The sequence below is a fragment of the Nocardioides sp. genome, from assembly GCF_041913365.1.
In the GTDB taxonomy this organism is placed as follows: Bacteria; Actinomycetota; Actinomycetes; order Propionibacteriales; family Nocardioidaceae; genus Nocardioides.
Map to the genome: position 1 here is coordinate 193,682 of NZ_JAYSFM010000005.1, position 203,525 is coordinate 397,206.

Sequence of the window (203,525 nt, forward strand, 5' to 3'; positions counted from 1 at the left end):
CCTCTCCGGTCTTGCCGTGCTGCTCCGCCCAGGCCGGGAAGGTCTCGCGGTCGATGGTGACGAGGGCGCCGATGAAGGGCTGGCCGTCGCCGACGACCAGGCACTGGTCGACCAGGGCGTGCGCGCGCAGCCGGTCCTCGAGGACGGCGGGTGCGACGTTCTTGCCCCCGGCGGTCACCAGGATCTCCTTCTTGCGTCCGGTGATCCGGACGAAGCCCTCCTCGTCGACCTCGCCGACGTCGCCGGTGTGGAACCAGCCCTCGCGCCCGAGTGCCTCCTCGGTCGCGGCCTCGTTGCCCCAGTAGCCGACGAAGACCTGGCCGCCCTTGAAGAGCAGCTCGCCGTCGTCCGCGACGCGCACGCTGGTGCCGGGCAGCGGACGCCCCACGGTCCCGATCTTCGTGGCGTCGGGCAGGTTGGCCGAGAGCGCGGCCGTGGTCTCGGTGAGCCCGTAGCCCTCGAGCACGACCAGGCCGATGCCACGGTAGAAGTGGCCGAGCCGGTCCCCGAGCGGCGCGCCGCCGGAGATGGCGTACGTGCAGTGGCCGCCGAGGGCCTGGCGGAGCTTGCCGTACACGAGCCGGTCGAACAGGGCGTGCTGGGCGCGCAGGCGCACCGGCACCTTCTTCGCGTCGAGCGCGCGGGAGTAGGCGATCGCCACGTCGGCGGCACGGTCGAAGATCTTGCCGCGGCCGTCCGCGGTGGCCCGCTGGGAGGCGGTGTTGAAGACCTTCTCGAAGACGCGGGGCACCGCGAGGATGAAGGTCGGCTGGAACTCGCCCAGGTCGGCGACGAGGTTCTTGATGTCGGCGCTGTGGCCCATCCGGGCGCGGCTCTTCACGCAGCCGACCTGGATGATGCGGGCGAAGACGTGGGCCAGCGGCAGGAAGAGGAGCGTGGAGGCGCCCGGCTTGTCGAACAGCTCGTGCAGCTCGTCGACCGCGACCCCGAGCTCGAACATGAAGTTGCCGTGGGTGAGCATGCAGCCCTTGGGCTTGCCGGTCGTGCCGCTGGTGTAGATCAGCGTGGCGAGGTCGAGCGGCGTGGCCGTCGTACGCCGCTGCTCCAGGACCTCGTCGGAGATGTCCGAGCCGAGGCGGTCGAGCACGTCGACGGCGTTGTCCTGGATGGACCAGACGTGCTGGAGCTCGGCGAGGTCGCCGGACTGGCGGGCCTCGCGCACGCGCGCGAGGTGGTCGGGGCCCTCGGCCACGACGGCGCGCGCTCCGGAGTCGGCGAGGATCCAGCCGATCTGCTCGGCGGAGGAGGTCTCGTAGATCGGCACCGTGACCGCGCCGGCGAACCAGATGGCGTAGTCGAACAGCGTCCACTCGTAGCGGGTCTTGGAGAGCAGGGCGACCCGGTCGCCGGCCTCGACGCCGGCGGCGATCAGCCCCTTGGCGACCGCGCGGACCTCGTCTTGGAACTGGGCGGCGGTGACGTCGACCCAGCCGTCATCCGTGCGGCGGCTGAAGACCGCGGTGTCGCCGGCCTCGCGTGCGTTGGTGACCACGTCGTCGGTGAGGTTCCCGGTCGTGGGGATGACGGTGGAGAGGGGCGTGGCGAACTCACGCACGGTGGAACCTCCTGGGAAGTGGTCAGTGCGTGCGCAGGTTACTCCGCGCGTCGGGCCCGAACACGCCCGGTGTCGGCGGTCGAGGGTGGGCTAGGCTCCGGCCATGGCCGAACAGACCTCATCGTCGATCGTCGTCGACGCCCCGCCGGCCGACGTCATGGCCGTCATCGCCGACTTCGAGTCCTACCCCGAGTGGGCCAAGGGTGTGCAGACCGCCGAGGTCACCGCCCCGGGGACCGGCGACCGGGCCGAGCAGGTCTACTTCGCCCTTGACGTCTCGCCCATCAAGGACCAGTACACCCTGGCCTACGACTGGGACGGCGACCGCGAGGTCACCTGGACCCTCGTGGAGGGCAACATGCTGAAGGCGCTCGACGGCGCGTACACCCTCGAGGACCTCGGCAACGGCAGCACCGAGGTCACCTACCGGCTGGCGCTCGACGTGAGCATCCCGCTCATCGGCATGCTCAAGCGCAAGGGCGAGAAGATCCTCATCGACACCGCGCTGAAGGGCCTCAAGAAGCGCGTCGAGTCGCTCTGACGCCCGGGTCCGGGATGCGGATCCTCCTCTTCACCGGCAAGGGCGGTGTCGGCAAGTCCACGCTCGCCGCCGCCACGGCGTGCGCCAGCGCTGCTGCCGGTCGGCGGACCCTGGTCCTCTCGACGGACGCGGCGCACTCGCTCGCCGACGCCCTCGACGTGCCGCCGAGCGCGGAGCCCCGCGAGGTGGCGGAGAACCTCTGGCTCCAGCACGTCGACGCGCAGGAGCGCTTCGAGCGCTCGTGGCGCGACATCCAGGGCTACCTGCTCAGCGTGCTCGACGTGGCAGGTGTGGACCCGGTCGCGGCGGAGGAGCTGACGGTCATCCCGGGCGCGGAGGAGGTGCTGGCCCTGCTCGAGGTCCGGGCGCAGGCGCGCTCGGGGGAGTGGGACGTGCTGGTGGTCGACTGCGCGCCCACGGCCGAGACGCTGCGGCTCCTCGCCCTGCCCGAGGCGCTCGGGTGGTACATGACGCGCGTGCTCCCCGTCGAGCGACGGGTGGTCAGGGCGCTCAAGCCGGTGCTGACCCGCGCGGCGGGTGTCCCCATGCCGGAGGACTCGGTGTTCGACGCGATCGAGCGGCTGCACGCCGAGCTCGACGACGTGCGAGCCGTGCTGACCGGGCCGGAGACTTCCGTCCGCCTCGTGCTGACGCCGGAGTCGGTGGTGCTCGCCGAGGCACGGCGGGCCTACACGTTCCTCACCCTCTTCGGCTACACCGTCGACAGCGCGGTCGTGAACCGCGTCTTCCCCGAGGGTGGCGCCGACGCGTGGCGCGCGACGTGGGTGGAGGCGCAGCGCCGGGTCCTCGCCGACGCCGCCGACTCCTTCGCCGGCCTCGACCTGCGCCACTCGGTCTACCGCGACGCCGAGCCGGTCGGGCGCGAGGAGCTGCTCGACCTCGCCCGCACGGTGTACGACGGCAGCGACCCGCTGGCCGCCGGTGAGGGCCGGGCCGGGCTGCGGGTGCGCTCGGTGCCCAGCGGCCGCGTCCTGTCGTTCCCGCTGCCCCTCGCCGTCCAGGACGAGGTGCGTCTCGCGCGCAAGGGCGACGAGCTCGTCGTGTCGGTCGCGTCGTATCGTCGTCTCCTGACGCTGCCCTCCGGGCTGGCGCGGCACCGCGTGTCGGGCGCCCGCGTGCGCGAGGGAGAGCTGCAGGTCAGGTTCACCGAGCCGACCTCCGATCCCGGACCCACCCCCGGCCCGACCCCCGGCCCGACCCCACAGGAGAGCACGTGAGCGACGCGGGTGACGCCCACGCCCCGGGCCACGAGGTCGGCTCGCTGGCCGACGAGGCCGCGAAGCTGTTCGGCGCGCTGGCGGGGTGGGCGCGCGACCAGGCGGGCGACGCCTCCGAGGGTCTCTCGGACCTGGCCGCCCACGCTGCCGCGTCGGCCCACGACCTCAACGAGCACCTCGCCACCGGCTCCACCGAGTGCACCGTGTGCCCGATCTGCCGCACGGTGCACGCCGTGCGGCACCTGAGTCCCGAGGTCCGCACGCACCTGACGGCCGCGGCCGCCTCGCTCGCGCAGGCGGTGGCTGCGGTGATGGCCTCGCCGGTTCCGCGAGCGGAGGACCAGGGCGGGGTGGAGCACATCGACCTCGCCGACGACTGGCCCGAGGACGAGTGAGCCGGCCGTGACCGGCGTCGTGGTCGGCGTCGACATCGGCGGCACCAAGGTCCTGGCCGGCGTGGTCGAGCCGGACGGCACGGTCTCCCGGACGGCACTGCGCACCACGCCGGGCCGGCGGGTGGTGACCAGCCACGTCGAGGACGCGCTCGTCGAGGCGGTCCTCGAGGCGGCCGACGGCCGACCGCTGGAGGCGGTCGGCGTGGCCGCGGCCGGCTTCGTCGACTCGGCGGGGGAGCGGGTCAGGTTCGCGCCGCACCTCCCGTGGCAGGACGAGCCGCTGCGCGACCTGCTGGAGGCCCGCCTCGGCTGCCGGGTCGCGCTCGACAACGACGCCAACTGCGCCGCGCGGGCCGAGGCGCACCACGGCGCGGCCCGCGGCGCGTCCTCGGCCCTGATGATCACCATGGGCACCGGCATCGGTGGCGCGGTGCTCCTCGACGGCGTCGTGCTGCGAGGAGCCAACGGCATGGCCGGGGAGTTCGGGCACATGCAGGTGGTGCCGGACGGCCGGGCCTGCGAGTGCGGCCGCAGCGGGTGCTGGGAGCAGTACTCCTCCGGGAACGCCCTCGTCCGCACCGCGCGTGCCCTGATGGCCGAGCAGCCCTCGGTGCTCCAGGAGATGAGCGACGGCAACCTCGACCGGGTCACGGGGCCGATGGTCACCGCGGCCGCCGAGCAGGGCGACCTGGTCGCCCGCCGCGCCTTCGCCTCCGTGGGGGACTGGCTCGGGGTGGGCACCGCCAACCTCGTCGCCGCGCTCGACCCGGCGCTCGTCGTGGTCGGCGGCGGCGTGTCAGCGGCGGGAGACCGGCTGCTCGAACCGGCGCGGGCGGCCCTGCAGCGCACGCTCGTCGGCGCTGCCCACCGGATCGTGCCCGACCTCGTCGCCGGCCGGCTCGGGCCCGGCTCCGGGATGGTCGGTGCCGCCCTGCTGGCCGGTCAGCCCCGGCGGTAGTCCGGCACCAGCTCGAGCGCCAGCTGCTCGAGGAAGAGGCCGACGTCGGTCACGATGCCGCGGCCCCGGTTGGAGCCGCGGTCGGCCAGCTTGGTCACGGTGGACGGGTTGATGTCGACGCACACGAGCGGCACCGTCGCCGGCAGGATGTTGCCGGTCGCCACGGAGTGCAGCTGGGTCGCCATCATCAGGCAGTAGCCGACGTCGGCGATCTCGGCCCGCATCGCGCGCTGGCCCTCGATCACGTCGGTGTGGACGTCGGGGAGCGGGCCGTCGTCCCGCACGGAGCCGACGAGCACGTAGTGCTTCCGGTGCGTGACGAGCGCGTGCATGATCCCGCTGGTCACCACCCCGTCGGCGACCGCCTGGGCGATCGAGCCGGCCTTGCGGACGGTGTTGAGGGCGCGGACGTGGTGCTCGTGGCCGTGCTCGACACCCTGGGTGACGGACAGGTCGACACCGAGGCTGGTGCCGTAGAGGGACGACTCGATGTCGTGGGTCGCCAGCGCGTTGCCCGCGAAGAGGGTGTCGACGAACCCGGCGCCGATCAGCGCGACCAGGGCCGGCACCGCGCCGGTGTGCACGACGCCCGGACCGGCGACCCACAGCAGCTTCCTGCCCTCGGCGCGGGTGCGTCGCATCTCGTCGGCGACCTGGCGCACCAGCACGGCCTGCGGCTTGTCGTACGGCGTGTCGCCGACGAGCTGGCCGTAGGTGTCCGAGCCGCTGTCGGGGTCGGGCACGGAGACCTGGATCCCGGCAGCGCCGATGACGATCCGCATCCCGACCTGCACGTCCGACATGGGCACGGTGCGCACCCGCAGGCCTGCGGGTGACTCCAGGACGACGAGACCGCAGTCCATCTCGGGGTTCTCGACGTCGTACCAGGCGCCGTCGATGCGGATGCGCGTCTCGAGGTTGGTCGTGGAGTAGAAGCCGTCGGGCAGCACCCCGTCGCGCTCGGCCACGCCGACGACCGCCTCGCCGGGGTCGATCTGGTTGACCCCGCGGGTCTGCAGCCGCATCAGCAGCCGCTGGAGGGACTCCTCGTCCTCGGCCTCGACGGTGATGCGGGCGCTGCTGGGGTCGTTGGCCTCGTGGCCCACGTCGAACTGCTCGATGACGTAGTCACCGCCGTAGTCGCGGATGTCGTCGAGGATCCGCGACAGGATGCCGCTGTCCATCAGGTGGCCGGTGACCTCGACCGTCTCGCTCGATCCCACTGCACGACCCTATCCAGAGCTGCTGGTCAGATGCGGGAGCCGTCGTCCCACGGGTCGCGGGGCGAGCGCGGCATCTCGCGCACGAGGTAGAGGAAGCCGCCGACGAACCAGGCCACCAGCGCCCAGCCGACGAGGCCCGGCAGGCCGAAGGAGAAGAGGCCGACCACCAGGGCCAGCACGGGGGCGACGAAGAGGCCCGCCCAGGCGAGCCCGCGCTGCCACGTCCGGGGGCGGGGGAACGGCGGCGCCGCCGGTGGCTGGAAGCGGTCGACGGCGGGGAGCTCGTCGCGGTCCTCCGGCTCGTCGTCGGGGTGTTCGTCGGGGTGCTCGTCGGGGTGCTCGTCGTACGTCGTCGGGGTGCTGCCGACCGCGGCCTCACCCGCGCCGCGCCCGCTGTCCTCACCGGCGCGGCCGGGCGTCTCGTCGGGCAGCACCGGGCGCTCGCCGTAGTTCTCCACGATCTCGCGCCACGCCAGCTCGGTGCGGCCCTCGTCGCCTGGAGTCGTCACGCGATCACGGTACCCGCGGCGCGGTTGCATGCGGCAGACTGACCGCCGTGAAGATCCCCTTCCGCGGCGCCGCGGCCGCGCCCATGGACCCCGCCCTCGTCGCCCCCATGTCCACGGCGGCGAAGCCGGAGCTCACCGACGGCCGTCGCGTTGGCGTGCTCGTCCAGCACGGGTTCACCGGCAGCTGCGCGTCGATGCGGCCGTGGGCCGAGGACCTCGCCGCCCGCGGCTACGCCGTGGAGATGCCGCTGCTGCCGGGTCACGGCACGCGCTGGCAGGACATGAATCGGGTCACCTGGTCGGACTGGGTGGCCACCGTCGAGGGTGCCTTCGACAAGCTCGCGGCCGAGAACGACGCGGTCGTGGCCGTCGGCCTGTCCATGGGAGGTGCGCTCTCGCTGCGCCTCGCCGCGGACCGGGGCGAGCAGCTGGCGGGCGTCGTCATCGTCAACGTGGCCATCGACACGCTGCGCAAGGACGCCGTGCTGCTGCCGGTGCTCAAGCGGTTCGTACCGGCCTTCCCGGGCATCCGCAACGACATCAAGAAGCCGGGCATGGACGAGATCGCCTACCCCGTCATGCCGCTGAAGGCGGCCTACGAGATGTCGGTCGGCTGGGCGCAGCTGCGTCACGACCTGCCGAAGATCACCATCCCGGTGCTGTCCTTCCGCTCCAAGGACGACCACGTCGCCGACATCTCGAGCTCGCGTGCGCTCCACGCCGGTCTGTCGTCGAAGGACTTCGAGGAGCGCGTGCTGGAGGACAGCTACCACGTGGCCACGCTCGACCACGACGCCCCGCGCATCTTCGCGGAGTCGGCGGAGTTCATCGACCGGGTCACCCGAGAGCAGGGATAGGCTCGGCGGCGTGCTCTATTGGTTCCTGAAGTGGATCGCCCTCGGGCCCGTGCTGCGACTCGTCTTCCGGCCCAAGGCCTACGGCGTGGACCACGTGCCGGAGGAGGGTCCCGCGATCCTGGCGAGCAACCACCTGTCGTACGCCGACTGGCTGTTCATGCCGCTGACGCTCACCCGGCGGGTCACCTTCGTCGCCAAGGCCGAGTACTTCACCACCCCGGGCATCAAGGGCTGGTTCCAGAAGAAGTTCTTCACCGGTGCCGGCCAGGTGCCGATCGACCGCTCGGGCGCCAACGCCGCCGAGGGCGCGATGAAGTCGGCGATGAAGATCCTCGCCGAGGGTGACCTGTTCGGCATCTACCCCGAGGGCACCCGCTCCCACGACGGCCGCCTCTACCGCGGCAAGACCGGCGTCGCCCGGCTGGCGCTGGAGACCGGCGCCCCGGTGATCCCGTGCGCGGTGGTCGGCACCGACGTGGTGGCCCCGACGGGCAAGGTCTACGGCACCTGGACCCGCCCGGTGGTGCGCTTCGGCAAGCCGCTCGACTTCTCCCGCTACGCCGGCATGGAGAACGACCGCTACATCCTGCGCTCGATCACCGACGAGATCATGTACGAGATCATGCGCCTCTCCGGCCAGGAGTACGTCGACCTCTACGCCAGCAAGGCCAAGGAGCTCGACAAGGAGGCCCGGGACGAGGCCAAGGAGAAGGCCAGGCAGGCCGCCGCCGAGCAGGCGGCCCGGGAGAAGGCCGGCGACGGGCCGGAGCAGAAGGCGTCCTGAGCGCGTTGCCGGCGTCCCGCGCGCCGACGCCCCGCGCCGACTCGGCGCTCGCCGTGGAGGACCGGCTCCACTCGGCGCTGGCGATCGTCCGCGTCGTGGTGACCGTCAACATGGTCGGGCTCAACGCCTACCGTCGCGACAACTTCGAGCACCCGACCGCCGGGCTGGCGATCGTCGTGGCGCTGGCCGTCTGGACGGTCCTCGCCATCTGGCTCTACCAGGACCGCGCCCGGCGTACGTCGCTGCTGCTGGTCGCCGACCTCGCGATCACCCTGGCCGCCATGGCGGCGACGCCCTGGGTGAAGTCCGAGGGCTTCAACGCGACCATCCCCGGCTTCTGGGTGATGGGTGCGCTGCTGGCGTGGGCGATCCACTGGCACTGGCGCGGCGGGCTGGCCGCGGCCGCCGCGATCGCGCTCTTCGACGTGGTGCCCCGCTCCGAGCTCGACCAGGGCAACTACGGCAACGTCTTCCTCGTGCTCATCGGTGGACCGGTCGTCGGCTACCTGTGCGAGTCGCTCCAGCGGATGGCGCGCGAGCGCGACGCCGCGGAGCACGCCGCCGCGGCCGCCGAGGAACGCACCCGGCTGGCCCGCGCCGTCCACGACGGCGTGCTCCAGGTCCTGGCGATGACCCAGCGCCGGGGCGCGGCGGCGGGAGGCGAGTGGGCCGAGCTCGGGCGGCTGGCGGGGGAGCAGGAGCGCAGCCTGCGCTCGCTCATCCGCCAGCAGGACACGGTGCCGGCCGGCGCGGGCGACCGGGTCGACCTGGCCGGCGCCCTGGAGGCGATGGCGACCGCCCACCCGGCGCGGGTCGAGGTCGCCACGCCGGGCACCGCGGTGCTGGTCGAGTCGCACGTCGCGACCGAGACGGTGGCCGCCGTGCGCGCCTGCCTGGACAACGTGCTGGCACACGTCGGGCCTGAGGCGACCGCGTGGATCCTCGCCCAGTCCGCCCCCGACGCGATCACCGTCTCGGTGCGCGACGACGGTCCCGGCATCGCGCCCGGCCGGCTGGAGGAGGCCGAGGCCGACGGGCGTCTCGGGGTCGTCTCCTCGATCCGGGGCCGGGTGGAGGACCTCGGGGGCACGGCCCGCGTGGAGAGCGGGTCGTGGGGCACCGAGTGGGAGCTCGTCGTCCCGGTTCAGCGCAGCACGGACAGCACGGACGAGTAGTCGTCCGACCACTCGACCGTCCGGTCGGTCGGCAGCTGCTCCCACCGCTGCTGCGCGTCGAGCGCCTCCGCGGTCTCCGCAGCGCGGGTGAGGACCACCCACTCGCTGACCGAGGCACCCGGGCCCTCGCCGCCGACGCCGACCACGGCGTGCAGGCCGAGCGCGCGGGCGTGCGCGGCCAGCACCGGCCGCAGGTCGAAGACCCGGTTGCTGATGTGGATGGCCAGGGCGCCGTCGTCGCGGACCCGGTCGAGGAACACCTCGATGCCCTCGCGGGTCAGGATGTGCACGGGGATCGAGTCGGAGCTGAACGCGTCGAGCGCGACGACGTCGTACGAGGCCGCGGGCTCCTGCTCCATCGCGAGCCGGCCGTCGCCGACCACCACGTCGACGTCGGCGCCGGAGTCGCCGAGGTAGGTGAACCACCGTGGGTCCTCGGCGATCCGCGCGACGACGGGGTCGATCTCGAAGAAGCGGATCCGTGACACGTCGGAGCCGTAGGTGGCGATGGCGCCGGCGCCCAGGCCCACGACGGCCAGGTCGTCGGGGGCGAGGGTCGCCATGACGTCGCCGAAGGGGCCGTCGGTGGCGTAGTACGTCGTCGGGGTCTGCGCCCGGTCCTCGTCGAGGAACTGCGTGCCGTGGATGGTGGTGCCGTGGAGCAGCCGGTGCTGGCCCTCGACGGCCTGCACCCGGTAGCTGCCGTAGAAGGTGCGCTCGGTGAGCAGCGAGGCCCGCTCCTGCACGACGATCACCGCGAGCGCGGCGACGAGGAGGGTGACGGTGAGCATCCCGGCGACCCGGAGGCACAGCCAGGTGATGACCGCGGCCACGACGGTCGCGCCGAGCAGCACCACGGTCTCGCCGGTGCTCAGCCCGCCGAGCGCGCGCACCGCTCCGAGCGCGAGGAGGACGGCGAGCATCGTGCCGAGCCCGGCCAGAACCCGCCGGGCGGTGACGTGGAGGGCGGGCAGGCCGATGGCGAGCACCGGCAGCAGGGCCACGGTCAGGAAGTACTCCCACACGCCGTCGAAGAGCAGCGGGGCCACGACGCCGTTGAGCAGGCCGCCCAGAGCGCCGCCGACCGAGATGACGAGGTAGAAGAGCGTCAGGTGGGCCGGGTCGGGGCGCGAGGCTGCGAGCCGCGCGTGGGCGGCGAACCCGGCGACACCCACCGCGACGACGTTCGCACCGACGACGAGGGCCACCAGCGGCGCGAGGGCCGTGCTGCCCAGGCCGGAGACGACGCCGGTGGTGACGGCGAAGGCGACGCACGGGACGACGAGCCGTGCCGAGACGCTGCGCGACGTACGGGCGAAGGCCAGCACGAAGGACGCGAGGTACGCCGCGAGGGGGAGCACCCAGAGCAGCGGCACGGCCGCGATGTCGGTCGAGAGGTGGGCGGTCGCGGCCAGCATCAGGCTGGACGGCAGGAAGGCCCACAGGCACCACAGCCCGACCTGCCGGGCCGAGGGACCCGGGGTCGTGGTCACGGCGTCCGCAGCATCCTGGCCCCGACCCCGGACGGTCAGCGCGCACGCCGCCATCAGCAGCATGAAGGCCACGAAGGCCGCCGACCACGCCGTGCGCTGCTGGGTGAGGGTGAGCAGCGGCTCGATGGCGAACGGGTAGGCCAGCAGGCCGACGAAGCTGCCGAGGTTGCTGCCGGCGAAGAGGAAGTAGGGGTCGTCCGACCGGGGGCCGCCGGACCAGGCGTACCAGCGCTGGATCAGCGGTCCCGTCGTGGAGAGCACCGCGAACGGGAGCCCGACCATCAGCAGCAGGGTCCGCAGCAGCCACAGCACGGGGCTGGCGTCCGACGGCGGCGCCGCCTCGGCCGGGAGGGCGAGCGGCAGGGCGAGGAGCGGGAGCGCCAGCAGCAGGAGGTGGGCGCGCGGCTGCCAGCGCGCGCCGAGCCGGCGCGTGGACACGTGCGCGTAGACGTAGCCGAGCAGCAGGAGCAGCTGGAACAGCAGCGAGCTGGTGCTCCAGACGGTCGCCGACCCCCCGTAGGACGGCAGGATCAGCTTGGCCGCGAGCGGCTGGATCATGAACAGCAGCGACGCGCCCAGGAACGTCGTGCAGGCGAACAGGACCGCGATCCACGCGCCGCGCTGCGGTGTCTCCGCGGCGGCACGGGGTCGGTCGGTCCTCACGGCGGTGTCGGTCACGGCGTCCCTCTCGTCGCGAAGAATCGTAGGGACGGCGCACGCCCGCCGAGGCTGAATGGCCGAACTGGTGACCGCTAGCGTGAGGTCGTGACGATCCACACCTCGCACCCGTTCCTCGAGCCGGAGGGCGACCGCGACCCCGTACGACGGCTCCGCGGGCGGCTCGGCACCACGGTCTCGCTCTGGACGGCCGGCACGGACGACCAGCGGTCCGGGCTGACGGTCTCGTCGTGGATGGTCGCCGGCGGGGAGCCCGGCCGGGCCTTGGCGCTCCTGGACCCGGACGCCGACCTGACCGAGGTGCTGCTCGCGACCGGGCGTGGGGTCGTCCAGCTGCTGGCCTGGCCGGACCGCGACCTGGCCGAGGCGTTCGCCGGGACCGCGCCGGCTCCCGGCGGCCCGTTCCGGATGGCGGAGTGGGTCGGCACAGACCACGGGCCACGGCTCGCGCACGCGACGACCTGGGCGCTGGTCTCGGTCGAGTCGGAGGCGGCCGTGGGGTGGTCGACCCTTCTCACCTGCACCCTCGACGAGGTCGTCGTGGGGGAGGACCACGACCCGCTCGTCCACCGTCGCGGACGGTTCAGCCCCCCGAGCGCGTAGCCGGTCTACGATTCCCCCATCTCTGGGACGGGGGGACTTTCATGGTGAGCGTGATGGTGGTCGACGACCACCCCATGTGGCGCGACGCGGTGGAGCGCGACCTGCGGGCGGCCGGCCACTCGGTGGTGGCGGTCGCCGCCAACGGGCGCGAGGCGATGGCCCGCTTCCCGGCAGCCGCCCCGCAGGTGGTGGTGCTCGACCTGCAGCTTCCCGACAACAGCGGCGTCCAGGTGACGAGCATGATGCTCGAGCACGACCCCACCGCGCGGGTGCTGATCCTCTCGGCCAGCGGTGAGCAGGCCGACGTCCTCGAGGCGATCAAGGCCGGGGCCACCGGCTACCTCGTGAAGTCCGCGTCCAGCGCGGAGCTCATCGACGCCGTGCAGCGCGTCGCCGAGGGCGACACCGTCTTCACGCCGGGCCTGGCCGGCCTGGTGCTGGGCGAGTTCCGGCGCATCGCGGACGGTCCGGCCGACGACCCCCGCGACCAGCTCACCGAGCGCGAGACCGAGATCCTCAAGATGGTCGCGACCGGGATGAGCTACAAGCAGATCGCGGCCCGCCTGGTCCTCTCGCACCGCACCGTCCAGAACCACGTCCAGAACACCCTGCGCAAGCTGCAGATGAACAACCGCGTCCAGCTGACCCGGTGGGCCATCGAGCACGGCCTCGACGAGGCGGACGACCCGGCCTGACGGGTCCGGAGCCGGCGGGTCACCTGATGGTCAGCGACGCGACCACCCGCTCGGAGACGCGGCGGCCGGCGAGGTCGACGTGCCACTCACCCGCGCCGTCCGGCGTACCGCACGGGACGGGGGAGACGTCCGCCGCGGGCGTGCACGCCAGCGACAGCACCTCCGGGGCCTTCACCACGCGGACCTCCCGCGCTGGGGCGCGGGAGAAGCGTGCCTCGAGCGCGGTCGCGACGGCGAGCGCCCGGCCCGGTGCCGAGTCGCTGCGCTGGAGGGCGCCGACGAGGCGGTAGCGCAGCTCGACCTCGGTGGCCCCGCCGAGGTCGTACGTCGCGTTGAAGTAGCTGATCTCCTCCCGGCCGCCGATCCGGGCGCCGTCGGCGAGCACCTCGACGCGGTCCGCGGCGAGCTGTCCGGCGCTCGTGACGCGCGGGACGTGCAGCGTCAGCCGCTCCAGCGGTTCGTCGGCCCGGATCCACTGCCGGACCTCCATCGTCCCGTCGGCGTGCACCCGCGTCTCGACGTAGCCCTCGTCGGCGGCGAGCCCCGACGGCGCCACCCACGCCCCCTCGGGTGCGGGGGATCCGTCGTCGCCCGCGCTCCACCAGTACGCCAGCGCGCCGGTCGCGATGCCCACGAGCAGGACGCCGATCAGGGCGAGCGGACGGGCCGGCCGGCGGGACCGCGACGGCGCTGCCTCCTCGTCCTCGGCCTCATCGACCTCGACGAGGTCGTCGTCGAGGTCCTCGTCGGCGTCCTCCTCTGCGCCCGCGGGCGCCGTCTCCACGACCCCGGCGCGCTGCTTCATCTCCCGCACGAAGTCGGCGGTCGTCTGCCCAGGGACCGGTGCCGGCTCGGGTTCGGGCGCGCGCGGCGTCGGGAGTGCCGGAGCGACCGGAGGCGCCTCCGGGGCGGCAGCCTGCGGCCGGGCCTCGGGATCGGTCCGTGGCGCCGGTGGCAGCACGGTGGGAAGGCGCTTCTTGTACTGCTTCCTCCTGGTCACGACTCCTCCGGCGGTCCGAGCGGGGCTGCCGTGACGACGGCCAGGTTCTGGTAGCCGCCGCGCGAGGCGTCGTAGGGCGGCGCGCAGGTGACGAGGGTGAGCCGGGCGGTGCCGGTGGCGGCGAAGATCCACGCGTCGTCGGTCAGCGAGCCCTGCGCGACCAGCCGACGCGAGCGGATCTCGAAGGTCTGCTCGAGCCCGGCGGACGCGAGCCGGACCCGGGCGCCGCGGTCGGCGGTGAGCAGCTCGGCGAACGGTCCCAGGCCCTGGGCGCGCGAGTCGACGTGCGCCGCGACGAGGATCGACCCGAACGGGTCGCCCAGCCGCGACCCACCGCGCCACCACCCGGCCACGTCGACGTCGTCGGGCACGGCCAGCAGGCCCTCGCTCGTCGTGCCCACCGCGCTGATGCGGACGCGCCGTCCGCTCGGCAGGGTGGCCTTCTCGGGAGGCTCTGCCTCGAGCACCGACCGCGCGCGGCGGGCCGGGGAGACCGAACCGGTCGAGGTGGTGTGGGCGGCCGCTGCCGGCGACGACGGCGCGGGGACCGGTTCGTCCGAGGATCCGGACGAGCCCGTCACCGCGCAGCCCCATGTCGTCGCCAGCAGCATGGCGGTCGCCACCGTTCCCCGCACCGGTCGGGTGCGCATCACGCCGGCGGCGTGGCACCGCCCGGCCGCGAGCGTCGTCGTACGAGCACGGCTCCCGCGGCCACGAGCACCCCCAGCGCGGAGAGGACGAGGGCGGCGCCGGCGGCGCCGGAGTCGTCGCCGAAGGTGGTCACCGGCTCCTCGACGAGCCCGGCCGAGCCGGTGTCGATGCGCGAGGGCCGGACGCTGCCGTCGGAGGAGAGGTCCGCGACGTGGGCGATGACGTTCATCGAGCCGTCGCGCGGGTTGCCGTAGGCGTAGATCATCGAGAGCGTCTCGGGCTCCAGCGACACGTCGAGCGGGCCGAGGATCGGGTCCTCGGTCGTGCCGGAGGGCAGCAGGGACACCGAGATCGTGCCCGCCGGGACGTCGGCGTCGGCGAACTCGCCGTTGGCGATGTTGGTGAAGACGGTCTCGCCGTCGACCTCCACGTCGGCGGGCGCGACGGTCGCGGTGTGGGCGAGCAGCACCCGGGCCTTGTCGGGTCCGATGGCGCCGGTCGGGGCGGCGTACGAGTGCACCACCGGGTCGCCGCCGACGTCGGCCGGCAGGTGCAGCACCACGTCGCTGGCTGCACCGGCCTCGACCGAGAGGCTGGAGTCGACGGCCACGTCCCCGCCGCCGAACGAGACGTCGTGGTCGCCCGGCGTGAGCTCGAACGGCCCGAGCACGTCGCCGACGGCGGCACCCGAGGCGACCGACCGGCCGTGGATGCTGACGTCGACGGTCGCCCCGGGCACGGCCTGGACGACTGTGACCAGCGCCGGGTTGGGCGCAGCGCTGCCGGCCTGGACCGGCACGAGCGCGAGCGTCGCGAGCGACGCGACGAGGAACGGCGGAAGAAGACGACGCACGTGGATGCCCCCCCGGTGGACGATCCCGTTCGGGAACCGGGCTTCACCTGAACACCGCGGGATCGGGCGACTCAACCCCAAAATCGGGGAGGCCGACCGGGTGTCCCACCCCTGCGGGTACGTTCGTGCTCTCCCCGGCAACGGCGGCGGAACAGGAGGGTGTCAAGGGATGGCTGACGGGACCACGGTGGTCGAGCAGTACCTGGCGCGGCTGGGCCTGGCGGACCGTCCGGCGGCGACCTTGGAGGGGCTGCGACAGGTGCACCGCGCGCACGTCGCGCGGATCCCCTACGACAACCTCTCGATCATGCTGGGACGTCCGGATGCGGTGGCTCCGGAGGCCGGTGTCGCGCGGGCCGCGTCCGGGGGTCGACTGGGCTACTGCTTCCAGCAGAACGGCGCCTTCGGGTGGCTGCTGGCGGAGCTCGGGTTCGCGGTCAGCCGGCGGCACGGCCACGTCTGGGCCCGGCCCGACGACCAGCTCGGCACCCAGCTCAACCACCTGGTGCTGGTCGTCTCGGGCCTGCCGACCGACGACAACCCGGGTGGTCACTGGTGGGCCGACGCCGGCCTGGGGGAGGGCTTCGCGGAGCCGCTGCCGCTGGTGCGCGGCGACCACGACGTCGACGGCTGGAGCTTCGGCATCGGCGCGGGGTTCGGCGCGCAGGCCGCGGGCCGGCCCACCGGCCCGGCCGCCTGGACCTACCGTCACCTTCCCGGAGGGGTGCTGGGCGGGATCGTGGTCACCTCGCGCGACCACTCGGAGGCGGCGATCGACGCCTCGCACGAGCAGCTCAGCCGCAGCGAGACCTCGCCCTTCCGCCGCATGGTGGTGGCCCAGCGCATCGACGGTCCCCGCCTGCGGACCGTGCGCGGGCTCGTGCACCAGGTGCTCACCCCGTCCTCCCGCGACCAGCGCGACCTGACGTCGTACGACGAGTGGCGGGCGGCGCTGGTCGACGACCTGCTGCTGCCGGTCGACGACGTCGACGACCACGAGTGGACGGCGCTGTGGGACCGCGCCCTGGCCGGCCACCGCGCCTGGGTCGAGGCGGGCCGGCCGTGACCCCACGACACGCGTGGCGCCGGGCCACCCGCGACGACGCGCTCGCGCTCCGCGACCTGGAGCGGACAGCCAGCCAGACCGGCCTCGCCCACGTCTTCGGCGACCTGCCCTACCCCGACGACGACGTCCTCGCCCGCTGGGTGCTGCTGCTCGACGACCCGGAGGTGGCGGTCGACGTGGTGGAGGACGAGCAGGGTCTCGTCGTGCTCGCCGCCCACGACGGCAGCACGCTGCGGCACCTGGCCGTTCGCCCCGACCACTGGAGTGCGGGCCTGGGGCGCGAAGGCTTCGCCCGCGCCGAGGCCGCGGGCGCGCAGCGGTTGTGGGTGCTGGAGGCCAACGCGAGGGCCAGGCGGCTCTACGAGGCGCTCGGCTGGACGCCCACCGGTGTCACCCAGGAGTGCCCGTGGCCCCCGTTCCCGACCGAGGTGGAGTACGCCGCCCCGGCGGCCGACTAACAGGAGACCCCGCTCCTCAGTCCCGCCACCAGTCCAGCACGGACTGGCCGGGAGGGGAGAGGAGGAAGGCCACGAAGGCGAGGGCGCCGACGACCGCGGCCAGGTGGAGCCGTCGCGTGGTGTCGTCCATCCGCTGGCCGCGGAGCAGGGACAGCGTGCTCGCCGCGCCCGCAAGACCGACGGCGGCCGGGCAGAGGACCACTGCCAGCGGCCCGCCCGCACGCCACAGGACGTCGGTGCCCGGCGGCGGTGCGAATCCCGGGACGGCGTAGGGGAGCAGGACGAGCACCGCGAACCCGACGACGGCCGCCGCCACGGTGCCGAGCGCGACTCGCGCGTCCGACTTCCGCACCGGGTCCACGACACCTCTCGTCGGAGTCGCACTGCTCATCGCGCAAGGATGACGGAGTCGTGGCCGGTCCACAATCGTCCCCGCGCGGGCCCGCGCGCCGCCGGACGACCCGGGAGTCCCGCCGGCTGACGGCTCCGCGCACCTAGGATCGCGGCATGGCCGACCCGCTGCTCGAGATCGCCGACGAGCTCTACGCCCTGCCGCTGGCCGACTTCACGCCGGCCCGCGACGCGCTGGTGAAGGAGCACAAGGCCGACAAGGCGCTCGCGGGGTCGATCAAGGGGCTGCGCAAGTCCTCGCTCGCCGCGTGGGTCGTCAACCTGCTGGTCCGTCGCGACCCGGACCAGGTCGACCAGGTCCTCGCCGTCGGTGCCGCACTGCGCGAGGCGCAGGAGAACCTCGACGCCGCCCAGCTGCGGGAGTTCACCAAGCAACGCCGCCAGCTCACCGCCTCGGTGACGACCTCGGCGCGGCGGATGGCCCGCGAGGAGGGCGTCAAGGTGACCCAGTCGGTCGCCGACCAGATCGAGGCGACGTTGACCGCGGCGATGCTCGAGCCGGACGCCGCGAAGGCGGTGCGCAGCGGGATGCTCGTGGCCGCGCTGGAGGCCACGGGTCTCGGTGACCTCGACCTCAGCGGAGCCGTGGCCCTGCCCGCCGCGCTCGGCTTCAGCGCGAAGGCGCGGCCGGCGGCACCTCCGGAGCCCACCGAGCGGCCCCAGCTGCACGTCGTACCCGACCCGGACGCCGACGCCAAGGCGCGAGCGGCCGCCGACGAGCGGCTCGCCGACGCGCGCGGCGTGCTGTCCGAGGCCGAGAAGGAGCACCGCGCGGCGCGCCGCTCGGTGGAGAAGCTGCAGGCGAAGACCCTCCAGCTCCAGTCCGAGATCGACGAGCTGCGCAGCCGGATCGTCGGCCTCGAGTCGGACCTCGAGGAGGTCGATGACGAGCTCGGGGAGGCCGAGGCGGCCCAGGTCGAGGCCGAGGAGGCGGTCGACGAGGCCCGCGCCGAGGTGGACGACGCGAAGGCCGCCCGCGAGAAGCTCTAGCCCCAGCCCTTGGCTCGCTCGACCGCGTCGCTCCACCGGGCGTACGACGCGTCGAGGACCGCGCGGTCGCCGCCGGGCTCGAAGCGCCGGTCCAGTGCCCAGGTCTGGCGCAGCTCGTCGGCCGACGACCAGACGCCGGTGCCGAGTCCGGCGAGGAACGCCGCGCCCAGCGCGGTGGTCTCCACGATCTCGGGCCGCTCGACCGCACGGCCGACCTGGTCGGCCTGGAACTGGCAGAGCAGGTCGTTGGCCGCCGCGCCGCCGTCGACGCGCAACGTGGACAGCTCGGGCAGCGTCTCGAGCACGTCGCGCACCTCGAAGGCGATCGCCTCCAGCGTCGCCCGCACGAGGTGGGCGCGGGTGGTGCCCCGGGTGATGCCGATGATCATGCCGCGCGCGTGCGGGTCCCAGTGCGGGGCGCCGAGGCCGGTGAGGGCGGGCACGAAGACCACGCCGTCGGTGTCGTCGACGGTCGAGGCGATGGCCGCGGTCTCGGCCGCGCTGCCGACGATCTGGAGGCCGTCGCGCAGCCACTGGACCGCGGACCCGGTGACGAAGATCGCGCCCTCGAGGGCGTACGTCATCTCGCCGTCGGGCGAGCGCCACGCCGCCGTCGAGAGCAGCCCGGCGTCGCTTCGGACGACGGAGGAGCCGGTGTTGGTCAGGATGAACGAGCCCGTGCCGTAGGTGCACTTGGACTCGCCCTCGTCGAAGCAGGTCTGCCCGAAGAGGGCGGACTGCTGGTCGCCGGCGATGCCGGCGATCGGCAGGGACAGGCCGAGGAACACCTTCGGGTCGGTCGGGGCGACCTCGCCCCAGTTGGGCACCAGGTCGGGCAGCGCGTCGCGGGGCACGCCGAAGAGCTCGCACAGCTCGTCGGACCAGTCCCCGGCCTCGAGGTCGAAGAGCAGCGTGCGGCAGGCGTTGGACACGTCGGTGACGTGCCAGGTGCCGCGGGTCATCCGGGCGATCAGGTAGGAGTCGACGGTGCCGACGGCGTACCGCCCCGACTCCACGAGCGCCCACGTGTGCGGCTCCTGCTCGGCCAGCCAGGTCAGCTTGGTGCCGGAGAAGTAGGGGTCCAGGCGCAGGCCGGTGAGCTCGGTGACGCGGTCCTCGTGGCCGTCGGCGCGCAGCCGGTCGCAGATGTCGGCCGTGCGCCGGTCCTGCCACACGATGGCGCGGCGCGGGGACCCGAGGGTCTCGCGGTCCCAGAGCACGATCGTCTCGCGCTGGTTGGTGATCCCGAGCGCGGTGAGCTCGGACTGGTCGACCTTGCCGAGCACCTCGCGGGTCGCCTCGAGGGTGGCCTGCCAGATCTCCTCGGGGGAGTGCTCCACCCAGCCCGGGTGCGGGAAGTGCTGCCGGAACTCCTGGTAGCCCTTGGCCTGGATCCGGCCGTCCTCGGTCACGACGACCGCCGTCACGCCGGTGGTGCCGGCGTCGATCGCCAGGACGCTCACGACCGCTCCTCGGCTCCGCCACCGCGGATGATCTCGAGGATGCGGCGGTCGATCCACGCCGGACGGGCGCCGGAGTCGACGCGCATCTCGTAGTTCTCCGAGCCGACCCACATGTGGAAGCTGTCCTTGCCCTCGGCCTTGGCGAGCGCCTCCAGCTCCATCATCAGCGCGTCGTCGATCGGCACCTGCTCCTCGGGGGTCGAGGCGGTCAGGTAGAGCTCGTTGAGGTCGACCAGCCGGGCGAGCTCGGTCACCGGGTCGGCGTGGTCGTCGACGCGGAGGTCGACCGCGACGTCGTCGTGCCCGCCGTAGCCCGCGCCGTCACGCACGACGAGCAGGGCCGCCGACTGCCGTCCGCGGCTGTCGCCCCCGGCGTCGTCACCGGCCGCGAGCGCGGCGAGCAGCCGCCGCTCGACCGACCGGCCCTCGGACTGCTGCCAGGCCCGCTCCATCGCCTCCACGACCTCAGGGCCGGTGAGGATGTTGCCCTGGATCGCGTAGCCGCCGCGCTCACCGCTGCGGCCGGTCACCCCGCCGGCCCAGGCGAAGCACTCCGAGCCGGTCCACGTGGCGGCGTTGCCGTCCGAGTCGACGACCCCGACCTGCCGGTGCTCGCGCCCGTCGTCCTCCTCCACGAGCCGGTCGAGCGCCACCTGCGCGGTCGCGCCGTCGTCGAGGTGGGCGAGGCCGAGGTACTTGAACGCCAGGTTGGCGTCGGCCTGCGTGGCGATCGCGCCCACGCCGGCCGCGGCGGCGGGGACGGCCGACCCCACGGCCAGGAACTTCGAGGCGACGGCCACGCCCCACGACTCACCGTCGTCGGAGCGGGCCACGATGGAGAACGTCATGACTCGACCCTAGTGTGATGCCGTGCTGACCCGTCTCGGATTCCCTCACGTGGGGGAGCACCGCCGCTTCGTGACCGCGATCGTCGCGGACACCGTCGGCAGTGGGCTGTTCATGCCCATCACGCTGCTCTACTTCCTCGCCATGACCGACCTGTCGCTGGTGCAGATCGGCTCCGCGCTCTCGCTCTCCGCAGTGCTCACGATGCCCGGCGCGTTCGTGATCGGCAGCCTGGTCGACCGGTTCGGCCCGCGCCGCATGATGCTGATCGGCAACCTGGTCCAGGCGCTCGGCATGGTGGCGTACCTGTGGGCCGACTCGCTCGTCGCCGTGGCGCTCTGGACGACCCTGCTCAACATCGGTCGCCAGTCGTTCTGGGGCTCCTTCGGCAACGTCGTGACCGCCATCTCCGCGCCCGGCGAGCGGGAGCTGTGGTTCGGCTTCCTCCAGGCGGTGCGCAACCTCGGCTACTCCGTCGGCGGCGTGCTCGCCGGCATCGCCCTGCAGATCGGCACCGACGTCGCCTACGCGTCGGTGGTGGTGATCAACGCGGTCACCTTCGTCCTCGCCTTCTTCCTGCTGCTCGACGTCCCCGACCACCGCGTCGTCGCGCCGGACGACGCGCCGCTCGAGGGCTGGGGCGCGGTGTTCCGCGACGGTCCCTACCTCCGCCTGGTCGCCGGCCAGATGGGCTTTGTCGTCGGGATGATGGTCCTCAACTTCGCGCTGCCGGTCTACGTCGCCGAGACCATCGACCTTCCGGGGTGGGTGGTCGGGGCGATCTTCACCGTGAACACCGCTCTCGTCGGTCTGGGCCAGGGCCTCGTCGTACGCCGCATGACCGGGCAGGTCCGTGCCCGGATGATGGGGCTCGCCCAGCTGGTCTTCGTGACGAGCTACCTGATGTTCGTCGCGGCCGGCTGGCTCCCGCTGTGGCTCGCCGTGGCGGTCATGCTCATCGGCGCCGCCGTCTACACCGGGGGAGAGCTCGCCGGCGGCCCGGTCTTCAGCGCGACCGCCGCCGAGGCGGCCCCCGACCACCTCCGCGGGCGCTACCTCGGACTGTTCCAGCTCAGCTGGGGCGTCGGGGGAGCCGTCACGCCGGTGGCCTTCACCTGGCTCCTCGCCCACGGCGCGACCACCGTGTGGTGGGTGCTCATCGCGATCGCCTTCGCCAGCGCGGCGTACCTCCAGACCCTGCCCCGCATCCTCCCCGCCGCCGGGCTCCGCGTGACCAACCGGGCGGAGCCCCAGGACGCCGCCGGGAGCGGCTGACCGGCGTCAGGACTGGCCGATGCCCGCGAGCAGGTCGGTGAACCAGCCCTGGGTCGCGTCGAACGGCTTGTGGCCGGCGATGCGCTCGAACTCGATGGCGCGCAGCTCGTCGTCGCGGTCCTCGTCGTGCCCGATCACGCCGGGCGTGCCGTCGAGCGCGCACGCCACGGCGAGCTCCGCCATCTCACGGATCAGCGCCTTGTCCGTCTCGTTGGCCGGCGCCGAGCGGGAGAAGTAGCCGGACTTCTGCACCATCCGCTTCTCGGCCCCGATCGCCTCGGAGAACCGGTCGGCGAAGTAGCGACCCGGGTTGATCGTGTCGATCTTGACGTGGCCGAAGGGGTCGCGGCCGACGGTCTCGCCCGCGGCCTCGAGGTCGGCCACGATGTCGTCGATGCCTGCGCCCTCGGCGAGGAAGATGTTGACGCAGCCGATCTCGTCCATCACCGCGCGCAGCCGCTCGGCCTCGGCGCCGAGGTCGATGCCGAGCTCGGGGACGTACACCGCGTGGATCGCCCAGCGCCGCGGGTCGAGCCCGATGCCGGGCAGCCACTCCTGCTCGGCGTGCCAGTCCATGTAGTCACGGGCCGCGGCGGCGGTCAGCCAGCCGCTCGCCCGGCCCATCACCTCGTGCACGATGAGCATGCGTGGGTTGGAGCCGTGCTCGGCGAGCACGTTCTGCGCGAACCGTGACGCCTGCTGCGCCGCGGTCTGCGCCCCCAGGCTCTGTCGGATCGGCACGATGTCGTTGTCGATGGTCTTGGGCAGCCCCACGACGGTGAGCTCGGAGCCCTGGGTCCGGAGGTACGCCGCCAGGTCGGCCGCGGCGGTGTTGGTGTCGTCGCCGCCGATGGTGTGCAGGACGTCGACGCCGTCGGCCTGCAGGCGCGCGGCGGCGACCTCGAGGGCCGTCTGGCCCTCGCCGATCAGGCCGCGGCGCCGGCAGTCGTCGTCGTTGGTCAGCTTGACCCGGCTGTTGCCGATCGGGCTGCCGCCGTAGCAGTGCAGCAGGCTCGCCCCGGCGCGCTCCTCGGGCCCGATGACGAGGCTGTTACCGGTGAGCAGGCCGTGGTAGCCGTGCTTGTAGGCCATCAGCTCGATGGAGGGATCGGCGGCGTCGTAGGACTCGATGAGGGCACCCACGGCGGAGGACAGGCAGGGGGCGTACCCACCGGCCGTCAGGAGCGCGACACGCTTCGGCATGGGCAGCAGGGTAGTTAGAACGATCTAAGTCGGGAAGGCCGACGGGCCGTCGGACACGAGCCGGGATCGGCCGACACGGCGTACCCCTTCGAGGCACGGTGGTTGCCTCTCCCGGCACGCAGGCGTCAAGGTGAGGGATCACCGTGCCCGGGCACGGACCGACGAAGGGATCTCCCGATGAGCGCGACCGAAGCCACGCAGCCCGACGTCAACGGACCGGAGCACGCCGACCTCAAGCGCGTGCTGGGGCCCAGGCTGCTCCTGCTCTTCATCGTCGGCGACATCCTCGGCGCGGGCGTGTACGCCGTCACCGGCAAGCTCGCCGGGCAGGTGGGCGGCATCGCCTGGCTGCCGTTCCTGGTGGCCTTCGCGGTCGCCACGATCACCGCGTTCTCCTACCTCGAGCTGGTCACCAAGTACCCCCAGGCGGCGGGCGCCGCGCTCTACACGCACAAGGCGTTCGGCATCCACTTCGTCACGTTCCTGGTGGCCTTCACCGTCGTGTGCTCGGGCATCACCAGCGCCTCGACGTCGTCGAACCTGCTGGCCGCCAACCTGCTGATCGGCTTCGGCAACGACGAGCCGAGCACGTCCGCCACGCTCATCACCGCGCTCGTCTTCATGCTCGTGCTGGCCGCGATCAACCTGCGCGGCGTGGGCGAGAGCGTGAAGTTCAACGTGCTGCTGACCCTCGTGGAGATGACCGCGCTCGCCATCGTGATCCTGATTGGCTTCTGGGTCATCGCCCGCGGTGACGGCGACCTGGGCCGGATCACGGTCTTCGAGAGCCCCGACGACAAGGGCCTGTTCATGGCCGTCACGATCGCGACGGCGATCGCGTTCTTCTCGATGGTCGGCTTCGAGGACTCGGTCAACATGGTCGAGGAGACCAAGGACCCGATGAAGATCTTCCCGCGCACCATGCTCACCGGCCTGGGCATCGCGGTCGTGATCTACATGCTGGTCGCGATCTCGGTGGTGGCCGTGATCCCGGCGGGGCAGATCGCCGAGCCCACCAACGCCGAGGCCGGCATCCTCCTCGACGTGGTGAAGGTCGGCGCGCCGGACCTGCCGATCGACAAGCTGTTCCCGTTCCTCACCGTGTTCGCCGTCGCCAACACGGCGCTGATCAACATGCTGATGGCGAGCCGGCTGGTCTACGGCATGGCGCACCAGGACGTGCTGCCGCGCTCGCTCGGCAAGGTCCTGCCGGGACGCCGCTCGCCGTGGACGGCGATCCTCTTCACCACCCTCCTCGCGCTCGGCCTGATCTCCGTGGTCACCCTGGACTCCGAGTCCTCGGTGGTGGCGGCGCTCTCGGGCACCACGGCGCTGCTGCTGCTGGCGGTCTTCACCATCGTCAACATCGCCTGCCTGGTCCTGCGTCGCGACCCCACGCCGGACGGCGCCTTCCGGGCACCGTCGCTCCTGCCGGTCCTCGGCGCACTGTTCTGCGGCTACCTCCTCGGCCCGTGGGCCCGCCTCGAGGCCGACATGGTGCAGTACAAGATCGCCGGGGGGCTGCTCGGCATCGGCGTCGTCCTGTGGGTGCTCACCTGGCTGACCAACCGCGGCGTCCGCGCCAAGCGGACCGGCTTCCGCGACATCGAGCACCTCGAGCACGACTGACCCCGACACGGGCGGGTTCTGACCCGAACGTCTGGGGTGCCCGTCTACGGTGGCCCGGTGACACGACGACCTCTCGGGCCGCTGACGGCTGTGCTCATCGCCTCCGCGCTCGGTTGCTCCTCCGTCACCCCGGCCACGCCGTCGGCGAGCGCCACCCCGGACGGCTACCCGCCCGCGACGGTCGCACCCGACGACCCGTCCGCGCTCGAGCGCAAGCCGACCAGCCGCCCGCCGGTGCCGCGGGTGCCCGACCTGCCCGGGGCCTACCGCTTCATCTCCACCCCCGACTTCCTCAACCAGGACGTCGCCGACCTCACCGCCGACGGCCGGCGACAGTTCGTCGACCGGCGCACCGGTGACGTGGCCAACTCCACCAACCCCGAGTACGACGCCGCGCTGGACCACGTGATCAGCGAGATGGCCTCCCACGGCACCGACGACGTGCTCGTCGCGGGCGACCTCGTGGAGGGCCGCTGGGGCCGCGACGACTCGCGGACCGGCGTCTTCGGACCGGTCCGGACCCAGGCCCAGCGGCTGCGCGCCTGGCGCCGGGCGGCCGCGGTGTACTACCCGGCCTGGCGCGAGCGCCTCGAGTCCCACGGCCTCACGACCTACACCGCCCTCGGCGACCACGAGATCGGCGACGACCCCTGGCGCCGCGGCAAGGACGCCTGGGTCGACTTCAAGCGGCGGCACGTGCCGGAGTTCAAGAAGATCTACGCCCGGCAGATGCTCACCGACGCCGACGGCAGGCCACGGTTCACGGAGCGCCCGAAGGGCCAGGCCCGCGACACGGCGTACGCCGAGCGCCTCGACGACAACGTCCTGCTGGTCACCATCGACGTCTTCGAGCGGCGCGGGGGAGACGTGCACCTGTCGGTCGACCGCCAGCAGCTGCGGTGGCTGGAGCGCGTCCTCCGCAAGGCGCGCCGCGACGACGTCCCGTGGGTGATGGTGCAGGGCCACGTCCCGATGACCGCCGACGTCCGCACCCGCAACTCCAGCCACCTCGTCTACGAGAAGGGCTACCGCTCCGCGCTCTGGAGGGCCATGGCCCGCGGGGGTGTCGACGTCTACCTCAGCGGCGAGGTCCACGACCAGACGGTGCGCCAGCGCGACGGCATCCTCGAGGTCTCGCACGGGTCGCTGCTCTACCGGGGCGAGGCGTCGTACGTCGTCGGGCAGGCCACGGCCGACCAGCTCGTGCTGGAGAACCACCAGTTCCGCGGCACGATCAGCTTCGAGGACCGGCTCTGGACCACCTCCCGCCAAGGTGCGCCCGGTCACATCAGCTATCCCGGGGCGTCGGTCGTGACAGGCACCCTCGAGGCGCGCCGGACGCCCTCGGGCGGCGTGAAGGTCGACGCGGCCGACGGGGTGCTCGAGCCGCGGCGCTGACCCGAGGCCGTCCGGGGCCGCCCAGGGGACGGTCACGGTTCGGGGCCAGCCCGCCCCGCGCCGTACCCTTGTCCGGTGAGCTCCATCCCCTCCCTCGAGCAGTTGCACGCCCTCGGGCCCAAGCAGCAGCCGACCTATCCCGACTCCGGGGCGGTCGACGCTGCGGTGGCCCGCCTGCGGACCGCGCCGCCGCTCGTCTTCGCCGGGGAGTGCGACGACCTCACCGAGAAGATCGCCGCGGTCACCCGCGGCGAGGCGTTCCTCCTGCAGGGCGGCGACTGCGCCGAGACCTTCGCCGGCGTCACCGCCGACAACGTGCGCAACAAGCTGCGCGTCCTGCTGCAGATGGCCGTCGTCCTCACCTACGCCGCGTCCGTGCCGGTCGTGAAGCTGGGCCGCCTCGCCGGCCAGTACGCCAAGCCGCGCAGCTCCGACGAGGAGACCCGCAACGGCGTGACGCTCCCGGCCTACCGCGGCGACGCGGTCAACGGCTACGACTTCACCCCCGAGGCCCGGGTCCCCGACCCGCAGCGCCTCGTCGAGGTCTACAACTCCTCGGCCGCGACGCTCAACCTGGTCCGCGCGTTCGTCACCGGCGGCTACGCCGACCTGCGCCAGGTGCACACCTGGAACACCGACTTCGTGCAGACCTCGCCGTTCGGCCAGCGCTACGAGGCGATGGCCGACGAGATCGAGCGCGCGCTCACCTTCATGAAGGCCATCGGCGCCGACCCCGACGAGTTCCACCGCGTCGACTTCCACTCCAGCCACGAGGCGCTGCTGCTGGAGTACGAGCAGGCGCTGACCCGCATCGACTCGCGCACCGACCTGCCCTACAACGTCTCTGCGCACTTCGTGTGGATCGGCGAGCGCACCCGCCAGCTCGACGGGGCCCACGTCGAGCTGCTCTCGCGGATCAGGAACCCGATCGGCATCAAGCTCGGCCCGACCACCAGCCCCGACGACGCGCTGGCGTACGCCGCGCGGCTCAACCCGGACAACACCCCAGGCCGGCTGACGTTCATCACCCGGTTCGGCGCGGGGAAGATCCGCGACGGCCTGCCTGCCCTCGTGGAGAAGGTCACCGCCGAGGGCCTCAACGTGGCCTGGGTCTGCGACCCGATGCACGGCAACACCTTCGAGGCGTCGTCGGGCTACAAGACCCGCCGCTTCGACGACGTCATCGATGAGGTCCAGGGCTTCTTCGACGTCCACCGCGCGCTCGGCACCTGGCCGGGCGGCATCCACGTCGAGCTCACCGGCGACGACGTCACCGAGTGCGTCGGCGGCGGCGAGGAGATCGACGAGGCCGGCCTGGCCAACCGCTACGAGTCGGTCTGCGACCCGCGCCTCAACCGCGTCCAGTCCCTCGAGCTCGCCTTCCTCGTCGCGGAGATGCTGCGCAAGGCCTGACCATCGATCGAGCGGTGACCCACCTACATTTCGACACCGCCGAATGTAGGTGGGCCACCGCCCGAGCGCGCGTTCTGCGTGTCGCGCCGCTGAGCGGTGGCCCACCCACATTTTCACTGCACGGAATGTAGGTGGGCCACCGCCAGTCCGCGGGCGTACGTCGCCTCGGTAGGTTCACACCTGTGATCGACCTGCGCTCCGACACCCTGACCCGGCCGACCGAGGCGATGCGCCAGGCGATGGCGCGCGCCGAGGTCGGGGACGACGTCTACGGCGAGGACCCGACCGTCGCGGCGCTGGAGGAGCGGGTGGCCGGGATGTTCGGGCACGAGGCCGCGCTGTTCACGCCGACGGGGTCGATGGCCAACGTGCTGGCCGTCGCGTCGGTGGTCGCGCCCGGGCAGGAGGTGCTCTGCGAGTCCTCCGCCCACATCGCGCGCGCCGAGCTCGGCGCCCACGGCGCGATCTCCGGCATCACCATGCGCACGTGGACGGACCGGCGCGGTCAGGTCGACCTGGCGGCCATCGAGTCGATGCACGCCCCCGACATGGGGCCGTTCTTCGTGGCGACCGCCGCCGTGTCGGTCGAGAACACCCACAACTTCGCCGGAGGGACCGTCCTGCCCCTCGAGGACCTGCGCGCGCTGCGTGCCTGGGCGGACACCACCGGCGTGAAGGTGCACCTCGACGGCGCACGCCTCTGGAACGCCCACGTCGCCACGGGCACGCCGCTGTCCGACTACGGCCGGGTCGCCGACGTGCTGGCCGTCTGCCTCTCCAAGGGCCTCGGCGCACCGATCGGCTCGTTGATGGTCGGCTCCGCCGACGCGATCGCGGAGGCCCGCGTGCGTCGCAAGCGCATGGGCGGCGGCATGCGCCAGGTCGGCGTGCTCGCGGCAGCGGGGGCGTACGCCCTCGACCACCACGTCGACCGGCTGGCCGACGACCACGCCCACGCGCGCCTCCTCGGCGAGGCGCTCGGGCTGGACCCGCAGGGCGTGGACACCAACATCGTCGTGGTCGGGCGCCCCGACGCACCCGCCTTCGTCGCGGCCGCCGCCGACGAGGGCGTCCGGATCGCCGCGGTGGGGCCACGTGCCATACGCCTGGTGACGCACCTCGACATCACGCGGGCCGACGCGGACCGGGCGGCGGCGGTGCTGGCGCGGCTCGGCTGAGCCTCATCCTCCGGCGCGCCACTCCCAGCGGCAGATGACCTCTCCCTCGTGGAGGGTCGCGCGCTCACCGGTGTCGGTGAAGCCCCGGGCGAGGTAGAGCCGCTGCGCCCGACGGTTGGTCTCCCGGGTCCAGACCGACAGCCGGGTCCAGCCCGGCCCGTGGTCGCCTCGCTGCAGCGACCGGACGAGCGCACCCGCCACGCCGCACCCCCACAGCGCGGGGTCGACGAAGACCATGGACAGGTGTCCGCAGGAGTCGTCGGGCCCGTCGTCGCCCTGGAACGGCTCGGCGACCAGCATCCCCGCAGCCCGCTCGCCGTAGTGGGCGAGCAGGGCGACCTCGCCCAGCTCCACACCGGTGGCGACCTTGGTGGCGACCCGTTCGGTGCGTGCGGGCGAGGGCCGGTTGCCGCTCGCCCGGCGCGCCGCCTCCCAGACGCCGACCGCCAGCCGCCGGGACTCCTCGTCCGCGATGGGGGTGATCAGCGTGCGCGGCATGGGGGTCAGGCCGCGTTGCGGCCGACGAGCGTGACCTCGCTGATGGCGGTGTAGTCGCGCCCGAGCGGCCCCGCACCGGGCGGCGTCACCGAGGTGATGGTGAGGGTGACCGTGCTCGTCTCGACCGGAGGCACCTTGAGCAGCTGCATGGCCGGCCGTTCGGCGAAGGTCTGCTCGACCGAGCTGCCGTCGTCGAAGGACCAGGTGGCGCTGAGGATGCGGCGGTTGTTGGGATACCAGTCCACGCCCGCGACCTTCTTGGCGTAGCCGTTGACCAGTCCCACCCGGCTGACGACGCCGGCCTGGGCGAGCGTGATCGTGATCGACTGGCCGGAGGCGTCGCCGGCCGTGCGCCACGTCGTCGCCGGGCTGCCGTCGCCCATCTGGCTCGCCTCGTAGGCGACGAGGTTGCCGTCGAAGTCCTGGGTGGGCGGTGCCGTGCCGGGTGCGGCGAAGGTGGCGGTGTCGGCCAGGTCGAGCCGCTTGCCGACGCCCTGCGGGGACTCGGACGAGTCGCCCTCCTCGGGCGCGGCTTCCTCGGCGGCGCCGGGTGACGTGTCGGGGGCGGTCGACGACTGGCCGCTGGACTGGTCGGTCGCGGTGTCGTCGACCGGCTCGCTCTCGAAGACCCGGAGGAGCACGAGCACGAGGGCGATGAGCGCCAGCGCGCCGACCACCCAGAAGATCCAGGCCCTGCCGGTCAGCGGCGCCTCGGGCTCCAGGTCGTCGACCTCGTGGTAGGGGAGCAGGTCGAGCTCGGGGTCCCACTCGGGGTCCGCGCCGGCGGCGGGGGCGGGCGTCGGCCGGTCCTCGCGCGCGGTGGCGGCGGGCCGCCCGCGCAGCCGGAACCGCGGCTCGCGACTCGGCGGCATCACCGGGGCGGGCGGGAGGGGAGTCGCGTCGGCCGCCTGCACGGGTACGGCGGCGGGCGGCGCCTCGCTGACCTCGGGCTCCGGATCGGGCTCGGCCTCGGCCTCGGGCTCCGGCTCAGCAGGAGGGGCAGTCTCCGGCGGCGCCTCGACGACTGCGGGCGCCGCGGTCCGGGGCGCGGACGCCTGGGGCACGGCCGGGGCGGGCGCCCCGATCGGGTGCCCGCAGTTGAGGCAGAACCGGCCCACACCGAGCTCGGCCCCGCACCGCACACAGGTGTCCACGGGTTCACGATAAGGGGCCGCACCCACCCTGAGCCGGGGTTCGCGGTTCAGACGGCGATGTGGGGGACCTCGCCCTCGACCACGCGACGGGGCGCCAGCTCGACGGTCAGCATGGCGACGAGCACCATCGAGCCGCCCACGAGCAGCCGCATCGTGAGGTCCTCCCCGCCGAGCCACACGGCGAAGAAGGAGGCGAAGACCGGCTCCATGCTCATGATGATCGCGCTGCGCGTGGGCGGCAGGTGGGCCTGCGCCCAGGTCTGCCCGAGCAGGCCGAGCGCCCCCACCACGACCGCCATGTAGGCCACCGACACCCAGTCGGACGTGCGGTCCGGCAGCACGATCCCGTCGTGGGCGGTGGCCAGCGTGCACACCACCGCGATCACCATGATCTGGAGGATCGTCATGCCGATCGCGTCCTGTGCGGACGACCACGCACCCAGGCCGACGATGTGGAGGGCGTAGAGCACGGCCGACGAGAGCGTGATGAGCTCGCCGTAGCCGATGCTGAAGCCGTTGAGCGCGAGCACGCCCAGCCCGACCGTCGCCAGGGCGACCGCGACCCAGGTGACCGGCGGGATGCGGGTCCGCAGGATGGCCGCGGCGAGCAGCGGGGTGCACACGACGTACAGGCCCGTGACGAAGCCGCTGATGCTGGCGGGCGTGTGTGCCAGTCCGGCGGTCTGCAGGATCTGGGCCACGCCGTAGAGCAGGCCGAGCACGACGGCGTGGCGCCGGACGAGGGGGGACAGCCGGCCCAGCGCCCGGGGTGCCACCAGCAGCAGCGCCAGCGAGGCGATGGTGAAGCGGACCGCGAGGAAGTCCAGCGTCGGCACCCGGTCCAGCAGGTCCTTGATGAGGAAGAACGTCGAGCCCCAGCAGGCGGCGAGGGCCAGCAGCGCCGCCGCCGCGAGCAGGGTCGTACGACGGTCGTGCGCGGATTCCACGGACGAAGGCTAGGACCTCAGATGAGGAACAGCGTGATCGTCGAACCCTTGGGCACCTGGTCGCCCTGCTCGGGGTCGGAGCTGAACACGAAGCCCAGGCCGAGGTAGTTGTCGGCCTCCTCGGTGCGGACCTCGAAACCGAGCCCGGTGAGCAGCTCGGTGGCCGCCTCGACGCCCATCGCGCGGACCCGCGGCACCTCGACCAGCTCAGGTCCCTGGGACACCACGAAGGAGACGGTGTCGCCGCGGTAGAGGGTGCCGGTGGTGGGGTCCTGGGAGATGACGTCGCCCTCGGGGACGGTGTCGCTGTACTCCTCGCTCGCGACGCTGACCTCGAGCTTGCGCTTCTCCAGCGCGGCCTTGGCGTCGGCGAAGGACTTGCCGGTCCAGTCCTTGATGGTGATCGGCTTGCGGCCCTTGCTGAGCACGAGGTCGACCGTGGCGCCGGGCTTCAGTGTGGTGCCGGCCTTGGGGGAGGTGCGGATGACCTGCCCCTCCGGGACGGTCTCGCTCCACCGCCCGACGCTCTTGCCGAACACCAGGCTCGTCGCGGCGAGCGCGTCCTGGGCCTGGTCCTCGGTCTGCCCCTTCAGAGGTGGCACGTCGTAGCGCTCGGGCCCGAGCGACAGGGTCAGCGTGACGATGCCGCCGTCGAGCACCTTGCCGCCCGGCTCGGGGTCGGTGGCGATGACCAGCCCGGCGGCGACGTTCTCGGAGTACGCCGGCTCGCCGGCCTCCGCGTCGAGCCCCGCGCTCTCGAGCCGTGCCGTCGCGGCCGCCTCGTCGAGCCCGAGCACTCCCGGCGCGGTGGTGTAGCGGGCCCAGCCGAACCAGTAGGCGCCGAAGCCGACGCCGGCGACGAGCAGGAGCGCGAGGAGCAGCAGCACCGGTCCCTTGCGCGAGCGCCGCCGGGCCGTGGTGGTGACCGGGGCGATCGGGCTGGGGGCCCGGGACGGGGCAGGGACGGGTGCCGTGACCCGGGCGGCCACCGGCTCGGACCTCGGCGCGGCGACCGGCTCGGGCTCGGCCGCGGGATGGCGCTCGATGGCCGTGGTCCGGTCCGGGCTCCCGTCGTCGACGAGGCCGGACTCCTTCGGGTCGACCTCGGTCAGCAGGGCCAGCGCCGCCGCGTCGAAGGGCTGGGGCATGGTGTCGTAGCCGTGCCCCTCGCCCGCTTCGGGGTCGGGTGCGCGGCGGGGCATCAGGTCCTCGGCGAGCTCGGGGTCGGAGGCCAGGCCCTCGCGCAGCGCCTGCGCGACCCGGTGCAGGTGGTGCAGCAGCACCGATGCGTCGGCCGGACGCTGGCTGCGGTCGCGCGAGGTCGAGCGGGCGACGAGCGCGTCGACGTAGTCGGGGATCCCCGGCGCCGCGGCCGAGGGGAGGGGCACGTCGTGGTGGACGTGCCGGTAGGCGACCTGGATCGGCGACTCGCCCTCGTGCGGCTTGCTGCCGGTGAGCAGCTCGTAGAGGACCACGCCGGCGGCGTACACGTCGGCGCGGGCGTCGGCCCGGCCGTCGACGACGAGCTCGGGCGCGAGGTAGGAGACGGTGCCGATCAGCACGCCGCCGGTGGCGGTGTGCTGGGTGTCGGCGCTGACGGCCTTGGCCAGCCCGAAGTCGGCGACCTTGATCCGCCCGCCGTGGGCCTCGTCGGCGATGAGCACGTTCTCCGGCTTCACGTCGCGGTGGATCAGGCCGGCGCGATGGGCGGCGGCGAGCGCGGAGACGACCGGCTCGAGCAGGGCCAGGGCCTTGCCCGGCGGCATCGGTGCCTCCTTGCGGATGACGTCGCGCAGGGTGTGGCCCGGGACGTACTCCATGACGAGGAAGACGGTGTCCGACCCGTCGGAGGTGTCGTCGCCCTGGTCGTAGACGCCCACCACGTGGGGGTGGTTGAGGCGGGCCGCGGCTCGGGCCTCGCGCACGAAGCGGGCCGCGAAGTCCTGGTCGTCACCCAGGCCCGGGTGCATCACCTTGACGGCGACGGTGCGGTCGAGGCGGGTGTCGGTGGCCTCGTACACACTGGCCATCCCGCCACGCGCCACCCGGGCGCCGATGCGGTAGCGGCGGTCCAGCAGCCGTCCGACCAAGGGGTCGCCAGCGGCGCCGGGCGCGGCTGCGCGGGCGTGCTCGGGTGGCTCCACGGTCGACCTCCAACACCGGACGGGGAAGGATCCGGCGCGACCATCGTACGGAAACCACGCGTCGGGCGGCTCTCCGTCTCGGCCCCGGCGTGGCGTCCGGTCATGCCGGACCCTGCTCAGCAGGCGTCGTTGTAGGTGCTCAGCTCGAACTGCGGGGCCTTGATGGAGCGCTCGTTGGGGGCGCGCATCGTCCAGTAGCGCATCCAGTCCATCTGCATCCGGGCCGGGTGCATCTTCTTGCCGTCCTGCGCGCGCAGCTCGAACTTGAGCTGGCGGGGCACCGGGTCGAGGGCGGCCTCGCGGCGCTCGGTGTGGACGACGTGGGCGTCGACGAACCACGAGATGTGGTCCTCGGCGACCTCGACGGCGTAGGTGTGCCACCGCTCGTGCTTGAGGTGGCGGTCCTTGAAGCCCCGGAACGAGTTGTTGGGCAGCGTGTGGACGTAGGACTTCACGGTGTTCTTGCCGAGGGTGAAGTTCTGCAGGCCGATGTCGCGTCCGCCGCAGTGCTGGTCGCGGTCGCCGGCGGGGACGAGCTCGGTGACCACCTTGTAGCTGCTGCCGCCCGGGGTGGTGCCCGTCCGGCCGGCGCGGGCCCGGATCTCCCAGCGGCCGTAGGTGTGGCCGGGCAGGTCGAGCTTGGCCGAGACGCTGCCCTTGCGGGTCGTCATCAGGGTGAGCATGCCGTTCTGGGTGCGGACGATGCCGCGACCCGCCTTCTTCCAGTAGCCCGGCTTGGGGCCGACGAACTCCTGGCGGAACACGCCGAACTGGTACCAGCCGAAGGTGTTGCCGGCGTGGATCGGACCGGGTGCGCCGTGGACGTGGTCGGCCGAGGCGGGGGAGACCGCCGGCGAGAGCGTCAGGGCCAGGAGGCCGACGAGCGCGGCGGCGAGGGCGGGTCGGAGGGAACGCATCCGGACACCGTACGAAGGCCGTCCGGGCGGCGACAAGTCCGCGGGCCCGCGGTCACGCGGGTGGACGCCCCGCCTCGAGGCGCCGCTTGATCGCTTCCACGTTGCGGACGTAGACGCGGGTCTCCTCGTAGAGCCCGTGCCGGCGCACGGCGCCGAGACCCTGGTAGTAGGCCCCGATCTTGTGCGCACGCCGATGGGTGTCGCGGGCGAGGACACGGAGCAGCAGGACCCCGGCCCGTGCGTTGTCACCGAGCCGGCGGAGGTCGAGCCGGCGCCCCGCGTAGTGCTCCATCCAGCGCCCGGTCGACGGCAGCACCTGCATCGCACCGATCGCCCGCGCGTGCGACACCACGCCCATCTGCCAGCCCGACTCCTGCCACGCGACCGCGAGCGCGAGCTGCGGGTCCACCCCGTTGCTGCGGGCGGCTCCGGCGATCACCCGGCGCACCTTCTCCCGCTCGCGGTCGGGGTGCTGCCACATCGTCGTCCGGCCCTTCCCGCCGCCGCGCGAGCGTGCGGCGACGACCGGGATCACGATCCGCTGCCCGGCGCGGAGCCCGCCGGCGCTGCCGAGGTGGTTGTAGGAGATCAGCTCGGCCGTCCACGCGTGGAACCGCGTGGCGAGGCCCGAGGCGGTGTCGCCCGGCTCGACGACGTACGGCACCGCCGTGCGACCGGCGGGCAGCCGCTCGTGGTCGGCGTGGGCGGGCGTCGCGACCAGCGTCGAGGCGGCCAGGCCGAGGACGAGCCCGGTCACGAGTCGGGGGAGTCGGGGAAGGTGTCCGGGTTCTCGGGGCATCACTGCTCCTCGTCACGTCCGCTGCGCCCACGGGTCCGAGGCCCGCGGGAGGGAAGCGCGCGAACGAGCCCTCGACGTTAGCGACCGGCGTACGACGACGCGAGGCGCCGGGTGGGTCGGGCGTGTCGCTCGTGACAGACTCCGCCCATGAGTGACGTCCCCCTCGCCGACCGTGACCTGGCCGCCCTCGTGACCGAGTGGCTCGACTGGAGCCAGGCGGCGGAGCTGCTGGGCGTGACGCCGGCCAAGGTCCGCTCGATGGTCAGGGACCACGAGCTCGCGCAGGCCGTCTCCGAGCCCGGCGCCGGGCCGCGGGTGCCGGCCGACTTCATCCAGGACGGCCTCGTCGTGAAGGGGCTCCCCGGCCTGCTCACCCTGCTGCACGACCACAAGTTCGACGACCGCGAGTGCATTGCGTGGCTCTTCACCGACGACGACCTGCCCGGCCGCCCGATCGACGCGCTGCGGGAGAACCGCGGCAGCGAGGTCAAGCGCCGGGCGCAGGTGCTGGAGTACTGATGGCGCAGCCGACGACCGGCCGCCAGCGCTACCAGTGGGGGCTGCTGCTCCTCGTCGCGGTGATGCTCGTCGCCTGGCTGCTGACCGACGGCACCCGCCAGGACGAACCGAGCAGCAGCAGCACCTCGTCGGTCTCGTCGTCGCCGTCGTCCTCGCCGTCGTCGTCCCCGAGCCACGAGCTCACCGAGACCACCACGCCGACCACCGACCCGACCAGCTCGGAGACCACGGAGGACACCGGTGGGGACGGGGGCGTCGATCCCGAGAGCGGGCTGCCGATCGTGCAGCTGTCCGAGCTGCCCCCGCAGGCCGCCGAGACCCTCGACCTCATCGACGCGGGCGGCCCGTTCCCCGAGGAGCGCGACGGCGTCACCTTCGAGAACCGCGAGGACCTCTTGCCCGACCACCCCGTGGGCTACTACAAGGAGTACACGGTCCCCACACCCGGCTCCAGCGACCGCGGCGCCCGCCGCATCGTGGTCGGTGAGGGCGGGGAGCTCTACTACACGGGCGACCACTACAGGTCCTTCTCACGCATAGCGAGGTAGCCGACATGAGCGGACTGGCAGCAGTGCTGGCCGGGCACGAGGGGCCGGGCATCCACCTCTGGCACGGGGCGTTCGAGGTCGACGACGTACGCCACACGGTCGAGCACGCCGGCTGGGCCTTCGGGCACGTCGACGGCTGGACGGCGGCCGACAGCAAGTCGGGCTTCCTCGCCGCGGTGGGCGAGGCCCTCGACTTCCCGGACTACTACGGGCAGAACTTCGACGCCCTCGCCGACTGCCTCCACGACGTGGGCGCCCACGTGTCCGGTGTGGTGCTGCTGTGGGACGGCTGGGGCACCCTCGCCCGCGCCGACGAGCGGGCCTTCAGCGTCGCCCTCAGCGTCCTCGGCTCCCGCGTCAACGCCGACCGCGGCGCCCCCTTCACGGTCCTCCTCCGAGGCGACGGCCCACCCGTGCCAGGCATCACTTCGCTCGACTAGAGGCACGCCCGGATCGCCCCAGCCACCCGAGCACGCGCGAGCGGAGCGAGCGCCACAAGCACCGTCCCCAGCCCGAAGCAGCCAGAGTACGGAACTACACCGTGCGCTGGGTTGCCGCGGCGGCCAGCTCGGTGAGCACCTCGCGCGCGGCGGGGTCGACGTCGGCGGCCTGGAGCGCGTCCACGGCGCGGTCGGCGAGGTGGCCGATGACCTCCTCGACCTGCGCCCGCGCGCCGGAGTCCTCGATGATGCCGCGCAGCTCGTCGACGTCGGCGGGCGTGAGCGGCGTACCGAGGGCGGCGTCGAGGCGCTGGGCCTGCGCCTGGGGGGCGGCGTCGAGGGCGAGCGCGACCAGCACGGTGCGCTTGCCCTCGACCAGGTCGTCGCCGGCGGGCTTGCCCGTCTCCTCGGGGTCGCCGAAGACGCCGAGCAGGTCGTCGCGCAGCTGGAAGGCCTCGCCGAGGGGCAGGCCGAAGCGGGTGAGCTGATCGAGCTGCGGGCCGGTGGCTCCCGCGAGGCCGGCGCCGATGTGCAGCGGCCGCTCGATGGAGTACTTCGCGGACTTGTAGCGCAGGACCGTCATCGCGGTGTCGACGTCGGCCCGGCCGCGGGCCTGGACGGAGACGTCGAGGAACTGCCCGGCGATGACCTCGTTGCGGCACAGCTCGAACAGCCGGAGCCCGGCGGCCACCTCGTCGTGGGCGAACCCGCTGTGGCGCAGCATGTCGCCGGCCCAGCCGAGCTGCAGGTCGCCGAGCAGGATCGCGGCCGCGGCGCCGTACTGGGCGGGGTCGCCGCGCCACCCGGCGGAGCGGTGCTCGGCCTCGAACGCGCGGTGCGTGGCCGGGCGTCCGCGGCGGGTGTCGGAGGCGTCCATGTAGTCGTCGTGGACCAGCGCGCTCGCGTGCAGCATCTCCAGCGACGCGCAGGCGCGGGCGAGGGCGGCGGTGTCGTCGACCCGGGGCTGGATCGCGCGGTAGCCCCAGTGGCAGAAGGCGGCCCGGAAGCGCTTGCCGCCGCGCACCGCCGTACGCGCCTCGGCGATCAGGCGGGTGGCGTCGGGACCGAGCGGAGCGAGCTCGGCCGCCCGGTCGTCGAGGAACGTGTCGAGCACCTCCTGGACCTCGTCGCGGAAGGCAGCGGGGTCCCAGGTCGTCACCTATTCAGCCTAAACATTGGACAGGATGCGGCTGACGGCGCGGTACCTCCGTAGGCTGTTGCGTATGACGCACGCACGGGGACTGAGCATGCGCGAGCTGCTCGCGCGCGGAGACCGTTCCTTCTCCTTCGAGTTCTTCCCGCCCAAGGACGAGGCGGGGGAGCAGCAGCTCTGGCAGGCCATCACCGAGCTGGAGCCCTACGCACCGACCTTCGTGTCGGTGACCTACGGCGCCGGCGGCACCACCCGCGACCGCACGGTGGCGATCACCGAGCGGATCGCGCGGGAGACCAGCCTGCTCCCGGTGGCGCACCTGACGTGCGTGGGCCACACCACCGACGAGCTCGACGCGATCCTCGACGACCTCGCCTCCGCGGGTGTCCAGCACATCATGGCGCTGCGCGGCGACCCTCCCGGCGGCCCCGGCACGCCGTGGACGCCGACCGACGGTGGGCTGACCTACGCCAGTGAGCTCGTCTCGCTGATCCGCCGCCGCCCCGACATGCGCATCGGTGTCGCGGCGTTCCCCGAGGGCCACGTCGACGCCGTCGACCTGGAGCAGGACGCGCGGGTGCTCAGGGACAAGTACGACGCGGGCGCCGAGTTCGCGGTCACCGACATGGTGCTGCGGGCCTCCGACTACGTCGCGCTCCTCGAGCGGGCCGAGTCCGCCGGCGCCGACCTGCCGATCATCCCGGGCATCATGCCGATCCTGAACCTCCGCTCGATGGAGCGCATGGTCGAGTTCTCCCGCCGCCAGCTGCCGCAGGAGGTCCGCGACCGGCTCACGCCGTACGCCGAGGACCCGCAGGCGCTGCGCGCGGAGGGGATCGCGATCGCGACCGAGCTCTGCGAGGCGCTGCTCGACGCCGGAGCGCCGGGCCTGCACTTCTACACGCTCAACCGCTCCAAGGCGACGCGCGAGATCTTCGACAACCTGCGCATCACCGTCTGAGCGCCCCGCCCTTCCCGGGCGCACTACCGTGAGTGTCATGCGCACCGTCACCGTCAGTGGGACCGGCACCGCCAAGGTCGCCCCGGACAGCGCCGTCGTCCGGGTCGCCGCGGTGGCGCGCGGCTCCGGCGTCGCCGAGGCGTACGACGCCATGGCGGCCAGCGCGACGACGGTCGTGGAGGTCGCCGGCCGCCACACCGAGACCCGACGCATCGCCTCCACGGGCATCTCGGTGTGGCCGTTCCACGACCACGAGGGGCGTCGCCAGGGCTACGAGGCGCGCCACGCCTTCGCGATCGCGTGCGCCGACCTCTCCGAGGCCGGGACGATGCTCGGCGAGCTGGCCCGCGAGGTCGGCGACAGCCTCGCCGTGGACAGCGTCGGCCTCGAGGTCACCGAGGACCACGGTGCGGGCGGCAAGGCTCGCGAGGCGGCCTTCCACGACGCCCGCGACAAGGCTGCCGCCCTGGCCCGGATGGCGGGTGCGGGACTCGGCGCCGTGCAGTCGGTGGTCGAGGGCGGCGCCGGTGACGGGCCCGGTCCGCTGCCCAAGGTGGCGATGATGCGCGACGCGGGCGGGATCGAGCCGGGCGAGACCACGGTGACCACGACGGTCACGGTGGTGTGGGAGCTGGCCTGATCAGGCGCGTCCGACCAGCTCGGCCACCAGCGCCGCGCTGAGCCCGGCGAACGGCAGCCCCGAACCGGTCGTCGCGTGCGCACCCGCGGCCAGCACGCCCGGGACCGGCGTCCTCGGCCCGAGGCGCGTCCGCGCGGTGCGCGGGCCCTGCCACAGCACGCCGTGGGGCGACCCGCCCCACTGCTCGACGAGCTCCCGCGGGGAGCGGTCGACCCGCGCCACCACCTGCCGCCGCACGTCGAGCCCCCGGCGGGCCAGCGCCAGCAGCGGGTCCTCGGCCAGCCGGCCGCGTCCCAGCACGGTCCACGCCGCGCCCCCTCCGGGAGTCCGCCCGCCCGTCCGCACGACCAGCAGCGGGTCGCCGTGCAGCACCACCTCGTGGGGGAGGTCGGGCACGTCGCCGGCCAGCCCGACGTGGCACACGACCGGCGGGATCGCCGGCATGGTCCTCCTGACGTACGCCGCGAGCGCGGGGAGGCGACGCGGGTCGATCGCCACCACGACCCGGTCGGCGGGGACCTCGCCCTGCGCCGTGCGGACCGCGGTGACCCCCGCGCCCCCGGCGACCAGGTCGAGGGCCTCGGTGCCGGTCAGCACGGTGACGCCGCGCAGCCCGAGCCGCTCGGCCATCGCCGTCCCGAGGGCCGCCAGCCCGCCGGGGACCGTCCAGGCGCCGAAGCGCTGCTCGAGGTAGACGTCGACGCCGGCGAAGACCGGCACGTCGCCCAGGTCGTGCCCGTCCATGACCAGGCGGTGGCCGGCGACCAGGCGCAGCCGCTCGTCCCGGAAGGTCCGGCGCAGCCGCTTCTGGAGCGTCTCGCGCCGGCCGAGCAGGTCGGTGAGGTCGCGCGGTGCCACCTCGGCGTCGAACGGCCGCTCGAACCACTCCTTGCGCAGCAGCTCCCACACCTCGCCGTACGCCGCCACGTGGTCGACCCACTGCCGGCCGAGCCCGGGAGCCAGCTCGTCGAACGCGGTGAGCTGCGCCGACCGGGAGCCGCCGGGGAGCCGCAGCGACGTGCCGTCCGCGAAGCGGTGCTCGCGCACCAGCGCGAGCGGCTGGAGGTCGACCTCGCGCTCGAGCGGTCGCCCCGACTTGCGGAACAGGTCGCGCACGACCGCGGGCAGCAGCGTGGTGGTCGGGCCGGCGTCCCAGACGAAGCCGTCGAGCTCCTCGGTCGTCAGGGCCCCGCCCAGGCGCGCGGACCGCTCGAGCAGGGTCACGTCGTGGCCGAGCCGGGCCAGCCTGGCCGCGGCGGCCATGCCGCCGAACCCGCCACCGACCACCACGACCCGCGCCACGGTGGGCAACCCTAGGACCTCACGCGACCTGCCGAGCCGGGTCCCTCTTCTTCCAGCGCCGCCAGCCGCGACGTACCAACCGGCCGAGGACGACCAGCATCACCAGGCCGAGCAGCAGGAGGACGCCGGCGATCGCCGCGGCGGCGCGGGGGTTCTCGAGGGAGAACCACACGACGCCGAGGACGGCGGCGTCCTCGGTCAGGCTCGCGACGACGTTGGTCACCGGCTCCGGCGAGGAGTTGATGGCGAGTCGGCCACCGGCCTTGGCGAGGTGGCTGAGCAGCGCGGTGCCACCGCCGACCACGCCGAGCACAGCCTGGTCGAGCGAGTCGGCGTCACCTGCGAGGAGCACGCCGATGACGGCGCCGGCCGTGGGACGGATGGCCGTGGAGATCGCGTCCCACGTGGAGTCGATGTAGGGGATCTTGTCGGCGATGAACTCCATCGCGTAGAGGAAGCCGGCCACGGCCAGCACGTCCCAGCGCGCGAGCACGTCAGGGATGTCGGCGAACGACCCCACCCGGTCCGCCACGCCGAGGACGAGCACGACGAGGTAGGCGTTGATGCCGCTCGCCCAGCCGCTGGAGAAGGTGAGCGCCAGGGCGTCCATCAGTCCACCTCGACCTCGACCGCGTCGGTCATCGCGACGAGCTCGTCGTAGGTCGTGGAGAAGACCGCCGCCGGGTGGCCGGCCGCGGCCCACACGACCTCGTGCCGTCGCAGCCACGGGTCGATCCACGTGCGGACCGGCGCCGGGTGGTCGATGGGGGAGACGCCCCCGATGACCTGCCCGGTGTGGCGGCGTACGAAGTCGGGGTCGGCCCGCTTCAGCCGGCCGACGCCGATGCGTCCGGAGACCGCCGCGGTGTCGACGCGGTGGGCGCCGGAGGTGAGGATCAGGACCGGCTCGCCCTCGGCGTCGAAGAGCAGGCTGTTGGCGATGGCGCCGACATCACACCCCAGCGCCGCCGCGGCGAGTGCCGCAGTGTGGGCGCTGTCGGGCAGGATGACCACGTCACCCGTCCCACCGCGCCGGGTGAGCTCGCCTCGAAATGAGGTGATGGACGTGTGCTCGCTCGACATGATGGCGAGCCTAGCGACGACGACCGATGAAGCCCGAGGGAGTTTGCATGGCGCGCGACGTGCCCGGATCCGTGGTCAACAGCATGCGAGTGCTGGGACTGATCGTGGCGACCTCGGGTGTGATCACCCTGCTCATCTGGCTGATGCGCGACGACGTCATCCTCGGGTGGGCGGAGGGCAACCCGTCGGCGCAGGAGATCCTGGCCCAGGGCGGCATCGAGCAGCTGCGCGAGAGCCCGATCGTGCCCGGCTTCGTGGCGCTCTCGGTCGTGGCCTTCATCGGCTTCGCGTTGCTGGCGGTGGTGCTCGCCTCGTTCTTCCTCGGCGGCCACGGGTGGACCCGCTACGTCCTCACCGCCACCGCCGGGGTTGGCGTGCTGGTGGGTGCGGTGTGCCTCGACTCGCACCTGCCGACGATCTTCGTCGTGCTGTCCGCGCTGGTCATCCTCGAGGGCCTGGTGCTCTCGTTCTTCCTCTGGCAGCGCGAGACCACCGCCTACCTGCGCCACGCCTGAACGCCAGCCCTTGACGGGCTGTCGGTGGGGGGTAGTACCGTTCTGGGTGTTCGAACAGATGTTCGATGCGACCCGGTGGCGGTGACCTCGACCCCCACCGCCACCGGGTCGCCCCCCGGGGTCGACGGACGTGTGGAGGAGGCGCAGATGAGGCAGTACGACGACCCCGTCGAGGTGCGACGAGGCGAGACCGAGGACCCCGACCAGTTCCTGTGGCGCGGGCGGCTGTGGAAGGTGCGCGCGGTGGTCGCGCACTGGGTGGAGACGGGTCCGTGGTGGCAGGCCGCACCGGCCGACCGCGTCGACCCGGTCGCCGAGCGCGAGCTGTGGCGGGTGGAGGCCGGGCGGGGGATCCCGACCGGGGCGCAGGAGTCCTACGGCGTCTTCGACCTCTCCTTCGACTGGGCCGACGGGCGCTGGCAGCTCGTCGGCTGCCAGGACTGAGGAGCAGCCGATGAGCCCCCACCTGCTCCCGTCCACCGCCCACTCCTACCTCGAGCGGTCCGCGACCTCGCTCCGCGAGGCGATCACCGCACGCGACGTGCCCACCCGCTATGCGTGCGCCCACGTCGCCGCGCTGTGCGCCGCCGCGGCCCTGCTCGCCGCACGGGCCAGGCCCGCCCCGCGTGGACGACGCCAGAAGAACGCCTGGGTCCTGCTCGCCGAGGTCGCCCCGGAGCTCTCCGAGTGGGCCAGCTTCTTCGCGGCCGGTGCCGCCAAGCGGGCCGCCGCCGAGGCGGGCTCGACCCGTGCGGTGACCGAGCGCGAGGCCGACGACCTGGTCCGCGACGCCGACCGGTTCCTGGCCGTGGTCGAGCAGGCGCTCGGCCTCGTGCCCCACGCCAGCGTCGCCTGAGGGAGCGGGGTGTCACCCGACCCGTTCGTCCACCTGCACGTCGCCTCCGGCTACTCCATGCAGTACGGCGCGTCCCATCCCCACGTGCTCGTGGAGCGGGCGGCCGAGCAGGAGATGGACGCCCTCGCCCTCACCGACCGCGACGGCACCTACGGCGCGGTGAAGTTCGTCCGCGCGGCCCGGCGGGCCGGGATCCGGCCGGTGCTGGGCGTCGAGCTGGCGGTGGCCCCGACCTCGCCGCCGCCGGCTGCGGCCCGCTCCCGTCGTGCTCCCGTGCGGGGCGGCGCCGTCCGCGACCTCTCCCTCGAGCAGGGCGGCAGCGGTCGGGCGACCTTCCTGGCAAGCGGCCGGGCCGGCTGGGCGGCGCTGTGCCGGATGGTCTCCGCGGTGCACCTGTCGGGGGAGCGCGGCCGCCCGGTGGCCACCCTCGACGTGCTGGCGCCCCACCTCGCCGGCGGCGACGTGCTCGTCCTGCTCGGGCCGGCCTCCGAGCTGGGCGCCGCCGCCACGCGGCGCCGCGACGACCTCGGCCTGGCCGCGGTCTCCCCGTGGCTCGACCTGGTGCCCCGCACCAACCTCGTCGTCGAGCTGGTCTCCCACCGGCTCGGCGCGCGCGCCGGGTCGTGGGGCCCGGGCACCTCGCCCCATGCTGCGCGGATGGCCGGCATCGCGCGCACCGCCGGGCTCACGACCGTGCTGACCAACGCAGTGCGCTACGCCGACCGGCTCGACGCCCCCACCATCGACGTCCTCGACGCCGCGCGACGGCTGGTCCCGCTCGGGTCGGCCAGCCTGCGCGACATCGGTCCCGGCACGAGCCGCGGCAACGCGGAGGGCTTCCTCAAGTCCGGCAAGCAGATGCACGAGGTCGCCGAGGAGGTCTGCCGGCTCGCCGGGCTCGGCGACAGCGAGGTCGAGGCCAGGCGGCTGCTCGCGCGCACCCGAGCCGTGGCCGACCGGTGCGCCCTCGACCCGCGCACCGACCTCGGCATCGGTGAGGTCCACTTCCCCGAGCTCGAGCTCTCCGACACCGCCGCTCCCTCCGCCGACGTGGCGCTGCGCCTGCGCTGCGAGGGCGCGATCGGCGGCCGCTACGGCTCGGCACCGCGGATGCGGATCTGGAAGCGGCTCGACGACGAGCTCGAGACGATCCGCGTCCTGGGCTACGCGTCGTACTTCCTGACGGTCGCCGACGTCACCGACCTGATCGGCGAGATGGGCGTGCGTCGTGCTGCGCGCGGCTCGGGCGCGGGCAGCCTGGTCAACTACCTGCTCGGGATCTCCGGTGTCGACCCGATCCGCCACGGCCTGCTGATGGAGCGGTTCCTCTCCACGCGCCGGGCCTCGCTCCCCGACATCGACGTCGACGTCGAGTCCGCCCGGCGCGAGGAGGTCTACCGGGCGATCCTCGACCGCTACGGCGGCGAGCGCTGCGCCTGCGTGTCGATGATGGACACCTACCGCGTCCGCCACGCGGTCCGCGACGTCGGCGCCGCGCTCGGCATGCCGCCGGGCGAGATCGACGCGATCGCCAAGGCCTTCCCCCACATCCGGGCCCGCGACGCCCGGTCGGCGCTACGCGACCTGCCCGAGCTGCGGGCCAGCGGCCTCGACGACGGCGCGCTCGACCGCTTCTTCGGGCTCGTCGAGCGGCTCGACGGCCTGCCGCGCCACATCGCCGTGCACCCGTGCGGCGTGCTGCTCTCCGACGCCACCCTGCTCGACCGCACGCCTGTCGAGGCCTCCTGGGCGGGCTTCCCGATGAGCCAGTTCGACAAGGACGACGTCGAGGAGCTCGGCCTGCTCAAGCTCGACGTGCTCGGCATCCGCATGCAGTCGGCGATGGCCCACGCCGTCGCGGAGGTGCAGCGCGTCGACGGTGTCACCCTCGACCTCGACGACGAGGCCCAGGTCCCCTTCGACGACGCGTCGACCTACGCGATGATCAGCGAGGCCAGGACCCTCGGCGTCTTCCAGATCGAGTCGCCCGGCCAGCGCGAGCTCGTCGGCAAGTCCGGCATCGAGACCTTCGAGGACATCATCACCGACATCTCGCTGTTCCGGCCCGGGCCGGTGAAGAGCGACATGATCACCCCCTACCTCGAGGTCAAGCACGGCTGGTCGACCGCCCACTACCTCCACGACGACCTGCGGCCGATCCTCGAGCAGACCCGCGGCGTGGTCGTCTTCCACGAGCAGGTGATCGAGCTGATCGCCCAGCTCGGCGGGTGCTCCTACGCCGAGGGCGACGAGAAGAGGCGGGCGCTCGGCCACCCGGAGGGGATGGCCGCGACGAAGGCGTGGTTCTTCCCGCGTGCCCTGGCCCGGGGCTACGACCTGCCGCTCGTCGAGCGGGTCTGGCAGGTCCTCGCGGCGTTCGCGTCGTTCGGCTTCTGCAAGGCGCACGCAGCGGCGTTCGCCCTCCCGACCTACCAGTCGGCGTGGCTCAAGGCGCACTGGCCGGCGCACTTCCTGTCGGGTGTGCTGACCCACGACCCCGGCATGTACCCCAAGCGCCTGATCCTCGACGACGCCCGGCAGTTCGGCGTGGGGGTGCTGGGCCTCGACGTCAACGCCAGCTCCGCGACCTACCTCGTGGAGCGGGGCGGGACGGAGGAGGGGCACGCCATCCGGCTCTCGCTCACCGACGTCAAGGGCATCAGCGAGGCCGAGGTCGCGCGCATCGTCGACGCGCGCGACGGTGCCCCCTACGTCTCGCTGTCCGACTTCTTCCACCGGGCACGGGTCTCCCGGCCCGTGCTCGAACGACTGGTGCTGGCCGGTGGCTTCGACGGCGTGTACGCCATCGGCTCCGGCGAGCAAGCGGTGCACCGGCGCGGTCGGGTGACCCGGCGCGACCTGCTGCTGCAGGTGGCCGAGCTCGACCTGCACGCCCGATCGGTCGACCGGGCCTCGCGCGCCCGTGGGCGCGGGCTGCCCGGCCGGCGGGCGCCGCTGCCCGCCGCCACGGTCGCCGCCGAAGCGGCCGCACGCAACAGCTCCGACCCGGCCGTCCGGGAGGGCTCCGAGCCGACCGAGCGCCACGCCCTCGCCGACGCAGGCGTCTGGGCCCGCACGGCGGCGCAGTCGCGGGCGCCCCGTCCGGTGGTGGCTGCGGAGTCGGTGCAGCTCACCCTCCGGCTGGGCGACGAGCCGGGCGAGTCGGGGGAGCGGCCCACCGGACTCCCGGAGATGACCACGGTCGAGCGGATGCGCGCGGAGCTGGAGATCCTCGGCCTCGACGTCAGCCAGCACGCCGTCGCGGCCTACGACCCGTTCCTCGAGGCGCTCGGGGTCACCCGCAGCCGCGACCTGCTGCGTCGCCGCAGTCGCACCGAGCTGCTGGTCGCCGGGGTGAAGGTCGCCACCCAGACGCCGCCGATCAAGTCCGGCCGGCGCGTGGTGTTCCTGACCCTCGACGACGGCACGGGCCCGGTGGACGCGACCTTCTTCGAGGACGCCCAGGGTCCCTACGCCGCAACGGTGTTCACGTCCTGGCTCCTGCTCGTGCGCGGCGAGCTGCGTCGCACCGGCCGGCGGGGCGTCTCGGTGCGCGCGACCGGCGCGTGGGAGCTGCCGGCCCTGCACGCCCTGTGGCAGGAGGCTCGCACGAGCGAGGAGGGCGTCCGACGCGTGCACGACGAGCTGGCTCGTGTCCACGAGCCGGCGGTCGCGGAGCCGGCGCAGCGCCGGGTGCTCGTGCACACGAGCGGCTTCCGGGTGTCGCCGTACTCCGACGTCCGTCCCGCCGGCGACCGGGTCGAGGACGTCGCCCGCAAGCTGTGGCACCGCAGCCCCGGGAGCCCGGGATGAACCACGGCCGGACCCACGCACGTCACGCACTAGGGTTGCCCCCATGGCCCAGCCCTCCGCGAGCGATCGTCGCCAGTCCGTCCGCACGGGCGTGGTCTGGGACGGCGTACGCGCCCTGCTGGAGGGCGGCGAGCTGGGTGCCGGACAGGCCCGCATCGTCGACATCGGCGGTGGCACCGGCGGTTTCGCGGTGCCGCTGGCCGAGCTCGGCCACACGGTCCAGGTCATCGACCCCAGCCCCGACGCCCTCGCCGCCCTCGACCGCCGCGCCCGCGAGCGCGGGGTCGCCGACCGGGTCACCGGCCAGCAGGGCGACCTGTCCGACCTGCCCAGCCTGGTCGACGAGGCCGACCTGGTCCTCTGCCACGGCGTGCTGGAGATGGTCGACGACCCCGCCGCCGCACTCACCGCCATCGCCGGCGTGCTCCGGCCCGGTGGTCACCTCAGCCTGCTCGTCGCCCAGCGTCACGCGGCGGTCGTCGCCCGCGCCATGGCCGGCCACTTCCAGGCGGCCCGCGAGCTGCTCGACGGCGACCCGGCGACCGGGCGCGCCGGTCATCGCTTCACCCACGACGGGGTGGTCGACCTCCTCACCGCGGCCGGCCTGCAGCCGTCCACGGTCCAGGCGGTCCGGGTGTTCGCCGACCTGGTGCCCGGCAGCCTCCTCGACCTCGAGCCCGGCGCCACCGCCGCGCTCGTCGAGCTGGAACGCGCCGTCGCCACCCGCCCCGAATACCTCCCGCTGGCGACCCAGCTGCACGTCCTCGCCCGCCGCTGACCGGTCCCCGGTCGGGGGGTCGTGATGACCGACACCCCGATCCTGCACGTCGACATGGACGCCTTCTACGCGTCCGTCGCGCTGCGTGAGCGTCCCGACCTGGTCGACGAGCCCGTCGTGGTGGGCGGCAGCGGTCGCGGCGTGGTGCTCGCCGCCAACTACGTCGCCCGGCGCTACGGCATCCGCTCGGCGCTGCCCATGACCCGGGTCCGTCGGCTGTGCCCGCACGTCACCGTGCTCCCTCCCGACTACGACACCTTCACCAGCGTGTCCGCCTCGGTGATGGAGACCTTCCGCGAGGTCACGCCGGTGGTGGAGGCGATGTCCCTCGACGAGGCCTTTCTCGACGTCCGCGGCTCCACCCGGCGCCTCGGCCCGCCCGCCGAGATCGCCGAGCGTCTGCGGTCGACGATCCACGACGAGCAGGGCATCACCTGCTCGGTCGGCGTCGCGGGGTCGGTCTCGGTGGCCAAGCTGGCCAGTCGCCGGGCCAAGCCCGACGGCGTCGTCGTGGTGCCGCCCTCCCGGGTGACCTCCTTCCTGCACCCGCTCGACGTCGGTGAGCTCTACGGCGTCGGCGAGAAGACCCAGTCGCTGCTCCACCGCTTCGGCCTGCTCACCGTCGGCGACGTGGCGCACACCCCGGTGGCCACCCTCCAGCGCGCCGTCGGCGTCCACCTCGGGCGCCACCTGCACGACCTGGCGTGGGGCACCGACCGGTCCGAGCTCGCCCCGACCGACGGCCCCCACGAGCCGGAGCGCTCCATAGGGGCCGACGAGACCTTCGGTCGTGACACCGACGACCGGGAGGTGATCGTCCGGGAGCTCCTGCGGCTCTCGGCCCGCGTCGGGGGCCGGATGCGCGCGGCGGGCGTGGCCGGCCGCACGATCACCCTCAAGGTCAGGTTCGCCGACTTCACCACGATCACCCGGTCGCGCACCCTGTCCGAGGCGACCGACGTCACCGTCGAGATCCACCGTGCCGTGACCCGCCTCTACGACGCCCTCGGACTCCAGCGGGCGCGGCTGCGGCTGGTCGGCGTACGCGTCGAGGGGCTGGTGCCGCGGGCCACCGTGCACCGCCAGCTCGTGCTCGGCGAGCCCGAGCACGGGTGGGCCGAGGCGGACCGGGCGGTGGACCGGGCGACCCGTCGGTTCGGGTCCGCGGCGGTCCGTCCGGCGAGCCTGGTCTGACCCTGCCGATGTGATCCCACCCGCGCGGGGGTGAATTTTCTGAGGACGCCTACCGTAGGCGCGACACCGTGCCTAGACTTGTCGAGAGAGGTAGGAGGAACCGTGGAGCTCTCCGAGGAAGAACTGCGACTGCTCGAGCAGATGGAGCGCGCCCTCGTCGAAGAGGATCCCAAGCTCGCCTCCACCCTGCGCGGCACGTCGTTCCAGCGCGCCGCTCGACGCCGGATGATCCTCGGTGGCGTCATCCTCGCCGCCGGCGTCGGCCTGCTGATCCTCGCGGTGCTCCTCGACCAGGGCGTCGTCGTCCAGACGATCGTCGGCGTGCTCGGCTTCGTGGTCATGCTCGGGGGCGCGATCCTCGCCCTCACCTCCGCCCGCTCGCCCGGCGCCGCGCCGGTCGCCAAGGGCCGCCCGCACAGCCGTCCCGGCTTCAGCGTCATCGACGGAGGCCGGGCGCACCGCCCCTCCCGCCAGCGCAACGGCAGCCCCTTCATGGAGCGCATGGAAGAGCGGTGGCGCCGCCGCCGCGAGCGCGGCTTCTGATCCAACCCCTGCGTGGTGACCGGGCGATTCGTCCCCGTCCTGCGTGGTGAGCGGGCGGTTCGTCCCCGTCCTGCGTTGACGCACTCGGATGAAGGGGGGAGGTCGGTGACCCTGACGGGGAGGAAGTGCCCGGTCGGAGTCCCGGACGGGGAGGAAGTGCCCGGTCAGCCGACGAGCTCGTCGAGCGTCCGGCTGGTCTCGTGGTCGACCGGGGTCTCGGTGGTGCGGGAGCCGCTGGACCACGTCGGGCGCCAGGACGTACGCCGTCCCACGACCGAGGCCGGCCACCAGGCGGCCCGGCGTACGTCGCGGGGCGTGACGCCGGCAGCCAGTGACTCCTCGACCACGGCCGCATCGGCGTGGAAGCGGTCGGCGGTGAACGTCTCGGGATCGCGGGCGTAGCGGCTGCGCTCGAGCGCGATCACCAGGCGGTCGAGCGCCTCGGCCGCCTCGGGCGCCTGGTCGCGACCACGCCGCGGGCGGTCGGGGCGGGCGCGCTTGTCGACGGGCTTGGCGAGCAGTTGCCCGAGCCACTCCGCGGACCGCCGGGGCGAGCGGCCCACGGGCCAGGCGTGACCGAGGTCCTGCGCGACGTCGCGCAGCTCGACCCAGAGATCCTCGATGTCGCCGGCGAGGCGACGGCGACGGCGCGCGCCGCGCACCAGGCGCGGCGTGACCAGGAGCAGCGCCACCAGCGCCAGTCCGGCGAGGCCGGAGAGGATCGGGAACCACGGGATCGAGGACGCATCGTCGTCGGCCGAGCCGGAGTCGGCGCTGGCAGTCTCCCCGCGCTCGGGCAGCTCGTCGCTCGGCTGGTTGGTCGGCGCCGTGGTCGCGGTCTCGGGGACCGGCGCGAACTCGGTGGTGGTGTAGCCGGGCACGTCGCCCGCACGGTCCGACGGCGTCGGCTCGAAGCGCACCCAGCCGGAGCCGGGGAAGTAGAGCTCGGGCCAGGCGTGCATGTCGTGCGCGGAGAACTCCCACGCGCCGTTGGTGGCCCTCTCCGGCTCCAGGAAGCCGACCGCCACCCGGCTGGGGATGCCGAGCACGCGCGCCATGATCGCCATCGACGCGGCGAACTGCTCGCAGTAGCCGACGCGGTCGTCCAGGAACGCCATCAGGTCGGCCCCGCCGTTGCCGGCCGACTCGACCTGGGCCCGGTCGTAGCGGAACCCCCCGTCCTCGCGGAACCACTGCTGGAGGGCCTGGGCCTTCTGGAAGCGCGTCGGTGCCTCGGCCGTCACGCTGTTCGCCAGTCGGCGGATCTCGTTGTTCAGCGAGCTGGGCACATCGGTGAAGATGCCCGCCACGGTGCCCGCGCCGGACACGGCGCTGTTCATCGAGTCGGCGTCGTAGGTCAGCTGGGCGCCAGTGAAGTCGTAGCTGCGGTCGGCCGCGGTGACGTCGTCGCGCGCGGCGATGAAGTCGCGCGTGTTGGTGTCGTAGCGCCAGTCGGTGCCGGCCGCGATCCGGGTGACCTGCGCGGTGGTCGGGAGCCACGTGGAGGCGAAGTCGGGCCCGATGCGGACGTCGTACTTGAACTCCTTGCGGGTCACCGCCGAGCTCACGCCGTCGAGCGGCGGCAGGGCGCCGGTGGCGGTCTGGGTGTCGGGGATCTCGCGGTCGCCGGGCGTCCACTGCGAGCCGTTGAAGTTCGCGAGCACCGAGTACCGGAGGTAGCTGGGCCTCGGGCCGGACGTGGTCACCCAGAGCAGCGGGATGTCCTCGCCGCGGCGCAGGTCGCGGCGCAGGTCGACCATCGGGTCCTTGACCTCCACCTCGCGGGTGCCCGGGCCGTTGCCGTCGAAGACCGTCATGCGCATGGTCGGGACGGCCGCCGGGACGACGACCGCGAGGGCGATCGACGCCGCGCCGAGTGCGAGGGCGGTGTTGCCGATCGCGCCGGTGCGGACCGAGAACGAACCCTTCTCGCCGTCGGGCGCGCGGCCCCAGCTGGTGACGTGGTCGCTGTGCTGGATGAAGACCAGGGTGAGGAAGAGGCCGGCGATGACCACGAAGAGCCACCACGACACGGCGTCGCCGGTGACCGCGACGGGCAGGGTGTACGCCGCCAGCAGCAGGAGCCCGGCCACGGGTGCGCGGCGCAGGGTGCAGGCGACGAAGTCGACCAGCACGACCACGAGGGTGCCGCCGATGAGCAGCAGCGGGTGGACCGGAGGCACGCCGGCCTGCACGGGAGCGGCGTAGTGGCGCGAGGTGTGCAACGCGTCGCGGAGCGCGGCGAGGAGCTCATCGACGTTGTCGGGCGTCGGGACGGGGGAGCCGGTCGTCGTGCCGAGCACGAGCAGCGCACCGAGCACGAGCTGGCCGGCGAGGATCACCAGGGCGGGCAGACGGGTCCACCGGGCCAGCGCACCGCCCCCGGCGACCACCACGCCGATGAAGAGGAGCGGGAAGCCGACCTCGGCGAAGCCCTCGGTCAGCACCCGCCACGACAGGACCGTCGTCCACGCCGCGAGCATCGCGAGGCCGGCCACCCTGAGCTGGTGGGGGAGGCTGCTCCAGCCGGCCCTCATCGCGCCGCTCCTGCCGATGCGGTGGCCCGGCTCTGCATCAGGCCGAGCTCCTGCCACGCGGTGTCGAGCCGGTCGCGGGGGCCGAGGGTGATCGAGCGCCACCCGGTCGAGGTCAGGTGGGCCGCCGAGCCGGGGCCGGGCTGGACGGGGAGGTGCGGCGCCCACGCGTCGACGTCGAGGGCGATCGCCAGGCTCGAGGACGCGTGGTGCTGGAGGCGTCGCAGGAAGGGCAGGTCCGGCTCCCCGAGGCCGCCGAACACCCCGACGATCAGCCCGCCGTGGCCGGGCTCGGCCAGCCACTGGGTGTCCGGCGTGGGGGAGTGGTCCAGCTGCACCACCGCGAGCGCCTCCAGCAGCGGGACCGTGCTGGCCTCCGCGGTCTGGGAGTGCCACGTCGTCTCGCGGCTGTCTCCCGAGGCGGTGACCAGGCGGACGGTGTAGCCGTGGTGGGTCAGGTGCACCGCGATCGACGCCGCCGCGGACACGGCGCCCTCCAGCGAGCTGGCCGCACCCTGGCCCCGGTGGGAGGTGCCGCGGTTGTCGAGGAAGACCGTCGCGCGCGACTGCCAGGGCTGCTCCTCGCGCCGCACCATGAGCTCGCCGACGCGGGCCGAGCTGCGCCAGTGCACCCGACGCAGGTCGTCACCGCGGCGGTACTCGCGGACGGTCACGTCCTCCGCGCTGCCGGTGGCGAACGCCCGCGGCCGGTTGTCGCCCGACCCGGTCCACGCGCCACCGAGCGGGATGCTCGGGAGGACGGTGGTGCGCGGGGTGACGGTGAGCCGCGTGGTGGCGTGGAAGGTCCGGCCCAGCTCGACGAGGCCGAACGGGTCGGTCACCCGCACGGACATGGGGCCGATCTCGAACTGGCCCCGCAGCTCCGAGCGCACCTGGTAGGTGGCGTGCCGGCGCCAGCCGTGCCCGAGGCCCTCGAGCACGAAGCGGGGTCGGGTGCCCAGGACGTAGGGGAGCCGCTCCTCGAGGAGCAGCACGCCGGTGGGTGTGCGCGACTCGTTGGAGACGGTGAGCTCGACCGTGGCGGGCTGCCCCGCGACGACGAGCTGCGGTGACAGCGTGCGGACCAGCGCGAGGCGGTAGCGCGAGCGGCCGACCCACCACGCGGTGAGCAGGGGGAGGGCGGCGACGAGCACCCCGATGCGCACGACCGAGGAGTGGCCGACCACGATCGCCGCGACGACGGTCGTGATGCCGGCGGCGAGGAACGCCCGTCCGCGGACGGTCAGCGCAGCGAGTGCCTCACGCACGGCCGGCGTCGGGGACCGGCACCGACTCCACGATCCCGTTGAGGATCGCCGAGGTGGTGCGCCCGCTCATGGTCGCCTCGACATTCGGCAGCAGCCGGTGCGCGAGCACCGGCGAGGTGATGCCGTGGATGTCGTCGGGGAGGACGTAGTCGCGACCCTGGGTCGCGGCGACGGCCTTGGCGGCCCGCACCAGGTGGAGCGTCGCGCGAGGCGAGGCGCCGAGGTGCAGGTCGTTGCTCGTGCGGGTCGCGGTGGTGAGGGCGACGGCGTAGCGGTGGACGGCGGAGGACACGTGCACGCGGCCGACGATCTCGATCACCTTGCGGATCTCGCCGGCGTCGGTGACCGGCTCGAGGTCGTCGAGCGGGTTGTGGGCCGTGTGGCCCTCGAGCATGGCGATCTCCGCGGACTCGACGGGGTAGCCCACCGACACCCGCGCCATGAAGCGGTCGCGCTGGGCCTCGGGGAGGGCGTACGTGCCCTCCATCTCGATCGGGTTCTGGGTGGCGATCACCATGAACGGCTTCTCGAGCTGGTAGGTCGAGTTGTCGACGGTGACCTGGCGCTCCTCCATGCACTCCAGGAGCGCGGACTGCGTCTTGGGGGAGGCGCGGTTGATCTCGTCGCCGACGACGATGTTGGCGAAGATGCCGCCGGGCCGGAACTCGAACTGACGGGTGTCCTGGTTGAAGACCGACACACCGGTGACGTCCGAGGGCAGCAGGTCCGGGGTGAACTGGATGCGCCGCACCGAGGAGTCGATGCTGCGCGCGAGCGCCTTGCTGAGCTGTGTCTTGCCGACGCCCGGGACGTCCTCGATGAGCAGGTGCCCCTCGGCGAGCAGGACCACCAGCGCGGCATTGACGACGTCGGGCTTGCCGGCGATCACGCGCTCGATGTTCTGGCGGACCGCACCGGTCACCCGCCTCACGGTGTCCAGGTCAGGTGCCTGCCCCGATGCCCCAGTGGTCACGTCTCGCCCATCCCCTCGTTCGTGCTCCCCCCACGGTATGTGGTGCGCGCAACATACCTGTCCACAGCATCCGGACGGGCACCGCGACACCGATCGTTGCCGGACTGCGGCCCTCGTGCGTCGGCGCCGCTCCCCCCACCGTGCTCCCCGTACCTCCCCGGAGTCCTCCACTTCGCTCCACCACTCGCGCCTCTCGTCCCCCACCGGCGCTCCACCCGGACCCCGTTGAGCGTGGACGGGGCCGATCTCACGCTCAGGCGAGCCTTCCGCAGCGGGGGAGCGGCCCGGTCGGCCACGCCCGGAAATCGCCGAAATTCGCGCTCGCAACACGCTCGATCTGGTTGACGGTGGAGGGAAGTGGGGTAATGTGGGGCGAAGTGGGGGGCAGGGTCGATCTACCCGCCGAGCCAGGGGAGGTGCCGGATGTTCTTCGGCACCTACACGCCCAAGCTCGACGAGAAGGGCCGCCTCTTCCTCCCGGCGAAGTTCAGGGACGAGCTGACGGAGGGACTCGTGGTGACCAGAGGACAGGAGCGCTGCCTCACTGTCTGGTCGCTGGAGGACTTCGGTCGGCTCACCGACCGGCTCCGCGAGGCGCCGGTCACGCAGAAGAGCACCCGTGACTACGTCCGCATGCTGTTCGCGGCCGCCAGCCAGGAGGTGCCGGACAAGCAGGGCCGGATCAACATCCCCGGACCCCTGCGGGAGTACGCGTCACTCCGCAAGGAGTGCGTGGTCATCGGGTCGATGAACCGGATCGAGATCTGGGACCCGACGGCCTGGGCGACCTACTCCGAGGAGCAGGAGCAGAAGTTCTCCGAGCTCAGCGACGAGGTCTTCCCGGGCATCTGAGCCACCTGAACCACCTGACAACACCACAGCTGACACCCGGACCCGCATCACCAGGTCTCGAGCCCGCTCCCTCGCGTGCCATCTGGGGCACTTCCCCGGCACCAGAGGGCATCCCATCGCCAAGGGAGCGGGCAGGGACCTGGTGCGGCGGCTCACCCCGTGCCACTCAGGCGGGGCGTGTCAGCCGCACCGCCAGCACCAGCCCAGCACCAGCCAGCACCAGCCAGCAGCACACAGCAGTCAGTGGGGTCGAGAGATGAGCACCACCCAGCCCTGGGCACGCACCACGGCGGCACCGCCGCTGCGGGTGCGCGACCAGGCGCGCGCGGCGGCCGCCCTGATCGCGTTCTCCGCCGCCACGGCCTCCTGCCTGGCCTTCGCGCTGCTCCTGCTGACCCACCTGGGACGCCAGGGCTGAGCATGACGACTCCCAGCCACGCCCCGGTGCTCCTCGACCGGGTCGTCGCCCTGCTGGCGCCTGCACTCGAGGCGGAGGGCTCCGTCTACGTCGACTGCACGCTCGGCCTCGGCGGGCACAGCGAGGCCGTCCTGGAGCGGCTGCCTCAGGCACGGGTGATCGGCATCGACCGCGACCCGACCGCTCTGGAGATGTCGACCGAGCGCCTCGCGCCGTACGGCGATCGCTTCACCGCCGTGCACGCGGTGTACGACGAGCTGCCCGAGGTCGTCGGCAGCCTCGGCCTCGCCCACGTCGACGCCGTCTTCTTCGACCTCGGCGTCTCCTCGATGCAGCTCGACGTCCGCGACCGCGGCTTCGCCTACGCGGAGGACGCGCCGCTCGACATGCGGATGGACCCGACCACGGGGCACACCGCGGCCGAGCTGCTCAACACCGCCTCGGCCCAGGAGCTCACCCGGATCCTCCGGGAGTACGGCGAGGAGAAGTTCGCCAGCAAGATCGCCCGCGAGGTCGTCCGCCGCCGTGACTCCCGTCCGTTCACGACGAGCGCCGAGCTGGTCGAGCTCCTCTACGCGACGATCCCCGCCCCGGCACGACGTACGGGCGGGCACCCGGCCAAGCGCACCTTCCAGGCGCTGCGGATGGCGGTCAACGACGAGCTGGCCGTCCTGCGCCGCGCGATCCCGGAGTCCATCGCGGTCATCGGCGTCGGGGGCAGGGTCGTCGTGGAGTCCTACCACTCGCTGGAGGACCGCCTCGTCAAGCGGGCCTTCGCCGACGCGACCCGCCTCGACGTGCCGCCGGACCTGCCGTTCGTGCCCGAGGGCGCCGAGCCCGCGCTCCGCCTGGTCACCCGCGGCGCCGAGCAGGCCGACGAGCACGAGATCGCCGAGAACCCCCGCGCCGCCTCCGTCCGCCTCCGTGCCGTCGAGCGCGTCCGACCTTCCGCACCGTCCGCTTCCCACCTTCCCCAGGGAGTCGTCAGATGAGCAGTCCCGCCCTGCAGGCCCGCACCCGCGTCACCCGGATCGCCCAGGAGGCGGTCGACAAGGCGCGGCTCACCGTCGTGCCCCGGGTGCGCACCCGGGCACCGCGGGTGCCGTTCGTGACGCTGGTCAGCCTGGTGCTGGTCGGTGGCATCGTCGGGCTGCTGCTCTTCAACACGTCGATGCAGCAGGCGTCGTTCGCGGCGTCCAGCCTCGAAGACCAGGCCGACACCCTCGCGGCGCGCGAGCAGACGCTGCGCATGGAGCTCGACGAGCTCCGCAACCCCCAGCGGGTGGCGCTCGAGGCGCAGCAGATGGGCATGGTCATCCCGAGCGCCCCGGTCTTCCTCGACCTCGAGACCGGCAGGACCAGCGGCGTGCGGACCCCGGCGACCCGCGAGAACGCCATCCAGCTGCTGCCGCCGGCCCCCATCAAGCCCAAGGTCCTGGCACCGGACCCGACGGTCGTCGAGGTGCCGGCCACCACGACGACCGAGGTCCCGCCCACGACGACGGACGCCAAGCAGGACACCCGTCAGGGCAAGCAGAGGAAGAACCGGGACCGGTGACGGCGCGGAGGCGCTGATCCGCCTCGCTCCGCCTGTAGAAATGTCGTCAGGGCACCACTGATCGGTGGGGCCGGGAAAGAGGGAGAGCAGTGCCCAGCACCCGCACCAGGCGTGGCGCCTCGCGAGGCGCGCCCATGCTGCGACTGCGCATCGGGTTCGTGCTGATCGCGATGGTGCTGTCCTTCTTCGGCGCCCGGCTGGTCCAGCTGCAGGGCGTCGACCCGCGCTCGTACGCCGCCATGGCCGCGTCCGAGGGCGCGGTGAAGGTGCCGCTGCTGGCCGAGCGCGGCGACATCCTCGACCGCAACGGCATCCCGCTGGCCGACTCCATCAACGGCAAGGTCGTCTTCGCCGACCCCTCGCTGACCGCCGACAAGGCGCCCGAGATCGCGCGGCTGCTCTCCGACCGGCTCGCGGTCGACTACTTCAAGACGCTCACCGCGCTGCGCGGCCGGCGCGAGGGCAGCCGCTACGAGTACATCGCTCGTCGCGTGCCGAGCACGCTGGCGACCGACACCGTCGCCGAGCTCGAGGAGCTCGGCTACACCGGCATCGGCACCGACGACGACCCGATCCGCGACTACCCCGCGGGCGACGTCGCGTCCAACCTGGTCGGCTACATGGGCACCGACGAGCCGCTCGGCGGCTTCGAGCGGACCTTCGACAAGCAGCTCGCCGGCATCGACGGCGAGGCCACCTGGCAGTCGTCCTCCAGCAAGAGCGTGCGCATCCCGCTGCGGGAGAGCACGGTGAAGGAGCCGCAGGACGGCACGCCGCTGCGCACCACCATCGACCGCGACCTCCAGTGGTTCACCCAGAAGGTGCTGGCCCAGACGGTCCAGCAGTACAAGGCTGCGAGCGGGTCGGCGGTGGTGCTCGACACCCGCACGGGGGAGACCCTGGCGCTGGCCGACGTGCCGACCTTCGACGCCAACACGCCCAACGAGGCCGAGAAGGAGGACCTCGGCTCCCGCGCCATGAACGACACCTACGAGCCGGGCTCCGTCGAGAAGGTGCTCACGGCCGCCTCGCTCATCGACGCCGGCAAGGCGTTCCCGCGGCAGAAGTTCAAGGTGCCCGGCAGCCTGCCCCGCCAGGACCGCGTGATCGGTGACTGGTTCGACCACGGCATGATCCGGCTGACCCTGGCGGGCATCATCGCGAAGTCGTCCAACATCGGCACGGTGCTGGCCGCCGACGCGTTCACGCCCGCGGAGCTGGTGGCGTACCTCGAGCGCTTCGGCCTCGGCCAGAAGACCGATGTCGGCGTGCGCGGCGAGACCCCCGGCATCCTCACGCCCGGCGAGGTGATGACCTCGCAGACCAAGGACCGTGTCGCCTTCGGCCAGTCGCTCTCGGTCAACGTGCTGCAGATGGCGGCGGCGGTCAACACGATCGCCAACGGCGGCGTGCGGGTCTCGCCGAGCCTGATCTCCGGGAGGGCCACCACCGACGACGGCCTCACCGTCGGCACGGACGTGGCGACGCGCACCCGCGTGGTCAGCAAGGAGGCCGCCCGCGCGACCGCGAAGATGATGGAGAAGGTCGTCGACCCGGAGGACGGCGTGGCCCCTCGGGCGCAGGTCCCCGGCTACCTCGTGGCCGGCAAGACCGGCACGGCCCAGCGCGTCAACCCCGTCACCGGTCTCTACGACGGCAGCACGTCGCTGTCGTTCGGCGGCTTCGCGCCGGCCGACGACGCCCGCTTCACCGTCTACGTCGTGATCCACGCCCCGAAGGTCGACGGTGGCGGTGGCTCGGTGGCGGGCCCGGTGTTCTCGCGGATCATGGGCTACGTCCTCGGGCGCTACGGCGTCGAGCCGACCAACGGCAAGCCGTCGCGTCTCCCCGTCGAGTGGTGAGTCGATACGCTCGGTCGGTGGATGCGTCAGCGAGCCCGACCCGGCCCCGGTCCGCGCCCTCGACGCCCGCACGGGAGCTCGCCGAGTGGCTCGGCCGCACCACCGACGTCGGCATCCACGGTGACCTCGACGTCGCCGTGTCCGGCATCTCGCTGAGCACCGCACGCATCCAGCCCGGTGACCTGTACGCCGCCCTCCCGGGCGCGCGGGCCCACGGCGCCGACTTCGCGGGGCAGGCCCTCGCCGCCGGCGCCGCGGTCGTGCTCACCGACCCGGCCGGGCTCGAGCGGCTGCCCGCCGGCACGGCGGCGATCGTCGTGCCCGAGCCGCGCCGGGTCCTCGGCGTCCTCGCCGCCCACCTCTACGGCGACCCGGCCGCCGGCCTGCGCGTCATCGGTGTCACCGGCACCCAGGGCAAGACCACCACCACGCGTGTCCTGGAGCAGGGTCTGACGGCCTCCGGTGTCTCGTCCGCGGTGATCGGCACCGTCGGCACCCGGATCGCCGGGGAGGCGGTCAAGACGCAGCTCACCACCCCCGAGGCGCCCGACCTGCACGGCCTCTTCGCCCTGATGCGCGAGCGTGGCGTCGACACCTGCGCGATGGAGGTCTCCAGCCACGCGCTGGTGATGGGCCGCGTCGACGGCGTCGTCTTCGACGTCGCGGTCTTCCTCAACCTCGGCCGCGACCACCTCGACTTCCACCCCACCGTCGACGACTACTTCGCCGCCAAGGCGAGCCTGTTCACGCCCGAGCGCGCCGTGCGCGGCCTGACCAACGTCGACGACGCGTTCGGTCGTCGGCTGCTCGACGTGGCGACCGTCCCGATGTCGACGTACTCCTCCCGCGGGCAGGACGCCGACTGGCGCGCAGTGGACGTCGTCCTGTCGCCCACGGGCGCGACGTTCACCGTCCTCGGCCCCGGCGTCGAGGTGCCGGCGGCGGTCAACATCCCCGGCGAGTTCAACGTGTCCAACGCGCTGGCCGCGATCGCGTCCGCCGCGCTGGCGGGGCTCGACCCCGCACAGGTCGCCGACGGCATCGCCCGCGTCGGTGGTGTGCCCGGCCGCCTCGAGCAGGTCTCGGAGGGCCAGGACTACTCCGTCGTCGTCGACTACGCCCACAAGCCCGACGCCCTCGAGGCGGTGCTCGCCACGCTGCGCCCGCTCACCGAGGGGAAGGTCGTCGTGGTGATCGGCGCCGGCGGCGACCGCGACACCCTCAAGCGGCCGGTGATGGGCGAGATCGCCGCCCGGCTCGCCGACCTGGTCGTCGTGACGGACGACAACCCGCGCACCGAGGACCCGGCCGCCATCCGCGCGGCGGTGCTGGAGGGTGCGCGCGGGGGGCGGGCGGAGGTGCTGGAGATCGGCGACCGCCGGCTCGCGATCCGCGAGGCGGTGCTGCGCGCCGAGCCCGGTGACGTCGTCCTCGTGGCGGGCAAGGGCCACGAGACCGGGCAGGAGGTCCACGGCGAGGTGCACCCGTTCGACGACCGCGTCGTCGCCGCCGAGGAGATCCGGGGCCGTGGGGACGTGGGCGGATGATCGAGATGACGCTCGCGGAGGTCGCCGACGTGGTCGGGGGAGTGGCCCACGGGGAGGCGACCGTCACCGGCGGCGCCTTCCTGGACACCCGCACGCCCGAGCCCGGCGGCCTGTTCGTCGCGATCGCCGGTGAGCGGGTCGACGGACACGACTTCGCGTCCGCCGCGGGCGAGGCCGGTGCGGCCGCCGTGCTCGGCAGCCGTCCGACCGACCTGCCCACGGTGGTGGTGGACGACGTCACCGCCGCGCTCGGGCGGCTGGCCCGCCACGTCGTCGACCGGCTGCCCGACGTGGTCGTGCTGGCGATGACCGGCTCGCAGGGCAAGACCGGCACCAAGGACTTCCTCGCCCACGTGCTGGCCGAGTCCGGTCCCACGGTGGCGACCCGCGGCAACTTCAACAACGAGCTCGGCGTGCCGCTGACGGTCCTGCGGGCCACCGAGGAGACGAAGTACCTCGTCGTCGAGATGGGCGCGCGCGGCGTCGGCCACGTCGCCGAGCTCTGCGCCATCGCGCCGCCGCACGTGGCAGCGGTCCTCAACGTCGGCACCGCCCACATCGGCGAGTTCGGCAGCCGCGAGGCCATCGCGCAGGCCAAGGGCGAGATCGTCGAGGCGCTCGGCGCTGGCGGCGCGGCCGTGCTCAACGCCGACGACGACCTCGTCGCGGCGATGGCGTCGCGCACCGACGCGCAGGTGGTGACCTTCGGCGGCGCGGGCGCTGACGTCGCGGTCGGCGAGATCACCAGCGACGACCTCGGCCGGCTGTCGTTCGAGCTGCGCCACCGCGGCTCCGGCGCGACCGTCCACCTCGCGCAGGTCGGCGCCTACCAGTGGCGCAACGCGGCCGCCGCGGCCGCGATGGCCCTCGCCGCGGGTGTCGACCTCGACACGGTCGCGGACGCGCTCGGCGACGCCGTGCCCGCGAGCCGCTGGCGGATGGAGCTGCACGAGCGCGCGGACGGTCTCGTCGTCGTCAACGACGCCTACAACGCCAACCCCGAGTCGATGAGGGCCGCGCTCGAGACGCTCGCCGGCATCGGCGCGCGCAGCGGGCGGCGTACGGTCGCGGTGCTGGGGGAGATGCTCGAGCTCGGCGCCGGGGCCGCGGAGGCCCACACCGGCGTCGGCGCGTACGCCGCCGCGGCCGGGGTCGACGTGCTCGTCACCGTCGGACCCGCTGCGGGCGACATCGCGGCCGGTTTCGACGCGGCCGGATCGGCCGGTGTGGCGATCACCACGGCGGGGCGTGACGCGGCCTCGGAGTGGCTGCGGCACAATGTCTCGGCTGCTGATGTCGTCCTGGTGAAGGCATCACGGGGGGCTGCGCTGGAAGTGATCGCCGACGAGCTCCTCGTTGTGGAGGAAGGGAGAAGCACGAGATGAGAGCCATCCTGTTCGGAGGAGGACTCTCCCTGCTGATCTCGCTCCTCGGCACGCGCTACGCGATCCGGTTCTTCACGCGGCAGGGATTCGGCCAGCCGATCCGCGACGACGGGCCGACGACCCACCACACCAAGCGCGGCACGCCCACCATGGGCGGTGCGGTGATCGTGCTGGCCACCGTCGTGGGCTACTTCGCCGCGAAGGTGATCACGCAGTCCGCGCCGACCGCCTCGGCGCTGCTGCTGCTGTTCCTCTTCGTGGGTCTGGGCACCGTCGGCTTCCTCGACGACTTCCTCAAGGTCAGCCGCCAGCACAACCTCGGCCTCCGCAGCCGCGCCAAGATGATCGGCCAGACGGTCGTCGCGGTGGTCTTCGGCTTCCTCGCCCTGTCGCCGGCGCTCGAGGACGAGCGCGGCTGGCGCCCGGCGTCCGACCACATCTCCTTCATCCGCGACTACGAGGGCTTCGCCCTGCCGATCGTCCTCGCGATGCTCCTCGTCTGGTTCTTCGTGACCGGCTTCAGCAACGCGGTCAACCTCACCGACGGCCTCGACGGCCTCGCCGCCGGGTCCTCGATCCTCGTCTTCGCCGCCTACACGCTGGTCAACATCTGGCAGAACAGCCAGTCGTGCGCCCTCGAGGCCGGCCCCAAGTGCTACGAGGTGCGCGACCCGCTCGACCTCGCCGTGGTCGCCGCGGCCATCACCGGCGCCTGCTTCGGCTTCCTCTGGTGGAACGCCTCGCCGGCGCAGATCATCATGGGCGACACCGGCTCCCTGGCCCTCGGCGGCGCGATGGCCGGCTTCGCGATCATGACCCGCACCGAGCTGCTGCTGGTGATCATCGGCGGCCTCTTCGTCGCCGTCACCGTGTCGGTGATGATCCAGGTCTCGGTGTTCAAGGCGAGCCGCGCCAGCGGGTTGTTCCGGAGCATCTTCCGGGTCCAGCCCGGCCACCGGGTGTTCCGCATGACGCCGCTGCACCACCACTTCGAGATGCTCGGCTGGGAGCAGGTCACCATCGTGATCCGCTTCTGGATCATCACCGGGCTCGCCGTCGCCACCGGCCTCGGCATCTTCTACGCCGAGTGGGTCGCCGGCATCGGATGAGCACCCCACGATGAGCACCGACATCGACTCCCTCGGTCGCACCAGCGACTGGTCCGGCGTCCGCGTGGTGGTCGCCGGGTTCGGCGTGTCCGGCTTCGCGGCCGCCGACAACCTGCTCTTCCTCGGCGCGCAGGTCACCGCGCTCGACGAGGCCACCAGCACGGAGAAGGCCGAGAAGGCGCAGCTGCTGGAGACCCTCGGCGCGACCGTGCGCCTCGAGCCCGGCGCTACGTCAGTCCTCCCCGACGGGACCGACCTGGTCATCACCTCTCCGGGCTGGCGGCCCGATGCGCCCTTGCTCGCCCAGGCCACTGCGCGCGGCATCCCCGTGTGGGGGGAGGTCGAGCTCGCCTGGCGGCTGCGCGACCCCGAGCACCCCGCCCCGTGGCTGGCGGTGACCGGCACCAACGGCAAGACCACGACCGTCCAGATGCTGCAGTCGATCCTCCTCGCTGCCGGCCTGCGCGCGGTCGCCGTCGGCAACGTCGGCCTGCCGATCGTCGAGGCGGTGATGGACCCCGAGCCCTACGACGTGCTCGCCGTCGAGCTCTCCAGCTTCCAGCTCCACTACACCCACTCGATGTCGGCCGAGTCGGCCGCGGTCCTCAACATCGCCGAGGACCACCTCGACTGGTACGACGGCGCCGAGGGCATGCGCGACTACGCCGCCGACAAGGCCCGCATCTTCGAGCGCGTCCAGCGCGCCTGCGTCTACAACCTGGCCGACGCGGCGACCGAGGAGATGGTGCGCGACGCCGAGGTGGTCGAGGGCGCCCGCGCGGTCGGCTTCACCCTCGGCACGCCCGCGCCGGGCAACCTCGGGGTCGTCGAGGACCTCCTCGTCGACCGGGCCTTCATCGAGGAGCGGGCCACCAGTGCCGCCGAGCTCTGCACCCTCGGCGACCTGGCCTCGCCCGCCCCTCACTTCGTCGCCAACGCCCTGGCCGCTGCGGCACTGGCCCGCGCCCACGGCGTCAGCCAGCAGGCGGTGCGCGACGGGCTGCGCGCCTTCGTCCCCGACGGGCACCGCATCGCCCGCGTCGCCGAGGCCGACGGGATCACCTGGGTCGACGACTCCAAGGCGACCAACCCGCACGCCGCGCAGTCCTCGCTGGCGGCGTACGACCCCGTCGTGTGGGTCGCCGGGGGACTGGCCAAGGGAGCCCGCTTCGACGACCTGGTGGTCGCGGTGCGCGAGCGACTGCGGGGTGTCGTGCTCCTCGGCAAGGACCGCCAGGTCATCGCCGACGCTCTTTCGCGACACGCGCCCGATGTGCCGGTCATCGATGTGGGCGCCGACGAGACTGGTGCCCCGATGGAGCGCGTGGTCGACGCGGCCGTCCGGCTCGCCAGGAGTGGCGACACCGTGCTGCTGGCGCCGGGGTGCGCGTCCATGGACATGTTCACCAACTACGGCGCCCGCGGCGACGCGTTCGCGGCCGCCGTGCACGCCCACCTGGACCGCACCGACTGACCGACACATGAGGGGAGCGCGAGCGATGACGACCGCGAACCCCGAGGACGTCGCCACCGCGCCGGCCCGCACGCGCGCGCCGCTCGGGTCGGGCGTGGTCGCCGGCTGGCGCTCGGTGCGCGAGGCGCTCGACAAGCCGCTCGCCTCCTACTACCTGCTGCTCGGCTCCTCGGCGCTGCTGCTCACCATCGGCGTGATCATGGTGCTTAGCGCGTCCAGCGTCCGGTCGTACCTCACCTACGACGACTCGTACGCCGTGGTGAAGCGGCAGCTGATGTGGGTGGCCCTCGGCCTCCCCGCGGCGTGGATCGCCTCGCGGATGCCGATCAAGCACATCCGGCGGCTGGCCTACCCCGGCTTCCTCGTGGCCCTCGTCCTGCTCGGCCTGGTGGCGCGCTTCGGCGTGCTGATCAACGGCAACAAGAACTGGCTGGCCATCGGACCGGTCACCATCCAGCCGGCCGAGATCGCCAAGCTCGCGATCGTGCTGTGGGCGGCCAACATCTACGCCCACAAGGAGCGCCGCCTGCGCGAGCTGCACCACCTGCTGGTGCCCGTGGTGCCGGGCCTGCTCGCGGTGATCGGCCTGGTCCTCGTCGGCCGCGACCTCGGCACCGCGATGGTGCTCGGCATCATCATGCTCGGGATGCTGTGGGTCGTCGGCGCCCCGATGCGGCTCTTCGTCCTCAGCATCTCCATCCTGGGTGCGGCTGCCGTCGCGCTGGCCGCGATGGACCCCGAACGCCTCGAGCGCATCACGCACTTCACCGACCCCTTCAAGGACTACACCAACGCCGGCTGGCAGCCCGCCCACGGCCTCTACGCCCTCTCCAGCGGAGGCTGGTTCGGCCAGGGCATCAGTGCGTCGACCCAGAAGTGGGGCGACCTGCCTGAGGCGCACACCGACTTCATCTTCGCGGTGCTGGGGGAGGAGCTCGGCCTGGTCGGCACGATGCTCGTCGTGCTGCTGTTCTTCACCATCGCCTACGCCGCGATCCGGGTCGCGCTCAACACCGAGGACCCCTTCGTCCGCTACGCCACCTTCGGCATCGTGGTGTGGCTGCTCGGCCAGATGATGATCAACGTCGGCATGGTGCTCGCCGTCCTGCCCGTCATCGGCATCCCGCTGCCCATCGTGTCCTACGGCGGTTCGGCCCTGGTGCCGTCGCTGGTCGCGCTGGGCCTGGTCATCGGCTTCGCGCGACGCGAGCCCGAGGCGGCGGCGGCCCTGGCCGCCCGCAAGCGCAACCGGTCGGCGGGCCTCTCCACCGCGTCCCCTCCCGATCTCCGCCGCTAGATTTGGCCTGATGCGCGTTCTCCTCGCCGGTGGCGGTTCCGCCGGCCACACCTCACCCCTGCTCGCCACGGCCGACGCACTGCGCCGTCTCGACCCCGCGACCGAGATCGTCTGCCTCGGCACCCGCGAGGGTCTCGAGGCGCGGCTGGTCCCCGAGGCCGGGCTGCCGCTGGAGGTGGTGCCCCGGGTGCCGCTGCCCCGACGGCCCAGCGCCGAGCTGCTGCGCACCCCGACCCGGTTGCGCGCCGCGCGTGCCGCCGCCCTCGAGGTGGTCGACCGCGTCCGCCCCGACGTCGTCGTCGGCTTCGGCGGCTACGTCTCGGTGCCGGCCTACCTCGCGGCCCGCAAGCGCGGCCTGCCGATCGTGGTGCACGAGGGCAACACCATCCCCGGTGTCGCCAACCGGCTGGGCGCGCGGATGACGACCCACGTCGCGACCAGCTTCCCCGACACGGTGATCCCGCACGGCGTCTTCACCGGCCTGCCGATCCGCCGGATGATCTCCACGATGGACCGCGTGGCCCTGCGCGAGCAGGCGGTCACCACCTTCGGTCTCCGTCCCGACCTGCCGACGCTGCTGGTCACCGGCGGCTCGCAGGGTGCCGCTCGGATCAACGCCGCCGTCTCCGGCGCCGCACCGGCGCTCGCTGCCGCGGGGGTCCAGGTCCTGCACGTCGTCGGCCCCAGGCACGACCTGTCCGTGCCCTCCGGCGAGGTCCCCTACGTCGTGCTCAACTACGTCGACCGGATGGACCTGGCGTACGCCGCCGCCGACGCCGTGCTGTGCCGCGCCGGCAGCAACACCGTCACCGAGGTCTCGGGTGTCGGGCTGCCCGCCGTCTACGTCCCGCTGCCGATCGGCAACGGCGAGCAGGCGCTCAACGCCAAGCCCGTCGTCGACGCCGGCGGCGGCCTCCTCGTCGCCGACGGCGCCCTCACGCCGGAGTGGGTCGCGGCCAGCGTGCCCGGCCTGCTGACCGACGCCGACCGGCTCGCCGCGATGGGCGCGGCCGCGCGCGGGGTGATCCCGCTCGACGCCGACGAGAAGCTCGCCCGGATGGTCCTGGCCGCCGCGCAGGAGAAGACGTCGTGAGGATCCCGGTGCCCGACGAGATCCTCCCGGCGGCCGAGCTCGGCCGGGTCCACTGCGTCGGCATCGGCGGCGCGGGCATCTCCGCGATCGCCCGGATCATGGCCGCGCGCGGCGTGACCGTTACGGGCAGCGACGACCACGACACGCCGTTCCTCCCGGCACTGCGCGAGCTCGGCGTCACCTGCCACCTCGGCTACGACGCCGCCCACGTCGGCGACGCCGACACCCTCGTGGTGACCACGGCGGCGCGCGAGGACAACCCGGAGGTGCTGGAGGCACGGCGCCGCGGCCTGCGGATCCTGCCGCGCTCGGCCGGCCTCGCCGCGGTCATGGCGGGCTCGCGCGTCCTGGCCGTGGCCGGCACGCACGGCAAGACGACGACCACCGGCCTGCTCACCTCGGCCCTGCTCGCCGCCGGCGCCGATCCGTCGTACGCCGTGGGCGGGGTGCTGACCGCGACGGGCCGCAATTCCGACGCGGGCAGCGACGACCTGTTCGTCGCCGAGGCCGACGAGAGCGACGGCGCCTTCCTGGTCTACCGCCCCCACGCCGCGATCGTGACCAACGTGGAGGCCGACCACCTCGACAACTGGGGCACCGAGGAGGCCTACCACCGGGCCTTCGACGACTTCGCCGACACCGTCGACCGCGACGGCTTCCTGGTCTGCGTGGTCGACGACCCCGGTGCGGCGCAGCTGGCGCGCCGGGCCCGCGGGCAGGGGCTCGAGGTCCTGACGGTGGGGGAGTCGGCCGACGCGGGCCTGCGCATCCACGACCTGGTGCTCGAGGGCTCCACGTCCTCGTGCCGGGTCTCGCAGGACGGCCGCGACCTCGGCGAGCTGCGCCTGGGCATCCCCGGCCGCCACTACGTCCTCGACGCCGTCGCCGCGCTCGCGATGGGCCTGCGGCTCGGCTTCGCGTTCGACGCGCTGGCCGACGGGCTCGGACGGTTCACCGGGACCGGCCGCCGGATGGAGCTGAAAGGGGAGGTCGACGGCATCCGCGTGTACGACTCCTACGCCCACCACCCCGTCGAGATCCGCGGCGACCTCGAGGCGGCACGCGCCCTGGCCGGCGACGGCCGGGTCGTCGCGGCCTTCCAGCCCCACCTCGTCTCCCGCACGCGCATCTTCGGCGAGGCGATGGGCGAGGCGCTCGGAGCGGCCGACGAGGTCGTCGTGCTCGACGTCTATGTCGCCCGCGAGGACCCGGACCCCGCCGTGACCGGCCGCCTCGTCGCCGACGCCGTGCCTCTCCCTGCGCAGCAGGTCGCCTACGTCGACGGCCTCGACGCCGCCGCCCGCGCGCTCGCCGACCGCGCGCGTGCCGGCGACCTCGTCATCACCCTCGGCGCGGGCGACGTCACCACCGTCGGACCGCAGGTGCTCACCCTCCTCGGGGGTGCCTGAGTGGAGCAGGAGGAGCGCGCCGCCAGGCGCACCCGCCGCCGGTTCGCGCGCCGTCAGTGGGCCCGTCGCTGGCTGTCGCTGCGCTACGTCCTCGCCTTCCTCCTGGTCGTCGGGCTGGTGGCGACGTCGGTCTGGCTGGTGTTCTTCTCCGCCACCCTGCAGGTGAAGAAGGTCGAGGTCGTCGGCAACGAGCTGCTCAGCGACGGCCGGATCCGCGAGATCGCCGACATCCCGCTCGGCGAGCAGCTGGCCCTGGTCGACCTCGAACGCGCCGACGCGCGCATCGGCTCGCTCGCGGAGGTGAGGTCCGTCGACGTCACCCGCACCTGGCCCGACGCCGTACGCATCGAGGTCGTCGAGCGCACCGCGGTCGCCGTCGTCGAGCTCGCCGGCCGGCTGCGCGGGCTCGACGCCGACGGCGTGGTGTTCCGCGAGTACAGGAGCGCACCCAAGGGCATGCCCCGCATCCGGCCGGGCGGCGGCGCGGGCACCGACGCGCTCAAGGAGGCGGCCACCGTCGTCTCGGCGCTCCCCGAGGACCTCGCCACGCGCGTCGACCACGTCGAGGTCGCCACCGTCGACCAGATCACCCTGGTCATGCGCGACCAGCGCCAGGTGCTGTGGGGGAGCGCGGAGGAGTCCGAGCTCAAGGCCGAGGTCATCGACCGCCTGCTCGCGGCCCAGGAGGCCAGCGTGTACGACGTCAGCGTCCCCGGGAACCCGACCGTCCGCTGACATCGCCGCTGATTTCTTTGCCGACCCGCGTGTTGCGGGCGTGTCTGCGGAGTTTGGCGGCGTGCGCTGCCTATGGTCGTGCGAACGGCGAGGTTGACATAACTATAACCCTCAGGTTCACGGTTAGGGTTCCGCGGATCCCGAGGGTGGTGGATGTCCGGACCTCGTCACTTCCCCAAGCACTCCCGTACATCCGTTTCACACAGACCCACTCGAGGAAGGCCCCGGAGCCGTGGCAGCAGCGCAGAACTACCTGGCGATCATCAAGGTCGTGGGCATTGGTGGAGGTGGCGTCAACGCCGTCAACCGGATGATCGAGGTCGGCCTGAAGGGCGTCGAGTTCATCGCGATCAACACCGACGCCCAGGCCCTTCTCATGAGCGACGCCGACGTCAAGCTCGACATCGGCCGCGAGCTCACCCGCGGGCTCGGCGCCGGCGCCAACCCCGAGGTGGGCGCCAAGGCGGCCGAGGACCACGCCGACGAGATCGAGGAGGTGCTCAAGGGCGCCGACATGGTCTTCGTGACGGCCGGCGAGGGTGGCGGCACCGGCACCGGTGGCGCGCCCGTCGTGGCCCGCATCGCCCGCTCGCTGGGCGCCCTGACCATCGGTGTCGTGACCCGGCCGTTCGCCTTCGAGGGCCGCCGTCGGGCCAACTCCGCGGAGGAGGGCATCAGCCAGCTCCGCGAGGAGGTCGACACCCTCATCGTCATCCCCAACGACCGCCTGCTCTCGATCACCGACCGCAACGTGTCGATCCTCGACGCGTTCAAGCAGGCCGACCAGGTGCTGCTCCAGGGTGTCTCGGGCATCACCGACCTGATCACCACGCCCGGCCTGATCAACCTCGACTTCGCCGACGTGAAGTCCGTGATGGCCAACGCCGGCTCCGCGCTGATGGGCATCGGCTCCGCCCGCGGCGAGGACCGCGCGGTCGCGGCCGCCGAGATGGCGGTCTCCAGCCCGCTGCTCGAGGCCAGCATCGAGGGCGCGCACGGCGTGCTGCTCTCCATCGCCGGCGGCTCCGACCTCGGGCTGTTCGAGATCAACGAGGCCGCCGCGCTCGTGTCGCAGGCCGCCCACGCCGAGGCCAACATCATCTTCGGTGCGACGATCGACGACGCCCTCGGCGACGAGGTGCGCGTCACCGTGATCGCCGCCGGCTTCGACGGCGGCATGCCGAAGCGACGCTCCGACGGCAACGTCCTGCGCCAGGGCCAGCCGGCCCAGACCCAGGAGCAGACGCGCGCGGCGGCCCAGCAGATCGCCAAGGCCGCGGAGCCCGCCGCGGCGAAGCCGTCCACGCCGGCCAGCCCGGCCCCGGCCCAGACGACGTTCGCCCCCTCCTCCCAGGAGGCCCCGGCGGCGCCCGCCCAGCCCCGGCAGACCAAGCAGGTCCAGTTCGACGACGACGACCTGGACGTCCCCGACTTCCTGAAGTGACCGCCTCTGACGCGACGGGGCTCCTGCGCCACCGCGACCGGATCGAAGGCGACCTCGTGATCGAGGTCGCCTTCACCGACGTCTCCCTCAGCCTGGGTGACGCAGCCCCGGCCGAGGTCCGCAAGGACGCCCTGTCCCGGTTCTTCGGGGCGTCGGGCGCCTGGCCGGTGCTCATGGACCAGGTCCACGGCGCCGACGTCGCGCGGGTCGACGTCCCTCCGCGGTCGTCCGGGCGCCCGACCTGCGACGCCCTCGTGACGTCGCGCCCGGGCGTGGCGCTGCTGGCCCGCGCCGCCGACTGCGTGCCGGTGCTGCTCGCCGACCCGGCGACCGGGTGGGTCGCGGCGGCGCACGCGGGTCGCCCCGGCCTGGCTGCGGGGGTGGTGCCGGCCACCATCGCCGCCCTGCGCGGCCATGGGGCCGACCCGACCGTCGCGTGGATCGGGCCGCACGTCTGCGGCGCCTGCTACGAGGTCCCGGGCGACCTGCAGGACGAGGTCGCCGCGCTGGTGCCCGAGTCACGGTCGACCACGTCGTGGGGCACCCCCGCGCTCGACCTCGGTGCAGGCGTGCGCGCGCAGCTCGCGGCGGCCGGCGTCGACGACGTCCGTGCCGTCGGCGCCTGCACGCGCGAGGACCCCAGCTGGCCGTCGTACCGCCGCGACGGCGCCGCCGCGACCCGCTTCGCCGGCGCGATCTGGATCACCCGATGAGTGCCCGCCGCGACGAGCTCGCCGCGAACCTCGAGACCGTACGCCGTCGCATCGCCGACGCCTGCGCGGGCGCGGGACGCGACCCCGACGAGGTGTCGCTGGTCGTCGTGACGAAGTTCTTCCCCGCCTCCGACGTCCGCCTCCTGGCCGACCTCGGCGTCACCGACGTGGGGGAGAACCGCCACCAGGAGGCCGAGGCCAAGGCAGCCGAGTGCGCCGACCTCGGGCTTCGCTGGCACTTCATCGGCGGGCTCCAGTCCAACAAGGCCGCCGCCGTCGCCCGCTACGCCGACGTGGTCGAGTCGGTCGACCGCGCCAAGCTCGTCGGCCCGTTGTCGCGCGGGGCCCACGACAGCTCGCACGAGGTCGACGTGCTCCTCCAGGTCAGCCTCGACCCGCCCGGAGCCGACAAGCGCTCCGGCGCAGCGCCCGCCGACCTCGCCGACCTGGCCCGCCGGGTGGAGGAGGCGGGCATGCTCCGGCTCCGCGGCCTGATGGCCGTCGCGCCGCTGGGCGAGGACCCCGACGCGGCCTTCGTGCGGCTGGCGGGGATCCGCGCGGAGTTCGTGCGCGACCACCCCGGCGCCACCGTGCTGTCCGCGGGCATGAGCGGCGACCTCGAGGCTGCCGTCACGCGCGGCGCGACACACGTGCGTGTCGGCTCCGCGGTCCTCGGTCCGAGGCCCGCGGTCCAGTAATGTCCACAACAGTCAATCGGTGCCCGGACCCGGGTGCCAGGTCTAGCGGAGGATCTGTCTCATGAGCGGCGCGATGCGCAAGATCGGCGAGTACCTCGGCCTGCTCGAGGACACCGGCCACTACGACGACTACGACGGTGACACCGAGACCAGCACCCACGAGGCCGTCGAGCCGCGTGCGGTCTCCCGTGAGCGTCGCCCTGCCCCTGTGTCCGACCTCGCCGAGCGCCGTCGTCCGGCCTCGGTCCAGACAGGAGTCGTGGCCGAGTTGAGCCGCATCACCACCCTGCACCCCCGCAACTACAACGAGGCCCGCCTCGTCGGTGAGAACTACCGCGACGGCACGCCCGTGATCATGAACCTCAGCGAGATGGACGACAACGACGCCAAGCGCCTCGTCGACTTCGCCGCCGGCCTGATCTTCGCCACCCGAGGCTCGATCGAGCGGGTGACCAACAAGGTCTTCCTGCTGTCGCCGCCCAACGTCGCGGTCTCGGCCGAGGACAAGGAGCGGATCGCCGAGGACGGCTTCTTCAACCAGAGCTGACAGATACTTCAGCTGTGCAGATCATCGGCCAGACGCTCTACATCATCCTGTTCGTCTTCATCGGGCTGCTCTGGGTCCGGTTCATCGTGGACTGGGTCCAGGTCTTCGCCCGGCAGTGGGAGCCGCGCGGACCGCTCCTCGTCGCGCTCGAAGGCGTCTACTCGGCGACCGACCCGCCGATCATGGCGCTGCGCCGGGTGATCCCTCCGCTGCGGATCGGCTCGGTCGCGCTCGACCTGAGCTTCCTGCTCGTGATGGTGGCAGCATGGTTGCTGCTCAACGTGATAGCCACCATCTTCAATCTCTGAACCATCCGTCACACGGGTCACTGTGCCCCGCGCGGCGCCGGGCGCTATTGTCTCCTGACAGCAGAGCCACCGTGTCATCGATCGTGAAAGTTTGGGTGAGGTCATGCCGCTGACGCCTGAGGACGTGAGCAACAAGCGCTTTACACCTGTCCGACTCCGTGAGGGCTACGACATGGGCGAGGTGGACCAGTTCCTCGACGAGGTCGAGGCCGAGCTCGCACGGCTCACCAAGGAGAACGACGACCTGAGGTCGAAGCTCTCGGCGGCTCAGTCCGGCGGTGGGTCCGCCCCAGCGCCTGCCACGTTCGCACCGGCGGCTCCCGAGCCGGAGCCCGAGCCGGAGCCCGAGCCCGAGCCGGAGCCCCAGCCGATCGCTGCTGCACCCGCCGCCGCCCCCGTGCAGACGATGCGCGTGGAGACAGTGGCCGACGCCTCCAACGCGGCCGCCCGGCTCCTGGAGATCGCGACCCGCAACGCCGACGAGCTCGTCGAGGACGCCAAGAACGAGGCCGACCGCATCGTCGGCGCCGCCCGCACCAAGGCCGAGCGCCTCGAGGCCGAGTCCAAGACCAAGGCCGACCGCATGGAGGCCGACGCCCGCCAGCGTTCGCAGATGCTCGACTCCGAGACCGCCGAGCGCCGCCAGCAGATGTTCGGCGACCTGGAGAAGGAGCGCGACAAGCTCAACAGCGACGTCGAGACCCTTCGCCAGTTCGAGCGCGAGTACCGCTCGCGCCTGAAGACCTACTTCACCCAGCAGCTCGAGGCGCTGGCCAACGGGGCGGAGAGCCAGGCTCCCGTCGACAGCGGCAACGCGCCGAAGCGGCTCCGCTCGGTGCTCGGTGACGACGAGGGCTGAGCTTCGAACAGGCCTGTGAAAAGCGAGAACGACCGCCCGTGAGGGTGGTCGTTCTCGCATTTCGGCGAGCCGATGTTGGGTTCGGTCGGTGCCAGCGGCTAACCTCCGTGCCACCGTGTGGTTCCCACCACACCCGATGCATGGCTGGAGGCCCTCGGAGATGGCTGGCACCACGCGTAAGTCCCTGGCAGGCACTGCTGCGGCAGCCGCGAAGCGAGTGATCGGGCGACGCTCCGCGTCGGGCGGGGCCGCGTCGAAGAAGGCAGCGCCGGCGAAGGCCGCTCCCACCAAGGCAGCCGCCACGAAGGACGCCGCCAAGGCTCCTGCGAAGAAGGCGGCTCCCGCCAAGAAGGCGGCTGCGAAGGCTCCGGCGAAGAAGGCGGCTCCCGCGAAGAAGGCCGCTCCAGCGAAGAAGTCGGCTGCGAAGGCTCCGGCGAAGAAGGCGGCTCCCGCGAAGAAGGCCGCTCCAGCGAAGAAGGCGGCTGCGAAGGCTCCGGCCAAGAAGGCGGCGCCCGCCAAGCAGGCGGCTCCCGCCACGAAGGCGGCTCCCGCCACGAAGGCGGCGGCGAAGAAGGCAGCACCCGCCAAGAAGGCAGCACCCGCGAAGAAGGCGGCACCCGCGAAGAAGGCGGCGGCGAAGAAGACCCCAGCGACCAAGGCTCCCGCGAAGAAGGCACCCGTGACGAAGGCTCCAGCGAAGAAGGCCGCCGCGGCGACCGCGACCGCTCCCACCGCCCGCACGGTGGCGAAGGCCCCCGCGAAGAAGGCGGCCCGCAAGGCCACGCCGGCCACGCTCGTCGTGCTGGAGGGCGAGGACCCCTGGACCCGCGCCGAGCTCAACGAGGTCGTCAAGGAGCTCAAGGAGCACCAGGAGCGGCTCGCCTCCTCAGTCGGGCAGGCCGAGGCCGAGCTCGCAGGACTGATGCGCGACGCCGGGGACGGCGCCGGCCAGGACCAGGCCGACGTCGGGGCCACCAGCTTCGAGCGCGATCACGAGTTCACCGTGCTCGCCAAGGAGCGCGAGACGCTGGTCCAGATCGAGCGGGCCCTGACCCACATCGACGAGGGCACCTTCGGCGTCTGTGACTCCTGCGGCAACCCCATCGGCAAGAATCGGTTGATGGCGGTGCCCCATGCCACACTGTGCATGTCATGCAAGCAGCGCGAGGAGCGTCGCTGAACTCCAGCGACCCGGTCGATCACGACACAGCCAGCCGAGGTCTCGACGCGCGGCTGATCTTCGTCGCGGTGGGGGTGCTGGCGTACGCCCTCGACCTCGGCTCCAAGGAGTGGGCGATCCGGGCGCTCGCCGACGGCGACGTCCCGCTGGTCGGTGACTGGTTCGTCCTGCACCTGACCTTCAACCCCGGCGCGGCGTTCAGCACCGGCACCGACTTCACCATCGTGTTCACCTGCCTGGCGATGCTCGCCGTCGTGGTGGTGCTGTGGCTGAGCCGGCGGGTCGGCAGCATCGGCTGGGCCATCGCGCTGGGCCTGCTGCTCGGCGGGGTCGGTGGCAACCTCACCGACCGGATCGTGCGCGAGCCCGAGCCCTTCCACGGGCACGTCGTGGACTTCCTCATGCTGCCCAACTGGCCGGTCTTCAACATCGCCGACATCTGCATCAACGTCGCCGCCGGCCTGATCATCCTGCAGACCTTCCGCGGGATCTCCCTCGACGGCTCGCGCGACGGCGACACGGCCGACGCGGGCGCAGGCACCCCCGCGGACCCCGGGCAGTGAGCGTGCCGGCATGACCACCCACGCCGACCAGCGCACCGTGTTCGTCCCCGACGGACTCGCCGGCGAGCGCGTCGACGCCGCGATGGCGCGGATGTTCGGCTTCTCCCGCACCAAGGCCGCCGACCTGATCACCCACGGGCTGGTCCAGGTCGACGGGGCCGTGGTCGGCAAGAGCGACCGGGTGCACGCCGGGTCGATGCTCGACGTGACCATCCCGGCCGAGACGGACCCGCTCGCGGTCGTCCCGGAGATCGTGGAGGGCATCCGGATCATCCACGACGACGACGCCATCGTGGTGATCGACAAGCCCGTCGGCGTCGCCGTGCACCCCTCGCCCGGCTGGTCGGGCCCGACCGTCGTCGGTCACCTCGCGGGCGCCGGCTTCCGGATCTCCACCAGCGGGGCCAGCGAGCGGCAAGGGATCGTGCAGCGCCTCGACGTCGGCACCAGCGGCGTGATGGTGATCTGCAAGTCGGAGCACGCCTACTCGGTCCTGAAGAACGCCTTCCGGCACCGCACGGTCGACAAGACCTACCACGCCCTCGTCCAGGGCCACCCCGACCCGCTGTCGGGCACGGTCGACGCCCCGATCGGCCGCCACCCCAACCACGACTACAAGTTCGCGGTGATGGCCGACGGCCGGCACAGCGTGACCCACTACGAGACCCTCGAGGCGCACCGCTTCGCCAGCCTCCTCGAGATCCACCTCGAGACCGGCCGCACCCACCAGATCCGGGTGCACATGAGCGCCCTCAAGCACCCGTGCGTGGGCGACCTCACCTACGGAGCCGACCCCACGCTCGCGAAGCGCGTCGGCCTCCAGCGCCAGTGGCTGCACGCCATGCGTCTCGGCTTCGAGCACCCCGAGACCGGCGACTACGTCACCTACGAGTCGACCTACCCCGACGACCTCGCCCACGCGCTCGAGGTCATCCGCGATGCGCACTGACCTCGCGCTGCGACCCGCCACGGCCCACGACCTGGCGGCGCTGGCGGAGGTCCACCTCGCCTCCCGCGCCGCCGCGGGCAGCGCGTTCCCGCCGGGCGTGCACAGCGACGACGAGGTGCGCGGCTGGGTCGCCGGCTGGGACCTGACGACGTACGACGTGTGGCTGGCCGAGGCGGGCGGTCGTGTCGTGGGCTACACCCGCTCCACCCCGACCTGGCTCGACGACCTCTACGTCGTCCCGGAGGCGCAGGGTCAGGGCGTCGGCACGGCGCTGCTCGAGCGACTGCTGGCCGACCACCCCGACGGCATCGGCCTCTGGGTCTTCGAGTCCAACCGCCCCGCGCGCGACTTCTACGCCCGCCACGGCTTCGTCACGCTCGAGCGCACCGACGGCTCCGCCAACGAGGAGCGCGCCCCCGACCTCAAGCTCGTCTGGCCCGGTCGCGACCCCCTGGCCTGCTTCCGGTCGATGATCGACGAGGTCGACCTCGTGCTCGGCGACGTCCTCGCCCGGCGTACGGCACTGACCCGCGCCGTGCAGGCCGTGAAGCCGTCGGGGGAGCGCGACCCCCGGCGCGAGGCCGCGATCGCCCGCCGGATCGCCGAGGTGGCGCCGGAGCTGGGGGAGGAGCGCGTCGCGCGCATCGTCGACGTGATCATCACCGAGTCCCTCGACGCGAGCCGCTGACCGTGCTGCTGCACGACGACGTCATCGAGGAGTACCGCGACTTCGCGACGTACGCCGCCGGTGACTCACCGTGCTTCGAGGAGTGGGCGCTCGGTGTCACCGAGGACGAGGAGGTCCTCGCGTGGCTGGGGACGCTGCCGGCCGTCAAGCGCCAGCCCAACCTGGTCTTCGCCGCGGCCCGCTGGCACGGCGCTCCCGCGCCCGGTCCGTACGCCGGTCTGCGGCAGGTCCTGCGGGAGCGGGAGCCGGCGGTCCGCGCGACCGTCATGGCCCGGGCCACCCAGACCAACGAGGTGGGCCGCCTCGCCACGCTCGCGCCGGTGCTGGCGCTGGTCGAGGGCCCGCTCGCGCTGGTCGAGGTGGGCGCGAGCGCGGGGCTGTGCCTGTTGCCGGACCACTACGACTACGCCTGGCCGCCCGCCGGCGAGCTGCGGGGGAGCGGCGGCCCGCTCCTCACTGCGCGCGTGACCGGAGAGCTGCCCGTGCCGACGTCCCACCCCGAGGTCGCCTGGCGCGCGGGCGTCGACCTCAACCCCCTCGACGTGACCGACCCCGACGCCATGGCCTGGCTGGAGACGCTGGTCTGGCCCGAGCAGGACGAGCGGCGGGAGCGGTTGCGGGCGGCGGTGGAGATCGCCCGTCAGGAGCCGCCCCGGGTGCGGACGGGCGACCTCCTCGACCACGTGGAAGGCCTCGTCGAGGAGGCGTCGCCGCGCGGGACGCCTGTGGTCTTCCACTCCGCGGTGATCGCCTACCTCGAGGAGCCCGACCGCGAGCGGTTCCACGACCTGATGACCGGCCTCGTCGCGGCCGGTCGGTGCCGGTGGATCAGCAACGAGGGCCGCCGGGTGCTGCCGCGTGTCACGGGTGGTCGCGACGTCTCGTCGGGCCGGTTCGTGACCGCGCTCGACGGAGTGCCGGTGGGCTGGAGCCACGGCCACGGGCACGCGATCGACTGGCTGTGAGCAGCGACCGTGTCTTGTCGGTGGCGCCGTGCACACTGACGTAGGCTGACTGCTCTTCCCCCTCCCTTGGGCTGACAGGTTGAGCAGCCAGCAGTCCCGCCAGCCCGTTGATCCGGAATGGCACCGTCAGCGACCCCCTGAAAGGTGCGGAAGTCTCCTCCATGTCGGCCGCCGGCTCCCTTGAAACCTCGTCGGGCAACTTCGTGCACCTGCACGTGCACACCGAGTACTCCATGCTCGACGGGGCGTCCCTGCTCGACGGCCTGTTCACCCGCACCAGCGAGCTCGGCATGCCGGCCATCGCGATGACCGACCACGGCAACCTCCACGGCGCCTACGACTTCTACAGCAAGGCCAAGCGCCACGGCGTGAAGCCGATCATCGGCATCGAGGCCTACCTCACCCCCGGCACGCCTCGCGGCGAGCGCAAGCGGATCCGCTGGGGCCAGGGCGACTCCGCCGAGGAGGGCGGCAAGGACGTCGCCGGCGGCGGCGCCTACACCCACATGACGATGTGGGCCGAGACGACCGAGGGCATGCACAACCTCTTCCGCCTCGCGAGCCTGGCGAGCCTCGAGGGCTACTACTACAAGCCCCGCATGGACCGTGAGCTGCTCCAGCGCTACTCCAAGGGCATCATCGCCAGCACCGGGTGCCTCTCCGGCGAGATCCAGACCCGGCTCACCCTGGGCCAGTACGACGAGGCGCTCCGCGCGGCCGGCGAGTTCCAGGACATCTTCGGCAAGGACAACTTCTACCTCGAGCTGATGGACCACGGCATTCCCGCCGAGCGGGCCACCCGCACCGACCTGCTGCGGATCGCCAAGACGCTCGACCTGCCGACCATCGTCACCAACGACACCCACTACACCAACCCCGAGGACGCCGACGGCCAGGACGCCCTGATCTGCGTCGCCTCCGGCAAGCGGCTCTCCGACACCAACCGCCTCAAGTTCGACGGCGGCGGCTACTACATCAAGTCCGCCGCGGAGATGCGCGAGCTCTGGTCGGAGTTCCCCGACGGCTGCGACAACACCCTCGAGATCGCCGAGCGCTGCAACGTCGAGTTCACCGAGTCCACCGGTGGCTACATGGCGCGCGCCGACGTGCCGGCCGGCGAGACCGAGGAGACCTGGTTCCGCAAGGAGGTGTGGCGCGGCATCGAGGCGCGCTACCCCGGCGAGCGGCTGACCCAGGAGGTCAAGGACCGCGTCGAGATGGAGCTCGGCGTCATCTCGCAGAAGGGCTACTGCGGCTACTACCTCGTGGTCGCCGACTTCATCCAGTGGTCCAAGCGCAACGGCATCCGCGTCGGCCCCGGCCGTGGGTCGGGTGCCGGCTCCATCGCGGCCTACGCCCTGAGCATCACCGACCTGTGCCCGCTGGAGCACGGCCTGTTCTTCGAGCGGTTCCTCAACCCCGAGCGTCCCTCGATGCCCGACTTCGACATCGACTTCGACGACGCCCGCCGCGGTGAGGTCATCAAGTACGTCACCGACAAGTACGGCTCCGAGCGCGTCGCGCAGATCGCCACCTTCGGCCGGCTCAAGTCCAAGGCCGCGATCAAGGACGCGGCGCGCGTCCTCGACCACGGCTTCGCGATCTCCGACCGCATCACCAAGGCGCTGCCGCCCGACGTGATGGGCAAGGGCGTCCCGCTCAAGGACATCTTCAACACCGAGCACAAGCGCTACGGCGAGGGCGGCGAGTTCCGCGCGCTCCACGACTCCGACCCCGACGTCCGCACGATCTTCCACACCGCGCTCGGCCTCGAGGGCCAGATCCGCAACTGGGGCGTGCACGCCGCCGGCGTGATCATGTCGAGCGAGCCGATCATCGACGTCGTACCCATCATGGCGCGTCCGCAGGACGGCGCGATCATCACGCAGTTCGACTACCCGATGTGCGAGTCGCTCGGCCTGGTCAAGATGGACTTCCTCGGCCTGTCCAACCTGCGGATCCTCGAGGACGCGCTCGCGAACATCAAGATCAACCGCGACCTCGACGTGGTGCTCGAGGACCTGCCGTTCGACGACCGGCCGACCTACGAGCTGATGGGCCGCGGCGACACCCTCGGTGTCTTCCAGCTCGACGGCTCGGGCATGCGTGCCCTGCTGCGCTCGATGCAGCCCGACGTCTTCGCCGACATCACGGCGGTCTCCGCCCTCTACCGCCCCGGCCCGATGGGTGCCGACTCCCACAACAAGTACGCCCGCCGCAAGAACGGCCGCGAGGCGATCGAGCCGATCCACCCGGCGCTCGCCGAGGCGCTCGAGCCGGTGCTGGGGGAGACCTACGGCCTGATCGTCTACCAGGAGCAGGTGATGGCCATCGCCCAGGTGCTGGCCGGCTTCACCCTGGGCGCCGCCGACAACCTCCGTCGCGCGATGGGCAAGAAGAAGAAGGAGGAGCTCGACAAGCAGTACGCCGGCTTCCAGGCCGGCATGCTCGAGCGCGGCTTCCCGCAGGTCGCGATCGACAAGCTGTGGGAGATCCTGCTCCCGTTCTCCGACTACGCCTTCAACAAGTCGCACTCGGCCGCCTACGGCGTCATCACCTACTGGACCGCCTACCTCAAGGCCAACTACCCGACGGAGTACATGGCCGCGCTCCTCACCTCGGTGAAGGACGACAAGGACAAGATGGCGATCTACCTCAACGAGTGCCGTCGCATGAAGATCCAGGTCCTCCCGCCCGACGTCAACGAGTCGCAGGCCAACTTCACCCCCGTCGGCCAGGACATCCGCTTCGGCCTCACCGCCGTGCGCAACGTCGGCCACAACGTCGTCGCCGGCATCGTCGCCGCACGCGAGGAGAAGGGCCGCTACCTCGACTTCAACGACTTCATGGAGAAGGTCCCGGCGCTGGTGTGCAACAAGCGCGTCGTGGAGTCGCTGATCAAGGCCGGCGCCTTCGACGACATGAAGCACAAGCGTCGTGCGCTCGTCACGGTCCACGAGACCGCGGTCGACCAGTTCGTCGACCTCAAGAAGAACGAGGCGATCGGGCAGGACTCCCTCTTCGGCGGGCTCAGCGAGGAGGAGAGCGGCTTCGGGGTCAGCGTGGCCATCCCCGACATCGACGACTGGGACAAGATGACCCTGCTCGGCCACGAGCGGGAGATGCTCGGCCTCTACGTCTCCGACCACCCGCTGCTCGGCCTCGAGCACGTGCTGTCCCAGGGCACCGACTGCACCATCGGCCAGCTGATGCTCGACGAGGACCGTCCGCACGGCTCGACGCTGACCGTCAGCGGCCTGATCACCTCGGTCGCCCGCCGCATCACCAAGCGCGGCGACCCGTGGGCCACCATCACGCTGGAGGACCTCGACGGCGCCATCGACGTGCTGCTGTTCCCCAGCGCGTACTCCCTCGCCTCCACGCTGCTCGTCGAGGACCAGATCGTGCGGATCAAGGGCCAGCTGTCCCGCGACAAGGACCAGCCCGAGCTGCGTGCCCAGGAGGTCACGGCGCCCGACCTGACCCAGGGGCCGACCGGCCCGGTCGTGATCAGCCTGCCCTCCACGCGCTGCACCCCACCCGTGGTGGCGCAGCTGCGCGACGTGCTCGGCACCCACCCCGGCATGACCGAGGTCCAGCTCAAGCTGCTCACCCGCAGCTCGACCAAGGTGCTCAAGCTCGACGACAACCTGCGGGTCAGCCCGAGCCCGGCGCTGTTCGCCGACCTCAAGCAGCTGCTGGGGCCCGGGTGCCTGGCGGGTTGACCGGCTCCCGGACGCTGCTCCTGCGGCTCGGCGCCGTGGCCGTGACGTTCCTGGTCGCCGGGGTCCTCGCGGGCGTCGTGTGGGAGCTCCTCTGGAGCCCGCCCACGGGCGTGACCTACCAGGGCCAGTGGTACCTCGAGCCCGCCGGCCCCGACGTGTCGTTCCAGGGCATCGCGTTGTTCGTGCTCATCGCGTTCCCCCTGGGGATCGTGCTCGGCGTGCTGGCCGGCCTGCTCCGGGGGCACGAGACCGCGACGGCGCTCACCGTGCTGGTCGCGGCGAGCCTGGCCGGGATCGTGATGTACGCCGTCGGCAGCAGCCTCTCGCCGCCCGACCCGCAGCCGCTGGCGGCCGGCCAGCCCGACTACACGACCGACATCCCGGGCCACCTCGGGCTCACGGCCCCCGACCACGGACGGGTGCCGTGGCACTCCTCGGCGCTGGTCGTGCTGCCGACCGGCGCGATGGCTGGACTGGTCGGCACCTATCTGTTGTTCGGCAAGCGATTGCCGAGGCGTTCTCGCGGGTAGGCTGACGCGCGACATGATTGGGGCAGTCCCGGCGAGGTCGGGACCCGTGCAACGGGGGATCTGAACGAATGAGCACGACACCGGGTGGTCCGGAGTACCTGGACACCACGGGCCCGGCCGACGCCGCGCCTGACAACGACAACCGCAAGCGCCTGATCGCGCTGGGCGCCCTGGGTGCGACGGCCGTGGTCGTCGCCGGCGGCGCGTGGGCGGCCACCAGCTTCTTCGCGACCGGCTCCCAGCCGGCCGAGGCGCTGCCGGACTCGACCGTGGCCTACTTCAGCATCGACCTCGACCCGAGCGGCGGCCAGAAGATCGAGGCCATCAAGACGCTCCGCAAGTTCCCGGGGTTCACCGACAAGGTCGACCTCGAGACCGACGACGACCTGCGCGAGCGGCTCTTCGAGGAGATCACCAAGTCCGGCGCCTGCGAGGGCCTCGACTACGCCGAGGACGTCAAGCCGTGGCTCGGCTCGCGCGCCGCGTTCGCCGCGGTCGACATGGGCGAGGACGAGCCCCAGGTGGTCGCGGTGGTCCAGGTCACCGACGGCGCGAAGGCCGAGGACGGCATGAGCACGCTCGCCGAGACGTGTGGTGGCGAGGGCGACGCGGGGACCGACGTCGGCGGCTGGGTCGTCGACGGTGACTGGATGGTCATCGGTGAGACCAAGGAGGGCGCCACCAAGGTCGTCGAGGCGGCCGACGGCGGCACCCTGGCCGACGACTCGGCTTTCGGCACCTGGACCGGCGAGGCCGGTGACGACGGGTTCATGTCCTTCTACGTCGCCAAGGGCGTCACCAAGTACGCCGAGGAGCTCGGCGGCATGGGCGCGATGATGGGCGACATGGGCGGCATGGGTGCCGGCGACCCGATGGCCGACGAGCAGCTGCCCGAGGAGTTCCAGCAGATGCTCGACGACTTCGACGGAGCGGCGGCCACCGTCCGCTTCGACGACGGCGCCGTCGAGGTCGAGTACGCCATGTCCAACTACCAGAAGGACCTCACCAAGTTCTCCGAGAGCGACGAGGGCGTCTCCATGGTCGGCGGCCTGCCCGACGACACCGTGGCCGCCTTCGGCCTGGCGCTGACCGACGGCTGGGGCAACGCGATGCTCGACTACGTCAAGAGCACCATGCCCGAGGAGGCCGACGCCGTCGACGAGCAGCTCGCGCAGCTCGAGAGCGAGACCGGGCTGTCCATCCCCGAGGACCTCGAGACCCTCCTCGGCGACGGCGTGACCCTCTCCCTCGGCAGCGGCATCGACCCCGACGCGATCGCCAACGGCGGTCCCGGCGAGGTGCCGGTCGGGCTCAAGATCAAGGGCGACGCCGGCGAGATCCAGGCGGTGCTCGACAAGATCGCGGCCCAGTCCCCGCCGGAGATGGCGGAGTTCATGAAGGTGACCGAGGGCGACGGCTACGCCGTGCTCGCGCTCCAGGACGACTACCGCGGCAAGCTCGAGTCCGGCGGCGACCTGGGTGACTCCGACGACTACAAGAAGGTCGTCGAGTCCGACGACGCCCAGTCGGTCCTCTACGTCAACTTCGACGCCGACGACGACTGGCTGGTCCGGGTGACCGAGGACATGCCCGAGGTCAGCGAGAACCTCGAGCCGCTGTCGGCCTTCGGCATCAGCAGCTGGGTCGACGGCGACGTGATGCACGGCCTGTTCAAGCTGACCACCGACTGAGAGTCGTCAGCTCAACGCCCGATGGTGGCGGTCACCGCTCCGGTGACCGCCACCAGGTCGTTCGGGGCCAGCTCGAGGTCGAAGCCGCGGCGTCCGCCGGAGACGAGGATCGTGTCGTGGGCGAGCGCCGACTCGTCCAGGACGGTCGGGTGGGCCCGCTTCTGGCCGATCGGGGAGATGCCGCCGGCGACGTACCCCGTGGCGCGCTCAGCCGCCGCCACCTCGGCCATCACCGCCTTGCTGCCGCCCAGGGCGCGGGCGAGCGCCTTGAGGTCGAGGTGCCCGGAGACCGGGACGATGCCGACGACGAGCCTGCCGCGTTGTCCTGAGCCCGTCGAAGGGTCCAGCGAGGCGAGCAGCGTCTTGAACACCCGCGCCGGATCCGCGCCCAGCGCCTCCGCGGCCTCGAGCCCGTACGACGTCGCGCGCGGGTCGTGCTCGTAGGCCCGCACCTCGAACGCGATCCCGGCCGCGGTCAGCGCCACCGTGGCTGGCGTGCCGCCGACGCTCTTACGTTTCGCCACCGCTCATTCCTTCTTGTCGTGCTGGGTGATTTCGACGCGCTCGTGCGACTTCGTTCCTCAGTCGCGTCGCTTGCTCAATCTGGCCGCTCCCACGCGCCGCGCTCGTGCCTCGCGCGCCACTGCGCGTCTCAGTTCGGGGACCAGGCCGTCCGGGCCACCTGCGTGGCCGGCAGCGAGGGGATCACGTTGATCGCGCGCAGCTCCTCGGTCAGCAGCCGGGTCACCAGCTCCAGCCGCTCGGTCGCGTCCGACGCCTCGAGCAGCGACTGCCGCTCGGCCATCGGCAGCGGGGCCAGCGCGGAGAGCGTCCACGCGAGGTAGTCGGGGTCGCGGGGGAGCGTCCCGCTGAACGGGTCGCCCTGCAGCTCGGTCATCGCCACCCGGAACGCGGTGAACGTGGCGCGCGCCTTGTCGAGGAGCTCCTGGGGGACCTCGACCTCGGGCTCGGCGAGCACCTCGGCCGTGCCCTGCGGGAAGTCAGCGCCGCGCTGCATCTCCTCCAGCACGAGCCGCTCCCGGGCCACCGCGACGATGTCGAAGGTGCCGTCGTCGCGACGGTCGACCTCGGTGAGCTGGAGGATGCAGCCGACGCGGTAGACCGACTGGGCGCCGTGGTCGCCGACCTCGTACCCCTCCCGGATCGCGACGGTGCCGAAGACGCGCTGGGCGGGGTCCTCGACCGTCAGCAGGTGGCTCACGAGCATCCGGTAGCGGTCCTCGAAGACGTGGAGCGGCACGCTCATCCCGGGGAACACCACGGTGTTCAGCGGGAACATCGGCAGCGGATCGCTCACGTGCCCAACCTAGCGACCCACACGGCGCGGTTGTCCACGGCTCGCGGCCGCCGACCGGGCGCGCTGGGCCGGAACCTAGAATCGGGGCATGTCCCTGATCCGTCGCATCGACCTGAGGGGCGCCGACCCGGCGTCCGTCGACTACCGCGCGAGCGTGCCTCGCGCCGCGTTCGACGTCGAGGCCGCCACGCATCAGGTGCAGCCGATCATCGACGCCGTCCGCGCCCGCGGGGTGGAGGCGATCACCGAGCTCTCCGCCCGCTTCGACGGGGTCGAGAGCGACGACATCGCCGTGCCGCGCGCGTCGCTGGCGCAGGCGCTGGCCGACCTCGACCCGGCGGTCCGTGCCGGCCTGGAGGAGTCGATCCGTCGCCTGCGAGCGACCTGCGAGGCCGAGCTCGAGCACGACGTGACCAGCCGGCTGGCGCCCGGCGCCACCGTGACCCACCGCAAGGTGCCGATCGACCGCGTCGGCCTCTACGTCCCCGGCGGGCTCGCGCCGCTGGTCAGCAGCGTCGTGATGAACGTCGTGCCTGCGCAGGTCGCCGGGGTGCGCTCGATCGCCCTGGCCAGCCCGCCGCAGAAGGACCGTGGCGGCCTGCCCGAGCCGACGATCATGGCCGCGTGCGCCCTGCTCGGCGTCGACGAGGTGTACGCCGTCGGCGGCGCGCAGGCGATCGCGATGTTCGCCCACGGCGCAGGCCCGTGCGAGCCCGTCGACCTGGTCACCGGCCCGGGCAACATCTACGTCGCCGCCGCCAAGCGGCTGCTGCGCGGTGTCGTCGGCATCGACTCCGAGGCCGGCCCCACCGAGATCGCGATCCTGGCCGACGACAGCGCCGAGGCCTCCTACGTCGCGGCCGACCTGATCAGCCAGGCCGAGCACGACCCGATGGCCGCCTCGGTCCTGGTCACCGACTCCCTCGAGCTCGCCGACGCAGTGGAGGCCGAGCTCGACAAGCGGGTCTTCGCGACGCGCCACACCGAGCGGATCACCACCGCCCTGGGCGGCCAGCAGTCCGGCATCGTGCTGGTCGACGACATGGACCAGGGCGTCGACGTGGTCAACGCCTACGCCGCCGAGCACCTGGAGATCCACACCCGCGACGCCGCAGCGCACGCGGGCCGGGTCCGCAACGCCGGCGCGATCTTCGTCGGCCCGTGGGCGCCGGTGTCGCTCGGCGACTACTGCGCCGGCTCCAACCACGTGCTGCCGACAGCGGGATGCGCCTGCCACTCCAGCGGCCTCTCGGTGCGTGCGTTCACCAAGTCGGTGCACGTCGTCGACTACTCCCAGGCCGCCCTGGCCGAGGTCGCCGACCACGTCGTGACGCTGGCCGAGGCCGAGGACCTGCCCGGGCACGGCCAGGCCGTGTCGGTGCGATTCGAGTCCGGGCAGTGACCGCGGCGTTCCCACCCCTGCGGGAGGAGCTGCGGGGGATCGAGCCCTATGGCGCGCCGCAGCTGGACGTGCCGGTCCAGCTCAACGTCAACGAGAACCCCTACGGCCCCTCGCCGGAGGCGGCCGCGGACATCGCGCAGGCGGTGGGCGCGGCGGCGGCCACCCTCAACCGCTACCCGGACCGCGAGTTCACCGAGCTGCGCGAGGGACTGGCGGCCTACCTCAACACCTCCGGCGGGTCGGGCATCACCGCCGACATGGTGTGGGCGGCCAACGGCTCCAACGAGGTGATGCTGCAGCTGCTGCAGGCCTTCGGCGGGCCCGGACGCTGCGCGCTGTCGTTCGCGCCGACGTACTCGATGTACCCCGAGTACGCCCGCGACGCGATGACCGAGTGGGTGACCGGTCACCGCGCCGAGGACTTCTCGCTCGACCTCGACGCGGCACGCGCGCTGGTGCTCGAGCGCAGGCCGTCGGTCGTGCTGCTGCCCAGCCCCAACAACCCGACCGGGACGGCGCTGCCGCCCGAGGCGGTGTCGATGCTGTGCGAGGCCGCCGCGTCGTACGACCCCGGTGGTGTCGTCGTCGTCGACGAGGCCTACGGCGAGTTCCGCCGCTCGGGCACGCCGAGCGCGCTCGAGCTGCTGCCCGTCCACCGCAACCTCGTGGTGAGCCGCACGATGAGCAAGGCGTTCGCGCTCGCTGGTGCCCGGCTGGGCTACCTCGCCGCCGATCCCGCGATCTGCGACGCGATCCGGGTCGTGCGCCTGCCCTACCACCTCTCCGCGGTCACCCAGGCGACCGCGCGCGCCGCGCTGCGCCACGCCCCCGAGCTGCTGGGCAAGGTCGACGACCTGCGCGCCGAGCGAGACCGCACGGTCGACTGGCTGCGCGAGCAGGGACTGGAGGTGGCCGACTCCGACGCCAACTTCGCCCTGTTCGGCCGCTTCGCCGACCGTCACGCGGTCTGGCAGGGGCTGCTCGACCGCGGGGTGCTGATCCGCGAGACCGGGCCGGAGGGCTGGCTGCGCGTCTCGATCGGCACCGCGGACGAGATGGCAGCATTCAGGCAGGCGCTGCTCGCCACAATGGAGACCGAGCAGGTCATCGGACGAGTCATGGAGGAGCGGGCATGAGCCGCACCGCGAAGATCGAGCGCACCACCAAGGAGTCGCAGGTCGAGGTCCACGTCGACCTCGACGGCACGGGGCGCTCGGAGGTGTCGACCGGAGTGGGGTTCTTCGACCACATGCTCGACGCGTTCGCCCGCCACTCGCTCGTCGACCTCGTCGTGCACACCAACGGCGACACCCACATCGACGCCCACCACTCCGTGGAGGACACCGCGATCGTGCTCGGCCAGGCGCTGCGCGAGGCGCTGGGCGACAAGTCCGGCATCCGCCGCTTCGGCGACGCCACGGTGCCGCTCGACGAGGCGATCGTCCAGGCGGTCGTCGACGTCTCGGGCCGCCCGTTCTGCGTGCACTCCGGCGAGCCGGAGGGCCAGCAGTACGTCGCTATCGGCGGCACCGGCGCGCCCTACATGGGCTCGCTCACCCGCCACGTCTTCGAGTCGATCTCCTTCCACGCCCACCTCGCGCTGCACGTGCGCGTGCTCGGCGGCCGCGACCCGCACCACATCGTCGAGGCCCAGTTCAAGGCCTTCGCCCGCGCCTTCCGCGACGCGGTCGCGCTCGACCCCCGCGAGACCGGCGTACCGTCCACGAAGGGTGCTCTGTGACCGCAGAGGTCGTCGTCCTCGACTACGGATCGGGCAACCTGCGCTCGGCCGTGCGTGCCGTCGAGCGGGCCGGCGCCTCGGTCACCCTGACCGGTGACTTCGACACGGCGCTGGCCGCGGACGGCCTCGTCGTGCCCGGCGTCGGGGCGTACGCCGCCTGCATGGCGGGCCTGCGCGCGATCAAGGGCGAGCGGATCATCGGCCGCCGGCTCGCCGGGGGCCGCCCGGTGCTGGGCATCTGCGTGGGCATGCAGATCCTGTTCGCCGGCGGTGTCGAGCACGGCGTGGAGACCGACGGCTGCGACGAGTGGCCCGGGCTGGTCACGCGCCTCGAGGCCGACGTCGTCCCGCACATGGGCTGGAACACCGTCGAGGTGCCCAGCGGGTCGACGCTCTTCGCCGGCGTCGAGCAGGAGCGGTTCTACTTCGTGCACTCCTACGCCGCCCGCAGCTGGGACCTCGTCACCAACGACCGCACGGCGGCTCCGCTGGTGACCTGGGCCGAGCACGGCGGCGACCGGTTCGTGGCCGCGGTCGAGAACGGTCCGCTCTCCGCGACGCAGTTCCACCCCGAGAAGTCCGGCGACGCGGGCGCCGCGCTGCTCCGCAACTGGGTCGAGGCGCTCTAGCGACTGTGCCGCACCCGCGGTCCGAGCGGTCCGAGCAGGGAATTCGTCGGCGTCGGGTCGGGCTCGGCCCGACGCCATCTGTCGAAGCGGGAGCGGTCGCCAACGGTCCGGTAGGACTGCAGGCCGACCTCGACCCAACGCGGGGAGCCCAGGCACGAGCGCGGGATCACGACGGCGACGTAGTCCTCACGCGACGACACGGAGGCCGTCAGGCCCTCGCAGGGGACGCCGATGTTGATGGTCGAGTAGGTCCCGCACTCGTCCGGCGGGGAGGGGACGTCGGACGCGTCCATCAGCCACGGGTCCCTGGGGTGCGTCGACGGGTTCCGGGTGAGGTGCACTGAGTAGGGGCGCCGATCCGTCTGGATCTCGAAGTTCACCCAACGGTCGCCCCACCCGGTGAGGTTGCGCAGGTGCGCCCGCATCTCCACGGTGTCGCCCTCGTGCCGGACCGACAGCCCGACGATGTCGGTCGACGCGTCCTGGGGCGTGGTGTGCTGCTCGAATGTCCCGCAGGGTGGCGGCTCGGGAGAGTACGACGACTGCGCGACGTCGCCCTCTCGGTCGGCGCCCCACCACCGGTCCGCGGACGCCGCGCCTGCGGACAGGCCGATCAGGCACGCGGCGAGAGCCGCGACGGTGGTCGTTCGGATGGCTGCGAGCAGCACGGTGGATCCCCCTTGGTCGTCGACCCGGATCCTGCCCTGTGGGCGCGCCGCTGTCGCTCGAACCGCCGAAGTCCTCAAAAACTGGGTCGAGGGGCGGCGTGAGCGGCGGCTAGCGTCCCGGCATGGCCGAGCTGAGCATGAACCAGATCATCCACGCCGCCGTGCGCCGCGACGTGGCCCGCACCGAGCAGGCGCTCCGCCGGTTGCCGGACGGTGACGCCGAGCGTGCGCGTCAGGTCCGGGCTGCCTGGCAGAACCTCGTGCGCGAGCTGACCCACCACCACGAGGCGGAGGACGAGATCCTCTGGCCCTTCCTCCTCGGGCGCGGCGTCGACGCCGACCTCCTCCACGCGATGGAGTCCGAGCACGCGGCGATGAAGAAGGCCCTCTCGTCCGCGTCCGCCGCGATCGACTCGGTCGTGGCGACCCCGACCGCCTCCGCTGCGTCCGTCGCCGCCGACGTCGTGGCGCGGTCCAGCGAGGTGATCAACCAGCACCTCGACCACGAGGAGCGCGACGTCGAGGCACCGCTGGGTGACCTGGAGTCCGACCCGGAGTTCAAGGCGCTGAGCAAGAAGCTCCGGCCCGCCAGCATGGTCGACGCCGCCAACGCGCTCGCCTGGATGCAGGACGGCGCGGGCGAGCGGGAGCTGACCGCGCTCCGCGCCACGATCCCCGGCCCGGTCGTCACCATCCTGACCAAGGTCGTCGCGCGCCGCTACCAGCGCGAGGTCGCCCCGACCTGGCGCTAGTCCGCCTCCGCCAGCCGCTTGAGCGTGAGCAGCTGCTTCCGAGCCATGACGAGGTCGCCGACCGAGAGCGCGGGCGCGAGCCACCGGCGCGTCCGGGCCACGACCTTGAGGACGAGTCGGGAGCCGTCGGCGTGGGGGAGGACGGCGTACGACAGGTGGGCGCCCATGATCGTCGCGGTCAGCTCGCGCCCCGGGTCGACCGCGAGCACCCGGCCCTGGTCGCGCCCGAGCGCGCGGGTGAACGGGTCGCCGGCGACCGGGTCGGGCACGTCGAGCAGCGCGCGTGGTGACCGGCGGCCGAGGTTGTCGACGAGGTCGTAGGAGTAGGGCGCGAGACGGACCTGTCGCAGCCGCCGCCAGACGACCGCGGGGTCGGCGCGGACGGTGACGCCACGCCAGGCGGCGAGGGTCGGGTCGGGCACGAACGCGTCGCAGCCGAACCGCAGCCGGGTCTCGGCCGGCGTGACGCCCCAGCGGTCGCCGATCATGGAGGCACGGTAGCGAGCGCGGCCGACGTACCCCCGCTGGGGGATTGCCGGGTGGTGGGGGCGGGCCTACGTTCGGCTCACGGTTCGCGGCGGCGCAGCCGCGCCGGGAGGGATCGCCATGTCGCAGCGTCGCACCCGCACCTTCGCCCTCGTCACGGCCACTGCCGTGGCGCTCTGCCTCGCCGGCACGCAGACCGGTGCCGAGGCCGGTGGTCGCGGCGGAGGCCACGGTCCCACGCACGTCGACCGCCCGACCAAGGTCGTGGTCATCGTCGTCGACTCGCTCAGCAAGGAGATCGTCGAGAAGTACGACATGCGCAACGTCGAGGAGCTGATGGACGACGGGGTGGACAGCCCGCGCTCCTACCTCGGCCACACCGGGTCCGTCACCGTCGTCACGCACAACGTGATCACGTCGGGTCAGCTGCCCAAGCACATGGGCTGGACCGACGAGGGCTACCGGGACGTCGCCGGCGTGCTCGGCGACCCCGAGCCGGCCAACCCCGACCAGCTCTACATCACCAGCAACGCCACGACCGACCTCTTCAAGCTCCAGCAGGCGGCCGGCTACCCCAAGCTCGCCGACTACCTCGGTGCGGCCGACCCGACGGCGAAGACGTTCACGATCAGCCCCAAGGGGTACGCCGGTTACGCGTTCGGTGGTGCCGGGTCCGACTCGATCATCACCTTCGGCAGCGGACCCGAGTGCACGGCCGGCGGGTCGTGGCGCAAGCCGACCGGCATCAACGTGCCGTCGTACATCCTGGGTGCCCCGTGCAGCCGCTTCTGGGTGCACAGCGGCTACCCGGCCTACGCCTACGACACCGCCAAGCTGCCGGCGATCCTCTACCCGCTCGACAGCGACCGCTACGTCACGGGCAAGGACCCGGCCCACCTGGGTGGTGATGTGTGGGCCGCCGACGCGGCCATCGAGGTGATGCGCAACGAGGCGAGCTGGAACGGCATCTTCGTGACGCTGCCCGGCGTGGACAAGGCGGCGCACATGTGGGGCGGGGTGACCGACCCCGGCCCGACCGGCACCGACGGCGACCCGATGACGCACATGGTGGCCGCGACCGCCGAGGCCGACCGGCAGGTCGGCAAGATCATGGCCGAGCTCGAGGCACAGGACGTCCTCGACGACACCCTCGTCGTCCTCACCTCGGACCACGGCTCGGTCGCCGCGAGGACCTTCCACGGCAAGGAGGTCGCCGAGCGCGACTACGGCTACTTCAACTGGTACTACGGCGACGCGGAGAACGACACCGTCACCTACAACCGTCCCCAGGACGCGCTGCTCCCACTGGTGGGCACCGGCAACGTCGGGCTCTCCTACAGCGACTCGATGCTGCGGGTCTGGCTCAAGGACCAGTCGCCGGCCAAGGTCGACGAGGCGGCTGCGGTGATGCGTGCGCTGCCGAGCGTCACCGCGGTCTGGAAGCGGCACGGCGACCACTACGACCGGGTGTCGCCCGTGAGGTGGGACCGGATGCTGACCGGGGGCGAGCGGGCGTGGTTCGCGCGGAAGGCGCAGGAGCTCGTCGACACGCAGGCCGCGGACTACGGGCCCGACCTCATCGCCACCCTGCCCGACGACACGACGTACTCCGTCAAGGGCGACCACGGCGGCATCCAGCGCGCCGCCCAGCAGATCCCGATCGTCTTCGCCGGAGCGGGACTCTCCAGCCGCGACCTCCGCGCCGAGGTGCGCTCGGTCGACATCATGCCGACCATCCTCAAGGCGATGGGCATCCGCCCGACCTTCCCGATGGACGGCATCGCCTACGAGCTGCCGACGCGGAAGCGGGGGCGCCACTGATCCCGGTCAGTGTGGTGACGGTGACGTACCTGGTGCGTCACCACGACCACACAACGCCTGGAGTCCCCGGTCATCTCACTCGCCCGCGGCCGCGATCAGCTCCCGCTCCTCGTCGTCGGTGAGCCCGGCGCCGTGGGGCTGGTCGCGGTCGGCCTCCCAGACCAGGACGTCGGCGAGGGTTTCGGCGAGCGGGCGCGGGGAGAGACCCGCTGCGAGCGCGCGTTCGGTCGAGCGGGACGCCAGGCCGGGGTTGTCCTCGGGGCCGACCCAGAGCGGCAGCGAGCGCGGGCCGTACCACTGTGCGACCTCGTGCTCCTCCAGCCAGTCCGGCCCGACCTCGACGACGGGGCCCGTGTGGCCGGCCACCGCCCGCGCGGTGGCCAGGTGCTCGCTCAGCGGAGCGGCGTTGGCCACCACGTTGAAGGCGCCGGTCGTGCCCGCCTCGGCCGAGTGCACGAGCCAGGCCGCCAGGTCGCGTACGTCGATGAGCGCGGCGCCGGCCTCCGGGACCGCCGGCACCAGCACGCTGCCGTCGTCGGTGGCGGGGTGCGCGAAGCGCCACGGCCAGTAGCCGGTGCGGCCGGACAGGTCACCCGGTCCGCCGATCAGGCCCGCCCGTGCGAGCAGGGAGCGGTCGCTCCCGAAGGCCGCGGTGACCGCCTCCTCGCACGCCACCTTGGCGTTGCCGTACTGCTCCATCGACCCCATCTCGTCGGCGGCCAGTGGCTCGAGCAGCTCGGCGGTCTCGTCCGCACCCGCGACCGAGTGGTCGGCGTACACGCTCATCGTCGACACGTAGAGCCAGTGGCCGGTGCTGCCCGCGAGCGCGGCGAGGGCGCTGCGCACCTGGCCGGGCTGGGTCGCCACGTCGATGACCGCGTCCCAGCGCTCGCCCGCCACCTCGTCGTACGCCCCTTTCGCGGTCCGGTCGGCGACCACGTGCCGTGCGCCGGCCGGGGGAGTGTCGCGGGTGCCGCGCGCCAGGCAGGTCACGTCGTGGCCGCGGGCCAGGGCGTCCGTCGCCGTCGCGCGGCCGACGAAGTTGGTGCCACCGAGGATCAGGAGTCGCATGCCGCAGTGAACCACTCCGTCTCGTCCCACCGCCGCCGACTCGGGCAGAGCGGCCCGCGCTCCTAGGATCGGGGCATGCCCAGCACCTCGGACGACCGCTACCTCGAGCTCCTGCCCGCCGTCGACATCAAGGGCGGCCAGGCCGTGCAGCTCGTGCAGGGCGTGGACGGTTCGGAGAAGCGCTTCGGCGACCCGATCGAGGCGGCCCTGCGCTGGCAGGAGGCCGGCGCGGAGTGGATCCACCTCGTCGACCTCGACGCGGCGTTCGGGCACGGGCACAACCGCGAGCTCCAGGCGCGGATCGTCGGCACGCTCGACATCCAGGTGGAGATGAGCGGCGGCATCCGCGACGACGAGTCGCTGGAGGCGGCGATGGCGGCCGGGTGCCGGCGCGTGAACATCGGCACCGCCGCGCTCGAGCAGCCCGAGTGGTGCGCGCAGGCGATCGCGACGTACGGCGACCGGGTGGCGGTCGGCCTCGACGTGCGGGGCACGACGCTGGCCGCCCGCGGCTGGACCCGCGACGGCGGCGACCTCTACGAGACCCTCGCCCGCCTCGACTCCGAGGGTTGCGCGCGCTACGTCGTGACCGACGTCAACAAGGACGGCATGCTCCAGGGCCCCAACCTCCAGCTCCTGCGCGACGTGTGCGCCGCCACCGACAAGCCGGTCGTCGCCAGCGGCGGCGTCACCACGCTCGACGACATCCGCGCGCTCATGACCCTGGTGGACGAGGGCGTCGAGGGCGCGATCGCCGGCACCGCGCTCTACGAGGGCCGCTTCACCCTCGAGGACGCGCTCGCGCTGACGAGGGGCGCCTGAGCATGGAGTTCACCGAGTACCACACCCGCCTGGGGGCGTACGTCCTGCTCGTCGACGACCAGGACCGGGCCCTGCTCGCCTGGTGGAACGGCGAGGGGATCGCCGACCCGGCCTGGACGCTGCCCGGAGGTGGGATCGAGTTCGACGAGTCGGTCCGCGACGGGCTGGTGCGCGAGGTCTACGAGGAGACCGGCTACCACGTCGTGCCGGGAGCCCTCCTCGCGGAGGACTTCTTCACGGGTCGCGGCCGGACCTTCGACGGGTGGTACCGGTCGCAGCGCTTCGTCTTCGAGGCGACCATCACGGGCGGCGAGCTGGGCACGACCGAGGTCGGCGGGTCGACCGACCACGCCGCCTGGGTCCCGCTCGCCGAGCTCGGGGGCGAGCCGCGCGTGGAGCTCGTCGACATCGCACTCGCGGCCCGGGCGGCGAAGCGATGAGCCTCGCGATCCGTGTCATCCCGTGCCTCGACGTCGACGGCGGCCGGGTGGTGAAGGGCGTGAACTTCCAGGAGCTGCGCGACGCCGGCGACCCGGTCGAGCTGGCCCGCCTCTACGACGCCGAGGGAGCCGACGAGCTGACCTTCCTCGACATCTCGGCCTCCCACGAGGGCCGCGCGACCACGATGGAGGTGGTCAGCCGCTGCGCCGAGGAGGTCTTCATCCCGCTCACCGTGGGCGGCGGCGTCGGCAGCGTCGAGGACGTCGACCGCCTGCTGCGCGCCGGCGCGGACAAGGTGGCCGTCAACACCGCGGCCATCCACCGGCCCGAGCTGGTCGCCGAGATCGCCGACCGCTTCGGCAACCAGGTGCTCGTCCTCAGCGTCGACGCGCGCCGCACCCGCCCGGACCAACCGGGGACGGACAGCGGCTTCGAGGTGACCACCCACGGCGGCCGCAAGAGCGCCGGGCTGGACGCGATCGAGTGGGCCGTCCGCGCGGCCGAGCTCGGTGCGGGGGAGATCCTGCTCAACGCGATGGACGCCGACGGCACGACCGACGGCTTCGACCTCGAGCTCATCCGTGCCGTACGCCGCGAGGTGACCATCCCCGTGATCGCGAGCGGGGGAGCGGGTGCCGTCGAGCACTTCCCGCCGGCCGTCGAGGCCGGGGCCGACGCCGTGCTCGCCGCGACGGTCTTCCACTTCGGGACGCTCAGCATCCGCGACGTCAAGGCTGGTCTGTCCACGGCGGGTCATCCGGTCCGCTGAAGTCGAGTGGAGTCGTAGGATTCGGCCATGCTGAAGACCTCCCGGCCCCTCGCTCTCGCCGCCATCGCCGCGACGCTCGCCCTGACGGCCTGCGCCCCCACCGACGAGGCGGACGACGCCGCCGACACCGGGTCGGACACCACGAGCGAGTCGAGCGCCCCGGAGGCCGCCGACGAGTGCACGCCGGACACGATGGAGACCGTCGCCGACGGGACGCTGACCATCGCGACCGACGACCCGGCGTACGAGCCCTGGTTCGTCGACAACGACCCCACCAACGGAGAGGGCTACGAGTCCGCGGTGGCGTACGCCATCGCCGAGCAGCTCGGCTACACCCAGGACCAGGTCGCCTGGGTCAAGGTGCCGTTCAACAAGGTCGTCCAGCCGGGCCCGAAGGACTTCGACTTCGACGTCAACCAGGTCTCGATCACCGAGGCCCGCCGCAAGGCCGTCGACTTCTCCTCCGGCTACTACGACGTCGTGCAGACGGTGATCACCAACAAGGGCAGCGCGATCGACGGCGCGACGGGCATCGCCGACCTCGCCGACGCCAAGCTGGGCGCGCAGGTCGGCACCACGAGCTACACCGCGATCACCGACCAGATCCAGCCGTCGGAGGAGCCAGCGGTCTTCGACACCAACGACCAGGCCGTACAGGCCCTCAAGAACGGTCAGATCGACGGCATCGTGGTCGACCTGCCGACCGCCTACTACATGACCGCCGTCCAGCTCGACGACGGCGTCATCGTCGGCCAGCTGCCCCTGCCGGAGGGCGAGCCGGAGCAGTTCGGCGCCGTGCTGGCCAAGGACAGCCCGCTCACCGACTGCGTCTCCGGCGCCGTCGACGCGCTGCGCGAGGACGGCATCCTCGACCAGATCAACCAGGAGTGGCTGGCCCAGCAGGGCGCGCCCGAGCTGTCCTGATGGCCGCGGTCGCCGATGCGGCTCCCGAGGCGTGGGAGCCGTCCGCGGTCCAGCGTGAGCGCGACGAGTGGCGACGCCGCCGCACGCTGCGCAGCGCGGTCATCGCGGCGGGCAGCACGCTGCTGCTGCTCGGTGCGATCGGCGGCGCCGTGGTCAGCTCGCCGGGATGGGACCGGGTTCAGGAGACCTACTTCGACTGGGACAAGGCGGTCTCGTCGTTCCCCGCGGTGCTCGAGGGCCTCTGGCTGAACATCCGCGTGATGGTCGTGTGCTGGCTGCTGATCCTCGTCCTCAGCCTGACTGTCGCGGTGGTGCGCACGCTGCGCGGGCCGGTCGCGTTCCCGCTGCGACTGCTCGGCACGGCGTACGTCGACGTCTTCCGCGGCCTGCCGCTCCTGCTGGTGATCTTCCTGCTCGGCTTCGGCGGGCCGGCACTGAGCCTGCAGGGCCTGCCGACGTCGCCGCTGTTCTGGGGAGGCGCCGCGCTGGTGCTGTCCTACTCCGCCTACGTCGCCGAGGTCTTCCGCGCGGGCATCGAGTCGATCCACCCGAGCCAGCGCCTCGCCGGGCGCTCGCTCGGGCTGTCCTACGGCCAGACGCTGCGCCACGTGGTGCTGCCGCAGGCCTGGCGCCGGGTCATCCCGCCGCTGATGAACGACCTCGTCTCCCTCCAGAAGGACTCCGGCCTGATCGCCGTCCTCGGGGTGAGCGACGCGATCCGCAAGGCGCAGATCGAGACGGCGCTGGACTTCAACTACACGCCGTACGTCGTCGCGGGGGTGCTGTTCTGCTGCCTCACCATCCCGATGGCGCGGCTCACCGACCGGTACGCCCGCAAGAAGGGCTACCACAGCGCGGGAGGTCATCTGTGAATGCCGTCCTGGACCTGGCGGGGGTCCGCAAGTCCTTCGGCGACAACGTCGTGCTCCGCGAGGTCGACCTGACCGTCGAGCCCGGCCAGTGCGTGGTGCTGATCGGTGCGTCCGGCTCGGGCAAGTCGACCCTCCTGCGCTGCATCAACCTCCTCGAGGTCGTCGACGACGGCGTCATCACCTTCGAGGGCCGCGACATCACCGACCCGCGGGTCGACGGCGACGGGGTGCGCTCGCGGATGGGGATGGTCTTCCAGTCCTACAACCTCTTCCCGCACCTCGACGTGATCGGAAACGTCACCCTCGCGCTGCGGCTCGTGCACGGCGTCGGCTCCGACGAGGCCCGGACGCGCGGGCTCGCGATGCTCGACCGTGTCGGCCTGGCGGACAAGGCCGGGGCGCGTCCCGACGACCTGTCGGGCGGCCAGCAGCAGCGGGTCGCGATCGCCCGCGCGCTAGTGGCCAACCCGCGGCTGATGCTGCTCGACGAGGTCACCTCGGCCCTCGACCCGGAGCTGGTGGGCGAGGTCCTCGACCTGCTCACCGAGCTCAAGGGCGAGGGCGTGACGATGGTGCTCAACACCCACGAGATGGGCTTCGCCCGCGACGTCGCCGACCAGGTCTGCTTCCTCCACGACGGGCGGATCCACGAGCAGGGCAGGCCCGAGCAGGTGCTCGGCGACCCGCAGCAGGAGCGCACCCGCGTGTTCCTGTCGCGGATCCGTGCTTAGCGCGCAACCGATTCGCCCTCTGTCAGTCCCGAGGAATAGCCTGAGCCGGTTGGTTGCTGGAGGCAACCGATGGGACGACGTACGACGAGGGGGCGGGCGACACCGGTGGGCGAGGACGCGGAGCTGCGGGGCACCACCACTCTCGACGGCTTCCGGGTCCTGTGGGTCGGCATCAAGCGCGAGCCCACGGTCTTCACCGTCGCCACGCTCGGTGCGGTCCTCTTCGGCGTCCTGACCGTCGCCGACGCCTGGGTGCTCGGCTGGGCCACCCAGCACGTGCTGATCCCGGCCTTCGACACCGGCGAGATCGGCACCGACCTGCTGATCTGGGTCGTCGCCCTCTTCATGGGCGTGGCGATCCTGCGTGCCGTCGGCATCGTCGCGCGCCGCCTCGGCGGCGGCATCATGTACTACCGGATGCAGTCGCACACCCGTCGCGGCGTCACGCGGCAGTACCTCTCCCTCCCGATGGAGTGGCACCAGCGGCACCCGACGGGGCAGCTGCTGTCCAACGCCTACTCCGACGTCGAGGCCGCCTGGTCGCCGATCATGCCGCTGCCGATGGCGCTCGGCACGATCGTGATGATGGTCATCGCGGTCGTGCAGATGTTCCTCGCCGACGTGGTGATGGCGCTGGTCGGGCTGCTGGTGTTCCCGGCGGTGGTCGTCGCCAACCTGCTCTACCAGCACTACTCCTCGCCGCTGATGACCCGCGCGCAGGGCCTGCGCGCCGAGGTCAGCGAGATCGCCCACGAGTCCTTCGACGGCGCGATGGTGGTCAAGACGCTCGGTCGCGAGGTCGAGGAGACCGACCGCTTCCGGGCCAAGGCCCACGAGCTGCGTGACGTCAACGTCCGCGCCGGCCGGTTCCGGGCGATCTTCGACCCCACCCTCGCCAGCCTCCCCAACCTCGGCGTGCTCGTCGTCCTCGCGGTCGGTGTCGCGCGGGTGTCGAGCGGCGCGACCGAGGCCGGCGACGTGGTGACCGTGGCGTACCTCCTCACGATCGTGTCGTTCCCGATCCGCGCCATCGGCTGGCTGCTCGGCGAGTTCCCGCGCTCGGTCGTCGGCTACCGCCGGGCCAAGGCGGTGCTCGACGCGACCGGGAGCATGGTCTACGGCGACGACCGGCTGCCGGCCGCCACGACCGGTGCCCTGCTCGAGGTCGAGGACCTCCACTACGCCTACGACACCGACGCGCCGCTGCTGCGCGGCGTCGACTTCGACGTCCAGCCGGGTCGCACCGTAGCCCTGGTCGGCGCGACCGCCTCGGGCAAGAGCACGCTCACGAGCCTGATGACCCGGCTCGTCGACCCCGACTCCGGCCACATCCGCCTCGACGGCCACGACCTCACCGGTCTGCGCAGGGGCGAGCTCCCGCGCGACGTGGCCCTCGTCCCGCAGACCGCGTTCATGTTCGACGACACGGTCCGTGGCAACGTCACGCTCGGGGCCGAGGTGCCCGACGACGTGGTCTGGGACGCGCTGCGCACCGCCCAGGCCGACGGCTTCGTCGCCGCCCTGCCCGAGGGTCTCGACACCCGGCTGGGGGAGCGCGGCACCTCGCTCTCCGGCGGCCAGCGGCAGCGGCTCTCGCTGGCCCGGGCACTCGTGCGCCGACCCCGGCTGCTGATCCTCGACGACGCCACGTCCGCCGTCGACCCCGAGGTCGAGGCCCGGATCCTCGCCTCGCTCCGCGACGACCGCCGCGGCGGCTCGGCGGCCTCGCTGGTCGTGGTCGCCTACCGCAAGGCGACCATCTCCCTCGCCGACGAGGTCGTCCACCTCGAGGACGGCCGCATCGTCGCTCGCGGCACCCACGCCGAGCTGCTGGCCACCAGCCCCGCCTACGCCCACCTGGTCAACGCCTACGAGGTGGACGCCGTGCTCGATGCCGGGGGCGACGTCGAGGGGAGCACGCGATGAGCACCACCGCACCCACGTCCGGCACCAGGATGGACACCGGGGAGGACATCGGCGCGCTCGCGACCCTCCGCCTCGGCATGAAGTACTCACCCGAGCTGCGCGAGGGGATGGGGCTGACGCTGGTGCTCGCCGTGCTCGCCTCGTGCGGGCAGGTCGTGGTGCCGATCGCGGTGCAGCAGACCCTCGACCGCGGCCTCAACGGGCCCGACGGCCCGCGCCTCGACTACGTCGCCTGGATGGGCCTGCTCGCGGCGGTCGCGATCGGCGTGACCAGCTGGGCCTCGTACCTGATGACGAGCCGGCTGTTCACCACCTCCGAGCGCGGCCTGGCGACGTTGCGCACCAAGGCGTTCCGCCACGTCCACGACCTGCCGCTGCTCACCCAGAACACCGAGCGCCGCGGAGCCCTCGTCTCGCGGGTGACCACCGACGTCGACCAGGTGAGCCAGTTCCTCGTCTTCGGCGGCCTGATCTTCGTGGTCAGCGTCGGCCAGGTGCTGGTGGCGACGGTGCTGATGGTCGTCTACAGCTGGGAGCTGGCGCTGGTCGTCTGGCTGGCGTTCGCGCCGTTGTTCCTCTCGATCCGCTGGTTCCAGAAGAAGCTCTCGGCCGCCTACACCGTCGTACGCCACCAGGTGGGCGTGCTGCTCGGCGCGATCTCCGAGCCGGTCGTCGGCGCGGCCGTGGTCCGCTCCTACGGCGTCGAGGACCGCACCCAGCAGCGCATCGACACCGCGATCCAGGACTGGCAGGACGCCTACACCCACGCCCAGACCTACACCGTCACGTCGTTCTCGCTGGGCGGCCTCTCGGCCGGCCTGGCCAATGCAGGCGTCATCGTCGTCGGCGTCCTCCTCGGCTTCACCGGCGACATGACGCCGGGCAAGGTGCTCGCCTTCGCCTTCCTCGTCACCCTCTTCGTGGGCCCGGTCCAGATGGGCACCCAGATCCTCACCGACGCCCAGAACGCGATCGCCAGCTGGCGCCGGGTGCTCGGCATCCTCGAGACGCCCGCCGACCTCGTCGACCCCGGCCCCGAGGGCGAGCACCTGCCGCGCGGGCCGATCGACGTACGTTTCCGCGACGTGACCTTCGCCTACCCCGACGGCCCGCCGGTGCTGCGCGACGTCGACCTCGTCATCGAGGCCGGCACGCGTATCGCGATCGTCGGGGAGACCGGATCGGGCAAGTCCACGTTCGCCAAGCTGCTCACCCGCCTGATGGACCCGGTCGAGGGCGCCGTGCTGCTCGACGGAGTCGACGTACGCACGATCGACGCGCGCTCGCTGCGGCGCAGCGTGGTGCTCGTGCCGCAGGAGGGATTCCTCTTCGACGACACCATCGCGGCCAACGTGCGCTACGGCAAGCTCGACGCCACCGAGGACGAGATCCGTGCCTCGGCGGTGGAGCTCGGCATCGACGACTGGCTCGCCGGGCTCCCGCGCGGGCTCGGCACCATGGTCGGCCAGCGCGGCGAGTCGCTGTCAGCGGGGGAGCGGCAGCTCGTCGCCCTGCTCCGGGCGCACCTGGCCGACCCCGACCTGCTCGTCCTCGACGAGGCGACCAGCGCGGTCGACCCGGCGCTGGAGATGCAGATCGGGCGTGCCCTCGAACGGCTCATGCAGTCGCGGACGTCGGTGACGATCGCCCACCGCCTGTCCACGGCCGAGAGCGCCGACGAGGTGATCGTGGTCGACAAGGGCCGCGTGGTGCAGCGCGGGCCGCACGCCGTGCTCGTCACGCAGCCGGGCAGCGTCTACGCCGGCCTGCACGCGAGCTGGGTGGCCCAGCACTCCCGCTCGTAGACGGGAGCGGGGGTGGCTCAGGAAGCCAGGACCTGGCTGATGAGCAGGTCGACGTCGAAGTGCTCCGACTCGTTGCCCGGGGTGACGACCGCCGCGGCGCGGGTCAGGAAGTCGTTGATGTCGGAGGAGCGGGCCAGCAGGACCAGGTGCCCGTCGGGCGAGCTGAGCTCGATGCTGACCATCGCGCGACCCGTGAAGCTGACGGCCGGGGAGACGTGCACGTCGCCGTCGCCGGTGGGGGACTCGACGCCCCGCATGAGCAGGTCACGGCCGAAGGTCCACACGAGGTTGCCCTCGCCGGTGACGAAGGTCATCGACACGGCGAACGGGTCGCTGCGCCGGTAGCCGAGCACGGTGTCGATCTCGTGGCGGATGCCACGGTCGTCCATGCACTCGACAGTGATGTCCAACGCGACATCTGCCAGTGTGTGCCCGCCACCGGACATGTTCATCAAGGCTCCTTCGGGGGGTTCCCTGCTTGGATGCTCATGAGACGACACCGTGAGGTCTTCGTGATGCGGAATGGCGAAAAATGATCCGGGGCGGTCCAGACCGGCGGATCACACTCACCCATGACAACGACGCCGTGCCCCGTTGGTGACGCCCGTTAGGGTTCCCCCATGACGGGGGCAGCCAAGCGCATCGTTCTCGAGGTCCTGGGCTGGGTGCTGCTGCTCCTCGGCATCGCCGCGATCTTCCTGCCCGGCCCCGGGCTGCTCGGGATCTTCGCCGGCCTCGCGCTGCTCTCCCAGCAGTACGAGTGGGCGGAGCGGCGCGTGGAGCCGGTCCGGCTCCGGGCCCTCAAGGGCGCCGCCGAGGGCGTCGAGACCTGGCCGCGGATCATCGCCTCCTGCCTCGGCGCGCTCGTGCTCGCGGCCTGCGGCGTGCTCTGGATCATGAAGCCGCCGGCGCCCGGCTGGTGGCCGCTCTCCGACGCGTGGTGGCTGCCCGGAGGCATCTGGACCGGCGTGACCCAGGTCGGCTCGGCGGTCATCGCGCTCGCGCTGATCGTCTACAGCTACCGCCGGTTCCACGGAGACCCCGACGCCGTCGACCAGCTCGGGCGCGAGATCGAGGACAACGACAAGGAACGCTCCGAGCGCAGGTGACCCCTGATTGCCGGTCCGGACCCACCATGGGATATCGTTCCGGCGTCTCGGGCGATTGGCGCAGTGGTAGCGCGCTTCGTTCACACCGAAGAGGTCACTGGTTCGAACCCAGTATCGCCCACCGAGCAGGAACAGCCCCCAACCAGCGAAGACGCGAGTCGGGGGTTGCTGCATTCCCGGGCCCGGCCGCGCATCCCCCTCGCATCGCGGCTGGGAACGAAGCACACTGGGGTGCATGTCCGAGCAGGTCACCGTCGGGCTTCCGACCAGTTTCCACTGCGACGCCGTGGTCGACTTCATGCTGGACTCGTCGTGGGTGGAGCTGTGGCTGGATCGATGCGGCCGTCTCGACGGAACGGTCGGCGGTCTGGTCCTTGCGCCGCCCCTGCCCTCAGCACCGCGCCAGGGTCTGGCGCCGGCGTCGCCTCGCGGTGCAACGGTCCAGGACGTGAGGCGGACGCACTCTTCCTTCCGCCTGCGCGCCACATGGGACGGCACTGATGCAGGCGAGCTCCTTGTCAACGTCACGACTCGACCGGGTGGACGAAGCAGGGTTCGGATCACCGAGACGGGCGTGCCGTCAGAGGCAGTGACCGAGCGGGCGCAGTACTGGTCGAAGGCCTTGAGCCGCCTGGGCGCTGCCTTCTCCATGGCCTCCGTCGAACGCCGACGCTTCAGGCAGGCGATCATCGTCATCCACGGGATCGGCGAGCAGCGCCAAACCTCGTCGCTGCGGCAGTTCGTCGGAGCTGTGTTCCCGGACGAGCGGAGCGAGCGGCGCTTCGTCAAGCCTGACTATGTGTCACCCCTGGTCGGCGCGAACTCGGTGACGGTGCCGGGGCGCTGGTCGGCCTCGCGCCCGACAACCGATGTCTACGAGCTCTACTGGGCGCACCTGATGCGGGACGCCACCATCGGCCAGGTCTATGGATGGGCGATCCGTTTGCTCCTCGCACGGCGGCGAAACATCTCAGCGAATCTGCGCCCGCACGTCTACGTCATGCGCGGTCTGCTCCTGCTGCCCGTACTCGCCGGGCTCGCGCTGCTTGTCGCCGTTCGCGTGGGGACTGTGCCCCAAGACTGGATCGTGGCCCTGGTCACGGCTGTCACGGCGGCCATCGCCTTGGTGCCGGGCGTGGTGTGGACCTTGGCCAAAGTGTTCAGCTCGACACTTCAACATCTCTTGGTGGGCAACATCCTTGGCGACGCAGCACGCTACTTCGACACCAGCCCCGCAAACGTCGTGGCACGTCAAGCGGTCCGCGAGGCAGGGCTCGAGCTTTTGGACGAGTTGCACCAGCGGCGCCGCTACGGCCGGATCATCGTGTACGGCCACAGCCTCGGCAGTGTTATTGCCTACGACGTCCTCGCCCATGCATGGACCCGACGTTCGCGAAGGCACGTGGGCGTCGAGACGATGAGAACGCCCGCCCTGAGAGCGGTTGAAGATCTTCTAAACCCTCGGGACGGCACGGCGCATGCCGAGATCGTCGCCGCTCAGCCCTACCAACACGCCGCATGGCAAGAGTTCACCGACAACGGGTTCGACTGGTTGGTGTCGGATCTCGTGACCGCTGGCTCGCCGCTCGCGCACGCCCAGTGGCTGCTCAACCCTCGCAAGGGCACTCCGATCACACAGCTGATCGGCGATCGTTCGATGCCGACGTGCCCGCCGCAGACTGCCGAAAGCAAGAGTCCCGTGCCAGGTCGTGTGCGGCGCGCGTTCACATTCACCCACATGTACTGGCTCGAGGGCGTGGACCGACCGCGTTCAGTGCTGGTGCCCGATCACGGTGCGATGTTCGCGATGGTTCGCTGGACGAACGTGTTCTTCCCTCATACGGGTGTCATGTCGGGAGACCCAGTGGGTGGTCCGATCGACACCTGCCTCGGAACGTGGATTCACGAGGTGCCGTTGCCACCCGCGCGGAGCGGCTTCCTCGGCTTCGCCCACACTAAGTACGTCGATCGCTCCGCCGGAGACGACCATGTGTCGCACCTTCGGGACGCATTGGAACTGCCGGTCGAGTGGGGCGTCGAGCGGTGGCTCCTCGGCGCGCTTGCGAGAGAGCCAGCCCGAGCAGGATCACGGGTGCCGCCGGCGTCGAATTCGCTGCAAAGCGAACCAGACGAGTCTCAACTCTTCGACGACCGGCGGTAGCCACCCGCTTGCCTTACGGTAGCGCGTTCATCTGGGGGCCGCGTCGCGTCAGCCGCGCTCGGGCCGTGCGGTTGTCAGCAGGCCGGGACGGCGCTCGCGTCGGGCGACGTCAGTGCGTGGAGGCGGGCCACCAGGTCGGCCAGGCGGAACGGCTTCGCGAGGACCCCGTCGGCGCCGGCGGCGAGGCACTCCTCGTCGTGGGCGGTCCCGGATCGTCCGCTCGCGATGAGCACGGTGCCGGTGAAGCCGTCCCGCCGCACGCGTCGGACCAGGTCCGCGCCGTCGGCGTCGGGGAGGCCGCGGTCGGCGATCATCACGTCGACGTGCCGCGACGCGAGGACCTCGACCGCGTCAGCGCTCGTGCCGGACACGAGCACGTCGAAGCCGGCCCGCGTCAGGGAGAGAGTCATCACGCGGACCAGATCGGGTTCGTCCTCCACCAGGAGCACTGTCGTCGACACACTCGAAACGTACACGTCGGAGTAACAGTCGCGGGGTAAAACGGTAACAACGGTCGGGGTGCGCGTGTGGCATCGTCCTCCCGTGGCGATCAAGGCGGTGGTGCTCGACATCGGGGGAGTCCTCGAGGTCATCGACGACGAGGTCTTCCCGGCTCCGGCTGAGGCCCGGCTCGGGCTGGTGCCCGGAGCGATCGCCGCCGGCCTGGCCGGGCTCCCGGGCGACGCGATGATCGGCGGCGCGACCGAGGAGGCGATCCGGGCCGAGTGGCAGCGCACGCTCGGCCTCGACGACGACCAGGTCGACGAGCTCGTCGAGGACTACTGGCGGTGGTACCTCGGCACCGTCGACCGGCCGCTGCTCGACTGGTTCGCCGCCCAGCAGGGACCGCGCCTCACCGGCATCCTGTCCAACTCGGGACCCGGTGCCCGTGAGCGCGAGCGGGTCCACGGCTTCGAGGACGTCACCGACGACATCGTCTACAGCCACGAGGTCGGCGTGGCCAAGCCCGACCCGGCGGCGTACGAGCTCACTGCGCAGCGCCTCGGCGTCGCGCCGGGCGAGGTGCTGTTCCTCGACGACGTCGAGGCCAACGTCGACGCCGCGCGGGCCGCCGGCTGGCACGCGGTGCTGCACGTCGACACCGCGGCGTCCATCGCGGAGATGGAGCGGATCATCGCCGGGCTGGACTGAACCCCGCCCCGTCGCCGGCCGGGATGCGGACGTCTGGGTAAGGCTCACCTAACCTTGGCGCGTGCCTGTCCCTGTCGCCGCCCCGGTCCAGCCCCTGCGAGCCCTGTGGCAGAGGTACGGCGCCTACCGCAGCCGCTTCGTCCTCGCGGTCACCGCTTCGACGGTCAACAAGGTCGCTGACATCGTCCCCGAGCTCCTCATCGGAGCCGCGGTCGACGTCGTGGTCCGCGGTGAGGGGTCCTTCGTCGGCGAGGTGCTCGGCGTGGAGTCGCGCTACGCCCAGCTCGGCTGGCTGGCCGCGATCAACGTGCTCGTGTGGGTGGTCGAGTCCCTCTCGGAGTACGTCGCCAGCGTGCTGTGGCGCGGACTGGCCCAGGGCGTCGAGCACGACCTGCGCGTCGAGGCCTACGACCACGTGCAGCACCTCGACCTCGGCTGGCACGAGACCCGGCCGGCGGGCTCGACGCTGGCCACGCTCAACGACGACGTCAACCAGCTCGAGCGCTTCCTCGACGTCGGTGCCCCGGCGATCCTCCAGACCGCCCTCAACGTGGTGCTCGTGGGAGCCGTGTTCGCGGCGGCCTCGACGCAGCTGCTGGTGCTGGCCTTCCTCCCGATCCCCGTCATCGTGGTGGGGTCGCTGGTCTTCCAGCGGCGCCTCGAGCCGCTCTACGACCGAGTCCGCGTCGCGGTCGCCGACCTGTCGAGCACGCTGAGCACCAACCTGGCGGGCATCGCGACGATCAAGGCGTTCACCGCCGAGGACCGCGAGCGCGACCGGGTCGCCGCCGTCTCGCAGGCCTACCGCGTGGCCAACACCGACGCGATCCGGTCGTCGGCGGCGTTCGTCCCGCTCGTGCGGATGGCGATCCTCACGGGCTTCACCTGCACGCTGCTGCTCGGCGGCTGGGCGACCCTGCGCGGCGACCTCGCCGTCGGGCTCTACTCGGTGCTCGTCTTCATGACCCAGCGGCTGCTCTGGCCGCTCACCGAGGTGGCCGAGGTGCTCGACCTCTACCAGCGCGGCCGCGCGTCCGCCGCGCGCATCCTCGGTCTCCTCGACGTCCCCGTCACCGTGCCGGCCGGCGCCGTCGCGCTCGAGCGACCGGTCGGCGGTCGCGTCGAGCTGCGCGGCGTACGCGCGGGGTACGCCGACGGGCCCGACGTGCTGCACGACATCGACCTCGTCGTCCCGGCGGGGGAGACCCACGCGATCGTCGGCACCACGGGCTCCGGCAAGTCGTCCCTGCTGCGGCTGGTGCTGCGCTTCGACGACCCCCGCGCCGGCCAGGTGCTGCTCGACGGTCAGGACGTCCGGGACCTCGACTGGGACTCGCTGCGCGGATCCACCGGCTACGTCGCCCAGGACGTGTTCCTCTTCGCCGGCTCGATCGCGGACAACATCGCCTACGGCCGTCCCGACGCCACCCGCGAGCAGGTCCGCGCGGCCGCCGAGGCTGCGGCCGCCTGGGACTTCGTGGAGGCGTTGCCCGACGGCCTCGACACGTGGGTGGGGGAGCGCGGGGTCACCCTGTCCGGCGGGCAGCGCCAGCGCCTGGCGCTGGCCCGCGCCCTGCTGCGCGACCCGGCGGTGCTGGTGCTCGACGAGGCCACCAGCGCCGTCGACAACGAGACCGAGGCCGCCATCCAGCGCTCGCTGCGACTGGCCACCGCCGGCTGCACCGCCATCGTCGTGGCCCACCGGCTCTCGACCGTGCGCCACGCGCACCGGATCTGGGTGCTGGACGCCGGGCGGATCAGCGAGTCCGGGACGCACGACGAGCTGCTGGCGCGCGACGGTGCGTACGCCGCGCTGTGGCGGGTCCAGACAGGTGAGCAGAGCCCGGTCGGCAGGTGACCGACCGGGCTCCGCTCCCTCCGGCGTGACGCCGGCGGCTCAGGCCGTGGCGAGCTCCGGCTGGAGCGTGGCCTCGGCCTTGTCGGTGCGCCGGGCGTGGCGCATGCCCAGCTGGGCGAGGGCCAGCAGGACGAACGCTCCGACGAAGGAGGCGATCGCGGCGTAGCCGGCGATGGTGCCGATGGTCGCGAAGGCGTAGCCGTAGAGGAGCAGGCCGCGCAGGGTGTTGCCCATGAAGAGGGTCTGCCGCAGGCCGCCGAGGGCCTGGCCCTCCTCGCTCGCCTTGGCCTCGTCGTCCAGCGCGAGGAACTCGCTGCTGACCTCCTGGTAGGTGCGACCGTCGCTGGCCGCGTTCATGTGCGCAAGGATGTAGTGGTCGGCGTAGGCCTTGGCCTCGGGGCCGGTGTTGAGCTCGCTGCCGGCGAACTCCTCGAGCGCCGCGGCGTCCTCCTTCGGCAGGCTGGCGAGCGCCTCTCCCTCCGGCATGGTGATGCCCTGCTGGGTCAGCTGCTGGTCGACCTGGTCACCGATGAAGGTGTTGGCCCAGGTGAGGAGACCTCCGGCGATCAGGAGCACGGCGGCGAGCGCCAGCCCGGTCCAGGAGATCAGCTTGTCGAGTACCGCGCGCATGATGTGCCTTCCGTTCGGGGGAGTCGTGGGTCGTCTCCTGCCTCGTCATCGAGGCTAGGGAAGGTTCCCGTCCGTCCAGATGGGGAGAACGCCACCAACTCCGCGGGACCTAGGTCCCCCGACGTCCCGGTGTCACCGAGGTCGCGGGGGTGAACCAGCCGTGGGTGGGTACGAGGGGCCATGGATCGTGCCTCGACCAAGACCCACCGTGCAGCCGACAAGCCCGAGTCGCCGAACGACCTCACCAAGCCGTCGTGGACCTATGTCCTGCGCAAGACGGTGCGGGAGTTCTCCGACGACCAGTGCACCGACCTCGCCGCGGCGCTGACCTACTACGCCGTGCTCGCGATGTTCCCCGCGGCCCTGGCGATGCTGTCGGTCGTCGGCCTGGTGAGCGACGGGCGGGAGACGGTGAACACGCTGCTGGGGATCCTTCGCGACATCGGAGCCGGCAGCGCGGCCGACACCCTCGAGCCCACGCTCGTCCAGCTCAGCCAGGGCTCCGGTGCCGGACTCGGCCTGGTCCTCGGCCTCGCTGCCGCCCTCTGGTCGGCCTCGGGCTACACCGGCGCGTTCGGCCGCGGGATGAACCGGATCTACGAGATCGACGAGGGGCGCCCGATCTGGAAGCTGCGGCCGATGATGCTGCTGGTCACGCTCGTCACCGTCGTGCTCGCCGCGGCGGTCCTCGTCGGCCTGGTCATCACCGGGCCCGCCGCCGAGGCCGTCGGCGACGCGATCGGCCTTGGTTCGACGGTCGTGACGGTCTGGAACATCGCGAAATGGCCGGTGATGCTCCTGGTCGTCATGCTCATCGTGGGGCTGCTCTACTACGCGACGCCCAACGTCAAGCAGCCGAAGTTCCGCTGGATCAGCGTCGGCGCGGCTGTCGCGATCCTCATCTGGATCGTCGCCTCGGCGCTCTTCGGGTTCTACGTGGCCAACTTCAGTTCCTACGACAAGACCTACGGCTCGCTCGCCGGCGTCATCGTGTTCCTGCTGTGGCTGTGGATCACCAACCTCGCGCTCCTCTTCGGTGGCGAGCTGGACGCCGAGCTGGAGCGGGGTCGCGAGCTGCAGGCCGGGATGCCCGCCGAGGAGGAGATCCAGCTGCCGCCCCGCGACACCCGCACGAGCGACAAGGCGGCGGAGAAGGAGCGCCAGGAGGTGCTGCGGGGGCGCCGGTTGCGCGAGTCCCGCGGCCGGGACGCCGACCCGGACCGGGGCGATCCCGACACCGAGGGCTCCGGCCAGCGCCGACGCGCATGACCTCGACGCCCTCGGGGGTACAGGGCGGCCCAACCCGATCCGACTACTCGAGGGAGCCTGGATGAGCACCAAGAAGACCGACACGCCGGTGCCCGGCGCACCGGGCAGCGAGCCGCCGACGCTGGAGGAGCCGACCGAGCCGCGGGAGGTCCCGCCGCCGAAGCCCGACCAGCAGCAGCCGACCCCGCTGTCGCCGACCGGCGCCCCGAGCGCCGACCCGCCGACGGCGAGCGCCCAGCAGGGTGCGTACCTCACCACCGCCACCGGCGTGCGCATCGGCGACAGCGACCACTCGCTCAAGGCCGGGACGCGCGGCCCGACGGTGCTCTCGGACCACCACCTGCGCGAGAAGATCATGCACTTCGACCACGAGCGCATCCCGGAGCGCGTGGTCCACGCCCGCGGAGCCGGGGCGCACGGCGTCTTCGTGGCCAACGGCGCCGCGTCCACCATCAGCCGCGCCGCGGTCTTCGGCAAGGATGAGGAGACCCCGGTCTTCGTCCGTTTCTCCACCGTCCTCGGCTCGCGCGGCTCGGCCGACACGGTGCGCGACACCCGCGGCTTCGCCACGAAGTTCTACACGAGCGAGGGCAACTGGGACCTGGTCGGCAACAACATGCCGGTCTTCTTCATCCAGGACGGCATCAAGTTCCCCGACGTCATCCACGCCGGCAAGCCGCACCCGGACCGCGAGATCCCGCAGGCGCAGAGCGCGCACGACACGTTCTGGGACTTCGTGTCCCTGCACACCGAGGCGCAGCACCACGCGATCTGGAACATGTCCGATCGCGGCATCCCGCGCAGCTACCGGACCATGGAGGGCTTCGGCGTCCACACCTTCCGGCTCGTCGACGCCGAGGGCGGCACCACGCTGGTCAAGTTCCACTGGAAGCCGCGGCTGGGGGTCCACTCCCTCACGTGGGAGGAAGCGCAGCTGGCGGGTGGCGTCGACCCCGACTTCCACCGTCGCGACCTGTACGACGCGATCGAGTCGGGCGCCTTCCCGGTGTGGGACCTCGGCATCCAGACCTTCCCGGACACGCCGGACCAGATGTTCGAGGGCATCGACCTGCTCGACTCGACCAAGCTGGTGCCGGAGGAGCTGGCGCCGGTCCAGCTGATCGGCACGCTGACCCTGAACGGCAACCCGACCAACTTCTTCGCCGAGACCGAGCAGGTCGCCTTCCACACCGGGCACCTCGTGCCCGGCATCGACGGCACCGACGACCCGCTGCTGATGGCGCGCAACTTCTCCTACCTCGACACCCAGCTGACGCGTCTCGCCGGGCCGAACTTCAACCAGATCCCGATCAACCGCCCGCACGCCCCGGTGAACGACAACCACCGCGACGGGTTCCACCAGCAGGCCGTGCACGGTGGCGTGGCGCCCTACAGCCCGAGCTCCCTCGACGGCGGTTGCCCGTTCTTCGCCGGAGCCGACGAGGGCGCGTTCGTCGACGTGCCGGTGGAGGTGCAGGGCGCGAAGGTCCGCGAGAACCCGGCGACGTACGACGACCACTTCAGCCAGGCGCGCCTGTTCTGGAAGAGCATGTCGCCGGTCGAGCAGGAGCACATCGTGAACGCGTACTCCTTCGAGCTGGGCAAGTGCTACGAGCAGGCGATCAAGGAGCGGCAGCTCCTCGCGCTGGCGAACATCGACGAGGACCTGTGCGCGAAGGTCGCCACCGCGCTCGGCCTGCCCGCGCCTGCTCGCTCCGTCGAGGTCGAGGAGCCCGACCCCAGCCCGGCGTTGTCGCAGGTCGGGGAGACCTGGCCGACGGACGGCCGGCTGGTCGGGGTGGTCGTGGACCCGGACGGCGACCTCGCGGCCGTCGCCGGGCTGCGCGAGGGCCTGCTCGGCGCCGGCGTGCTGCCGCTCCTCATCGCGCCGCACGGCGGCGAGCTCGGGGAGGGCCTGGTGGCGCAGCGGACCTTCGCGACCGTCCGCTCGATCGAGCTCGACGCGGTCGTCGTGGCCGGAGCCGCCCCGCCCGCGCCGGACGCGCTGGTCAGCCGGGACGGCAAGGCCGGTGACACCTCGACGGTGCGGACCGACCCGCGCGTCGGCATGCTCGTCGGCGAGTGCTTCCGGCACTGCAAGGCCGTGCTCGCCTTCGGCGACGGCCGGTCGGTCATCGACGAGCTCGGCCTCGGTGGGGCCGGCGTCGTGACGGGTGACGGACCCGGCGACGTGCAGGACGAGCTGCTCACGCTGATGGGCGCGCACCGGTCGTGGGAACGGTTCGCGACCCAGCCCTGAGCCCACCCGAACCCGGCGGCGGGCGCCGGCTCCACCTCACGCAGTGAGGAGCCAGCGCCCGTCGTCGTCATTCCACCCGGGTGAACCGAAACCGGGGTGAGCCCGCGGCAGGGCGGCCGATAGCATCGAGGGGGGCATCCGTCCCTCCCATCCACCCGCTCAGAAGGAGCTCTCGTGTCCGAGATCAAGGTCGTCCGCATCCACGCCGATCAGCGTGCGGAGACCGCGGTCACGACGGGCACCAAGGCCTGGGAGCTGTTCCGCGACGACGCCGACGTCGTGGCCGCGCGGGTCGCGGGCGCGCTCAAGGACCTGTCCTACGAGCTGGCCGACGGTGACGAGGTCGAGGCGGTGGCGATCGACAGCGCCGACGGCCGCGACATCCTGCGCCACTCGACCGCGCACGTGATGGCGCAGGCCGTGCAGCAGCTCTGGCCGGAGGCCAAGCTCGGCATCGGCCCGCCGATCGACAACGGCTTCTACTACGACTTCGACGTCGAGACCCCGTTCGTGCCCGAGGACCTGGCGAAGATCGAGTCCGCGATGCGCAAGATCATCAAGGAGAACCAGCGCTTCGAGCGCCGGGTCACCACCGACGCCGACGCGATCGACGAGCTCAAGGACGAGCCCTACAAGATCGAGCTGATCGGGCTGAAGGGCGGCGCCGGCACCGAGGGCACCGAGGGTGCGAGCGTCGAGGTGGGCGCCGGCGAGCTGACCATCTACGACAACATCGGCCGCAACGGCGAGGCCAAGTGGTCCGACCTGTGCCGCGGCCCGCACCTGCCGACCACCAAGCGGATCCCCGCCTTCAAGCTGATGCGCAGCGCGGCGGCGTACTGGCGCGGTGACGAGAAGAACAAGCAGCTCCAGCGCATCTACGGCACCGCCTGGGAGTCCAAGGAGGCGCTCGAGGCGCACCTGCACCGCATCGAGGAGGCCGAGCGGCGCGACCACCGCAAGCTCGGCCGCGACCTCGACCTCTACTCCTTCCCCGACGAGATCGGCTCCGGCCTGCCCGTGTTCCACCCCAAGGGCGGCGTGATCAAGCGGGAGATGGAGGACTACGTCCGCCGGCGGCACATCGAGGAGGGGTTCGAGTACGTCGGCACCCCCCACATCGCCAAGGAGGGGCTGTTCTACACCTCCGGGCACCTGCCCTACTACGGCGAGGGCATGTTCCCGGCGCTCGACGTCGACGGCATGGACTACCGCCTCAAGGCGATGAACTGCCCGATGCACAACCTCATCTACCGCTCGCGCCAGCGCTCCTACCGCGAGCTGCCGCTGCGGCTCTTCGAGTTCGGCTCGGTCTACCGCCACGAGAAGTCCGGCGTGGTCCACGGCCTGACCCGCGTCCGCGGCTTCGCCCAGGACGACTCGCACTCCTACGTCACCCCGGAGCAGGCGCCCGGTGAGATCCAGCACCTGCTGGACTTCTGCCTCGGCCTGTTCCGCGACTTCGGCCTCGACGACTTCTACCTCGAGCTGTCGACCCGCGACGACTCCAAGCCCGACAAGTTCATCGGCTCCGACGAGGACTGGGAGCTGGCCACCGAGGTGCTGCGCAAGGTCTGCGAGGAGTCGGGCCTCGAGCTCGTGCCCGACCCCGGCGGGGCCGCGTACTACGGTCCCAAGGTCTCGGTGCAGGCGCGCGACGCGATCGGTCGCACCTGGCAGATGTCGACCATCCAGTACGACTTCAACCAGCCCTCGACCGACCGCTTCGACCTCGAGTACGTCGCGGCCGACGGCACCCGCCAGCAGCCGGTGATGATCCACTCCGCGAAGTTCGGCTCGATCGAGCGGTTCATCGGCGTCCTGGTCGAGCACTACGCCGGCGCGTTCCCGCCCTGGCTGGCGCCCGTCCAGGTCCAGGGCATCCCGATCGCGGAGCGGCACAACGACTACCTCTTCGACATCGCGCGGCAGATGAAGGCCCAGGGGCTGCGCGTCGAGGTCGACGACTCCGACGACCGGATGCAGAAGAAGATCCGCAACGCGCAGCTGCAGAAGGTGCCGTTCATGCTGATCGCCGGTGACGACGACGTCGAGAAGGGTGCGGTCAGCTTCCGCTACCGCGACGGGCGCCAGGACAACGGCGTGCCGCTCGCGGACGCGATCGAGCGGGTGGCCGCGGCGGTCGCGAGCCGCGAGCAGGTCTGAGCGACCTCTCGATGGTTGAGGCGCGAGCGCAGCGAGCCTCGAAACCGCGTCGCCCGGTCGTGGACCTCACCGACGAGGAGGCGCGGCGGGCGCTGCCGCTGAAGTGGGGCGTGCCCGACGACGTCATCCCGGCGTGGGTCGCGGAGATGGACTACGCCGTCGACCCGGTGGTGCTCGGTGCGGTGCAGCGGGCGCTCGCCGACGGGATCACTGGCTACCCGCTCGCGCGGGACGAGGCGCTCGCCACGTCGTACGCCGCCTGGGCGGGGCGGCACTTCGGCTGGGCGCCCGAGCCCGAGGCCGTGCAGGCGGTGGTCGACGTGACGGCCGGCGTGCGGCTGGCGATCGACGTGCTCAGCGGGCCGGGCGGGGTGGTGTTCCCGACGCCGGGCTACAACGCGCAGCACCGCCTCGCCGAGGTCACCGGCCGCACCGAGCACCTGCTGGAGGTCCCGACGTCCGCGGACCGGTGCGAGATCGACCTCGACGCGCTCGACCGCCTCCTCGCCAAGGGCGCGCAGACGCTGCTGCTGACCCAGCCGCACAACCCCTGGGGCCGGGTCTTCACCCGTGCCGAGCTCGAAGGCGTCCGGGACGTGGTTGTCCGGCACGGCGCCCGCGTGGTGAGCGACGAGATCCACGCTCCGCTCGTGCTGCCCGGCGCCGAGCACGTGTCGTACCTCTCGATCGAGGGCACCCACGACCACGCCGTCGCGGTCGTCGCCGCCTCGAAGGCCTTCAACACCGCAGGCCTGCGCTGCGCGCAGCTGGTGGTGCCGTCGGCCGCCGACCGGGAGCTCCTGGCCGCCGAGCCGATGTCGCGCAACGACTCCTGGTCGCCGCTGGGCGTCGTCGCGGCCCGCGCCGCGTACGACCACGGCGACCCGTGGCTCGCCTCGCTGGTCGAGCGCCTCGACCAGCAGCGCGCCCTCCTCGGCGAGCTGCTCGCCGCCCACCTGCCCGAGGTGCGGATGCGCCCGCTCGAGGCGACGTACCTCGCCTGGCTCGACGCCTCGGCCTACGGCCACGACGACGCGGCCGCGGCCGCCCTCGATCGCGGCCGCGTGATGGTGAGTCCCGGCGCCTCGTACGCGCCGGGTACCACCGGCCAGGTCCGCCTCAACATCGCCACGTCGGCCGACCGGCTCACCGAGATCGTCGAGCGCCTCGCCAAGGCCTGGCGCTGAGGGGCGATTTGCCGCACACGTGCGCCCGAGCGGTCAGGCGACCTCCAGGTCGGCTCGCGCAGCGTCCCGGTAGGCGCTGATCGCCTCGAACACGGCCTGGCGCTCGGCCTGGAGCTGCGTCACCACGGCGGCGACCAACGGGTGGGACACGTCCTCGACCGCGGCCTGGGCCAGGAGCAGCTGCGTGTAGGCGTGCTCAGCGGTGCCGGAAGCGTGGGCCGACCCGACGAGCTGCACGCCCGCGAGCGCCTCCTCGACCAGCACGAGGTCGCCCGCGGGCGGCGCAGGATCGTCGTCCACCACGGCGTTGATCGACGAGCGAAGCGCGTCCAGCTCGACGTTGAGCCGCACGAGCAGGAGCGTGTACGCCTTCAGGCGGTCGTCCCGCCATCGGTCGCGGGCCCGCTCCACGCGGTCCTCCGTGCGGATGCGATCCTCACGATCGTGGGCGCGACGCTGCTGCCAGAACAAGGCCCCGGTCGGCAGCACCGGACTGACGAGGGCCACCACGAGGGTCTGCCACCACTCCATGCGCCACTGTAGGCGCGGCGGCTCAGAGCAGGCGACCGCAGTTCGGCCAGGGGGAGCGGCCGCGCTGCTTGTAGAGCAGCTTGGCGCGGTAGGTCTGCTCGCCCGCGGAGGCGGAGGTCGGGAGGCCGGAGCCACCGACGCTGCGCCAGGTGCCCACGTCGAACTGGTAGAGGCCGTAGTAGCCGGCCGGGTTGACCGCGTTGGGGTTGCCGCCGGACTCGCAGTTGGCGAGCGCGCCCCAGTTGAGGCCGTCGGTGCCCGGCACGGAGAACGGCTTGCGGCCGACGAGCACGCGGCGTGGCTTCGGGTCGCGGACCAGCTTGCGCTTCACCACGCGCGACCGGACCTGCTCGCCGTTGTGCAGCGTCTTCAGCTTGACGACCTTGCGCACGCCGGGCCGGCCCTCACGGACGACCTTGCGGTGGCCGGGCTTCAGCTTCGTGGTCGCGATCTCGACGGTGCCGCGGCGGACGCGCTCACGCTTGGAGGTGCGCACCTTCTCGACCTCGGTGAGCTTGACGACGTCGCCCTCGCGGACGCGCTTCTTGCCGCCTGAGACCTTGCGGCCGTCGCGGACGACAGCGACCAGGTCGTTGCCGTCCACGGGCACGCCGTGGGCCTCGAGCAGCTTGCCGGGCCACACGCGCGGCGTGGTCGCGACGGCGACGGCGGGCTGGTCGGCGATCTTCACGCTGACGGCGACGGCCTCCTGCGCGGATGCGGTGCCGGGCACGAGGCCGAGCGCGAGGGCGGCCACGGCGGTGCTGGCGGCGACGCGACGGCGGGGGGACATGATGGGTGTGGTGGTGGCACGCACGTGCTTCTGACCTCACGGGGGTTGTGCGCCTCGGGGCGCTCGGACGCGACACCGTCGGGACGGGCGTCGAGGCCGCGGCTGCGATCAACCTCGCGAGGGGAGGTGCCCCGTCCACGACGAGGGCCACTGCCTGCGGCCCCACCACGACAACACGCCTCGCCGGCCATGTCGAATCGGGAGCGCAGGCTGAGCGTGGCAGCGTGAGCGGACTCACGCCGACAGCGTCAGACGCTCTTGACGTACCTCCGGCACGGCGAGACGAAGCGCTGGCCGCCCGCGGTGACCTCGTAGGGCAGGCCGCCGGCGTCGGTCCAGCCCTGCTTCTCGTAGAACCTGCGGGCCCGGGCGTTGCCGGCCACGACGGCCAGCCACGCCGAGACGTGCCCCGCCGCGGCCACCTGCCGCTCCGCCTCGGCCAGCAGCAGGGGAGCCAGACCGGTGCCACGGGCGTCGCGCCCGACGAAGACCTGCTCGACCTCGTCGTCCGCGACCATCACGAAGCCCAGCAGAGCGCCGTCGTCGGAGACCGCGACGGACGTGTCGCCGACGCGTGCCGGCGTGCGTTCGTGGAACGCCGGCAGCGTCCGCGCGGCGGTCAGCCCGTCTGGCACGTGGCCCGCGTGGGCGTCGTGCCAGCCCTCGTGCCACAGGTCGGCCACGGCAGCCATGTCGGCGTCACCGGCCGGTCGGATCGACGTCATGCGCCCACCCTAGGATCGCGGCATGAGTGACACGACCGGTGAGGACGCGCTCGAGCGGATCTGGACGCCGCACCGGATGGCCTACGTCCGCACGGTCGTCGACGACGAGGGCTGCCCCTTCTGCGCGATCCCGCACCGCCCCGACGACGAGGCGCTCGTCGTGGCGCGGGGCGAGACGACGTACGCCGTCCTCAACCTGCACCCGTACAACCCGGGTCACCTGATGGTGCTGCCCTACCGCCACGTCGCGGACCTCACCGACCTGACCGAGGCGGAGTCGCTCGAGCTGATGGCGATGACCCAGCAGTCACTCCGCGCGATCCGGAAGGTCAGCCAGCCGCACTCCTTCAACATCGGCCTCAACCTCGGCCGCTCGGCGGGTGGTTCGCTGTCCGAGCACCTCCACCAGCACGTCGTGCCGCGCTGGACCGGCGACGCCAACTTCATCACCGTCGTCGGCGGCACCAAGACCCTCCCGCAGCTCCTCGAGGACACCCGCGACCTGCTCGCCGGGGCGTGGGCCGATGCCTGACCTCGCCGCCGACGCCGCGCTGGCCGCCGACCTGGTCCGCGAGGCCGCCCTGCTCGCCGCCCGGATCCGTGCGGAGGGGCTCGACATCGAGCGCAAGACCAGCGGCTCCGACATCGTCACCCAGGCCGACACCGCCGCCGAGCGGCTGATCGTCCAGCAGCTCACCGCCGAGCGTCCCGACGACGCGGTCGTCGGCGAGGAGGGCACGTCCCGCCCCGGCACGTCGGGCCGCACCTGGGTCATCGACCCGGTCGACGGCACCTACAACTTCTCCCGCGGCAGCGACTGGTGGTGCAGCGCGATCGCCCTCCACGACGAGGACGACGTGCTGCTCGGCGCCGTGCACCACGCCGCGACCCTGCGCACGTGGGTCGGCGGTCCCGACCTGCCCAGCACCTGCGACGGCAACCCGCTCGACCCACTGCCCGACACGAGCCGCGAGGCCCGGTGCGCCGTCACCTACCTCCACCCGCCGTTCTACGCCGGTGAGGTCGGGGAGGCCTTCGCCCGCGCGCTCGGCGAGGTCGGCACGCTGCGGATGCTCGGCTCGGGGACGATGGACTGCATGGCCATCGCGATCGGCCAGTGGGACGTCCTCTTCCAGCACTCGGTCGCCGACTGGGACCGGCTCCCCGGCGCCGCGATCGTCCGGGGCGCGGGCGGCGAGTCCGTCGTCGTACCTGCCGCCGGGGTGGACTGGACGGTCACCGGCGCGCCCGCCGCGGTGGCGGACGTCCGCGCCGCGCTGCTCGCCCGGTAGCCTGCCGCCGTGCTCGATCGGTTCAAGCAGTTCTGGCAGGGCGTCATGCTCGCGCCGTTCATCAACCTGTTCATCCGCCTCGGCATCAGCCCCGACGTGGTGACGCTGGTCGGCACCCTGGGCGTCAGCTTCGGCGCGCTGTTCTTCTTCGCGCAGGGCTGGGTGTGGCAGGGCGTCCTGTTCATCACCGCCTTCGTCTTCAGCGACCTCGTCGACGGCGCCATGGCCCGCAAGGTCGGCCGCAAGGACGACTTCGGTGCGTTCCTCGACTCCACCCTCGACCGCGTCGCCGACGGCGCCCTCTTCGGCGGCCTGGCGCTGTTCTTCGCCTGGCACCACGAGAGCCGGCTCTACCTGGTGCTGTGCCTCGTCATCCTGGTGATGGGCGCCGTGACGTCGTACGCCCGGGCCAAGGCCGACCACCTCGGCTACGACGCCAAGGTCGGCATCGCCGAGCGCCCTGACCGCCTCGTCGGCATGCTCGTCCCGGCGTTCTTCGCCGACGTGCTCGACCTCTGGGTGCTGCTCTACGTCGCCCTCTGGGCCCTCGCGATCGCCGCCACCGTGACCGTCGCCCAGCGCATCTGGGTCGTCCGCCGCCAGGCGCTCGCCCGGGCCGCCTCCAGCGCCTGATCAAGCGCTCAACCACCCCGGTCCCGATGCATCCTTTGGGATGAGGCCGCACTACGATCGAGGCATGGCTGAGCAGACCCCCGAGACCCCCATCGAGCACGGCACCAGCCGCGTCAAGCGCGGCATGGCAGAGATGCTCAAGGGCGGCGTCATCATGGACGTCGTCACCGCCGAGCAGGCGAAGATCGCCGAGGACGCCGGCGCCGTCGCGGTGATGGCGCTCGAGCGCGTCCCGGCCGACATCCGCGCCCAGGGCGGCGTGTCCCGGATGAGCGACCCCGACATGATCGACGGCATCATCGAGGCCGTCTCGATCCCCGTGATGGCCAAGGCCCGGATCGGCCACTTCGCGGAGGCGCAGGTCCTCCAGTCGCTCGGCGTCGACTACATCGACGAGTCCGAGGTGCTCACCCCGGCCGACTACACCAACCACATCGACAAGTGGGCCTTCACCGTCCCCTTCGTCTGCGGTGCCACCAACCTCGGCGAGGCGCTCCGCCGCATCACCGAGGGCGCGGCCATGATCCGCTCCAAGGGCGAGGCCGGCACCGGCGACGTCTCCAACGCGGTCACCCACATGCGCACGATCCGCGCCGAGCTCAACCGCTTGCACGGCATGGCCGAGGACGAGCTCTACGTCGCGGCCAAGGAGCTCCAGGCCCCCTACGAGCTGGTCAAGGAGGTCGCCGCTGCGGGCAAGCTGCCGGTGGTGCTCTTCACCGCCGGAGGCATCGCCACCCCGGCCGACGCCGCGATGATGATGCAGCTCGGCGCCGAGGGCGTCTTCGTGGGCTCCGGCATCTTCAAGTCCGGCAACCCGGCCCAGCGCGCCGAGGCGATCGTCAAGGCCACCACCTTCTTCGACGACCCCGACGTGGTCGCCAAGGTCTCCCGCGGCCTGGGCGAGGCCATGGTCGGCATCAACGTCGACGAGATCCCGCAGCCGCACCGCCTGGCCGAGCGCGGCTGGTGACGCTCCGGTGACTGCGCGCGGGCGCTACCTCAGCGCCCGCGTCAGCACCCGAGCAGCGTTGCCGAAGCCGTAGCCCTCCTCGCCCGCCTGGGCGGGGAGGCCGAGGCGCACCACGATCGTCCGGCTCCCCGGGTCGACCAGTAGCACCTGCCCGCCGAAGCCGAGCGCGGCGTACACGTCCTCGGGGGCGTACGCCGCCAGCTGGCCGGTCACTGGGCGCAGCGGCTGGCCCTGCGGGTCGACCGCGTCGGTCGCCCCGCGGATCCGGCCCGGCCGGTTGAGCCACCACAGGTAGCCGTAGGCCGCGTTGTGCACGGTCGACGACCGGCCGACGGCCCGCTTCACGTAGCTCGTGTCCAGCAACCGGGTGCCGCCGGCCCTGCCCCTGCCGAGGTACAGCGACCCGAACCTGGCGAGGTCGAGGCACGTCGTGCGCAGGCCGTAGAAGACCATCGCCGCGTTGTCGGAGCGATCGGTGATGAGCTCCGAGTTCGTCATCCCGAGCGGCTCGAACAGCCGCGTGCGCGCGAACTTCGCGACTCGCATGCCGGTCGCCTTCTCCAGCACCGGCTCGAGGACCTGGATGGCGGCGTTGTTGTAGGCCCACGCGCTGCCGGGGGCGTGCTGCTGCGTCAGCCCGATGGCGTACTTCGTGCGGCTCTTCGCGGCCAGCAGGTCGGCGTAGTCGGACTGCATCGACCAGAAGCGGCCGCTGTCGTTGGAGAGGAGGTTGCGCACCGTCACCGTCTCCGACGGGGTGCCGCGCCACTGCGGGACGTAGGTCGAGACCCGGTCGTCGAGGCGCAGGTCCCCATCGCGGACCGCGATGCCGACCAGCGTGCTCGCGACGGACTTCGTGATCGAGAAGACCTCGCGCGGCACGTCGCGCTCCATCCGCCAGCTCGCCTCGAAGGCGAGCTTGCCGTCCTTGACGACCGCGAAGCAGGTGGAGTCCAGCCGCTTCGCCTCCTTCGCCCCCGCCTCCAGCACGCCGCCGCGCAGCCCCAGGCTCGACGGCGTACGCACCGGCCAGCCGTCGACCGTGCGCTGGCCGTCGGGCTTCGCGGGCGCCGCGGTCGACACCCCGGAAGCGGTGAGGGCCAGGGCCAGCAGGGCGGCGCACAGCGCGGCCGGTCGGGGGAGCCTCATGGGCCCTGACCCTACGGCTCGGCCCCGCCCCTAGGATCGGCGTTCGTGAATCCGACCATCGGCGTGCTCGCCCTCCAGGGCGACGTCCGCGAGCACCTGGCCGCGCTCGGCTCGCTGGGTGCCGACCCGATCACCGTACGACGCCCCGCGGAGCTCGCGGCGTGCGACGGCCTCGTCATCCCGGGCGGGGAGTCCACCACGATGGTCAAGCTGGCCCGCATCTTCGACCTGCTCGAGCCGCTGCGCGAGGCGGTGCGCGACGGGCTGCCCGCCTTCGGGACCTGCGCCGGCATGATCATGCTGGCCGACCGGATCGAGGACGGCGCGGCGGGGCAGGAGACCATCGGCGGGCTGCACATCACGGTGCGTCGCAACGCCTTCGGCCGCCAGGTCGACTCCTTCGAGGAGGACCTCCACCTCGAGGGGCTCGCCGACCCGGTGCGGGCCGTCTTCATCCGCGCGCCGTGGGTCGAGTCGGTCGAGGCCGACGTCGAGGTGCTGGCTCGGGTCGAGGACGGACCCGCCGCGGGTAGGATCGTCGCGGTGCGCCAGGGCCCCCTGATGGCGACCTCGTTCCATCCCGAGGTCGGCAGCGACGACCGGGTCCACGGCATGTTCGTGGACCTGGTGCGCTCGGCCCGAGCACCGCACTGATCGTCGATAGATAGAGGGACTCATGTCAGGCCACTCCAAGTGGGCAACGACCAAGCACAAGAAGGCCGCGATCGATGCCAAGCGCGGCAAGCTCTTCGCCAAGCTGATCAAGAACATCGAGGTCGCGGCGAAGCAGGGTGGCGGGGACCCCGCCGGCAACCCGACCCTCTACGACGCCATCCAGAAGGCCAAGAAGAGCTCGGTCCCCAACAAGAACATCGACTCCGCGGTCAAGCGCGGCTCCGGCGCGGAGTCCGGCGGCGTCGACTACCAGGGCATCTCCTACGAGGTCTACGGCCCGCAGGGCGTCGCCTTCCTGGTCGAGTGCCTGACCGACAACAAGAACCGCGCCGCCATGGAGGTCCGCACTGCGGTCACCCGCAACGGCGGCACGATGGCCGACCCCGGCTCCGTCTCGCGCCTCTTCACGCGCAAGGGCACGGTCGTGGTCCCGAAGTCGCAGGAGGAGCGCGAGGTCACCGAGGACGACGTCCTCGAGGCGACCCTCGACGCCGGGGCGGAGGAGGTCAACGACCTCGACGACGCCTTCCAGGTCCAGAGCGAGGCCACCGACGTGGTCGGCGTGCGCACCGCGCTCCAGGACGCCGGCATCGACTACGACTCGGCCGACGTCGAGTGGGTCGCCAGCCTCGAGATCCCCGTCGACGCCGACGGTGCCGCCAAGGTGATGCGGCTCGTCGACGCGCTCGAGGACCTCGACGACGTCCAGGACGTCTTCACCAACGTCGACATCCCGGCCGACGTGATGGCCGAGCTCGAGGCCGCCGACGCCTGACGCCTCCTGCTGCCGCCCCGCCGCGTGTCGTACGCCGTCCCGCACCCGGGGCGGGTTAGCGTGATCCGGACGAACATGTGTTCGGACGGAGCAGGGAGAGAGGTGGAGCGGGTGCGCGTGCTCGGCATCGACCCCGGCCTCACCCGGTGCGGCGTGGGCGTGGTGGACGGCAGTGTCGGCCGGCCGCTGTCGATGGTCGACGTCGGGGTGATCCGCACGACCTCCACGCTGCCCGTCGCCGAGCGTCTGGTCAGCATCGAGAAGGGCCTCGACGCCTGGATCGAGGAGCACCGGCCCGACGCGGTCGCCGTCGAGCGGGTCTTCGCCCGCTCCGACTCCAGCACGATCATGGGCACCGCCCAGGCGAGCGGCATCGCGCTCGTGGTGGCCGCCCGTCGCGGCCTGCCGATCGCGATGCACACCCCCAGCGAGGTCAAGGCCGCGGTGTCCGGCAACGGTCGCGCCGACAAGGCGCAGGTCGGCGCGATGGTGGTGCGCATCCTCCGTCTCGCCGAGCTGCCCAAGCCGGCCGACGCCGCCGACGCGCTGGCGCTGGCCATCACCCACGTGTGGCGGGGCTCGGCCCAGTCGCGCATCGATGCCGCCGTCGCCCAGGCCGGCCCCCGACGCACCAGCTACGTGAGGACCCGATGATCGCCTTCGTCCGCGGCGAGGTCGCCGCCGTCACGCTCTCCAGCGCCGTGCTCGAGGTGGGAGGTGTCGGGCTCGAGCTGATGTGCACGCCCGGCACGCTCGCCACGCTGCGGGTCGGGCGTCAGGCGACGCTGCCGACCAGCATGGTCGTGCGCGAGGACAGCCTGACCGTCTTCGGCTTCCTCGACGAGGACGAGAAGTCGATCTTCGAGATCGCCCAGACCGCCTCCGGCGTCGGACCCAAGGTCGCCCAGGCCATCGTGGCGGTGATGCGTCCCGACGACGTACGCCGCGCGATCGCGACGGAGGACGTCAAGGCGCTGACCCGGGTCCCCGGCATCGGCCAGAAGGGCGCGCAACGCATCATCCTCGAGCTCAAGGACCGCATCGGGCCGCCGGTCGGCGTCCACCACCCAGCCGCTGCCGAGAGCGCGGGCGCGCCCTGGCGCGACCAGGTGCAGCAGGGGCTGGTCGGACTGGGCTGGTCGGCCAAGGAGGCCGACAAGGCGGTGGAGGCGGTCGCGCCCGAGGCCGGTGACGCCCCCGACGTGGGTGCGCTGCTGCGGGCCGCCCTGCGCACGCTGAGCAAGGCCTGATCCGTGAACTGGGACGACACCGACGAGGACCTCTCCGAGGCCGAGCTCAGCCACCTCCAGCGGCTGACCGACGCCGAGGCCGACGGCGACGAGCGCGCGGTCGAGGCGGCGCTGCGGCCCAAGACCCTCGACGAGGTGGTCGGGCAGGCCCGCGTGCGCGATCAGCTGGGGCTGGTCCTCGAGGCCGCCCGCCGCCGTGGGCGAGCCCCCGACCACGTGCTGCTGTCCGGCCCGCCCGGGCTCGGCAAGACGACCCTCGCGATGATCATCGCCGCCGAGATGGGCACGCCGCTGCGGCTGACGAGCGGCCCGGCCATCACCCATGCCGGTGACCTCGCCGCGATCCTGTCCGGCCTCAACGAGGGCGACGTCCTCTTCGTCGACGAGATCCACCGGATGTCGCGGCCGGCCGAGGAGATGCTCTACATGGCCATGGAGGACTTCCGGGTCGACGTGGTGATCGGCAAGGGGCCCGGCGCCACGGCCATCCCGCTGGAGATCCCGCCGTTCACCCTGGTCGGCGCCACCACCCGAGCGGGCCTGCTCCCGGGGCCGCTGCGCGACCGCTTCGGCTTCACCGCGCACCTGGAGTTCTACGAGCCCGAGGAGCTCGACCGGATCGTGCACCGCTCCGCCGGCCTGCTCGGCGTGCACCTCACGTCCGAGGGCTCCAGCGAGATCGCGTCGCGCTCCCGCGGCACGCCGCGCATCGCCAACCGGCTGCTGCGTCGGGTGCGCGACTACGCCCAGGTCCGGGCCGACGGCGTCCTCACGCTGCCGGTCGCGCAGTCCGCGCTGGAGCTGTTCGAGGTCGACGAGTCCGGGCTCGACCGCCTCGACCGCGCCGTGCTCGACGTCCTGTGCCGGCGCTTCGGCGGTGGGCCGGTCGGCATCTCGACCCTGGCCGTCGCAGTGGGGGAGGAGCGCGAGACCGTCGAGGAGGTTGCCGAGCCGTTCCTCGTCCGCACCGGCATGCTCGCGCGCACCCCTCGCGGTCGCGTCGCGACACCGGCTGCGTGGCACCACCTCGGCCTCACGCCGCCGCCGATGCCGACCGTCGACTCCACCCTCTTCGACGAGGTGTGAGCCGCGGGGGTCCGCCGCGTAGACTCCACGCGCTCACCCCCGCGCCGATCCGAGGAGATCCCCGACCGTGAACGACCTCGCTGCACTCCTGCCCCTCGTGGCCATCCTGGCCCTGTTCTGGTTCATGGTGATCCGCCCCCAGCAGCGGCGGCAGCGGGAGGTCACGGCCCTGCAGAACAGCATCGAGGTCGGTCAGCGGGTCATGATGTCGTCGGGCATCTTCGGCACCGTCACCTCGGTCACCGACGACAAGGCCCGCCTCCAGATCGCCCCCGGCACGGAGATCGAGATCGCCCGTGCGGCGATCGCCAAGGTCGAGTCCCCGGGTCCCGAGCTCGGCCAGGAGCCCGGCCGGGAGCCCGGCGATGCCTGACCGGCGTACGGCCCAGGAGGCGCTGAAGCGGCTCACGGTCGACGTCGCCGACTGGCCCCAGGACGGCGTGACCTTCAAGGACATCACCCCGGTCCTCGCCGACCACCACGCGTTCTCCGCGATCATCGCCGCCCTCGCGGCCGCCGGTCGCGACGACCACGGCAACCTCGTGGTCGACAAGGTCGTGGGCATGGAGGCCCGCGGCTTCATCCTCGCAGCGCCCGTCGCGCTCGCCCTCGGCATCGGCTTCGTGCCGGTCCGCAAGGCCGGCAAGCTCCCGCGCGAGACGCACGCCGTCTCCTACAGCCTGGAGTACGGCGAGGCGACTCTCGAGGTGCACACGGACGGCATCGCGGAGGGGGAGCGCGTGCTGATGGTCGACGACGTGCTCGCCACCGGCGGCACCGCCGCGGCGACCCGTCAGCTCATCGAGTCGTGCGGCGGCACGGCCGTCGGAGCGTCGGTCCTGATGGAGCTGAGCTTCCTCGACCCGCGGTCCGTGACCGGCGACCTCCCCGTCACCTCCCTGCTGACGGTCTGACCTGCACGACCGCTCACTAGACTGGCCCCATGGCTGAGGAGCAGGCGCCCGCGCAGGAGCCCAAGGGGGCCGCCCTGACCGCGCGCGGCATGCGGGCGCGGCTGGCGCGCGTCGGCACTCGGCCACCGTCGTCGAACCCCGTCCTCGAGCCGCTCTTCCGCGCCGTGCGGGCCAACCACCCCAAGGCCGACCTCGCCCTGCTCGAGCGCGCCTACGCCGTCGCCGACAAGTGGCACACCGGCCAGATGCGCAAGAGCGGCGACCCCTACATCACCCACCCGCTCGCCGTCACCACGATCCTGGCCGACATCGGCATGACCGAGCCGACGCTGGTCGCGGCCCTCCTGCACGACACGGTCGAGGACACGCCGTACACCCTCGACGAGCTGCGTGCCGACTTCGGCGACGAGGTCGCGCTCCTCGTCGACGGCGTGACCAAGCTCGACAAGGTGCAGTACGGCGACTCGGCGCAGGCCGAGACGATCCGCAAGATGATCGTGGCGATGTCGCGCGACATCCGGGTGCTGGTCATCAAGCTCGCCGACCGGCTCCACAACATGCGCACGCTGCGCTACGTGCCGGCGGCCTCGCAGGAGCGCTCCTCGCGCGAGACGCTCGACATCTACGCCCCGCTGGCCCACCGCCTCGGCATGAACACGCTGAAGTGGGAGCTCGAGGACCTCGCCTTCGCCACCCTCCACCCGAAGATCTACGACGAGATCGTGCGGATGGTCGCCGAGCGGGCGCCCTCGCGCGACCAGTTCCTGGCCGAGGTGGTCGCCGAGATCGAGCACGACCTCAAGGCCGCGCGGATCAACGCCAAGGTGACCGGACGCCCCAAGCACTACTACTCGATCTACCAGAAGATGATCGTCGGCGGCCGCGACTTCTCCGACATCTACGACCTCGTCGGCATCCGCATCCTCGTCGACGAGGACCGCGACTGCTACAGCGCGCTCGGCGTCATCCACTCCCGGTGGAACCCGGTCCTGGGGCGCTTCAAGGACTACGTCGCGATGCCGAAGTTCAACATGTACCAGTCGCTCCACACGACGGTGATCGGCCCGCAGGGCAAGCCGGTGGAGGTGCAGATCCGCACCTTCGCCCAGCACCGCCGCGCCGAGTACGGCGTCGCCGCGCACTGGAAGTACAAGGAGAACACCAAGGCCGGCGTCGACACCGACAAGCTCGGTGACAAGGACGACATGACCTGGCTGCGCCAGCTGCTCGACTGGCAGAGCGAGGTCGAGGACCCGGGCGAGTTCCTGGAGTCGCTGCGCTTCGAGATGAACCAGCAGCAGGTCTACGTCTTCACCCCGCGCGGCGACGTGATCCCGCTGCCGATGGGCGCCACGCCGGTCGACTTCGCCTACGCCGTGCACACCGAGGTGGGTCACCACACCATCGGCTCGCGGGTCAACGGGCGGCTGGTCCCGCTCGAGTCCACCCTCGACAACGGCGACGTGGTCGAGGTCTTCACCTCCAAGTCGCCGACCTCGGGTCCGTCCCGGGACTGGCTCAACTTCGTGCAGTCCCCGCGTGCCCGCTCCAAGATCCGCCAGTGGTTCACCAAGGAGCGCCGCGAGGAGGCGATCGAGCACGGCAAGGACCAGATCGCCAAGCTCATGCGCAAGGAGGGCCTGCCCCTCAACCGCCTGATGACCCACGACGTCCTCGCCCTGGTGGCCGAGCACTTCCACCACGCCGACGTCTCCGCGCTCTACGCCGCCGTCGGCGAGGGCAACCTCAGCGCGCAGGCCGTCGTACGCCGCGTCATCGACCTGCACGGCGGCGACGAGGGCGCCCAGGAGGACCTCGCCGAGGGCGTCACCATCACCGGGCGGTCGCGCGCGGCCAAGCGTGGCCCCACCGACTCCGGCGTCATCGTCAAGGGTGTGGACGACCTCTGGGTCAAGCTCGCCAAGTGCTGCACCCCCGTGCCGCCCGACCCGATCCTCGGCTTCGTCACCAAGGGCGGGGGAGTGTCGGTCCACCGCAAGGACTGCACCAACGCCGCCAGCCTCCTCGGCCAGCCCGAGCGGGTGCTCGAGGTGGAGTGGGCGCCGACCTCGCAGTCGACCTTCCTGGTCAACATCCAGGTCGAGGCCCTCGACCGGGCCCGCCTGCTCTCCGACATCACCATGGCGCTCTCCGACGCCCACGTGAACATCCTCAGCGCCACCCTCTCCACCACCCGCGACCGGGTCGCCAAGAGCCGCTTCTCCTTCGAGATGGCCGACGCCGCCCACCTCGACGGCGTCCTCCGCGCCGTCCGCGCGGTCCCCGGCGTCTTCGACGCCTACCGCGTCACGGCGTAGTTGGCGCTCGCTCCGCTCGCGGGGTAGTTAGGGACATTCTGGTGGTCCGGAAGCCGGATGACCTACCAGAACGTCCCTAAGTACCCCAGCACGAGGCGGCCGGCGTCCTTGTACCTCAGCCCTTGCGCTCGGCGCCCGACGTTGTCTGGACTGACGAGCGAGCGAGCGCGACGAGCGCAGCGAGGCAGGTCGGGAGCGAGGAGGGAAGACGACGTCTTGAAGGGCGCCGAGCACGCGCGAGCGGAGCGAGCGCCAAGAGCACTGTTCAGCTGAAGTCGGCGGCGGCCTTCTTGGCCATGTCGAGGAAGGCCTGCTTGTTGGCCAGCTCGGACTCGAGGTCCTTGACCTTCTTCGCGTCGCCCGCGGAGGTGGCCTTGTCGAGCTTGGCCTGGGTCTCGGCGATGCCGGTCTCGAGCTTGGTGATCATGTCGTCCGCGCGCGCGGACTTCTCGGGATCGCTGCGGCTCCACTGCTCGTCCTCGACGGCGCGGATGGCCTGCTCGACCTTCCGCATCCTGCCCTCGAGCTCCTTCATCCGGTCGCGGGGCACCTTGCCGGCGGCGTCCCAGCGGTCGGCGAGGTCACGGAAGGCCTTCTTGGCGGCCTCGAGGTCGGTCACCGGGACGAGCGCCTCGGCCTCGACGAGGATCTGGTCCTTCACCTCGGCGTTGGCGGCGAACTCCTGGTCGAGCGCGGCGTTGGCGGCGTCGCGGGCACCGAAGAAGGTGTCCTGGGCGCCGCGGAAGCGCTGCCAGAGCTGGTCGTCCACCTCGCGCGGCGCTGGGCCGGCGGCCTTCCACTCGCGCATCAGGTCGCGGTAGCGGCCCGCGGTCGGGCCCCACTCGGTGGAGGTCGAGAGCGACTCGGCCTCGGTGGCGAGCCGCTCCTTGATGACCCGGGCGCCGTCACGACGCTCGTGCTCCTCGGCGAAGTGCGCCTTGCGGTGCCGGGTGTACGTCGTACGGGCGGTGGAGAAGCGCCGCCACAGCGCGTCGTCGGTGGCGCGGTCGAGGCGGGGCAGCTCCTTCCAGGTCGCGAGCAGCTCGCGCAAGCGGTTGGCCCCGTTGCGCCAGTCGGTGCCCTCGGCGAGGCGCTCGGCCTCGGCGACGAGCTTCTCCTTCTCCGCCTTGGACTCCGCGCTCTTCTGGGCGCGCTCCTCCTTGCGGGCGGCGCGCTGCACCGCGACGACCGGCGCCAGGGCGTCGAGGCGGGCGGCGAGGGAGACCAGGTCACCGACGGCGTGGGCGTCCACCACCTGCTCGCGCAGTGACTTGATCGAGGAGGTCGCCTCCTCGGGTGCCAGCCGACCGGAGGCCACGCGCTGCTCGAGCAGGTGGACCTTGCCCTCCAGCTCCTCGAAGCGCTTGGTGAAGAACTCCAGGGCCTCGGCCGGCGTGCCGGCCTCGTAGGACCCGACGGATCGCTCCCCATCGGCGGTGCGGACGTAGACGGTGCCGTCCTCGGCCACCCGGCCCCAGGGCATCTCGCCCGGTGCCGAGTCGTCTCGGGACTGCTTGTCGGCGCTCATGGTCGCCCATCGTAGTCATGGCGAGGAGAGCCCTCGGTAGGCTTCCCACCGAAGGATTCGCCCGACCCCAGTGCGACGGGCAACAGACGAGCAACGACAAGCAAGGACTGACGCCAGTGTTCATCGCCGGCTTCCCCGCCGGACCCTGGGGGACCAACTGCTATGTCGTGGCGACCGGTCCCGGGTCGGAGTGCGTGGTCATCGACCCGGGCAAGGACGCTGCGGCAGGCGTCGACCAGGTGGTGCGCGAGCACAAGCTCAAGCCGGTCAGCGTGCTGGTCACCCACGGGCACGTCGACCACATGTGGTGCGTCGCGCCGGTGGCGGGCAGCTACGACGCGACGGCGTGGATCCACCCCAGCGACCGGCACCTGCTCACGGACCCGATGGCCGGGATGAGCCGCGAGACCACGCAGATGCTGCTCGGCGGCGCCTACGAGTGGGCCGAGCCCGACGACGTGCGCGAGCTGTCCGACCTCGACGAGCTCGAGCTGGCAGGCCTGCGGTTCGTCGTCGACCACACGCCGGGGCACACGCAGGGCTCGGTCACCTTCCGCACGCCGTACGCCCAGCAGGACGTGTCGGAGGTGATGTTCTCCGGCGACCTGCTCTTCGCGGGGTCGATCGGGCGGACCGACCTCCCCGGAGGCGACCACGCCACCATGCTGCGCAGCCTGGCTGACAAGGTACTCCCGCTGGCCGACGACATCGTCGTCCTCCCGGGCCACGGGGAGCAGACCTCCATCGGCCGCGAGCGCGCCACCAACCCCTACCTCCAGGACCTGTGATGAGCAAGATCAGCCCGCTGAGCGGGTTCCCCGAGCTGCTGCCTGCGCAGCGCGCCGTCGAGCGCGAGGTGATCGCGTCGCTGTCGCGGACCTTCGAGCTGCACGGCTTCGCCAACATCGAGACCCGCGTGGTGGAGCCCGTCGAGCGGCTCGCCAAGGGCGGCGAGGTCGACAAGGAGATCTACGTCCTCCAGCGGATCGCCGCCGACCCCGACGCCAAGGCCGAGCTCGGCCTGCACTTCGACCTCACCGTGCCGTTCGCGCGCTACGTCCTCGAGCACGCGGGGCACCTCGAGTTCCCGTTCCGGAGGTTCCAGGTCCAGCCGGCGTGGCGGGGCGAGCGGCCGCAGGAGGGGCGCTACCGCCAGTTCACCCAGGCCGACGTCGACATCGTCGGGCGCGACGAGCTGCCCTTCCACCACGACGTCGAGGTGATGTCGGTGATGGTCGACGCCCTCTCCCGGCTGCCGATCCCGCGGCTGTCCTTCCAGTTCAACAACCGCAAGCTGATCCAGGGCTTCTACCGCGGGCTGGGCATCGACGACGTCACCGACGCCATCCGGGTCATCGACAAGCTCGACAAGCTGCCGGCCGACGAGGTCGCGACCATGCTCGTCGAGCGGGTCGGCACCACACCCGAGCAGGCGCAGCGCTGCCTCGAGCTCGCGACCATCCGCGTCGCCGACACCTCGTTCGTGGAGAAGGTGCGGGCGCTGGGTGTCGAGGACGAGCTGCTCGACCAGGGCCTCGAGGAGCTCGCCGCCGTGGTCGAGGGCTGCCGGGCCGTCGCCGGGGAGCGGGTCGGCGTCGAGGCCAACCTCCGCATCGCCCGCGGCCTGGACTACTACACCGGCACCGTGGTCGAGGTCTTCATGGAGGGCTACGAGCGGCTGAAGTCCGTCGGCGGGGGAGGGCGCTACGACGCCCTGGCCAGCGACGGTCGTACGACCTATCCCGGCGTGGGCGTCTCCTTCGGCGTCTCCCGCACGCTCGTCCCGCTCATCTCCGACGGCGTGCTCGCCGGCGACCGGCCCGTGCCGAGCGTGGTGCTCGTCGCGCTCAACGCCGAGGAGGACCGGGCTGCGAGCACCGCCGTCGCGAGTGCCCTGCGGGCCCGCGACATCGCCTGCGAGGTCGCGCCGACCCCGGCGAAGTTCGGCAAGCAGATCCGCTTCGCCGAGCGGCGCGGCATCCCCTACGTCTGGTTCCTGCAGGCCCATGGCTCGGGGCAGGTCAAGGACATCCGCACCGGCGACCAGGTCGACGCCGACTGGGCCACCTGGGCGCCACCCGAGGCCGACCTCCGGCCCCGCATCATCAGCACCGCCACCCCCAGCGACACCCCCAGCACTTCAGAGGAGATCCAGTGATCCGCACCCATGACGCCGGCGCCCTGCGCGCCGAGCACGTCGGCCAGACCGTCACGCTCGCCGGGTGGGTGGCGCGACGTCGCGACCACGGCGGGGTCGCGTTCCTGGACCTCCGCGAGGCCAGCGGCGTCGTGCAGGTCGTCGTCCGCGACGAGGAGGTCGCGCACAGCCTCCGCAGCGAGTACTGCCTCAAGGTCACCGGCGAGGTCGTGGCCCGCAAGGCCGGCAACGAGAACCCCAACCTGGCCACCGGCGACATCGAGGTCGTCGCGCTTCCCGGCACGGCAGGTGTCGAGGTGCTCTCGGCGGCCGCGCCGCTGCCGTTCCCGATCGACGACGCGCAGGGGCACAAGGGTGGCGAGGTGGGGGAGGAGGCCCGGCTCAAGCACCGCTACCTCGACCTGCGCCGCTCGGGCCCCAACGCCGCCCTGCGCCTGCGCAGCAAGATCAACAAGGCCGCCCGCGACGTCCTCGACGAGCGCGGCTTCGTCGAGGTCGAGACGCCGACCCTGACCCGCTCCACGCCCGAGGGCGCCCGCGACTTCCTGGTGCCGGCCCGCCTGGCGCCCGGCAGCTGGTACGCCCTCCCGCAGAGCCCGCAGCTGTTCAAGCAGCTGCTGATGGTCGGCGGCATGGAGCGCTACTACCAGATCGCGCGCTGCTACCGCGACGAGGACTTCCGCGCCGACCGGCAGCCCGAGTTCACCCAGCTCGACATCGAGATGAGCTTCGTGGACCAGGAGGACGTCATCACGCTGATGGAGGACGTCCTCGAGGCGATGTGGGCGCAGGCCGGCCACACCATGCAGCGACCCCTGCCACGCATGACGTACGCCGACGCGATGGCGAAGTACGGCTCCGACAAGCCCGACCTCCGCATGGGCCTCGAGCTCGTCGAGTGCACCGACTACTTCAAGGACACCACCTTCCGGGTCTTCCAGGCCGACTACGTCGGCGCCGTCGTGATGCCGGGCGGCGGCAGCCAGCCGCGCCGCCAGTTCGACGCGTGGCAGGACTGGGCCAAGCAGCGCGGCGCCAAGGGCCTGGCGTACGTCACGATCGCCGAGGACGGCGAGCTCGGGGGACCGGTCGCGAAGAACCTCACCGACGCCGAGCGTGACGGCCTGGCCGCCCACGTCGGCGCCGCGCCGGGCGACTGCATCTTCTTCGCCGCCGGACCGGCCAAGAGCAGCCGTGCGCTGCTCGGCGCCGCCCGCCTCGAGATCGGCCGCCGCGGCGGGCTGCTCGACGACTCCGAGTTCGCCTTCACCTGGGTCGTCGACGCGCCCCTCTTCGAGCCCAGCTCCGACGCGGTCGCGAGTGGTGACGTCGCCGTCGGCGCCGGCGCCTGGACGGCCGTGCACCACGCCTTCACCAGTCCCAAGCCCGAGTTCCTCGACACCTTCGACACCGACCCCGGCAGCGCGCTGGCCTACGCCTACGACATCGTCTGCAACGGCAACGAGCTCGGTGGTGGGTCCATCCGTATCCACCGCGGTGACGTCCAGACGCGGGTGTTCAAGGTGATGGGCCTCGACGAGGACGAGGCGCAGGAGAAGTTCGGCTTCCTGCTCGACGCGTTCAAGTACGGCGCGCCCCCGCACGGCGGCATCGCGGTCGGCATGGACCGCATCGTCGCGCTGCTCGCCGGCACCGACTCGATCCGCGACGTGATCGCCTTCCCCAAGTCCGGAGGCGGATACGACCCCCTCACGGCGGCGCCTGCCCCCATCACAGCCGAGCAGCGCAAGGAAGCCGGTGTGGACGCCGTGCCTGCGAAGGACGTCCCGCACGAGGAGTGATCCTCGGGAGGTTTGCCGCCACAGGGTGGTTAACCGGTCGTAACTGGATCGTTACGCGTCAGTGATCGTGCGTGGGTCGCAGGTCACATAGAGTCCCGTTTCGGCGCCGCCCCCGGGGGACCCCCGGAGCGCGCTGAGACAGTCCCGAACCAGATGGGGAGAGCATGTCGGCAGAGACCGCAGGGCCGGAGACGCTTGGCTCGTTGACCGACGAGCCGCAGCAGGATCCCAACAGCCAGCAGGCCAAGGAGATCTCCGGCAAGTCGCCGATGCGGATCGCGATGGGCCGTCTGGCCCGCGACAAGATCGCCGTCGTCTGCGCGGTCATCGTGCTGTTCTTCATCATCTGCGCCGTCTTCGCCGGCCCCATCAGCAGCCTGTTCGGGGTGAGCCTCGAGACGCCACTCGCCAGCGAGCGCGTCGACGGCCTCAACAACGGTCTGCCGAAGCCCGAGACGGGCCCGCCGAACGGCTCGTTCACGTGGGAGCACCCGATGGGTGTCGCGCCTCGCACGGGTGAGGACAACCTCGCCTACTGGCTCTACGGCTGCCGGGTGTCGCTGCTGATCGCCACCTCGGCGACGGTGTTCGCGAGCCTCCTCGGCATCGTCGTCGGGCTGCTCGCCGGCTTCCTCGGCGGGGCGGTCGACAAGGTGCTGTCGTTCTTCATCGACATGTTCCTGACGATCCCCTACCTCCTGGCGGCCCTGACCCTGGCCCCGATCATCAACGAGCGGTTCTCCCTCTCCGACAACTACGGGACGATCCAGAAGTTCAGTCTCGTGATCGTGCTGGCGACGCTGGGCTGGATGGGCACCGCGCGCCTGATCCGCGGTGAGGTGCTGGCACTGCGCGAGCGGGAGTTCGTCCAGGCGGCCCGGGTGATGGGCATGCCGACCTCGCGCATCCTCTTCAAGGAGCTGCTCCCCAACCTGGCCGCGCCGATCATCATCAGCGTCTCGCTGATGCTGCCCGCCTTCGTGGCCGCCGAGGCCGGCCTGGCCTACCTCGGCATCGGCGTGACCGACGGCATCTCCTGGGGTCAGACGATCCTCAAGGGCACCAACCTGACGTTCTTCCGCGAGTACCCCCAGTACCTCTGGCAGCCGCTGCTCGGCGTGGTCGCCCTGGTGCTCGCGCTCAACCTCCTCGGCGACGCGCTCCGCGACGCCCTGGACCCCAAGACCCGCCGCTGAGGGACCCCCTCGGCCCCCTGGGTCCTCGATCGTCGCCGGAGACGCCGTCCTCGGTGAGAAACACAAAGAAAGGCTGGACAGCATGAAGCGGAACAAGCCGCTCGCGCTCGTCGCTGGTGCCGCTCTTCTGACCCTCGCTGCCTGTGGCGGCGGGTCGTCGGACGACGGTGACAGCGGTGAGGGCACGCAGAGGGACTTCGGTGGACAGGAGGGAGGCACCAAGGACGCTGAGCGTCAGGGGCCTGCTGCTGACGTCGAGGGCGCGACCGCTGGTGGCACCATCACGGTGTACCTCCCCGGCGACCCCGGACCCGACACCCTCGACCCGACCGGCGGCTGGTCCGTCACGGGCAACTCCATCCAGCAGGCGCTGACCAGCCGCTCGCTGACCCAGTACGTCCGCGACGAGAACGGCCAGCCCGTCCTGGTTCCCGACCTCGCGACCGACCTGGGCACCCCCAACGACGACTTCACGGAGTGGACCTTCACCATCCGTGACGACGCGACGTGGGAGGACGGCAAGCCCGTCACCGCCGACGAGGTCGCCTTCGGCATCTGCCGCTCGCTGGACTCCGAGGCGTTCCCCTCGGGCCCGGGCACCGAGTACTCCAAGCACTACTTCGCCGGCGCGGAGGAGTACGAGGGTCCCTACACCTCCAAGGACGCCAAGTGCGCCAACTGGGACGGTGTCTCGGTCGACGGCCAGGACGTGACCATCAAGATGGCCGTCCCGTTCCCGGACATGGACTACTGGGGCGCCTTCATGGCGATGGGCCCGGCCCCGCTGGGCAACGCCTCCAAGCCGCCGAACTACGGCAACAAGCCGCTGTCCAACGGCCCCTACAAGGTGGAGAGCTACAAGCCCAACGAGGAGCTCGTCCTCGTGAAGAACGACCAGTGGGCCGCTGAGTCGGACCCGGGTCGTCACCAGTACGCCGACGAGTTCGTGTTCAAGTTCAACCAGGACCAGGCCAAGGTCGACGAGATCATGCTCTCGGACAACTCCGACAGCCAGACCGCCGTCTCCACCGCCCTGGGCTCGGACAAGTACAACGACGCCAACGGCCAGCTCGGCGAACGGCTGGTGCAGCAGACCTCGCAGTGCGTGTCGATGCTGACGCCCGACTACGAGAAGATCCCCGAGATCGAGGTCCGCAAGGCCCTGGCGTACGCCTACCCCTACGAGGACGTCTGGATCGCCGGTGGCGAGGTGCCCGGCGTGACCCGCGTGCCGGCCAACTCCCTCATGCCTCCGGGCATGGCGGGGAAGAAGGAGTTCCAGGTCGACGGTGAGCAGATCACCTACGACCCGGAGAAGTCCAAGGAGCTCCTTGCGGAGGCCGGCTACGGTGACGAGCCGTACCCGATCACCATGGTGTTCTACGAGGTCGACCCGCTGGCCAAGGCCGCTCAGGACCAGATCACCAAGGGCTTCGAGGCCGGCGGCTTCTCCGTCAAGGCCATCCCGGTCCAGGAGTCGCCCTACAACGTGTGGCTCGACCCCGACAACAAGGTCAACAAGAAGCTGAACCTCCGTGGCGTCAACTGGTGCTCGGACTGGCCCGCCGGTTCGACCATGCTCCCGCCGCTGCTGAAGGGTGGTGCTGTCTACAACACCGCTCAGTTCGACGAGTCCTCCGTCAACGACGAGATGGACAACATCGCGACCCTTCCGATGGAGGAGCAGGCTGACGCCTGGGGCGCGCTGGACGAGAAGATCATGACGGAGTACTTCCCGATCATCCCGACCGCGTTCCGCAACGACCTGTTCGTCTTCGGCAGCAAGATCGGCAACCCGACGGGCGATGGCTCGATCGGCGCCCCGAACTACAAGGACCTGTACGTCATGCAGTGATCCTGGTGCTCGCTCTGAGCATCATGTAGTTCCCCAGTAGTAACCACTGACGGGTGGGGGCTCCCGGACCGGGAGCCCCCACTCGGCAGCCCGGACCACGTAGGCTGTCGTGCCTCGGTCCGACTCATCCACCATCCCCGGAGAGTGACCTGCGATGTTCGCGTATGTCGTCAAGCGGCTGATCTCGGGAGTCCTCGTCGTGACGTTGATCTCGATGGCGATCTTCCTGTTGTTCTGGTACGGCCCGTCGAGCCCGGCCCAGCCGATCTGTGACCGCGAGAGCCAGAACCGATGCACCCCTGCGCGGCTGGCGACGTACGAGAAGACGCTGGGTTACAACAACCCGGTCTACGAGGAGTACGGCAAGTTCGTGAAGGGCGTCTTCGTCGGGCGCACCCTCACCATCGCCTCCAACGACTACGAGTGCGCCGCCCCGTGCCTCGGCATCAGCTACCGCACGAAGGCCCCGGTCAAGGAGGAGCTCGTCTCCCGCATGCCGGCGACCTTCTCGATCGCCATCGGTGGCGCCTTGCTCTACGTCCTCTTCGGAGTGCCCATCGGCGTCGCGGCGGCGCGAAGGCGTGGCAGCGTGACCGACAAGGCGCTCGTCTCGAGCTTCCTGTTCATCAGCTCGATCCCCTACTACCTCTTCGCCCTGCTGACCTGGCTCTACCTCACGATCACGTTCGAGGTGCCGCTGTTCAGCGACACCGGCTACTTCTCGCCCATCGCCGACGGCCCGTGGAAGTGGTTCTCCGGGATGTTCCTGGCCTGGGTGGCCCTGGGCATCTTCGGCTGCACCCAGTACACGCGCTACACGCGCGGTGCGATGGTCGAGTCGCTGAGCGAGGACTACATCCGCACAGCCAAGGCCAAGGGCCTGCCGGCCCGCACCATCATCTACAAGCACGGCCTGAGAGCTGCGCTCGTCCCCGTCGTCACCATCTTCGGCATCGACTTCGGCACGCTCCTGGCCGGCACGATCTTCACGGAGCGGATCTTCGAGATCAAGGGCATCGGCTGGTGGGCGCTCGAGGCCGTCACCGGCAAGGACCTGCCCGTCGTCCAGGCGACCGCGCTCTTCGGTGCCGTGGCACTGATCATCTCCAACCTGCTCGTGGACGTGGTGTACAGCGTCCTCGACCCGAGGGTGAGGCTTTCGTGACCAGCGTTCCCATGACCCAGTCGTCCGCCGCCGAGCGTGAGACGTTCGAGGGTCCGTTCCTCCAGGTCGAGGACCTGAAGGTCACCTTCCCGACCCAGGACGGCCCCGTCACCGCGGTCCAGGGGCTGTCGTACTCGGTCGAGAGGGGCAAGACCCTCGGCATCGTCGGCGAGTCCGGGTCCGGCAAGTCGGTCTCGAGCATGGCCGTGATGGGCCTGCACGACACCAAGTCGGCCAAGATCTCCGGCTCGATCCGCGTGGGCGGCACCGAGGTCGTCGGCCTGAGCGAGTCGCGCATGCGTGGCCTGCGGGGCAACGCGATGGCGATGATCTTCCAGGACGCCCTGGCCGCGCTGCACCCCTTCTACAAGATCGGTGCGCAGCTCGAGGAGGCCTACCTGGTCCACCACTCGACTGCCTCCAAGCGCGACGCCCGCCGCAAGGCGATCGAGATGCTCGACCGGGTCGGGATTCCGCAGCCCGACCGGCGCGTGGACGACTTCCCGCACCAGTTCTCCGGCGGCATGCGCCAGCGCGCGATGATCGCGATGGGCCTGATCAACGACCCGTCCCTGCTGATCGCCGACGAGCCGACCACCGCGCTCGACGTGACGGTGCAGGCGCAGATCCTCGACCTGCTCCAGGACCTGCAGCGCGAGTTCAACTCGGCCGTCATCATCATCACCCACGACCTCGGCGTCATCGCGGAGATGGCCGACGACGTGCTGGTGATGTACGCCGGTCGCTGCGTCGAGTACGGCACGGCCAAGCAGATCCTCACCACGCCGGAGATGCCCTACACGTGGGGCCTGCTGTCCAGCATCCCCGACGTCACCGCGTCCACCGACGCCCGCCTGATCCCGATCCCCGGCAACCCGCCCAGCCTGCTGCGGCCGCCGTCGGGCTGTTCCTTCCACCCCCGGTGCGTGCACTCCGACAAGGTCCCCGGCGACCTGTGCGTCACCGAGCTCCCCGAGCTGCTGCCGGCCAGCTCGGGCACGGCGCACCTCAAGCGCTGCCACCTCGCCGACCCCGTGTCGGTCTACGAGACCGAGGTGCTGCCCGAGATCGCCCCCGACCTCGTCGAGGAGACCCGATGACCCAGGACCCCAACAGCCGCGCGGAGATCGAGCCGACCGAGGTCGGCGCCAACGCGGCCGAGACCGGCGAGCGCGTGCTCCACGACGACCACGACGTCACCGCCGACCACGAGGCCCTCGGGGAGGGCCTCGACTTCGCCACCGTGGCGGAGATGGGCCACCTCGCCTCCGAGCTCGACCCCGACGCGCCACCGGTGCTCACGGTCGACAACCTGAAGATGTACTTCCCGGTGAAGTCCTCGGGCGTCGTGCGCCGCACCATCGGCCACGTGCAGGCCGTCGACGGCATCTCCTTCGAGGTGCCCAAGGGCGGCTCGCTCGGCCTCGTCGGCGAGTCCGGCTGCGGCAAGTCGACGACCGGTCGCCTGATCACCCGGCTCTACAAGCCGACCGGCGGCTCGATGATGTTCGACGGCCACGACCTCGCCAAGCTGTCCAACCGCGAGATGAAGCCGCTGCGCCGCGACGTGCAGATGATCTTCCAGGACCCCTACACCTCGCTGAACCCGCGCCACACGGTCGGCACGATCGTGGGCGCACCGCTCGAGGTGCACAAGATCGTCCCGAAGAACCAGGTCCTCAAGCGGGTCCAGGAGCTGCTGGAGGTCGTCGGCCTCAACCCCGAGCACTACAACCGCTACCCCAACGAGTTCTCCGGCGGACAGCGCCAGCGCATCGGCATCGCCCGGGCGCTGACGCTCAACCCGAAGGTGCTCGTCGCGGACGAGCCGGTCTCGGCCCTGGACGTCTCGATCCAGGCGCAGGTGATCAACCTGCTCCAGGACATCCAGTCCGAGTTCGACGTGGCGTTCCTCTTCATCGCCCACGACCTGGCCATCGTGCGCCACTTCTGCCCCGAGATCGCCGTGATGTACCTCGGCAAGATCGTGGAGATCGGTGACCGCGAGACGATCTACGGCCGTCCGCACCACCCCTACACGCAGGCCCTGCTCTCCGCGGTGCCCGACGTGAAGCAGGCCGCGGTCGGTGGTCGTCGCGAGCGCATCCGCCTCGAAGGCGACGTGCCGAGCCCGATCAACCCGCCGTCGGGCTGCCGCTTCCGCACGCGGTGCCAGTTCGCCCAGGAGATCTGCGCCAAGGTGGAGCCGCCGCTGCTGCAGATCGGCTCGCGCCACAAGGTCGCCTGCCACTTCGCCGGCGAGCTGGGTGCCCACCCGGCCACGCCCGTCACGACCGACCTGCTGGGCGTCGACGACCAGGGCACCCCGGTGCCCGGCGCGACCCCGAGCCACCAGCTCACGGGTCCGGGCTACGAGAAGACCTGGTACGACCTGAAGACCAAGCAGACCGCGGGGGCCTGACCTCACACGTGGACGGCTTGTTCGAGATTCCGGGCGCGGGGCAACCCGCGCCCGGATCCATGTCCGGAGGCGTCCCCGGTGGCGGGTCGCTCGGGGCCAACACGCACGCCTCGGCGCCGCTCGCCGTACGCATGCGGCCGCGCACGATCGACGAGCTCGTGGGCCAGCAGCAGCTGCGTGCCGCCGGGTCGCCGCTGCGGCGGCTGATCGAGGGCGACCAGTCCATGTCGCTGCTGCTGTGGGGACCGCCGGGCACCGGCAAGACCACCATCGCCGCGATCGTCAGCCAGCAGACCCGGCGCCGGTTCGTCGAGGTGTCGGCGGTCGCCGCCGGGGTGAAGGAGGTGCGCGCGGCGATCGACGGGGCGCGCGCCGAGCTCGCCCGCGGCGGCCAGGAGACGGTGCTGTTCGTCGACGAGGTGCACCGCTTCACCAAGGCACAGCAGGACGCGCTGCTGCCCGGCGTGGAGAACCGCTGGGTCACCCTCATCGCCGCGACGACCGAGAACCCCTTCTTCTCGGTGATCAGCCCGCTGCTCTCGCGCAGCCTGCTGTTGCGGCTCCAGTCGCTCACCGATGACGACGTCGCCGAGGTGATCGACCTCGCGCTGGCCGACGAGCGCGGCCTGGCGGGGGAGACCGGCCTGAACGACGACGCCAGGGCCCACCTCGTACGCCTTGCCGGGGGCGACGCGCGACGTGCGCTGACCTACCTCGAGGCCGCCGCCGGCGCCGCGGCGAGCAACGGGCTCGACACCATCGACCTGGCGACCGCGGAGACCGCGGTGGACCAGGCGGCGGTGCGCTACGACCGGCAGGGCGACCAGCACTACGACGTGATCAGCGCCTTCATCAAGTCGATCCGCGGCTCCGACGCTGACGCCGCGCTGCACTACCTGGCCCGGATGATCGAGGCGGGGGAGGACCCGCGCTTCATCGCCCGCCGGCTGGTGGTCCACGCCAGCGAGGACATCGGGCTGGCCGACCCGACCGCGCTCCAGGCGGCGGTGGCGGCTGCCCAGGCCGTCCAGCTCATCGGCATGCCCGAGGCGCGGATCAACCTCGCCCAGGCCACCATCCACCTCGCGGTGGCGCCCAAGTCCAACGCCGTGATCACCGCCATCGACGCGGCCATCGCCGACGTCCGGGCCGGCAAGATCGGCCAGGTGCCGCCGCACCTGCGCGACGCCCATTACGGCGGCGCGAAGGACCTCGGCCACGGCAAGGGCTACGCCTACCCCCACGACGAGCCCTTCGGCGTGGCGGAGCAGCAGTACGCCCCCGACCAGCTCCAGGACGCGGAGTACTACCGCCCCACTGCGCTGGGAGCCGAGGCGTCGGTCAAGGAGCGCTGGGATCGGATCCGCCGCATCGTGCGCGGCTCGACGACGTGAGGCCGCACGCGGTCGCTGCGCTGGTCACCGGTGTCGCGCTGCTCGCGCTCGTCGCGTGCGACGGACGGGCCCCGGCGCCGCGCGTGCGCGACGCGGGCCGGACCTACGCTGAGGCCCAGGCGCCGACCAAGGACCCTGCACGGGTGGGGCCGGCCGCCGAGGTCCCCGGTGCCGTCACCGGCGGGACCATCACGGTCTACCTCCCGGGCGCTCCGGGGCCCGACACGCTCGACCCGACGGGCGGCTGGTCCGTCAGCGGCAACTCGATCCAGCAAGCGCTCGTCAGCCGCTCGCTGACGCAGTACGCCCGCGGCGACGACGGGCAGCCGGTCCTTGTGCCGGACCTCGCAACCGACCTCGGAAGGCACAACGAAGACTTCACCCGGTGGACGTTCACGATCCGCGACGACGCGACCTGGGAGGACGGCAGCCCCGTCACAGCCGAGGAGGTCGCGTTCGGGATCTGCCGCTCGCTCGACGCCAAGACCTTTCCGTCGGGACCCGGGACGGAGTACGCCAAGACGTACTTCGCGGGCGCGGACGACTACGACGGCCCCTACACGGGCGACGACCCGCTCTGCCACGACTACCCCGGGATCTCGGTGGTCGGTCAGGACGTCACCCTCGAGATGTCCAGGCCGTTCCCGGAGATGGACTACCTCGGGTCGGTGATGGCGATGGGCGCGGTCCCGACGGGCGAGGTGTCCGAGCCGTCGCGCTACAGCCAGCGCCCCCTCTCCAACGGCCCCTACAAGGTGGCCCGCTGGGAGCCGGCGGAGCGGTTGGTGCTCGTGAGGAACGACGCATGGGACGCACGCTCCGACCCCGCCCGTCACCAGTACGCCGACGAGTTCGTCTTCGAGTTCGACCAGGACCAGGCGAAGGTCGACGAGATCATGCTGTCCGGGGGTCCGAGAAGCGAGGCCGCGCTGTCGACGTCACTCACCTCGGACCGCTACGTCGAGGCCGACGCCCGGCTGGGCGACCGTCTGGTCCTCCAGGCCACGCAGTGTGTGACGACACTGACCCCCGACTACACCGAGATCAGCGACGTCCGGGTCCGCAAGGCACTCGCGTACGCCTACCCCTACGAGGACGTCTGGATCGCGAGCGGCGAGGTCCCGGGCGTCACGCGCGTCCCCGCCGACTCGCTGCTGTCCCGAGGCATGTCAGGGCGGCGCGACGTCCGCCTCGACGACCGGCAGGTCACCTACGACCCTGCGACTGCCCGCAGGCTCCTCGCCGAGGCCGGCTACGGCACCGACAGGCCGTACCCCATCACCATGGCCTACAACGCGCTCGACCCCTCGGCGTCGGACGCCCAGACGCAGGTCACGGCGGGGTTCGAGGCCTCCGGGTTCGAGGTCAGAGCCATCCCGCTGCAGGCCTCGCCCTACACCGTGTGGCTCGATCCAGACAACGAGGTGAACCGGGCACTGAACGTCCGGGGTGTCAGCTGGTGCCCGATCTGGCCGGCAGGGGCAGCCATGCTGCCGCCGCTGCTGCGCAGTGGTGCCGCCTTCAACACCGCGCACTTCGCCGAGCCATCCGTCGACGACGCGATGGACGCCATCGCATCGCTCCCGGTCGGCGACCAGGCCGCCGCCTGGGGTGCCCTCGACGAGTCGATCATGAAGGACTACTTCCCCGTCGTGCCGACCGGCTACGTCAACCAGCTGTTCTCCTTCGGCTCCCGCATCGGCAACCCGACGGGGGACGGCTCGCTGGGGACGCCCAACTACAAGGACCTCTACGTCGTGCCGTGATTCGTCCGGCTTATAGGGTGGCTGCGTGACTTCGGAGCAGATGGGGCTGGCTGGCGCCGGCGTGGTGGCGCTCGTGGCGCTGCTCGTCGCGCTGCGCGCGCAGCGCCGCGCCACCCGGGCCGAGGCGCTTGTGGAGCAGCTGGCGCTCCGCGTCGGCGTCCTGGAGTCGCCGGTGGCCGACGCCCCGCGGCCCGCGGCCGACGACGAGGTCAGCACCTTCGTCATCACCCACCTGGGCTCGACCGAGGCCCCCGAGCCCGTGCCGGTCGCCCATGACATCGACGGCCGGCTCTTCGCCGACATCGTCGCGCGCGAGACAGTGGTCAAGGCGGCCTCCTGGACCGCCGGGCTGCGCCGGGCGCTCTCACCGGAGAGCCGCAACCGGATCCGCTTCGAGGTCCGTCAGGAGACCCGGCGCGCCGGTCGCGAGCGCCGCGCGGAGATGAAGCAGGCCCTGCGCGAGTTCCGCGCGCGCGAGCGTGCCGACCTCGGTCGTGGCCCGAGCAGTGACCTCGGGGAGGACGTCGCCTGATGGGTCGCCCACTCTGGTTCGTCGCCGGGGCGGGGGTCGGTGTGTACGCCGCTGCCCGCGCCCGCCGTGCCGCCGAGGCCCTCACCGCGGACGGCCTGCGCGACCGCCTCCGCGGCTGGCAGGTCGGCGCGCGTCTCTTCGCCGAGGAGGTGCACCAGGGCCGCGCCGAGCGCGAAACCGAGTTGCGGGAGCAGCTCGGGCTGAGGCCCCATGGACTACCGGAGCTGGAGCGTGGTTTCGAGGCTCGCTCCGCTCGCACCTCAACAACCGAAGAGATGAAGGACACCTGATGGACACTGCCGAGATCCGCCGCCGCTTCCTCGCGCACTTCGAGGCCGCCGGACACGCCGTGGTGCCTTCCGCCTCGCTGCTCGCCGACGACCCGAACCTGCTGTTCGTGCCGGCCGGCATGGTGCCGTTCAAGCCCTACTTCCTGGGGCAGGAGACGCCTCCCTACGACCGCGCCACCAGCATCCAGAAGTGCGTGCGCACCCCCGACATCGAGGACGTCGGCAAGACCACCAGGCACGGCACGTTCTTCGAGATGTGCGGCAACTTCTCCTTCGGCGACTACTTCAAGCAGGGCGCCATCGAGCTGGCCTGGGACCTGATCACCAAGCCGGTCGAGGACGGGGGCTACGGCCTGGAGAAGGACCGCCTCTACCCGTCGGTGCTCGTCGGCGACGAGGAGGCCATCGGCCACTGGATGACGGTCACCGGCCTGCCTCGCGAGCGGATCGTCCAGCTCGGCCCCAAGGAGAACTACTGGTCGATGGGGGTGCCCGGTCCCGGCGGCCCGTGCTCGGAGATCCTCTACGACCGCGGGCCCGAGTGGGGACCTGACTTCGATCCCGCCACGCTCGGTCCGGACATGCCCGTCGAGCTCGAGGACCGGCTCCTGGAGATCTGGAACCTTGTCTTCATGCAGGACGAGCTCAGCGCGGTCCGCTCGAAGTCGGACTTCGACATCGCCGGCTCGCTGCCCAAGAAGAACATCGACACCGGCATGGGCCTGGACCGGGTGGCCTTCCTGCTCCAGGGCAAGCAGAACATGTACGAGATCGACGTGGTCTTCCCCGTGATCGAGAAGGCCCAGGAGCTCACCGGCAAGAAGTACGGCGACAACCACGACGACGACGTGCGGTTCCGCGTCGTGGCCGACCACGTCCGCTCCTCGATGATGCTCATCGGCGACGGCGTCACGCCGGGCAACGACGGCCGCGGCTACGTCCTGCGACGGCTCCTGCGTCGTGCGGTCCGCTCGATGCGTCTGCTCGGGTGCGAGGACCGGGTGCTGCCCGAGCTGATGCCGGTCTCCCGCGACAAGATGGGGGAGACCTACGACAACCTGGTCACCGACTGGGCGCGCATCTCGCAGGTGGCGTACGCCGAGGAGGACGCGTTCCGCAAGACCCTCCAGGCCGGCACCCAGATCTTCGACACCGCGGCGGGCGAGGTGAAGCGGACCGGCGGCTCGACGCTGTCCGGTGAGCGTGCCTTCGCGCTCCACGACACCTACGGCTTCCCGATCGACCTCACCCTGGAGATGGCTGCCGAGCAGGGCCTGCAGGTCGACGAGCAGGGCTTCCGCAGCCTGATGGCCGAGCAGCGCGAGCGCGCCAAGGCCGACGCGCGGGCCAAGAAGGGCGCGCACGGCGACACCGCGGTCTACCGCGGGATCTTCGACGAGTTCGGTCCCACCGAGTGGCTGGCCTACGAGACCCTCGAGACCGAGTCGCGGCCGCTCGCCCTGCTCAGCGGCGGTGCCGCGGTGCCGCGCCTGGCCCAGGGCGAGATCGGCGAGCTCGTGCTAGACCGCACGCCGTTCTACGCCGAGTCCGGCGGCCAGGTGGCCGACGCCGGCACGATCCTCTTCGACGGCGGCCAGCTCGAGGTCATCGACGTCCAGCGCCCGGTGAAGGGCCTGGTCGTGCACCAGGTCCGGGTCCTCGACGGCGAGCTGGACCCGTCGGGGCTCGTGCACGCCCGCGTCGACCCCGAGTGGCGCACCGGCGCCCGCCAGGCGCACTCCGGCACCCACGTCGTGCACGCCGCGCTGCGCGAGGTGCTCGGCCCCACCGCACTGCAGTCGGGCTCCTACAACCGGCCCGGCTACCTCCGCCTCGACTTCGGCTGGACGCAGGCGCTGAGCCCCGAGCAGGTCCGCGACATCGAGCTCGTCTCCCAGCAGGCGCTGCGCGCCGACCTCGCCGTGTCGTGGGACTACATGACCCTCGAGCAGGCCAAGGACTGGGGTGCGATCGCGCTCTTCGGCGAGACCTACGACAACACCAAGGTGCGCGTCGTGGAGATCGGCGGTCCGTGGTCGCGCGAGCTGTGCGGCGGCACGCACGTGGACCACTCCTCGCAGATCGGCACCGTCGTGGTGACGGGGGAGACCAGCGTCGGCTCGGGCAACCGTCGCATCGAGGCGCTCACCGGCGTCGAGGGCTTCGGCTACCTCGCCCGCGAGCGCGACGTGGTCGCCCAGCTCACCGGCCTGCTCAAGACGCAGCCCGACGACCTGGTCAGCCGAGTGCAGGGCCTCATGGAGCGCCTCAAGGCGGCTGAGAAGGAGCTGGAGAGGGCCCGGCTCGCCCAGCTGCTGGGCGCCAGCGCCGAGCTCGCGGCCGGTGCGACGCAGGTCGGGCCCGTCAAGGTCGTGGCCCACCGCGCCGAGGGCGCCGGCGGCGGCGACGTGCGCAACCTGGCCATGGACGTCCGCGGTCGGCTCCCGCAGGGTGAGCCGGGCGTGGTCGTGATCATCGGCCACGTGGACGGGAAGGTGTCGGTCGTGGCCGCCACCAACGACGAGGCCCGCGCCCGTGGCCTGTCCGCGGGCGAGCTCGTGCGCGCCGTCGGTCCGCTCCTCGGTGGCAAGGGTGGTGGCAAGGACGACGTCGCCCAGGGCGGCGGCACCGACGCCTCACGCATCGACGAGGCGCTCGCGCTGGTCGGCCACGAGGTCGCCAAGCACGCGGTGCAGGGCTGACCGGGACCGGCGTTGCGGTTCGGAGTGCGCCTCGGCGTCGACCCGGGTGATGCCCGCATCGGCGTCGCCAGCAGCGACCCGTCGGGCTTCCTCGCCACGCCCGTCGAGACGGTGCGGCGAGGCAAGGGCGACGTACGCCGCCTCGCCCAGCTCGTCGACGAGCTCGAGGCGGTCGAGGTGGTCGTCGGGCTGCCGCGCTCGCTCAGTGGCGCGGAGGGACCCGCTGCGGAGAAGGTGCGCGAGTTCGCCGCGCGGGTGGCGCGCCGAGTTGCGCCCGTACCCGTCAGACTGTGTGATGAACGACTGACCACGGTCTCGGCCGAGTCGATCCTGCGCGACCAGGGTCGGCGCGGTGCGAGGAGACGCGCCGTGGTGGACCAGGCAGCCGCTGTGCTGATCCTGCAGACTGCCCTCGACACGGAGCGGTCGAGCGGGCAGACACCGGGAGAGATCGTCGAGGTAGCAGATGAGTGAGCACGAGGCCGCACCCGAGGCCGGGCCCGAGGAGGACCGGCAGGAGGAGGCCTACGAGTACGTCCCGGGGGGCAAGCGGCGAAAGGGCCGCGGCTTCAAGGGGTGCCTGGCCGTGCTCGTCGCGCTCGTCGTGCTCGTGGGCGGCTTCTACGTCGCGCTCACCAAGGGCGTCGACTGGGTCTCCGGCCAGTTCCAGGGCCCCGACGACTACCCCGGGCCGGGCACCGGCTCGGTCGAGTTCACCGTCAACGAGGGCGACACGACCGCCCAGATCGGCCGCAACCTCAAGGCCGAGGGCGTCACGAAGTCCGTCCAGGCGTTCATCGACGCGGCCGCCGGCGAGCCCGACTCGGCCGGCATCCAGGTGGGCGCCTACGAGCTCAAGGAGGAGATGAAGGCCGCCGACGCGCTCGACGTCCTCATCGACCCCGACAACCTCATCGGCTTCCCGACCGTCACGATCCCCGAGGGCCTGCGCCTGACCGAGATCGTCTCCACGCTCGCCGAGAACACCGACTTCCCCGAGGAAGCCTGGAACAGGGCCCTCGACCAGCCCGACAAGCTCGGGCTGCCCGACTACGCCGAGGGCAACGCGGAGGGCTACCTCTTCCCGGCGACGTACGAGATCAAGCCGGGCATGAAGCCCGCCGGGATCCTCAAGACGATGGTCGCGCGCTGGCAGCAGGCGGCCGACGAGGCCGGCCTGGAGGAGAAGGCCGCCGAGCTCGGGCACACGCCGGCCGAGCTGATGATCATCGCCTCGCTCGTCGAGGCGGAGGGTCGCGGCGACGACATGCCGAAGATCGCGCGCGTCATCTACAACCGGCTCGACGGCCCCGGCGACAAGGGCGGCACCAACGGCACGCTGGGCATCGACGCCTCGATCGCCTACGGCCTCGGTCTCTCGCCCGGCTCGACGGAGCTCACGCCCGAGCAGCTGGCCGAGGACACCCCCTACAACACCCGCATCAACGCCGGCCTGCCCCCGACGCCGATCGAGGCACCGGGCGACGACGCGATCGCTGCGGCGGCCAACCCGGAGGACGGCGACTGGTACTACTACGTCACGGTCGACCTCTCCACGGGCGAGACCAAGTTCTACGAGGACTACGACGGCTTCCTCGAGGGGCGTGACGAGTACAAGGCCTACTGCGAGACCTCGGACCGTTGTTGAGGTGCGGCGTGCTGGGCGACCCCATCGCCCACTCGCTCTCGCCGGTGCTGCACCGGGCCGGCTACGCCGAGCTCGGCCTGGACTGGACCTACGACGCCCACCGGGTGCCCGCGGGCGGGTTGGCGGCGTTCCTGTCCGGGCTGGACGACTCGTGGCGCGGCCTCTCGCTGACGATGCCGCTCAAGCGTGAGGCGCTCGACCTGGTCGACCGGCTCACCGACCGGGCCAGGACGGCAGGTGCGGTGAACACGCTGCTGCTCGACGCCGACGGGGAGCGGGTCGGTGACAACACCGACCTCCCGGGCGCCGTCGCCGCGATCCGGGAGCGTACGTCGCTGCCACTGGCGTCTGCCGCGATCCTCGGCGGCGGTGCGACCGCCACCTCCGTCGGGCTGGCGCTGGTCGACCTCGGCGTGACCTCCGTGGAGCTCCTCGTCCGCGACGAGGCGCGGGCCGGGGAGACCGTGGCCGCGCTGCGGGCCCACCCCTCGGGAGTCGACGTCCGCGTCGGACCGCTCGCCGTAGCGGAGCCGCTCGCCGCTGACGTCGTCGTCTCCACGATCCCCGCCGACGCGCAGACCGGCGATCTCGTTGCCCGTTGCGCGGACGTCCCGGTGGTCTTCGAGGCGCTCTACGACCCGTGGCCGACGCCGCTGGCCGCGTCCGCGACCGACCGGGTGCTCGTCGGCGGCCTGGACCTGCTGGTGCACCAGGCCGTCCTGCAGTTCGAGCTGTTCACCGGGCGCCCGGCGCCGCTGGGGGCGATGCGGGCCGCAGGCGCGCAGGCGCTCGCCGGGCGGAGCACGGCATGAACGAGACCCTCTGGGCGGCGCTGCTCGGTGCCGTCGCCGGGCTCGGCGGCCTGCTGGTGCCGATGCTCATCGCCCGCGTGCCCGAGCCGGCGCCCCGGGAGCGCGACTCGGACGCCGACACGGACGCCGAGGCCGAGGCCGACGCGGCGGCGGACGAGCCGCCCAAGACGCGCTACGCCGAGATCGCGGCGAGGCCCGGGCTCGGCGTACGCAGCGCGCTGGTCGCCGCGGTCGCCGGCGCCCTGCTCGGCGCGGCCACCGGCCTCGACTGGCCGCTGGTGTGGCTGCTCCCGCTGACCCCCGTCGCCGTGGCCCTGTCGGTCATCGACTGGCACACCCGCCTGCTGCCGCGCGTCGTCGTCGTACCTGCCACGCTCGCGGCCCTCGCCGTCGTCAGCGTGGCGGGGTTGGCGACGGGGGAGCGCTCGGCCCTGCTCTGGGCGCTGGGCGGGATGGTCGGTCTGCGGTCGTTCTTCTGGATGCTGTGGTTCATCCGCTCGGCCGGCATGGGTTTCGGCGACGTGCGGCTGGCCGCCCTCGTGGGCCTGGTGCTCGGCTGGGAAGGATTCGAGGTCCTTCTCCTCGGCGCCTGGATCGGCTTCGTGTCCTTCGCCCTGCCCGGCGTCGCGCTGGCCGTCGTGCGACGCGACCGCAGCCTGCTCAAGAAGCCGTTCCCCTACGGCCCGTTCATGCTCGGCGGCGCGCTGGTGGGTCTCGTCTGGGGGACTGCGCTCGCCGGCGGTTTGTGGGGCTGAGAGACTTCCCCCATGCTCCGATGGCTCACTGCAGGCGAGTCCCACGGTCCCTCGCTGGTGGCGATCCTCGAGGGGCTGCCCGCCCACGTCCGCGTCACGACCGACGACCTGGCCGACTCGCTGGCCCGGCGTCGTCTGGGCTACGGCCGCGGCGCGCGGATGAAGTTCGAGCAGGACCAGGTCCGCGTGCTCGGTGGCGTGCGCCACGGAGAGACCCAGGGCGGCCCGGTGGCCATCGAGGTCGGCAACACCGAGTGGCCCAAGTGGGAGAAGGTCATGTCGGCCGACCCGGTCGACCCCGTGGAGCTCGACGCGCTGGCCCGCAACGCCGCGCTGACCCGCCCGCGCCCCGGTCACGCCGACCTCGTGGGCATGCAGAAGTACGCCTTCGACGAGGCGCGCCCGATCCTCGAGCGCGCCTCCGCGCGTGAGACCGCCGCCCGCGTCGCGCTAGGCCGGGTGGCCTCCAACTTCCTCGAGCAGGCCGTCGGCGCCCGCATCGTCTCCCACGTCGTCTCGCTGGGTGGCGTGAAGGCGCCCGCCGGGCTGGTGCCCGAGGCCGACGACGTCGCCCGGCTCGACGCCGACGAGGTGCGCTGCCTCGACCCCGGGGCGAGCGCCGCGATGGTCGCCCGCATCGACCAGGCCCACAAGGACGGCGACACCCTCGGCGGCGTCGTCGAGGTCGTCGTGCACGGCCTGCCGCCGGGCCTCGGGTCCCACGTGCACTGGGACCGTCGCCTCGACGCCCGCCTCGCGGGCGCGCTCATGGGCATCCAGGCGATCAAGGGCGTCGAGGTCGGCGACGGCTTCGACCTCGCCGACACCCCCGGGTCGCAGGCGCACGACGAGATCGTGGCGACCGACGAGGGCCTGCGCCGCACGTCCGGGCGCTCGGGCGGCACCGAGGGTGGCATGTCCACGGGCGAGGTGCTGCGCGTGCGCGCTGCGATGAAGCCGATCGCCACCGTGCCCAAGGCGCTGCGCACCGTCGACGTGGCGACGGGCGAGGCCGCCGTCGCCCACCACCAGCGCTCCGACGTCTGCGCCGTGCCGGCCGCCGGCATCGTCGCCGAGGCGATGGTCGCCCTCGTGCTCGCCGACGCCGTCGTCGAGAAGTTCGGCGGCGACTCCGTGTCCGAGACCCGGCGCAACGCCGAGTCGTACCTCGACACCCTCCGCTTCCGGTGACGGGCGAGATGGGCCCTCGCGTGGTGCTCGTCGGCCCGATGGGGGCCGGCAAGACGACCGTCGCCGGTCTGCTCGGGAGCGCCTGGGACCTGCCGGTGCGCGACACCGACGCCGACATCGAGGCCGCCACCGGCCGCGAGATCTCCGACATCTTCGTGGAGTCCGGGGAGGACCACTTCCGCGAGCTCGAGGCGGCCGCGGTCGCGACCGCCCTGGCCGAGCACGACGGTGTGCTCGCCCTCGGTGGCGGCGCCGTCCTGCGCCCGCAGACCCGCGTGCTCCTGGCCGGTGCGCCTGTCGTCTTCCTCCGCGTCGGGCTCTCCGACGCAGTCAAGCGGGTCGGCCTCGGGGTGGGCCGGCCGCTCCTGCTCGGCAACGTCCGGGCCCGGATCAAGGCCCTGCTCGACGAGCGGACACCGGTCTACGAGTCGGTGGCGACGCACGTCGTGGACACCGACGGCCGCACGCCCGACGAGGTCGCGGGCGAGATCCTGGAGCTGCTGCGATGACGAAGCGGCAGACCAGGAAGCAGCGGCAGCAGCGGCCGCAGCAGCCGGCGCCCCGCGCCCCGAAGGCGGCGGACACCGTGATGCACGTCGGCGGTGCCTCGCCGTACGACGTGGTGGTCGGGCGCGACCTCGCCGGCCGGCTTCCGGCGCTGCTCGGCGAGAGCGTCGAGCGCGTCGCCGTGCTCTACGCCGGGTCGCTCGGCGCGCTCGCCGACCCCGTCGTCGACTCCCTGGTCGAGCACTACGACGTGCTGGCCCTCGGCCTCCCCGACGGGGAGCGCGCGAAGACCGCCCCGGTGGCCGCCGACTGCTGGGAGGCGCTGGGGGAGGCGGGCTTCACCCGCTCCGACGCGGTCGTCACCCTGGGCGGCGGTGCGACCACGGACCTGGGCGGCTTCGTCGCTGCGTCCTGGCTGCGCGGCGTCCGCGTCGTGCACGTCCCGACGACCCTGCTGGCGATGGTCGACGCGGCAGTGGGCGGCAAGACCGGCATCAACACCGGTGCGGGCAAGAACCTCGTCGGCGCCTTCCACGAGCCGGCCGGGGTCCTGTGCGACCTCGCCCTGCTGGAGTCGCTGCCGCGCGAGGAGCTGGTCGCCGGGCTCGGGGAGGTCGTGAAGTGCGGCTTCATCGCCGACCCCCGCATCCTGGAGATCGTCGAGACCACCGACCCCGCGGCCCTCACCGCCGGCTCCGCCGAGCTGCGCGAGCTGGTCGAGCGGGCCATCCGGGTCAAGATCGACGTCGTGGTCGACGACCTCAAGGAGACCGGCGGCGCCGACGGCCACCCCGGCCGCGAGGTGCTCAACTACGGCCACACCCTCGCCCACGCGATCGAGCGCACGAGCGACTACTCGGTCCGCCACGGCGAGGCCGTCGCCATCGGCTGCGTCTATGTCGCCGAGCTGGCCGCTCGCGCCGGGTCGCTCGACCCTGCCCTCGTCGGGCGGCACCGCGCGGCCCTGTCGCGCGTCGGGCTCCCCACGACGTACGACGGTGCCCCCTTCGACGACCTGCACGCCGCGATGAAGGTCGACAAGAAGGCCCGGGGCTCGCAGCTGCGCTTCGTCGTCCTCGACGACCTCGCCGCGCCGCGGATCCTGGCCGGCCCGAGCGAGGATGACCTCCGCGCGGCCTACGAGGCGATAGCCTCCGCCGGGTGACCGAACCCGACGTCCAGATCTCCGACTCCGGCGGCACCATGCAGCGTCTCGTGGGCACGGCGTCGCCGCGTGCGGTCGACCTCGACACGCTCACGACGCTGCGAGCTGCCGAGGACGACGGGCCGTGGGTGCGCGCCGGCGCGGGGACGTTCCTCGACGCGGGAGCGGTCGTCCAGTGGCGCTACGGCACGAGGTGCGACCCGATGCGGGTGGTGCGCGACGACGAGCGCGGGCTCGTCGCGTGGCTGGCACCCGACACCGAGCTGTTGTCCTCCGCGCCCGACGACGGCGTCGCGCTGCGCGACCGGCCGTTGGCCGAGCGGTTCCTGGGCGCGCGGGTCCCGACCGTGGGTCGCTGGCGCGGCGCCGGCATCTTGCGCATCGCCCCGACGGGCCGACCCTGGTCGGTGTGGGTGTTCCGGGAGGACGACGGCTCGCTGGCCGGGCACTACGTCAACCTCGAGCTGCCGCACCGCAGGCAGGGCGACGAGACCAACACGCGCGACCTGATCCTCGACCTGTGGCTGGAGCCCTCGGGCGCGCTGTGGCTCAAGGACGCCGACGAGCTCCAGGCGGCGGTCGAGGTCGGGCGCCTCACCTCGGAGCAGGCCGCGGAGATCGAGGCACTGGCCGAGTGGGCTCGCGCCGAGCTGGTCGAGGGCGGCGACTGGCCGCTGGACGAGGAGTGGACCGCGTGGCAGCCCCCGGCGGAGTGGAGCGTGCCGCCCCTGCCGGACACCCCGCTGGTGCGGTCGGCTCGGGCAACTACGCTGCCGTCATGACGAAGGTGCTCGTCCTCAACGGTCCCAACCTCGGCCGGTTGGGCCGCCGGCAGCCGGAGATCTACGGCACCACGACGCACGCCGAGCTCGCGCACCGGTGCGTCGAGTGGGGAAGCGAGCTGGGGCTCGACGTCGAGGTGCGACAGACCAACCACGAGGGCGAGCTGCTCGACTGGCTCAACACCGCGGCCGACGACGGCACGCCCGTCGTGCTCAACGCGGGGGCGTGGACGCACTACTCGCTCGCGCTGTACGACGCCTGCGCGCAGCTCACTGCCCCGCTGGTCGAGGTGCACATCTCCGACCCCAAGCAGCGTCCGGAGGAGTTCCGGCACACCTCCGTGATCGAGCCGCATGCCGAGGTGACCATCGCCGGCGAGGGCATCGACGGCTACCGCCAGGCCCTGGGCGTGATCGTCTCCCACATGGGGTAACCACCCGAAAGGGTGTATCAGCCGCCGCGCCGGCACCTCCTCTACCCACAGGTCTTTACCTACAGGGCAGCCGTGGGGGGTGCCCGGCTCGGAGGTGCCATATGTCCACTCGCAACCAGTCCCGCCGGCGACGCACGATCCCGGCCCTGCTCCTCGCCGTCGCGGCATCGATGCTCGTCGCAGGAGAGGCGGCGGCGGCCCCGCCGGTCGCCGAGTCGGGGCCAGACGTCACCGTGGTCGCCGGGACCGACGCCCAGCTCGCCGGGAGCGTGAGCGACCCCGACGGGGACGCCCTCGAGATCCACTGGATGATGACCGTCGTGAGTGGTGGGGACCTGTCGACCTGCACCTTCAGCGGTCCCTGGTCGTGGGCGCCCGTGAGTGCGCCGGGGCTGGCCCCGACGCTGAACTGCACGCAGCCGGGGTCGTACCTCCTCCAGCTGGTGGTCGGCGACGGCACGTCGTCCGACGACGACACGGGCGCCCTCGTCACCTTCACCGACCCGGACACGACGCCCGCGACCTGCTCGTTCCGGCCGTGGATCAAGCGGCTGACCAGCCTGCGGATCGGCGACGCGCAGTCGGGGCTGGAGTCCTACACCGTGCTCCACACGTTCAACATCGCGATGAAGCCGATGTCGGGCATGTGGTCACCGCCGACGCCGTCGGCGACCCTCGCGTGGTCCCGTCCCGGTCGCGGCGCCGGTGTGGCGCTCATCAGCCACACGAACGGTGCCGGGGTCAGCGGTGAGTGCGTCCTGTTCGTGCGCCGCGACGGCACCGCCAGGGTGGTCAACTGACGTCCTGCCACTCCCTCGCGGGTGGAGTGGCAGGATCGGCCCGTGGACGAACCCGAGGACGAGCTCGTGGTCGAGGTCAGCGCGCTCGCGATCAACGTGACGGTCCCGGAGGAGCTGCGCTGGCGCGACTCGCGTCGCGGCGAGGAGTTCGAGCTCCAGACCCTCAACGTGCGGCTGCTGCCCGACGGGTCGCTGGCCGCCAAGGCCTACGGCCGTCCAGTGGCCGGCGGCCGGGGAGGCTTCGTCTCCTTCGCGGTGCCTGACCGGCCGGAGCTCGCCGCACTCGTCTCGGCGGCGGCGGACGAGGCAGGCCGGCGGTGGTCCACGCACCTCTGAGGCTGTGCTTGGATCAGCCGGTGCTGCCCTTCCGCCAGGTCGACGTCTTCAGTGCCACCCCGTGGCTCGGCAACCCGCTCGCGGTCGTGCACGACGCCGACGGGCTCAGCGACGAGGAGATGGCGCGGTTCGCCCGGTGGACCAACCTCTCGGAGACCACGTTCCTGTGCACGCCGACCGACGACCGCGCCGACTACCGGGTGCGGATCTGGACGACCGGCGGTGAGCTGCCCTTCGCCGGCCACCCGACCATCGGCAGCGCGCACGCGTGGCTCGAGGCCGGCGGCGTGCCGCGCGGGGACGTCGTCGTGCAGGAGTGCGGCGCCGGGCTCGTCGACGTACGTCGCTCGCCCGGGCTCGGCTTCGCGGCGCCGCCGCTGAGGCGGTCGGGGCCGGTCGAGGCCGACCTGCGGGCCCGGATCGTGACGGCGCTGGCCGTGGACGAGTCGGCCGTGCGCGACATGGCGTGGATCGACAATGGCCCCGGGTGGGTGGGTGTGGACCTCGGCACCGCCGATGCGGTGGTCGACCTGGTGCCCGACATCGCGGCGTTCACCGACCTGAAGGTCACCGTGCTCGGCCGGTGGAGCCCCGAGCGGGCTGCGGGGCTCGGCGCCGACGTCGAGGTCCGGGCGTTCTACGCCGACGGCCGCGACTTCGGTGAGGACCCGGTGACCGGTTCGGCGAACGCCGGGCTCGCCCAGTGGCTGATCGGCTCGGGCGCGCTGCCGCCGGCGTACACGTCGCGGCAGGGGAGTGTGATCGGGCGCGAGGGCCGGGTGCGCGTGGTCGCCGAGGGCGACCACGTGTGGGTGCACGGCGACGCGGTCACGCGGATCGTGGGCGAGGTCGACTTCTAGAGCCTGAGCTCGCGGACGTTGTCGTCCTCCCACGTCTCGCCGATGTGGAACCGCTTCCGGCCGACGACCTCGAAGCCATGCCGGGCGTAGAACGCGTTGGCGCGCGCGTTCTGCTCACTGACGCCGAGCCAGACGCCGCGTGCACCGGTGCGACGTGCCTCGTCCAGGGTCGCGGCCATCAGCTCGCGGGCGACCCCGGTGCCGTGGTGGTCGGGGTGCACGTAGCACCGCTCCAACGCGATCGTCGGGCGCACGGTGATCGCCGCGGCGACGTCGGGGTCGGCCGGCTCGCCGGCGAGCAGCATCGCGTAGCCGACCGGGTCGCGACCCGCGCCCTGCTGGGCGAGCAGGACGACGGTCGACGGCTCCGACAGGTGTCGCCGGAAGCTCGCCGCGTCGAGGTGGCGGGCGACGTGGTCGGCCAGGAAGTCGGCGGGCGTCTGCGGTGTGCACGCCAGCGGGAAGGTCAGCGCGGCGAGGCGGCTCAGTCCGTCGGCGTCCTCGTGGGCGGCGCGGCGGACGGTCACGTACACACGTGGAGGCTAGCGAGGCGCCGTGCAGGAACATCAGTGAAACTGCGGATGTGGCCCCGGGCGGGTAACGCCAGACTCGGACCTGACGCTGACACCTGTGTCAGGTCACGGGGAGGGGGACGGCCATGAAGAGCGTGCTGAGCAGGAGCGCCAACGCGGACCAGCTGGAGGCCGAGGTGCGCGACGCCACGTGCTGCACCGCGTGCGACCGGTGCCACGACTGCCTGGTCAAGCTGGAGGAGGTACGCGCCGTGCGACGCGACGCCCTCATGCACATGATCAGCCAGGTCAGGCCCCGACGCCCCGTGTGGTGACCGTTCACCGCGCCGGGAACTGGTCCAGACATCGGTAGTAATGCGGATGTGGCCGATCATCACCGCGGGCGAGACTCGGGTGCAGACCCGGCGAGGTGCCGGGTCGGGGGAGGAAGTCATGCGAAGCGTCGTGGGCAGGAGCGCACACGCCGACCTGCTCGAGGCCGAGGTCAGGAACGCCACGTGCTGCGTCGCGACCGACCGCTGCTGGTCGTGCGAGGTGAAGATGGGGGAGGTGCGGGCCGCGCGCCGGGACGCCGTCCTGCACAGCATGAGCCGGGTCCGCCCGCGCAGGCACGTCCGATGATGGTGCGTGAGGGCGTCGTGGGCGCCGCCGGAGCGGGCGGGCGCCTGCCCCGCTCCGTCCTGGAGGGCGACGGCGCGGCCGACACCACCGGCGAGGCTCAGACCGAGTCGAGCCAGGCGTCCAGTCCCACGTCGCCGTCGCCGAAGACCAGGGTCTTGCCGTAGGACCGAGGGTCGTCCAGCACCGCGAGCGCGACCTGGGCGACCAGCTCGCGGGACGTGACGTCGCCGTCGTTGAAGCGGGCGCCAGGGTTCACCGCGCTGCCGCCCGGCTCGAGCGTGAGGGTGCCGGGGGCGAGGATCGTCCAGTCGAGGCCGGCGCCGCGCAGGTGGTCGTCGGCCGCGATCTTGGCGTCCTGGTAGTGCCGGAACGGGTTGTCCTCGGGCACCAGCGCGTCGGGGGTGGACCCGGAGAACGAGACCATGACGTAGCGACCCACCCCGGCGGCCACGGCCGCGTCCATCGAGCGGATCGCCGCGTCGCGGTCGACGGCGTACGTCCGGGCGGGGTTGCCGCCGCCGGCGCCCGCGGACCAGATGACCGCGTCCTGGCCGACGAGCTGCGCGACCAGCGTCGCCTCGTCGGCGTCCTCGACCGACGACACGAGGGCGGCCGCGCCGGTGGCCTCGACGTCGGCGACGTGGTCGGGGTTGCGGACGACCGAGGTGACCTCGTGCCCCGCCTCGACCAGCATCGGTGCCAGGAGGAGCGCGATCTTGCCGTGTCCGCCGAAGATGGTGACTCGCATGTGTGCCACGGTAGCGGGGTGCAGAACTCGACCCACGGCGTGACCATCGGGGAGCGCGAGGTCCGCAAGGAGTTCGTCGCCGACCACGAGGCACAAGCCGAGCGGGAGTGGGCCTGCCTGACGTTGCTCGCGGAGCACGCGCCCGGCCTGGCGCCGCGGCCGATCCGCCGCGAGGACGGCGCGACACCCGTGATCGTGATGGAGCGGGTGCCGGGGTCGCACCTCGAGCCGCGTCCGCTCGACTCCCGGCAGAACCTCGCCGTCGGCGCCGCGCTGCGCAGGATGTTCGATGTCCCCGTCTCCGCGGTGCGGGACGCGGGGATCGGACGCCGGAGGTACGGCGCCCACGAGCACGTGCAGGTGATGGTGGACTGGCTGGCCGAGGAGGTCGACCTGGGGGAGTGCCGCGACCCGGCGCTGGTCGCCGAGGCGGTCGAGGCTGCGCGGACCTACGTCGCCGCGCCGACCCTGCCCGAGCCCCTCGAGACGGCGCTCGGGATCGCCGACCTCAACCCGGCCAACGTGATGTGGGACGGGCGGGTCGCCCGGCTGGTGGACTTCGAGGACGGCGGCCTGAGCGATCCGGCGTACGAGCTGGCCGACCACGTCGAGCACCTCGGCAGCCGCCTTCCCGGCGTGTACGACGCCCCGGCGCTCGCGGACGCCGTGGGCCTGGACGCGGACGGACGGGAGCGGATGGCCGCCTACCGCCCGCTGTTCGGTGCGTTCTGGCTCGCGATGCTGCTGCCCGGCAACACCGCCTGGCGGCGCAACCCGCCCGGCACCACGGAGGCGCACGCCGCGCATTTCATGGCTCTGGTGGCCGCCCACTAGACTTGCGGGTCGGCGCGTGCGCCGGTGAACTTTGACAACTCGACGAAGGCGGACAGATAGAGATGGCTAGCACCAACGACCTCAAGAACGGCATGGTCCTCAACCTCGAGGGTCAGCTCTGGTCCGTCGTCGAGTTCCAGCACGTGAAGCCCGGCAAGGGTCCGGCCTTCGTGCGCACCAAGCTCAAGAACGTCGAGTCGGGCAAGAACGTCGACAAGACGTTCAACGCCGGCACCAAGGTCGAGACGGCCAACGTCGACCGCCGCGCCATGCAGTACCTCTACAACGACGGCTCGTCCTACGTCTTCATGGACGTCCAGAGCTACGAGCAGCTCGAGGTCTCGCCTGAGGTCGTCGGCGACGCCAAGAACTTCATGCTGGAGAACCAGGAGGCGATCGTCGCCACCAACGAGGGCCGCGTGCTGTTCATCGAGCTGCCCGCCTCCGTCGAGCTGCTGATCGCCGAGACCGAGCCGGGCCTGCAGGGCGATCGCTCCACCGGCGGCACCAAGCCCGCCACCCTCGAGACCGGCCACACCATCCAGGTCCCGCTCTTCATCACCACGGGCGAGAAGGTCAAGGTCGACACCCGCGACTCGTCCTACCTCGGCCGCGTCAAGGCCTGACACCGCGTGGCTGCCCGTTCCAAGGCCCGCAAGCGCGCGCTGGACATCCTGTTCGCCTCCGAGCTCCGCTCCGAGGACCCCGTCGTCGCGCTCGACCGCGCCATCGAGGCCGGTGAGGGCCCGACCAACGACTACACCAGCACGCTGGTGCGGGGCGTGGTCGAGCACCGCGAGCGCATCGACGAGGTGCTGACGACGTACAGCAGGGGCTGGACGCTCAGCCGGATGCCCGCGGTGGACCGCAACGTGCTCCGTATCGGTGTCTACGAGCTGCTGTGGGGCGACGCTGACGTCCCGGAGACGGTCGCGGTCAGCGAGGCGCTGCACCTGGTGCAGGACCTCTCCACCGACGACTCCCCGGCCTTCGTCAACGGCCTGCTCGGCGCGGTCATGAAGGACCGGGCCAGCCTCGTCTGAGGACCACCCCCAGGGGGTGTCGCCGCCACGGCCGTACCGTCCTAGGTTGGGCGCATGAACGCTCCGTCGAACACCGCCGAGCAGGTCCACGAGAGCGACTGGCTCGACCACGCGATCCGTGTCGGCCTGGTGGCCTACGGCGTCGTGCACCTGCTCGTCGCGTGGCTGGCGATCCAGCTGGCGCTCGGCGAGAAGGAGGACCAGGCCTCCAACAGCGGCGCCCTCCACTACCTCTCGCAGCAGCCACTCGGCGGGGTGCTGGTCTGGGGCGTGGCGATCGGGATGTTCCTGCTCGTCCTGTGGCGGCTGCTGGAGTTCGCCTTCGGCTACCGCGACGAGTCCGACGACGCGAAGCGCTGGCGCAAGCGCGCCACGTCGCTCGGCAAGGCGATCATCTACGGCGCCATCGGCTGGAGCGCCATCCAGACCGCGACGGGCTCCGGCGGCGGCAAGGGCGGCACCGACTCGACGACGGCGAAGCTGATGGACCTGCCGGCCGGCCCGTGGATCGTCGGCGCGGTGGGGCTGGCGATCATCGGCTACGGCGGGTCGCTGGTCTACCGCGGCTGGAGCGAGAAGTTCCGCGAGCACCTCGACTCCCAGGGGCAGGCGGGCAAGGACGGCTCGGCGTACGTCCTGTCCGGCAAGGTCGGCTACATCGCCAAGGGCCTCGCCATCGGGATGGTCGGCGGCCTGTTCGTCTACGCCGCGCTCACGCACGACCCCAAGAAGTCCGGCGGGCTCGACCAGGCGCTGCAGAAGGTCCTCGAGGTCCCCTTCGGCCAGGTGCTGCTGATCGCCATCGGCCTCGGCATCGCCTGCTACGGCGTCTTCTGCTTCGCCCGCGCCAAGCACCTCTCGCGCTGAGCCACGCCCGGCACCGGTCGTACGCCAGCGTGTCGTACGTCAGCGGGGCGGGCCGGCCGCGACGGCCAGCGCCGAGGCCACCATGTGGTCGCGCACCTGGTCGGCGGTGATCCGGCTGATCCGGGGCACCCCGGGGGCCTCCTCGGACACCAGCATGGCCACCCGGCCGAGCTGCAGGGTGCCGAGCCCGCTGGCGTAGAGCATGTTGGCGAGCAGCCCCGGGTCATCGACGTGGAACTCGCCCTTCTCGACACCCGCCTCGATGGTGTGCGTGAGCACCGAGAGGCACCCGCTGATGGCCTGGCCGAGGCGGTACATCGCACTCTCGCTGACCTCCTCGAGGAGGTCGCCGCCCGGGCGCCGCATGATCGCCTGCGCGCAGTCGACGAACGCCGGGTGCGCCAGGCCGTACTCGACGAACGCCTCGACGAGGCTCTCGAGCTGGCGGCGCGGGTCGTCGGTCGTCTCGGCCGCCGACGAGAGCGCCACGCGGAGCTCGTCGAGGTACTGCACCAGCGTGAGGCTGAACAGCTCCTCCTTGCCGGTGAAGTGGCGGTAGATGATCGCCCGGTTGATCCCGACGGCCTTGGCGATGTCCTCGATCTGCGCGTCACGCACACCGCGCTCGTCGAAGAGGCGGCGCGTCGCGGAGATGATCTCGGCCTCGCGCAGGCGGCGGCGCGCGGCCGCGGTGCCGCCGCGCCCGGTGACCGACGGGGCCGACGACTCGGAGCTCATGGCACCAGTCTAGGGAGGCCGGGTGCCGGCCCCCGGGTGTGGTTCGATGCTGGGCATGCCGCTCCTCGGACTGCGTCGCCTGCTCAGTGCTGTGGCCGTGCTGCTGGTGGGGGCGTCCTCGCTCGCGCTCGCGTCGCCGGCATCGGCGGCCGACGACCGCTTCACGGGCACGGCCCGGCTGGCCGGCTGCTCCGGCGCGGTGGTGCGCTGGGCGTCCGCGCTGGACGCGGACCCGGCGGTCGTGATCACCAACGGCCACTGCGTGCGGACGCCGTTCCTCGGCGCCCGCGAGGTGCTCGTCGACCAGCGCCAGTGGAAGCGGATCGAGCTGCTGGACGGCGACGGCGACGTCGCGATGACCGTGCGCGGGGTGCACCTGCGCTACGCGTCGATGTACCGCACCGACCTCGCGGTCTACGAGCTGCGCGAGACGTACGCCGACCTCGCCGCGAAGGGCGTCACCCCGCTGGCCCTCGCCGCCACCGGACCGTCACGCGGTGACCGGATCCGGATCCCGTCCGGCTACTGGACCGAGCAGCGCGCCTGCACCACCACCGGCACCGTCCACCGCCTCCACGAGCGCGCGTGGGACTGGTGGGACTCCATCCGCCTCCCCGCACTGGACGGCTGCGCCATCCGAGGCGGCTACTCCGGCTCGCCGATCGTGTCGCGGGAGACCGGCGAGGTCGTCGGCATCGCCAACACCGGTTACGTCGGGGGCCGTCGCTGCATCGACTCGGCCTGCGAGGAGAACAGGCGCGGCCGGATCGTGATGCGCAGGAACATGAACTACGGCCAGCAGACCGCGCTGCTCACCGGCTGCATCGGGGTCGACCGGCGCTTCTCCCTGGACACGCCCGGGTGCCGCCTGGCGGAGCCGCGCGGCTGAGGGCCGTTCGACCCGGCTCACGGCCACGACACGCCGTCGCCCTCGTACGACACGCCGCGTCCGATGCCGCACCCGCCGATCGAGTGGCCCTCAGCCCGCCGACAGCGCCCGCACGGTCTCGATCGTGTCGGCCTCGTCGGCGGTCTTGTCGTCGCAGTAGCGGACGACCCGGGCGAAGCGGAGCGCGACACCGCCGGGGTAGCGCGTGGAGCGCTGGAGGCCGTCGAAGGCGATCTCCACGACCTGCTCGAGCCGCAGCTCGACGGCGTAGTGGTCGCGGATCGTCTCGGGCGAGACGGCGAGCTCGGTGAAGCGCTCGGTCTGCCAGGCGAGCATCTCGTCGGTCATGCCCTTGAAGGTCTTGGATGCAGCGAGTTACTGATGCAGCCGGGCGTGCGGTCTACTCACTTGCCAGATCCGCTGCGAAGACGCCCTCGGCCTTGGTCGGCCTCCTTCGCCACCACCACCCGGCCTTGTTCTCCACAGCAAAGAATCTGCCGATGGCGCGACCACCGTCCTCGTAGGTCGCCGCACGAAACCGCGCGTCGAGGCTGTCCAACTCGCTCGCACGTGCTGCGCGCACATTCTCGGTGAGCATCGGCCAAGCCAGTGAAAGCCAATCGCGGCATGCCATGTCGTTTGTGTACTCATCGACCATCTGGTCGTAGCCGCGCTCGACATCAGCGACGAGGGATGCCCATGCCGCAAACATCTCGTTCAGAGTGAACGCCTTGCGCCAGCCCGCAGCATGGAGTTCGCGAGAAGCACGATCCACGGACGCGTAGTCCTCGGCGGTCATCTCCGACATGCCGTGAATCTTGTCAGGTTGTCTCGGACGCTCCGCCGATGAACGACCGAACCGCATCGAGGGTGTCGGCCTCCGCAGCAGCCTTGTCGTCGCGGTATCGGATCACCCGGGCAAAGCGAAGGGCCACTCCGCCCGGGTAACGGGTAGACCTTTGAACTCCGTCGAAAGCGATCTCGACCACCTGTTCGGGACGGACGGTCACGACCCAACCATTGTCATTGATCTTCAGTTCCGTGAAGCGTTCCGTCTGCCACTGCAACGTCTTGTCATCAAGGCCCTTGAAGGTCTTGCCGAGCATCACGAAGCCGGTCTCCGAGGACGGGTCACGGGCGCCGAGGTGGATGTTGGAGAGCCAGCCCTCACGGCGGCCCGAGCCCCACTCGACACCCAGCACGACGAGGTCGAGGGTGTGGACCGGCTTGACCTTCACCCACGCGGAGCCGCGGCGTCCGGCAGCGTAGGGGGCCGAGAGGTCCTTGAGGACCACCCCCTCGTGGCCCGCGGCCACCGTCTCGCGGGCGAAGGCGTCGGCGGCCTCCGTGGACGAGGTGACGAGGCGTCGCACGCGGTGCTGCTCGGGCACCAGCGCGTCGAGGGCGGCGAGGCGCTCGTGGCCCGGGAAGTCGAGGAGGTCGCGGCCGTCGACGTGGAGCAGGTCGAAGAAGTGCGGCGTGACGGCGACGCCGGTCTCCTGGGCGGTGCGGCTCGCGGTGTCCTGGAAGGCCATCGGCCGGCCCTCGTCGGTCAGGGCGAGCGCCTCCCCGTCGAGGACGAACCGCTGCGCGGGCAGCGACCGCGCGACCTCGACCACCTCCGGCAGCCGGCCGGTGATGTCGTCGAGGCTGCGCGTCACGACCAGGACCTCGTCACCGTCGCGGTGGACCTGGATGCGGATGCCGTCGAGCTTGGCGTCGATGGCGACCTCGCTGCCGTCGGCGGAGAGCCCGGACATCGCGGTGGCGACGTCGGGTGCGCTGGAGGCGAGCATCGGCATGATCGGCCGACCGACCTCGAGCCCGATCTCGGCGAGGGCCTCGACACCCTCGAACGCCGCCCCGGCGGCCGCGACGGTCGATCCGGCGAGCATCGCGGCGCGGCGTACGGCGGCGAGCGGAACGTCGGCCACCTGGGCCACCGCCTCCTGCGTGACGGCGTCGAGCGCGCCCTGGCGGACGTTGCCGGTGACGACCGCGCGCAGCCACGCCTGCTCGGCCTCGGTGGCCCGACCGAAGAGCGCCTCGACCGCGTCGCGGCGCGCCTGCTGCGAGCCGGCTCCGGAGATCTGCGACATCGCCTCGAAGGCATCGTGGACCTCGAGCACCGTCAGCGACGGCTCGTCGGCGGGTGCGGGGAGGTCGCACACGCCGCGCCAGCCCAGCCCGGTCCGGCGCTGCCGCAGCGCGCCACCGAGGTAGGACACCACGACCTCGAGCTCGGCGGGCTCGACCCGGCGCAGCGTCTCCGCGAGCGCGGCGACCTTGGCCTTGCGGGAACGGGTCGCCGCCACGGCGGCCGACGTGGCGACGAGCTCGGCGAGCAGCATGGTGCCATCCTGCCGCCCGCCACCGACACCCGCGCCACCCGACGGTGCGGGACGGGTCGGGCAGGATGGGACCGTGCCCGACCAGCAGTCCGACCCGCAGCTCTACGTCCCGCGCTTCAACGTGATGGACGCCGACGACGTACGTCCCTTCGTCGCATCGGTCGCGACCGCGCAGCTGGTGACCGTCGGCGAGGACGGGCTGCCCGACGCGACGTTCCTGCCGGTGCTGTGGGAGGGCGACCGGCTGGTCGGCCACGTCGCCCGCGCCAACGCCCACTGGCGGCGGATCGTCGACGGCTCGCGGGCGCTGGCGATCGTGACCGGGCCGGACACCTACGTCTCACCGTCGTGGTACGCCACGAAGGCCGAGCACGGCAAGGTCGTGCCGACGTGGAACTACTCCGTCGTGCACCTCCGCGGCCGCATCGCCGTCCACGACGACCCGGCGTGGGTGCGCGGGCTCGTCACCCGCCTCACCGACCGTCACGAGGCCGCCCGCGACGACCGGTGGCACGTCACCGACGCGCCCGAGGACTACATCGCGAAGAACCTCCGTCCGATCGTCGGTGTCGAGCTCGTCGTGGAGTCCGTCGAGGCCAAGGCCAAGCTCAGCCAGAACCGCTCGGACGAGGACCGCGCCGGTGTCGCCGCAGGCCTCGCGGCCGATGGCCGCGACCCGTCGGACCTCGTCCTCCCGTGAGGGTCGGTCGCGTCCGCGAGCGCTTCACCGGCCGGATCGCCGGTGTCGGCAGCACCAGCGGTGTGCGCGTCGTCGTCGGTCGGTGGGACGACTCCCCGTGGGGCGGCTTCGCCGACGTGATGCTCGAGGACGCCTCCGGCCATCGCGTGCTGCTGGCGCCGGACGAGACGGTCCGCGGCTTCGTCGCAGCGACGTACTCCTTCGACGAGCACGTCCTCGAGCCCGTGTCGGTCGACGACACCGCCGACGGGTGGCAGGTGACGACACCCTCGCTGTCGCTGCACCTGGTAGTCGGGAGACGTACGCCGCTGGGCGCGGCCCTCGCCCTCGTGCCCGGGCGCGTCGCGACCTCGCCCGCCTGGTGCGCCGTCGCCGACCCCGTCGCCCGCGTCGTGCTCCGCGGGGTCCGGACCCGCGGGACCGCCGGCAACGACCGCAAGGAGTGGTACGGCGCGACCTCGGTCGCGGCCGTCACGCACATCACCGGCGAGTGGCGTGGCGCCGACCTGGGCGCACTCGCCCCGGTCGACCCGCCCTGCCGGTTCGGCTTCTCGTCCACACCGAAGCGGCCCTCGGTCACCAGTGTGGTGACGACGATCGAGCGGCGCGCCTAGGCAACCGCCGACAATTGCCCCATCGATGGGATGTCGCGCGGCTGAGCCCCAACCGTAGATTCGAAGGTCGGCGGCTGACCCCCTCGGCATCGGGTCGAACGCGTGCGTCGGCAGCCCGAGAGGGAGTGCGATGAACACTGGGTCCAAGCTGCTGACGGCGAGTGCGGCTGCTGTCCTGCTCGCCACGGCGGCCGCCACGGCCGGATCAGGCGCCGTCCAGACAGTCACCACGGCACACGGGGGTCACGGATCCCACGGTGTCACCCCGAACAGTCCGCAGGCCAAGAAGTTCGTGAAGGGGGTATCCGTCCGGGAGATCACCGGGCACCAGGTCGCACTGCAGCGGATCGCCTCGCTGAACGACGACACCCGTGAGGTGTTCTCGAACGGCTACCAGGAGTCGCTCGACTACGTCGTGTCGACGCTGCGCGACGCGGGCTACCGGCCGAAGGTCGACATGTTCAACTTCCCGTTCTGGCAGGAGTCGCAGCCCCCGGTGCTGAACCAGGTCGCCCCGACCGCGAAGACGTACGTCCCCGGCGACGCCGAGGACAGCGACCAGCCGACGGCCGACTTCATCACGATGGCCAACTCGCCGACGGTCGAGCTGACAGGTGCCCCGGTCTTCCCGGTCGGCGGCATCGTCGACCCGCCCACGGGTGGCTCCGACAGCGGCTGCGAGGCGGCCGACTACTCCGGCGTGTCCGGCAAGGTCGCACTCGTCCAGCGCGGCACGTGCGCCTTCGTCACGAAGTGGTCGCTGGCGCAGGCCGCCGGCGCCACGGGCGTGATCATCTACAACGAGGGCAACACCCCCGCACGCCAGAACCCGATCTTCGTCGACAACCAGCCGGACGTGCCGGCGACGATCGCCGCGGTGATCACCAGCTACGCGCTCGGCAACGAGCTGCTCCAGGCGTACAAGCAGGGCCAGAACCCCACCGTCGACTTCAAGGTCTACGGCACCTTCACCGACCGCTTCCTGCCGCAGGTGATCGCCGAGACCCGCGGAGGAGACCCGAACCGCGTCGTCGTGGTCGGTGCGCACCTCGACTCCGTCGAGGCCGGACCCGGCATCAACGACGACGGGTCGGGCTCGGCGATGCTGCTCGCCCAGGCCGAGGAGCTGGCCAGCGGGCACTACAACCTGCGCAACAAGGTCCGCTTCATGTGGTTCGGCGCCGAGGAGAACGGGCTGGTCGGGTCGACCTACTACGCCCACAGCCTGAGCCAGGCCGAGGTCGACAAGATCGCGGTCATGCTCGACTACGACATGCTCGCCTCGGCGAACTACGTCCGCGGCGTGTACGACGGTGACGGCAACGCGGTCCCCGGGAACCCGGCCGGCCCCGAGGGCTCGGGCAAGGTCGAGCAGGTCTTCGACGACTGGTTCGACGCGCAGGGGATGGAGAGCGTGCGCAGGGCGTTCGACGGCCGGTCCGACTACGTCGGCTTCACCGACCGCGGGATCCCGTCGGGTGGTGTGTTCGCCGGTGCCGAGGGCGTCAAGACCGCTGTGGAGGCCGAGGTGTACGGCGGTGCGGCAGGCTCGTGGTACGACCCGTGCTACCACCAGATCTGCGACAACCTCATCACCGTCCTGACCGGGGTGCCGCCGCTCGACGCCGACGGTCTGGCCCCGACGGGTGACGACGCCGCCAAGCGGGCGGCCCAGCGGGCGATGGCCGGGGGCGCGATCAAGAGCCTGACCGAGCTCTCCGGTGCGGCCAGCTACGCCGTGTACTACTTCGGCGCGACGAAGGACCCCTTCAGCGCCAAGGTGCACAAGGCACGCAAGGAGGCCCGCAAGGTCGGCGCGCGCGGTCCTGACTTCGCGTGGCACGGCCACGGGAACCGTGTCCGTCGCTGACCTCTCCCAGTCCCGTACGCCGCCCCACCCGGGGCGGCGTACGGGGCGGCCCAGCGACTGATCTGACCGTCCTCGGCCACGTCGGGCGAGGTGAGCAGCGGCACCGGCAGCCAGCCGGCGCCGGGTTGTGACAGCCCTTGCCTCGCGGATTCAACGGGTGAACAGTGGGCTGACACCTCTCGGGCCCGTCCGAGTCGACGATGAGGAGCCGTCTCCGTGAGCAGAGACAGTGGCGGCAATGTCAGCCAGACCAGCGCCCCGGTCGCGGTCGGGCCGGAGTCGATCCGCAACGTCCTGGTCGTCGGCGCGGCGGGCGCCGGGAAGACCACGCTGGTCGAGCGCCTGCTGGTCACGGCCGGGGTGCTGAACCGCGCCGGCAGCGTCGAGGACGGCACCACCGTGTGCGACTTCGAGGAGGTCGAGCACCGGCAGCGCCGCTCGGTCGCGCTCGCCCTCGCGCCGCTCGTGCACGACGGCGTGAAGATCAACCTGCTCGACGCGCCCGGCTACGTCGACTTCGTGGGTGAGGTGCGCGCGGGCCTGCGGGCCGCCGACTGCGCGCTGTTCGTGGTCGCCGCCAATGAGGGCGTCGACGAGCCGACGTTGACCCTCTGGCGCGAGTGCGCGGACGTCGGGATGCCGCGGGTGGTCGTCGTCTCCAAGCTCGACCACGCCCGCGCCGACGTCGACGCCGTGGTGGCCCAGGCCCGCGGCGCCTTCGGCGAGCGGGTGCTGCCGGTCTACCTGCACGACGGCGGGCAGCTCGTCGGCCTGATCACCGGGGACCACGGGCACGAGGCCCAGCGGGCGGCGCTCATCGAGGGCATCATCGAGGAGTCCGAGGACGAGACGCTGATGGACCGCTACGTCAGCGGCGAGCCGATCGACACCGACCTCCTCCTCCGCGACCTCGAGCTCGCGGTCGCCCGGGCGTCCATGCACCCCGTCGTCCCGGTCGACGCGACCAGCGGCGTCGGGGCGAGGGAGCTCCTCGACCTCGTCGTGTCCTCGTTCCCCTCGCCGCTCGAGCACCAGCTGCCGCTGGTCTACACGCCGGCCGGTGGCCCCGGCCCGGCGATCGCGTGTGACCCGTCGGGTGCGCTGGTGGCGGAGGTGGTCAAGACGACCACCGATCCCTACCTGGGACGGGTCAGCCTGGTCCGGGTGTTCTCGGGGACGGTGCTGCCCGACGCGACCGTGCACGTGTCCGGGCACCGCTCGGTGTGGGCGGGCGCCAGCGACCCGACCTCGAGCCACCCCGACCACGACGAGGACGAGCGCATCGGGTCGCTCTCCGTGCCGCTCGGCAAGGCCCAGCGCGCCGTACCCTCCGTGACCGCCGGCGACATCTGCGCGGTCGGGCGGCTCAGCCGGGCGGAGACGGGCGACACCCTGGCGTCGGTCGAGACACCAGTGGTGCTGGAGCCGTGGCGGATGCCCGACCCCCAGCTCCCGGTGGCGATCAAGGTCCTCACCAAGAGCGACGAGGACAAGCTGGGCTCGGGCCTCCAGCGGCTTGCGGCCGAGGACCCCACCCTGCGGATCGAGCACAACGACGAGACCCACCAGATCGTGCTGTGGACGATGGGGGAGGCCCACGCCGACGTGCTGCTCGACCGGCTCGCGACCCGCTACGGCGTCGGGGTCGAGGAGGTCGAGCTCCGGGTGCCACTCCGCGAGACCTTCGTCCGGCCGGCCAGCGGACTCGGTCGCCACGTGAAGCAGAGCGGTGGCCACGGTCAGTACGCCGTGTGCAGCATCGACGTCGAGCCCCTCCCGGAGGGCAGCGGGTTCGAGTTCGTCGACAAGGTGGTCGGCGGCTCCGTGCCCCGGCAGTTCATCCCGTCGGTCGAGAAGGGGATCCGCTCCCAGATGACGCGCGGCGTGGAGTCCGGCTACCCGACCGTCGACCTCCGGGTGACCCTCACCGACGGCAAGGCGCACAGCGTCGACTCCTCCGACATGGCGTTCCAGACCGCCGGCGGACTTGCGCTGCGCGACGCGGCGACGCGCGGCGGCACCTGCTTCCTCGAGCCGGTCGACGAGATCGCGGTGCTGGTGGCCGACGCCCTCGTCGGCACCGTCATGGGCGACCTGTCCGCGCGACGGGGCAAGGTCCTCGGCAGCGAGACGACGGACGAGGCGGGCATGGTCGTGGTCCGCGCGCACGTGCCCCAGCTGGAGCTGCGCAAGTACGCCGCCGAGCTGCGCTCGCTGTCGCACGGATCGGCGACCTTCACCCGCGCGTTCGCCCACTACGACCGGGTCCCGGACCAGGTCTCCGCCAAGCTGGGGTCCGGAGCCGACTAGCGCACCTGGCTGCGCACGCCCTCCCACGCCCCGCCCAGCGCGGTCACCGCGACCAGGGCGATGGCGAAACCGGTCCAGTCGCCGACCGGGAGGTAGCGGCCGAAGGCGTAGAGGGCTGTGTTCACGACACAGTAGACGGCGCCGTACTGGACGACCCGCCTCGTCGTCGTGAGCCCGACGTGGCCGTCCGGCGCCGGGAGGTTGGCGCGGCGGTAGACCTGCCACGGGGCGCTCATCACGATCGCGTCGAGGAAGTAGCGGGTGTGGTCGGTGTCGTCGTCGACGGGCCGGTGGCCGACCAGCTCCGCCCGGTGCCGCTCGATGCCGCGCTGCACCAGCCCGAGCGCGACCGCGAGGACGAACGCGATGAGTGCGGTGACGGCGTACGCACCCAGCAGGCCGGTGAGGGCGTAGGTCTCGAGGTAGATCCAGTAGCCCGGGATGTCGTCGGCGACCTGGTAGACCGGGAAGACCGTCGCGCACCAGACCCGCGCGAACGCGAACCTCCGGCGGTCCGCCTCCGACTGCTCCCCGGTGGCGAGCGCGCGCGTGATCTCGGCGTTGCGGGCCGACATCTCCCGGAACACGCCGATCGCGTCGGGGACGTAGCGCCACACGCTGAGCACGGCACCCTGGACGGCGCGTACGGCGACGCTGCGTGCGGGCATGCTGGCTCGGATCTGTCGGACTGGCTCGTCCGAGTGCAGCGGAGCCGGCGGGGGGCCGTCAAGGAGATGGCGGGGTGACTGCGTCTGCTACCGTCCTCGGCGTCCACACGGGAGCCTGCGGTAGCGGGCTGAGAGGGAGCTGGGACCGCTCCGACCGTCGCACCTGATCCGGGTAATGCCGGCGAAGGAAGTGAGTTCCGGTGTCACTGCCACGCATCTTCTGCCTGGTCTCGTCCTCCGACGACCTGGCCCTGCTGCCCCGTCTCGCCGAGGCGGGAGTCGACGGCTTCCAGGTCCGCGACAAGCACGCCACCACGCGCGAGCTCGTCGAGCTGACCCGGATCGTCCAGGCCGCGACGGTCCCGCTCGGTGCGACCGTCGTGGTCGACGACCGGCTCGACGTCGCGCTGGCGACGGAGGCCCACGGCGTCCACCTCGGTGCCGACGACCTGCCGGTCGACCTCGCCACCGGTGTGGCACCGCACCTCCTCGTCGGCTCGACCTGCCGGGACCGGTCGGCGGTCGACCGCGCGGCGGCTGCGGGTGCCACCTACGCCGGCTTCGGTCCGGTCTTCGACACCACGAGCAAGGCCGGGCTCCCGGCTGCGCTGGGCCCCGAGGGCGTGGCAGCGGCCTCCGGAGTGCTGCCGCTGGTGGCCATCGGCGGGATCACTCCGGAGCGGGTGGCGCGGGTCCTGGCCGCCGGCGCCCACGGGATCGCAGTGCTCGGCGCGATCTGGCGCGAACCCGATCCGGTCCGGGCAGCGAAGGAGCTGGTGCGGGAGCTCGGCTGATGCGCATCCACGTCCTCGGCGGCGGGATCATCGGCCTCGCGAGCGCCGACGAGCTCCTGACGCGGGGCCACGACGTGGTGGTCGTCGACCCGGCGCCCGGCAGCGGCGCCTCGGCGGTCGCCGCCGGCATGCTGTCGCCCGGCGGCGAGGCGTGGCACGGGGAGCCCGACGGCCACCGGCTCGGTGCGGCGAGCGCGCGGCTGTGGCCGTCGTACGCCGCCCGCCTCGGGGTGCCGCTGCACGAGGACGGAGTCCTCCTGGTCGGCCACGACGCGGGCGACCGGCAGCTCGTGCTGCGCCAGGCCGAGCTGCTCCAGTCGCTCGACGTCGAGGCGGAGCCGCTCGGCGGCGGCGACCTGCGCCGGCTCGAGCCGTCCCTGGGACGGGTGGCCGGCGGGATCCGCCTCCAGGAGCGGGCCGTCGACCCGCGGTCGGTGGTCGCCGCGCTGCTCCTGCGGCTCGGCGCGCGGGTACGTCGTAGCGCGCCGCGCGGCGAGGCGGACGTCGTCGTCGTGGCCACGGGTTCCACGCTGCCCGAGCCGTGGTCGAGCCTGGTGCGAGGCGTGCGCGGTGAGGTCGTGCGCCTCCGCACGGACGACGCACCGCGGCACGTGGTCCGGGGATGGGTGGCGGGGGAGCCGGTCTACCTGGTGCCCCGCCCCGGCGGGGAGGTGGTCGTCGGCGCCACCGTCGAGGAGCACGACGACGGTCCCCGCCCGACGGCCGGAGGCGTGCTGCGGCTGCTGCGCGCGGCCCGGGTCCTGGTCCCAGCCCTCGACCGGGCGGAGGTCCTGGCCTGCGAGGCGCGCGACCGCCCGGCGACCCGGGACCACCTGCCCCTCGTCGGCCCCACGCACCACCCGTGGACCTTCCTCGCCGCCGGTCACTTCAGGCACGGCGTGCTGCTCGCTCCGCTCACGGCACGACTCCTCGCCGACGCCGTCGAGGGCGCCGACCCCGATCCGGCCGTCGACCCGCGACGGCTGCTCCCCGAACCCGTCCCAGCCGCACCCGACCCATCCGCACCCGACCCAGGAGGCCCGCAGTGCACCTGACCCTCAATGGCGTCACCCTCGACGCCGACCCGACCACCGTGCAGGACCTCGTCGGTCCGCTCCCCGACGGCCATGCCGTCGCCGTCAACGCCGAGGTCGTGCCACGCGGCGAGCTCGACACGCGCCTGCTCGCCGACGGCGACGTCGTGGACGTGGTGACCGCGGTGGCCGGCGGATGAGCACCTTCTCGATCGCCGGCACGGAACTGGGCTCGCGGCTGCTCCTCGGCACCGGCGGCCTGCCGCGGCCCGACCTGGTCGCGCCCGTCGTCGAGGCGGCGCGACCGGCCCTGGTGACGGTCAGCGTGCGGCGTACGTCGACCTCGGCGCCGGGCGGACTGCTGACGCTGCTGGCCGAGGCGGGGGTGCCGGTCCTGCCCAACACGGCCGGCTGCCTGTCGGCCAGGGAGGCCGTGCTGACCGCCGAGCTGGCGAGGGAGGCCCTGGCCACGACCTGGGTCAAGCTCGAGGTGATCGGCGACGAGGTCAGCCTCCGCCCCGACGCCGTCGAGCTCGTCGCGGCTGCCGAGGAGCTCGTCGGCCGGGGGTTCACCGTCCTGCCCTACACGACCGACGACCCGGTCCTCGCCCGCCGCCTCGCCGACGCCGGTTGCGCGGCCGTGATGCCGCTCGGTGCCCCTATCGGGTCCGGCCTGGGCATCCTCAACCCGCACGCCATCGAGGCGGTCGTCGCTGCGGTCGACGTGCCGGTCATCCTCGACGCCGGTGTCGGCACGGCCTCGGACGCGGCGCTCGCCATGGAGCTCGGGTGCGACGCGGTGCTCGCGGCGACCGCGGTGACGCGCGCCGCCGACCCGGTCGGGATGGCCCGCGCACTCCGGCTCGCCGTCGAAGCAGGCACGGCCGCCCGAGGGGCCGGTCGCATCCCACGCCTCGCGACGGCACGCTCGGCCAGCCCCCTGGACGGACGCATCGCATGATCCCGCGACTCGTCCTCCTGACCGACCGGTCCCAGCTGAGCCTGGGGCGCGGCCTCCTCCGGACGGTGCGGGAGTGCGCCGGCGCCGGGCTCACCGCCGTGGTGGTGCGCGAGCACGACGTGGACCCGGTGGCCCGCCGTGCGCTCGTCGCCGAGCTCGCCGCCATCGACGGACTGACGGTGATCTCCTCGCGGATCCCCGACGAGGCGGCCGACGGGACGCACCTCGCCGCCGACCAGGTGGTGCCGTCCGACGGCCCGTGGGGACGGTCGTGCCACTCGGCCGCCGCCGTCGCCCGCGCGGCCGAGCAGGGCGCGTCGTGGGCGACGCTCTCGCCGTACGCCACCAGCGCGAGCAAGCCGGGCCACGGCCCGCCGCTGCCGGCGACGGCGTTCGCTGCGCACCCCGTCCCGGTGCTGGCTCTGGCGGGCGTCGACGTCCGCAACGCTGCGGCTGCGGTCGAGGCTGGCGCCCACGGCGTCGCCGTCATGGGAGCCGTGATGCGGGCCGCCGACCCGGCCGGGGTCGTCGAGGCGCTCCTACGGGTTCTCCGGTGCTGACCCCGCCCGTCGTGCTCGCCGTCGCCGGCACCGACAGCGGTGGCGCCGCCGGCCTGGCCGCCGACCTGGCGACGATCGGCCACCACGGCTGCCACGGCGCCTGCGCGGTCACGGCCGTGACGGCCCAGGACACCTCCGGTGTCCGCGCCGTCCACGCCCTCCCGGTCGGTGCCGTCGCCGACCAGCTCGACGCGGTGCTCGACGACCTGCCCGTGGCGGTGGTCAAGACCGGGATGCTCGGCTCGCCCGACGTCGTACGACTGGTCGCGGACCGGCTCGGGCACCTGCCGCTGGTGGTCGACCCGGTGCTGGTGGCGACGAGCGGCGCGGTGCTCGGCGACGCTGCCGTCGTCGCGGCGTACCGCGACGACCTGCTCCCGGCCGCGACGATCGCCACCCCCAACCTCGTCGAGGCCCGGGTCCTCGCCGGACGCGAGGCACCCGCGCGCGAGCTGGCCGAGCGCCTCGCCGACCTTGGCCCCGCCGTGGTGCTGACCGGCGGCCCGGAGTGGCGCCCCGGCAGCGACGTCGCGGACTGCACCGACTGGCTGTGCGAGCCCGGCGGTCGCCCAGTGGCGCTGTCGCACCGCGCCGTCACGACCAGCGCGGACCACGGGAGCGGCTGCACGTACGCCAGCGCGCTGGCCGCCCGGGTCGCGCACGGCGCCGACCTCGTGCCCGCGGCGCAGGCTGCGGCGGCGTACGTCACCGGGCGTCTCGAGCAGAGCCGCGACTGGTGCCTCGGCCGTGGCCGCGGCCCCGTCTCCCACCTCGCCCCGGCATCCGACAACCCACCATCCGCACCCCACCAGGAGGAGCCCGCATGACCGACCCCACGACCGACCCCACCACCGACCCCACCACCGTCCACCCGTCCCACCAGCGCGTGCTCGTCGGGCCGCTCGGCGTCCCCGTCACCCGCGTCCACCTCACCAACGGCGAGACCTTCGACCGCTACTGCACCTCTGGCCCGGGGGCGCCACCGGAGACCGGGCTGCCCGCGCTCCGTGCGGACTGGATCGCGGGCCGCGGGGACACCGAGGAGTACGAGGGACGGCAGCCCCGCCTGCTCGACAACGGCCGCTCGGCCGTGCGCCGCGGGAGCGCCCGCGACGAGTGGCCGGGGCGTCGGCAGGCACCGCGGCGAGCGGGCGAGGGCCGCACCGTCACCCAGATGCACTACGCACGCCGCGGCATCGTGACCCCGGAGATGGAGTACGTCGCCGCGCGCGAGGGGTGTGCCGTCGAGCTGGTGCGCGACGAGGTGGCTGCCGGGCGCGCGATCATCCCCGCCAACGTCAACCATCCCGAGTCCGAGCCGATGATCATCGGTCGTCGGTTCCTGGTGAAGGTCAACGCCAACATCGGCAACTCCGCCGTCACCAGCAGCATCGCGGAGGAGGTCGACAAGCTCACCTGGGCGTCGACGTGGGGCGCGGACACGGTCATGGACCTGTCCACCGGCGAGGACATCCACACCACGAGGGAGTGGATCCTCCGCAGCTCACCCGTCCCGATCGGGACCGTCCCGCTCTACCAGGCGCTCGAGAAGGTCGGCGGCGACGCGGACCAGCTCACGTGGGAGGTCTTCCGGGACACGGTGCTCGAGCAGTGCGAGCAGGGCGTCGACTACATGACCATCCACGCTGGCGTGCTGCTGCGGCACGTCCCGCTCACGGCCCAGCGGGTCACGGGGATCGTCTCCCGCGGCGGGTCGATCATGGCTGGTTGGTGCCTGGCCCACCACGAGGAGAACTTCCTCTTCACGCACTTCGACGACCTGTGCGAGATCTTCGCCGCCTACGACGTCGCCTTCTCCCTCGGGGACGGCCTGCGGCCCGGCAGCGTCGCCGACGCGAACGACGCCGCGCAGCTGGCAGAGCTCCGCACGCTCGCCGAGCTGACCACCCGGGCGTGGGAGCACGACGTGCAGGTGATGGTGGAGGGCCCGGGCCACGTGCCGCTCGACCTCGTCGAGGAGAACGTCCGGCTCCAGCAGGAGTGGTGCCACGGCGCGCCGTTCTACACGCTCGGCCCCCTGGCGACCGACATCGCGCCCGGCTACGACCACATCACCAGCGCGATCGGGGCCGCGGCGATCGCCATGCACGGCACCGCGATGCTCTGCTACGTCACGCCCAAGGAGCACCTCGGGCTCCCGAACCGTGACGACGTGAAGACGGGTGTCATCACCTACAAGCTGGCCGCGCACGCCGCGGACGTCGCCAAGGGGCACCCGGGCGCGCGGGCCTGGGACGACGCGTTGAGCACGGCCCGTTTCGAGTTCCGGTGGCGTGACCAGTTCGCGCTGTCGCTCGACCCCCACACCGCCGAGTCCTTCCACGACGAGACGCTGCCGGCCGACGGCGCGAAGACAGCCCACTTCTGCTCGATGTGCGGACCGAAGTTCTGCTCGATGCGGATCAGCCAGGACGTCCGGGAGCGGTTCGCGGAGAAGTCGGCCGAGTTCCTCGCGCTCGGCGGGACCGTCTACGTGGAAGCACCGGAGGCGGGTGGATCACCCGCTACATCGCGGTGACCTGGAACGCCGCGACGGCCCGACGGGGGAGCGCGAGCCGCCGCGGCTGCTCAGGGGTCACCCTCTTCTCGGGTCACACCCCACCGCTGGATGCACTCGCGCCGGGGAATTCCCGCGTCACTGCCCGATGCGGGTGCGCACCTCGTAGAGCTCGGGGAAGAAGGTGAGGTTCAGCGCCCGGCGGAGGAAGTCGACGCCGGACGAGCCGCCGGTGCCGACCTTGTGGCCGATGGTGCGCTGGACGACCTGGAGGTGGCGGAAGCGCCACTGCTGGAAGGCGTCCTCGACGTCGACGAGCTCCTCGCAGGTCTCGTAGACGCCCCAGTGCTCGGCAGGAGCGGCGTACACGCCGGCGAAGACCTCGACGAGGTCCTGGTCGGTGGTGTGCGGCTGCGACCAGTCGCGGTCGAGGAGGCGCGCGGGGATGGCGTACCCCTGGCGGGAGAGGTACGCCAGGAACTCGTCGTAGAGCGACGGCTCGTGCAGCAGCTCGGCGAGGGCGTCCCGGGCGCGGGAGTCGTGGGAGAAGACGTTGACCATGTCGGCGTTCTTGTTGCCGAGCAGGAACTCGACCTCGCGGTACTGCGCCGACTGGAAGCCCGACGAGGTGGCCAGGAACGGCCGGATCTCGGCGTACTCCGAAGGCGTCAGCGTCGCGAGCACGGACCACTGGTCGGTGAGGGTGTGCTGGATGTGCTTGATCCGGGCCATCCGCTTGAGCGCGGGGGAGAGGTCGTCGGTCCGCAGCAGGGCCCGCGCCGAGCGCAGCTCGTGGATCATCAGCTTGAGCCACAGCTCGCTGGTCTGGTGCTGGACGATGAAGAGCAGCTCGTCGTGCTGCGGCGGGTCGGACAGCGGCTGCTGGGCGGAGAGGAGCACGTCGAGGCGGAGGTAGTCGCCGTAGGACATCGACCGTGAGAAGTCCTGCTGGATGCCCGTCTCGAGGTCACGCTTGTTCGATGAGTCGCCCATGGGGCGCAACCTAGTCGGTGGTCTCGTCTAACGTCGCACCCATGGCCCCCTCCACCGTCGGCGAGCGCACCCGCACCTGGGTGCCCGACTGGCCTTGCTCGGTGGCGCAGGTGCTGCGTCCGCAGCGGCGCGGTGCCGGTGACCCGACCCAGCGCCACGAGGAGTCGGGCCGCATCTGGCGCGCCATGCGTACGCCGATCGGCCCGGCGAGCCTCTGCGTCCACCAGCGGCCGTCGAGCGGCGACGTGCACGCCCGCGCGTGGGGCGCCGGGGCCGAGTGGGCGCTCGACCGGCTGCCCCGGCTCCTCGGCGCCGACGACGACCCGACCGGCTTCGTCGCCCACCACCCGGAGGTCGAGGAGGGGCTCAAGCGCCACCGGCACTGGCGCATCGGCGCGACCGGCCTGGTGATGGAGTCCCTCGTGCCGTCGATCCTCGAGCAGAAGGTCACCGGCAAGCAGGCGTTCGGCTCGTTCCGCGAGCTGGTCCGCCGCCACGGCGAGCCCGCCCCTGGCCCGGTCGCCCCGCTGCGGCTGATGCTCCAGCCGACCCCCGACACGATCGCGAGGATCCCGAGCTGGGAGTGGCTGCGCCTCGGCGTGCAGCCCGCGCAGTCGCGCACGGTGGTGACCGCCTGCCGGCTGGCGTCCTCCCTCGAGCGGGTCGCGGAGGTGTCCGCGGAGGAGGCCGACCGGCGATTGCGGTCGGTCCGCGGGATCGGGGTGTGGACCAGCGCGGAGGTCCGCCAGCGTGCGCTCGGCGACCCCGACGCGGTCAGCTTCGGCGACTACCACCTCGCCAACTGGGTCGGATGGGCCCTGCTCGGCCACGACATCACCGACGAGGAGATGGCCGAGCTGCTCGAGCCCTACCGTCCCCAACGCGGCCGCGCGGCGGCCATGGCGATGGCCGGCGGACGGGAGCGGCCCCGCCGTGGCCCGCGGATGAGCGTGCCCACGCACCTGCCCACCCGGTGACCCTGCTCCCCAGAAATGGAGTCGCCAGCCCCGTGAGGCGAGGGTAGCGTCGATGCCGATGTCAGGGCTTTGAGGGAGGCCGCATGAGCGACGTCGATCCTGTCCTGCTGCTGGCCACGACCGACGAGACGTCCCGTGACGTGATCGGTGGGGAGCTCCGGCGCAGGTACGGCGCCGACTACGAGGTCGTGGTGTGCGCGAGCTACGCGCACGCCCGTGCGGTGCTCGAGGGGCTGCGCCGGTGGGGCCGCCAGGTCGCGCTCGTGATCGGGTGCTACGGCCCCGACGACCGTGACGGGCTCGACTTCCTGCGTCGGGCGTACAACCTGCACCCCTCCGCGAAGCGTGCGATCGCCGCGATCTGGGGTGACTTCGGGAGCACGCACGAGGTCTTCTCCGCGATCGCGCACGGCCATGCCGAGCTGCTGCTGCTGCGGCCGGAGCGCCAGCGCGACGAGGAGTTCCACGGCACGATCTCCGACGCCCTCGACGACTGGCACCTCGCCCAGGGCATCGGCTTCGAGGCGGTCCGGCTGGTCGGCGAGCAGCGTGACGAGCGCACCCACGTCCTCCGCGACACCTTCGGCCGCAACCACATCCCGGTCGCCTTCTACGAGATCGGCAGCCCGGCAGCCACCCGACTGCTCGCCGGCGCCGGCCTCGAGGACCCCGAGCTCCCGGTCGTGATGCTGTCCTTCACCTCGCCGCCGACCACGCTCGTCGCACCGAGCGACCTCGAGATCGCCGAGGCGTTCGGGCTGATGACGCCGCTCTCGCCCGACAAGGTGTACGACGTCGTGGTGGTCGGCGCCGGCCCCAGCGGTCTGGCGGCGGCGGTCTACGCGTCGTCCGAGGGCCTCTCGACCCTCGTGATCGAGCAGCAGGCGGTGGGCGGCCAGGCCGGCACGTCGTCGCTGATCCGCAACTACCCCGGCTTCTCGCGCGGCGTCAGCGGCGCGCACCTGGCCTTCCGCTCCTTCCAGCAGGCGTGGGCCTTCGGCACGGAGTACTCCTTCATGCGGCCGGTCGAGGCCCTCGGCACCGACGACGGGATCCACACCGTCTCGATGGCCGACGGCAGCCTGGTCCGCGCGCGCAGCATCGTGATCGCGACCGGCGTCGACTACCGCCGCCTCGAGGTGCCCGAGCTCGAGTCGCTGGTCGGCCGCGGCGTCTACTACGGCGCGGCCGTGGCGGAGGCCCCGTCGATGACGGGGGAGGACGTGTACGTCGTGGGCGGCGGCAACTCGGCCGGGCAGGCCGCGCTCCACCTCGCGCGCTACGCCCGCCAGGTCGCCCTCGTCGTGCGCGGGCCGTCCCTCGCGGCGAGCATGTCCGAGTACCTCATCTCCCAGCTCGAGGCGACCCGCAACGTCACCATCCGCTACGGCTGCGCGGTCGTCGGCGGACGCGTCGACGACGGCTGCCTGGTCGGGCTCACGCTCGGCGACCCGCACGGCGAGGGCCCGACCGAGGACGTCGCTGCGGGCGGCCTCTTCGTGCTCATCGGGTCGATGCCGCGCACGTCGTGGCTGCCCGAGGAACTCGAGCGCGACAGCACCGGCTTCGTCCGCACGGGTCGCGACGTCACGACGCCCGCGCCCGACGGAGTGATGCGGCTGCCGCTGGAGACCAGCCTGCCGGGCGTGTTCGCGGTCGGCGACGTGCGCGCCGGCTCGGTGAAGCGGGTGGCCACGGCCGTCGGAGACGGCGCCATGGTCATCGCGACGCTCCACGGCTACCTCGCCGCCCACCCGCTGGAGGAACCGGCTTCATGAGTCGTCAGCACGCCGCGCGGCGCGATGCCGCCGTGGCCCTTCCGATGCGCGTCCTGCTGGTCGTGGCCGCGTTGCTGGTCTTCCTGGCCGGCCTCCAGCTCACCGTCTTCACCACGCGCACCGACGAGTGGTTCTCCTGGACGATCGACGTGCCGATGACCGCGGTCTTCCTCGGCGCGGCCTACTGGTCCAGCGCCGTCCTCGAGCTCGCCGGCGCCCGGTCCTCGGACTGGGGGCGCGCCCGGCTGACCGTGTGGACCGTGCTGGTCTTCACGACCCTGACCTTCGTCGTCACGATGGTGCACCTCGACAAGTTCCACCTCGGCGCCGAGCAGCCGACCAGCGCCCGCCTCGTCACCTGGGGCTGGCTCGCCATCTACGCCGGCGTCCCCGTCGCGATGGCCGTCGCGCTGGTGCTGCAGGCCCGTGTCGGCAGCGAGGTCGGCGACGGCCTGCGCCGACCGCTGCCCGCGGTCCTGCGCTGGCTGCTCCTCGGCCTCGGCGTCGTGCTCCTCGCCTCGGGGATCGCGCTGCTCCTCGACCCGGTGTGGGCCGCGCAGGCGTGGTCGTGGCCGCTCACCCCGCTCACCGGGCGGGCCGTCGGCGCCTGGCTCGTCGGCCTGGGCTGGGCGGCGGTCCACGCGCGGCTCATCGACGACGCGGAGCGGGTGCGCCCGCTCGGGCTCACCGGCGTCGCCTTCGTCGTCCTCGAGGGCATCGCGCTGGCACGCTACGGCGACGTGCTCGACCGCTCGAGCTGGCAGGCGGCGGCGTACGTCGTCGGGCTGGCGTGGATCGCGGTCGTCTCGGTGTGGATCCTGCGGCTCCGGTCGCCCCGGTCGGTCACATGACCTCGGGCGCCTCGATCCCGAGGAGCTCGAGTCCGCGGAGGAGGACGTCGCGGGTGAGCGCGGTCAGGGCGAGGCGCGAGGCCATCACGGGTGGCTCGGCCTTGAGGATCGGGCACCGCTCGTAGAACACCGAGTAGGTCTGGGCCAGGTCGAACAGGTAGGTGCAGAGCCGGTGGGGCTCCAGGGTCTCGCCGACCTCGGCGACCACGTCGCCGAACGCCAGCAGCGCCAGGCCGAGAGCACGCTCCTCCGGCTCGGTAACGGCGACGGCACCTGAGGTGGCGGCACCGGCATTGCGGAAGATCGACCGCGTGCGGGCGACGGCGTACTGCAGGTAGCGGCTGGTGTTGCCGTTGAGGGCGACCATCCGGTCGAGGTCGAAGACGTACTCGCTGTCGTGCGCGACCGACAGGTCGGCGTACTTCACCGCACCGATGCCGATCTGCGGGGCCAGCGCCACGCGCTCCTCCTCCGACAACCCGGGCCGGTCCTCGTCGATCGCGGCCCTCGCCGTCGCGACGGCCTCGTCGAGCAGCGCCATCAGCCGCAGCGGGGCGCCGGAGCGGGTCTTGAGGATCTTGCGGTCCGCGCCGAGGACGTTGCCGATCTTCACGTGCACCGGCTCGACGCCCTCGGGCAGCCAGCCGGCCAGCCGCGCGGTGTCCCACACCATCTGCAGGTGCAGCGACTGGGGAGCGCCGATGACGTAGAGCATCCGGTCGGCGGCGAGGTCGCGCACCCGGCGGCGGACCGTCGCGAGGTCGCTGGTGCCGTAGCCGTAGCCGCCGTCGGACTTGCGGATGATCAGCGGCAGCGGCTTGCCCTCGCGGCCGGTGTAATCGTCGAGGAAGACGCAGAGCGCGCCGTCGCTGACGGTGGCGATGCCGGCCTCGGTGAGCTCGTCGCAGACCCGCGCCAGGTCGTCGTTGTAGGTGGACTCGCCCGCGAGGTCGGCGTCGGTGAGGGTGATGCGGAGCCGGGAGTAGATGGCGTTGAAGTAGTGCGTGGACAGCTCGACGAGCTCGTGCCAGAGCCGCAGCGTCTCGGGGTCGCCGCCCTGCAGCGCGACGACGCGCGCCCGGGCCCGGGTGGCGAAGTCCGCGTCGTCGTCGAACTTCCGGCGGGCCGCCTGGTAGAAGGAGTTCGGGTCGGTCTCGACGAGCAACGCCTCCTCGGAGCCCTCGCCGACGTCGAGGAGGTGCTCGATGAGCATGCCGAACGGCGTGCCCCAGTCGCCGATGTGGTTCTGGCGTACGACGGTGTGCCCGAGGTGCTCGAGCAGTCGCGCGAGCGCGTCGCCGACGACCGTCGTGCGCAGGTGCCCGACGTGCATCTCCTTGGCCACGTTGGGGGCGGAGTAGTCGATGACGACCCGCTCCGGCGCCTGCTGCGGGACGCCCGCGCGCGGGTCGTCGGCGAGGGCGTCGAGCGACGAGTCGAGCCACGAGCCCGCCAGGGTCAGGTTGATGAAGCCCGGGCCGCTGATCTCGACCCGGTCGCACACGCCCTCGACGTCCAGCGCCGCGACGATGCGCTGCGCGACCTCGCGCGGCGGCAGGCCCAGCACCTTCGCCAGCGGCAGGGCGGCGTTGGACTGGAGGTCCGCGAACTGGCTCGGCCGCAGCACCGGGTCCGCGCCTCGTCGCTCCTCGCCGAAGGCCCTCTCGATCGCAGCGGAGACGAGGGGCGCGAGGGTGGCGTGGGCGGACGGCATGGCCGCAGGCTATGTCGAGAGCTCCGGAGGCGGCGCACCGGTGAGCTGCACGTCGGTGATGCGCCGCCGTGTCAGGGCGAACGCGGCGACCGCGACGGCGATCAGGAAGCAGCCGATCTCGACGCTGCCCGCACCGAAGGCGACCGCGGCAGGGCCGACGGCGATCTGCCCGATGGGGGTGGCCACGAAGGAGAAGAACCCGTCGATCGCCATGATCCGCGACAGCATCGCCTCGGGCACCTTCTCCTGCACCAGCAGGTTCCACGCGAGGTCGAGGAGGCTCAGCGCGGCACCGGCGACGACGAACGCCACGGACAGGAGCCACACGTCCACGTAGGTGCCGAGCACGAGCATCGGGACGCACCAGATGACGAAGGCCACCATGATCGCCTTCATCGGCCACGTGATGGTGACCTTGGCGAGGAAGAAGGCCGCAACGAAGACGCCGACCGCCTGCGCCGACCGGGCCAGGCCCCAGCCCTCGCTGCCGATCGTGTCGTCGGCGATGACCGGGCCGAGGACGTTGATCGCGCCGCTGACCAGGGCGTTGAACACCAGCGCGCACGACGCTGCGGGGATCACCCAGCCGAGCTGGCGCGCGAAGGCCCAGCCGGCGACGAAGTCACCGATGACGCTCGGCTTGGCGGTGCTGCGGTCCCCGGGCGGCAGGCGTACGAGGAGGAGCAGAGCAGCCGCGACCAGGTACGTCGCCGCGTCGAATCCCAGCGCCCATCCGGGTCCGGTCGTCGCCACGAGCACGCCGGAGAGCGCGGGTCCGAGGATACCGACGGCGCTCGTGGCCTGGCCGATGAGCAGGAACGCCCCCTGGCGCTCCTCGACCGGCAGCAGGATCGGGACCATCCCGAGGAACGCGGGATAGCTGACGGCGAAGACGATCCCGGCGACGGCCTGGAGGACCACGAGGTGCCAGATCTCGGCGGTCCCGGTGATGACCAGGACCGCGGTGAGCGCCTGTGCGACGCCCTGCACGGTGTTGCAGCCGCGGAGCACCACGGCGCGGGGGAGCCGGTCGGCGATCGCGCCGCCGAGGAGCATGAGGACGACCATCGGGATGCTCGACGCGGCGGTGACCCAGCCCAGCGCGGCGGCCGAGTCGTCGATGTCGAGCACCGCGAACGCCAGCGCCACGCCGGCCATCGACGAGCCGAGCCGGTTGACCACCTGGCCGATGAAGAACCAGCGGAAGGCCGGCGTCGCGAGAGGGGACAGCCGGGAGCCGCCCGTGGTCTCCGTCGTCACGACGTCAGAGGAGGGGACGCAGCGGGCCGAGGAAGGTCTCGGTGAACTTGCGGTTGAGGTCGCGGGCCTCCCACTCGTCCAGCGTCAGCTCGAGGCTGTTGGACTCGTCGGTCGCGAAGACCTCCTCCATCACCGCCGCGAAGGCCGGGTCGATGACCTCGAGGTTGATCTCGTAGTTGCCCTGTAGGCTGAGGCGGTCGATGTTGGCCGTGCCGACGGTCGCCCAGCTCCCGTCGATGGTGGCCGTCTTGGCGTGCACCATCGCGTCCTTGAACCGCAGGATCCGTGCCCCGGCGCCGAGCAGCTGGCCGTAGTAGCCGCGCGAGATCCAGTCGGCGACGATGTGGTTGGACTTCAGCGGCAGCAGGATCCGTACGTCGACGCCCCGCCGGGCCGCCTCCACGAGGCAGTCGACGAAGTCCTGGTCGGGCAGGAAGTACGCCGTGGTGAGCCAGATGTTGCGGCTGGCCCGGTTGATCGCCTCGAGGTACATGCTGCGGATCGGGAAGTTCCACTGGCGCGGGATGTTGCGGTGGATCCTGATCTGCGGGTCCCAGTCCGAGGCGGTCTCCAGCAGCAGCGGGCGCTCGTTGCGGCGCAGCCGGTGGCGGCGGTTGAGGTTCCAGAAGTCGGCGAAGGAGCGCTTGAGGTCCCACACGCCCGGGCCGGTGATCCGGACGTGGGTGTCACGCCACTCGGTGGCGTAGGCAGAGCCGATGTTGTAGCCGCCGAGGAAGGCGACCTCCTCGTCGACGACCAGCATCTTCCGGTGGTTGCGGCCGTAGCGGCGCAGGTCCCAGAAGCGCAGCCCGGCGGTCCAGATCGGGTAGCGCAGCACCTTCAGCGAGGGCGGGAAGCGCTTGAAGGCGGGGGAGACGACCACGTTGGCGAAACCGTCGTAGATGCAGTGCACGTCGACGCCGCGCGCCGCCGCGGCGGTGAGGGCGGTCTTGAACTTCCACCCGATCTCGTCGCCCTTCCAGATGTAGGTCTCGAAGAGGATCTGCTTCTTCGCACCGTCGATCGCGGCCAGCATGTCGTCGTACAGGTCGCGCCCGAAGGTGTACGTCGTGATCTCACCGCCGCCGACAGGCACCGTCGCCGGGCCGGTGACCGGGAACGGCTTGGGCTTCTTGCCACGCCGCCGGTAGGAGTCGACGAGCGACAGCGCGACCGCGAGGCCGAGCTGGAGGCCGAGGAGCCCGAGCAGGCCCCGCCGAACGGTGGTCAGCAGGCGGGCGGCGGTCACGCGGACAATCTAGCGATCACGGTCCAGCGGCCGCTGCTCACTTCCGCTTGGACAACGGCCCGTCCGCGAAGGCCGCGAACCGTTCCGACCGAGCGGCGGCGAGGTTGGCCACGCCCAACACGAGCTGTGCGCACCCGAGCAGCGGGCGTCCGTCGACGATCGTGACCAGCCCGAAGAACGCCCAGGCCAACCCCAGGACGTAGAGCCACGTGCGTCGTCCGCTGTCCGCTGCGTCCCCGTCGACCATGACGGCAGCGTAGGCCCTCAGGCCAGGGCCAGGGCCGCGTAGCGCTCCACGTCGCACGGCCGGTCCGACAGCACGCGGAACAGCACGGCCCGCAGCATCGCCTGCCGCTCCGTGCCCGAGCGCCAGGCGTCGAGCGCCCCGGCGGGTGCACCGAGCCACAGCACGGCGTCGAGGACGCAGACCGCCTCGGCCCACAGCGGTGGGCGCCAGGTGGGGGACAGGTCGATGACGAGCGGTACGCCGGACGCGTCGAGCAGCACGTTGCCCGCGAGGTCGCGATGGACGAGCTGCTCGCGTCCGAGGTCGGCCGGCTCGAGCCCGGCGACGAGCCGTCCGACCAGGTCGCCGAGGCCCGGCTCCGGCCGGTCGGTGGCGGCCTGCAGCGCCGCGTCGGCGTCGTACGCCTGGTGGTCCGCCCGGCCCCAGCGATCGGTCTGCGCGTCGAGCCCCGCCGGTCGCGACGGCACCGCGCTCGCCAGGTGGGCGTGGAGGAGGTGCGCGGTGGCCCGGAGCACGCCGAGGTCGCGGCAGTGCGTCGTGCCGGGCTCGAAGCGGGTGGCCGCCCAGCCGTCGACGGTCAGGTTGCCGTCGCGCGCGGGCACGGGCAGCGCGAGCCGGACGGAGCGCGGCGACTGCTCGTCGAGCCGCACCGCGAGCCGCGCCTGGACCGGCGCCAGCCAGGCCTCCGACTCGTCGTGCCCGGGGGAGAGGACGAGGTCACCGGCCCGCCAGCTGGTGCCCTGCCCGCCCTCGAGGCGCTCCAGGACGCCCTCGGCCGCGAACAGGTCGAGCACGCGGTCCGGCGGCTGGCTCGGGTCGGGCACGGTGCGAGCGTAGGACACGTCAGGACCCGTTGTCGGTGGCGCGTCGTAGGCTCGACGCATGCGTCCAGTCACCGATCTCCAGCGCCGGGTGGCCCCCTTCAAGGTGGTCTCCGACTACGACCCCTCCGGCGACCAGCCGGCGGCGATCAAGGAGATCGTCGGGCGGATCCAGGGTGGGGAGAAGGACGTCGTGCTCCTCGGCGCGACCGGCACCGGCAAGACCGCCACGGTCGCCTGGGTGGCCGAGCAGCTCCAGCGACCGGTCCTGGTGCTCCAGCCCAACAAGACGCTGGCCGCGCAGTTCGCCAACGAGCTGCGCCAGCTGTTCCCCGACAACGCAGTCGAGTACTTCGTCTCCTACTACGACTACTACCAGCCCGAGGCCTACGTCCCCCAGACCGACACCTACATCGAGAAGGACTCCTCGATCAACGAGGAGGTCGAGCGGCTGCGTCACTCCGCGACCAACAGCCTGCTCACCCGCCGCGACACGATCGTGGTCTCGACGGTGTCTTGCATCTACGGCCTCGGCACCCCCCAGGAGTACGTCGACCGCATGCTGCGGCTCAAGGTCGGCGAGGAGCACGACCGCGACTCCGTGCTGAGGCGCCTGGTGGAGATCCAGTACACCCGCAACGACATGACCTTCACCCGTGGCACCTTCCGCGTGCGTGGCGACACCCTCGAGATCTTCCCGGTCTACGAGGAGCTCGCGGTCCGCGTGGAGTTCTTCGGCGACGAGATCGAGCGGCTGATGACGCTCCACCCGATCACCGGCGAGGTGATCTCCGAGGACACCGAGCTGCACGTCTTCCCCGCGACCCACTACGTCGCCGGCCCCGAGCGGATGGAGCGGGCGATCAAGGGCATCGAGCTCGAGCTCGACGACCAGCTGGCCGCCTTCGAGAAGCAGGGCAAGCTGCTCGAGGCGCAGCGCCTTCGCATGCGCACGACCTACGACGTCGAGATGATGCGGCAGGTCGGCTCGTGCTCGGGCATCGAGAACTACTCGATGCACATGGACGGACGCACCCGCGGCAGCGCCCCCAACACCCTCCTCGACTACTTCCCCGAGGACTTCGTGCTCGTCGTCGACGAGTCCCACGTCGCGGTGCCGCAGATCGGCGGCATGTACGAAGGCGACATGTCGCGCAAGCGCAACCTGGTCGACCACGGCTTCCGGCTGCCGAGCGCGATGGACAACCGTCCGCTGCGGTGGGACGAGTTCGTCGACCGGATCGGCCAGACGGTCTACCTCTCGGCCACCCCGGGCAACTACGAGCTCGACCGCGTCGGCGGCGTCGACAACACGGTCCAACAGATCATCCGCCCGACCGGCCTGGTCGACCCCGAGGTCGTGGTGAAGCCCACCAAGGGACAGATCGACGACCTCATCCACGAGATCCGGTCGCGGGCGGAGAAGGGCGAGCGGGTCCTGGTCACCACGCTGACCAAGAAGATGTCCGAGGACCTCACCGACTACCTCCTCGACGCCGGCATCCGCACGCGCTACCTCCACTCCGAGGTCGACACCCTCAAGCGGATCGAGCTGCTGCGCGACCTGCGCCTCGGCGAGTACGACGTCCTCGTCGGCATCAACTTGCTCCGCGAGGGCCTCGACCTCCCCGAGGTGTCGCTGGTGGCGATCCTCGACGCCGACAAGGAGGGCTTCCTGCGCTCCGACAAGTCGCTGATCCAGACCATCGGCCGTGCCGCGCGCAACGTGTCCGGCCAGGTCCACATGTACGCCGACAAGATCACGCCGTCGATGGAGGCGGCGATCGACGAGACCAACCGTCGTCGCGCGATCCAGGTCGCCTACAACACCGAGCGCGGCATCGACCCGCAGCCGCTGCGCAAGAAGATCGCCGACATCACCGAGATGCTCGCCCGCGAGGACGAGACCACCCAGGAGCTGCTCAAGACCTGGGCCGACGTCGGCCAGAAGGGGCGTGCCGGCGGCGTGAAGGCCGGCAAGTCGCCCACGCCTGCGCTGTCGCGGATCCACCACGACGCACCCGACACCGCCGGCATCCCGAGCAGCGACCTCGCCGAGCTGATCCAGGAGCTCACCGAGCAGATGAAGCACGCTGCCGCCGAGCTCCAGTTCGAGGTCGCCGCGCGCCTGCGCGACGAGATCTCCGAGCTCAAGAGGGAGCTCAGGCAGATGATGGAAGCCACCAAGTGACGAGCGGGCCTACGCGTCGTCCTCGCGCTTCCTGAGCTCCTTGCGCTGCTTCTTCTCGAGGCGGGCCCTCTCGGCGCCGATGATCTCGTCCTTCATGAAGATGACGCGTCCGGCGTTGAGCCCGGTGCCGAGCATCACGAAGAGCGGCCACGGGAAGTCCATCCCGGTGGCGAACCAGATCACCCAGCAGACGATCGACGCGGACAGGAACCCCCAGATCGCCTGACGGCGCTCGGTGACGTAGGCGCGGTTGGCCTCGTCGACCACCGATGGCGTCGACGGGGCACTCGCCGCGACCGGGAGGTCGGCGACGAGGGGCACCAGGTCGCCCAGGGTCCGGCTGGCCAGCGCAGCGTCGGCGCGCTCGTCGTACTCGGCCCGGGTGAGCCGGCCCTCGGCGAAGGCGTCGGCGAGCACCGTCTCGATCACGGCGCGGTCCTTGTCCGAGGCGCGCATCGGCGCATTGGCGGAGTTGCGTGGGTCGTGGTCGAACTGGCTCCACACCTCGATGCCTGGCACGACGCCCATCGTAGGCACGGCGCGCCGACGGCGGACGGGATGACCCGTCCGCCGTCGGTGAGGGTGGATCAGGGACAGCTGCTCGTGACGCCGGTCTGCGCCGTCGCGAGGGCCGTCTGGGCGGAGGCGAAGGCCGTCTTCGCCTTCTTGTACTTCTTCTTGGCCTTCTTCTTCGCCTTCAGCTTCTTCTTGACCTTCTTCTCGGCCTTGGCGACCTCGGACCGGGTGGCCTTCTTCAGCGCCTTGCGGGCCTTCTTGAGCTTCTTCTTGGCCTTCTTGTAGACCTTCTTGGCCGACGTGGCCTGGGCCGACGCCGCGGTGGCGGTGGCCTGCGCCGACGTGGCCGTCGCGTTCGCCGTGGTGCAGGCGGTCGAGGCGCTGTCGGTGAAGGTCAGCGAGTCGATGCCGATGTACTGGCCGGCCTTGCTGGTGTCCTTGATGAAGTAGCGGAACGCGAGGCAGCCGGAGACGTTCGTCGTGCTCAGCCCGGTCAGCGGGAGGTTGTACTGCGTCCACGCGGTCGGGTAGCCGTTGACGGCCTGCCCGGGGTTGATGCCGCCGATCAGCGTGGTGAAGTCACCCACGCCGTCGGTGGTGGTGCCCGGGCTGCACGAGCCGTTGGTCGACATCCGGACCTCGAGGCGGTCCGGGTAGTTGCCACCCTCGGACCGGGACCAGAAGTTGAGGACGTCCGTGCTGGACAGGCTGGTCTGCTGCGGCATGATCAGCCACGTGCTGACGTCGGCCCCGCCGCTGTTGTAGTTCACCCCGGCGTAGGAGTTCGTGGCGCCGGCGTGTGCCGCGAACCTGGACGCGTCGCCCTGGGACCACGAGGGCTTCGGCGTCGTCGCCGTGGGCTCGCTGAGGTTCACGACCTTCCAGGTCGTCAGGGCTGCGACGTTGTCGAAGCCCTCGGTGGCGCTGGCGGCCTGCGCCGGCTGGGCGGTGACGGCCATGGCGCCGGCCGCGAGGCTGACGGCCACGGCACCGGCCATTCGTCGATACATGGACATGCGAAAGTAACCCCCTGGTTGTCGTCGCCTGCCCCCGCGGCAGACGCACCGGGCCTGACCCTAGGGAGTCCGGGGCCCTGGGGGAAGCCACACGCCGCAAACATGGACCTTGGTGTGACCCGCAGGGGTGATCCTCCGGCGACGCGGCCGCGGCTAGCGTCGTCCCATGAGCACTCCCATCGACCTCGGTCGCCCGGTGTCGGGCGACGTCATCGACCTGATCCTCGAGGACCACCGCCGCTTCGAGGCGCTGATGCGCCAGCTGCGGGACAGCACGTCCGACCGCGACGCCGTGCGCAAGGCGCTCGCCGCGCTGCACGTCGCGCACGCCGAGGCGGAGGAGAAGCACGTCTACCCCAAGCTGCGCCGCAAGGACGCGATCACCGCGCACGAGGCCGAGCACGGCGAGGAGGAGCACGCCGAGGGGCACGAGGCGATGCTCAAGGTCCTCGAGCTCAAGGGCACCGACACGCAGGCCTTCGACGACGCCGTCGAGGAGCTGGCCACCGCGCTCAACCACCACCTCACCGAGGAGGAGCTCACCATCCTCAACCCGGCGCGTGAGGAGGTCGGCGAGAAGGTCCGGGCCGAGCTCGGCGAGGCCTTCGCCATCGAGCGCAACGCGCAGCTCGACGCCGACTGCGGAGCCATCGACAACGTGCGCCGGATCGTGGAGGCTGCCGAGCGAGAGGGTCTCCTCGACGACGACGACGAGGACGACGACGAGGACTGACCCGGACGGGGGAGCGGCGTGGACGTCAGGCGGATGCAGGAGGTCTGCGCGGGTTTCCCCGGCGCCTGGCCCGACAACCCGTGGGACCACGAGCACCCCGTCTTCAAGGTCGGGCCGGGCGAGAAGGGCAAGATCTTCGCGTTCCTCGGCGCCGGGGGCGTGGGCGTGAAGGCCGGCGCGACGCGCGAGGTGGCCGACGAGTGGCTGCACCGTTACCCCGACGACGCCAGCGTGATGGCGTACATCGGCCGGTCGGGGTGGAACGACCTCGCCTTCGGCGGCGCGATCCCCGACGAGGAGCTCGTCGAGGCCGTCGAGGAGTCCTACCGGCTGGTGGTCTCGAAGCTGCCGAGGAAGGACCGCCCCGCCGGCTGGGAGGGCTGAGCCGCTCAGCGGCGCCGCATCATGGTGAGCCCGACCATGCGGGCCACCACCATCGCGATGTAGAACACGCCGACCATCATCTCGACCATCAGGATCGAGCGGGCCTGGGCGCCGACCGCGACGATGTCGGACAGTCCGACGCTGGTCAGGGTCGAGAACGACAGGTAGAGCAGCTCGAACCAGGTGTGGTCGAAGCCGCCGGCGTTGGAGAAGGAGTCGGGCCACACGACCTGCACGGCCGCGAAGAGGTAGGCGAAGCCCCACGCGACCACGGTGAAGGCGGCGCCCGTCGCGTAGTACTCGTCCGTGGTGATCACGTCGTCGTGGAAGAGGTAGCGCAGCATCGCGTAGGAGACGTAGAAGTAGAACGGCGCGTGCAGCAGGCCCGAGACGAGCACGAGCGGCTCGGTGTCGGAGAACACGGCTTCCAGCAGGGTGAAGACGATCGTGGGAGCGCCCAGGAAGAACACCACCCGGCTCACGTTCGGCGTACGCCGGACCGCGAGGACCGCGGAGCCCACGGCGAGCATCCCGATGACGCCGAGGAACGAGCGCCCCACCACGGAGCCCTCGAGGAACGGCCACGCCAGCACCTGCAGGAGCTGTGCCCCGAGCAGCATCGCGGAGGGGTGCGCAGTCAGGTGCTCGATCTGCCGTCTCACGGGCACGAAGTCTAGGCACGTCGATCAGCGGCGCGGGGACCCTCGACTGGGCTAGGTTCGGCGGCGTGGGAGGACGCGGCACCATCTGGCTGATCGGCGCGCTCTCCGTCGTGCTCGCCGGCCTGCTGACCGGCATCGTCCTGCTGGCCGGGTCGGCGGAGTCGGCCGACGAGGAGCTCACCGCGGCCCAGCAGGAGGTGGCCGCCGCCGCCCGCTCGGAGGCGCTGGCGTTCCTGACCGTCGACCACCGCACCATGGACGTCGTCGTCGAGCGGGTGCTCGACGGTGCCACCGGAGACTTCCGGGAGCAGTACGAGTCGCAGAGCAGGCGCCTCACGCGGGAGGCGACGCGAACCCGGGCGACCTCCGCCGGCGAGGTCGTCGCCCTCGGCGTCTCGGACCTCGGCGACGACTCGGCCACCGTGCTCGTCGCCGCCAACAGCACCGTGACGAACACCCGCACCGAGCAGCCCCAGGTGCGCTACTACCGCCTCGAGCTCGGCCTGGTGCGCGAGGGCGACCGGTGGCTCACCAGCAGCCTGAGGTTCGTGAGGTGACCCGATGACCCAGAAGCGCGTCGCCGCCGTGCTCGCCGTGGCGGTCCTGGTCGCGGCCGTCGCCCTCGGCTGGCTGTGGACCCAGCGCGACGACACGTCCGGCGCGGACGTCACGAGCGCGGCGGCCGAGGACGCGACCGTCGCCTCCGCCGACGTCCGCGACACGGTCCTCCGGTCGGCCGAGGACGCGGCCGCCCGGGTCTACAGCTGGTCCTGGGACTCCCTCGCCGACGACAAGGCCGCGGCCCGCGCGCTGCTCACCGGCGGCATGCTCGACCAGTACGACCGCACGATGGCCGGCGTCGCCACGTCGAGCCGTCGCGACCACCGGGTGGTGTCGGCCGAGGTCGTCGGCCGGGCACTCGTGCACGCCACCACGTCGTACGCCCGGGTGCTGGTGTTCGTGAACCAGTCCACCGAGAGCAAGGACCTCGAGAAGCCGACGCTCGACCTCGACCGGGTGCTCGTCACGCTCCGGCTCGTCGACGGCGACTGGCTGGTCAGCGAGCTGGACGCGCTGTGAGGGGACCCTTGTGGCGGGAGCCGGGGATGGGAAGGATCGCGGCGTGGACGACGTGACGACCGACCTGCTGATCATCGGAGCCGGCCCGACGGGCCTCTACTCCGCCTACTACGCCGGCTTCCGTGGCATGAGCGTGGTGGTGGTCGACTCGCTGCCCGAGCTCGGTGGCCAGATCACCGCGATGTACCCCGAGAAGGCGATCCTCGACGTCGCGGGCTTCCCCAGCATCAAGGGCCGCGACCTGGTGGAGGGACTCGTGGAGCAGGCCGCCACCGCCGACCCGACGTACCTGCTGGACCGCACGGCGACCACGCTCGAGCACCGCGAGGACGACGTCGTGGTGACGCTCGACGACGGCACCCGGATCACCGCCGGGGCCGTCCTCATCACCTCCGGCATCGGGAAGTTCAGCCCGCGACCGCTGCCCGCCGGCGACGGCTGGGTCGGGCGCGGCATGGAGTTCTTCGTGCCCAGCTTCGCGCCGTACGCCGGCAAGGACGTGGTGATCGTCGGCGGCGGCGACAGCGCCTTCGACTGGGCCCAGCACCTGGAGCCCATCGCCGCGTCCGTCACGCTGGTGCACCGGCGGGACGCCTTCCGCGCCCACGAGCGCACCGTCGCCGCTGTGAAGGACTCGACCGTCGAGATCGTCACCAACGCCCAGGTCACCGAGCTGCGCGGCGACGGCCACCTCGAGGAGGTCGACATCAGCGTCGACGGCGAGGAGCTCCGCACCGTCAAGGCGCAGGCGCTGGTCGCCGCCCTCGGCTTCGTCGCCGACCTCGGCGCGATCCAGCAGTGGGGCCTGGTCACCGAGAAGCGCCACGTCGTCGTCGACTCGGCGATGCGCACCAACCTGCCGCGCGTCTTCGCCGCCGGCGACATCACCGACTACCCCGGCAAGGTGCGGCTCATCGCGGTCGGCTTCGGCGAGGCGGCGACGGCGGTCAACAACGCCGCGGTGGCCATCGACCCGACCGCCCACGTCTTCCCGGGCCACTCCAGCGAAGGCTGACCGCGAGGGCCCTACCGGCCAGTAGGCATAATGTCCCCGTGCGCATCGCCATGCTGTCCTACCGGAGCAAGCCCCACTGCGGTGGGCAGGGCGTCTACATCCGCCACCTGAGCCGTGAGCTGGTCCGCCTCGGCCACGAGGTGGAGGTGTTCTCCGGGCAGCCGTACCCCGTGCTCGACGAGGGCGTGACGCTGACCGAGGTGCCGAGCCTGGACCTCTACCGCGAGCCCGACCCGTTCCGGGTGCCGAGGCTCCGGGAGTTCCGCGACCGCATCGACGTCGAGGAGTTCCTGACGATGTGCACGGCCGGGTTCCCCGAGCCGAAGACCTTCAGCTCGCGCATCGCGCGGCTGATGAAGGACCGTGCCGGCGACTTCGACATCGCCCACGACAACCAGGTGCTCGGCACCGGGATCATGGAGCTGGAGACCTACGGGCTCCCGGTCATCGCCACGATCCACCACCCGATCACCATGGACCGCCGGATCGACCTGCAGACCGCGCCGACCTGGCGCAAGCGCCTGACGCTGCGCCGCTGGTACGGCTTCCTCCGGATGCAGACGAAGATCGCCAAGCGCTACCGCAAGGTGCTCACGCCCTCGGAGTCCTCGAGCCGCGACGTCGCCCGCGACTTCGGCGTCGACCCGGCCCGTCTGCAGACCATCCTGCTCGGCGTCGACGACGTCTTCGCGCCGCCCACCGAGCCGCGCGTGCCCGGTCGCATCCTCGCCATGGCGAGCGCCGACGCCCCGATGAAGGGCATCGCGACGCTGCTGGAGGCCTTCGCCAAGCTGGGCGTCGAGCGCGAGGTCTCGCTGGTGCTGGTGACCCGTCCCGAGCCGGGCGGGCGCACCGAGCAGCTCATCGACCAGCTCGGCATCGCCGACCGGGTCGAGTTCGTCAACGGCGTGAGCGACGAGGAGCTGGTCCGGGTCATGGGCTCGGCCGAGGTCGCCTGCGTGCCGTCGCTCTACGAGGGCTTCTCGCTGCCGACCGCCGAGCTGATGGCCTGCGCGACCCCGCTCGTCGTCTCGCGCGCCGGCGCGATCCCCGAGGTCGTCGGCCCCGACGGCGAGTGCGCCGACCTGGTGACGCCGGGTGACGTCGGCGAGCTGGAGCAGGCACTCGCGGCGCTGCTCGACGACCCCGAGCGGCGTACGGCGATGGGCGCGCGTGGCCGCGCCCGGGTCGAGGAGCTGTTCAGCTGGCGTGCCGTGGCCGAGGCCACCGCCGCCGCCTACGAGGAGACCATCGCCGACTACAGGCGTGACAAGGAGAACCACCGTGCTGACCGTTGACTTCGACCGGCTCGGCCTCCGGCCGGGTGAGCGCGTGCTCGACATGGGCTGCGGCGCGGGCCGCCACGCGTTCGAGATGTACAAGCGCGGTGCTGACGTCATCGCCTTCGACCAGGACGCCGACGAGCTGGCGACCGTGCGCGAGTGGTTCGCCGCGATGCGCGACGCGGGCGAGGTGCCGGCCGGCGCCGAGGCCGACGTGAAGGAGGGCGACGCCCTCGCCCTGCCGTTCGCCGACGGCGAGTTCGACCGGATCGTCGCGGCCGAGGTGCTCGAGCACATCCCCGCCGACATCCAGGCGATCCACGAGCTGGTGCGGGTGCTGCGTCCCGGCGGCACCCTGGCGGTCAGCGTGCCGCGGTGGTTCCCCGAGATCGTCAACTGGAAGCTGTCCGAGGACTACCACAACGTCGAGGGCGGCCACATCCGGATCTACACGCAGGAGGAGCTCGTCGACAAGGTCACCAAGGCCGGGATGACCTTCACCGGCAAGGACTACGCGCACGGCCTCCACTCGCCCTACTGGTGGATCAAGTGCGCCGTCGGCGTGACCAACGACGACCACCCGCTCGCCAGGGCGTACCACAAGCTGCTGGTCTGGGAGATCATGGAGAACCCGCGGGCGCTGCAGGTGGCGGGCAAGGTCCTCGACCCGCTGATCGGCAAGAGCATGGTGCTCTACTTCACCAAGCCGGCGGCATCCGACTGATGGGAGCCACCCCCGCGATCGAGGACATCCTGACGCGCGGCCAGGTCGAGCAGACCGCCGCCACGATCGCGGCTGCCCAGGAGCCCTCGGGAGCGATCCCGTGGTCGGTCGGCGAGCACACCGACGTCTGGAACCACGTCGAGTCGGCGATGGCACTGATGGTCGGCGGCGAGCACGCGGCCGCCGAGCGCGCGTACGCGTGGGTCCGCGGGACGCAGCGAGCCGACGGATCGTGGCCGATGAAGATCGTCGGCGGTGTCGTGGAGGACCACTCCGGCGAGACCAACATGTCGGCCTACGTCGCGGTGGGCGTCTGGCACCACTGGCTGGTCGCCCGCGACGAGGTGTTCGTGCGCCGGATGTGGCCGACGGTGCGCCGGGCGCTGGACTTCGTGGTGACGATGCAGCTGCCGTTCGGTGGCGTCGCGTGGTCGCAGGAGTGGCACGACGGCGCGCCCGCGAAGGTCAACGAGGAGGCGCTCCTCGCCGGCTCGTCGAGCATCCACCACTCGCTGCGCGCCGGGGTCGCGCTCGCCGAGCTGGTCGGGGAGCCGCAGGTCGAGTGGGAGCTGGCCGGCGGCCGGCTCGGCCACGCGCTGCGCGAGCACCGCGACCTCTTCCTCGACAAGTCCACCTTCTCGATGGACTGGTACTACCCGGTCCTCGGTGGGGCGGTGCGCGGCGCGGCGGCGTACGACCTGCTGGCCGAGCGGTGGGACACCTTCGTCGAGCCCGGCCTGGGCATCCGCTGCGTGTCCGCCAACCCGTGGGTGACCGGCGCCGAGACCTGCGAGCTGGTGCTCGCGCTGGAGGCCCTCGGCGACCGCGAGCGCGCGCTGCGGCTGCTGGCCGACATGCAGCACCTGCGCGCCGACGACGGCTCGTACTGGACCGGCTACGTCTTCCCGGAGGGCGTCAACTGGCCCGTGGAACAGACCACCTACACGGCCGCGGCGGTCATCCTCGCCGTCGACGCCCTGTCTGAGGGCACCCCGGGCGCGGACATCATGCGCGGCACGACGCTGGCGCCGGACTTCGCCGAGATCGGGCTCGAGTGCGGCTGCGCCTCAGAGCGGGTCGCCGGCGCCACCGGCCGTCCGGCGTAGCACCCGCATCGAACCCACCGCCTCCACCTCGGTGAAAGCGCCGCTGGCGAGGGCGGGCAGGTAGATGTCCTCGTAGGGCGGCCGTCCGCCGTCGGCGGCATCGGGGAAGACGTCGTGGATGACCAGCAGGCCCTCGGCCATCACCCAGTGCGCCCATCCGCGGAAGTCGGTGCGAGCGGGCTCGACGCCGTGGCCACCATCGATGAACAGCAACGACAGCGGCGTACGCCACCAGCGGCTGACGGTGTCGGACCGGCCGACGACGGCGACCACCTGGTCCTCGAGGCCGGCGTCGGCGATGGTGCGCCGGAAGGTCGGGAGGGTGTCCATCAGGCCGAGGTCGGGGTCGACGAGGGAGTCGTCGTGGTGCTCCCAGCCGGCCTGGTTCTCCTCCGACCCGCGGTGGTGGTCGACCGTGAACACCGTGCCGCCCACCTCACGCGCGGCGGCGCCGAGCCAGATCGCGGACTTGCCGCAGTAGGTGCCGACCTCGAGCGCCGGACCGTGCGGCAGGCGCTCGCGCGCCTGGCGGTGCAGCATCTCGCCCTCGTCCTCAGGCATGAAGCCCTTCGCGGCGCGGGCGTGGGCGAGGAGGTCGGCGGGCATCACGGGACGCGAGCCTAGTTCTCCCACCCGGTCACACCCGGACGCGCCCACTCGTCAGGTCAGGTGAAGTCACCACCACACCCCGAGGAGCAGTCATGAGCAACCACACCATCGTCATCCCGACCCCCGACCTCGCCGCCGCCACCGCGTTCTACACGGTCGCGTGGGGCACCGAGCCGCACACCGACACGCCCTACTACGTCGGCTTCAACCTCGACGGCCAGGAGATCGGGCTCAACCCCAACGGCGAGCGGGACCGGATGGCCGGACCCGTCGTCTACTGGCAGACCGACGACCTGGCCGCGAAGGTCGCCGAGGTCGAGGCGGCCGGCGGGACCGTCGTACGTCCCGTGAGGGAGGTCGGCGGCGGCACCTCGCTGGCGCTGATGACCGACCCGGCGGGCAACCAGGTCGGCTTCATCACGCAGGCCGGCTAGCTTGCACGGTCGTCGAGCTCGGCGACCTGCTCGGGCTCGACGCCGCTGTCGGCCTCGAGGCCGTGTCGCCAGGTGTTCCAGTGCCAGGACAGGTAGCGGTCGACCGCACGAACCGCGTGAGCGCTGCGGATGGAGTGGAAGACGTCGAAGGCGTGCTGGGCGCCCGGCACCTCGGCGTACACCACCGAGCTCGTCGACGTGCGCCGCAGCTCGGCGACGAACATCCGCGCCTGGTCGACGGACACCAGGCTGTCGTGGTCGCCGTGGATGACGAAGAAGTCGGGTGCGTCCGGGGTGACGCGCAGGATCGGGGAGGCGGCCTCGTAGACCTCGGGAGCGTCCTGCCACGTCGTCTTCAGGACGCGCGGGCCCAGGAACGTGTCGCGCATCGCGATCGCGTTGGTCAGGCCGGTCGAGCCGGCGAAGTCGTAGACGCCGTAGAACGGCACCGCCGCCCGGACGCTGGTGTCGGCGTCCTCGAAGCCCGGCTGGAACTCCGGGTCGCCCGGCGTCAGCGCGGCCAGTGCGGCGAGGTGGCCGCCCGCCGAGCCGCCGGTGATCACGACGTAGTCGGGGTCGCCGCCGTAGTCAGCGATGTTGTCCTTGACCCACGCGATCGCGCGCTTCACGTCGACGATGTGCGCCGGCCACGGGTCGCGGGGGGAGAGGCGGTAGTTGATCGCCACGCACACCCAGCCCTTGGCGGCCATCTGGTTCATCAGCGGGCGGCCCTGCTGCTCCTTCTGGCCGAGGATCCACGCGCCGCCGTGGACCTGGAGCAGGACCGGGGCGTCCTTGATCGCGTCCTCGCCGGCCGGCAGGTAGATGTCGAGGTGGCCGCGGCGGCCGGCCTCGGTGTAGGGCAGGTTGCTGATCACCTTCACCGCGTCGTCGGCGAAGCTGAAGGGGCGAGCGAGCCGCCGCCACGGGGTGGCGAGGTCGGCGGGCGAGGGGACCTCGTCGAGCTGCTCGACGTAGTCGACGCCGAGGCCCTCGACGAGCGCGTCCTCGAAGCCGTCCCGGGCCTGGCGGCTCTGCCGGACGATGTGGGTCAGGCCGAGCGCGCTGGCACCGGCCAGGGCGAGGCCCGCCTTGGCCTTCCAGCCCGTGCGGCGGCCCTTCGTGAGGTGCGTCGCGGCGTCGAGCGCGGTCAGTGCCAGCATCTGCGGGGCACTCTCGCCGAAGAGCCAGCCGGCCGGGAAGGCGGCGAGCCCGCTCCGCTGGCCGCGGGGCGGGCGGAGGGCGTTGGCGGTCAGGGCGGCGACGATGGCCTGGCGGCGCAGGAAACTCACACGACCAAACCTACTCGCCGGTACTACGTTGCTGTCCGATGAGTGGGATGCACGCGGACGAGATCGCGATCGACGACGGGACCGTACGCCGCCTGGTGGACGCCCAGCAGCCAGAGTGGGCCGGGCTGCCGCTGCGCCGGCTGCCGCCGATCGGCACCGACAACCAGCTGTTCCGCCTCGGCGACGACCTGCTGGTCCGGATGCCGCGGATCCACTGGGCCGCCGAGTCGGCGCTGCAGGAGCACGAGTGGCTGCCGCGGATCTCGCCGCACCTCACGCTGCCGATCCCCGCGCCGGTCGCGCTCGGGCAGCCCGGCGAGGGCTACCCGTGGCACTGGACGGTGGTGCCGTGGATCGAGGGCGACAACCCGACGCGGGAGACCTTCGATCCCGACGAGTGGGCCGTGTCGCTGGGCTCGTTCGTCCGGGAGTGTCGCGCGGTCCCCGGGATGGACGGACCGGTGAAGACCGAGGGGCGCGGTGCCCCGCTGGCCGCGCTCGACCCATGGGTGCAGGAGTGGACCGCGAAGGCCGACCCCGCCGAGGTGTCTCGCGACGCGGTGCTCGCGGTGTGGGCGGACGCCCTCGCCGCGCCGGCGTACGACGGCAAGCCCTGCTGGTTCCACGGCGACCTGCACGAGGGCAACCTCCTCGTCCGCGACGGCCGTCTCGCGGCCGTGATCGACTGGGGCGCCGCCGGACGCGGCGACCCGGCGATCGAGCTGAACGCGATGTGGGGCTACCTCCCCGAGTCCGCAGCCGACCTCTACCGGACCACCGTCGGCCTCGACGAGGCGGCGTACCGACGAGCGCGTGGGTTCGCGCTGGCTCCCTCGATCAGCGCGACGACCTACTACCGCGACACAGCTCCCGAGATCGCGCGCGGTGCGCTCGGGACCGTCCGCCGGCTGATCGTCTCCCTGGACCGCTGACGTTGCGAGACCCGGCGGGTCAGGCGTGCAGCCGCTCGCCGAAGAAGTCGAGGATCGCGTCGACCGCGCGCTGCGAGCGGTGCTCGGTGACCGTGGAGTGGCCCTTGCCCTCGAGCTCGACCTTGACGAAGGCGTCGCCGATGAGCGAGGTGAGGGTGTCGAAGCGGGTGCCGGGGAGCGGGTCGGAGGCGTAGCGGATGCCGAGGACGGCGCAGCCCTCGGCGGCGCGGCGGCGTACGACGTCCGCATCGGCGGGGGAGAGGTTGAGGTCGGCGGCGCGACCGGGTAGGCCGATGAACGGCGTGCTGGGCTGGCAGACCACCGGGGCGACGGTGGACTCCTCGACCATCATCGCCAGCGCGAAGCCGCCGGTGAAGCACATGCCCAGCGCACCCACGCCCGGCCCGCCGAGCTCGGCGTGCAGCGAGCGGGCCAGCGAGCGCAGCCACCCGGCGACGGGCGTCGTCACGCCGCGGGCGAGCTTGGTGAACTCCCGGCTGATGCAGATGCCCGGCATCGCGCGGGCCACGTCGAGGTTGCTGAACTCGCGCCCGGCCGGCCCGAAGAGGTGGGGGAGCAGCACCGTGTAGCCGGCCTCGACGAGCTCGTCGCCGAAGCGGATCACGCCGTTCGTGAGTCCGGGCATCTCGTGCACCACGATCACCCCCGGTCCGGTGCCGCGGCGCCAGACTGGGTGGGTGGTCGGGGCGCCGTTGACGTCGGCAGTGTGCTCGGACCGGGTCCAGGAGTCGAGTGCGTCCACGGCCGAAGGGTGGCAGCACGGACGCGCCGAGGAAAGAGGACACGCCTCTGTCCAATTCCTGACCGCGCGGTTAGGTTGCTGCGGACCCCACCCCCCGACAGACAGGTGATCTCGGCATGCCTCACTCCCGTCTCCTCCGCTCGGTCGTGGTGGCCGGCTCGCTGGCGCTCGCCACCACGACGCTCTCCGCCACCGCCGCCGTCCCCGCCGCCGCTCTCGCCTCCTCGCCACAGGTCGCCGCCTGTGCCGACGACCACGGGGCGTCAGCCTCGGCGCGCGTCCGCGAGGGATCCAAGAAGCTCGAGCCCCAGCTGTTCGACGGGTCGGGTGAGCAGTACGCCTCCCTCGCCGACGCCAGCACCCTCGCCGCCGCCTCGGTGACCGTCCCGACCTACTTCCACGTGGTCCTGCCGGCCGCCGAGCAGAGCAACGGCTCCGCCGCCGAGGACCGGCTCGCGTCGCTGGTCAACGCCCAGGTGGGTGTCCTCAACGAGGCGTACGCCGGACGCACCGGCTCGCAGTCGTCGGCCGCGACGCCGTTCCGGTTCGCCCTCCAACGCATCGACTTCTCCTACAACGACGCGTGGTACGGCGTCACCCCGGGAGGTGTCGAGAGGCAGATGAAGGCCGCGACGCGGGTGGGCGGCAAGAACACCCTCAACGTGTGGACGGCGAACATCGGCGATGACCTCCTCGGCTGGGCGACGTTCCCGAAGAAGAAGCTCGACACCAGCGACGGCGTGGTGATCCTCGACGAGTCGATGCCGGGCGGCACCGCCGGCAAGTACGCCCTCGGCGACACCCTCACCCATGAGGTCGGCCACTGGCTGGCGCTCTACCACACGTTCCAGGGCGGTTGTAAGGGCCAGGGCGACCAGGTCGCCGACACCCCGGCCGAGGCGACCCCGCAGTTCGACTGCCCCACCGGCGCGGACACCTGCACCGCACCGGGCCTCGACCCGATCCACAACTACATGGACTACACGCAGGACTCCTGCATGTACCAGTTCACCGCCGGACAGGTCGCCCGCATGAGCGACGCCTGGCAGCAGTACCGCGCGAGCTGACGCCCAGCGGCCGACTGCTCAGAAGGTGTAGCCGAAGGCGTCGAGGTCTGCTGCGTAGACCTCGGCGACCTTCGCTCGCGTCGCGTCGGTGTAGTAGTCGCGGTAGCTGCCGTGGGGCGACTTGTTGCGGTGCGGGACACGCGTCGGGGGGGGGGCCCCGCCCGGCGACACCCCCACGGGGGGGTCGAGGGCCTTTAAAGTGGGGCGGGCGACGTGGACCGCGCGACCGCGCGGCCCCCCGGGGTGGACCAGCG

At 72.1% G+C, this 203,525-nt stretch carries 203 protein-coding genes, 1 tRNA gene, 2 pseudogenes and 1 riboswitch (1 of these 207 cut by a window edge); of the genes and pseudogenes, 149 read left to right on the plus strand and 57 right to left on the minus strand.

The annotated features are described in order from the left end of the window. Positions 1 to 1,576 carry the 5' portion of a long-chain fatty acid--CoA ligase gene (locus ACE3QY_RS13780; protein WP_374456591.1) on the minus strand. 221 nt of this gene lie to the left of the window's left edge, so only the first 1,576 of its 1,797 coding nucleotides appear in the window; the start codon lies at positions 1,574 to 1,576; its stop codon lies off the left edge, out of view. Positions 1,577 to 1,679: 103 nt separating this feature from the next. On the opposite strand from ACE3QY_RS13780, the gene ACE3QY_RS13785 reads away from it, so the two are divergent. Genes ACE3QY_RS13785 through ACE3QY_RS13800 form a run of 4 tightly spaced genes read left to right on the plus strand, consistent with a single transcriptional unit; the run spans position 1,680 to position 4,708 of the window. Beyond that, positions 1,680 to 2,117, plus strand: coding sequence for an SRPBCC family protein (locus ACE3QY_RS13785; protein WP_374456592.1), 438 nt, complete (start codon positions 1,680 to 1,682; stop codon positions 2,115 to 2,117). Between the two features lie 14 nt (positions 2,118 to 2,131). Next, a complete protein-coding gene (locus ACE3QY_RS13790) occupies positions 2,132 to 3,355 on the plus strand; it encodes an ArsA family ATPase (protein WP_374456593.1) in 1,224 nt (407 codons plus the stop codon). Beyond that, positions 3,352 to 3,750, plus strand: coding sequence for a hypothetical protein (locus tag ACE3QY_RS13795; protein ID WP_374456594.1), 399 nt, complete (start codon positions 3,352 to 3,354; stop codon positions 3,748 to 3,750). Before ACE3QY_RS13790 ends, ACE3QY_RS13795 begins: the two co-directional genes overlap by 4 nt. 7 nt (positions 3,751 to 3,757) lie before the next feature. Then, the gene (locus tag ACE3QY_RS13800; protein ID WP_374456595.1) at positions 3,758 to 4,708 is read left to right on the plus strand and encodes an ROK family protein; all 951 of its coding nucleotides are present in this window, start codon (positions 3,758 to 3,760) and stop codon (positions 4,706 to 4,708) included. On the opposite strand, the gene ACE3QY_RS13805 is transcribed toward ACE3QY_RS13800, so the two are convergent. Then, positions 4,693 to 5,931: a TIGR00300 family protein gene (locus ACE3QY_RS13805; protein ID WP_374456596.1), complete on the minus strand. Its 1,239-nt coding sequence runs from the start codon at positions 5,929 to 5,931 to the stop codon at positions 4,693 to 4,695. The two genes, ACE3QY_RS13800 and ACE3QY_RS13805, sit on opposite strands and share 16 nt — an antisense overlap. Before the next feature lie 26 nt (positions 5,932 to 5,957). Continuing rightward, the gene (locus tag ACE3QY_RS13810; RefSeq protein ID WP_374456597.1) at positions 5,958 to 6,440 is read right to left on the minus strand and encodes a hypothetical protein; all 483 of its coding nucleotides are present in this window, start codon (positions 6,438 to 6,440) and stop codon (positions 5,958 to 5,960) included. Positions 6,441 to 6,487: 47 nt separating this feature from the next. Here ACE3QY_RS13810 and ACE3QY_RS13815 point away from each other — a divergent pair, with 47 nt between their 5' ends. Genes ACE3QY_RS13815 through macS form a run of 3 tightly spaced genes read left to right on the plus strand, consistent with a single transcriptional unit; the run spans position 6,488 to position 9,256 of the window. Continuing rightward, positions 6,488 to 7,297 carry an alpha/beta hydrolase gene (locus ACE3QY_RS13815; protein WP_374456598.1) on the plus strand — a complete coding sequence of 270 codons (810 nt, stop codon included), beginning with the start codon at positions 6,488 to 6,490 and terminating at the stop codon, positions 7,295 to 7,297. A 10-nt stretch (positions 7,298 to 7,307) separates the two neighbouring features. After that, positions 7,308 to 8,081, plus strand: coding sequence for a lysophospholipid acyltransferase family protein (locus ACE3QY_RS13820; protein WP_374456599.1), 774 nt, complete (start codon positions 7,308 to 7,310; stop codon positions 8,079 to 8,081). Positions 8,082 to 8,086: 5 nt separating this feature from the next. Continuing rightward, complete coding sequence (macS, locus tag ACE3QY_RS13825) at positions 8,087 to 9,256, plus strand: MacS family sensor histidine kinase (protein ID WP_374456600.1); 1,170 nt, start codon at positions 8,087 to 8,089, stop codon at positions 9,254 to 9,256. On the opposite strand, the gene ACE3QY_RS13830 is transcribed toward macS, so the two are convergent. Continuing rightward, positions 9,226 to 11,427 carry a spermidine synthase gene (locus ACE3QY_RS13830; RefSeq protein WP_374456601.1) on the minus strand — a complete coding sequence of 734 codons (2,202 nt, stop codon included), beginning with the start codon at positions 11,425 to 11,427 and terminating at the stop codon, positions 9,226 to 9,228. The genes macS and ACE3QY_RS13830 overlap by 31 nt on opposite strands. Positions 11,428 to 11,514: 87 nt before the next feature. Here ACE3QY_RS13830 and ACE3QY_RS13835 point away from each other — a divergent pair, with 87 nt between their 5' ends. Next, entirely contained in the window at positions 11,515 to 12,030 is a 516-nt protein-coding gene (locus ACE3QY_RS13835; RefSeq protein WP_374456602.1) for a flavin reductase family protein, read from the plus strand. 41 nt (positions 12,031 to 12,071) lie between these two features. Next, positions 12,072 to 12,725: a response regulator gene (locus tag ACE3QY_RS13840; protein ID WP_374456603.1), complete on the plus strand. Its 654-nt coding sequence runs from the start codon at positions 12,072 to 12,074 to the stop codon at positions 12,723 to 12,725. Between the two features lie 19 nt (positions 12,726 to 12,744). Here ACE3QY_RS13840 and ACE3QY_RS13845 read toward each other — a convergent pair whose 3' ends face one another. Genes ACE3QY_RS13845 through ACE3QY_RS13855 form a run of 3 tightly spaced genes read right to left on the minus strand, consistent with a single transcriptional unit; the run spans position 12,745 to position 15,229 of the window. Beyond that, complete coding sequence (locus tag ACE3QY_RS13845) at positions 12,745 to 13,725, minus strand: hypothetical protein (RefSeq protein WP_374456604.1); 981 nt, start codon at positions 13,723 to 13,725, stop codon at positions 12,745 to 12,747. Then, positions 13,722 to 14,375: a class F sortase gene (locus ACE3QY_RS13850; protein WP_374456794.1), complete on the minus strand. Its 654-nt coding sequence runs from the start codon at positions 14,373 to 14,375 to the stop codon at positions 13,722 to 13,724. The genes ACE3QY_RS13845 and ACE3QY_RS13850 overlap by 4 nt, the downstream gene beginning before the upstream one ends. After that, the gene (locus ACE3QY_RS13855) at positions 14,375 to 15,229 is read right to left on the minus strand and encodes a DUF4397 domain-containing protein (protein WP_374456605.1); all 855 of its coding nucleotides are present in this window, start codon (positions 15,227 to 15,229) and stop codon (positions 14,375 to 14,377) included. The genes ACE3QY_RS13850 and ACE3QY_RS13855 overlap by 1 nt, the downstream gene beginning before the upstream one ends. 169 nt (positions 15,230 to 15,398) lie before the next feature. Here ACE3QY_RS13855 and ACE3QY_RS13860 point away from each other — a divergent pair, with 169 nt between their 5' ends. Both ACE3QY_RS13860 and ACE3QY_RS13865 read left to right on the plus strand, forming a co-directional pair. Further along, on the plus strand, positions 15,399 to 16,295 hold the full coding sequence (locus ACE3QY_RS13860) for an arylamine N-acetyltransferase (protein WP_374456606.1): 897 nt from the start codon (positions 15,399 to 15,401) through the stop codon (positions 16,293 to 16,295). Continuing rightward, positions 16,292 to 16,753, plus strand: coding sequence for an N-acetyltransferase family protein (locus tag ACE3QY_RS13865; RefSeq protein ID WP_374456607.1), 462 nt, complete (start codon positions 16,292 to 16,294; stop codon positions 16,751 to 16,753). Before ACE3QY_RS13860 ends, ACE3QY_RS13865 begins: the two co-directional genes overlap by 4 nt. 16 nt (positions 16,754 to 16,769) lie before the next feature. On the opposite strand, the gene ACE3QY_RS13870 is transcribed toward ACE3QY_RS13865, so the two are convergent. Then, the gene (locus ACE3QY_RS13870; protein WP_374456608.1) at positions 16,770 to 17,144 is read right to left on the minus strand and encodes a hypothetical protein; all 375 of its coding nucleotides are present in this window, start codon (positions 17,142 to 17,144) and stop codon (positions 16,770 to 16,772) included. A gap of 116 nt (positions 17,145 to 17,260) precedes the next feature. Here ACE3QY_RS13870 and ACE3QY_RS13875 point away from each other — a divergent pair, with 116 nt between their 5' ends. Next, positions 17,261 to 18,154 (plus strand): hypothetical protein, encoded by an 894-nt coding sequence (locus ACE3QY_RS13875; RefSeq protein ID WP_374456609.1) that lies wholly within the window; start codon positions 17,261 to 17,263, stop codon positions 18,152 to 18,154. On the opposite strand, the gene glpK is transcribed toward ACE3QY_RS13875, so the two are convergent. Both glpK and ACE3QY_RS13885 read right to left on the minus strand, forming a co-directional pair. Next, a complete protein-coding gene (gene glpK / locus ACE3QY_RS13880) occupies positions 18,151 to 19,617 on the minus strand; it encodes a glycerol kinase GlpK (protein ID WP_374456610.1) in 1,467 nt (488 codons plus the stop codon). The genes ACE3QY_RS13875 and glpK overlap by 4 nt on opposite strands. Beyond that, positions 19,614 to 20,465, minus strand: coding sequence for a DUF1028 domain-containing protein (locus ACE3QY_RS13885; RefSeq protein ID WP_374456611.1), 852 nt, complete (start codon positions 20,463 to 20,465; stop codon positions 19,614 to 19,616). The genes glpK and ACE3QY_RS13885 overlap by 4 nt, the downstream gene beginning before the upstream one ends. 22 nt (positions 20,466 to 20,487) lie before the next feature. Here ACE3QY_RS13885 and ACE3QY_RS13890 point away from each other — a divergent pair, with 22 nt between their 5' ends. Then, positions 20,488 to 21,738 (plus strand): MFS transporter, encoded by a 1,251-nt coding sequence (locus ACE3QY_RS13890; protein WP_374456612.1) that lies wholly within the window; start codon positions 20,488 to 20,490, stop codon positions 21,736 to 21,738. 6 nt (positions 21,739 to 21,744) lie between these two features. Here ACE3QY_RS13890 and ACE3QY_RS13895 read toward each other — a convergent pair whose 3' ends face one another. Then, a complete protein-coding gene (locus ACE3QY_RS13895; RefSeq protein WP_374456613.1) occupies positions 21,745 to 22,941 on the minus strand; it encodes a pyrophosphate--fructose-6-phosphate 1-phosphotransferase in 1,197 nt (398 codons plus the stop codon). 177 nt (positions 22,942 to 23,118) lie between these two features. On the opposite strand from ACE3QY_RS13895, the gene ACE3QY_RS13900 reads away from it, so the two are divergent. The 4 genes from ACE3QY_RS13900 (at position 23,119) to ACE3QY_RS13915 (ending at position 28,559) form a co-directional block, all read left to right on the plus strand. After that, positions 23,119 to 24,570 carry an APC family permease gene (locus tag ACE3QY_RS13900; protein WP_374456614.1) on the plus strand — a complete coding sequence of 484 codons (1,452 nt, stop codon included), beginning with the start codon at positions 23,119 to 23,121 and terminating at the stop codon, positions 24,568 to 24,570. A gap of 57 nt (positions 24,571 to 24,627) precedes the next feature. Next, entirely contained in the window at positions 24,628 to 25,968 is a 1,341-nt protein-coding gene (locus ACE3QY_RS13905) for a metallophosphoesterase (RefSeq protein WP_374456615.1), read from the plus strand. Between the two features lie 75 nt (positions 25,969 to 26,043). Beyond that, positions 26,044 to 27,381 carry a class II 3-deoxy-7-phosphoheptulonate synthase gene (locus ACE3QY_RS13910; RefSeq protein WP_374456616.1) on the plus strand — a complete coding sequence of 446 codons (1,338 nt, stop codon included), beginning with the start codon at positions 26,044 to 26,046 and terminating at the stop codon, positions 27,379 to 27,381. A 182-nt stretch (positions 27,382 to 27,563) separates the two neighbouring features. Then, positions 27,564 to 28,559 carry a low specificity L-threonine aldolase gene (locus tag ACE3QY_RS13915; protein WP_374456617.1) on the plus strand — a complete coding sequence of 332 codons (996 nt, stop codon included), beginning with the start codon at positions 27,564 to 27,566 and terminating at the stop codon, positions 28,557 to 28,559. A 3-nt stretch (positions 28,560 to 28,562) separates the two neighbouring features. On the opposite strand, the gene ACE3QY_RS13920 is transcribed toward ACE3QY_RS13915, so the two are convergent. The 6 genes from ACE3QY_RS13920 to ACE3QY_RS13945 all read right to left on the minus strand — a co-directional run bounded on the left by ACE3QY_RS13920 (position 28,563) and on the right by ACE3QY_RS13945 (position 34,976). Further along, on the minus strand, positions 28,563 to 29,057 hold the full coding sequence (locus ACE3QY_RS13920; protein ID WP_374456618.1) for a GNAT family N-acetyltransferase: 495 nt from the start codon (positions 29,055 to 29,057) through the stop codon (positions 28,563 to 28,565). A 5-nt stretch (positions 29,058 to 29,062) separates the two neighbouring features. Next, entirely contained in the window at positions 29,063 to 30,211 is a 1,149-nt protein-coding gene (locus ACE3QY_RS13925; protein WP_374456619.1) for a hypothetical protein, read from the minus strand. Between the two features lie 47 nt (positions 30,212 to 30,258). Further along, positions 30,259 to 31,158, minus strand: a complete 900-nt coding sequence (locus tag ACE3QY_RS13930) for a DMT family transporter (protein WP_374456620.1) — start codon at positions 31,156 to 31,158, stop codon at positions 30,259 to 30,261. A gap of 17 nt (positions 31,159 to 31,175) precedes the next feature. After that, positions 31,176 to 33,302 carry a Stk1 family PASTA domain-containing Ser/Thr kinase gene (pknB, locus tag ACE3QY_RS13935; RefSeq protein ID WP_374456621.1) on the minus strand — a complete coding sequence of 709 codons (2,127 nt, stop codon included), beginning with the start codon at positions 33,300 to 33,302 and terminating at the stop codon, positions 31,176 to 31,178. 116 nt (positions 33,303 to 33,418) lie between these two features. After that, positions 33,419 to 34,219 carry a family 16 glycosylhydrolase gene (locus ACE3QY_RS13940; protein WP_374456622.1) on the minus strand — a complete coding sequence of 267 codons (801 nt, stop codon included), beginning with the start codon at positions 34,217 to 34,219 and terminating at the stop codon, positions 33,419 to 33,421. A gap of 52 nt (positions 34,220 to 34,271) precedes the next feature. Beyond that, positions 34,272 to 34,976, minus strand: coding sequence for a lytic transglycosylase domain-containing protein (locus ACE3QY_RS13945; protein WP_374456623.1), 705 nt, complete (start codon positions 34,974 to 34,976; stop codon positions 34,272 to 34,274). A gap of 189 nt (positions 34,977 to 35,165) precedes the next feature. On the opposite strand from ACE3QY_RS13945, the gene ACE3QY_RS13950 reads away from it, so the two are divergent. Genes ACE3QY_RS13950 through ACE3QY_RS13960 form a run of 3 tightly spaced genes read left to right on the plus strand, consistent with a single transcriptional unit; the run spans position 35,166 to position 36,525 of the window. Continuing rightward, complete coding sequence (locus ACE3QY_RS13950; RefSeq protein ID WP_374456624.1) at positions 35,166 to 35,537, plus strand: Rv2175c family DNA-binding protein; 372 nt, start codon at positions 35,166 to 35,168, stop codon at positions 35,535 to 35,537. Continuing rightward, positions 35,537 to 36,085 carry a ribonuclease domain-containing protein gene (locus ACE3QY_RS13955; protein ID WP_374456625.1) on the plus strand — a complete coding sequence of 183 codons (549 nt, stop codon included), beginning with the start codon at positions 35,537 to 35,539 and terminating at the stop codon, positions 36,083 to 36,085. The genes ACE3QY_RS13950 and ACE3QY_RS13955 overlap by 1 nt, the downstream gene beginning before the upstream one ends. A 5-nt stretch (positions 36,086 to 36,090) precedes the next feature. Further along, positions 36,091 to 36,525, plus strand: coding sequence for a barstar family protein (locus ACE3QY_RS13960; RefSeq protein WP_374456626.1), 435 nt, complete (start codon positions 36,091 to 36,093; stop codon positions 36,523 to 36,525). Between the two features lie 94 nt (positions 36,526 to 36,619). Here ACE3QY_RS13960 and ACE3QY_RS13965 read toward each other — a convergent pair whose 3' ends face one another. Continuing rightward, positions 36,620 to 37,684 (minus strand): polyprenyl synthetase family protein, encoded by a 1,065-nt coding sequence (locus ACE3QY_RS13965; protein WP_374456627.1) that lies wholly within the window; start codon positions 37,682 to 37,684, stop codon positions 36,620 to 36,622. A gap of 64 nt (positions 37,685 to 37,748) precedes the next feature. Between ACE3QY_RS13965 and metF the strand changes: the two genes are divergently transcribed. Continuing rightward, complete coding sequence (metF, locus tag ACE3QY_RS13970; protein ID WP_374456628.1) at positions 37,749 to 38,639, plus strand: methylenetetrahydrofolate reductase [NAD(P)H]; 891 nt, start codon at positions 37,749 to 37,751, stop codon at positions 38,637 to 38,639. Positions 38,640 to 38,676: 37 nt separating this feature from the next. Then, positions 38,677 to 39,279 carry an SIMPL domain-containing protein gene (locus ACE3QY_RS13975; RefSeq protein ID WP_374456629.1) on the plus strand — a complete coding sequence of 201 codons (603 nt, stop codon included), beginning with the start codon at positions 38,677 to 38,679 and terminating at the stop codon, positions 39,277 to 39,279. Here the strand turns inward: ACE3QY_RS13975 and ACE3QY_RS13980 are convergent, their stop codons facing one another. The 3 genes from ACE3QY_RS13980 to ACE3QY_RS13990 are packed head-to-tail and all read right to left on the minus strand — an operon-like array spanning position 39,280 to position 41,664. Next, entirely contained in the window at positions 39,280 to 40,581 is a 1,302-nt protein-coding gene (locus ACE3QY_RS13980) for a phytoene desaturase family protein (RefSeq protein WP_374456630.1), read from the minus strand. Positions 40,582 to 40,600: 19 nt separating this feature from the next. Continuing rightward, the gene (locus tag ACE3QY_RS13985; protein ID WP_374456631.1) at positions 40,601 to 41,191 is read right to left on the minus strand and encodes a DUF4126 domain-containing protein; all 591 of its coding nucleotides are present in this window, start codon (positions 41,189 to 41,191) and stop codon (positions 40,601 to 40,603) included. Continuing rightward, positions 41,191 to 41,664, minus strand: a complete 474-nt coding sequence (locus ACE3QY_RS13990; RefSeq protein ID WP_374456632.1) for a YbaK/EbsC family protein — start codon at positions 41,662 to 41,664, stop codon at positions 41,191 to 41,193. Before ACE3QY_RS13990 ends, ACE3QY_RS13985 begins: the two co-directional genes overlap by 1 nt. 47 nt (positions 41,665 to 41,711) lie before the next feature. Between ACE3QY_RS13990 and ACE3QY_RS13995 the strand changes: the two genes are divergently transcribed. The 7 genes from ACE3QY_RS13995 to ACE3QY_RS14025 all read left to right on the plus strand — a co-directional run bounded on the left by ACE3QY_RS13995 (position 41,712) and on the right by ACE3QY_RS14025 (position 49,363). Beyond that, complete coding sequence (locus ACE3QY_RS13995; RefSeq protein WP_374456633.1) at positions 41,712 to 42,179, plus strand: hypothetical protein; 468 nt, start codon at positions 41,712 to 41,714, stop codon at positions 42,177 to 42,179. A gap of 147 nt (positions 42,180 to 42,326) precedes the next feature. Continuing rightward, positions 42,327 to 42,623 carry a DUF6504 family protein gene (locus ACE3QY_RS14000; RefSeq protein ID WP_374456634.1) on the plus strand — a complete coding sequence of 99 codons (297 nt, stop codon included), beginning with the start codon at positions 42,327 to 42,329 and terminating at the stop codon, positions 42,621 to 42,623. Between the two features lie 10 nt (positions 42,624 to 42,633). Then, positions 42,634 to 43,035 carry an SAV_6107 family HEPN domain-containing protein gene (locus ACE3QY_RS14005; protein WP_374456635.1) on the plus strand — a complete coding sequence of 134 codons (402 nt, stop codon included), beginning with the start codon at positions 42,634 to 42,636 and terminating at the stop codon, positions 43,033 to 43,035. A gap of 9 nt (positions 43,036 to 43,044) precedes the next feature. Beyond that, positions 43,045 to 46,848, plus strand: coding sequence for a DNA polymerase III subunit alpha (locus ACE3QY_RS14010; protein ID WP_374456636.1), 3,804 nt, complete (start codon positions 43,045 to 43,047; stop codon positions 46,846 to 46,848). Positions 46,849 to 46,891: 43 nt separating this feature from the next. After that, positions 46,892 to 47,626, plus strand: coding sequence for a class I SAM-dependent methyltransferase (locus ACE3QY_RS14015; protein WP_374456637.1), 735 nt, complete (start codon positions 46,892 to 46,894; stop codon positions 47,624 to 47,626). A 24-nt stretch (positions 47,627 to 47,650) separates the two neighbouring features. Then, a complete protein-coding gene (gene dinB / locus ACE3QY_RS14020) occupies positions 47,651 to 48,820 on the plus strand; it encodes a DNA polymerase IV (RefSeq protein WP_374456638.1) in 1,170 nt (389 codons plus the stop codon). Between the two features lie 102 nt (positions 48,821 to 48,922). Further along, a complete protein-coding gene (locus tag ACE3QY_RS14025) occupies positions 48,923 to 49,363 on the plus strand; it encodes a DUF3040 domain-containing protein (RefSeq protein WP_374456639.1) in 441 nt (146 codons plus the stop codon). 164 nt (positions 49,364 to 49,527) lie between these two features. Here ACE3QY_RS14025 and ACE3QY_RS14030 read toward each other — a convergent pair whose 3' ends face one another. Genes ACE3QY_RS14030 through ACE3QY_RS14040 form a run of 3 tightly spaced genes read right to left on the minus strand, consistent with a single transcriptional unit; the run spans position 49,528 to position 54,087 of the window. After that, positions 49,528 to 51,900, minus strand: a complete 2,373-nt coding sequence (locus tag ACE3QY_RS14030; RefSeq protein ID WP_374456640.1) for a transglutaminaseTgpA domain-containing protein — start codon at positions 51,898 to 51,900, stop codon at positions 49,528 to 49,530. Then, positions 51,897 to 53,165, minus strand: a complete 1,269-nt coding sequence (locus ACE3QY_RS14035) for a DUF58 domain-containing protein (RefSeq protein WP_374456641.1) — start codon at positions 53,163 to 53,165, stop codon at positions 51,897 to 51,899. The genes ACE3QY_RS14030 and ACE3QY_RS14035 overlap by 4 nt, the downstream gene beginning before the upstream one ends. Continuing rightward, a complete protein-coding gene (locus tag ACE3QY_RS14040; RefSeq protein ID WP_374456642.1) occupies positions 53,158 to 54,087 on the minus strand; it encodes an AAA family ATPase in 930 nt (309 codons plus the stop codon). The genes ACE3QY_RS14035 and ACE3QY_RS14040 overlap by 8 nt, the downstream gene beginning before the upstream one ends. A 474-nt stretch (positions 54,088 to 54,561) precedes the next feature. Here ACE3QY_RS14040 and mraZ point away from each other — a divergent pair, with 474 nt between their 5' ends. The 27 genes and pseudogenes from mraZ (at position 54,562) to ACE3QY_RS14175 (ending at position 83,737) form a co-directional block, all read left to right on the plus strand. After that, the gene (gene mraZ, locus ACE3QY_RS14045; protein ID WP_374456643.1) at positions 54,562 to 54,990 is read left to right on the plus strand and encodes a division/cell wall cluster transcriptional repressor MraZ; all 429 of its coding nucleotides are present in this window, start codon (positions 54,562 to 54,564) and stop codon (positions 54,988 to 54,990) included. 256 nt (positions 54,991 to 55,246) lie between these two features. After that, complete coding sequence (locus ACE3QY_RS14050) at positions 55,247 to 55,408, plus strand: hypothetical protein (protein WP_374456644.1); 162 nt, start codon at positions 55,247 to 55,249, stop codon at positions 55,406 to 55,408. Between the two features lie 2 nt (positions 55,409 to 55,410). Next, positions 55,411 to 56,400, plus strand: coding sequence for a 16S rRNA (cytosine(1402)-N(4))-methyltransferase RsmH (rsmH, locus tag ACE3QY_RS14055; protein WP_374456645.1), 990 nt, complete (start codon positions 55,411 to 55,413; stop codon positions 56,398 to 56,400). Continuing rightward, entirely contained in the window at positions 56,397 to 56,966 is a 570-nt protein-coding gene (locus ACE3QY_RS14060) for a hypothetical protein (protein WP_374456646.1), read from the plus strand. Before rsmH ends, ACE3QY_RS14060 begins: the two co-directional genes overlap by 4 nt. A gap of 134 nt (positions 56,967 to 57,100) precedes the next feature. Then, positions 57,101 to 58,828 (plus strand): peptidoglycan D,D-transpeptidase FtsI family protein, encoded by a 1,728-nt coding sequence (locus ACE3QY_RS14065; RefSeq protein ID WP_374456647.1) that lies wholly within the window; start codon positions 57,101 to 57,103, stop codon positions 58,826 to 58,828. Positions 58,829 to 58,845: 17 nt separating this feature from the next. Then, on the plus strand, positions 58,846 to 60,375 hold the full coding sequence (locus ACE3QY_RS14070; RefSeq protein ID WP_374456648.1) for a UDP-N-acetylmuramoyl-L-alanyl-D-glutamate--2,6-diaminopimelate ligase: 1,530 nt from the start codon (positions 58,846 to 58,848) through the stop codon (positions 60,373 to 60,375). Beyond that, positions 60,372 to 61,760 (plus strand): UDP-N-acetylmuramoyl-tripeptide--D-alanyl-D-alanine ligase, encoded by a 1,389-nt coding sequence (gene murF / locus ACE3QY_RS14075; protein ID WP_374456649.1) that lies wholly within the window; start codon positions 60,372 to 60,374, stop codon positions 61,758 to 61,760. The genes ACE3QY_RS14070 and murF overlap by 4 nt, the downstream gene beginning before the upstream one ends. Beyond that, entirely contained in the window at positions 61,757 to 62,869 is a 1,113-nt protein-coding gene (gene mraY, locus ACE3QY_RS14080; RefSeq protein ID WP_374456650.1) for a phospho-N-acetylmuramoyl-pentapeptide-transferase, read from the plus strand. The genes murF and mraY overlap by 4 nt, the downstream gene beginning before the upstream one ends. Before the next feature lie 10 nt (positions 62,870 to 62,879). Then, the gene (gene murD, locus ACE3QY_RS14085) at positions 62,880 to 64,343 is read left to right on the plus strand and encodes a UDP-N-acetylmuramoyl-L-alanine--D-glutamate ligase (protein ID WP_374456651.1); all 1,464 of its coding nucleotides are present in this window, start codon (positions 62,880 to 62,882) and stop codon (positions 64,341 to 64,343) included. Positions 64,344 to 64,368: 25 nt separating this feature from the next. Then, positions 64,369 to 65,640 carry a putative lipid II flippase FtsW gene (ftsW, locus tag ACE3QY_RS14090; protein WP_374456652.1) on the plus strand — a complete coding sequence of 424 codons (1,272 nt, stop codon included), beginning with the start codon at positions 64,369 to 64,371 and terminating at the stop codon, positions 65,638 to 65,640. A 10-nt stretch (positions 65,641 to 65,650) separates the two neighbouring features. Beyond that, positions 65,651 to 66,733: an undecaprenyldiphospho-muramoylpentapeptide beta-N-acetylglucosaminyltransferase gene (murG, locus tag ACE3QY_RS14095; protein ID WP_374456653.1), complete on the plus strand. Its 1,083-nt coding sequence runs from the start codon at positions 65,651 to 65,653 to the stop codon at positions 66,731 to 66,733. Continuing rightward, the gene (gene murC, locus ACE3QY_RS14100; RefSeq protein ID WP_374456654.1) at positions 66,730 to 68,142 is read left to right on the plus strand and encodes a UDP-N-acetylmuramate--L-alanine ligase; all 1,413 of its coding nucleotides are present in this window, start codon (positions 66,730 to 66,732) and stop codon (positions 68,140 to 68,142) included. The genes murG and murC overlap by 4 nt, the downstream gene beginning before the upstream one ends. Beyond that, entirely contained in the window at positions 68,143 to 68,877 is a 735-nt protein-coding gene (locus tag ACE3QY_RS14105) for a cell division protein FtsQ/DivIB (RefSeq protein WP_374456655.1), read from the plus strand. It abuts the gene before it with no gap. 232 nt (positions 68,878 to 69,109) lie between these two features. Then, positions 69,110 to 70,055: pseudogene (gene ftsZ / locus ACE3QY_RS14110) on the plus strand (cell division protein FtsZ); the annotation flags it as partial. Positions 70,056 to 70,317: 262 nt separating this feature from the next. Further along, the gene (locus ACE3QY_RS14115) at positions 70,318 to 71,034 is read left to right on the plus strand and encodes a polyphenol oxidase family protein (protein ID WP_374456656.1); all 717 of its coding nucleotides are present in this window, start codon (positions 70,318 to 70,320) and stop codon (positions 71,032 to 71,034) included. Next, entirely contained in the window at positions 71,031 to 71,732 is a 702-nt protein-coding gene (locus tag ACE3QY_RS14120; protein WP_374456657.1) for a YggS family pyridoxal phosphate-dependent enzyme, read from the plus strand. The genes ACE3QY_RS14115 and ACE3QY_RS14120 overlap by 4 nt, the downstream gene beginning before the upstream one ends. Positions 71,733 to 71,793: 61 nt before the next feature. Beyond that, the gene (locus ACE3QY_RS14125; protein ID WP_374456658.1) at positions 71,794 to 72,279 is read left to right on the plus strand and encodes a cell division protein SepF; all 486 of its coding nucleotides are present in this window, start codon (positions 71,794 to 71,796) and stop codon (positions 72,277 to 72,279) included. 14 nt (positions 72,280 to 72,293) lie between these two features. Further along, positions 72,294 to 72,587 (plus strand): YggT family protein, encoded by a 294-nt coding sequence (locus tag ACE3QY_RS14130; protein WP_311289462.1) that lies wholly within the window; start codon positions 72,294 to 72,296, stop codon positions 72,585 to 72,587. Between the two features lie 103 nt (positions 72,588 to 72,690). Then, complete coding sequence (locus ACE3QY_RS14135) at positions 72,691 to 73,446, plus strand: DivIVA domain-containing protein (protein WP_374456659.1); 756 nt, start codon at positions 72,691 to 72,693, stop codon at positions 73,444 to 73,446. Between the two features lie 217 nt (positions 73,447 to 73,663). After that, on the plus strand, positions 73,664 to 74,626 hold the full coding sequence (locus tag ACE3QY_RS14140) for a TraR/DksA family transcriptional regulator (protein WP_374456660.1): 963 nt from the start codon (positions 73,664 to 73,666) through the stop codon (positions 74,624 to 74,626). Then, on the plus strand, positions 74,599 to 75,189 hold the full coding sequence (gene lspA, locus ACE3QY_RS14145; RefSeq protein WP_374456661.1) for a signal peptidase II: 591 nt from the start codon (positions 74,599 to 74,601) through the stop codon (positions 75,187 to 75,189). Before ACE3QY_RS14140 ends, lspA begins: the two co-directional genes overlap by 28 nt. A gap of 10 nt (positions 75,190 to 75,199) precedes the next feature. After that, positions 75,200 to 76,138 carry an RluA family pseudouridine synthase gene (locus tag ACE3QY_RS14150; protein ID WP_374456662.1) on the plus strand — a complete coding sequence of 313 codons (939 nt, stop codon included), beginning with the start codon at positions 75,200 to 75,202 and terminating at the stop codon, positions 76,136 to 76,138. Beyond that, entirely contained in the window at positions 76,128 to 76,826 is a 699-nt protein-coding gene (locus ACE3QY_RS14155; RefSeq protein ID WP_374456663.1) for a GNAT family N-acetyltransferase, read from the plus strand. The genes ACE3QY_RS14150 and ACE3QY_RS14155 overlap by 11 nt, the downstream gene beginning before the upstream one ends. Positions 76,827 to 76,828: 2 nt before the next feature. Continuing rightward, complete coding sequence (locus ACE3QY_RS14160) at positions 76,829 to 77,791, plus strand: DUF2332 domain-containing protein (RefSeq protein ID WP_374456664.1); 963 nt, start codon at positions 76,829 to 76,831, stop codon at positions 77,789 to 77,791. Positions 77,792 to 77,952: 161 nt separating this feature from the next. Beyond that, positions 77,953 to 81,516 (plus strand): DNA polymerase III subunit alpha, encoded by a 3,564-nt coding sequence (dnaE, locus tag ACE3QY_RS14165; protein WP_374456665.1) that lies wholly within the window; start codon positions 77,953 to 77,955, stop codon positions 81,514 to 81,516. Further along, complete coding sequence (locus ACE3QY_RS14170; RefSeq protein WP_374456666.1) at positions 81,513 to 82,046, plus strand: hypothetical protein; 534 nt, start codon at positions 81,513 to 81,515, stop codon at positions 82,044 to 82,046. The genes dnaE and ACE3QY_RS14170 overlap by 4 nt, the downstream gene beginning before the upstream one ends. Before the next feature lie 68 nt (positions 82,047 to 82,114). Beyond that, positions 82,115 to 83,737 (plus strand): DUF3352 domain-containing protein, encoded by a 1,623-nt coding sequence (locus ACE3QY_RS14175; protein WP_374456667.1) that lies wholly within the window; start codon positions 82,115 to 82,117, stop codon positions 83,735 to 83,737. An 11-nt stretch (positions 83,738 to 83,748) separates the two neighbouring features. Here ACE3QY_RS14175 and ybaK read toward each other — a convergent pair whose 3' ends face one another. Continuing rightward, the gene (ybaK, locus tag ACE3QY_RS14180) at positions 83,749 to 84,261 is read right to left on the minus strand and encodes a Cys-tRNA(Pro) deacylase (protein ID WP_374456668.1); all 513 of its coding nucleotides are present in this window, start codon (positions 84,259 to 84,261) and stop codon (positions 83,749 to 83,751) included. 128 nt (positions 84,262 to 84,389) lie between these two features. Continuing rightward, positions 84,390 to 85,055, minus strand: a complete 666-nt coding sequence (locus tag ACE3QY_RS14185; protein ID WP_374456669.1) for an LON peptidase substrate-binding domain-containing protein — start codon at positions 85,053 to 85,055, stop codon at positions 84,390 to 84,392. A gap of 94 nt (positions 85,056 to 85,149) precedes the next feature. Between ACE3QY_RS14185 and hisD the strand changes: the two genes are divergently transcribed. The 4 genes from hisD to hisH are packed head-to-tail and all read left to right on the plus strand — an operon-like array spanning position 85,150 to position 88,827. After that, positions 85,150 to 86,457: a histidinol dehydrogenase gene (hisD, locus tag ACE3QY_RS14190; RefSeq protein WP_374456795.1), complete on the plus strand. Its 1,308-nt coding sequence runs from the start codon at positions 85,150 to 85,152 to the stop codon at positions 86,455 to 86,457. Then, positions 86,454 to 87,593, plus strand: a complete 1,140-nt coding sequence (locus ACE3QY_RS14195; RefSeq protein WP_374456670.1) for a histidinol-phosphate transaminase — start codon at positions 86,454 to 86,456, stop codon at positions 87,591 to 87,593. The genes hisD and ACE3QY_RS14195 overlap by 4 nt, the downstream gene beginning before the upstream one ends. Beyond that, positions 87,590 to 88,198 (plus strand): imidazoleglycerol-phosphate dehydratase HisB, encoded by a 609-nt coding sequence (gene hisB, locus ACE3QY_RS14200; protein ID WP_374456671.1) that lies wholly within the window; start codon positions 87,590 to 87,592, stop codon positions 88,196 to 88,198. Before ACE3QY_RS14195 ends, hisB begins: the two co-directional genes overlap by 4 nt. Next, positions 88,195 to 88,827, plus strand: coding sequence for an imidazole glycerol phosphate synthase subunit HisH (gene hisH / locus ACE3QY_RS14205; protein ID WP_374456672.1), 633 nt, complete (start codon positions 88,195 to 88,197; stop codon positions 88,825 to 88,827). Before hisB ends, hisH begins: the two co-directional genes overlap by 4 nt. Here the strand turns inward: hisH and ACE3QY_RS14210 are convergent. Beyond that, entirely contained in the window at positions 88,824 to 89,495 is a 672-nt protein-coding gene (locus ACE3QY_RS14210) for a hypothetical protein (protein ID WP_374456673.1), read from the minus strand. The genes hisH and ACE3QY_RS14210 overlap by 4 nt on opposite strands. 122 nt (positions 89,496 to 89,617) lie before the next feature. Between ACE3QY_RS14210 and ACE3QY_RS14215 the strand changes: the two genes are divergently transcribed. Further along, positions 89,618 to 90,247: a hemerythrin domain-containing protein gene (locus ACE3QY_RS14215; RefSeq protein ID WP_374456674.1), complete on the plus strand. Its 630-nt coding sequence runs from the start codon at positions 89,618 to 89,620 to the stop codon at positions 90,245 to 90,247. Here the strand turns inward: ACE3QY_RS14215 and ACE3QY_RS14220 are convergent. Continuing rightward, the gene (locus tag ACE3QY_RS14220; RefSeq protein WP_374456675.1) at positions 90,244 to 90,735 is read right to left on the minus strand and encodes a hypothetical protein; all 492 of its coding nucleotides are present in this window, start codon (positions 90,733 to 90,735) and stop codon (positions 90,244 to 90,246) included. The two genes, ACE3QY_RS14215 and ACE3QY_RS14220, sit on opposite strands and share 4 nt — an antisense overlap. A 118-nt stretch (positions 90,736 to 90,853) precedes the next feature. Here ACE3QY_RS14220 and ACE3QY_RS14225 point away from each other — a divergent pair, with 118 nt between their 5' ends. Further along, positions 90,854 to 92,554, plus strand: coding sequence for an alkaline phosphatase family protein (locus ACE3QY_RS14225; protein ID WP_374456676.1), 1,701 nt, complete (start codon positions 90,854 to 90,856; stop codon positions 92,552 to 92,554). A gap of 75 nt (positions 92,555 to 92,629) precedes the next feature. Here ACE3QY_RS14225 and ACE3QY_RS14230 read toward each other — a convergent pair whose 3' ends face one another. After that, positions 92,630 to 93,625 carry an NAD-dependent epimerase/dehydratase family protein gene (locus tag ACE3QY_RS14230; RefSeq protein WP_374456677.1) on the minus strand — a complete coding sequence of 332 codons (996 nt, stop codon included), beginning with the start codon at positions 93,623 to 93,625 and terminating at the stop codon, positions 92,630 to 92,632. A gap of 75 nt (positions 93,626 to 93,700) precedes the next feature. Here ACE3QY_RS14230 and priA point away from each other — a divergent pair, with 75 nt between their 5' ends. From priA to ACE3QY_RS14270, 8 genes are all read left to right on the plus strand, one after another. Beyond that, positions 93,701 to 94,447, plus strand: coding sequence for a bifunctional 1-(5-phosphoribosyl)-5-((5-phosphoribosylamino)methylideneamino)imidazole-4-carboxamide isomerase/phosphoribosylanthranilate isomerase PriA (priA, locus tag ACE3QY_RS14235; RefSeq protein ID WP_374456678.1), 747 nt, complete (start codon positions 93,701 to 93,703; stop codon positions 94,445 to 94,447). Positions 94,448 to 94,449: 2 nt separating this feature from the next. Next, positions 94,450 to 94,887, plus strand: a complete 438-nt coding sequence (locus tag ACE3QY_RS14240) for an NUDIX hydrolase (RefSeq protein WP_374456679.1) — start codon at positions 94,450 to 94,452, stop codon at positions 94,885 to 94,887. Then, the gene (hisF, locus tag ACE3QY_RS14245) at positions 94,884 to 95,657 is read left to right on the plus strand and encodes an imidazole glycerol phosphate synthase subunit HisF (protein WP_374456680.1); all 774 of its coding nucleotides are present in this window, start codon (positions 94,884 to 94,886) and stop codon (positions 95,655 to 95,657) included. The genes ACE3QY_RS14240 and hisF overlap by 4 nt, the downstream gene beginning before the upstream one ends. A 27-nt stretch (positions 95,658 to 95,684) precedes the next feature. Next, complete coding sequence (locus ACE3QY_RS14250; protein WP_374456681.1) at positions 95,685 to 96,581, plus strand: ABC transporter substrate-binding protein; 897 nt, start codon at positions 95,685 to 95,687, stop codon at positions 96,579 to 96,581. Then, on the plus strand, positions 96,581 to 97,453 hold the full coding sequence (locus ACE3QY_RS14255) for an amino acid ABC transporter permease (RefSeq protein WP_374456682.1): 873 nt from the start codon (positions 96,581 to 96,583) through the stop codon (positions 97,451 to 97,453). Before ACE3QY_RS14250 ends, ACE3QY_RS14255 begins: the two co-directional genes overlap by 1 nt. Next, positions 97,450 to 98,184, plus strand: a complete 735-nt coding sequence (locus tag ACE3QY_RS14260) for an amino acid ABC transporter ATP-binding protein (protein WP_374456683.1) — start codon at positions 97,450 to 97,452, stop codon at positions 98,182 to 98,184. The genes ACE3QY_RS14255 and ACE3QY_RS14260 overlap by 4 nt, the downstream gene beginning before the upstream one ends. A gap of 105 nt (positions 98,185 to 98,289) precedes the next feature. Continuing rightward, on the plus strand, positions 98,290 to 100,110 hold the full coding sequence (locus ACE3QY_RS14265) for an ABC transporter ATP-binding protein (RefSeq protein WP_374456684.1): 1,821 nt from the start codon (positions 98,290 to 98,292) through the stop codon (positions 100,108 to 100,110). Further along, on the plus strand, positions 100,107 to 101,915 hold the full coding sequence (locus ACE3QY_RS14270) for an ABC transporter ATP-binding protein (protein WP_374456685.1): 1,809 nt from the start codon (positions 100,107 to 100,109) through the stop codon (positions 101,913 to 101,915). The genes ACE3QY_RS14265 and ACE3QY_RS14270 overlap by 4 nt, the downstream gene beginning before the upstream one ends. A gap of 17 nt (positions 101,916 to 101,932) precedes the next feature. Here the strand turns inward: ACE3QY_RS14270 and ACE3QY_RS14275 are convergent, their stop codons facing one another. Beyond that, the gene (locus ACE3QY_RS14275; RefSeq protein WP_374456686.1) at positions 101,933 to 102,304 is read right to left on the minus strand and encodes an SsgA family sporulation/cell division regulator; all 372 of its coding nucleotides are present in this window, start codon (positions 102,302 to 102,304) and stop codon (positions 101,933 to 101,935) included. A 231-nt stretch (positions 102,305 to 102,535) separates the two neighbouring features. Between ACE3QY_RS14275 and ACE3QY_RS14280 the strand changes: the two genes are divergently transcribed. The 3 genes from ACE3QY_RS14280 to ACE3QY_RS14290 all read left to right on the plus strand — a co-directional run bounded on the left by ACE3QY_RS14280 (position 102,536) and on the right by ACE3QY_RS14290 (position 105,185). Next, positions 102,536 to 103,024, plus strand: a complete 489-nt coding sequence (locus ACE3QY_RS14280) for a PGPGW domain-containing protein (protein WP_374456687.1) — start codon at positions 102,536 to 102,538, stop codon at positions 103,022 to 103,024. 49 nt (positions 103,025 to 103,073) lie between these two features. After that, positions 103,074 to 103,145, plus strand: a tRNA-Val gene (locus ACE3QY_RS14285). A gap of 114 nt (positions 103,146 to 103,259) precedes the next feature. After that, entirely contained in the window at positions 103,260 to 105,185 is a 1,926-nt protein-coding gene (locus tag ACE3QY_RS14290; RefSeq protein WP_374456688.1) for a hypothetical protein, read from the plus strand. A gap of 74 nt (positions 105,186 to 105,259) precedes the next feature. On the opposite strand, the gene ACE3QY_RS14295 is transcribed toward ACE3QY_RS14290, so the two are convergent. Next, on the minus strand, positions 105,260 to 105,646 hold the full coding sequence (locus ACE3QY_RS14295; RefSeq protein WP_374456689.1) for a response regulator transcription factor: 387 nt from the start codon (positions 105,644 to 105,646) through the stop codon (positions 105,260 to 105,262). A gap of 82 nt (positions 105,647 to 105,728) precedes the next feature. Here ACE3QY_RS14295 and ACE3QY_RS14300 point away from each other — a divergent pair, with 82 nt between their 5' ends. Together ACE3QY_RS14300 and ACE3QY_RS14305 are read left to right on the plus strand one after the other, a co-directional pair. Further along, entirely contained in the window at positions 105,729 to 106,337 is a 609-nt protein-coding gene (locus ACE3QY_RS14300) for an HAD-IA family hydrolase (RefSeq protein ID WP_374456690.1), read from the plus strand. Positions 106,338 to 106,398: 61 nt separating this feature from the next. Beyond that, complete coding sequence (locus ACE3QY_RS14305; RefSeq protein ID WP_374456691.1) at positions 106,399 to 108,195, plus strand: ABC transporter ATP-binding protein; 1,797 nt, start codon at positions 106,399 to 106,401, stop codon at positions 108,193 to 108,195. Between the two features lie 39 nt (positions 108,196 to 108,234). Here ACE3QY_RS14305 and ACE3QY_RS14310 read toward each other — a convergent pair whose 3' ends face one another. Further along, the gene (locus ACE3QY_RS14310; RefSeq protein WP_374456692.1) at positions 108,235 to 108,825 is read right to left on the minus strand and encodes a hypothetical protein; all 591 of its coding nucleotides are present in this window, start codon (positions 108,823 to 108,825) and stop codon (positions 108,235 to 108,237) included. Between the two features lie 180 nt (positions 108,826 to 109,005). On the opposite strand from ACE3QY_RS14310, the gene ACE3QY_RS14315 reads away from it, so the two are divergent. The 4 genes from ACE3QY_RS14315 to ACE3QY_RS14330 all read left to right on the plus strand — a co-directional run bounded on the left by ACE3QY_RS14315 (position 109,006) and on the right by ACE3QY_RS14330 (position 115,707). Continuing rightward, on the plus strand, positions 109,006 to 110,094 hold the full coding sequence (locus ACE3QY_RS14315) for a YihY/virulence factor BrkB family protein (RefSeq protein ID WP_374456693.1): 1,089 nt from the start codon (positions 109,006 to 109,008) through the stop codon (positions 110,092 to 110,094). 61 nt (positions 110,095 to 110,155) lie between these two features. Further along, positions 110,156 to 112,354 carry a catalase gene (locus ACE3QY_RS14320; protein ID WP_374456694.1) on the plus strand — a complete coding sequence of 733 codons (2,199 nt, stop codon included), beginning with the start codon at positions 110,156 to 110,158 and terminating at the stop codon, positions 112,352 to 112,354. A 174-nt stretch (positions 112,355 to 112,528) separates the two neighbouring features. Then, a complete protein-coding gene (thrS, locus tag ACE3QY_RS14325) occupies positions 112,529 to 114,520 on the plus strand; it encodes a threonine--tRNA ligase (RefSeq protein ID WP_374456695.1) in 1,992 nt (663 codons plus the stop codon). 59 nt (positions 114,521 to 114,579) lie between these two features. Beyond that, complete coding sequence (locus tag ACE3QY_RS14330) at positions 114,580 to 115,707, plus strand: MalY/PatB family protein (protein ID WP_374456696.1); 1,128 nt, start codon at positions 114,580 to 114,582, stop codon at positions 115,705 to 115,707. A gap of 33 nt (positions 115,708 to 115,740) precedes the next feature. On the opposite strand, the gene ACE3QY_RS14335 is transcribed toward ACE3QY_RS14330, so the two are convergent. The 3 genes from ACE3QY_RS14335 to ACE3QY_RS14345 all read right to left on the minus strand — a co-directional run bounded on the left by ACE3QY_RS14335 (position 115,741) and on the right by ACE3QY_RS14345 (position 117,756). Beyond that, positions 115,741 to 116,238, minus strand: a complete 498-nt coding sequence (locus tag ACE3QY_RS14335; RefSeq protein ID WP_374456697.1) for a hypothetical protein — start codon at positions 116,236 to 116,238, stop codon at positions 115,741 to 115,743. Between the two features lie 22 nt (positions 116,239 to 116,260). After that, positions 116,261 to 117,031 carry a transglycosylase family protein gene (locus tag ACE3QY_RS14340; RefSeq protein WP_374456698.1) on the minus strand — a complete coding sequence of 257 codons (771 nt, stop codon included), beginning with the start codon at positions 117,029 to 117,031 and terminating at the stop codon, positions 116,261 to 116,263. Between the two features lie 248 nt (positions 117,032 to 117,279). Then, positions 117,280 to 117,756, minus strand: coding sequence for an N-acetyltransferase family protein (locus ACE3QY_RS14345; RefSeq protein ID WP_374456699.1), 477 nt, complete (start codon positions 117,754 to 117,756; stop codon positions 117,280 to 117,282). Between the two features lie 22 nt (positions 117,757 to 117,778). Between ACE3QY_RS14345 and ACE3QY_RS14350 the strand changes: the two genes are divergently transcribed. The 4 genes from ACE3QY_RS14350 (at position 117,779) to pdxS (ending at position 120,654) form a co-directional block, all read left to right on the plus strand. Then, entirely contained in the window at positions 117,779 to 118,288 is a 510-nt protein-coding gene (locus tag ACE3QY_RS14350) for an HIT domain-containing protein (RefSeq protein WP_374456700.1), read from the plus strand. Then, complete coding sequence (locus ACE3QY_RS14355; RefSeq protein WP_374456701.1) at positions 118,281 to 119,048, plus strand: inositol monophosphatase; 768 nt, start codon at positions 118,281 to 118,283, stop codon at positions 119,046 to 119,048. The genes ACE3QY_RS14350 and ACE3QY_RS14355 overlap by 8 nt, the downstream gene beginning before the upstream one ends. A gap of 9 nt (positions 119,049 to 119,057) precedes the next feature. Continuing rightward, entirely contained in the window at positions 119,058 to 119,681 is a 624-nt protein-coding gene (pgsA, locus tag ACE3QY_RS14360) for a phosphatidylinositol phosphate synthase (RefSeq protein ID WP_374456702.1), read from the plus strand. Positions 119,682 to 119,745: 64 nt separating this feature from the next. Further along, a complete protein-coding gene (gene pdxS, locus ACE3QY_RS14365) occupies positions 119,746 to 120,654 on the plus strand; it encodes a pyridoxal 5'-phosphate synthase lyase subunit PdxS (protein WP_374456703.1) in 909 nt (302 codons plus the stop codon). A gap of 24 nt (positions 120,655 to 120,678) precedes the next feature. Here pdxS and ACE3QY_RS14370 read toward each other — a convergent pair whose 3' ends face one another. Then, entirely contained in the window at positions 120,679 to 121,803 is a 1,125-nt protein-coding gene (locus ACE3QY_RS14370; protein ID WP_374456704.1) for a serine hydrolase domain-containing protein, read from the minus strand. Between the two features lie 45 nt (positions 121,804 to 121,848). On the opposite strand from ACE3QY_RS14370, the gene pdxT reads away from it, so the two are divergent. The 8 genes from pdxT to ACE3QY_RS14410 all read left to right on the plus strand — a co-directional run bounded on the left by pdxT (position 121,849) and on the right by ACE3QY_RS14410 (position 128,821). Beyond that, positions 121,849 to 122,457 carry a pyridoxal 5'-phosphate synthase glutaminase subunit PdxT gene (gene pdxT / locus ACE3QY_RS14375; RefSeq protein WP_374456705.1) on the plus strand — a complete coding sequence of 203 codons (609 nt, stop codon included), beginning with the start codon at positions 121,849 to 121,851 and terminating at the stop codon, positions 122,455 to 122,457. A gap of 22 nt (positions 122,458 to 122,479) precedes the next feature. Continuing rightward, the gene (locus tag ACE3QY_RS14380; protein WP_374456706.1) at positions 122,480 to 123,253 is read left to right on the plus strand and encodes a YebC/PmpR family DNA-binding transcriptional regulator; all 774 of its coding nucleotides are present in this window, start codon (positions 122,480 to 122,482) and stop codon (positions 123,251 to 123,253) included. A 111-nt stretch (positions 123,254 to 123,364) separates the two neighbouring features. Beyond that, positions 123,365 to 123,907, plus strand: coding sequence for a crossover junction endodeoxyribonuclease RuvC (ruvC, locus tag ACE3QY_RS14385; RefSeq protein ID WP_374456796.1), 543 nt, complete (start codon positions 123,365 to 123,367; stop codon positions 123,905 to 123,907). Beyond that, positions 123,904 to 124,503: a Holliday junction branch migration protein RuvA gene (gene ruvA / locus ACE3QY_RS14390; RefSeq protein ID WP_374456707.1), complete on the plus strand. Its 600-nt coding sequence runs from the start codon at positions 123,904 to 123,906 to the stop codon at positions 124,501 to 124,503. The genes ruvC and ruvA overlap by 4 nt, the downstream gene beginning before the upstream one ends. A 63-nt stretch (positions 124,504 to 124,566) precedes the next feature. Then, positions 124,567 to 125,589, plus strand: coding sequence for a Holliday junction branch migration DNA helicase RuvB (gene ruvB, locus ACE3QY_RS14395; protein WP_374456797.1), 1,023 nt, complete (start codon positions 124,567 to 124,569; stop codon positions 125,587 to 125,589). Positions 125,590 to 125,656: 67 nt separating this feature from the next. After that, a complete protein-coding gene (gene yajC / locus ACE3QY_RS14400; RefSeq protein WP_374456708.1) occupies positions 125,657 to 125,962 on the plus strand; it encodes a preprotein translocase subunit YajC in 306 nt (101 codons plus the stop codon). Next, a complete protein-coding gene (locus ACE3QY_RS14405) occupies positions 125,955 to 126,503 on the plus strand; it encodes an adenine phosphoribosyltransferase (RefSeq protein ID WP_374456709.1) in 549 nt (182 codons plus the stop codon). The genes yajC and ACE3QY_RS14405 overlap by 8 nt, the downstream gene beginning before the upstream one ends. A 29-nt stretch (positions 126,504 to 126,532) precedes the next feature. Then, on the plus strand, positions 126,533 to 128,821 hold the full coding sequence (locus tag ACE3QY_RS14410; protein ID WP_374456710.1) for a bifunctional (p)ppGpp synthetase/guanosine-3',5'-bis(diphosphate) 3'-pyrophosphohydrolase: 2,289 nt from the start codon (positions 126,533 to 126,535) through the stop codon (positions 128,819 to 128,821). 265 nt (positions 128,822 to 129,086) lie between these two features. On the opposite strand, the gene ACE3QY_RS14415 is transcribed toward ACE3QY_RS14410, so the two are convergent. Next, positions 129,087 to 130,349, minus strand: a complete 1,263-nt coding sequence (locus ACE3QY_RS14415) for a DUF349 domain-containing protein (RefSeq protein ID WP_374456711.1) — start codon at positions 130,347 to 130,349, stop codon at positions 129,087 to 129,089. Between the two features lie 116 nt (positions 130,350 to 130,465). On the opposite strand from ACE3QY_RS14415, the gene ACE3QY_RS14420 reads away from it, so the two are divergent. The 25 genes from ACE3QY_RS14420 to ACE3QY_RS14540 all read left to right on the plus strand — a co-directional run bounded on the left by ACE3QY_RS14420 (position 130,466) and on the right by ACE3QY_RS14540 (position 156,921). Further along, positions 130,466 to 131,137 (plus strand): MBL fold metallo-hydrolase, encoded by a 672-nt coding sequence (locus ACE3QY_RS14420; RefSeq protein ID WP_374456712.1) that lies wholly within the window; start codon positions 130,466 to 130,468, stop codon positions 131,135 to 131,137. Further along, complete coding sequence (gene hisS, locus ACE3QY_RS14425) at positions 131,137 to 132,507, plus strand: histidine--tRNA ligase (protein WP_374456713.1); 1,371 nt, start codon at positions 131,137 to 131,139, stop codon at positions 132,505 to 132,507. Before ACE3QY_RS14420 ends, hisS begins: the two co-directional genes overlap by 1 nt. After that, positions 132,504 to 134,309, plus strand: a complete 1,806-nt coding sequence (gene aspS, locus ACE3QY_RS14430) for an aspartate--tRNA ligase (RefSeq protein WP_374456714.1) — start codon at positions 132,504 to 132,506, stop codon at positions 134,307 to 134,309. The genes hisS and aspS overlap by 4 nt, the downstream gene beginning before the upstream one ends. A gap of 164 nt (positions 134,310 to 134,473) precedes the next feature. Beyond that, positions 134,474 to 135,505, plus strand: coding sequence for an ABC transporter permease (locus ACE3QY_RS14435; protein ID WP_374456715.1), 1,032 nt, complete (start codon positions 134,474 to 134,476; stop codon positions 135,503 to 135,505). An 82-nt stretch (positions 135,506 to 135,587) separates the two neighbouring features. Further along, entirely contained in the window at positions 135,588 to 137,360 is a 1,773-nt protein-coding gene (locus ACE3QY_RS14440) for an ABC transporter substrate-binding protein (RefSeq protein ID WP_374456716.1), read from the plus strand. A gap of 154 nt (positions 137,361 to 137,514) precedes the next feature. Further along, positions 137,515 to 138,525, plus strand: a complete 1,011-nt coding sequence (locus ACE3QY_RS14445) for an ABC transporter permease (RefSeq protein WP_374456717.1) — start codon at positions 137,515 to 137,517, stop codon at positions 138,523 to 138,525. An 11-nt stretch (positions 138,526 to 138,536) separates the two neighbouring features. Further along, on the plus strand, positions 138,537 to 139,625 hold the full coding sequence (locus ACE3QY_RS14450; protein ID WP_374456798.1) for an ABC transporter ATP-binding protein: 1,089 nt from the start codon (positions 138,537 to 138,539) through the stop codon (positions 139,623 to 139,625). A gap of 152 nt (positions 139,626 to 139,777) precedes the next feature. Next, a complete protein-coding gene (locus ACE3QY_RS14455) occupies positions 139,778 to 140,947 on the plus strand; it encodes an ABC transporter ATP-binding protein (protein WP_374456799.1) in 1,170 nt (389 codons plus the stop codon). 59 nt (positions 140,948 to 141,006) lie between these two features. Next, on the plus strand, positions 141,007 to 142,341 hold the full coding sequence (locus ACE3QY_RS14460; protein ID WP_374456718.1) for a replication-associated recombination protein A: 1,335 nt from the start codon (positions 141,007 to 141,009) through the stop codon (positions 142,339 to 142,341). Continuing rightward, positions 142,338 to 144,107 (plus strand): ABC transporter substrate-binding protein, encoded by a 1,770-nt coding sequence (locus ACE3QY_RS14465; protein WP_374456719.1) that lies wholly within the window; start codon positions 142,338 to 142,340, stop codon positions 144,105 to 144,107. The genes ACE3QY_RS14460 and ACE3QY_RS14465 overlap by 4 nt, the downstream gene beginning before the upstream one ends. 25 nt (positions 144,108 to 144,132) lie before the next feature. Next, positions 144,133 to 144,639: a hypothetical protein gene (locus ACE3QY_RS14470; protein ID WP_374456720.1), complete on the plus strand. Its 507-nt coding sequence runs from the start codon at positions 144,133 to 144,135 to the stop codon at positions 144,637 to 144,639. Then, on the plus strand, positions 144,639 to 144,929 hold the full coding sequence (locus ACE3QY_RS14475) for a DUF6167 family protein (protein ID WP_374456721.1): 291 nt from the start codon (positions 144,639 to 144,641) through the stop codon (positions 144,927 to 144,929). Before ACE3QY_RS14470 ends, ACE3QY_RS14475 begins: the two co-directional genes overlap by 1 nt. Further along, the gene (gene alaS, locus ACE3QY_RS14480; protein ID WP_374456722.1) at positions 144,929 to 147,631 is read left to right on the plus strand and encodes an alanine--tRNA ligase; all 2,703 of its coding nucleotides are present in this window, start codon (positions 144,929 to 144,931) and stop codon (positions 147,629 to 147,631) included. Before ACE3QY_RS14475 ends, alaS begins: the two co-directional genes overlap by 1 nt. Before the next feature lie 12 nt (positions 147,632 to 147,643). Beyond that, the gene (ruvX, locus tag ACE3QY_RS14485; protein WP_374456723.1) at positions 147,644 to 148,105 is read left to right on the plus strand and encodes a Holliday junction resolvase RuvX; all 462 of its coding nucleotides are present in this window, start codon (positions 147,644 to 147,646) and stop codon (positions 148,103 to 148,105) included. Beyond that, the gene (mltG, locus tag ACE3QY_RS14490) at positions 148,098 to 149,279 is read left to right on the plus strand and encodes an endolytic transglycosylase MltG (protein WP_374456724.1); all 1,182 of its coding nucleotides are present in this window, start codon (positions 148,098 to 148,100) and stop codon (positions 149,277 to 149,279) included. Before ruvX ends, mltG begins: the two co-directional genes overlap by 8 nt. Positions 149,280 to 149,287: 8 nt before the next feature. Further along, on the plus strand, positions 149,288 to 150,091 hold the full coding sequence (locus ACE3QY_RS14495; RefSeq protein ID WP_374456725.1) for a shikimate dehydrogenase: 804 nt from the start codon (positions 149,288 to 149,290) through the stop codon (positions 150,089 to 150,091). Next, positions 150,088 to 150,846 (plus strand): prepilin peptidase, encoded by a 759-nt coding sequence (locus ACE3QY_RS14500; protein WP_374456726.1) that lies wholly within the window; start codon positions 150,088 to 150,090, stop codon positions 150,844 to 150,846. The genes ACE3QY_RS14495 and ACE3QY_RS14500 overlap by 4 nt, the downstream gene beginning before the upstream one ends. A gap of 12 nt (positions 150,847 to 150,858) precedes the next feature. Further along, positions 150,859 to 152,037 (plus strand): chorismate synthase, encoded by a 1,179-nt coding sequence (gene aroC / locus ACE3QY_RS14505; protein WP_374456727.1) that lies wholly within the window; start codon positions 150,859 to 150,861, stop codon positions 152,035 to 152,037. Then, the gene (locus ACE3QY_RS14510; protein WP_374456728.1) at positions 152,034 to 152,546 is read left to right on the plus strand and encodes a shikimate kinase; all 513 of its coding nucleotides are present in this window, start codon (positions 152,034 to 152,036) and stop codon (positions 152,544 to 152,546) included. Before aroC ends, ACE3QY_RS14510 begins: the two co-directional genes overlap by 4 nt. A gap of 80 nt (positions 152,547 to 152,626) precedes the next feature. Beyond that, a complete protein-coding gene (aroB, locus tag ACE3QY_RS14515; RefSeq protein ID WP_374456800.1) occupies positions 152,627 to 153,709 on the plus strand; it encodes a 3-dehydroquinate synthase in 1,083 nt (360 codons plus the stop codon). Then, positions 153,706 to 154,491, plus strand: a complete 786-nt coding sequence (locus ACE3QY_RS14520) for a DUF402 domain-containing protein (RefSeq protein WP_374456729.1) — start codon at positions 153,706 to 153,708, stop codon at positions 154,489 to 154,491. Before aroB ends, ACE3QY_RS14520 begins: the two co-directional genes overlap by 4 nt. Next, positions 154,488 to 154,925 (plus strand): type II 3-dehydroquinate dehydratase, encoded by a 438-nt coding sequence (locus tag ACE3QY_RS14525; RefSeq protein WP_374456730.1) that lies wholly within the window; start codon positions 154,488 to 154,490, stop codon positions 154,923 to 154,925. The genes ACE3QY_RS14520 and ACE3QY_RS14525 overlap by 4 nt, the downstream gene beginning before the upstream one ends. A gap of 101 nt (positions 154,926 to 155,026) precedes the next feature. Continuing rightward, positions 155,027 to 155,725, plus strand: a complete 699-nt coding sequence (locus ACE3QY_RS14530; RefSeq protein WP_374456731.1) for a hypothetical protein — start codon at positions 155,027 to 155,029, stop codon at positions 155,723 to 155,725. A 42-nt stretch (positions 155,726 to 155,767) separates the two neighbouring features. Next, complete coding sequence (locus ACE3QY_RS14535; RefSeq protein ID WP_374456732.1) at positions 155,768 to 156,061, plus strand: hypothetical protein; 294 nt, start codon at positions 155,768 to 155,770, stop codon at positions 156,059 to 156,061. Between the two features lie 20 nt (positions 156,062 to 156,081). Next, positions 156,082 to 156,921 (plus strand): PhzF family phenazine biosynthesis protein, encoded by an 840-nt coding sequence (locus ACE3QY_RS14540; protein ID WP_374456733.1) that lies wholly within the window; start codon positions 156,082 to 156,084, stop codon positions 156,919 to 156,921. On the opposite strand, the gene ACE3QY_RS14545 is transcribed toward ACE3QY_RS14540, so the two are convergent. Then, positions 156,918 to 157,454, minus strand: coding sequence for an N-acetyltransferase family protein (locus tag ACE3QY_RS14545; protein ID WP_374456734.1), 537 nt, complete (start codon positions 157,452 to 157,454; stop codon positions 156,918 to 156,920). The two genes, ACE3QY_RS14540 and ACE3QY_RS14545, sit on opposite strands and share 4 nt — an antisense overlap. A gap of 125 nt (positions 157,455 to 157,579) precedes the next feature. On the opposite strand from ACE3QY_RS14545, the gene ACE3QY_RS14550 reads away from it, so the two are divergent. Further along, a complete protein-coding gene (locus ACE3QY_RS14550; protein ID WP_374456735.1) occupies positions 157,580 to 157,768 on the plus strand; it encodes a hypothetical protein in 189 nt (62 codons plus the stop codon). Positions 157,769 to 157,886: 118 nt separating this feature from the next. After that, positions 157,887 to 158,075, plus strand: a complete 189-nt coding sequence (locus ACE3QY_RS14555; protein ID WP_374456736.1) for a hypothetical protein — start codon at positions 157,887 to 157,889, stop codon at positions 158,073 to 158,075. 97 nt (positions 158,076 to 158,172) lie between these two features. Here the strand turns inward: ACE3QY_RS14555 and ACE3QY_RS14560 are convergent, their stop codons facing one another. Then, a complete protein-coding gene (locus ACE3QY_RS14560) occupies positions 158,173 to 158,823 on the minus strand; it encodes an SDR family oxidoreductase (RefSeq protein WP_374456737.1) in 651 nt (216 codons plus the stop codon). A gap of 18 nt (positions 158,824 to 158,841) precedes the next feature. Here ACE3QY_RS14560 and ACE3QY_RS14565 point away from each other — a divergent pair, with 18 nt between their 5' ends. The 4 genes from ACE3QY_RS14565 to ACE3QY_RS14580 all read left to right on the plus strand — a co-directional run bounded on the left by ACE3QY_RS14565 (position 158,842) and on the right by ACE3QY_RS14580 (position 161,567). Beyond that, positions 158,842 to 159,657 (plus strand): aminoglycoside phosphotransferase family protein, encoded by an 816-nt coding sequence (locus tag ACE3QY_RS14565; protein WP_374456738.1) that lies wholly within the window; start codon positions 158,842 to 158,844, stop codon positions 159,655 to 159,657. A gap of 62 nt (positions 159,658 to 159,719) precedes the next feature. Continuing rightward, entirely contained in the window at positions 159,720 to 160,283 is a 564-nt protein-coding gene (gene efp / locus ACE3QY_RS14570; RefSeq protein WP_374456739.1) for an elongation factor P, read from the plus strand. 6 nt (positions 160,284 to 160,289) lie between these two features. After that, positions 160,290 to 160,700 carry a transcription antitermination factor NusB gene (nusB, locus tag ACE3QY_RS14575; protein WP_374456740.1) on the plus strand — a complete coding sequence of 137 codons (411 nt, stop codon included), beginning with the start codon at positions 160,290 to 160,292 and terminating at the stop codon, positions 160,698 to 160,700. A 54-nt stretch (positions 160,701 to 160,754) separates the two neighbouring features. Continuing rightward, entirely contained in the window at positions 160,755 to 161,567 is an 813-nt protein-coding gene (locus ACE3QY_RS14580) for a DUF1206 domain-containing protein (RefSeq protein WP_374456741.1), read from the plus strand. Between the two features lie 39 nt (positions 161,568 to 161,606). Here ACE3QY_RS14580 and ACE3QY_RS14585 read toward each other — a convergent pair whose 3' ends face one another. After that, a complete protein-coding gene (locus ACE3QY_RS14585; protein WP_374456742.1) occupies positions 161,607 to 162,305 on the minus strand; it encodes a TetR/AcrR family transcriptional regulator in 699 nt (232 codons plus the stop codon). A 55-nt stretch (positions 162,306 to 162,360) separates the two neighbouring features. Here ACE3QY_RS14585 and ACE3QY_RS14590 point away from each other — a divergent pair, with 55 nt between their 5' ends. After that, positions 162,361 to 163,194, plus strand: coding sequence for a serine protease (locus tag ACE3QY_RS14590; RefSeq protein ID WP_374456743.1), 834 nt, complete (start codon positions 162,361 to 162,363; stop codon positions 163,192 to 163,194). Positions 163,195 to 163,284: 90 nt separating this feature from the next. Here ACE3QY_RS14590 and ACE3QY_RS14595 read toward each other — a convergent pair whose 3' ends face one another. From ACE3QY_RS14595 to ACE3QY_RS14605, 3 genes are read right to left on the minus strand one after another with little or no spacing between them, the layout of a single operon-like run. After that, on the minus strand, positions 163,285 to 163,542 hold the full coding sequence (locus tag ACE3QY_RS14595; RefSeq protein WP_374456744.1) for a hypothetical protein: 258 nt from the start codon (positions 163,540 to 163,542) through the stop codon (positions 163,285 to 163,287). 52 nt (positions 163,543 to 163,594) lie between these two features. Next, positions 163,595 to 164,002: a hypothetical protein gene (locus ACE3QY_RS14600; protein ID WP_374456745.1), complete on the minus strand. Its 408-nt coding sequence runs from the start codon at positions 164,000 to 164,002 to the stop codon at positions 163,595 to 163,597. A gap of 13 nt (positions 164,003 to 164,015) precedes the next feature. Then, the gene (locus ACE3QY_RS14605; protein ID WP_374456746.1) at positions 164,016 to 165,545 is read right to left on the minus strand and encodes an ATP-dependent DNA ligase; all 1,530 of its coding nucleotides are present in this window, start codon (positions 165,543 to 165,545) and stop codon (positions 164,016 to 164,018) included. A 73-nt stretch (positions 165,546 to 165,618) separates the two neighbouring features. Between ACE3QY_RS14605 and ACE3QY_RS14610 the strand changes: the two genes are divergently transcribed. The 4 genes from ACE3QY_RS14610 (at position 165,619) to ACE3QY_RS14625 (ending at position 171,039) form a co-directional block, all read left to right on the plus strand. Further along, on the plus strand, positions 165,619 to 166,245 hold the full coding sequence (locus tag ACE3QY_RS14610; protein WP_374456747.1) for an FMN-binding negative transcriptional regulator: 627 nt from the start codon (positions 165,619 to 165,621) through the stop codon (positions 166,243 to 166,245). Then, positions 166,242 to 166,859, plus strand: coding sequence for a hypothetical protein (locus tag ACE3QY_RS14615; protein WP_374456748.1), 618 nt, complete (start codon positions 166,242 to 166,244; stop codon positions 166,857 to 166,859). The genes ACE3QY_RS14610 and ACE3QY_RS14615 overlap by 4 nt, the downstream gene beginning before the upstream one ends. A 292-nt stretch (positions 166,860 to 167,151) precedes the next feature. Beyond that, the gene (locus tag ACE3QY_RS14620) at positions 167,152 to 168,729 is read left to right on the plus strand and encodes a M28 family metallopeptidase (protein ID WP_374456749.1); all 1,578 of its coding nucleotides are present in this window, start codon (positions 167,152 to 167,154) and stop codon (positions 168,727 to 168,729) included. Positions 168,730 to 168,945: 216 nt separating this feature from the next. Then, on the plus strand, positions 168,946 to 171,039 hold the full coding sequence (locus ACE3QY_RS14625; RefSeq protein ID WP_374456750.1) for an elongation factor G-like protein EF-G2: 2,094 nt from the start codon (positions 168,946 to 168,948) through the stop codon (positions 171,037 to 171,039). Here the strand turns inward: ACE3QY_RS14625 and ACE3QY_RS14630 are convergent. Then, positions 171,036 to 171,707, minus strand: a complete 672-nt coding sequence (locus ACE3QY_RS14630; protein WP_374456751.1) for a hypothetical protein — start codon at positions 171,705 to 171,707, stop codon at positions 171,036 to 171,038. The two genes, ACE3QY_RS14625 and ACE3QY_RS14630, sit on opposite strands and share 4 nt — an antisense overlap. A gap of 97 nt (positions 171,708 to 171,804) precedes the next feature. Next, a riboswitch (TPP riboswitch) is annotated at positions 171,805 to 171,914 on the plus strand. On the opposite strand from ACE3QY_RS14630, the gene thiE reads away from it, so the two are divergent. The 7 genes from thiE to thiC all read left to right on the plus strand — a co-directional run bounded on the left by thiE (position 171,908) and on the right by thiC (position 177,595). After that, complete coding sequence (gene thiE, locus ACE3QY_RS14635; protein ID WP_374456752.1) at positions 171,908 to 172,501, plus strand: thiamine phosphate synthase; 594 nt, start codon at positions 171,908 to 171,910, stop codon at positions 172,499 to 172,501. Its footprint overlaps the riboswitch before it by 7 nt. Next, on the plus strand, positions 172,501 to 173,556 hold the full coding sequence (locus tag ACE3QY_RS14640) for an FAD-dependent oxidoreductase (RefSeq protein WP_374456753.1): 1,056 nt from the start codon (positions 172,501 to 172,503) through the stop codon (positions 173,554 to 173,556). The genes thiE and ACE3QY_RS14640 overlap by 1 nt, the downstream gene beginning before the upstream one ends. Next, positions 173,547 to 173,735, plus strand: a complete 189-nt coding sequence (gene thiS / locus ACE3QY_RS14645; protein WP_374456754.1) for a sulfur carrier protein ThiS — start codon at positions 173,547 to 173,549, stop codon at positions 173,733 to 173,735. Before ACE3QY_RS14640 ends, thiS begins: the two co-directional genes overlap by 10 nt. After that, positions 173,732 to 174,496, plus strand: a complete 765-nt coding sequence (locus ACE3QY_RS14650) for a thiazole synthase (RefSeq protein WP_374456755.1) — start codon at positions 173,732 to 173,734, stop codon at positions 174,494 to 174,496. The genes thiS and ACE3QY_RS14650 overlap by 4 nt, the downstream gene beginning before the upstream one ends. Further along, positions 174,493 to 175,056 (plus strand): thiamine phosphate synthase, encoded by a 564-nt coding sequence (locus tag ACE3QY_RS14655; RefSeq protein ID WP_374456756.1) that lies wholly within the window; start codon positions 174,493 to 174,495, stop codon positions 175,054 to 175,056. The genes ACE3QY_RS14650 and ACE3QY_RS14655 overlap by 4 nt, the downstream gene beginning before the upstream one ends. Further along, on the plus strand, positions 175,050 to 175,883 hold the full coding sequence (gene thiD / locus ACE3QY_RS14660; RefSeq protein WP_374456757.1) for a bifunctional hydroxymethylpyrimidine kinase/phosphomethylpyrimidine kinase: 834 nt from the start codon (positions 175,050 to 175,052) through the stop codon (positions 175,881 to 175,883). The genes ACE3QY_RS14655 and thiD overlap by 7 nt, the downstream gene beginning before the upstream one ends. Beyond that, positions 175,880 to 177,595: a phosphomethylpyrimidine synthase ThiC gene (gene thiC / locus ACE3QY_RS14665; protein WP_374456758.1), complete on the plus strand. Its 1,716-nt coding sequence runs from the start codon at positions 175,880 to 175,882 to the stop codon at positions 177,593 to 177,595. The genes thiD and thiC overlap by 4 nt, the downstream gene beginning before the upstream one ends. Before the next feature lie 117 nt (positions 177,596 to 177,712). On the opposite strand, the gene kynA is transcribed toward thiC, so the two are convergent. Next, on the minus strand, positions 177,713 to 178,567 hold the full coding sequence (gene kynA, locus ACE3QY_RS14670) for a tryptophan 2,3-dioxygenase (protein WP_374456759.1): 855 nt from the start codon (positions 178,565 to 178,567) through the stop codon (positions 177,713 to 177,715). A 41-nt stretch (positions 178,568 to 178,608) separates the two neighbouring features. On the opposite strand from kynA, the gene ACE3QY_RS14675 reads away from it, so the two are divergent. The 3 genes from ACE3QY_RS14675 to ACE3QY_RS14685 all read left to right on the plus strand — a co-directional run bounded on the left by ACE3QY_RS14675 (position 178,609) and on the right by ACE3QY_RS14685 (position 182,173). Next, a complete protein-coding gene (locus tag ACE3QY_RS14675; protein WP_374456760.1) occupies positions 178,609 to 179,544 on the plus strand; it encodes a DNA-3-methyladenine glycosylase in 936 nt (311 codons plus the stop codon). Between the two features lie 83 nt (positions 179,545 to 179,627). Next, complete coding sequence (locus tag ACE3QY_RS14680; protein ID WP_374456761.1) at positions 179,628 to 181,322, plus strand: FAD-dependent oxidoreductase; 1,695 nt, start codon at positions 179,628 to 179,630, stop codon at positions 181,320 to 181,322. Continuing rightward, a complete protein-coding gene (locus tag ACE3QY_RS14685; protein WP_374456762.1) occupies positions 181,319 to 182,173 on the plus strand; it encodes a hypothetical protein in 855 nt (284 codons plus the stop codon). The genes ACE3QY_RS14680 and ACE3QY_RS14685 overlap by 4 nt, the downstream gene beginning before the upstream one ends. On the opposite strand, the gene argS is transcribed toward ACE3QY_RS14685, so the two are convergent. From argS to ACE3QY_RS14710, 5 genes are read right to left on the minus strand one after another with little or no spacing between them, the layout of a single operon-like run. Next, the gene (gene argS, locus ACE3QY_RS14690; RefSeq protein WP_374456763.1) at positions 182,166 to 183,887 is read right to left on the minus strand and encodes an arginine--tRNA ligase; all 1,722 of its coding nucleotides are present in this window, start codon (positions 183,885 to 183,887) and stop codon (positions 182,166 to 182,168) included. The two genes, ACE3QY_RS14685 and argS, sit on opposite strands and share 8 nt — an antisense overlap. A 9-nt stretch (positions 183,888 to 183,896) precedes the next feature. After that, positions 183,897 to 185,147 (minus strand): MFS transporter, encoded by a 1,251-nt coding sequence (locus ACE3QY_RS14695; RefSeq protein WP_374456764.1) that lies wholly within the window; start codon positions 185,145 to 185,147, stop codon positions 183,897 to 183,899. 4 nt (positions 185,148 to 185,151) lie between these two features. Next, on the minus strand, positions 185,152 to 186,396 hold the full coding sequence (locus tag ACE3QY_RS14700) for a phosphatidylserine/phosphatidylglycerophosphate/cardiolipin synthase family protein (protein ID WP_374456765.1): 1,245 nt from the start codon (positions 186,394 to 186,396) through the stop codon (positions 185,152 to 185,154). A gap of 37 nt (positions 186,397 to 186,433) precedes the next feature. After that, positions 186,434 to 186,643, minus strand: a complete 210-nt coding sequence (locus ACE3QY_RS14705; RefSeq protein WP_374456766.1) for a hypothetical protein — start codon at positions 186,641 to 186,643, stop codon at positions 186,434 to 186,436. A gap of 17 nt (positions 186,644 to 186,660) precedes the next feature. Continuing rightward, positions 186,661 to 187,467: a hypothetical protein gene (locus ACE3QY_RS14710; RefSeq protein WP_374456767.1), complete on the minus strand. Its 807-nt coding sequence runs from the start codon at positions 187,465 to 187,467 to the stop codon at positions 186,661 to 186,663. A 58-nt stretch (positions 187,468 to 187,525) separates the two neighbouring features. Here ACE3QY_RS14710 and uvrB point away from each other — a divergent pair, with 58 nt between their 5' ends. Continuing rightward, positions 187,526 to 189,655, plus strand: a complete 2,130-nt coding sequence (uvrB, locus tag ACE3QY_RS14715) for an excinuclease ABC subunit UvrB (protein WP_374456768.1) — start codon at positions 187,526 to 187,528, stop codon at positions 189,653 to 189,655. A 9-nt stretch (positions 189,656 to 189,664) separates the two neighbouring features. Here the strand turns inward: uvrB and ACE3QY_RS14720 are convergent, their stop codons facing one another. Together ACE3QY_RS14720 and ACE3QY_RS14725 are read right to left on the minus strand one after the other, a co-directional pair. After that, positions 189,665 to 190,174: a DUF1707 domain-containing protein gene (locus tag ACE3QY_RS14720; protein ID WP_374456769.1), complete on the minus strand. Its 510-nt coding sequence runs from the start codon at positions 190,172 to 190,174 to the stop codon at positions 189,665 to 189,667. 68 nt (positions 190,175 to 190,242) lie between these two features. Then, entirely contained in the window at positions 190,243 to 191,181 is a 939-nt protein-coding gene (locus ACE3QY_RS14725; RefSeq protein ID WP_374456770.1) for a choice-of-anchor J domain-containing protein, read from the minus strand. 172 nt (positions 191,182 to 191,353) lie between these two features. Between ACE3QY_RS14725 and ACE3QY_RS14730 the strand changes: the two genes are divergently transcribed. Next, on the plus strand, positions 191,354 to 191,920 hold the full coding sequence (locus ACE3QY_RS14730; RefSeq protein ID WP_374456771.1) for a hemerythrin domain-containing protein: 567 nt from the start codon (positions 191,354 to 191,356) through the stop codon (positions 191,918 to 191,920). A gap of 18 nt (positions 191,921 to 191,938) precedes the next feature. Further along, positions 191,939 to 192,304: an MmcQ/YjbR family DNA-binding protein gene (locus ACE3QY_RS14735; RefSeq protein WP_374456772.1), complete on the plus strand. Its 366-nt coding sequence runs from the start codon at positions 191,939 to 191,941 to the stop codon at positions 192,302 to 192,304. A gap of 5 nt (positions 192,305 to 192,309) precedes the next feature. On the opposite strand, the gene ACE3QY_RS14740 is transcribed toward ACE3QY_RS14735, so the two are convergent. Continuing rightward, a complete protein-coding gene (locus tag ACE3QY_RS14740) occupies positions 192,310 to 192,966 on the minus strand; it encodes an ion channel (protein WP_374456773.1) in 657 nt (218 codons plus the stop codon). A gap of 65 nt (positions 192,967 to 193,031) precedes the next feature. Between ACE3QY_RS14740 and ACE3QY_RS14745 the strand changes: the two genes are divergently transcribed. From ACE3QY_RS14745 to ACE3QY_RS14770, 6 genes are read left to right on the plus strand one after another with little or no spacing between them, the layout of a single operon-like run. Continuing rightward, entirely contained in the window at positions 193,032 to 193,523 is a 492-nt protein-coding gene (locus ACE3QY_RS14745; protein WP_374456774.1) for a hypothetical protein, read from the plus strand. A 4-nt stretch (positions 193,524 to 193,527) separates the two neighbouring features. Beyond that, positions 193,528 to 194,046, plus strand: a complete 519-nt coding sequence (locus tag ACE3QY_RS14750) for a hypothetical protein (RefSeq protein ID WP_374456775.1) — start codon at positions 193,528 to 193,530, stop codon at positions 194,044 to 194,046. Between the two features lie 43 nt (positions 194,047 to 194,089). Then, on the plus strand, positions 194,090 to 195,061 hold the full coding sequence (locus ACE3QY_RS14755) for an NAD(P)/FAD-dependent oxidoreductase (RefSeq protein ID WP_374456776.1): 972 nt from the start codon (positions 194,090 to 194,092) through the stop codon (positions 195,059 to 195,061). Positions 195,062 to 195,099: 38 nt separating this feature from the next. Next, positions 195,100 to 196,359, plus strand: coding sequence for a glycosyltransferase family 4 protein (locus ACE3QY_RS14760; RefSeq protein WP_374456777.1), 1,260 nt, complete (start codon positions 195,100 to 195,102; stop codon positions 196,357 to 196,359). Further along, complete coding sequence (locus tag ACE3QY_RS14765; RefSeq protein WP_374456778.1) at positions 196,346 to 197,068, plus strand: class I SAM-dependent methyltransferase; 723 nt, start codon at positions 196,346 to 196,348, stop codon at positions 197,066 to 197,068. Before ACE3QY_RS14760 ends, ACE3QY_RS14765 begins: the two co-directional genes overlap by 14 nt. Beyond that, a complete protein-coding gene (locus tag ACE3QY_RS14770; protein WP_374456779.1) occupies positions 197,068 to 198,174 on the plus strand; it encodes a prenyltransferase in 1,107 nt (368 codons plus the stop codon). Before ACE3QY_RS14765 ends, ACE3QY_RS14770 begins: the two co-directional genes overlap by 1 nt. On the opposite strand, the gene ACE3QY_RS14775 is transcribed toward ACE3QY_RS14770, so the two are convergent. Next, positions 198,136 to 198,780 carry a class I SAM-dependent methyltransferase gene (locus ACE3QY_RS14775; RefSeq protein ID WP_374456780.1) on the minus strand — a complete coding sequence of 215 codons (645 nt, stop codon included), beginning with the start codon at positions 198,778 to 198,780 and terminating at the stop codon, positions 198,136 to 198,138. The genes ACE3QY_RS14770 and ACE3QY_RS14775 overlap by 39 nt on opposite strands. 95 nt (positions 198,781 to 198,875) lie before the next feature. On the opposite strand from ACE3QY_RS14775, the gene ACE3QY_RS14780 reads away from it, so the two are divergent. Continuing rightward, the gene (locus ACE3QY_RS14780) at positions 198,876 to 199,217 is read left to right on the plus strand and encodes a VOC family protein (protein WP_374456781.1); all 342 of its coding nucleotides are present in this window, start codon (positions 198,876 to 198,878) and stop codon (positions 199,215 to 199,217) included. On the opposite strand, the gene ACE3QY_RS14785 is transcribed toward ACE3QY_RS14780, so the two are convergent. Next, complete coding sequence (locus ACE3QY_RS14785; RefSeq protein ID WP_374456782.1) at positions 199,214 to 200,509, minus strand: alpha/beta hydrolase fold domain-containing protein; 1,296 nt, start codon at positions 200,507 to 200,509, stop codon at positions 199,214 to 199,216. The genes ACE3QY_RS14780 and ACE3QY_RS14785 overlap by 4 nt on opposite strands. Positions 200,510 to 200,547: 38 nt before the next feature. Here ACE3QY_RS14785 and ACE3QY_RS14790 point away from each other — a divergent pair, with 38 nt between their 5' ends. Then, positions 200,548 to 201,441 carry an aminoglycoside phosphotransferase family protein gene (locus ACE3QY_RS14790; RefSeq protein WP_374456783.1) on the plus strand — a complete coding sequence of 298 codons (894 nt, stop codon included), beginning with the start codon at positions 200,548 to 200,550 and terminating at the stop codon, positions 201,439 to 201,441. A 19-nt stretch (positions 201,442 to 201,460) separates the two neighbouring features. On the opposite strand, the gene ACE3QY_RS14795 is transcribed toward ACE3QY_RS14790, so the two are convergent. Continuing rightward, positions 201,461 to 202,204 (minus strand): dienelactone hydrolase family protein, encoded by a 744-nt coding sequence (locus ACE3QY_RS14795; protein WP_374456784.1) that lies wholly within the window; start codon positions 202,202 to 202,204, stop codon positions 201,461 to 201,463. Between the two features lie 116 nt (positions 202,205 to 202,320). On the opposite strand from ACE3QY_RS14795, the gene ACE3QY_RS14800 reads away from it, so the two are divergent. Next, positions 202,321 to 203,271, plus strand: a complete 951-nt coding sequence (locus ACE3QY_RS14800; protein WP_374456785.1) for a zinc metalloprotease — start codon at positions 202,321 to 202,323, stop codon at positions 203,269 to 203,271. Positions 203,272 to 203,289: 18 nt separating this feature from the next. Here ACE3QY_RS14800 and ACE3QY_RS14805 read toward each other — a convergent pair. Continuing rightward, positions 203,290 to 203,525, minus strand: a pseudogene (locus tag ACE3QY_RS14805) (hypothetical protein); the annotation flags it as partial.

What these genes read in the sequence shown, in the direction of transcription:
- priA (WP_374456678.1), top strand. Translation starts at nt 93,701, where the DNA reads ATGCCCAGCACCTCGGACGACCGCTACCTCGAGCTCCTGCCCGCCGTC.
- ACE3QY_RS14320 (WP_374456694.1), top strand. Translation starts at nt 110,156, where the DNA reads ATGAGCACCAAGAAGACCGACACGCCGGTGCCCGGCGCACCGGGCAGC.
- ACE3QY_RS14780 (WP_374456781.1), top strand. Translation starts at nt 198,876, where the DNA reads ATGAGCAACCACACCATCGTCATCCCGACCCCCGACCTCGCCGCCGCC.
- pdxS (WP_374456703.1), top strand. Translation starts at nt 119,746, where the DNA reads ATGGCTGAGCAGACCCCCGAGACCCCCATCGAGCACGGCACCAGCCGC.
- ACE3QY_RS14150 (WP_374456662.1), top strand. Translation starts at nt 75,200, where the DNA reads ATGACCACCCACGCCGACCAGCGCACCGTGTTCGTCCCCGACGGACTC.
- ACE3QY_RS13790 (WP_374456593.1), top strand. Translation starts at nt 2,132, where the DNA reads ATGCGGATCCTCCTCTTCACCGGCAAGGGCGGTGTCGGCAAGTCCACG.
- ACE3QY_RS14060 (WP_374456646.1), top strand. Translation starts at nt 56,397, where the DNA reads ATGAGCAGTCCCGCCCTGCAGGCCCGCACCCGCGTCACCCGGATCGCC.
- hisS (WP_374456713.1), top strand. Translation starts at nt 131,137, where the DNA reads ATGAGCAAGATCAGCCCGCTGAGCGGGTTCCCCGAGCTGCTGCCTGCG.
- ACE3QY_RS14340 (WP_374456698.1), bottom strand. Translation starts at nt 117,031, where the DNA reads ATGTCCCCCCGCCGTCGCGTCGCCGCCAGCACCGCCGTGGCCGCCCTC.
- ACE3QY_RS14015 (WP_374456637.1), top strand. Translation starts at nt 46,892, where the DNA reads ATGGCCCAGCCCTCCGCGAGCGATCGTCGCCAGTCCGTCCGCACGGGC.
- ACE3QY_RS14790 (WP_374456783.1), top strand. Translation starts at nt 200,548, where the DNA reads ATGAGTGGGATGCACGCGGACGAGATCGCGATCGACGACGGGACCGTA.
- ftsW (WP_374456652.1), top strand. Translation starts at nt 64,369, where the DNA reads ATGACGACCGCGAACCCCGAGGACGTCGCCACCGCGCCGGCCCGCACG.
- ACE3QY_RS14590 (WP_374456743.1), top strand. Translation starts at nt 162,361, where the DNA reads ATGCCGCTCCTCGGACTGCGTCGCCTGCTCAGTGCTGTGGCCGTGCTG.
- ACE3QY_RS14065 (WP_374456647.1), top strand. Translation starts at nt 57,101, where the DNA reads ATGCTGCGACTGCGCATCGGGTTCGTGCTGATCGCGATGGTGCTGTCC.
- ACE3QY_RS14500 (WP_374456726.1), top strand. Translation starts at nt 150,088, where the DNA reads ATGAACGAGACCCTCTGGGCGGCGCTGCTCGGTGCCGTCGCCGGGCTC.
- ACE3QY_RS14770 (WP_374456779.1), top strand. Translation starts at nt 197,068, where the DNA reads ATGGGAGCCACCCCCGCGATCGAGGACATCCTGACGCGCGGCCAGGTC.
- dnaE (WP_374456665.1), top strand. Translation starts at nt 77,953, where the DNA reads ATGTCGGCCGCCGGCTCCCTTGAAACCTCGTCGGGCAACTTCGTGCAC.
- ACE3QY_RS13975 (WP_374456629.1), top strand. Translation starts at nt 38,677, where the DNA reads ATGCGCACCGTCACCGTCAGTGGGACCGGCACCGCCAAGGTCGCCCCG.
- ACE3QY_RS14415 (WP_374456711.1), bottom strand. Translation starts at nt 130,349, where the DNA reads ATGAGCGCCGACAAGCAGTCCCGAGACGACTCGGCACCGGGCGAGATG.
- ACE3QY_RS14270 (WP_374456685.1), top strand. Translation starts at nt 100,107, where the DNA reads ATGAGCACCACCGCACCCACGTCCGGCACCAGGATGGACACCGGGGAG.
- ACE3QY_RS14525 (WP_374456730.1), top strand. Translation starts at nt 154,488, where the DNA reads ATGACGAAGGTGCTCGTCCTCAACGGTCCCAACCTCGGCCGGTTGGGC.
- ACE3QY_RS14405 (WP_374456709.1), top strand. Translation starts at nt 125,955, where the DNA reads ATGCCTGACCGGCGTACGGCCCAGGAGGCGCTGAAGCGGCTCACGGTC.
- ACE3QY_RS14775 (WP_374456780.1), bottom strand. Translation starts at nt 198,780, where the DNA reads ATGCCCGCCGACCTCCTCGCCCACGCCCGCGCCGCGAAGGGCTTCATG.
- uvrB (WP_374456768.1), top strand. Translation starts at nt 187,526, where the DNA reads ATGCGTCCAGTCACCGATCTCCAGCGCCGGGTGGCCCCCTTCAAGGTG.
- ACE3QY_RS14335 (WP_374456697.1), bottom strand. Translation starts at nt 116,238, where the DNA reads ATGGAGTGGTGGCAGACCCTCGTGGTGGCCCTCGTCAGTCCGGTGCTG.
- ACE3QY_RS14675 (WP_374456760.1), top strand. Translation starts at nt 178,609, where the DNA reads ATGGCCCCCTCCACCGTCGGCGAGCGCACCCGCACCTGGGTGCCCGAC.
- ACE3QY_RS14280 (WP_374456687.1), top strand. Translation starts at nt 102,536, where the DNA reads ATGACGGGGGCAGCCAAGCGCATCGTTCTCGAGGTCCTGGGCTGGGTG.
- ACE3QY_RS14355 (WP_374456701.1), top strand. Translation starts at nt 118,281, where the DNA reads ATGCCTGACCTCGCCGCCGACGCCGCGCTGGCCGCCGACCTGGTCCGC.
- ACE3QY_RS14450 (WP_374456798.1), top strand. Translation starts at nt 138,537, where the DNA reads ATGACCCAGTCGTCCGCCGCCGAGCGTGAGACGTTCGAGGGTCCGTTC.
- murD (WP_374456651.1), top strand. Translation starts at nt 62,880, where the DNA reads ATGAGCACCGACATCGACTCCCTCGGTCGCACCAGCGACTGGTCCGGC.
- ACE3QY_RS14605 (WP_374456746.1), bottom strand. Translation starts at nt 165,545, where the DNA reads ATGCTGCTCGCCGAGCTCGTCGCCACGTCGGCCGCCGTGGCGGCGACC.
- ACE3QY_RS13895 (WP_374456613.1), bottom strand. Translation starts at nt 22,941, where the DNA reads ATGCCGAAGCGTGTCGCGCTCCTGACGGCCGGTGGGTACGCCCCCTGC.
- ruvA (WP_374456707.1), top strand. Translation starts at nt 123,904, where the DNA reads ATGATCGCCTTCGTCCGCGGCGAGGTCGCCGCCGTCACGCTCTCCAGC.
- ACE3QY_RS14230 (WP_374456677.1), bottom strand. Translation starts at nt 93,625, where the DNA reads ATGCGACTCCTGATCCTCGGTGGCACCAACTTCGTCGGCCGCGCGACG.
- ACE3QY_RS13950 (WP_374456624.1), top strand. Translation starts at nt 35,166, where the DNA reads ATGAGTGACGTCCCCCTCGCCGACCGTGACCTGGCCGCCCTCGTGACC.
- ACE3QY_RS13955 (WP_374456625.1), top strand. Translation starts at nt 35,537, where the DNA reads ATGGCGCAGCCGACGACCGGCCGCCAGCGCTACCAGTGGGGGCTGCTG.
- ACE3QY_RS14410 (WP_374456710.1), top strand. Translation starts at nt 126,533, where the DNA reads ATGGCTGAGGAGCAGGCGCCCGCGCAGGAGCCCAAGGGGGCCGCCCTG.
- ACE3QY_RS14455 (WP_374456799.1), top strand. Translation starts at nt 139,778, where the DNA reads ATGGGCCACCTCGCCTCCGAGCTCGACCCCGACGCGCCACCGGTGCTC.
- argS (WP_374456763.1), bottom strand. Translation starts at nt 183,887, where the DNA reads ATGCCGTCCGCCCACGCCACCCTCGCGCCCCTCGTCTCCGCTGCGATC.
- ACE3QY_RS14255 (WP_374456682.1), top strand. Translation starts at nt 96,581, where the DNA reads ATGGCCGCGGTCGCCGATGCGGCTCCCGAGGCGTGGGAGCCGTCCGCG.
- ACE3QY_RS14290 (WP_374456688.1), top strand. Translation starts at nt 103,260, where the DNA reads ATGTCCGAGCAGGTCACCGTCGGGCTTCCGACCAGTTTCCACTGCGAC.
- ACE3QY_RS14225 (WP_374456676.1), top strand. Translation starts at nt 90,854, where the DNA reads ATGTCGCAGCGTCGCACCCGCACCTTCGCCCTCGTCACGGCCACTGCC.
- ACE3QY_RS14175 (WP_374456667.1), top strand. Translation starts at nt 82,115, where the DNA reads ATGAGCACGACACCGGGTGGTCCGGAGTACCTGGACACCACGGGCCCG.
- ACE3QY_RS14125 (WP_374456658.1), top strand. Translation starts at nt 71,794, where the DNA reads ATGAGCGGCGCGATGCGCAAGATCGGCGAGTACCTCGGCCTGCTCGAG.
- efp (WP_374456739.1), top strand. Translation starts at nt 159,720, where the DNA reads ATGGCTAGCACCAACGACCTCAAGAACGGCATGGTCCTCAACCTCGAG.
- ACE3QY_RS14445 (WP_374456717.1), top strand. Translation starts at nt 137,515, where the DNA reads ATGTTCGCGTATGTCGTCAAGCGGCTGATCTCGGGAGTCCTCGTCGTG.
- rsmH (WP_374456645.1), top strand. Translation starts at nt 55,411, where the DNA reads ATGACGACTCCCAGCCACGCCCCGGTGCTCCTCGACCGGGTCGTCGCC.
- hisB (WP_374456671.1), top strand. Translation starts at nt 87,590, where the DNA reads ATGAGCCGCACCGCGAAGATCGAGCGCACCACCAAGGAGTCGCAGGTC.
- murG (WP_374456653.1), top strand. Translation starts at nt 65,651, where the DNA reads ATGCGCGTTCTCCTCGCCGGTGGCGGTTCCGCCGGCCACACCTCACCC.
- ACE3QY_RS14460 (WP_374456718.1), top strand. Translation starts at nt 141,007, where the DNA reads ATGTCCGGAGGCGTCCCCGGTGGCGGGTCGCTCGGGGCCAACACGCAC.
- mraZ (WP_374456643.1), top strand. Translation starts at nt 54,562, where the DNA reads ATGTTCTTCGGCACCTACACGCCCAAGCTCGACGAGAAGGGCCGCCTC.
- ACE3QY_RS14730 (WP_374456771.1), top strand. Translation starts at nt 191,354, where the DNA reads ATGAGCACTCCCATCGACCTCGGTCGCCCGGTGTCGGGCGACGTCATC.
- ACE3QY_RS14725 (WP_374456770.1), bottom strand. Translation starts at nt 191,181, where the DNA reads ATGTATCGACGAATGGCCGGTGCCGTGGCCGTCAGCCTCGCGGCCGGC.
- ACE3QY_RS13860 (WP_374456606.1), top strand. Translation starts at nt 15,399, where the DNA reads ATGGCTGACGGGACCACGGTGGTCGAGCAGTACCTGGCGCGGCTGGGC.
- ACE3QY_RS14250 (WP_374456681.1), top strand. Translation starts at nt 95,685, where the DNA reads ATGCTGAAGACCTCCCGGCCCCTCGCTCTCGCCGCCATCGCCGCGACG.
- ACE3QY_RS14560 (WP_374456737.1), bottom strand. Translation starts at nt 158,823, where the DNA reads ATGCGAGTCACCATCTTCGGCGGACACGGCAAGATCGCGCTCCTCCTG.
- ACE3QY_RS14475 (WP_374456721.1), top strand. Translation starts at nt 144,639, where the DNA reads ATGGGTCGCCCACTCTGGTTCGTCGCCGGGGCGGGGGTCGGTGTGTAC.
- ACE3QY_RS14370 (WP_374456704.1), bottom strand. Translation starts at nt 121,803, where the DNA reads ATGAGGCTCCCCCGACCGGCCGCGCTGTGCGCCGCCCTGCTGGCCCTG.
- ACE3QY_RS14750 (WP_374456775.1), top strand. Translation starts at nt 193,528, where the DNA reads ATGACCCAGAAGCGCGTCGCCGCCGTGCTCGCCGTGGCGGTCCTGGTC.
- ACE3QY_RS14275 (WP_374456686.1), bottom strand. Translation starts at nt 102,304, where the DNA reads ATGGACGACCGTGGCATCCGCCACGAGATCGACACCGTGCTCGGCTAC.
- ACE3QY_RS14800 (WP_374456785.1), top strand. Translation starts at nt 202,321, where the DNA reads ATGCCTCACTCCCGTCTCCTCCGCTCGGTCGTGGTGGCCGGCTCGCTG.
- ACE3QY_RS14580 (WP_374456741.1), top strand. Translation starts at nt 160,755, where the DNA reads ATGAACGCTCCGTCGAACACCGCCGAGCAGGTCCACGAGAGCGACTGG.
- ACE3QY_RS13785 (WP_374456592.1), top strand. Translation starts at nt 1,680, where the DNA reads ATGGCCGAACAGACCTCATCGTCGATCGTCGTCGACGCCCCGCCGGCC.
- ACE3QY_RS14640 (WP_374456753.1), top strand. Translation starts at nt 172,501, where the DNA reads ATGCGCATCCACGTCCTCGGCGGCGGGATCATCGGCCTCGCGAGCGCC.
- ACE3QY_RS14345 (WP_374456699.1), bottom strand. Translation starts at nt 117,756, where the DNA reads ATGACGTCGATCCGACCGGCCGGTGACGCCGACATGGCTGCCGTGGCC.
- hisF (WP_374456680.1), top strand. Translation starts at nt 94,884, where the DNA reads ATGAGCCTCGCGATCCGTGTCATCCCGTGCCTCGACGTCGACGGCGGC.
- ACE3QY_RS14600 (WP_374456745.1), bottom strand. Translation starts at nt 164,002, where the DNA reads ATGTCGGAGATGACCGCCGAGGACTACGCGTCCGTGGATCGTGCTTCT.
- ACE3QY_RS13940 (WP_374456622.1), bottom strand. Translation starts at nt 34,219, where the DNA reads ATGCGTTCCCTCCGACCCGCCCTCGCCGCCGCGCTCGTCGGCCTCCTG.
- ACE3QY_RS14650 (WP_374456755.1), top strand. Translation starts at nt 173,732, where the DNA reads ATGAGCACCTTCTCGATCGCCGGCACGGAACTGGGCTCGCGGCTGCTC.
- ACE3QY_RS14380 (WP_374456706.1), top strand. Translation starts at nt 122,480, where the DNA reads ATGTCAGGCCACTCCAAGTGGGCAACGACCAAGCACAAGAAGGCCGCG.
- ACE3QY_RS14550 (WP_374456735.1), top strand. Translation starts at nt 157,580, where the DNA reads ATGAAGAGCGTGCTGAGCAGGAGCGCCAACGCGGACCAGCTGGAGGCC.
- ACE3QY_RS14530 (WP_374456731.1), top strand. Translation starts at nt 155,027, where the DNA reads ATGTCCACTCGCAACCAGTCCCGCCGGCGACGCACGATCCCGGCCCTG.
- dinB (WP_374456638.1), top strand. Translation starts at nt 47,651, where the DNA reads ATGACCGACACCCCGATCCTGCACGTCGACATGGACGCCTTCTACGCG.
- ACE3QY_RS13990 (WP_374456632.1), bottom strand. Translation starts at nt 41,664, where the DNA reads ATGTCGAGCGAGCACACGTCCATCACCTCATTTCGAGGCGAGCTCACC.
- ACE3QY_RS14215 (WP_374456674.1), top strand. Translation starts at nt 89,618, where the DNA reads ATGGCCGAGCTGAGCATGAACCAGATCATCCACGCCGCCGTGCGCCGC.
- thiC (WP_374456758.1), top strand. Translation starts at nt 175,880, where the DNA reads ATGACCGACCCCACGACCGACCCCACCACCGACCCCACCACCGTCCAC.
- ACE3QY_RS14220 (WP_374456675.1), bottom strand. Translation starts at nt 90,735, where the DNA reads ATGATCGGCGACCGCTGGGGCGTCACGCCGGCCGAGACCCGGCTGCGG.
- ACE3QY_RS13840 (WP_374456603.1), top strand. Translation starts at nt 12,072, where the DNA reads ATGGTGAGCGTGATGGTGGTCGACGACCACCCCATGTGGCGCGACGCG.
- ACE3QY_RS13870 (WP_374456608.1), bottom strand. Translation starts at nt 17,144, where the DNA reads ATGAGCAGTGCGACTCCGACGAGAGGTGTCGTGGACCCGGTGCGGAAG.
- ACE3QY_RS14630 (WP_374456751.1), bottom strand. Translation starts at nt 171,707, where the DNA reads ATGCCCGCACGCAGCGTCGCCGTACGCGCCGTCCAGGGTGCCGTGCTC.
- ACE3QY_RS14315 (WP_374456693.1), top strand. Translation starts at nt 109,006, where the DNA reads ATGGATCGTGCCTCGACCAAGACCCACCGTGCAGCCGACAAGCCCGAG.
- ACE3QY_RS13885 (WP_374456611.1), bottom strand. Translation starts at nt 20,465, where the DNA reads ATGACGTTCTCCATCGTGGCCCGCTCCGACGACGGTGAGTCGTGGGGC.
- ACE3QY_RS14685 (WP_374456762.1), top strand. Translation starts at nt 181,319, where the DNA reads ATGAGTCGTCAGCACGCCGCGCGGCGCGATGCCGCCGTGGCCCTTCCG.
- ACE3QY_RS14585 (WP_374456742.1), bottom strand. Translation starts at nt 162,305, where the DNA reads ATGAGCTCCGAGTCGTCGGCCCCGTCGGTCACCGGGCGCGGCGGCACC.
- ACE3QY_RS14350 (WP_374456700.1), top strand. Translation starts at nt 117,779, where the DNA reads ATGAGTGACACGACCGGTGAGGACGCGCTCGAGCGGATCTGGACGCCG.
- ACE3QY_RS14135 (WP_374456659.1), top strand. Translation starts at nt 72,691, where the DNA reads ATGCCGCTGACGCCTGAGGACGTGAGCAACAAGCGCTTTACACCTGTC.
- mltG (WP_374456724.1), top strand. Translation starts at nt 148,098, where the DNA reads ATGAGTGAGCACGAGGCCGCACCCGAGGCCGGGCCCGAGGAGGACCGG.
- ACE3QY_RS14680 (WP_374456761.1), top strand. Translation starts at nt 179,628, where the DNA reads ATGAGCGACGTCGATCCTGTCCTGCTGCTGGCCACGACCGACGAGACG.
- kynA (WP_374456759.1), bottom strand. Translation starts at nt 178,567, where the DNA reads ATGGGCGACTCATCGAACAAGCGTGACCTCGAGACGGGCATCCAGCAG.
- ACE3QY_RS14310 (WP_374456692.1), bottom strand. Translation starts at nt 108,825, where the DNA reads ATGCGCGCGGTACTCGACAAGCTGATCTCCTGGACCGGGCTGGCGCTC.
- ACE3QY_RS13875 (WP_374456609.1), top strand. Translation starts at nt 17,261, where the DNA reads ATGGCCGACCCGCTGCTCGAGATCGCCGACGAGCTCTACGCCCTGCCG.
- ACE3QY_RS14655 (WP_374456756.1), top strand. Translation starts at nt 174,493, where the DNA reads ATGATCCCGCGACTCGTCCTCCTGACCGACCGGTCCCAGCTGAGCCTG.
- mraY (WP_374456650.1), top strand. Translation starts at nt 61,757, where the DNA reads ATGAGAGCCATCCTGTTCGGAGGAGGACTCTCCCTGCTGATCTCGCTC.
- murF (WP_374456649.1), top strand. Translation starts at nt 60,372, where the DNA reads ATGATCGAGATGACGCTCGCGGAGGTCGCCGACGTGGTCGGGGGAGTG.
- ACE3QY_RS14030 (WP_374456640.1), bottom strand. Translation starts at nt 51,900, where the DNA reads ATGAGGGCCGGCTGGAGCAGCCTCCCCCACCAGCTCAGGGTGGCCGGC.
- ACE3QY_RS14435 (WP_374456715.1), top strand. Translation starts at nt 134,474, where the DNA reads ATGTCGGCAGAGACCGCAGGGCCGGAGACGCTTGGCTCGTTGACCGAC.
- ACE3QY_RS14000 (WP_374456634.1), top strand. Translation starts at nt 42,327, where the DNA reads ATGAGGCAGTACGACGACCCCGTCGAGGTGCGACGAGGCGAGACCGAG.
- aroB (WP_374456800.1), top strand. Translation starts at nt 152,627, where the DNA reads ATGCACGTCGGCGGTGCCTCGCCGTACGACGTGGTGGTCGGGCGCGAC.
- ACE3QY_RS14595 (WP_374456744.1), bottom strand. Translation starts at nt 163,542, where the DNA reads ATGACCGACGAGATGCTCGCCTGGCAGACCGAGCGCTTCACCGAGCTC.
- ACE3QY_RS14005 (WP_374456635.1), top strand. Translation starts at nt 42,634, where the DNA reads ATGAGCCCCCACCTGCTCCCGTCCACCGCCCACTCCTACCTCGAGCGG.
- lspA (WP_374456661.1), top strand. Translation starts at nt 74,599, where the DNA reads ATGCAAGCAGCGCGAGGAGCGTCGCTGAACTCCAGCGACCCGGTCGAT.
- ACE3QY_RS14555 (WP_374456736.1), top strand. Translation starts at nt 157,887, where the DNA reads ATGCGAAGCGTCGTGGGCAGGAGCGCACACGCCGACCTGCTCGAGGCC.
- alaS (WP_374456722.1), top strand. Translation starts at nt 144,929, where the DNA reads ATGGACACTGCCGAGATCCGCCGCCGCTTCCTCGCGCACTTCGAGGCC.
- ACE3QY_RS13850 (WP_374456794.1), bottom strand. Translation starts at nt 14,375, where the DNA reads ATGCGCACCCGACCGGTGCGGGGAACGGTGGCGACCGCCATGCTGCTG.
- ACE3QY_RS13960 (WP_374456626.1), top strand. Translation starts at nt 36,091, where the DNA reads ATGAGCGGACTGGCAGCAGTGCTGGCCGGGCACGAGGGGCCGGGCATC.
- ACE3QY_RS14120 (WP_374456657.1), top strand. Translation starts at nt 71,031, where the DNA reads ATGAGTGCCCGCCGCGACGAGCTCGCCGCGAACCTCGAGACCGTACGC.
- ACE3QY_RS14155 (WP_374456663.1), top strand. Translation starts at nt 76,128, where the DNA reads ATGCGCACTGACCTCGCGCTGCGACCCGCCACGGCCCACGACCTGGCG.
- ACE3QY_RS13920 (WP_374456618.1), bottom strand. Translation starts at nt 29,057, where the DNA reads ATGCCGCGCACGCTGATCACCCCCATCGCGGACGAGGAGTCCCGGCGG.
- ACE3QY_RS13985 (WP_374456631.1), bottom strand. Translation starts at nt 41,191, where the DNA reads ATGGACGCCCTGGCGCTCACCTTCTCCAGCGGCTGGGCGAGCGGCATC.
- ACE3QY_RS14050 (WP_374456644.1), top strand. Translation starts at nt 55,247, where the DNA reads ATGAGCACCACCCAGCCCTGGGCACGCACCACGGCGGCACCGCCGCTG.
- ACE3QY_RS13900 (WP_374456614.1), top strand. Translation starts at nt 23,119, where the DNA reads ATGAGCGCGACCGAAGCCACGCAGCCCGACGTCAACGGACCGGAGCAC.
- ACE3QY_RS14705 (WP_374456766.1), bottom strand. Translation starts at nt 186,643, where the DNA reads ATGGTCGACGGGGACGCAGCGGACAGCGGACGACGCACGTGGCTCTAC.
- ACE3QY_RS14440 (WP_374456716.1), top strand. Translation starts at nt 135,588, where the DNA reads ATGAAGCGGAACAAGCCGCTCGCGCTCGTCGCTGGTGCCGCTCTTCTG.
- ACE3QY_RS14240 (WP_374456679.1), top strand. Translation starts at nt 94,450, where the DNA reads ATGGAGTTCACCGAGTACCACACCCGCCTGGGGGCGTACGTCCTGCTC.
- aroC (WP_374456727.1), top strand. Translation starts at nt 150,859, where the DNA reads ATGCTCCGATGGCTCACTGCAGGCGAGTCCCACGGTCCCTCGCTGGTG.
- ACE3QY_RS13995 (WP_374456633.1), top strand. Translation starts at nt 41,712, where the DNA reads ATGGCGCGCGACGTGCCCGGATCCGTGGTCAACAGCATGCGAGTGCTG.
- metF (WP_374456628.1), top strand. Translation starts at nt 37,749, where the DNA reads ATGACGCACGCACGGGGACTGAGCATGCGCGAGCTGCTCGCGCGCGGA.